Annotated in this window: 221 protein-coding genes (2 of these 221 cut by a window edge); 136 read left to right on the plus strand and 85 right to left on the minus strand. The window is 57.9% G+C overall.

Features of this window, described 5'->3' with window-relative positions; genetic code table 11:
• Positions 1-877, plus strand: partial view of a 2-dehydropantoate 2-reductase gene (locus J0X12_RS07880; protein WP_207043934.1) — the 3' portion only. It extends 35 nt beyond the left edge of the window; 877 of the gene's 912 nt are visible here — the last part of the coding sequence; the start codon falls outside the window, past its left edge; its stop codon occupies positions 875-877.
• Between the two features lie 54 nt (positions 878-931).
• Here the strand turns inward: J0X12_RS07880 and J0X12_RS07885 are convergent, their stop codons facing one another.
• The gene (locus J0X12_RS07885) at positions 932-1876 is read right to left on the minus strand and encodes a cyclase family protein (RefSeq protein WP_207043938.1); all 945 of its coding nucleotides are present in this window, start codon (positions 1874-1876) and stop codon (positions 932-934) included.
• A gap of 138 nt (positions 1877-2014) precedes the next feature.
• Between J0X12_RS07885 and J0X12_RS07890 the strand changes: the two genes are divergently transcribed.
• Positions 2015-3214 (plus strand): MFS transporter, encoded by a 1200-nt coding sequence (locus J0X12_RS07890; RefSeq protein ID WP_207043939.1) that lies wholly within the window; start codon positions 2015-2017, stop codon positions 3212-3214.
• Positions 3214-4272 carry a DUF2332 domain-containing protein gene (locus J0X12_RS07895; protein WP_207043941.1) on the plus strand — a complete coding sequence of 353 codons (1059 nt, stop codon included), beginning with the start codon at positions 3214-3216 and terminating at the stop codon, positions 4270-4272. Before J0X12_RS07890 ends, J0X12_RS07895 begins: the two co-directional genes overlap by 1 nt.
• On the opposite strand, the gene J0X12_RS07900 is transcribed toward J0X12_RS07895, so the two are convergent.
• On the minus strand, positions 4269-5003 hold the full coding sequence (locus tag J0X12_RS07900; RefSeq protein WP_207043943.1) for an SDR family oxidoreductase: 735 nt from the start codon (positions 5001-5003) through the stop codon (positions 4269-4271). The genes J0X12_RS07895 and J0X12_RS07900 overlap by 4 nt on opposite strands.
• Positions 5004-5159: 156 nt before the next feature.
• Here J0X12_RS07900 and J0X12_RS07905 point away from each other — a divergent pair, with 156 nt between their 5' ends.
• Both J0X12_RS07905 and J0X12_RS07910 read left to right on the plus strand, forming a co-directional pair.
• Positions 5160-7505, plus strand: coding sequence for an FAD-dependent oxidoreductase (locus tag J0X12_RS07905; RefSeq protein WP_207043945.1), 2346 nt, complete (start codon positions 5160-5162; stop codon positions 7503-7505).
• The gene (locus tag J0X12_RS07910) at positions 7498-8082 is read left to right on the plus strand and encodes a sarcosine oxidase subunit gamma (RefSeq protein ID WP_207043947.1); all 585 of its coding nucleotides are present in this window, start codon (positions 7498-7500) and stop codon (positions 8080-8082) included. The genes J0X12_RS07905 and J0X12_RS07910 overlap by 8 nt, the downstream gene beginning before the upstream one ends.
• On the opposite strand, the gene J0X12_RS07915 is transcribed toward J0X12_RS07910, so the two are convergent.
• The gene (locus J0X12_RS07915) at positions 8077-8484 is read right to left on the minus strand and encodes an HIT domain-containing protein (protein ID WP_207043949.1); all 408 of its coding nucleotides are present in this window, start codon (positions 8482-8484) and stop codon (positions 8077-8079) included. The genes J0X12_RS07910 and J0X12_RS07915 overlap by 6 nt on opposite strands.
• Positions 8485-8543: 59 nt before the next feature.
• Here J0X12_RS07915 and J0X12_RS07920 point away from each other — a divergent pair, with 59 nt between their 5' ends.
• The 8 genes from J0X12_RS07920 to J0X12_RS07955 all read left to right on the plus strand — a co-directional run bounded on the left by J0X12_RS07920 (position 8544) and on the right by J0X12_RS07955 (position 17882).
• Positions 8544-10061: a bifunctional metallophosphatase/5'-nucleotidase gene (locus tag J0X12_RS07920; protein ID WP_207043951.1), complete on the plus strand. Its 1518-nt coding sequence runs from the start codon at positions 8544-8546 to the stop codon at positions 10059-10061.
• 155 nt (positions 10062-10216) lie between these two features.
• Positions 10217-11767: a class I adenylate-forming enzyme family protein gene (locus J0X12_RS07925; RefSeq protein WP_237688074.1), complete on the plus strand. Its 1551-nt coding sequence runs from the start codon at positions 10217-10219 to the stop codon at positions 11765-11767.
• A gap of 120 nt (positions 11768-11887) precedes the next feature.
• Positions 11888-12832, plus strand: a complete 945-nt coding sequence (locus J0X12_RS07930; protein WP_207043956.1) for a class I SAM-dependent methyltransferase — start codon at positions 11888-11890, stop codon at positions 12830-12832.
• 123 nt (positions 12833-12955) lie between these two features.
• A complete protein-coding gene (gene ykgO, locus J0X12_RS07935) occupies positions 12956-13081 on the plus strand; it encodes a type B 50S ribosomal protein L36 (RefSeq protein WP_161316603.1) in 126 nt (41 codons plus the stop codon).
• A 135-nt stretch (positions 13082-13216) separates the two neighbouring features.
• Complete coding sequence (locus J0X12_RS07940; RefSeq protein WP_420497054.1) at positions 13217-14707, plus strand: FAD-linked oxidase C-terminal domain-containing protein; 1491 nt, start codon at positions 13217-13219, stop codon at positions 14705-14707.
• 6 nt (positions 14708-14713) lie between these two features.
• Positions 14714-15952, plus strand: coding sequence for an FAD-binding protein (locus J0X12_RS07945; RefSeq protein ID WP_207043959.1), 1239 nt, complete (start codon positions 14714-14716; stop codon positions 15950-15952).
• A 1-nt stretch (position 15953) separates the two neighbouring features.
• Positions 15954-17246, plus strand: a complete 1293-nt coding sequence (gene glcF, locus J0X12_RS07950; RefSeq protein ID WP_207043961.1) for a glycolate oxidase subunit GlcF — start codon at positions 15954-15956, stop codon at positions 17244-17246.
• Positions 17247-17324: 78 nt separating this feature from the next.
• Positions 17325-17882, plus strand: coding sequence for a tetratricopeptide repeat protein (locus tag J0X12_RS07955; RefSeq protein ID WP_207043963.1), 558 nt, complete (start codon positions 17325-17327; stop codon positions 17880-17882).
• Positions 17883-17897: 15 nt separating this feature from the next.
• On the opposite strand, the gene pyk is transcribed toward J0X12_RS07955, so the two are convergent.
• Entirely contained in the window at positions 17898-19319 is a 1422-nt protein-coding gene (pyk, locus tag J0X12_RS07960) for a pyruvate kinase (RefSeq protein ID WP_207043965.1), read from the minus strand.
• 105 nt (positions 19320-19424) lie between these two features.
• Positions 19425-20297 carry an FkbM family methyltransferase gene (locus tag J0X12_RS07965; RefSeq protein ID WP_207043968.1) on the minus strand — a complete coding sequence of 291 codons (873 nt, stop codon included), beginning with the start codon at positions 20295-20297 and terminating at the stop codon, positions 19425-19427.
• 182 nt (positions 20298-20479) lie between these two features.
• On the opposite strand from J0X12_RS07965, the gene J0X12_RS07970 reads away from it, so the two are divergent.
• From J0X12_RS07970 to J0X12_RS07985, 4 genes are all read left to right on the plus strand, one after another.
• Positions 20480-21256 carry an N-formylglutamate amidohydrolase gene (locus tag J0X12_RS07970; protein ID WP_207043970.1) on the plus strand — a complete coding sequence of 259 codons (777 nt, stop codon included), beginning with the start codon at positions 20480-20482 and terminating at the stop codon, positions 21254-21256.
• A 2-nt stretch (positions 21257-21258) separates the two neighbouring features.
• A complete protein-coding gene (locus J0X12_RS07975) occupies positions 21259-22398 on the plus strand; it encodes a carboxylate-amine ligase (RefSeq protein WP_420497060.1) in 1140 nt (379 codons plus the stop codon).
• A gap of 30 nt (positions 22399-22428) precedes the next feature.
• Entirely contained in the window at positions 22429-22722 is a 294-nt protein-coding gene (locus J0X12_RS07980; protein WP_207043976.1) for a DUF1244 domain-containing protein, read from the plus strand.
• Between the two features lie 122 nt (positions 22723-22844).
• Positions 22845-23147 (plus strand): DUF2312 domain-containing protein, encoded by a 303-nt coding sequence (locus J0X12_RS07985; RefSeq protein ID WP_207043980.1) that lies wholly within the window; start codon positions 22845-22847, stop codon positions 23145-23147.
• A gap of 92 nt (positions 23148-23239) precedes the next feature.
• Here the strand turns inward: J0X12_RS07985 and J0X12_RS07990 are convergent, their stop codons facing one another.
• Entirely contained in the window at positions 23240-23836 is a 597-nt protein-coding gene (locus tag J0X12_RS07990) for a HupE/UreJ family protein (RefSeq protein ID WP_207043982.1), read from the minus strand.
• A 241-nt stretch (positions 23837-24077) separates the two neighbouring features.
• On the opposite strand from J0X12_RS07990, the gene J0X12_RS07995 reads away from it, so the two are divergent.
• The gene (locus tag J0X12_RS07995) at positions 24078-24398 is read left to right on the plus strand and encodes a hypothetical protein (RefSeq protein ID WP_207043985.1); all 321 of its coding nucleotides are present in this window, start codon (positions 24078-24080) and stop codon (positions 24396-24398) included.
• Here the strand turns inward: J0X12_RS07995 and J0X12_RS08000 are convergent, their stop codons facing one another.
• Together J0X12_RS08000 and J0X12_RS08005 are read right to left on the minus strand one after the other, a co-directional pair.
• A complete protein-coding gene (locus J0X12_RS08000; RefSeq protein WP_207043988.1) occupies positions 24399-24629 on the minus strand; it encodes a DUF1272 domain-containing protein in 231 nt (76 codons plus the stop codon).
• 17 nt (positions 24630-24646) lie between these two features.
• Positions 24647-28117, minus strand: coding sequence for an indolepyruvate ferredoxin oxidoreductase family protein (locus J0X12_RS08005; RefSeq protein WP_207043991.1), 3471 nt, complete (start codon positions 28115-28117; stop codon positions 24647-24649).
• A 199-nt stretch (positions 28118-28316) separates the two neighbouring features.
• On the opposite strand from J0X12_RS08005, the gene J0X12_RS08010 reads away from it, so the two are divergent.
• From J0X12_RS08010 to J0X12_RS08045, 8 genes are all read left to right on the plus strand, one after another.
• Positions 28317-29297 (plus strand): NAD-dependent epimerase/dehydratase family protein, encoded by a 981-nt coding sequence (locus J0X12_RS08010; protein ID WP_237688038.1) that lies wholly within the window; start codon positions 28317-28319, stop codon positions 29295-29297.
• 6 nt (positions 29298-29303) lie between these two features.
• Positions 29304-29780 carry a PaaI family thioesterase gene (locus tag J0X12_RS08015; protein ID WP_207043997.1) on the plus strand — a complete coding sequence of 159 codons (477 nt, stop codon included), beginning with the start codon at positions 29304-29306 and terminating at the stop codon, positions 29778-29780.
• Positions 29777-30226: a PaaI family thioesterase gene (locus J0X12_RS08020; RefSeq protein WP_207043999.1), complete on the plus strand. Its 450-nt coding sequence runs from the start codon at positions 29777-29779 to the stop codon at positions 30224-30226. Before J0X12_RS08015 ends, J0X12_RS08020 begins: the two co-directional genes overlap by 4 nt.
• A gap of 54 nt (positions 30227-30280) precedes the next feature.
• Positions 30281-32053 (plus strand): M3 family oligoendopeptidase, encoded by a 1773-nt coding sequence (locus J0X12_RS08025; RefSeq protein ID WP_207044002.1) that lies wholly within the window; start codon positions 30281-30283, stop codon positions 32051-32053.
• A gap of 119 nt (positions 32054-32172) precedes the next feature.
• On the plus strand, positions 32173-32301 hold the full coding sequence (locus J0X12_RS08030; protein ID WP_207044005.1) for an aa3-type cytochrome c oxidase subunit IV: 129 nt from the start codon (positions 32173-32175) through the stop codon (positions 32299-32301).
• Between the two features lie 92 nt (positions 32302-32393).
• A complete protein-coding gene (locus J0X12_RS08035) occupies positions 32394-33545 on the plus strand; it encodes a Re/Si-specific NAD(P)(+) transhydrogenase subunit alpha (RefSeq protein ID WP_207044007.1) in 1152 nt (383 codons plus the stop codon).
• Positions 33461-33841 (plus strand): NAD(P) transhydrogenase subunit alpha part 2, encoded by a 381-nt coding sequence (locus J0X12_RS08040; RefSeq protein ID WP_420497061.1) that lies wholly within the window; start codon positions 33461-33463, stop codon positions 33839-33841. Before J0X12_RS08035 ends, J0X12_RS08040 begins: the two co-directional genes overlap by 85 nt.
• A gap of 12 nt (positions 33842-33853) precedes the next feature.
• Entirely contained in the window at positions 33854-35242 is a 1389-nt protein-coding gene (locus tag J0X12_RS08045) for an NAD(P)(+) transhydrogenase (Re/Si-specific) subunit beta (RefSeq protein WP_207044011.1), read from the plus strand.
• A 269-nt stretch (positions 35243-35511) separates the two neighbouring features.
• On the opposite strand, the gene J0X12_RS08050 is transcribed toward J0X12_RS08045, so the two are convergent.
• Positions 35512-36129, minus strand: a complete 618-nt coding sequence (locus tag J0X12_RS08050; protein WP_207044014.1) for a pyridoxamine 5'-phosphate oxidase family protein — start codon at positions 36127-36129, stop codon at positions 35512-35514.
• 153 nt (positions 36130-36282) lie between these two features.
• Between J0X12_RS08050 and J0X12_RS08055 the strand changes: the two genes are divergently transcribed.
• Entirely contained in the window at positions 36283-36873 is a 591-nt protein-coding gene (locus tag J0X12_RS08055; protein ID WP_207044016.1) for a cytochrome b/b6 domain-containing protein, read from the plus strand.
• A gap of 35 nt (positions 36874-36908) precedes the next feature.
• On the opposite strand, the gene J0X12_RS08060 is transcribed toward J0X12_RS08055, so the two are convergent.
• The 3 genes from J0X12_RS08060 to J0X12_RS08070 all read right to left on the minus strand — a co-directional run bounded on the left by J0X12_RS08060 (position 36909) and on the right by J0X12_RS08070 (position 41488).
• Complete coding sequence (locus tag J0X12_RS08060; RefSeq protein ID WP_207044018.1) at positions 36909-38687, minus strand: methyl-accepting chemotaxis protein; 1779 nt, start codon at positions 38685-38687, stop codon at positions 36909-36911.
• 49 nt (positions 38688-38736) lie between these two features.
• On the minus strand, positions 38737-39318 hold the full coding sequence (locus J0X12_RS08065) for a hypothetical protein (protein ID WP_207044020.1): 582 nt from the start codon (positions 39316-39318) through the stop codon (positions 38737-38739).
• Positions 39319-39487: 169 nt separating this feature from the next.
• On the minus strand, positions 39488-41488 hold the full coding sequence (locus J0X12_RS08070; RefSeq protein ID WP_207044022.1) for an ATP-binding protein: 2001 nt from the start codon (positions 41486-41488) through the stop codon (positions 39488-39490).
• Positions 41489-41735: 247 nt separating this feature from the next.
• Between J0X12_RS08070 and J0X12_RS08075 the strand changes: the two genes are divergently transcribed.
• Positions 41736-42383: a hypothetical protein gene (locus tag J0X12_RS08075; protein WP_207044024.1), complete on the plus strand. Its 648-nt coding sequence runs from the start codon at positions 41736-41738 to the stop codon at positions 42381-42383.
• A gap of 6 nt (positions 42384-42389) precedes the next feature.
• Here J0X12_RS08075 and J0X12_RS17490 read toward each other — a convergent pair whose 3' ends face one another.
• From J0X12_RS17490 to J0X12_RS08095, 5 genes are all read right to left on the minus strand, one after another.
• Complete coding sequence (locus tag J0X12_RS17490; protein ID WP_337925141.1) at positions 42390-42614, minus strand: GDCCVxC domain-containing (seleno)protein; 225 nt, start codon at positions 42612-42614, stop codon at positions 42390-42392.
• Positions 42572-42796: a mercury resistance system transport protein MerF gene (gene merF / locus J0X12_RS08080; protein WP_207044026.1), complete on the minus strand. Its 225-nt coding sequence runs from the start codon at positions 42794-42796 to the stop codon at positions 42572-42574. The genes J0X12_RS17490 and merF overlap by 43 nt, the downstream gene beginning before the upstream one ends.
• Before the next feature lie 78 nt (positions 42797-42874).
• Complete coding sequence (locus tag J0X12_RS08085; protein ID WP_207044028.1) at positions 42875-43597, minus strand: hypothetical protein; 723 nt, start codon at positions 43595-43597, stop codon at positions 42875-42877.
• A gap of 156 nt (positions 43598-43753) precedes the next feature.
• Positions 43754-44467, minus strand: coding sequence for a hypothetical protein (locus J0X12_RS08090; protein WP_207044029.1), 714 nt, complete (start codon positions 44465-44467; stop codon positions 43754-43756).
• Positions 44468-44626: 159 nt separating this feature from the next.
• A complete protein-coding gene (locus tag J0X12_RS08095) occupies positions 44627-45031 on the minus strand; it encodes a hypothetical protein (protein WP_207044031.1) in 405 nt (134 codons plus the stop codon).
• A gap of 1 nt (position 45032) precedes the next feature.
• On the opposite strand from J0X12_RS08095, the gene J0X12_RS08100 reads away from it, so the two are divergent.
• Positions 45033-46010: a helix-turn-helix domain-containing protein gene (locus J0X12_RS08100; RefSeq protein ID WP_207044034.1), complete on the plus strand. Its 978-nt coding sequence runs from the start codon at positions 45033-45035 to the stop codon at positions 46008-46010.
• A gap of 107 nt (positions 46011-46117) precedes the next feature.
• On the opposite strand, the gene rpsU is transcribed toward J0X12_RS08100, so the two are convergent.
• Positions 46118-46336 (minus strand): 30S ribosomal protein S21, encoded by a 219-nt coding sequence (gene rpsU, locus J0X12_RS08105; protein WP_353890896.1) that lies wholly within the window; start codon positions 46334-46336, stop codon positions 46118-46120.
• A gap of 145 nt (positions 46337-46481) precedes the next feature.
• Between rpsU and def the strand changes: the two genes are divergently transcribed.
• Both def and J0X12_RS08115 read left to right on the plus strand, forming a co-directional pair.
• Entirely contained in the window at positions 46482-47054 is a 573-nt protein-coding gene (gene def / locus J0X12_RS08110) for a peptide deformylase (RefSeq protein WP_207044751.1), read from the plus strand.
• Positions 47051-47719, plus strand: a complete 669-nt coding sequence (locus J0X12_RS08115) for a COQ9 family protein (protein ID WP_207044046.1) — start codon at positions 47051-47053, stop codon at positions 47717-47719. The genes def and J0X12_RS08115 overlap by 4 nt, the downstream gene beginning before the upstream one ends.
• Before the next feature lie 15 nt (positions 47720-47734).
• Here J0X12_RS08115 and J0X12_RS08120 read toward each other — a convergent pair whose 3' ends face one another.
• From J0X12_RS08120 to J0X12_RS08135, 4 genes are all read right to left on the minus strand, one after another.
• Entirely contained in the window at positions 47735-48460 is a 726-nt protein-coding gene (locus tag J0X12_RS08120) for a DUF4145 domain-containing protein (protein WP_207044047.1), read from the minus strand.
• Complete coding sequence (locus J0X12_RS08125; protein WP_207044049.1) at positions 48450-49061, minus strand: hypothetical protein; 612 nt, start codon at positions 49059-49061, stop codon at positions 48450-48452. Before J0X12_RS08125 ends, J0X12_RS08120 begins: the two co-directional genes overlap by 11 nt.
• A 15-nt stretch (positions 49062-49076) precedes the next feature.
• The gene (locus tag J0X12_RS08130; RefSeq protein ID WP_207044051.1) at positions 49077-49589 is read right to left on the minus strand and encodes a hypothetical protein; all 513 of its coding nucleotides are present in this window, start codon (positions 49587-49589) and stop codon (positions 49077-49079) included.
• A 355-nt stretch (positions 49590-49944) separates the two neighbouring features.
• On the minus strand, positions 49945-51534 hold the full coding sequence (locus tag J0X12_RS08135) for a BCCT family transporter (RefSeq protein WP_420497062.1): 1590 nt from the start codon (positions 51532-51534) through the stop codon (positions 49945-49947).
• A 354-nt stretch (positions 51535-51888) separates the two neighbouring features.
• Here J0X12_RS08135 and J0X12_RS08140 point away from each other — a divergent pair, with 354 nt between their 5' ends.
• Complete coding sequence (locus tag J0X12_RS08140; RefSeq protein ID WP_207044056.1) at positions 51889-52554, plus strand: hypothetical protein; 666 nt, start codon at positions 51889-51891, stop codon at positions 52552-52554.
• A 73-nt stretch (positions 52555-52627) separates the two neighbouring features.
• On the opposite strand, the gene J0X12_RS08145 is transcribed toward J0X12_RS08140, so the two are convergent.
• Entirely contained in the window at positions 52628-52924 is a 297-nt protein-coding gene (locus J0X12_RS08145) for a hypothetical protein (protein ID WP_207044059.1), read from the minus strand.
• Between the two features lie 143 nt (positions 52925-53067).
• On the opposite strand from J0X12_RS08145, the gene J0X12_RS08150 reads away from it, so the two are divergent.
• Complete coding sequence (locus J0X12_RS08150) at positions 53068-53526, plus strand: MaoC family dehydratase (protein WP_207044062.1); 459 nt, start codon at positions 53068-53070, stop codon at positions 53524-53526.
• A gap of 88 nt (positions 53527-53614) precedes the next feature.
• Here J0X12_RS08150 and J0X12_RS08155 read toward each other — a convergent pair whose 3' ends face one another.
• Positions 53615-54343, minus strand: a complete 729-nt coding sequence (locus tag J0X12_RS08155; RefSeq protein ID WP_207044065.1) for a TorF family putative porin — start codon at positions 54341-54343, stop codon at positions 53615-53617.
• A gap of 241 nt (positions 54344-54584) precedes the next feature.
• On the opposite strand from J0X12_RS08155, the gene J0X12_RS17585 reads away from it, so the two are divergent.
• From J0X12_RS17585 to J0X12_RS08175, 4 genes are all read left to right on the plus strand, one after another.
• Positions 54585-56393 (plus strand): methyltransferase domain-containing protein, encoded by a 1809-nt coding sequence (locus J0X12_RS17585; protein WP_207044068.1) that lies wholly within the window; start codon positions 54585-54587, stop codon positions 56391-56393.
• A 78-nt stretch (positions 56394-56471) separates the two neighbouring features.
• A complete protein-coding gene (locus J0X12_RS08165; RefSeq protein WP_207044071.1) occupies positions 56472-58199 on the plus strand; it encodes an adenylate/guanylate cyclase domain-containing protein in 1728 nt (575 codons plus the stop codon).
• A 125-nt stretch (positions 58200-58324) separates the two neighbouring features.
• Positions 58325-59935 carry a SulP family inorganic anion transporter gene (locus tag J0X12_RS08170; protein ID WP_420497063.1) on the plus strand — a complete coding sequence of 537 codons (1611 nt, stop codon included), beginning with the start codon at positions 58325-58327 and terminating at the stop codon, positions 59933-59935.
• Positions 59936-60016: 81 nt separating this feature from the next.
• Positions 60017-60751: an SDR family oxidoreductase gene (locus tag J0X12_RS08175; protein ID WP_207044077.1), complete on the plus strand. Its 735-nt coding sequence runs from the start codon at positions 60017-60019 to the stop codon at positions 60749-60751.
• Positions 60752-60754: 3 nt separating this feature from the next.
• On the opposite strand, the gene J0X12_RS08180 is transcribed toward J0X12_RS08175, so the two are convergent.
• Positions 60755-61843, minus strand: a complete 1089-nt coding sequence (locus J0X12_RS08180) for a 5-(carboxyamino)imidazole ribonucleotide synthase (protein ID WP_207044080.1) — start codon at positions 61841-61843, stop codon at positions 60755-60757.
• Between the two features lie 14 nt (positions 61844-61857).
• A complete protein-coding gene (gene purE / locus J0X12_RS08185; RefSeq protein WP_207044083.1) occupies positions 61858-62346 on the minus strand; it encodes a 5-(carboxyamino)imidazole ribonucleotide mutase in 489 nt (162 codons plus the stop codon).
• A gap of 204 nt (positions 62347-62550) precedes the next feature.
• Here purE and J0X12_RS08190 point away from each other — a divergent pair, with 204 nt between their 5' ends.
• Positions 62551-63282, plus strand: coding sequence for a GGDEF domain-containing protein (locus tag J0X12_RS08190; protein WP_207044085.1), 732 nt, complete (start codon positions 62551-62553; stop codon positions 63280-63282).
• Positions 63283-63295: 13 nt separating this feature from the next.
• Here the strand turns inward: J0X12_RS08190 and J0X12_RS08195 are convergent, their stop codons facing one another.
• Positions 63296-63505 (minus strand): YdcH family protein, encoded by a 210-nt coding sequence (locus J0X12_RS08195; protein ID WP_207044087.1) that lies wholly within the window; start codon positions 63503-63505, stop codon positions 63296-63298.
• Positions 63506-63671: 166 nt separating this feature from the next.
• On the opposite strand from J0X12_RS08195, the gene J0X12_RS08200 reads away from it, so the two are divergent.
• From J0X12_RS08200 to J0X12_RS08210, 3 genes are all read left to right on the plus strand, one after another.
• Positions 63672-64247, plus strand: coding sequence for a TIGR02444 family protein (locus J0X12_RS08200; protein ID WP_207044089.1), 576 nt, complete (start codon positions 63672-63674; stop codon positions 64245-64247).
• A gap of 15 nt (positions 64248-64262) precedes the next feature.
• Positions 64263-64952: a hypothetical protein gene (locus tag J0X12_RS08205; RefSeq protein ID WP_207044091.1), complete on the plus strand. Its 690-nt coding sequence runs from the start codon at positions 64263-64265 to the stop codon at positions 64950-64952.
• 154 nt (positions 64953-65106) lie between these two features.
• Positions 65107-66864 (plus strand): adenylate/guanylate cyclase domain-containing protein, encoded by a 1758-nt coding sequence (locus J0X12_RS08210; RefSeq protein WP_207044093.1) that lies wholly within the window; start codon positions 65107-65109, stop codon positions 66862-66864.
• Positions 66865-66867: 3 nt separating this feature from the next.
• On the opposite strand, the gene J0X12_RS08215 is transcribed toward J0X12_RS08210, so the two are convergent.
• Entirely contained in the window at positions 66868-67446 is a 579-nt protein-coding gene (locus tag J0X12_RS08215) for a UbiX family flavin prenyltransferase (RefSeq protein ID WP_207044095.1), read from the minus strand.
• A 132-nt stretch (positions 67447-67578) separates the two neighbouring features.
• On the opposite strand from J0X12_RS08215, the gene J0X12_RS08220 reads away from it, so the two are divergent.
• The 7 genes from J0X12_RS08220 (at position 67579) to ppk2 (ending at position 74224) form a co-directional block, all read left to right on the plus strand.
• Entirely contained in the window at positions 67579-67761 is a 183-nt protein-coding gene (locus tag J0X12_RS08220; RefSeq protein WP_207044097.1) for a YdcH family protein, read from the plus strand.
• Between the two features lie 493 nt (positions 67762-68254).
• Positions 68255-70132, plus strand: coding sequence for a ribonucleoside-diphosphate reductase subunit alpha (locus J0X12_RS08225; RefSeq protein ID WP_207044099.1), 1878 nt, complete (start codon positions 68255-68257; stop codon positions 70130-70132).
• A 43-nt stretch (positions 70133-70175) separates the two neighbouring features.
• A complete protein-coding gene (locus J0X12_RS08230; RefSeq protein WP_207044101.1) occupies positions 70176-71135 on the plus strand; it encodes a ribonucleotide-diphosphate reductase subunit beta in 960 nt (319 codons plus the stop codon).
• 136 nt (positions 71136-71271) lie between these two features.
• Positions 71272-71733, plus strand: coding sequence for a hypothetical protein (locus J0X12_RS08235; protein WP_207044104.1), 462 nt, complete (start codon positions 71272-71274; stop codon positions 71731-71733).
• 7 nt (positions 71734-71740) lie between these two features.
• Positions 71741-72238: an ImmA/IrrE family metallo-endopeptidase gene (locus J0X12_RS08240; protein WP_207044105.1), complete on the plus strand. Its 498-nt coding sequence runs from the start codon at positions 71741-71743 to the stop codon at positions 72236-72238.
• A gap of 14 nt (positions 72239-72252) precedes the next feature.
• Positions 72253-73335 (plus strand): beta family protein, encoded by a 1083-nt coding sequence (locus tag J0X12_RS08245; protein ID WP_207044107.1) that lies wholly within the window; start codon positions 72253-72255, stop codon positions 73333-73335.
• Positions 73336-73465: 130 nt separating this feature from the next.
• A complete protein-coding gene (gene ppk2, locus J0X12_RS08250) occupies positions 73466-74224 on the plus strand; it encodes a polyphosphate kinase 2 (protein WP_207044109.1) in 759 nt (252 codons plus the stop codon).
• Positions 74225-74259: 35 nt separating this feature from the next.
• Here ppk2 and J0X12_RS17495 read toward each other — a convergent pair whose 3' ends face one another.
• The 10 genes from J0X12_RS17495 to J0X12_RS08295 form a co-directional block, all read right to left on the minus strand.
• Complete coding sequence (locus J0X12_RS17495) at positions 74260-74394, minus strand: hypothetical protein (RefSeq protein WP_273543393.1); 135 nt, start codon at positions 74392-74394, stop codon at positions 74260-74262.
• Between the two features lie 307 nt (positions 74395-74701).
• Positions 74702-75406, minus strand: a complete 705-nt coding sequence (locus J0X12_RS08255) for an SDR family oxidoreductase (RefSeq protein WP_207044111.1) — start codon at positions 75404-75406, stop codon at positions 74702-74704.
• An 83-nt stretch (positions 75407-75489) separates the two neighbouring features.
• Positions 75490-76713: a multidrug effflux MFS transporter gene (locus J0X12_RS08260; protein ID WP_207044113.1), complete on the minus strand. Its 1224-nt coding sequence runs from the start codon at positions 76711-76713 to the stop codon at positions 75490-75492.
• 221 nt (positions 76714-76934) lie between these two features.
• Complete coding sequence (locus tag J0X12_RS08265) at positions 76935-78218, minus strand: adenylate/guanylate cyclase domain-containing protein (RefSeq protein WP_207044116.1); 1284 nt, start codon at positions 78216-78218, stop codon at positions 76935-76937.
• A 47-nt stretch (positions 78219-78265) separates the two neighbouring features.
• Positions 78266-78625, minus strand: a complete 360-nt coding sequence (locus tag J0X12_RS08270; RefSeq protein ID WP_207044118.1) for a group I truncated hemoglobin — start codon at positions 78623-78625, stop codon at positions 78266-78268.
• A 119-nt stretch (positions 78626-78744) separates the two neighbouring features.
• The gene (locus tag J0X12_RS08275) at positions 78745-79635 is read right to left on the minus strand and encodes an amidohydrolase family protein (protein ID WP_207044120.1); all 891 of its coding nucleotides are present in this window, start codon (positions 79633-79635) and stop codon (positions 78745-78747) included.
• Between the two features lie 63 nt (positions 79636-79698).
• Positions 79699-80127: a GFA family protein gene (locus tag J0X12_RS08280; protein WP_207044122.1), complete on the minus strand. Its 429-nt coding sequence runs from the start codon at positions 80125-80127 to the stop codon at positions 79699-79701.
• A 101-nt stretch (positions 80128-80228) separates the two neighbouring features.
• Complete coding sequence (locus J0X12_RS08285; RefSeq protein WP_207044124.1) at positions 80229-80786, minus strand: helix-hairpin-helix domain-containing protein; 558 nt, start codon at positions 80784-80786, stop codon at positions 80229-80231.
• A 232-nt stretch (positions 80787-81018) separates the two neighbouring features.
• Positions 81019-81198, minus strand: a complete 180-nt coding sequence (locus tag J0X12_RS08290) for a hypothetical protein (protein WP_161316547.1) — start codon at positions 81196-81198, stop codon at positions 81019-81021.
• A gap of 117 nt (positions 81199-81315) precedes the next feature.
• Positions 81316-82818, minus strand: coding sequence for a flavin-containing monooxygenase (locus J0X12_RS08295; RefSeq protein ID WP_207044126.1), 1503 nt, complete (start codon positions 82816-82818; stop codon positions 81316-81318).
• Between the two features lie 147 nt (positions 82819-82965).
• Between J0X12_RS08295 and J0X12_RS08300 the strand changes: the two genes are divergently transcribed.
• The 3 genes from J0X12_RS08300 (at position 82966) to J0X12_RS08310 (ending at position 84822) form a co-directional block, all read left to right on the plus strand.
• Entirely contained in the window at positions 82966-83430 is a 465-nt protein-coding gene (locus J0X12_RS08300) for an MAPEG family protein (protein WP_207044128.1), read from the plus strand.
• Between the two features lie 95 nt (positions 83431-83525).
• Positions 83526-83858 (plus strand): YegP family protein, encoded by a 333-nt coding sequence (locus J0X12_RS08305; protein WP_207044129.1) that lies wholly within the window; start codon positions 83526-83528, stop codon positions 83856-83858.
• A 94-nt stretch (positions 83859-83952) separates the two neighbouring features.
• Positions 83953-84822 carry a DMT family transporter gene (locus J0X12_RS08310; protein ID WP_207044132.1) on the plus strand — a complete coding sequence of 290 codons (870 nt, stop codon included), beginning with the start codon at positions 83953-83955 and terminating at the stop codon, positions 84820-84822.
• A 67-nt stretch (positions 84823-84889) separates the two neighbouring features.
• Here J0X12_RS08310 and J0X12_RS08315 read toward each other — a convergent pair whose 3' ends face one another.
• The 5 genes from J0X12_RS08315 to J0X12_RS08335 form a co-directional block, all read right to left on the minus strand.
• On the minus strand, positions 84890-85201 hold the full coding sequence (locus tag J0X12_RS08315) for a YciI family protein (protein ID WP_207044134.1): 312 nt from the start codon (positions 85199-85201) through the stop codon (positions 84890-84892).
• Positions 85202-85226: 25 nt separating this feature from the next.
• Positions 85227-85658: an SRPBCC family protein gene (locus J0X12_RS08320; RefSeq protein ID WP_207044136.1), complete on the minus strand. Its 432-nt coding sequence runs from the start codon at positions 85656-85658 to the stop codon at positions 85227-85229.
• The gene (locus tag J0X12_RS08325; protein ID WP_207044138.1) at positions 85655-85981 is read right to left on the minus strand and encodes an ArsR/SmtB family transcription factor; all 327 of its coding nucleotides are present in this window, start codon (positions 85979-85981) and stop codon (positions 85655-85657) included. The genes J0X12_RS08320 and J0X12_RS08325 overlap by 4 nt, the downstream gene beginning before the upstream one ends.
• Positions 85982-86093: 112 nt before the next feature.
• Positions 86094-86825, minus strand: a complete 732-nt coding sequence (locus tag J0X12_RS08330; RefSeq protein WP_207044140.1) for an NYN domain-containing protein — start codon at positions 86823-86825, stop codon at positions 86094-86096.
• 127 nt (positions 86826-86952) lie between these two features.
• A complete protein-coding gene (locus J0X12_RS08335; protein WP_207044141.1) occupies positions 86953-87540 on the minus strand; it encodes a flavodoxin family protein in 588 nt (195 codons plus the stop codon).
• Between the two features lie 127 nt (positions 87541-87667).
• On the opposite strand from J0X12_RS08335, the gene J0X12_RS08340 reads away from it, so the two are divergent.
• Positions 87668-88039, plus strand: coding sequence for a winged helix-turn-helix transcriptional regulator (locus J0X12_RS08340; RefSeq protein ID WP_207044143.1), 372 nt, complete (start codon positions 87668-87670; stop codon positions 88037-88039).
• A 68-nt stretch (positions 88040-88107) separates the two neighbouring features.
• A complete protein-coding gene (locus J0X12_RS08345; RefSeq protein WP_207044145.1) occupies positions 88108-88992 on the plus strand; it encodes an ABC transporter substrate-binding protein in 885 nt (294 codons plus the stop codon).
• Here J0X12_RS08345 and chrA read toward each other — a convergent pair.
• The 4 genes from chrA to J0X12_RS08365 form a co-directional block, all read right to left on the minus strand.
• Positions 88989-90290, minus strand: a complete 1302-nt coding sequence (gene chrA, locus J0X12_RS08350) for a chromate efflux transporter (RefSeq protein ID WP_207044148.1) — start codon at positions 90288-90290, stop codon at positions 88989-88991. The two genes, J0X12_RS08345 and chrA, sit on opposite strands and share 4 nt — an antisense overlap.
• An 80-nt stretch (positions 90291-90370) precedes the next feature.
• Positions 90371-90829, minus strand: coding sequence for an SRPBCC family protein (locus J0X12_RS08355; RefSeq protein WP_207044151.1), 459 nt, complete (start codon positions 90827-90829; stop codon positions 90371-90373).
• A gap of 28 nt (positions 90830-90857) precedes the next feature.
• Positions 90858-92003: an acyl-CoA dehydrogenase family protein gene (locus tag J0X12_RS08360; RefSeq protein ID WP_207044153.1), complete on the minus strand. Its 1146-nt coding sequence runs from the start codon at positions 92001-92003 to the stop codon at positions 90858-90860.
• Positions 92004-92086: 83 nt separating this feature from the next.
• Complete coding sequence (locus J0X12_RS08365; RefSeq protein WP_207044155.1) at positions 92087-92563, minus strand: GNAT family N-acetyltransferase; 477 nt, start codon at positions 92561-92563, stop codon at positions 92087-92089.
• A gap of 191 nt (positions 92564-92754) precedes the next feature.
• Between J0X12_RS08365 and J0X12_RS08370 the strand changes: the two genes are divergently transcribed.
• The 4 genes from J0X12_RS08370 to J0X12_RS08385 all read left to right on the plus strand — a co-directional run bounded on the left by J0X12_RS08370 (position 92755) and on the right by J0X12_RS08385 (position 98357).
• Complete coding sequence (locus J0X12_RS08370; protein WP_207044157.1) at positions 92755-93759, plus strand: TRAP transporter substrate-binding protein; 1005 nt, start codon at positions 92755-92757, stop codon at positions 93757-93759.
• 72 nt (positions 93760-93831) lie between these two features.
• Positions 93832-94512, plus strand: coding sequence for a TRAP transporter small permease (locus J0X12_RS08375; protein ID WP_207044160.1), 681 nt, complete (start codon positions 93832-93834; stop codon positions 94510-94512).
• Positions 94513-94515: 3 nt separating this feature from the next.
• A complete protein-coding gene (locus J0X12_RS08380; RefSeq protein WP_207044162.1) occupies positions 94516-95889 on the plus strand; it encodes a TRAP transporter large permease in 1374 nt (457 codons plus the stop codon).
• A 206-nt stretch (positions 95890-96095) separates the two neighbouring features.
• On the plus strand, positions 96096-98357 hold the full coding sequence (locus J0X12_RS08385; protein ID WP_207044164.1) for a bifunctional diguanylate cyclase/phosphodiesterase: 2262 nt from the start codon (positions 96096-96098) through the stop codon (positions 98355-98357).
• Here J0X12_RS08385 and J0X12_RS08390 read toward each other — a convergent pair.
• Entirely contained in the window at positions 98349-99752 is a 1404-nt protein-coding gene (locus J0X12_RS08390) for an FAD-binding oxidoreductase (protein ID WP_207044166.1), read from the minus strand. The genes J0X12_RS08385 and J0X12_RS08390 overlap by 9 nt on opposite strands.
• A complete protein-coding gene (locus tag J0X12_RS08395) occupies positions 99749-100717 on the minus strand; it encodes an L-threonylcarbamoyladenylate synthase (RefSeq protein ID WP_207044169.1) in 969 nt (322 codons plus the stop codon). Before J0X12_RS08395 ends, J0X12_RS08390 begins: the two co-directional genes overlap by 4 nt.
• Positions 100718-100871: 154 nt before the next feature.
• Between J0X12_RS08395 and J0X12_RS08400 the strand changes: the two genes are divergently transcribed.
• The 4 genes from J0X12_RS08400 (at position 100872) to J0X12_RS08415 (ending at position 105522) form a co-directional block, all read left to right on the plus strand.
• On the plus strand, positions 100872-102671 hold the full coding sequence (locus tag J0X12_RS08400; RefSeq protein WP_207044171.1) for an acyl-CoA dehydrogenase: 1800 nt from the start codon (positions 100872-100874) through the stop codon (positions 102669-102671).
• Positions 102672-102763: 92 nt separating this feature from the next.
• Positions 102764-103822, plus strand: a complete 1059-nt coding sequence (locus J0X12_RS08405; protein ID WP_207044173.1) for an MBL fold metallo-hydrolase — start codon at positions 102764-102766, stop codon at positions 103820-103822.
• Positions 103823-103863: 41 nt separating this feature from the next.
• The gene (locus J0X12_RS08410) at positions 103864-104661 is read left to right on the plus strand and encodes an enoyl-CoA hydratase/isomerase family protein (protein WP_207044175.1); all 798 of its coding nucleotides are present in this window, start codon (positions 103864-103866) and stop codon (positions 104659-104661) included.
• Between the two features lie 36 nt (positions 104662-104697).
• Positions 104698-105522 (plus strand): SDR family oxidoreductase, encoded by an 825-nt coding sequence (locus J0X12_RS08415; protein ID WP_207044176.1) that lies wholly within the window; start codon positions 104698-104700, stop codon positions 105520-105522.
• Here J0X12_RS08415 and hemA read toward each other — a convergent pair whose 3' ends face one another.
• The 4 genes from hemA to pdxH all read right to left on the minus strand — a co-directional run bounded on the left by hemA (position 105523) and on the right by pdxH (position 109442).
• Positions 105523-106737 (minus strand): 5-aminolevulinate synthase, encoded by a 1215-nt coding sequence (hemA, locus tag J0X12_RS08420; protein WP_273543394.1) that lies wholly within the window; start codon positions 106735-106737, stop codon positions 105523-105525.
• Between the two features lie 154 nt (positions 106738-106891).
• On the minus strand, positions 106892-107776 hold the full coding sequence (locus J0X12_RS08425; RefSeq protein WP_207044178.1) for a universal stress protein: 885 nt from the start codon (positions 107774-107776) through the stop codon (positions 106892-106894).
• Positions 107777-107867: 91 nt separating this feature from the next.
• Positions 107868-108800, minus strand: a complete 933-nt coding sequence (locus tag J0X12_RS08430; RefSeq protein WP_207044179.1) for a cation diffusion facilitator family transporter — start codon at positions 108798-108800, stop codon at positions 107868-107870.
• 51 nt (positions 108801-108851) lie between these two features.
• Positions 108852-109442 carry a pyridoxamine 5'-phosphate oxidase gene (pdxH, locus tag J0X12_RS08435; protein WP_207044180.1) on the minus strand — a complete coding sequence of 197 codons (591 nt, stop codon included), beginning with the start codon at positions 109440-109442 and terminating at the stop codon, positions 108852-108854.
• A 228-nt stretch (positions 109443-109670) separates the two neighbouring features.
• On the opposite strand from pdxH, the gene J0X12_RS08440 reads away from it, so the two are divergent.
• The 6 genes from J0X12_RS08440 (at position 109671) to J0X12_RS08465 (ending at position 115312) form a co-directional block, all read left to right on the plus strand.
• Positions 109671-110168, plus strand: coding sequence for an RT0821/Lpp0805 family surface protein (locus J0X12_RS08440; protein WP_207044181.1), 498 nt, complete (start codon positions 109671-109673; stop codon positions 110166-110168).
• 61 nt (positions 110169-110229) lie between these two features.
• Positions 110230-111699: an SEL1-like repeat protein gene (locus tag J0X12_RS08445; RefSeq protein ID WP_207044183.1), complete on the plus strand. Its 1470-nt coding sequence runs from the start codon at positions 110230-110232 to the stop codon at positions 111697-111699.
• An 86-nt stretch (positions 111700-111785) separates the two neighbouring features.
• Entirely contained in the window at positions 111786-112685 is a 900-nt protein-coding gene (locus J0X12_RS08450) for a DnaJ C-terminal domain-containing protein (RefSeq protein WP_207044186.1), read from the plus strand.
• A 102-nt stretch (positions 112686-112787) separates the two neighbouring features.
• Complete coding sequence (fabI, locus tag J0X12_RS08455; RefSeq protein WP_207044189.1) at positions 112788-113597, plus strand: enoyl-ACP reductase FabI; 810 nt, start codon at positions 112788-112790, stop codon at positions 113595-113597.
• Positions 113598-113622: 25 nt separating this feature from the next.
• Entirely contained in the window at positions 113623-114696 is a 1074-nt protein-coding gene (gene aroC / locus J0X12_RS08460; protein WP_207044208.1) for a chorismate synthase, read from the plus strand.
• A 37-nt stretch (positions 114697-114733) separates the two neighbouring features.
• Positions 114734-115312, plus strand: coding sequence for a peroxidase-related enzyme (locus J0X12_RS08465; protein WP_207044211.1), 579 nt, complete (start codon positions 114734-114736; stop codon positions 115310-115312).
• Here J0X12_RS08465 and J0X12_RS08470 read toward each other — a convergent pair.
• The gene (locus J0X12_RS08470; protein ID WP_207044214.1) at positions 115309-116202 is read right to left on the minus strand and encodes a LysR family transcriptional regulator; all 894 of its coding nucleotides are present in this window, start codon (positions 116200-116202) and stop codon (positions 115309-115311) included. The genes J0X12_RS08465 and J0X12_RS08470 overlap by 4 nt on opposite strands.
• A gap of 103 nt (positions 116203-116305) precedes the next feature.
• Between J0X12_RS08470 and J0X12_RS08475 the strand changes: the two genes are divergently transcribed.
• Positions 116306-116698 (plus strand): DoxX family protein, encoded by a 393-nt coding sequence (locus J0X12_RS08475; protein WP_207044217.1) that lies wholly within the window; start codon positions 116306-116308, stop codon positions 116696-116698.
• Positions 116699-116700: 2 nt separating this feature from the next.
• On the opposite strand, the gene J0X12_RS08480 is transcribed toward J0X12_RS08475, so the two are convergent.
• Both J0X12_RS08480 and dusA read right to left on the minus strand, forming a co-directional pair.
• Entirely contained in the window at positions 116701-117396 is a 696-nt protein-coding gene (locus J0X12_RS08480; RefSeq protein WP_207044219.1) for a thermonuclease family protein, read from the minus strand.
• Between the two features lie 163 nt (positions 117397-117559).
• Positions 117560-118522, minus strand: a complete 963-nt coding sequence (gene dusA / locus J0X12_RS08485; protein ID WP_207044221.1) for a tRNA dihydrouridine(20/20a) synthase DusA — start codon at positions 118520-118522, stop codon at positions 117560-117562.
• A gap of 246 nt (positions 118523-118768) precedes the next feature.
• Here dusA and J0X12_RS08490 point away from each other — a divergent pair, with 246 nt between their 5' ends.
• Positions 118769-119659, plus strand: coding sequence for a TauD/TfdA dioxygenase family protein (locus J0X12_RS08490; RefSeq protein ID WP_207044223.1), 891 nt, complete (start codon positions 118769-118771; stop codon positions 119657-119659).
• A gap of 56 nt (positions 119660-119715) precedes the next feature.
• Here the strand turns inward: J0X12_RS08490 and J0X12_RS08495 are convergent, their stop codons facing one another.
• Positions 119716-120528 (minus strand): c-type cytochrome, encoded by an 813-nt coding sequence (locus tag J0X12_RS08495; protein WP_207044225.1) that lies wholly within the window; start codon positions 120526-120528, stop codon positions 119716-119718.
• Positions 120529-120824: 296 nt separating this feature from the next.
• On the opposite strand from J0X12_RS08495, the gene J0X12_RS08500 reads away from it, so the two are divergent.
• From J0X12_RS08500 to J0X12_RS08510, 3 genes are all read left to right on the plus strand, one after another.
• A complete protein-coding gene (locus tag J0X12_RS08500) occupies positions 120825-121166 on the plus strand; it encodes a phasin family protein (protein ID WP_207044227.1) in 342 nt (113 codons plus the stop codon).
• Positions 121167-121254: 88 nt separating this feature from the next.
• On the plus strand, positions 121255-121707 hold the full coding sequence (locus J0X12_RS08505) for a host attachment protein (RefSeq protein WP_207044229.1): 453 nt from the start codon (positions 121255-121257) through the stop codon (positions 121705-121707).
• A gap of 27 nt (positions 121708-121734) precedes the next feature.
• Entirely contained in the window at positions 121735-122052 is a 318-nt protein-coding gene (locus J0X12_RS08510) for a hypothetical protein (protein WP_207044232.1), read from the plus strand.
• A 12-nt stretch (positions 122053-122064) separates the two neighbouring features.
• Here J0X12_RS08510 and J0X12_RS08515 read toward each other — a convergent pair whose 3' ends face one another.
• Positions 122065-123051 (minus strand): L,D-transpeptidase family protein, encoded by a 987-nt coding sequence (locus J0X12_RS08515; protein ID WP_207044234.1) that lies wholly within the window; start codon positions 123049-123051, stop codon positions 122065-122067.
• A gap of 142 nt (positions 123052-123193) precedes the next feature.
• Between J0X12_RS08515 and metG the strand changes: the two genes are divergently transcribed.
• The 3 genes from metG to J0X12_RS08530 all read left to right on the plus strand — a co-directional run bounded on the left by metG (position 123194) and on the right by J0X12_RS08530 (position 126286).
• Complete coding sequence (gene metG, locus J0X12_RS08520) at positions 123194-124885, plus strand: methionine--tRNA ligase (RefSeq protein ID WP_207044237.1); 1692 nt, start codon at positions 123194-123196, stop codon at positions 124883-124885.
• A gap of 124 nt (positions 124886-125009) precedes the next feature.
• A complete protein-coding gene (locus tag J0X12_RS08525) occupies positions 125010-125627 on the plus strand; it encodes a TadE/TadG family type IV pilus assembly protein (protein WP_207044239.1) in 618 nt (205 codons plus the stop codon).
• Positions 125628-125656: 29 nt separating this feature from the next.
• On the plus strand, positions 125657-126286 hold the full coding sequence (locus J0X12_RS08530; RefSeq protein ID WP_207044242.1) for a TadE/TadG family type IV pilus assembly protein: 630 nt from the start codon (positions 125657-125659) through the stop codon (positions 126284-126286).
• 338 nt (positions 126287-126624) lie between these two features.
• Here the strand turns inward: J0X12_RS08530 and J0X12_RS08535 are convergent, their stop codons facing one another.
• Positions 126625-128268: a TadE/TadG family type IV pilus assembly protein gene (locus J0X12_RS08535; protein ID WP_207044245.1), complete on the minus strand. Its 1644-nt coding sequence runs from the start codon at positions 128266-128268 to the stop codon at positions 126625-126627.
• A gap of 496 nt (positions 128269-128764) precedes the next feature.
• Between J0X12_RS08535 and J0X12_RS08540 the strand changes: the two genes are divergently transcribed.
• The 9 genes from J0X12_RS08540 to J0X12_RS08580 all read left to right on the plus strand — a co-directional run bounded on the left by J0X12_RS08540 (position 128765) and on the right by J0X12_RS08580 (position 137728).
• Positions 128765-128995 (plus strand): Flp family type IVb pilin, encoded by a 231-nt coding sequence (locus J0X12_RS08540; protein WP_207044248.1) that lies wholly within the window; start codon positions 128765-128767, stop codon positions 128993-128995.
• Between the two features lie 110 nt (positions 128996-129105).
• Entirely contained in the window at positions 129106-129321 is a 216-nt protein-coding gene (locus J0X12_RS08545) for a Flp family type IVb pilin (protein ID WP_207044251.1), read from the plus strand.
• A 242-nt stretch (positions 129322-129563) separates the two neighbouring features.
• The gene (gene cpaB, locus J0X12_RS08550; protein ID WP_207044255.1) at positions 129564-130457 is read left to right on the plus strand and encodes a Flp pilus assembly protein CpaB; all 894 of its coding nucleotides are present in this window, start codon (positions 129564-129566) and stop codon (positions 130455-130457) included.
• Between the two features lie 12 nt (positions 130458-130469).
• On the plus strand, positions 130470-131888 hold the full coding sequence (locus J0X12_RS08555) for a type II and III secretion system protein family protein (protein ID WP_207044258.1): 1419 nt from the start codon (positions 130470-130472) through the stop codon (positions 131886-131888).
• A gap of 5 nt (positions 131889-131893) precedes the next feature.
• On the plus strand, positions 131894-132571 hold the full coding sequence (locus J0X12_RS08560; protein WP_207044261.1) for a CpaD family pilus assembly lipoprotein: 678 nt from the start codon (positions 131894-131896) through the stop codon (positions 132569-132571).
• 14 nt (positions 132572-132585) lie between these two features.
• Entirely contained in the window at positions 132586-133824 is a 1239-nt protein-coding gene (locus J0X12_RS08565) for a CpaE/TadZ family protein (protein ID WP_207044264.1), read from the plus strand.
• Positions 133824-135728 (plus strand): ATPase, T2SS/T4P/T4SS family, encoded by a 1905-nt coding sequence (locus J0X12_RS17590; RefSeq protein WP_207044267.1) that lies wholly within the window; start codon positions 133824-133826, stop codon positions 135726-135728. Before J0X12_RS08565 ends, J0X12_RS17590 begins: the two co-directional genes overlap by 1 nt.
• Positions 135728-136735: a type II secretion system F family protein gene (locus J0X12_RS08575; RefSeq protein WP_207044270.1), complete on the plus strand. Its 1008-nt coding sequence runs from the start codon at positions 135728-135730 to the stop codon at positions 136733-136735. Before J0X12_RS17590 ends, J0X12_RS08575 begins: the two co-directional genes overlap by 1 nt.
• Before the next feature lie 9 nt (positions 136736-136744).
• Positions 136745-137728: a type II secretion system F family protein gene (locus J0X12_RS08580; RefSeq protein ID WP_207044272.1), complete on the plus strand. Its 984-nt coding sequence runs from the start codon at positions 136745-136747 to the stop codon at positions 137726-137728.
• 355 nt (positions 137729-138083) lie between these two features.
• On the opposite strand, the gene J0X12_RS08585 is transcribed toward J0X12_RS08580, so the two are convergent.
• Entirely contained in the window at positions 138084-140045 is a 1962-nt protein-coding gene (locus tag J0X12_RS08585) for a tetratricopeptide repeat protein (protein WP_207044274.1), read from the minus strand.
• A 159-nt stretch (positions 140046-140204) separates the two neighbouring features.
• Complete coding sequence (locus J0X12_RS08590; protein WP_207044277.1) at positions 140205-140561, minus strand: hypothetical protein; 357 nt, start codon at positions 140559-140561, stop codon at positions 140205-140207.
• A 196-nt stretch (positions 140562-140757) separates the two neighbouring features.
• On the opposite strand from J0X12_RS08590, the gene J0X12_RS08595 reads away from it, so the two are divergent.
• The 8 genes from J0X12_RS08595 (at position 140758) to phoB (ending at position 149011) form a co-directional block, all read left to right on the plus strand.
• The gene (locus J0X12_RS08595) at positions 140758-141504 is read left to right on the plus strand and encodes an SIR2 family NAD-dependent protein deacylase (protein ID WP_207044280.1); all 747 of its coding nucleotides are present in this window, start codon (positions 140758-140760) and stop codon (positions 141502-141504) included.
• Positions 141505-141572: 68 nt separating this feature from the next.
• The gene (locus J0X12_RS08600; RefSeq protein WP_207044283.1) at positions 141573-142949 is read left to right on the plus strand and encodes an ATP-binding protein; all 1377 of its coding nucleotides are present in this window, start codon (positions 141573-141575) and stop codon (positions 142947-142949) included.
• Positions 142950-143081: 132 nt separating this feature from the next.
• A complete protein-coding gene (locus J0X12_RS08605; protein ID WP_207044287.1) occupies positions 143082-144122 on the plus strand; it encodes a PstS family phosphate ABC transporter substrate-binding protein in 1041 nt (346 codons plus the stop codon).
• Positions 144123-144206: 84 nt separating this feature from the next.
• Positions 144207-145448 carry a phosphate ABC transporter permease subunit PstC gene (gene pstC, locus J0X12_RS08610; protein WP_207044290.1) on the plus strand — a complete coding sequence of 414 codons (1242 nt, stop codon included), beginning with the start codon at positions 144207-144209 and terminating at the stop codon, positions 145446-145448.
• Positions 145441-146748 (plus strand): phosphate ABC transporter permease PstA, encoded by a 1308-nt coding sequence (pstA, locus tag J0X12_RS08615; RefSeq protein WP_207044292.1) that lies wholly within the window; start codon positions 145441-145443, stop codon positions 146746-146748. The genes pstC and pstA overlap by 8 nt, the downstream gene beginning before the upstream one ends.
• Positions 146749-146754: 6 nt before the next feature.
• Entirely contained in the window at positions 146755-147567 is an 813-nt protein-coding gene (gene pstB, locus J0X12_RS08620) for a phosphate ABC transporter ATP-binding protein PstB (protein WP_207044294.1), read from the plus strand.
• Between the two features lie 30 nt (positions 147568-147597).
• Positions 147598-148314 carry a phosphate signaling complex protein PhoU gene (gene phoU, locus J0X12_RS08625; RefSeq protein ID WP_207044296.1) on the plus strand — a complete coding sequence of 239 codons (717 nt, stop codon included), beginning with the start codon at positions 147598-147600 and terminating at the stop codon, positions 148312-148314.
• A 16-nt stretch (positions 148315-148330) separates the two neighbouring features.
• Positions 148331-149011, plus strand: coding sequence for a phosphate regulon transcriptional regulator PhoB (phoB, locus tag J0X12_RS08630; RefSeq protein WP_207044298.1), 681 nt, complete (start codon positions 148331-148333; stop codon positions 149009-149011).
• Positions 149012-149061: 50 nt separating this feature from the next.
• Here phoB and J0X12_RS08635 read toward each other — a convergent pair whose 3' ends face one another.
• The gene (locus J0X12_RS08635; protein ID WP_207044300.1) at positions 149062-149694 is read right to left on the minus strand and encodes an MlaC/ttg2D family ABC transporter substrate-binding protein; all 633 of its coding nucleotides are present in this window, start codon (positions 149692-149694) and stop codon (positions 149062-149064) included.
• Between the two features lie 71 nt (positions 149695-149765).
• Positions 149766-150563, minus strand: a complete 798-nt coding sequence (locus tag J0X12_RS08640; RefSeq protein ID WP_207044302.1) for an MlaA family lipoprotein — start codon at positions 150561-150563, stop codon at positions 149766-149768.
• Positions 150564-150879: 316 nt separating this feature from the next.
• Here J0X12_RS08640 and J0X12_RS08645 point away from each other — a divergent pair, with 316 nt between their 5' ends.
• The 4 genes from J0X12_RS08645 to J0X12_RS08660 all read left to right on the plus strand — a co-directional run bounded on the left by J0X12_RS08645 (position 150880) and on the right by J0X12_RS08660 (position 157045).
• On the plus strand, positions 150880-151839 hold the full coding sequence (locus tag J0X12_RS08645) for an ArsR/SmtB family transcription factor (RefSeq protein WP_207044319.1): 960 nt from the start codon (positions 150880-150882) through the stop codon (positions 151837-151839).
• Complete coding sequence (metF, locus tag J0X12_RS08650) at positions 151836-152765, plus strand: methylenetetrahydrofolate reductase [NAD(P)H] (protein ID WP_207044323.1); 930 nt, start codon at positions 151836-151838, stop codon at positions 152763-152765. Before J0X12_RS08645 ends, metF begins: the two co-directional genes overlap by 4 nt.
• A 31-nt stretch (positions 152766-152796) precedes the next feature.
• Positions 152797-156504 carry a methionine synthase gene (metH, locus tag J0X12_RS08655; protein ID WP_207044337.1) on the plus strand — a complete coding sequence of 1236 codons (3708 nt, stop codon included), beginning with the start codon at positions 152797-152799 and terminating at the stop codon, positions 156502-156504.
• A gap of 85 nt (positions 156505-156589) precedes the next feature.
• On the plus strand, positions 156590-157045 hold the full coding sequence (locus J0X12_RS08660; protein WP_207044340.1) for a YHS domain-containing (seleno)protein: 456 nt from the start codon (positions 156590-156592) through the stop codon (positions 157043-157045).
• Here J0X12_RS08660 and J0X12_RS08665 read toward each other — a convergent pair whose 3' ends face one another.
• Positions 157046-160660 carry a hydantoinase B/oxoprolinase family protein gene (locus J0X12_RS08665; protein WP_207044343.1) on the minus strand — a complete coding sequence of 1205 codons (3615 nt, stop codon included), beginning with the start codon at positions 160658-160660 and terminating at the stop codon, positions 157046-157048. It lies immediately after the preceding gene.
• Between the two features lie 172 nt (positions 160661-160832).
• Between J0X12_RS08665 and J0X12_RS08670 the strand changes: the two genes are divergently transcribed.
• Together J0X12_RS08670 and rfbA are read left to right on the plus strand one after the other, a co-directional pair.
• A complete protein-coding gene (locus J0X12_RS08670; protein ID WP_207044345.1) occupies positions 160833-162413 on the plus strand; it encodes an SAM-dependent methyltransferase in 1581 nt (526 codons plus the stop codon).
• Positions 162414-162527: 114 nt separating this feature from the next.
• Positions 162528-163397, plus strand: a complete 870-nt coding sequence (gene rfbA / locus J0X12_RS08675; protein WP_207044346.1) for a glucose-1-phosphate thymidylyltransferase RfbA — start codon at positions 162528-162530, stop codon at positions 163395-163397.
• Positions 163398-163400: 3 nt separating this feature from the next.
• Here rfbA and cysN read toward each other — a convergent pair whose 3' ends face one another.
• Together cysN and cysD are read right to left on the minus strand one after the other, a co-directional pair.
• A complete protein-coding gene (gene cysN, locus J0X12_RS08680) occupies positions 163401-165299 on the minus strand; it encodes a sulfate adenylyltransferase subunit CysN (protein WP_207044348.1) in 1899 nt (632 codons plus the stop codon).
• Complete coding sequence (gene cysD / locus J0X12_RS08685) at positions 165299-166258, minus strand: sulfate adenylyltransferase subunit CysD (RefSeq protein ID WP_273543396.1); 960 nt, start codon at positions 166256-166258, stop codon at positions 165299-165301. Before cysD ends, cysN begins: the two co-directional genes overlap by 1 nt.
• A 260-nt stretch (positions 166259-166518) precedes the next feature.
• Between cysD and J0X12_RS08690 the strand changes: the two genes are divergently transcribed.
• From J0X12_RS08690 to J0X12_RS08730, 9 genes are all read left to right on the plus strand, one after another.
• Positions 166519-167151: a paraquat-inducible protein A gene (locus J0X12_RS08690; RefSeq protein ID WP_207044352.1), complete on the plus strand. Its 633-nt coding sequence runs from the start codon at positions 166519-166521 to the stop codon at positions 167149-167151.
• A complete protein-coding gene (locus J0X12_RS08695) occupies positions 167148-167783 on the plus strand; it encodes a paraquat-inducible protein A (protein ID WP_207044353.1) in 636 nt (211 codons plus the stop codon). Before J0X12_RS08690 ends, J0X12_RS08695 begins: the two co-directional genes overlap by 4 nt.
• Positions 167773-169482 (plus strand): PqiB family protein, encoded by a 1710-nt coding sequence (locus tag J0X12_RS08700; protein WP_207044354.1) that lies wholly within the window; start codon positions 167773-167775, stop codon positions 169480-169482. The genes J0X12_RS08695 and J0X12_RS08700 overlap by 11 nt, the downstream gene beginning before the upstream one ends.
• A gap of 4 nt (positions 169483-169486) precedes the next feature.
• Complete coding sequence (locus J0X12_RS08705; RefSeq protein ID WP_207044355.1) at positions 169487-170125, plus strand: PqiC family protein; 639 nt, start codon at positions 169487-169489, stop codon at positions 170123-170125.
• Complete coding sequence (locus J0X12_RS08710; protein WP_207044357.1) at positions 170122-171666, plus strand: alkaline phosphatase family protein; 1545 nt, start codon at positions 170122-170124, stop codon at positions 171664-171666. The genes J0X12_RS08705 and J0X12_RS08710 overlap by 4 nt, the downstream gene beginning before the upstream one ends.
• A 14-nt stretch (positions 171667-171680) precedes the next feature.
• The gene (locus J0X12_RS08715) at positions 171681-172331 is read left to right on the plus strand and encodes a class II aldolase/adducin family protein (RefSeq protein ID WP_207044358.1); all 651 of its coding nucleotides are present in this window, start codon (positions 171681-171683) and stop codon (positions 172329-172331) included.
• 1 nt (position 172332) lies between these two features.
• Positions 172333-172626: a putative quinol monooxygenase gene (locus J0X12_RS08720; protein WP_207044359.1), complete on the plus strand. Its 294-nt coding sequence runs from the start codon at positions 172333-172335 to the stop codon at positions 172624-172626.
• 86 nt (positions 172627-172712) lie between these two features.
• On the plus strand, positions 172713-173180 hold the full coding sequence (locus J0X12_RS08725; RefSeq protein WP_207044361.1) for a MaoC family dehydratase: 468 nt from the start codon (positions 172713-172715) through the stop codon (positions 173178-173180).
• Positions 173181-173216: 36 nt separating this feature from the next.
• Positions 173217-174134, plus strand: coding sequence for an SDR family NAD(P)-dependent oxidoreductase (locus tag J0X12_RS08730; protein ID WP_207044363.1), 918 nt, complete (start codon positions 173217-173219; stop codon positions 174132-174134).
• Here J0X12_RS08730 and hutU read toward each other — a convergent pair.
• From hutU to hutI, 4 genes are read right to left on the minus strand one after another with little or no spacing between them, the layout of a single operon-like run.
• On the minus strand, positions 174131-175804 hold the full coding sequence (gene hutU, locus J0X12_RS08735; protein ID WP_207044365.1) for a urocanate hydratase: 1674 nt from the start codon (positions 175802-175804) through the stop codon (positions 174131-174133). The genes J0X12_RS08730 and hutU overlap by 4 nt on opposite strands.
• A 12-nt stretch (positions 175805-175816) precedes the next feature.
• Positions 175817-176626 (minus strand): N-formylglutamate deformylase, encoded by an 810-nt coding sequence (gene hutG / locus J0X12_RS08740; protein ID WP_207044367.1) that lies wholly within the window; start codon positions 176624-176626, stop codon positions 175817-175819.
• 1 nt (position 176627) lies between these two features.
• Complete coding sequence (gene hutH / locus J0X12_RS08745) at positions 176628-178175, minus strand: histidine ammonia-lyase (protein WP_207044369.1); 1548 nt, start codon at positions 178173-178175, stop codon at positions 176628-176630.
• Positions 178175-179386, minus strand: coding sequence for an imidazolonepropionase (hutI, locus tag J0X12_RS08750; RefSeq protein WP_207044372.1), 1212 nt, complete (start codon positions 179384-179386; stop codon positions 178175-178177). The genes hutH and hutI overlap by 1 nt, the downstream gene beginning before the upstream one ends.
• 60 nt (positions 179387-179446) lie before the next feature.
• On the opposite strand from hutI, the gene J0X12_RS08755 reads away from it, so the two are divergent.
• Both J0X12_RS08755 and hutC read left to right on the plus strand, forming a co-directional pair.
• Positions 179447-180817, plus strand: coding sequence for a formimidoylglutamate deiminase (locus J0X12_RS08755; protein WP_207044376.1), 1371 nt, complete (start codon positions 179447-179449; stop codon positions 180815-180817).
• Between the two features lie 14 nt (positions 180818-180831).
• Positions 180832-181566, plus strand: coding sequence for a histidine utilization repressor (gene hutC, locus J0X12_RS08760; protein WP_207044379.1), 735 nt, complete (start codon positions 180832-180834; stop codon positions 181564-181566).
• Here hutC and J0X12_RS08765 read toward each other — a convergent pair.
• On the minus strand, positions 181563-183101 hold the full coding sequence (locus J0X12_RS08765) for a trimethylamine methyltransferase family protein (protein WP_207044381.1): 1539 nt from the start codon (positions 183099-183101) through the stop codon (positions 181563-181565). The two genes, hutC and J0X12_RS08765, sit on opposite strands and share 4 nt — an antisense overlap.
• Positions 183102-183378: 277 nt before the next feature.
• On the opposite strand from J0X12_RS08765, the gene J0X12_RS08770 reads away from it, so the two are divergent.
• The 8 genes from J0X12_RS08770 (at position 183379) to J0X12_RS08805 (ending at position 192235) form a co-directional block, all read left to right on the plus strand.
• The gene (locus J0X12_RS08770; protein ID WP_207044383.1) at positions 183379-185817 is read left to right on the plus strand and encodes a GcvT family protein; all 2439 of its coding nucleotides are present in this window, start codon (positions 183379-183381) and stop codon (positions 185815-185817) included.
• 143 nt (positions 185818-185960) lie between these two features.
• Positions 185961-186647 (plus strand): corrinoid protein, encoded by a 687-nt coding sequence (locus J0X12_RS08775; protein ID WP_161316454.1) that lies wholly within the window; start codon positions 185961-185963, stop codon positions 186645-186647.
• Positions 186648-186670: 23 nt separating this feature from the next.
• The gene (locus J0X12_RS08780; protein WP_207044385.1) at positions 186671-187270 is read left to right on the plus strand and encodes a DUF1638 domain-containing protein; all 600 of its coding nucleotides are present in this window, start codon (positions 186671-186673) and stop codon (positions 187268-187270) included.
• Positions 187271-187274: 4 nt separating this feature from the next.
• Entirely contained in the window at positions 187275-187577 is a 303-nt protein-coding gene (locus tag J0X12_RS08785; protein ID WP_207044386.1) for a virulence factor, read from the plus strand.
• Positions 187577-188110 (plus strand): methylenetetrahydrofolate reductase C-terminal domain-containing protein, encoded by a 534-nt coding sequence (locus tag J0X12_RS08790; protein ID WP_207044388.1) that lies wholly within the window; start codon positions 187577-187579, stop codon positions 188108-188110. The genes J0X12_RS08785 and J0X12_RS08790 overlap by 1 nt, the downstream gene beginning before the upstream one ends.
• A 1-nt stretch (position 188111) precedes the next feature.
• Positions 188112-189203, plus strand: coding sequence for a methylenetetrahydrofolate reductase (locus tag J0X12_RS08795; protein ID WP_207044390.1), 1092 nt, complete (start codon positions 188112-188114; stop codon positions 189201-189203).
• A 91-nt stretch (positions 189204-189294) separates the two neighbouring features.
• Positions 189295-190197 (plus strand): methyltetrahydrofolate cobalamin methyltransferase, encoded by a 903-nt coding sequence (locus J0X12_RS08800; RefSeq protein WP_207044392.1) that lies wholly within the window; start codon positions 189295-189297, stop codon positions 190195-190197.
• Positions 190190-192235: an ASKHA domain-containing protein gene (locus tag J0X12_RS08805; protein WP_207044393.1), complete on the plus strand. Its 2046-nt coding sequence runs from the start codon at positions 190190-190192 to the stop codon at positions 192233-192235. The genes J0X12_RS08800 and J0X12_RS08805 overlap by 8 nt, the downstream gene beginning before the upstream one ends.
• Here J0X12_RS08805 and J0X12_RS08810 read toward each other — a convergent pair.
• Together J0X12_RS08810 and J0X12_RS08815 are read right to left on the minus strand one after the other, a co-directional pair.
• Positions 192232-193203 carry a GlxA family transcriptional regulator gene (locus J0X12_RS08810; protein WP_207044395.1) on the minus strand — a complete coding sequence of 324 codons (972 nt, stop codon included), beginning with the start codon at positions 193201-193203 and terminating at the stop codon, positions 192232-192234. The genes J0X12_RS08805 and J0X12_RS08810 overlap by 4 nt on opposite strands.
• Before the next feature lie 136 nt (positions 193204-193339).
• A complete protein-coding gene (locus tag J0X12_RS08815; RefSeq protein ID WP_207044397.1) occupies positions 193340-195034 on the minus strand; it encodes a formate--tetrahydrofolate ligase in 1695 nt (564 codons plus the stop codon).
• 239 nt (positions 195035-195273) lie between these two features.
• Between J0X12_RS08815 and J0X12_RS08820 the strand changes: the two genes are divergently transcribed.
• The 6 genes from J0X12_RS08820 to J0X12_RS08845 all read left to right on the plus strand — a co-directional run bounded on the left by J0X12_RS08820 (position 195274) and on the right by J0X12_RS08845 (position 202734).
• Positions 195274-196524, plus strand: a complete 1251-nt coding sequence (locus tag J0X12_RS08820) for a sarcosine oxidase subunit beta family protein (protein WP_207044399.1) — start codon at positions 195274-195276, stop codon at positions 196522-196524.
• Positions 196525-196536: 12 nt separating this feature from the next.
• Complete coding sequence (locus J0X12_RS08825) at positions 196537-196836, plus strand: sarcosine oxidase subunit delta (RefSeq protein WP_207044401.1); 300 nt, start codon at positions 196537-196539, stop codon at positions 196834-196836.
• Positions 196833-199850, plus strand: a complete 3018-nt coding sequence (locus tag J0X12_RS08830) for a sarcosine oxidase subunit alpha (protein ID WP_207044403.1) — start codon at positions 196833-196835, stop codon at positions 199848-199850. The genes J0X12_RS08825 and J0X12_RS08830 overlap by 4 nt, the downstream gene beginning before the upstream one ends.
• Positions 199843-200412, plus strand: a complete 570-nt coding sequence (locus tag J0X12_RS08835) for a sarcosine oxidase subunit gamma (protein WP_207044405.1) — start codon at positions 199843-199845, stop codon at positions 200410-200412. The genes J0X12_RS08830 and J0X12_RS08835 overlap by 8 nt, the downstream gene beginning before the upstream one ends.
• 109 nt (positions 200413-200521) lie before the next feature.
• Positions 200522-201328: a histidinol-phosphatase gene (hisN, locus tag J0X12_RS08840; protein ID WP_207044407.1), complete on the plus strand. Its 807-nt coding sequence runs from the start codon at positions 200522-200524 to the stop codon at positions 201326-201328.
• 38 nt (positions 201329-201366) lie between these two features.
• Positions 201367-202734 carry a glutamine synthetase family protein gene (locus J0X12_RS08845; protein WP_207044409.1) on the plus strand — a complete coding sequence of 456 codons (1368 nt, stop codon included), beginning with the start codon at positions 201367-201369 and terminating at the stop codon, positions 202732-202734.
• Here the strand turns inward: J0X12_RS08845 and J0X12_RS08850 are convergent.
• Positions 202727-203200: a GNAT family N-acetyltransferase gene (locus J0X12_RS08850; RefSeq protein ID WP_207044411.1), complete on the minus strand. Its 474-nt coding sequence runs from the start codon at positions 203198-203200 to the stop codon at positions 202727-202729. The genes J0X12_RS08845 and J0X12_RS08850 overlap by 8 nt on opposite strands.
• 67 nt (positions 203201-203267) lie before the next feature.
• On the opposite strand from J0X12_RS08850, the gene pdxR reads away from it, so the two are divergent.
• The 3 genes from pdxR (at position 203268) to J0X12_RS08865 (ending at position 206571) form a co-directional block, all read left to right on the plus strand.
• Positions 203268-204716 carry a MocR-like pyridoxine biosynthesis transcription factor PdxR gene (gene pdxR / locus J0X12_RS08855; RefSeq protein ID WP_207044413.1) on the plus strand — a complete coding sequence of 483 codons (1449 nt, stop codon included), beginning with the start codon at positions 203268-203270 and terminating at the stop codon, positions 204714-204716.
• Between the two features lie 121 nt (positions 204717-204837).
• Positions 204838-205692: a TauD/TfdA dioxygenase family protein gene (locus tag J0X12_RS08860; RefSeq protein WP_207044422.1), complete on the plus strand. Its 855-nt coding sequence runs from the start codon at positions 204838-204840 to the stop codon at positions 205690-205692.
• 15 nt (positions 205693-205707) lie between these two features.
• Positions 205708-206571, plus strand: a complete 864-nt coding sequence (locus tag J0X12_RS08865) for a type 1 glutamine amidotransferase (RefSeq protein ID WP_207044423.1) — start codon at positions 205708-205710, stop codon at positions 206569-206571.
• A 20-nt stretch (positions 206572-206591) separates the two neighbouring features.
• Here J0X12_RS08865 and J0X12_RS08870 read toward each other — a convergent pair whose 3' ends face one another.
• On the minus strand, positions 206592-207344 hold the full coding sequence (locus tag J0X12_RS08870; protein WP_207044424.1) for a DeoR/GlpR family DNA-binding transcription regulator: 753 nt from the start codon (positions 207342-207344) through the stop codon (positions 206592-206594).
• A 209-nt stretch (positions 207345-207553) separates the two neighbouring features.
• Between J0X12_RS08870 and J0X12_RS08875 the strand changes: the two genes are divergently transcribed.
• From J0X12_RS08875 to J0X12_RS08885, 3 genes are all read left to right on the plus strand, one after another.
• Positions 207554-208945, plus strand: coding sequence for an aldehyde dehydrogenase family protein (locus tag J0X12_RS08875; RefSeq protein WP_207044425.1), 1392 nt, complete (start codon positions 207554-207556; stop codon positions 208943-208945).
• Positions 208946-208955: 10 nt separating this feature from the next.
• Positions 208956-210137 (plus strand): iron-containing alcohol dehydrogenase, encoded by a 1182-nt coding sequence (locus J0X12_RS08880; protein WP_207044428.1) that lies wholly within the window; start codon positions 208956-208958, stop codon positions 210135-210137.
• Between the two features lie 137 nt (positions 210138-210274).
• On the plus strand, positions 210275-211900 hold the full coding sequence (locus J0X12_RS08885) for a Na/Pi cotransporter family protein (RefSeq protein ID WP_207044431.1): 1626 nt from the start codon (positions 210275-210277) through the stop codon (positions 211898-211900).
• A gap of 5 nt (positions 211901-211905) precedes the next feature.
• On the opposite strand, the gene J0X12_RS08890 is transcribed toward J0X12_RS08885, so the two are convergent.
• The 6 genes from J0X12_RS08890 to J0X12_RS08915 form a co-directional block, all read right to left on the minus strand.
• Positions 211906-212658 carry a glycerophosphoryl diester phosphodiesterase gene (locus J0X12_RS08890; RefSeq protein WP_207044434.1) on the minus strand — a complete coding sequence of 251 codons (753 nt, stop codon included), beginning with the start codon at positions 212656-212658 and terminating at the stop codon, positions 211906-211908.
• Positions 212655-213344: a uracil-DNA glycosylase gene (ung, locus tag J0X12_RS08895; RefSeq protein WP_237688041.1), complete on the minus strand. Its 690-nt coding sequence runs from the start codon at positions 213342-213344 to the stop codon at positions 212655-212657. Before ung ends, J0X12_RS08890 begins: the two co-directional genes overlap by 4 nt.
• A 112-nt stretch (positions 213345-213456) precedes the next feature.
• Entirely contained in the window at positions 213457-214446 is a 990-nt protein-coding gene (locus tag J0X12_RS08900) for an ABC transporter permease subunit (protein ID WP_207044440.1), read from the minus strand.
• Positions 214436-215296, minus strand: a complete 861-nt coding sequence (locus J0X12_RS08905; RefSeq protein ID WP_207044441.1) for a branched-chain amino acid ABC transporter permease — start codon at positions 215294-215296, stop codon at positions 214436-214438. Before J0X12_RS08905 ends, J0X12_RS08900 begins: the two co-directional genes overlap by 11 nt.
• 12 nt (positions 215297-215308) lie before the next feature.
• Positions 215309-216010: an ABC transporter ATP-binding protein gene (locus J0X12_RS08910; protein ID WP_207044442.1), complete on the minus strand. Its 702-nt coding sequence runs from the start codon at positions 216008-216010 to the stop codon at positions 215309-215311.
• Positions 216003-216722: an ATP-binding cassette domain-containing protein gene (locus J0X12_RS08915; protein WP_207044443.1), complete on the minus strand. Its 720-nt coding sequence runs from the start codon at positions 216720-216722 to the stop codon at positions 216003-216005. Before J0X12_RS08915 ends, J0X12_RS08910 begins: the two co-directional genes overlap by 8 nt.
• Positions 216723-216972: 250 nt before the next feature.
• Between J0X12_RS08915 and J0X12_RS08920 the strand changes: the two genes are divergently transcribed.
• From J0X12_RS08920 to J0X12_RS08930, 3 genes are read left to right on the plus strand one after another with little or no spacing between them, the layout of a single operon-like run.
• Positions 216973-218142 (plus strand): substrate-binding protein, encoded by a 1170-nt coding sequence (locus J0X12_RS08920; RefSeq protein WP_207044444.1) that lies wholly within the window; start codon positions 216973-216975, stop codon positions 218140-218142.
• 13 nt (positions 218143-218155) lie between these two features.
• Complete coding sequence (locus tag J0X12_RS08925) at positions 218156-218893, plus strand: isochorismatase family protein (protein WP_207044447.1); 738 nt, start codon at positions 218156-218158, stop codon at positions 218891-218893.
• Between the two features lie 36 nt (positions 218894-218929).
• Positions 218930-219718 (plus strand): alpha/beta fold hydrolase, encoded by a 789-nt coding sequence (locus J0X12_RS08930; protein ID WP_207044449.1) that lies wholly within the window; start codon positions 218930-218932, stop codon positions 219716-219718.
• On the opposite strand, the gene fghA is transcribed toward J0X12_RS08930, so the two are convergent.
• A complete protein-coding gene (fghA, locus tag J0X12_RS08935) occupies positions 219715-220554 on the minus strand; it encodes an S-formylglutathione hydrolase (protein ID WP_207044451.1) in 840 nt (279 codons plus the stop codon). The genes J0X12_RS08930 and fghA overlap by 4 nt on opposite strands.
• Before the next feature lie 11 nt (positions 220555-220565).
• A complete protein-coding gene (locus J0X12_RS08940; RefSeq protein ID WP_207044453.1) occupies positions 220566-221675 on the minus strand; it encodes an S-(hydroxymethyl)glutathione dehydrogenase/class III alcohol dehydrogenase in 1110 nt (369 codons plus the stop codon).
• Positions 221676-221790: 115 nt separating this feature from the next.
• On the opposite strand from J0X12_RS08940, the gene mtnA reads away from it, so the two are divergent.
• Positions 221791-222897, plus strand: a complete 1107-nt coding sequence (mtnA, locus tag J0X12_RS08945) for an S-methyl-5-thioribose-1-phosphate isomerase (protein ID WP_207044455.1) — start codon at positions 221791-221793, stop codon at positions 222895-222897.
• Here the strand turns inward: mtnA and denD are convergent.
• Positions 222867-223868 carry a D-erythronate dehydrogenase gene (denD, locus tag J0X12_RS08950; protein WP_207044457.1) on the minus strand — a complete coding sequence of 334 codons (1002 nt, stop codon included), beginning with the start codon at positions 223866-223868 and terminating at the stop codon, positions 222867-222869. The two genes, mtnA and denD, sit on opposite strands and share 31 nt — an antisense overlap.
• Positions 223865-224920: a hypothetical protein gene (locus tag J0X12_RS08955; protein WP_207044459.1), complete on the minus strand. Its 1056-nt coding sequence runs from the start codon at positions 224918-224920 to the stop codon at positions 223865-223867. Before J0X12_RS08955 ends, denD begins: the two co-directional genes overlap by 4 nt.
• Positions 224921-225087: 167 nt before the next feature.
• On the opposite strand from J0X12_RS08955, the gene paaA reads away from it, so the two are divergent.
• The 3 genes in view from paaA to paaC are tightly spaced (at most 13 nt apart) and all read left to right on the plus strand, a layout consistent with a single transcriptional unit that may run on beyond the window.
• The gene (gene paaA, locus J0X12_RS08960) at positions 225088-226047 is read left to right on the plus strand and encodes a 1,2-phenylacetyl-CoA epoxidase subunit PaaA (RefSeq protein ID WP_207044460.1); all 960 of its coding nucleotides are present in this window, start codon (positions 225088-225090) and stop codon (positions 226045-226047) included.
• A gap of 13 nt (positions 226048-226060) precedes the next feature.
• Complete coding sequence (gene paaB / locus J0X12_RS08965; RefSeq protein ID WP_207044462.1) at positions 226061-226357, plus strand: 1,2-phenylacetyl-CoA epoxidase subunit PaaB; 297 nt, start codon at positions 226061-226063, stop codon at positions 226355-226357.
• Positions 226358-226363: 6 nt separating this feature from the next.
• Positions 226364-226813, plus strand: the 5' portion of a protein-coding gene (gene paaC / locus J0X12_RS08970; protein WP_207044464.1) for a 1,2-phenylacetyl-CoA epoxidase subunit PaaC. It continues 309 nt past the right edge of the window; 450 of the gene's 759 nt are visible here — the first part of the coding sequence; it begins with the start codon at positions 226364-226366; its stop codon lies off the right edge, out of view.

Consider the following 226813-nt stretch of genomic DNA (forward strand, 5'->3'; position numbering starts at 1 on the left):
CGGATATTTTGGCGCGAAGCTGATGGAGGCGGGGGCGGACATCACCTTCCTGCTGCGCGAGAAACGCCACAGACTTATCCAGGAGAAGGGACTCACCCTCGAGACGCCAGACGCCAGCGTCACCGTCCACCCGACATCAGTGACCGCGGATCAGCTGACCCCGGACTATGACCTGATCATCCTCGCGCCGAAGTCCTATGACCTGGCCGATTCCCTGAATTCCCTCGAGAAGGCGAGCGGCCGCGGTGTCTTCCTGCCGTTCCTGAACGGGTTTAACCATCTCGAGTTTCTTGACACGCGATATGGCAGGGACCGGGTGATGGGCGGCGTCGCGCAAATTGCCGCGATGATCACGGAGACGGGTGCTGTCAGGCGCATGGGCGATCTGGCCGGGCTCATCGCGGGCGGACGCTCCCCGGCCCATGAGGCCATTGCGCAGGAATTTGCCGGGTTCTGCGAAAAGGCGGACTTCAACTTCACTCACAGCCGGGATATCGAGCAGTCGCTGTGGGACAAATGGGTGATGCTGGCGACCCTCGCGGGGATGACGACGCTTTGTCTCGGATCCGTCGGGGAGATTGTCGCCACGCCTTACGGGGCTGAGATGTCCCGCCGCATGCATGCCGAGGCCTGCGCCATCGCGGCCGCCAATGGCCAGCCGATCGCGGAGAAGGTCCAGACCGGTCAGCTTTCCATGCTGACGAAAGAGGGGTCGATCTTTACCGCGTCGATGATGCGGGACCTCAAAGGCGGCCTCCGCACCGAGCATGAGCATATCCTCGGCGACCTGATCGCGAAAGGCACGCCCCACAGCATTGACTGCCCCCTCCTCAAAATCGCCTATACCCATATGGCCGTGGCAAAAGGGCAGGGGTGATCAATAAAAAAGGGACCGGCTTCCCGATCCCTTTTCGCCGGTTGTTGGTGTCATCTAGTAGAGGGCGACCGGGTTGATGATCATCTGCACTGTGCCACGGACCCGCGCCTGACCCAGCACGAACATGAATTCCGTCACGCCCTCGCGGACCAGCGGGCCGGTGTTCATGGTTTCGAGAATATAAATCCCGTTCTTTTTCAGCAGCGTAACATGGCCATAGAAGGGACGGCCTTCCTTCTCGGGCGGAATCACGTCAAGACCCCAGGTATCCGAGCCGACGGCCATCACATTCTGCGCGGCGAGCCATTCGGCCGCATCTTCCGATGTGCCGGGCTCCCCGCTGGCCCAGGCGACAGGATCGCTTGCCAGCTTGGCATCGGTCCAGCCCGTATAGAAGAGCACCACATCGCCCTCACGGATCTCGATACCCTGCGCCTTGGCGGCTTCCTGAATATCGGCAGCGGTGAAATATTTCCCGGCTTCCAGGGATTCCACGCCGAAATGCTTGGCCATGTCAAGGACGACACCCCGGCCGACAAGTGGCGGGATATTATGGGTGCCGAGCTTCGTCAGGCCGGTAATCTGCGAGATTTCCTTCTCGCTGAGGCAGTTGTAGTAGAGGCCGTTCTCGCCAAGATGGCCGAGTCCGTCGATCTGGGACCCGATGCCGAGCCAGAGCTGCATCAGGTCGTCGTTATAGTTCCCGTCGAAGGCGAACAGCTTCTGTCCGCCCTGCTGGTTTGGCTGCACAACCTGCAGGCTGAGTCCGCGCGGCGGGAAGGCGGGTGTCTTGGAATCAATCACAATGCCGAGCGGGACGCTCTTGCCCTGTTTTACGAGTTTTGACGCGGCCAGCGTGCGTTCTGGTGTTACCAGGTTGGCGGAGCCGATCTCGTCATCGGCGCCCCATTTTGACGGTTTGCAGTCCTCGGCGAGGGCAGTACCCGCAAAAAGGGCGAGGCTCACCGCGGTTGCGGCGGCGGTTTTCCATAGTGTCATGATTATCCTCCCAGATTTTATCGTTATATGACAATCGAATAATATTATAAAAACCTAAACATGCAAGCGGACATAACGCGGGGAGGGCGATGCATTTCGGGCTAGGTGGCGGCGGGGACTTTTGCTATTCTCCCGCAAATGGAAACAACAACAATAACAAAAACCTTTCCGCTCTGGGCGCTTGTGTCGCTCAGTTCCGCTTATTTCATGGTTGGAACCTCCAGCCTCTCGGTCATTGCCCTGACCTGGCAGATTTCCGACGGGCTCCAGGTGCCGCCGTCGGATATCGCCTTCCTGGTGACCGTGTTCGCGCTCGCCTTCGCCATTGCCGCGCCGCTCACCCAGGTGTTGTTCAGCGGCTATGCGCGCATCAAGATCCTGTGCACGGGGCTTGGCCTGCTGGCGCTGGCGCTGATTCTCGGGGCGTCCTCGACCAGTTACGAGATGCTGTTCGTCTCGCGCGGCCTGATGGGCCTCAGCGCGGCGGCGATCAGCCCGATGTGCTCCGCCATCGGCGCCGGGCTCGCCCCGCCGGAACAGCAGGGCAGGGCCATGGGAATCGTGTTCGCCGGGCTGACCTTCGCCTCTGTCCTCGGGACACCGATTTCCGCCTATCTCGGCACCTTGATGAGCTGGCGGCTGGTACATCTCCTGCTGGCGCTGGTCGCGCTCAGCTCGATGGCATCCATCCTGTATTTCGTGAAGGACCGGCAGGCCGGCGCGCCGATCTCTTTCTCCCATCTGGTCGAGGCAATGACGCGGATCCGGTCGTCTTTCACGGTGTTGACGACCTTCCTGCAGATGACCGCGATTTTCTGCACCTATGCCCTGATCGCGCCCTTTATGTCGCACAAGTTCGGCCTTCCCGAGAACCTGATCGCGCTGGTATTGCTCGCCTACGGGGTAAATGGCGTTCTGGGCAATGTCTTCGCCGGGCGGCTTAGTGACCGGTTCGGCCCGGAAAAGGTGATTTTTGTGACGCTTGCCGGGCTCGGCGCGGGCTTCTTCATGATCTGGGCGATCGGTCCGAATTTGTGGCTCGCCTTTATCGCCATCGTTATCTGGTCGGCTTTCGGCATGATGTTTCATTCGCCGCAACAGCAGCGCATCGCCAATATCGACCCCGAAAGGCGCAGCCTGCTCCTAGCGCTCAATGCGGCGGCGCTCTATCTCGGCATTTCCGTCGGCTCCTGGATCTCGAATTTCGTGTCCGTACGCTGGGGGTATGAGGTATTGCCGCTGGTCTCGCTTGTCGTGCTGAGCGCCTGCGCGGTAATATTCAGTACCTCCGTGTTCGCCATGGGACGCGGGAAAAATGCCGCCGGAGGGCCGGACTGATGAAACGACAGATACGCGATATTTTCGCCGATCAGGGGGAGGCGTGCGAGAAACTCGGCTCTCCCTTCACGGCCCGTATCTGCCGTCTTGCGGGCCAGAGGCTCATGACCGGGACGGCGGTGGCCGATACAATCCTCGGCTGGCAGGGGGACGCCTCCGCACTCGGGGATTCGGTGCCGCTCCGGCTCTGCGGGGCACTGCATGGGCTGGTCCTGACGGGCAAGAGCAGGGCACTTGCCGCCGTCTATCCGCCGCATCATGAAGGCGTCTCCGATGACGGCCTCTGGGCCGCCATCGCGGGGGTGCTGGTTGAGGAAGAGTCCTTTATTTTGGATCGCCTGAAAGGCCCACCGCAAACCAACGAGGTACGGCGCGTCGGGGCGACCTTACCGATGTTTCTGGAGGTGAGTCGCCAGACCGGCCTGCCGCTTGCGCTTTCCGAAGTCGGGGCGAGCGCCGGGCTCAATCTCTTCCTTGATGAGTTTCATATCACCCTCGGCGAGGACAGCTTCGGCGACCCGACGTCGGCCGTTCAGATCACACCGAAATGGCGCGGGCGCCGGGCCCCGAAAGGCCCCCTTGATATTCAGGCGCGGGCCAGTTGCGACCTGCTGCCTGTCGATCCGGGCAACATGGCGGACCGGGAGCGGATGCTCTCCTTCATCTGGCCAGACCAGGCGGACCGTCTGCAGCGCACCCGCGCCGCCTTCGACATTGCGGCGCGCCAGCGGGCGCGGGTTGAGAAGGCCGATGCTCTCGACTGGCTTAGAACGCGCACCGCCAAGCCGATGAAGGGCGTGGCGCATGTCATCTACAGCACCATTGCCTGGCAGTATATTCCCAGGGAAGCGCGCGCCACGGGAGAAGAGATCATCCGCGCCGCCGGGGCGCGGGCAACGGAAGACGCGCCGCTCGCCTGGGCGCGCATGGAGATCGACGGCAAGTCGCCCGGCACGGGCCTGACCCTAATCCTCTGGCCGTCAGGGGAGGAGCATCTCGTCGGCCGCGCCGATTTCCATGGCCGCTGGATTGACTGGCACGGCTGGCCGGCAGGCTAGGCCATCTTCTCCATCCACGGGCGCAGATCCATCTCGAAGGTCCAGGCGGAGCGGTTCTGGTTGTGGAGGTTCCAGTACGTCTCGGCTATATCCTCGGGCTGCAGGATGCCGTCCTTCTCGCGCAGCGCATAGCGTTCGGGAAATCTCTCCTTCACGAAGGCGGTATCGATGGCGCCGTCAATAATGATATGGGCGACATGGATGCCCTGCGGCCCCAGTTCCCGCGCAAGACTCTGGGCGAGGGCGCGAAGTGAATGCTTTGCCCCGGCAAAGGCGGAATAGCCTGCGCCGCCCCGCATGGAGGCCGTCGCGCCCGTAAACAGTATCGTGCCCTTACCGCGCGGCAGCATGGCTTTCGCCGCCTCCCGTCCGGTCAGGAAGCCGGCAAAGCTGCTCATCTCCCAGACTTTTCGGTACACGCGGGAGGTCATCTCGGTGATCGGGAATTTGACATTGCCGCCGATATTGAAGATGACGGCGCCGAGCGGGGCGATATCCTTCTCGATCTTCGCGAACAGGTCGACTATTTCCTCCTCTTTGCGGGCGTCGACGCCAAAGGCATGGGCGCTGCCGCCGTCTTTCCCGATATCCTCGGCGAGCCTGTTCAGGTCGTCCAGATGCCGGGCGCGGCGGACGATGCAGGTCTCAAACCCTTCTCGGGCAAATCTTCTGGCGATGGCGCCGCCGGTCGCATCTCCCGCGCCGACGACAAGACAGGATTGTTTGGTCATGTTGTTATCCTTGTTTTGACAATTCTGCGCGGAAAAAGGCTAGGCGCTCGTCAGGCCGCTGTCAATCACTGGCGGAGCCTAAAAAGAAACATATTCCTGTGTAGCTTTAGGCAGGCGGATTCTGTTAGATAGGGGTCGGCAAAAGGATGAGTAGTGATGGCGCGTATTTGGCCGATTAAATTCAGGACACTCGGCGGGGAGATTTCTCCCGACTACCGGATCAATGGCGGGGCTATTGACCGCAGCCGGCCGGTGCCGTTCCGGTTCAACGGGCGGGGCTATCGCGGTTTTGCGGGCGATACGCTGGCCTCCGCGCTGCTGGCGCAGGGGGTCGAGGTGCCGGAGAATGTCTCTCTCCTTCGGGCCGGGGAAAAACCTGCCGCCACCCTCACGGCGGCACAGGAACTCTTTGACGATTTGACGGCACGCCACCGGACCAATGGCCATTTCCGGCGCTTTCTGCCGGGATATGCCCCCTCCGTCGAGACGGGGTCGGACGCGGAGGTCGAGCATGTCTATGACAAGGCGGATTGCCTCATCGTCGGCAGCGGCCCGACCGGGCTGGCCACGGCGCTGCAACGGGCAGAGGCGGGGCTGGATGTCATTGTGGTCGAACGGGATTTCGAGTTCGGCGGCAGCCTGCTCTATGATGACCAATGGATTGATGGCCGCGCACCCGGCGACTGGCGGCGGGCGGTGCTGGATCGGCTCCTGGTGATGCCGAAGGTGCGGTTGCTGAACCGGACCACGGCCCTACTGCGGGAGGGGGAAACCCTTGTCCATGCGGAGGAGCGGCCGCAGCAGCATCTGACGATGCGCGATCCGCATCTACCGGACCTCCGGATCCGCCATATCCAGGCGCGGGAGACGGTGAGTGCGGCCGGGATTGATGACCAGATATTTCCATTTGAAAATAATAGATTGCACGGAATATTTAAACTCGAATATGCGCTTTCCCTGGTCAATCGGCACGCGGTGCTGCCCGGCCATCGCCTGGCGCTCTATGTCGGGCATACAGACGGCTACCGGCTGGCGGCCTCGCTGCTTGCACGCGGGCTCCGGCCGGTCGCGATAATCGATGCACGGGCGGAGGTTCCGGACGTTTGCCACCGGTTCGCCCGTCAGGCCGGCATTCCGCTCTATCCGCATCATCGGGTTATCCGGGCGCAGGGGTTCCGGCGCGTGCGGCGCGTGGTGATCGGAAAAGCAGGGCAGGATCCAGTCAATCGCGATATCCATCTCGACTGCGACAGCCTGGTCCAGTCTGCCGGTGTTATTCCGCGCACCGTCCCCGAACTCCTTGAGGAAGGCAGCGTGCTGTCGGTGACGGGCAGGACGCGGGGCGAGACCCTTCCTCATCTGCGGCGCGGTCCTCTGTTCGAGGCGCAGACGCGGGCAGCGGCCGTCCATCGCACCATTCACGGCTGGCGGTTGGCAGCGGCCTATCCAATAAAGGGCGAGAAGGTACGGGCGGCGAGTCACCGGGAGGCGCTGGCCGCCTGGACCGGGGTGGCGATGTCGGACCTCTCCCATCTCGGCAAGATCGATCTTCAGGGACCGGACGCGCTGGCTCTGCTGGAACGGGCGTTCGGCGGCTGGGCCAGTCTGAAGACGGGCCGGATGCGTCCCTTCCTGCTGACGGAGGATGGGGGTGGTGCACTAGCCTCCGTTCTCGGCTGGCGCCTCGCGCCGCATCATTTCATGCTGACAATGGCGGCGGGATCGCTTGCTACCGTCCGCACCCGTCTCGAGCGGCTGGTGGCAGCGGAGGAGGTTGCGCCGCGGCTGAAGATGACGGAGGTGACGGATGAATGGGGCGGTGTCGCCCTGATGGGCCCGAAAGCGGAGGCGCTGCTTGCCGGCAGCCTGCCGATGTCGGTCATGTCGGAAAACTTGCCGCCGATGGCATTTCGTGATTTTTCGCAGGATGACCTGCCGGTCCGCCTCGCGCGGATCAGCCTCTCCGCCGGGGCCGGATTTGAAATCTACACCCGCGCAGGCTATGCCGATATCCTCTGGAACTTGCTGCTGGAAAAGGGCAAGGCGCAGGGATTGACCCTCGCGGGCACCGTGGCGCGGGAGATTTTGCGGATCGAGGCCGGACGACCCGGCGAAAGGGAGATCAACGGCCGGACGACAGCGGCGGATCTGGGCCTCGCGCCGCCGGACCGGCTGGAAGGGCGGCATAAGTCCCGGCTGCAACTGGTCGGCCTTAAATCAGTCTCTCACGAGGTGGAGGGGAAACCGGCCCCGCCGCTTTCCGTCGGCATGACCCTCTATGAAGGCGACGGGACGGAGCCGACAGGACCCGGCATCGGCGAGATTACCTCCGCCTGCTACAGCCCCGCCCATGACAGGGAGATCGCTCTCGCGCTGTTAAGTGACGGCCGCGCGCGGGTCGGCACGCTGATCCGCGCCGCCACCGCCGATGGGCGCAAGGTGATTGATGTGAAAGTACAGCCGCCGTGCGTCCTGCCGCGAAAGGAGATTGGCCATGCCTGATCGTAATTCAGCCCTGCGCGGCCAGCGCATTCACGGACAATTTGGGAACATATCCAAGGAACCCGGCGTAACTTTTCGGGAAATAAAGGATTTTTCCTATCTGGAGATTACCCTGTGGGACTGGGCACGGGACAGCCTGCGATCCAAACTTGCCGAACTGCTCGGGATCGGCGACCTGCCCGACACAGGCGACAGCCAACGGTTGAAGGAGGGGCGGCTGCTGCATCTGGCGGACGGCTCTCTTGCCTATCTCGGGGCGGCGGCGCCGGCGGATATCCTGGAAGTGGCGATCACGCCGGAGGAGGGCTGCGTTGTCCCCCTTGGCCACGCCCGCTGCCTCCTGCGCCTGGAGGGTCCGAAAGCCGTGGCGCTGCTCCGGCGCGGTATCCGCGAGGACCTGCGTGACACCGCCTTCGCCGTCGGTCAGGTGATGACCACCGATATCGGCGGGATTGGCGTGCTGCTGCTCCGGCCGGATACGGCAAAGTTTGACCTGCTTGTCCCGCGCTCCCACGCGATCGAGGTCTGGCGCTGGCTCACCCGGCGGGCAGCCCCGTTCGGATATGAGGTGCTATAGGCCCTTCAAGGTCGCGCGAATATCGTCGATCCGCGCGTCCGCCGCGGCCTTTTCATAAGGCTCCGCCACACCCTTGCCCCAGACCGGGGCGGGCCAGGCGGCATCGCCGCGATACCGCGCGATCACATGGATATGAAGCTGCGGCACCATATTGCCGAGCGTGGCGACATTCATCTTGTCCGCCTTGAACAGCGCCGCCATCGCCCGGGACGCCGCGCGTATTTCCCGCGTCAGGGCGTTATAGTCGGGATGGTTCATATCGTGAATATCAACGAGATCCGGCCTCTCCGGTACCAGGATGATCCAGGGGAAGCGGGCGTCATTCATCAACAGGACGCGCGAGAGCGACAATGTCAGGATGGGAAAGGTGTCTTTGGCAAGCTGTGAATGAAGCTGGAACATCGGTATAATTCCTGCGATAATGAATGAACTGATAGCTCAATCAGGGTAGGGGAATTCTCATGAAACATAAATCGCTTTTTAGCCGCGTCCTGCTTTTGCTGGCACCGGTCTTCCTGTTGTTCTCGGTGTCTGTGTCGGCGGAACCGACGAAACTGACCTTCCTGCATTTCAATGACATCTACCAGCTGTCCGGGGTGAAGGGAAATGGCGGATTTGCGGAACTATCGACCCTGATCAAGGCGGAGAAGCAACGCTCTCCCAACGCCATTGTCACCTTCGGCGGCGACCTGATCTCGCCCTCCATCATGTCGGGCCTCAGCAAGGGGACCGAGATGATCGTGCTGATGAACGCGGTCGGCACCGATATCGCGGTGCTCGGCAATCACGAGTTTGACTTCGGCCCCGATGTGACGGCGCAGAGAATATCCGAATCGACCTTCCCCTGGCTTGGCACCAATGTCCTTGACGCCTCGGGCAAGGTGGCGCTTGGTGCGCAGTCGGCCATGATCGTTGAGATGGGCGGCTTCAAGGTCGGCTTCTTCGGCATCCTGACGCCGGAGACAGTCTTTCTGTCCCAGCCGGGCAAGGATATCCAGTTCGCCGATGTGGTCGAAACCTCGAAGGCAGCCGTCAAATCCCTGCAGGAGCAGGGCGCCGAGATTATCGTCGCGCTGACCCACCTCGACCTGTCGAAGGATGAGGACCTGACCGGGCAGGTGGACGGCCTCCATGCGGTGCTGGCGGGCCATGATCATGTGGCGGCGACCTTTGTGAAGAATGGCGTCCCGGTCATGCAGTCCGGGGCGGACGGGATTTATCTTGGCGTGCTTGATCTCGATGTCGAATGGATCGAGAGCCGCGGCAAGAAGCGTCTCTCTGTCCTGCCGAGCTGGAAGATGGTGGCGACGAAGGGCACGACGCCGGATCCGGAAATCAAGGCGATCATCGATGACTATGAGGCCGCGCTGGACAAGGAACTTGGCGTTGCCATCGGCAAGACGGCCGTTCTGCTGGATACCACGCGGGCAACCGTCCGCAGCACCGAGGCGGCGTTCGGCAGCCTGATCGCCGATGCCATGCGTGAGGAGGTAAAGGCAGATATCGGCTTTACCAATGGCGGCGGCATTCGCGGCGACCGGCTGTATGATCCGGGCACGACCCTGACGCGCAAGGATATCCTGACCGAACTGCCGTTCGGCAATGTCACCGTGCTTGTGGAACTCAAGGGCGCGGATGTGAAGGAACTGCTGGAGACCGGCGTCTCCAAGGTCGAGGATGTGGCCGGCCGCTTTGGCCAGGTCTCGGGCGTTGCCTTTACCTATGACAAGACCCTGCCTTCGGGATCCCGGATTACCGAAGTGATGGTCGGCGGCGCACCGCTGGATATGGAGAAAACCTACACGGTGGCGACCAATGACTATATCGCCGATGGCGGCGACGGCTATGCGGTGCTGAAAGGCAAGAAACAGCTGATCGACGCATCGGGCGGCACCCTGATGGCGACGACGGTGATGAATTACATCCGCAATATGGGTGGGGTGAACAAGGTCCCCGGCGGGCGCATCACCGAGAAGTAACGCCGCATAAACCGGAAACATCCGGCCCCTGTCATTCTTTACTTTTCTTGGCGGGGGCCAGAGGCTAATCTGCGATAAAATATTGCCACGGTCCCCTGCGGCCGAAAGAGAATGGAGAAAACATGAGCCAGACCAGCCCCACCCCTGAAGAGAATATGCCCTTTGTGCATTATGCCGAGCGTATCCGCGCCGCCGCGGCCCGCAATCCGTCGCTGGAGGTGATCAAATGCGAGGGCGAGACGCGGACCTGGGCCGAGTTCCTGCCGCGCACGAACATGGTCGCCAACATGCTGGCAAGCCGTGGCCTCGGCCGCGGGGACATGGTGGCGGTGCTGGCGAAAAGCAGCATCGAGTATCTGGAAGTCTTTCTCGGCGCGCTGCAGGCCGGGCTCTGCATCGTACCGCTGTCGGGCATGGCCTCCAGTGAGCAGCTGGAAGTGATGGTCCGTGATTCCGGCTCTAAGCTGGTGTTTGCGTCGCAGTCAACACGCGACCTGATCGAGCCCTTCCGGGGCCGAGTCGAGGGCGTGGCCGAGGATGGCTATGTGGCCTTTGATTTCGCGGGCGACGGCTGGACCGCGTATGAGGACCTGATCAAGGGCGCCTCCACCGACCATCTTTATGTGGATGTGCAGGAAACGGACCCGTTCAACCTGATCTATTCGTCGGGGACCACCGGCGTTCCCAAGGGGATCGAGCAGAGCCAGAAAATGCGCAGCCAGCATATCCTCCGTTTTGAGGCGCTCGGTATTCGCGAAGGGGCGGTGACACTTGTTTCCACGGCGATGTATTCAAACACGACGTTGGTCGCGCTGCTGCCGACTCTGGCGCTGGGCGGGCGGATCATTGTCATGCCCAAGTTCGACACCGAGAAATTTCTGGAAATTGCGGCGGCCGAGAAGGTCACCCATGCCATGCTTGTGCCGGTTCAGTATCAGCGCATCCTCGCCCATCCGGATTTCGATAAATACGACCTCAGCAGCTTCGAGGTGAAACTCTCCACCAGCGCGCCGCTGCGGGAAGGGGTCAAGCGTGACATCATCACCCGCTGGCCCGGCAAGATGATCGAGATCTACGGCCTGACCGAGGGCGGAATCGGCACCGCGCTGTCCTGCACCGAGTTTCCGGACAAGCTGGCGTCGGTCGGCAAGCCGGGCGAGGGGGTTGAGCTGCGGATCATCAATGAGGCGGGCGAACAGCTAGCGCAAGGGGAGATCGGCGAGATTGTTGGCCGCTCCGATGCGATGATGACCGGCTATCATGGCCGGCAGGACCTGACCGAGGCGATGATCTGGCGCTCACCCGAGGGCAAGGTCTTTTACAAGAGCGGCGACATGGGCCGCTTTGACAAGGACGGGTTCCTGTTTCTGCTGGACCGCAAGAAGGACATGATCATCTCCGGCGGCTTCAACATTTACGCTGCCGATATCGAGGCGGAGCTGGCGCAGCATGGCGATGTGGCTGATGTTGCGGTGATCGGCATTCCGAGCGAGGAATGGGGCGAGACGCCGCTCGCGCTTGTGGTGCCGAAGGACGGCTCCGGCCTGACCGAGGCGGGCTTGACAGAATGGGTCAATGGCCGGCTTGGCAAGACCCAGCGGATCAGCGGGGTCGAGTTCCGTGACAACCTGCCCCGCAGCACCATCGGCAAGGTCATGAAGCGGGAACTCCGGCTGCCCTATTGGGAGGCGGCGAACGCCTCCTAAGGGACTCGATTTTGCCTCCCTTCGCGCGCAATTCTTTACGAAGGGTTAATTTTTTTCTGACATAGTCTTTATTCCGGTCAAATTCTTTGGACCGGACATGGTTGCTTGTCAGGATTTTGAATGAGTGCAGAGTCGGATAGCCCGGATACGGAAGCCAGGCCGTCAATCAAACACCGGCTGAAAGCCTGGTGGGATGGTTATGAGCTGGAAGGGGAAACAGTCGAGCGGACTGCCGCAGAGGCGTCGGAACGCGAGAAAATTATCATCAATGATGGCCCGCCCACGGTCAAGGGCTGGAGCCTCAGCCGACAGCAATCGGTTGTCACCCTGTTTGGCGAGGGGATGACACGCTGCATCCCTGACGAGGTGAAGGAAAACCTGACCCAGCCGCTCGGCATCAACAAGAAGCTGAGCGTCGCCGAAATCGGCAGCGGCCTCGGCGGATTCGCCCGCTGGGTTTCCAACGAGTATAATGCCTATGTGACCGGCTATGATCCGGACCAGATTTTGCAGGACGCCGCCATCGAGATGACCAAAATGGCGGGCCGCTCCCGCAAGGTCAATTTCTTCCATTGCGACTTGGAGAAGTTCAATCCCAAGGAACGATCCGCCGACGTGGTGTATGCCTCCGAGGCATTGTTCCCGGTCAAGAACAAGGCCGGCTGCTTTGCCGCGATCTACAAGATGCTGAAGCCCTCGGGCCAGTTCATGATGTCCGACTATATGCTGGAGGGAATCGCACAAGACGCGCCCGAACTGAAGGACTGGCGCAGTGCGGAACCGGTCGGGGCGCACCCGATCGATGTACAGGAAACCCGTAACCTTTTGACATCAAAGGGGTTTGAGGTGAGCATCGCCGAGAATATCACCGCTCCTTACAAGGCCAATGTCCTGCGCGCCTTTGCCGATTATGCGGCGCGAACCGGCAATGGCGAGAAAAGCGGCCATCTGCATGAATGGATCCTGAAAGAGGGGGAGCTGTGGATGCGGCGGATCAAGTTGATGGAGGCGGGCCATCTGAAAGTGTTCCGGATTTATGCGCGCAAACCCGTGGATATCCGCTGACGGGCGGGCGGCGCGCGTTAATGGTAATTTCTTCGCCCGAACAGGTCTTTTCGTCATTGACAGGCTGCGCCGGGGTCAGTATGTTCCGGCCTTCAAATTCACTTAGCTGTTAGGATCTGGACAATGAAAGTCTTGAACTCGCTCAAGTCCGCGAAAAAGCGTCATCGCGATTGTCGCGTGGTACGTCGTAAAGGACGCGTTTACGTTATCAACAAAACCAACCGCCGTTTCAAGGCGCGTCAGGGTTAATCTGCCGTCGACGTTACTGGTTCTGTAATGTGGAAAAAAACCGTAGTGCTCCGGCACTGACGGTTTTTTTGTTTGCATCATGTCGGCTTTCCGCCCTATGTCAGGGGGAACAGGGAATAACCCGGGGGAGCCGTTATGTTAATGCCAAAGCCGAACGCCGATGTGCTGGCCAAGCGCGATGCGCTGGTGGCGGGTTTGCGGCGGATCGTCGCCAATCCTGAAGGTGTTATCGACGACAAGGACGATTTGCGCGCCTTTGAATGCGATGGCCTCAGCGCCTATCGCCAGCTTCCCATGATTGCCGTCCTCCCCTCGACGGTGCGGGAAATTTCCGACATCCTCAAATATTGCCAGGCCGAAGGGGTCAATGTGGTGCCGCGCGGTGCGGGCACCTCGCTTTCCGGCGGCGCGCTGCCGCTGGCCGACGGGGTTCTGCTCGGCCTTGGCAAGTTCAACAAGATCCTTGAGATCGATTATGACAACCGCTGTGTGGTGGCACAGCCCGGTGTCACCAACCTAGCCATTACCGATGCGGTGAAGGGCGACGGCTTTTACTATGCGCCGGACCCGTCGAGCCAGATTGCCTGCTCCATCGGCGGCAATGTGGCGGAGAATTCGGGCGGCGTGCATTGCCTGAAATACGGCCTGACCACCCACAACCTCCTCGGGATCGAGATGGTGACCATGGACGGTGAGATCATCCGCCTTGGCGGCAAGCATCTCGATGCGGAGGGGTATGACCTCCTCGGCGTGATGACCGGCTCTGAGGGGCTGCTCGGGGTGATTACCGAGGTAACGGTGCGCATCCTCCGCAGCCCGGAACATATCTCGGCGCAGTTGATCGGCTTTCCCTCCAGCGAGCAGGCAGGAGATTGTGTCGGCAAGATCATCGGCGCGGGCATCATTCCGGCGGGCATGGAGATGATGGATCGCTATGCCATTCACGCGGCGGAGGAATTCTGTCACGCAGGCTATCCGCTGGATGTGGAGGCACTGCTGATTATCGAGCTGGATGGACCGGAAGTCGAGATTGCCCATTACCAGACGCAGATTGACGCCATCGCCAAGGACTGCGGGGCGACCGTCAGCCGGATCAGCGAGACGGAAGAGGAACGCATGACCTTCTGGGCCGGGCGCAAGGCGGCCTTCCCGGCGGTCGGGCGTATTTCCCCGGATTATATGTGCATGGACGGCACCATCCCGCGCAGCCAGCTCCCCAAGGTGCTCAAGCGCATGAACGAGCTGTCGAAACAGTATGGCCTGCGTGTCGCCAATGTCTTTCACGCCGGCGACGGCAACCTGCATCCGCTTATCCTGTTCGATGCGAATAATCCCGGCGAGCTCGAAAAATGCGAGGCCTTTGGCGCCGATATCCTGAAACTCTGTGTCGAGGTGGGCGGCGTGCTGACCGGCGAACATGGCGTCGGGATAGAGAAGCGCGACCTGATGGGGGAGATGTTCTCGGAAGAGGACCTCAAGCAGCAGCAGCGGCTTAAATGCGCGTTTGACCCGGGTGGGCGGCTTAACCCGGGGAAAGTCTTCCCGGTCCTGCATCGCTGCGCCGAGCTGGGCAAGATGCATGTTCACAATGGCGAATTGCCGTTCCCCGACATCCCGAGATTCTAGGCCGATATGCAAATCAGTAAAATCACCGAAGAACAGCAAATTGCCGATATGCTCGACTGGGCGCTCGCGGGCAAGCATGGCCTTACAATTCAGGGCGCGGGCAGCAAGGCCGGGATCGGCCGTCCCGTCACCACGGAGCAGGGGCTTGATCTCTCCGGCCTCACCGGGGTTGAGATGTATGAACCGGCCGAGCTGGTGATGAAGGCGAAGGCGGGCACGAAGGTTTCCGAGATCCAGTCGCTCCTCCGCCAGAGCGAGCAGCGCCTTGCTTTTGATCCCCCGGATTACGGGCCCTTGCTCGGCGGAACTGCGGAAGCGGGGACGCTTGGTGGTATTTTCAGTGCCAATCTCTCCGGCTCGGCCCGCATCAAGGCGGGCAGCGCCCGCGACCACCTGCTGGGGGTTCAGGGCTTCACCGGCCGCGCGCAAGCGTTCCAGACCGGCAGCCGGGTGATGAAGAATGTCACAGGCTATGACCTCTGCAAGCTGGTCGCGGGGAGCTATGGCACCCTCGCCATCGCCACCTCGCTCACCTTCAAGGTACTGCCACGGCCGGAGAAAACCCGGACCGTGCTGCTCTATGATGTGCCGCTGGAGAAGGCGCAACCTCTCATGAACCGGGGGCTGTCCTCCGTCCATGATATCGCCGCCGCCGCTTGGCTGCCCGCCGATATTGCCGCCACATGCGACATTGAGTATATCCGCGGTCCGGGCAAGTCGGTGCTGGCTCTCAAGATCGAGGGGCCGGGCCCGTCCGCCGAATTCCGCTGTACTGCCATCCGCGAGATGTTGGCGGGTGAGGGCGCGCTCGAGGAACTGCACGGCCATAATTCGGAAAGCTTCTGGCGTTTTGTCAGCAATGCCAGTGCTTTCGCGGGAAACAATAAACCTCTTTGGAAACTCTCGCTGCCACCTGCCAACGCTGCCCCGTTCATTGCCGCCATTCGTGATAAGGCGGCGGAGGCAGACTATTTCCTCGACTGGGGCGGTGGTCTTGTCTGGGTGCAGATGCCCGACGGACTGGCGGATGGGGGTGCGACGTTGGTTCGTGATGCACTCTCCGGGGCAGGTCATGCGACCCTCATTCGCGGATCGGAAGCCTTGCGGGGAAAGATTGCGCCGTTCCAGCCGCAGCCAACGGCGATCCAGAAAATAAATGCGCGCATCAAGGACGGGTTCGATCCCGAGAACATCCTCAATCCCGGGCGGATGTACGCGGTTGAAGAAATGAAGGCAAGAGTTTGAAATGAAAACAGAATTTTCCATTCTCCAGCTTGCCGACCCGAAGTTCGCCCGCTCCAACGATATTCTTCGCAATTGCGTCCATTGCGGTTTTTGCACCGCGACCTGCCCGACCTACCTTGAGCTTGGGGATGAGCGCGACAGTCCGCGGGGGCGCATTTACCTGATGCAGCAGATGCTGGAAAGCGGGGAGCCGGCTCCGGCCTCCACTGTAAAGCATCTCGACCGCTGTCTCTCCTGCCTGTCCTGCATGACGACCTGCCCGTCGGGTGTGGATTACATGCATCTGGTGGAGCATGGCCGCGACTATATCGAGGAAACCTACAAGCGCCCGCTGTTTGACCGGCTGCTCCGCGGTGTGCTCGGTATCGTGCTGCCGCGCCCTAGGCTGTTCCGCCTTTCGCTCATCGGGGCGAAGCTGGCGCGCCCGGCAAAGGATCTCTTTAGCGGGCCGTTGAAGGCGATGCTGGACATGGCGCCGACAAGGCTGCCGCCGGCCTCCCGCCTGGATAGCCGCCGTGTTAATCCGGCGGGCGGGAAACGAAAGATGCGCGTTGTCCTGATGACTGGCTGCGCGCAGAAGGTGCTCGCGCCCGAGATCAATGACGCGACCATCCGCCTGCTCAACCGCCACGGAGTCGAGGTGATCATCCCGAAGGGGGCCGGCTGCTGCGGCGCGCTGCCGCTGCATATGGGGAAAGAGAAGGACGCGCAAGGCTTCGCCCGCGCCAATATCCGGGCCTGGGACCGCGAGATGGAGGGGGACGGGCTGGACGCCATCATCATCAACACCTCCGGCTGCGGGACCACGGTGAAGGATTACGGTGAGCTGTTCGCCCATCACAAGGACAAAAAGCTTGCCCGGCAGGCCGGGAAGGTCGCCGCAATTGCCTGCGATATCACGGAATTTTTGAGCCGCATCGAGCTGACGCCGCCGAAGGTGACAACCGGCCTGAAGGTTGCCTATCATTCCGCCTGCTCGCTCCAGCATGGCCAGCAAATCCGCAAGGAGCCGAAAGACCTCCTTGCCCAGATGGGCTTTGAGGTGGCGGATATCCCGGAATCCCATATCTGCTGCGGCTCTGCGGGCACCTATAACCTGCTGCAACCGGAACTCTCGGCCAAGCTGAAGGCCCGGAAAGTCGCGAATATCGCGGAAACCACGCCCGATCTCGTCGCGGCGGGAAATGTCGGCTGCATCGCACAAATCGCCTCCGGCATGGATCTTCCCGTGGTGCATACGGTGGAGCTTCTTGACTGGGTGACGGGCGGACCGAAACCACCGGCCCTGCAATAAGGCGGCTGACCGCCCGCTCACAAATTTGTGTCATCCGGCAGCGTTACCAAAACCGCCAAACTGCGCTATACTCAAGGTATGGCACGACGACTTCTGAAACTTATCCTGATTGCGGGGCTCCTCTTCTGGGGCAACCCGGCGTTTGCCCGTCAGGATGACCCGAAGCTGGATGAATTGTTCGAGCAGCTCGCCGAGACGGAGGACTACCAGAAAGCCAAGGTGATCGAGGGCAGTATCTGGAAAATCTGGCTGACCTCGGGCAGCGATACGGTGGATTTTCTGATGCTTCAGGGGATCAACTATATGAGCCGGGGCGAGTTTGCGAAGGCCATTTCGCTCTTTTCCACGGTCATCAAGATCGATCCCGAGTTTTCTGAAGGCTGGAACAAACGGGCGACGGTGCTGTTCCTGATCGGGGAGTATGACAGCTCGATCGAGGATATCGGCCGGACGCTGGAGCTGGAACCCCGCCATTTCGGTGCGCTGTCCGGCCTTGGCCAGATTTATGATCTGCAGAAGATTGAGGCGGGTGCGCTTTCAGCCTATGAAAAGGCCGTCGAGATCAATCCCCATCTGCCGAGCGTCAAGGCACGGCTCGACCAGTTGATTATCCAGCGGGACAAGAAGCGAATCTGATCGTTTTCGCGCGTCTTACTGTTCCCCGACCCAGGCGATGCGCAGGATGTTGGTTGATCCCGGCGTGCCAAACGGCACCCCCGCCATGATCACAACCCGCTGTCCCGGCCGGGTGAACCCCTCGGCAAAGGAAATCTTGCAGGCCTTGTCCACCATATCGGCGAAATTCTTGGCATCCGGTGTGTGAACGCAATGCAGGCCCCAGACGAGGGCGAGCATCCGTGCCGTCTTGAGCGACGGCGTCAGAACCAGCACGGAGGTTTCGCCCCGTTCCCGCGCCGCCCGGAGGGCGGTGGAGCCGGAGGTGGTGTAGGTGACGATGGCGGCCGCGCCGATGGTGCCCGCGACCTGTGAGGCGGCGGCGCTGATCGCGTCGGCAGTGGTCGCCTCCAATGCGCCATGCTTGGCGTCGATGACGCTGCGGTACATCGGGTCTTTTTCGGTCTCCACCGCAATATCATTCATCATTGCCACGGCCTCCAGCGGGAACTCTCCCGCAGCGCTCTCCGCCGAGAGCATGACCGAGTCCGTGCCGTCATAGATGGCATTGGCGACATCGGTCACCTCGGCGCGGGTCGGCACTGGCGCGGCGATCATGCTTTCCAGCATCTGCGTTGCGACGACCACGGGCTTGCCCGCCTCGCGCGCGCGGGCGATGATCCGCTTCTGGATTGAGGGGACTTCCTGAATCGGCATTTCAACGCCGAGATCGCCGCGCGCCACCATGATCGCATCGGCCAGATCGATGATACCGCTGAGGGCCTCCACCGCGGCGGGTTTCTCGATCTTTGCCATGACCGCAGCGCGGCCGGCGACGATTTTCTTGACCTCGGCGATATCCTCGGGCCGCTGCACGAAGGAGAGCGCAATCCAGTCCACCCCAAGGCTGAGGGCGAAATCAAGGTCGCGGCGGTCCTTGTTGGTGAGCGGGCTCATCCGGACAAGCGCATTCGGGATATTGACCCCCTTGCGGTCCGAGATCTTGCCGCCGACCGTGACCTTGCAATCGACGAAATCCGCGCCTGTCCCGGTGACGGTGAGTTTCAGCTTGCCGTCATCAAGCAATAGGATGCTGCCTTCCTCGAGACTTTCCAGCACGGCCGGGTGGGGCAGGCACACGCGGTCCTGGTTTCCCGGCGTTTCGTCAAGGTCGAGGCGGAACCTGGCGCCGTTGGTGAGGATGACCGAGCCGTTCGCAAAGGTGCTGAGGCGGATTTTCGGGCCCTGCAGGTCGGCAAGAATACCGATGGGGCGGCCGACCCGTTCCTCCAGCTCGCGGATGGCGTTGTACCGTTCCTCGTGGTCCTTGTGGTCGCCGTGGCTGAAGTTGAGGCGAAACACGTCCGCCCCGGCCAGATGCAGCGCCTCGATACTGTCCGCGCTGGAACTTGCGGGGCCGAGGGTGGCTATGATCTTCGTTTTCCTAAGTCGTCGCATCGTTTTGCTACTCATGACATCAGATGTTTTTCAGGCTCGCAGATTTATACTACCCTTTTTATGTCACTGATGTGAGAGGATTATCGGATATTTTTGCAGGCCTGCCTAAAGGCTGAAAACGAGAAGGTCCTTTTGCGGCGTCTGCGCCAGTGCCTCGAAATCCGTGACCGGAGTCGGATCGACGCCCGCGTCCTTGAAATCAAGGATATGCGTATAGTTGTCCCGGAGGTAGGCAATGAATTCCCGCGCCTTCTCCTCGCCGATAAAACGCGGGGAGAATTCGAAGAATACAGGGAGGTGACTGCCGAAGGTCTTGTTGATCTCCTGCAGGATCTCGAAATCAAACCCCTCGATATCCATCCATATGAACCTGACGTCCTGAGGGCTGATGCCCTCCTGCCGCACGATGCTGGCGATGGTCAGAGCGGAAACCTCGACCGCCCGCGTATTGCCGGGCAGGTTCAGGAGGGAATGGCCGCCGCTGACGCCTTCTTCTTTCAGATGCAGGGTAATCGTGCCGTCTTCCGTGTAGACGGCGGCATGGATCGGCGTGATCTCCGTCGCCCAGCCGTTCAGATGGACATTGGCGCGCAGCAGCTCGAAATTGCGCGGCGCGGCCTCAACGGCAATGACCTTCGCAAACCGGTTGGTGAGTTTGAGGTAGAGCGCCTGACACCCGATGTTGGCACCGAGGTTGATAGCGACGCCCGCCCCATCGATCTTGCCGGTTTTCTCCAGATAGGCGACAACGCTGTCGACGCCGCCACGCCCCCAGTCCCCATGCAGGACAACGGAGCGCCCGACGAGGTCGCGCGGGTCGACCGTTATCATATGGTCACGCGCATGGACCGTCACCGCGAGGATATCCTCCGGCAGCGACTTGCTCAGGACCTTGCGGCCCCGTTTGCTGTCGAAGAAGCGACGCAGCAACTGGTTTCGGAATTTGTCGACAATAAATGTCTCTATTTTATTCGGCATTGGTTTGTTGAATTTTGTCATTTCATTGGGGACGGGTATTTACTTTATAACCTCTTCCCCTCTGGCGGGGATAGATAAATTGCAGGGGGGCAACAAATTTCTACCCCGTAAATTCCCGTCATTGTAAGTCGCGCCGCGATTGGGATAGTATCGGCCAGTTCCGTACTTTATGATAGAGACCCATGACTGACAGCACTTCATCCGTATTTGACATCCAGCATCCCGACAGCGACAGCGCCCTGTTGCTGACCGTCGATCATGCAAGCCGCCATATCCCGGAAGAATACAACAATCTGGGTCTGACCGATCCCTCCGTGCTGGCGCGCCATATCGCCTGGGATATCGGGATCGAGGATGTGACCCGCAGGCTCTCTGACAGGCTGAAGGCGACGGCGATCTATGCGCGCTTTTCACGCCTGCTGCTGGATGCGAACCGCTACCCGCACGATCCGGCAAGCACGCCCGTGATCAGCGATGGCGTTGAAATCCCGGCCAATCAGGATATGACCGAGGCGGAGAAGGCCCGGCGGGTCGAGACGTATTTCACGCCCTATCAGGGCGCCATTACCGACCTGATTGAGAGGAAGCGCGAAGCACATGAGGTGCCGCTGCTGATCTCCATGCACAGCTTCACCCCGGTGATGAATGATTTTGAGCGTCCGTGGCATATCGGCGTGCTGTGGGACCGGGACCCGCGTATTGCGCTGCCGCTGCTGAAGATATTGCGCGAGAACAGTTCCCTCGTGGTGGGCGATAACGAGCCCTATTCGGCGCGGGAACCCCTCGGCTACACCATGAATGAACATGGCATGAAGCGGGGCATTCCCAATGTCGCCATCGAGATCCGCCAGGACCTGATCGATACCCATCAGGGGGCGGAGAAATGGGCCTCCATCATGGCCGATGCGTTGACCCGCCTGGGGCCGCTTGCCCCCTATGAACCGGGAGAACAGGGATGAGCGTGAAAGAGCCGACCTTTACCATCGGGATCGAGGAGGAGTATCTGCTCGTCGACCTGGAGACCCGCGACCTTGCCATCGAGCCGAGCGACGACATTCTCACCGAATGCGAAAAGCGCCTGCCTGAGCATCTGGTGACGCCGGAATTTCTCCGCTCCCAGCTGGAAGTCGGCACCCGGATCTGCACCAATATCACCGAGGCCCGCGCAGCGTTGACGGAACTGCGCGGCACGGTGTCAGAGGTGGCGCGCAACCATGGGCTCGGGCTGATGGCGGCCTCCATCCATCCCTTCGCCGACTGGCACCAGCTCAAGCACACCCCGAAGGAACGCTATGACATCATCGCCCGCGACCTGCAGGCGACGGTGCGGCGGATGATGATCTGCGGGATGCATGTGCATTGCGCGATCGAGGATCCCGAACTCCGCATCGACCTGATGAACCAGGCGAGCTATTTCCTGCCGCATCTGCTGGCGCTGAGCACCTCGTCGCCCTTCTGGCGGGGGGAGGAGAGCGGCCTCAAATCCTATCGTGTCACGGTATTTGATGCGCTGCCGCGGACGGGGCTGCCGGACCGGTTTGAAAGCTTTGGCGAATATACCCGGCTGGTCGATACGCTGGTCGAGGCCGGCACGATCGAGGATGGCACGAAGCTCTGGTGGGACATGCGCCCGTCGGCGAAATTCCCAACGCTGGAGATGCGGCTTGCCGATGTCTGCCCGCTGCTCGAGGATGCACTGACCGTCGCCGCGCTTTATTCCTGCATTCTCCGGATGCTGTATCGCCTGCGCCGCAATAACCAGCGCTGGCGGGTCTATCCGCAGACGCTGGTGGAGGAGAACCGCTGGATCGCGCAGCGCTTCGGCGTTGAGGGGAAGCTGATCGATTTTGGCATTCCCGCGCCGGTGCCGCTCGCCGACCTGATCGAGGAGATTATCGCTCTGACCGCGGAGGATGCGGCTGCACTTGGCTGTGAGGCGGAAGTGCAGCATGCGCGCGAGATTGTCCGTCGCGGTTCCTCCGCCGATCGGCAGATCGCCTGCTACCGGGCGGCGGTTGCGGCCGGGGATAGCAAGGAGGCGGCCCTGATAAAAGTTGTCGATCAGGTCTTGAACGAAACCGTTTCCGGCATAGACTCATAAATAACGGCGCATTGATAAAGGGAGAAGAAAATGGACCAGGAAACTCTGGAACTTGAAGCCGCGGCCTATCGCCGTTTGCGCGACCATCTGCGGACACGCACCGATGTGCAGAATATTGACCTGATGAACCTCGGCGGCTTCTGCCGCAACTGCCTCGCCAACTGGTATATGGAGGCGGCGAACGAGAAGGGCATCGAGATGGACAAGATGCAGGCGCGCGAGATTGTCTATGGCATGCCGTTTGACGAATGGAAGGCGAAATACCAGAACGAGGCGACGCCGGAGCAGAAGGCCGCGTTTGCACAGAGCCACAAGGACCACTAGACGGCGCGGGGGCAAAAAATTTGCCAAAAGGCATGTACTTGCCGGGCCCAAAAATGCTAGAAAGCCCGTCCGGAAATATTTCCGGTCAGTTCGCATATATATATTCACGGAGAAGGTAAGTTATGGCTGACATCGGCGGTGTCGCGGCGGATCATTTGCGGTCCTATATCGAGAGAATTGAGCGTCTGGAAGAAGAGAAAAAGGGTATCGCCGACGATATCAAGGAAATCTTCGCCGAGGCCAAGGGCACCGGGTTCGATGTCAAGGCCATGCGCGCGGTTCTGCGTCTTCGCAAGATGGACAAGGCCGATCTGCAGGAACAGGAATATATGATTGACCTGTACAAGCATGCGCTTGGCATGGCTGCCGAGGAAAACATGCCCGAAGAGGGCACGGACAGCGACGGGGAAGCCGCCGCATTCTAGGCGAAATCCCCTTGTGAAGACAGGATCGGCTGATGCAATCAACCTTAGAGTCGCATCAGCCAAAATCCTGAAAAACCGTTGCGCAGACGGAGTTAGACTGCGCCAGTCAGGAACACCGCCCCCACGACGGTGATAGCGCCGCCGCCGATGCGAATGACAATGTTCTCGGCCCGTGAGTTGCCTAATGTCCCAAACCCGATCCCGCAAAGATGTAGCAGGCCCGTCGCCAGCACAAACCCGACGCCATAGGCAACCGCATTGGCGGCCGCGGGTAATTCCGCGCCGTGCGCATGGCCATGGAACAGGGCAAAGAAGGCAACGACAATCCCGGCAATCCATACCGGTGGGCGGACCATAAAGACGATCAACAGGCCGAGAACGATTGCGGAGCTGGCGATACCGGCCTCAACAGCCGGAAAAGCGATTCCCATGAAGCCGAGAAGGGCCCCCACGGCCATCACGAGCGGGAAAACAACCGGCAGGACCCAGATGCCGGGCTTACCGAGAAAAGCGCCCCAAATTCCGACGGCAACCATGGCAACAACGTGATCCCAACCCAGTACCGGATGGACAAAACCGCTGGTGAAACCTCCGACGATACCCGGGCCGGCGTGGGCGAGGGCTGGACTGGCCAGCAGCAGGCTGGTGGTGGCGACCGCAATTGCTGTTGTTAGGGATCTAGACATCATTTCTCTTATTATCCATTTCTAATTGATTCTATTTATAAGGGCGGGGATTTCGGGCAACGGTAGCGCAAGCGTCTCCTGCTTGCAAGCCTGACAGTTCCTTCTGATGCTCTGGATATGGAAATTTTTCCGGCGCGCTGCTGCCCTGTTGCGGATTGCGGCCTCTTGTATTCCAGGATGCAATAATTAAGTGTAGAACGCGCCTGTCATTAATCCGCAGGTGGTTTGTTGCCGGTTTGGGGCTATGACGAAATTTTCCACAGATGCGGCGGGCTTTGCGGCCCTCACCATCTCCGAGCTGATGTTGCAGCAATGCGTGCTGTCCGGCCTGTTCACGGCGGAGGAGGCCCGGCGGCTGCTGTCGTCCGCCGCACGCCGGCATGAGGCGGCGGCCGAAGGCCCGGAAGAGAAGATCGCCCTCAATATGGAGGCCGCGCACCTGATCCGCGCGCTTGGAAGCGGGCTGGAGCCGCTGTTTCGTGAACGACGCGACAGCTCCAAGACCGTCGCACCCCGTAAACCCGCCCCGAAAAGCAGACCCAACTGGGTCCGTTTTCCCGATTGACTATGTTTTCTTGAGCACCCGCTTGGTGCTCTGCGGGTATTTTTCCATCAGCGCGGCGGGCCGCACGGGACGGAGCGTGAAATTCCCGCCACAGTTGGGGCAGACACCCTTGTGCACATCCTGCGCGCAAGTCTCACAGAAGGTGCATTCGAAGGTGCAGATATAGGCGTCCGCCTCCCCGTTGGGCAGGTCCGTATCGCAGGTCTCGCAGTTGGGCCTCAGCTCCAGCATCGTTGTTCCCCTTTCCTCTATTCCGCCGCCTGCTTTTGCGGCTCGGGGCTCTTGAAGCTGGCGAGCAGGTTATCGAGATCGCCGCGATAGACTGTAATCGCCTTGTCCTTCACATGGCCGTAGCCGCGGATATGCTGGGGCAGGGCCGCAATCTCCACCGCGATGGCGTGATTGGCGACGGTCAGGCCGGAGAGAAGCTCATTGACGATGCCTTCAAACTCCTTGATCAGCGCCCGCTCGATCTTGCGATCCTCCTGATAGCCGAAGATATCAAGCGGGGTGCCGCGAAGCGACTTGAACTTCGCGAGGAAGCCGAAGGCCTTCATCATGTACTGGCCGTATTCCTTCTTCTTCAGCTCCCCGGTATCCGGGTCGCGTTTCGCGAACAGTGGCGGGGCGAGATGGAACTTGAGTTCATACTCCCCGTCCATCATCCGCTCGACCCGCTGCATGAAGGTCGTGTCGGTGTAGAGGCGCGCGACTTCATACTCGTCCTTGTAGGCGAGCAGCTTGAAGTAGGAGCGCGCGACCGCCTCGGAGAGGTCCGACTTGCCGGGCATGACCTCGCTCTCGGCGGAGCGGACACGGGCAACCAGGTCGCTGTAGCGCTTGGCGTAGCGGGCATTCTGGTATCCGGTGAGGAATTCCACCCGGCGGGAGATCATCTCGTCGAGGTCGCTGGCAGGTTCCATCCGCAGCTTGGGACCTTTCAGTTCCTCAACCTCTTTCAGCACCCGCTCCGGATCATGGGCCATGACGCGGCCCCAGCCGAACGCCTTCTTGTTGAAGGGAACGGCGACACCGTTCAGCTCGACCGCGCGGAGGAGCGCCTCCTCGGTGAGCGGGATTAGCCCTTTCTGGAAGGCAAAGCCGAGCATGAAGAGGTTGGTGGCAATGGAATCACCTAGAAGAGTCGTCGCGATCTCGCTCGCCTCGATCAGGTCGCATTGATCCGGGCCAATGGCTTCGCGGATATGATCGAGGGTGTCCTTCACCGGGAAGGGCGCGTCGGGATCAAGGGTGAAGTCCATGGTCGGGGAGGGATGCGCATTGATCACCGCATGGGCGACATTGACATCAAATTTCGCGAGACTGTCATAGGAGCCAGACACTACCATGTCGCAGCCGATGAGAAGGTCCGCGCGGCCCGCAGGGATGCGGACGGCGTTGATATCCTCAGGCTTCGGCGCGATATGCACATGACTGGTGACGGCGCCGCCCTTCTGGGCGAGGCCCGCCTGGTCGAGGACGGAAATGCCCTTGTCCTCCAGATGGGCGGCCATGCCGAGAAGCGCGCCGATGGTGACAACGCCGGTGCCGCCGATCCCGGTGATCAGGATTCGGTAGGGGGCGGTCAATTCCCGCATCGCCGGGGCGGGAAGGCCCTCCGCCGGGTTTTCCGCCGCATGGGGCGCGGCTTTGCGCAGCTCCCCGCCCTCGATGGTGACGAAGCTCGGGCAGAAGCCGTTGACGCAGGAATAGTCCTTGTTGCAGGTGGACTGGTTGATGGTCCGCTTGCGGCCGAATTCCGTCTCGATCGGCTCGACCGACAGGCAGTTCGATTTGACGGAACAATCGCCGCAACCCTCACAGACGAGATCATTGATAATCACGCGCTTGGCCGGATCGGGGAAGGTGCCACGCTTGCGGCGGCGCCGTTTCTCGGCGGCACAGGTCTGGTCATAGATGAGGATGGAGACGCCTTTTTCCTCCCGTAGATGTCGCTGGATCTTGTCCAGATCATCGCGATGATGAATGGTCGTGCCCTTGGGCCAGGGCGTGCCTTCGCCGTATTTTTCAGGCTCGTCCGTCACCACGCGGATGACCGAGACGCCTTCGCCCTCCAGCTGCTGGGCGATCTGCCAGGGGGTGATATGCCCCTCCGTCGGCTGCCCGCCGGTCATGGCGACCGCGTCGTTATAGAGGATCTTGTAGGTCATGTTGGCCTTCGCCGCGACCGCCTGGCGGATGGCGAGGATGCCCGAATGGTAATAGGTGCCATCGCCGAGATTGGCGAAGATATGCTGCTCGTCCGTGAAATGCATCTGCCCGACCCACGGCACGCCTTCGCCGCCCATCTGGGTGAAGGTGTCGGTATTGCGGTTCATCCAGGTGACCATGAAATGACAGCCAATCCCGGCAACGGCGCGGCTCCCCTCCGGCACGACAGTGGAGGTGTTATGCGGGCAGCCCGAACAATAGAACGGGGTGCGCACCAGCTTCGCCGGTTTTGCATCGAGCTGCTTTTCCTTGCGGTCGAGGAAGGCGAGGCGGTTCTCGATTGAGTCGGAGGTGTAGAAGCGGCGGATTCGGCCCGCGATCACCCGCGCGACCATGGCCGGGGTCATCTCCCCGGTGGACGGTTGCAGCGGTTTCTTGTTCTCGTCAAACTTGCCAAGGATACGGGGGCGGACCGCGGTGTCCCAGTTATAGAGCTGCTCCTTCATCTGGTTCTCGATGACGGCGCGTTTCTCCTCGATCACCACCACTTCTTCCAGCCCTTCGGCGAACTGGCGGATGCCGTCCGGCTCCAGCGGCCAGGGCATGCCGACCTTGTAGACGGTGAGGCCGATATCGGCGGCAAGGTTATCATCGATCCCGAGATCACGGAGGGCCTGACGCACGTCATAATAGGACTTGCCCACCGTGACGATGCCGAAGCGGCGCTTGGGGCTGTCCATGGTCACCCGGTCGATATGGTTGGCGCGGGCAAAGGCGCGGGCGGCGTAAATTTTATGCTGGTTGAGGCGCACTTCTTGATCGAAGCGGTTGTCATGAGGCTGGATATTGAGGCCGCCTTCCGGCATCTCGATATTCGGGCGGATAAAGCTGCCGCGATCCGGCGCGACATAAACGGAGGCGCCGCCCTCGACTGTTTCCGAGATGCATTTGAAACCGATCCAGAGACCGGAGAAGCGCGACATTTCAAAGCCAAGCATGCCGTAGTCGAGGATCTCCTGCACATTGGCCGGATGCAGCACCGGCATCATCCAGCCGGCGAAACTATGCTCGCTCTGATGGGCGATGGAGGAGGAGACAATGCCGTGGTCATCGCCCGCAAGCGCCAGAACGCCGCCATATTTGGAGGTCCCGGCGCTGTTGGCGTGGCGGAACACGTCGCCGGAGCGGTCCACGCCCGGGCCCTTGCCGTACCACAGGCCGAACACACCGTCGTAGCGTGCACCCTTGAACATGTTGAGTTGCTGGCTGCCCCAGACGGCGGTGGCGGCAAGGTCCTCATTGACGCCCGGTTCGAAATGGATGTCATTCTCTTTCAGGATCTTGTTGGCTTTCCAGAGCGACTGGTCATAGCCCGCAAGAGGAGAGCCGCGGTAGCCTGAGATAAACCCCGCCGTATTCAACCCGGCGGCGCGGTCGCGTTCCTTCTGCATCAGCGGCAGGCGCACCAGCGCCTGAATACCAGTCAGGAAAATACGGCCTTCCTCAAGCGTATATTTGTCGTCCAGCGATACATTGGCCAACGTCATCTCTTACCTCACTCCCATTAGAAAAAGACGGTTACTGTTGTACGATATAAGAAGAATATCATGAAAGGCAAAAAAGGTCAATAGTGCTGACTTAAATACTTTTTTCATGCAAAATTAATCGGAATTTTTTTGACATTTCGGGGGCAAAGGTGCTTTTGAGGGGGAGGGTGAGTACAATCGGATTTTGAACGGGCAATTCATGACCATTCTGGTGACAGGGGCGGCGGGATTTATCGGCATGCATGTGTCGGAAGCGCTGCTGGCGGAAGGAAAGCGGGTTGTCGGTCTCGACAATCTCAACAGCTATTATGACGTGGGGCTGAAGAAAGCCCGGCTCGCGCGGTTGACGGGCCATAAGAACTTCACCTTCCACCAGGTCGATATCGCCGATCGCGCGGCCTTTGCGGCGGCGATGGCGGCGCATACGGATATCACCTCTGTCGTCCATCTGGCGGCGCAGGCCGGGGTCCGCTACAGCCTGACCCACCCGTTCGACTATGCGGAGGCGAATGTCACGGGGTTTCTCGGCATCCTCGAATATTGCCGCGGCCTTGAAAGGCTGGACCATCTTGTCTATGCCAGTTCCAGCTCTGTCTATGGCGCGAATAACACGCTGCCGTACGCGGTGGATCAGGCGACAGACCGGCCGGTCTCCCTCTATGCGGCGACGAAGAAGGCGAACGAGCTGATGGCCTACGCATACGCCCATCTCTACGGACTGCCGATGACGGGCCTGCGCTTCTTTACCGTCTATGGCCCGTGGGGGCGGCCGGACATGGCCTACTGGCTGTTTACCGAGAAAATCCTGACCGGCAAGCCGGTGCAGATTTATAACCAGGGCGACATGATGCGCGATTTCACCTATATCGACGATGTGGTGTCGGGCGTGCTCTCGGTGCTGGCCAAACCGCCGGTAAAAAGCGGGGAGGGGCCGGCCCACAAGGTCTATAACATCGGCAATAACAAACCGGAAAAACTGCTTGATTTCGTTGCGGTTATCGAGAAATGTCTCGGCATCGAGGCGCAACGCGAGCTGCTTCCCATGCAGCCGGGCGATGTGAAAGAAACCTTCGCGGATATTGACCCGCTGCGCCGGGATGTGGGATATGAACCCGCGACCTCCCTTGAGGAGGGCCTGCCGAAGTTCGTTAAATGGTACCAGAATTATTGTAAGGATTAACACTGCATGTCGACAGAGTTCGATATCAATCAGATACAGAATATTATAGATCACGGCATTCCCCATTGTTCAGAGATCGGAATCAGGGTCCATGACATGGATGCGGACGGTGTGGTCTTCAGCCTGCCGTATCAGGAGCGCTTTGCCGGGAACCCGGTTAATGGCGTGCTCCATGGCGGGATCATCACCACCCTGATCGATACGGCGGCGGGCATGTGCATTTATGCGCGGCTCCGGGAATATATGCCGATTGCGACGCTGGACCTGCGCATCGATTATCTGAAGCCGGCCACGCCGGGGGAGGATGTGTTCACCCGCGCCACCTGTTACCGGGTGACGCGGCAGATCGCCTTCACCCGCGCCATCGCCTATCACAGCGACCCGGAGGACCCGATCGCCAACAGCGTCGGCACCTTCATGCTGAAATCGACGCCCGGCAAATCCCTCGATGAAGCGGCGAAAGAGAAGGGAGCGACCTCATGACGGCAATGAGCGCGGAAGATTTCGTCGCCCTGATCAATACGGCGAAGGACAGCAAGGACTGGCGGCCGGTTTTTGAGATCATCCCCTATTTCACCTTTCTCGGGCTGCGGCTGGAAGAGACCGACGGCAAGTTCATCAGCGTCCTCTCGGAAGACAGGAAATTCATCGGCAACCCGACCCTGCCGGCCCTGCATGGCGGGGTCGTGGGGGCGTTCCTGGAAAGTGCGGCGCTGGTCCATCTGCTGGCGACGCAGGAGGTGACGCAGCTGCCGAAAATCATCAATATCACGGTGGAGTATCTTCGTTCCGGCAAGCCGATCGAGACCTATGCCGAGGCGGTCATCACCAAGCCCGGCCGCCGGGTCGCCAACTTGCGGATCGAGGCTTGGCAGAAGGACCGGAACAAGCCGATTGCCGCCGCCCATGCCAATTTTCTTGTCAGCTAGGGATTGCTTCCTAAATGAACAGGGAGCGCCCTTTTTTGTTGGAGTGAGTTATTTATGACCGAAGCTGCCCTTGCCAATCTGCCCGAATGGGACCTGAGCGATCTTTACCCGTCCCGAACCTCCCCGGAACTGGTCGAGGACCTGGATACGGCGGCGCGGGATGCCAAGGCCTTCGCCGAACAGTACAAGGGAAAGCTCACGGTGCTGGACGGGCAGGAACTCTATCTCGCCATCGCCAAATATGAGGAGATCGGCGAGTTGGAAGGGCGGATCATGTCCTATGCCTATCTGGTCTATGCCGGCAACATGTCGGACCCGGAGATCGGCAAGTTCTTCCAGACCATGCAGGAGAAGATCAGCGCCATCGGCACTGACCTCCTGTTCTTCACGCTGGAACTCAACCGGATCGAGGAAGACAGGCTGCAGGCGATGTATGAGGGCAGCAGCCTCAAGAAGTACGAGCCTTGGCTGGACAATGTCCGGGCCCTGAAACCCTATCAGCTGGCGGACGACATCGAGAAACTGCTCCACGAGAAGGACATCTCCGGACGGAGCGCCTGGGTGCGGCTGTTCGACGAGACCATTGCCGGTCTCAAGTTCAACGTCGATGGCGAGGAAATGTCCTCCCAGAAGGCGTTGCACCTGCTTTCCAATCCCAACGGGGAAATCCGCAAGAAGGCCGCGAAGAGCATCGGCAAGGTGTTTGGCGAGAATGTGCGCCTGTTTTCCCTGATTACCAACACGCTTGCAAAGGACAAGTCGATCGAGGATGAGTGGCGCGGATCGCCCGAGCCGGCCGCCATGCGCCATCTCTCCAACCAGGTCGAGGCCGAGGTCGTCGACGCCCTGTCGGAGGCCGTGCAGGCCGCCTATCCGACGCTGTCACATCGCTATTACGCGATCAAGGCGAAATGGATGGGGCAGGAGAAGATCGACTACTGGGACCGCAATGCGCCGCTACCTGATTCCGATGATCGCCTGATCCCGTGGGAGGAGGCGCGCGACACGGTGCTGGAGGCTTATGGCCGATTCTCGCCGGCACTGTCCGATCTTGGACGGCAGTTCTTTGAAAAACCGTGGATTGACGCCTCGGTCCGGCCCGGGAAATCACCGGGCGCCTTTGCCCATCCGACGGTGCCGAGCGTGCATCCCTATCTGCTCCTGAACTATCAGGGCAATATCCGCGACGTGATGACGCTGGCCCATGAGCTGGGCCATGGCGTGCATCAGCTGCTGGCCGCGCCGCAGGGCGGATTGCTGGCCAATACGCCGCTGACCCTGGCCGAGACCGCGAGCGTCTTCGGGGAGCAGCTCACTTTCCGCGCCCTTCTTGAAAAAGAGGCCGATCCCGACAAGCGACGGATCATGCTGGCCGGCAAGGTCGAGGATATGCTCAATACCGTGGTGCGCCAGATCGCCTTCTATGAGTTCGAGAAGCGCCTGCATGAGGCGCGCCGGAAAGAGGAACTGTCGCCCGACCAGATCGGCGAGATCTGGATGGCGGTGCAGAAGGAAAGCCTCGGCCCGGCCATCCGGCTGCATGACGAGTACCAGTATTACTGGAGCTATATCCCGCATTTCATCCATTCGCCCTTCTATGTCTATGCCTATGCCTTCGGCGATTGTCTCGTAAACGCGCTTTACGCCATCTATCAGGAGGCGGAGAGCGGCTTCCAGGACAAGTATTTCGACATGCTGAAGGCGGGCGGCACGCTCCGGCACAAGGAGTTGCTGGCGCCGTTCAATCTCGATGCGTCGGACCCGGCGTTCTGGTCGAAGGGGCTGAGCGTGATCGAGGGCTTTATCGACGAGCTGGAGGCGCTTTAGGCGGGGTCGGTCCAGCTTTTTATTGCATTGCACACGACAATCTGTTGCCCGACGGACATTTTTCGGTATATTTCAGGTCAATTTATTAACTACCTGACAAAAGTGAGGGGTCTGTCATTATGAGTGAGCAAGGCAATATGGACATTTCGGCGCAGCGGGAATCCTACGGGGCATTTATCAAGCTGTTTAAATACAGCACTATTTTCCTGGTAGTCCTGCTGATCCTGATGGCTATCTTCCTGACATAGGGAAAACGGGCCGCCGCGGCGGCCAGTAGCCTCCTTTGGCGTGGCGGGGCGCCTTTCTATCCCGCAACAAATAACAGATAAGAGGATCGATTATGAAGATCGCTATCCCCCGGGAGCGTCGGGAAAATGAAAAGCGCGTCGCGGCATCGCCGGACTCTGTAAAGAAGTTCGTCGGTCTGGGCGCCGAGGTAATTGTCGAGACGGGAGCCGGTGTCACCAGTTCTTTCTCCGACGCGGAATTCGAGGCTGCGGGCGCGAAGATCGCCCCCGATGAGGCCAGCGCCCTGAAAGACGCCGATGTCGTGCTGAAAATCCAGCGCCCGCTCACCAAGGAAGAGGGCGAGGATGAAGTCGCGCTGATGAAGAAGGGCGCAACGCTGATCGGCCATCTCGCCGCGCTTCAGAACAGGGACCAGGCGGAAAGCTATGCCAAGGCCGGGATCACCGCGATCTCGTTGGAGTTGCTGCCGCGCATCAGCCGCGCCCAGTCCATGGATATTCTCTCCAGCCAGTCAAACCTCGCCGGTTACAAGGCCGTGCTGGACGCGACGGCGGAATATGGCCGCGCCCTGCCGATGATGATGACCGCCGCCGGGACCATCGCGCCCGCCAAGATTTTCATTATGGGTGTCGGGGTTGCCGGCCTTCAGGCAATCGCCACCGCGCGCCGCCTCGGTGCCATCGTGACTGCGACGGACGTGCGCGCGGCAACGAAGGAGCAGGTCGAGAGCCTTGGCGCGAAATTCGTCATGGTCGAAAGTGACGAGACCGGCGAGACCGAAGGCGGCTACGCCAAGGAAATGAGCGACGACTACAAGAAACGCCAGGCGGAGCTTGTGTTCGAGCATATCAAGAAACAGGACATCGTCGTCACCACCGCCCTGATCCCGGGCCGCGAGGCGCCGATCCTGATCACGGACGAGATGCTAGCCGTAATGAAGTCGGGCTCGGTCATCGTTGATCTCGCGGTCGAGGCAGGGGGCAATGTCACCCAGTCGAAGCCCGGCGAGATTGTCGAAACCGACAATGGCGTCAAGATCGTCGGCCACCTCAATGTCCCGAGCCGGCTGGCGAGCGATTCCTCGTCCCTGTTCGCGAAGAACCTTTTCAATTTCCTCAACCCCATGATCGACAAGGAAACGGGGAATTTGAACCTGAACTGGGAGGACGAGCTTGTTCTCGGCACCGCGCTGACCCGCGATGGCAACATTATCCACCCGCAACTAACCGAGGGAGGGAACTGATTATGGATATGGTAGATCCAACCGTTTTCCGGCTTGCCATTTTTGTGCTCGCCATTTTTGTCGGCTATTACGTGGTCTGGAGCGTGACACCGGCCCTGCATACGCCGCTGATGGCCGTCACTAACGCGATTTCCTCGGTGATTATCGTCGGCGCGCTTATTGCGGCGGGCCCGGCGGACTTGACCCTCGCGAAGGTCTTCGGCTTTGTCGCCATCGTGCTCGCCTCGGTCAATATCTTCGGGGGCTTCCTCGTGACCCAGCGGATGCTGTCCATGTACAAGAAAAAACAGAAATAAGGGGGACGATCCGTGTCAGCAAATTTTACGGCGCTTGCCTATCTGGTCTCCGCCATTCTCTTCGTTCTGGCGCTTCGCGGCCTGTCCTCACCGGACAGCTCCCGGCGCGGGAATATCATGGGCATGGCCGGTATGGCCATCGCCATCATTGTTACCATTCTCCGGCCCGACGTCCTCTCCTATGAGTGGATCATCGGCGGTATCGTCATCGGCGGCGCCATCGGCGCGGTGATTGCCCAGCGCATCGCCATGACCGCCATGCCGCAGCTTGTAGCGGCATTCCACAGCCTCGTCGGTCTTGCCGCCGTGCTGGTTGCCGCGGCCGCCTTCTACAACCCGGACGCCTATGGCATTCTCGGGGCAGGGGGCGAACTGACGGTTCTCTCCCGCGTGGAAATGTCCATCGGTGTCGTGGTCGGCGCCATCACCTTCTCCGGCTCCATCATCGCCTTTACCAAGCTGCAGGGGCTTGTCTCCGGCAACCCGGTTGTTTTTCCGGGCCAGCATTTCGTAAACCTGCTGATCGGCCTGGCCATCGTCGCGTTGATTATCTGGTTCTGCCTTGATCTTGACCCGACGATCTTCTGGGCGATGACCATCCTGGCCTTCGTCATCGGCTTCCTGATCATCATCCCGATCGGCGGCGCCGATATGCCGGTGGTGGTCTCGATGCTGAACAGCTATTCCGGCTGGGCGGCAGCGGGTATCGGCTTTACGCTGGAAAACACCGCGCTGATCATCGTCGGCGCGCTGGTCGGCTCTTCCGGTGCGATCCTCTCCTACATCATGTGTAAGGCGATGAACCGCTCCTTCTTCAGCGTGATCCTCGGCGGCTTCGGCGGCGATACGGCAGCGGCCGGTCCCGACAAGGGCGACCGTCCTTACAAGGCGGGCTCTGCTGACGATGCGGCCTTCATCATGAAGAATGCCGGCAAGGTCATCATCGTGCCGGGCTACGGCCTCGCGGTGGCGCAGGCCCAGCATGCCCTGCGCGAGATGGTCGATGCTCTGAAAGCGGAAGGGGTCGAGGTTGTCTATGCCATTCATCCGGTCGCGGGTCGTATGCCCGGCCATATGAATGTGCTGCTGGCCGAGGCTCAGGTGCCCTATGACGAGGTGTTCGAGCTTGAAGAAATCAACTCCGACTTCTCCGGCGCCGATGTGGCGCTGGTGGTGGGGGCGAACGACGTGACCAACCCGGCCGCGCGCGATGACCCGTCCAGCCCGATCTATGGCATGCCGATCCTTGATGTGGACAAGGCGCGGACGGTTCTGTTCGTGAAACGCTCCATGTCCTCCGGTTACGCCGGCATCGACAACGATCTTTTCTATAAAGACAACACCATGATGCTCCTCGCCGACGCGAAGAAAATGGTCGAGGATATCATCAAGGCGCTGTAACAACCGCCTGTATCCAAAACAAAAGCCGCTGGTGAGAGCCAGCGGCTTTTTTGTGATCCGGCGCACTTGATTACTCTGTGGAAAAGTGCATCTTCCGCTTAGGGATATTTATTCTCTTTAAAGGACAAATCATGCGCATTTTACTGATCGGGGCGGTGCTGTTTTTGCTGGCGGCCTGCCAGACGACGACGGCCGAGCAGGACCCGAACCTGATGTGCTGTACCTGGGGCAATAAACAGCATCCGTGAACCGGCGCTTAAGGCGTTCCCCTAGTAGAGGTTTTCCTTGTAGGCGACCTTCAGATAGGCGTCGGACTGCTCGGCGTCCATCCCGGCGATCTGGTCGGCGAGGACCTGTCCCAGCGTCGGGAACACCGTGCGCTCGACCTGTACCTCCGGGTCCCAGAGCTTCGAGCGGATCAGCGCCTTTGCGCAATGCATATAGGCCGACGTCACCTCCACCTTCAGCACCGAGCGCGGCAGCTTGCCATTGACGGCATGGGCCTCCATCAGCGCCGGATCAAGGCTGATCGTCGCCCTGCCATTGATGCGCAGGGTCTCGTTAATCCCCGGCACCAGAAAGATCAGGCCAACGGCGGGATTGCGGATAATATTGATCAGGCTGTCGAGGCGGTTGTTGCCCGGCCGGTCGGGAATGGCCAGCGTTTTGTCATCGAGCACGGTGACAAAGCCCGGCGCATCACCGCGCGGGGAGGCATCGGCCGTCCCGTCGCCGCCATCGGTTCCCATCACCAGAAAGGGCGACAGCGCGATGAAGTTCCGGAAATGCGTGTCGAGTTTGCGGATTTCCTTCTGGACCGCCCGTTCCCCCGGCTGCTTGTAAACGCTGTAAAGCTCGTCAACGGTGGTGATTGTATGCTCTGTCATGGCCTTTTCCCTGGCTGTTCTTGTTCTTGCCCCTGCATCATACCCGCCTTGCGCGCAAATTTGTAGATAAGTTTTTTGATATAAATCATTGGCGAGGCCGGGAGAATAGCCTTATCGTTTACACACTGTGCCCTGCAATTCCGGAGCTTGCCCGTGTTCTACGACCGTTTTACCCGTTTCCTGCATGTTCTGTTCGCCTTTGGCATTGTCATCCAGCTGGTGATCAGTGAATGGATGGTCCACCCCAAGCCGGACCGGGCCGCCAATTTTCTCTATGAAATCCATGAGAAGCTGGGCGTCGCGCTCCTGGTCGTGCTGGTGATCCACTGGCTGTGGTCGCTGATCCGGGGCGGCCCGGTCCCGCTGGGCCAGCTGTTCCCCTGGTTTGCCGCCGCGCGCCGCGCCGCGCTCTGGCAGGACATCAAGCATTATCTCGCCTCCTTCGTGAAACTGCGGCTTCCCGGGGCGGAGGAGCCCAGCCCCCTTGCCGGGGCCATACAGGGGGTCGGGCTGGTGATTGCCACGGTGATGGCGGCGACGGGCACGCTGATCTTTTTCAATGTGGACGACAGCTGGCAGTTCAGCAGCTGGCTGAGTGCGGTGAAGGAGGTCCACAAGTTCCTTGGGCCGGTGATGTGGACCTATCTGGCGGTTCATGTCGGCGCGTCGGTCCTGCATGAGATTTTCGGTCACCGGTTGATCCACCCGATGTTCAGGTTTCGCAAAAAAAATCCGGACAGCTGACGCGGCCCGGATTTTCCTGTAGCTGGGGCGGGCGGTTAGCCGGCCATCGAGCGGATATCCTTGAGAACCGCGTTCACTTCCTCGCGCAGCTTGGCGGAGAACTGGTTCAGCTCCCCGACACTGTCCAGAAGCTGCGTCGCCGAATTCCCGGAGGATGAGGCCATGTTGGACACCATCAGGACGGAGCGGGAAACCTCTTCGGTGCTGGCCGAGGCCTGCTGCACATTCTGGGTGATTTCCTGGGTCGCGGTGCTCTGCTCCTCCAGTGCGGCGGCCATCGCCTGAACGGTTTCATTGATCCGCACGATCATTTCCTCGATCTGCTTGATCGCGTCAACGGCCTCACTCGTGGCGGACTGCATATCGTCGATCTGGCGGGTGATCTGCTCCGTCGCGCTGGTCGTCTGGGAGGCGAGACCCTTCACCTCGGACGCCACCACGGCGAAGCCCTTGCCGGCCTCCCCGGCGCGGGCGGCCTCGATCGTCGCGTTCAGCGCCAGCAGGTTCGTCTGGCTGGCGATATTGCCGATCAGCTCGATGACATTGCCGATCTCCCCGGCGGAGCTGGCAAGCTTGCCCACCACCTCATCGGTGGTTTCGGCTACGTCCATGGTCTCGCGGGACAGCTTGGCGGAGGCATCCACCTGGCGGGTGATTTCCTGCAACGATACCGACAGTTCCTCGGCGGCCGCGGCGACGCCGCTGACATTCCCGGCAGCCTGTTCGGAGGCAGCGGCAATGGCGGTGGAATGACGGTCCGTATCGGCGGCACTGGTGACCATGCCCTTGGCCTTCGCCTCCATGACCTCGGCGGCGCCCATAATCTGCTGCGCGACCGAATTGACGGTGCTTTCGAGTTTCTGGGCGATGGACTGGGCAAAGCCGATCCGCTCCGCGGTGGATTTTGCGGCCGATTCCTGGTCGCGCTGCTTCTCTTCCTCGGCGCGCCGTATTTCCTCGCGTCGGCGTTCCTCCTCGGCGGCCGCCTTTTCCTGGGCGTCCGTCTCCCGCTGGATCTCCAGCGCCTTCATCTTCTCGGCATTGGCCTGGAACACCTGCACCGCACGGGACATATCGCCAACATCATCCTTGCGGTCGAGCCCGTCGATCACGACATCATTGTCGCCCTCGGCAAGGGACAGCATGGCCTGCGTCAGCCGGTTCAGCGGGCGGCCGATATACCGCGCCAGCAGAAAGCCGGTCAGCAGCATAATGCCGAGCAACGCCGCCCCGGTTAGCAACAGCTGCTGCATCAGGGTCGTGGACAATTGCTCGTTCAACCGGTTGAGGCTCCAGCCGATGGCAGTAAAGCCGACCAGTTCATCTTTCGCGGCCGTGACCGGCGCCAGGATAATCTGGTGGGAGTCCGCTTTTATCGAGACCACCTCGCCATTTTCAAGCGCGGCCATATTTTTTGACAGCAGTGCCGGCAGGCCCGACACGGAGGGGAGGGTCTCCGAATGATATTCGGTGACGAGATTGCCCTCGTTATCGAAGGTGAGAATATCTGAGAGCAGGGAGCCGTCTTTCGCCGCCATCTCCTGATAGACGTCGGCGATCTTGTCCGTTTTCTGCCATTTCAGGGCGCCTGAAAGCTGCTCCGCCATCAGTTCAGAGATGGTGAGGTTATTGGCCGTCGCAAGATCCTCCATGGCATTGCGCTGGTTCTGCAATCCTATGAACACGAGGAGCGAAAGGCCCATCAGGGTCGTCGCAAACACGACAAGCAGGATTTTGCGACTGACAGTCATCTTGCCGGTGACCGCGTTCCTGTCTTGCGTTTCCGGTTCATTTGTCGGGGTGTCGGCGCTCATCTCGTATGTCATCCTTTATAAAAATAGGCGGAAGAATAGGTGGGGGACATTATTCCAGCATTTCAACATTGACGCCGACGGTCACGGCGCCGATGGCTTTCCCGCTTTGCGGATCGACAATGGCAACGCTGACCTGTGACTGATAGGTCTGCGTGGATTCATCGAAATCAACATCTTTGATGAGGACGCCCTTCGGCCCCACCCCATATGTCAGTTGCCATTTATCCTCGTCGCCCTGCCAATAGTCGGAAGTAGCATCACTCTGCCCGACATTGAGGCCCTTCATGTCCATGACGAATATTTCGGTATATTTCCCGTGAGAACTTGTTTTGACGCCTTGGAGGTAGTTGGAGAGGTCGTTGGTCAGGACCGCATTGATCATGGTTCTATCGCCCCCCTTGACCTCGTCGCGCCATTGCTTGTCCTGCCTGTCGATATCGGCCTGGCTCAGCGTGGCGGAAATTTTATTCTGGGACTTGATGGCATCGATCACTTCGTCGGACTGCGCCCAGTCGCGAATTTCGGTATCAATCAGATTGGCGACGGCGACTTTGTAATCTTGGGCAAGGGCGGTCGTCGACAAGCTGACGGACAGGGCAAGGGCGGCAGTAACGACGAGGGTGCGGATCATTATAGAATCTCCAGTAGGTCGATCATATCTGGTTCAATATCCACCAATAATTGCCTGAATTATTGGCAGGTTTGTTGAGTATTCAGATTTTGCCCAAGAACTGTTTATTTATAGTTAATCGGGCACCGTTTTGAACCATGTGCGCGGACACTCCTGTAGGGCACGCGGGTCAGGCAACCTGCCGTTGGGATTCCTTGGGGAAGATCACAGTTACCGTTGTGCCACGCCCGAGCTCGCTTTCAATATGCAGCTGACCATTATGGGCGGCGACAAAGGATTTGACGATGGACAGGCCTAGGCCAACCCCCTCATGGGTGATGTGGGAGGAGCTGTGCCCCTTGACGAAGGGTTGCGTAATATTCGGAAGCTGGTCTTTCTTGATGCCTTCGCCGGTATCCTTGACCTCGACCATGACATTCTTGTCTGTCGCCATCGCCGTCACGGAGATCTTGTCCCCGGCGTGGGAGAATTTGATCGCGTTGGTCAGCAGGTTCAGGAATATCTGCCGCAGGGCCGTCTCATCGGCATTGATCATCGGCAGATAGCTCTCGGCGAACAGGGCCACCATGATGCCTTGCGAGGCCGCCCGGTGACGTACGGATTTCACGCAGTCCGTCAGCAGATCCTGGATCGATACCTGTTCAAGCAGCAGCTCGCGCTTGCCCAGCTCGATCGCGGAGATATCGAGAACCTCGTTGATCAGGGACAGGAGGTGGCGGCCGCTATGATTAATATCCTTGGCATACTCGGTATATTTCTCATTGCCGATGGTTCCGAAATATTCGCCGATCAGGATGTCGCTGAATCCGATAATCGCATTGAGTGGGGTTCGGAGTTCGTGGCTCATCGTAGCGAGGAATTTCGATTTTGCGAGGTTGGCTTCCTCGGCCTTCATCAGGGCGTGGCGCAGTACCTCCTCGTTTTTCTTGTTGGCGCTGATATCGGTGATAGAGCCGCCGACGGCGATGACATTGCCGTCGTCATCCATGATGGGAAACATCTGCACGAAGGTCGGTCGCTGGCCGCCATTGGCCAGCGGGCTCACATACTCCTGCTCGACCATCTTCTTTTTCTTGACAATTTCCATTTCCTGGGCATGGACCTTATTGGCGTAATCCTCGGGAAAAAATGCGGAAGTGTTGAGCCCGCGGATTTCCCGCCCGTCCGGATTGAACCATTCATGCCACTGGGAGTTTGCGTGCAAATAGTTTCCCTGCACATCCTTGATGATGATGGCGGAGGGGGAATGCCCGATAAAGGTCCGAAACAGCTGGTCGCTCGTCTTGACGCGGAGCTGGCGGACCATCGCAAGATGGATCAGGAAGGCGATCGCGATGGACAGCAGGATCAATGTCGCCAGAACGATTTCGTCCACTGGGGTGGCATGGGCGGCTATCGTCTCTGCGGTTGGCAGCAGGCTGACTGTCCAGACCCGGTTGCCGATAACGATCCATTTATGAAAGACTTGATCGTCGTCCCATCCTTCCGCGTTGTCCAGCGTCCCGTATACCTTCTGGTCCTTGTCATGGATCATCACGTCATATTTACCGAGCAGGCCGTTTGGCAATGCCTGTTTGATCAGGGGTTCGGCGCGGAACACGATATTCACGAAACCGGTCAGCCGCTTCATCTTGATCACCGGGATATAGGCGACAAAGCCGTCGCCGCCCTGGGTCAGTTGGAAGGGCGGGGTGATCTGCAGCCGGCCGGTGCGTTCCGCCTCGTCCAGCGTCTTGGACGAGGCCGCCAGGCTGCGCACATTGAAGTTGACCACGGGCTCGTTCCCCTTGAGCGGGGTGACCCAGCGGATCACGCCCATCGAGTCGATCCAGTTGATCGCCTGGAAATCGCTGAACAGGTCATGCAGATAGGACGCCTGGGTGATAAATTGCTTGCGGTCGCGGATCTGGCCGGATTTCAGGGAATCGCGGATCTGCTGACCGATGGCGAGGCGGGTCGAGATATGGCTCTCCAGTCGCGCGGCAAAATTGCCGAGGTCGCTGCGGGCCTCCGTGATATGGCCTTGTTTTTCTGATGTCGGTGTCAGGACCCATGCCGTGACGACAAGCAGGATCATGGCCACGGCAATGGCGATTGGCACCCCGATTGTGTAGCGCGGCAGGCGGCTGACAAACTGGTGCAGGTAGTCACGGTCGGTATTTCGTTTCATCCCCTGCAGTCTAGTAAACAAACTCCTAACAAACCTTAAACAACTTTCCTCAGTTTTTATGTTTATTTTGAAGGAGTTCCGGCGAATTTGGGGAAGGCGAAAAACATGCGTTGGGGTTCAGGGGTCCGATCTGCCGTCCGGCCGGATCACAACTTCGTGATCTTCCCTGTTTCCCGTTGCCTTGCGCGGGTGATTAAAATCTAATTTAGGGCGGGCTTGATCCTGTTATCGATGAAAGGTTATGACCATGACACTGCTGAAATCGCTAGGTGCGGCGGCCCTGCTCGTTGCGGCCGCTTTCCCGCTCGCGGAGGCGCAGGAAGCGCATCCAATGGGCTTCTTTGTGACGAGCGTCGGACCGGGGAACGGCGGCGATCTCGGCGGACTTGAGGGCGCGGATGCCTGGTGCACGAAGCTGGCCACCGATGCCGGCGCCCCGGCGCGGGACTGGCGCGCCTATCTCAGCACGCAGGAAGAGGGTAAGCGCGGCATTTCCGCCCGCGAGCGCATCGGCCTCGGCCCGTGGTATAACGCCAATGGGGAGCTGATCGCGAGCGATCTCGACATGCTGCATCTGAACCCCAATATCGTCAAGCGCACCGCCGTCGATGAAAGCGGCAACCCGGTAAAGGGCCGCGGCGACAGCGCGAACGAGCATGATATCCTGACCGGCTCCATGTCCGACGGCACCGCCTATTTCCCGAGCGTGACCGACGACAAGACCTGCAGCAACTGGACCAGCTCCGGCGAGGGCAGCGCCACGGTCGGCCACCATGACCGCCATGGCGGGGGCAACACCTCCTGGAATGCGGCCCATGACAGCCGCGGCTGCAGCGCCGACGCCCTCAAGAGCACCGGCGGCAACGGTTATTTCTACTGCTTCGCGGCGGACTGATCCGCCTCAGCCGCAGCAGTTATCCCCGGCCTGCTTCGGCGGGCAGGGGACACTCCCGTAGGAGCAGTAGACGCAGCAGTCCCCGGCCTTCGGCTTGAGCAGTGCGCCGCAGCCTTTGCAGTCATAGAACCACTGGCAGGCATCGGTCGGCATCGTCTCGACCTCCTTGTGGCCGCAGTCGGGGCAGGTCAGGATCGAGGTGAGCTCGACAGCTGTTTCTTGCGTTTCCATAGGGCATAGACCGTTATTGCGATAAACAGGGCAAGGGCGGGCAGGAGCACCATATCCAGCAGTCCGAGGGCGGCGGACAGCCCCACCGAGCCGAGCAGGATCACCAGCACCGGCGTGAAGCAGCAGAGCGCCGCCGCCACCGTCCCGATTATCCCGACCTTGAGTAATGTCTCGTTTTTCATGCCCCCATGCTACGCCCTATCGCCAAAAGGGCCACACATATCTCTACACAACTTGGTGAGGGGCGGGCGCCGCCGGCCTCAGGTGCCGGGCACGCCGCGCAGCCCGATCACATCGCGATAGAGGAACGACGCGGTCGAGACCAAAATCGCGATGATGATGACCGAGGCGATAAAATTGACCAGCCCGACAATGATGGCGATCATCGTGACCGCGCCGAACATCGACGCGATGCCGAAGGCGACCAGGGCGGCGACCCCAAGCGGCAGGATAAAGATCATGATCGCGAGAATTCCGCCGATAATGAAGGAGAAGATCAGCGTCAGCCCCTCCTGCACGAAGCGGCCGCCGTCGATCGGCTGGTCAAGCGCGATCGCCGGATAGAAGAAGACGAGCACCGAGCTCGCGATCAGGGCGAGGATCAGGATAACCACTACGGCGGCCTCGTCCGGCAGCACCGCGGCGAGCAGGGAGGCAATCAGCATCGAGGCCAGGCTGACCACGACGATCAGCGCGCCGAACTTGATCTCGCGCAGGCCGAAGGCGAGCGCGAAGCCGCGCTTCTCCCGCACCTCGGGCAGCAGCGAATAGCGGTGCCAGGCGACGGCAAAAATCGCGTAGAGAAAGGACTCGATCACCTGCGCCGCGATGGCAAAGGCGCCGCTGGTGAGGGTGTTGATATAGGCGAGCACGCCCATCGCCACGACAATCGGCAGGCCGCGCATAAAGCAGGCCCCGGCGTTCTGGACGACAAAGATCGTGGCGGCGATCACCGCCTTCGGTACGGTCAGAAGATTTTCCAAAACACCCCTCGCGATTGTTAAACGACACCCGTTTCGCCTTACAGCCTAGCCGATTGCCCAGCAGTTGGATAGAGGCAGATGAAAACACGCGCAATGCGGACTGTATTAGAATTTCTGTCAGCAGAGTTTGTTACGTTTTCGGACAAGTGAGAATAGTTACTTACCTGTGGCAACAGACGACGCTTTCTCGACTAAATATTCACGTATAGAAACAAGCTGGTCTACCTGTAAAATTTTTCTAACATAGTCTTTGAGAGCTTCAGCGCTTATGTCTTCTGTTTCAGCATTTTCCTCTGAGCTTTGCTTTTCTAAAATACCGTTTATAAGAGCATACATTTCTTTGATTGCCTGTGAACGTTCGCCTTCATTCTCTTTGTCGGCGCTTTCGTTATGCAATGTGACTTGAAGTGTATTTGCTCCAATCTTTTTTACTGCTTGTTCGAATGTTTGCAGCTTGTCGTTAATTTCGGGAGTAATCCAAGCGGTGTATTCAATCCTTAATTCCGTCAGGTTGTCTGCGTCAAAAGCTGCGCTTAGGTTGGGACCATTTTTAATGAGCCTCTGAATGGTTTGGTGCACTGTAGATAAATATTTCTCGCAAAACTCAACATGCTTGTCGAAAACGACATTAGCCATATGCGATGTTGCACCCAAATTAAATAGTTGTTGTTGATTTTGAAGTTGTACTCCTCTGGCGTGCGCAGAGCTTTCGCGATAGAGTTGGAATAGAGCTAGTAACAGCGCACCTAGGGTGGAAATGGAAAAAATCTCCTTATAAATTTTGTCAACAGGTAGGTATATAATTAAGCCCAGCGACACTATCAAAACTGCTGCTATCCCTATCCAAATACTCCATGTGACATTCTTCATCGCAGTCTTATCACTCCAATTTCTTGACATTTCAAGTAATCTATACTAGTATATAGGCCTTCCCTAATCGTGGCAAACTATCGTAATCTGTCAACGGTCAGGTGTGAGAAAGCCGCGCAAGATTTCTCCGGCGCGGTTTTCTGCGTCAGCGGGAGGATCTCAGGCAGTCCGGGGATGGTGATCCCCCAGGCGCTTGAGGCCGACGGTTTGAAGGGTTGCGAGGACCGCAACGGCTATGGCGAGGATCTCGACCACCCAGCTGCCCTCCACCGTCAAACGGTCCTGGAACAAGAGGAGGGACAGACCACTCCCCCCCACCCAGGCAACGTCGGCGGCAATGATGAGCTTGGCGAACAGCGGATTGATTTGTTTCCGCGTGGCCGTCCAGGCGAAATCGGCGGCGAAGAGCATTAAGCCCACCCCAAGCGTGTAGAGGATCCATGGAGCGATCCCCGTCCAGCGCGCGAGCGGGTCCGCGAAGGCGAGCGCCACCCCTCCCGTAAGAAGCGACGTCCCGGCATTGATCAGCAGGGTGTTTCGTAGCAGGTTTGACTTAACCGACATCTTGATCTCCTTTCAGTTGGACCGGCCATGGTGGCCACTGGAAGCAGGATGGCGGGGAGAGGTTATCTTCTCAATTACCTCATGGGTAATGTTCCGGATCTTTTTTTCGGACTATTCTGGATGCCGAAATCAAGTGAAAGGAGAGAATATGACTGCGTCTGCCTTGCAAACCCCGGTGCCCGAGCTCGGTCGGCTCCTGAAGCACTGGCGGCAGGTTCAGGGAATGAGCCAGCTCGATCTCGCGCTAGAGGCGGGAATCTCGGCCCGGCACCTGAGCTTTATCGAGACCGGCCGCTCGCAGCCGAGCCGGGAGATGGTGCTGCGGCTCGCCGAGACGCTGGAGCTTCCCTTGCGCGAACGTAACCGGCTTCTGGGCGCGGCGGGATTTTCTGCGGCCTATCGGGCGCGCTCCCTTGATGATGCGCAGTTTGACAAGGTGCGCGCGGCGCTGGACTTCATGCTGCAAAAGCAGGAGCCATACCCCGCGCTGGTCATGAACCGCAGCTTCGATGTGCTGATGATCAATCAGGCGGGGGCAAAAATGCTCGGCGCGTTGGGGCTCGCCCCTCCGGAGGGGGCGGGGCCGCCGAACACGCTCCGGCTGATGCTGCACCCCGATGGCCTGCGCCCCGTGACCCGGGACTGGGAACGCGCGGCGGGCCACCTGATCGAGCGGGCGCACCGGCAGCTCAAGGGCGCGGCGGACAATGACCCGCTCCGGCAGCTGCTGGCGGAGGTTTTGAGCTATCCCGGTGTGCCGGAAAGTTTCGCGATTGAAAACCCGTCCGCCGATGCGCTTCCCGTGCTGCCGCTGGAATTCGAGCTGGGCGGCAAGGTGCTGTCCTGGATCACGACGGTGGCGAGCTTCGGCACGCCGCAGGATGTGACGGCGGAGGAGATTATGGTGGAGAGTTTCTTTCCGGCCGATGCGGCGACGGAAGAGCTGATCCGCGCCCTGATGGCGGCGGCGGGGGAGTGACCCCGTCTTTTTTATGGACTCGCGTCAAAAACGCCAAAAGCCGCAGACCGGAACCCCGGCGCGGCTTTTTGAATTCTGGAAGTCCCGGGACGACCCGGGAACGCGGCTCAGGCCTCGCGCTGGAGACGCTTGCGGGCGAGCTTGCGGGCGCGTCGAATGGCTTCCGCTTTCTGGCGGGCGCGCTTTTCGGACGGCTTTTCATAGGCGCCCCGGAGCTTCAGCTCACGGAAGATGCCTTCGCGTTGCATTTTCTTTTTCAGCGCGCGGAGCGCCTGGTCTACATTGTTGTCACGGACAGAGACTTGCACAGTTAATCGTGCTCCTATCTAAATACTTTGGTTTTTCCGGTTACGGAGTGGCGCGGGTGTAGCACGCTTCATTTCCCCTGTGAAGGGGAAAAACCGCATTTTTAAGGTGAATTCCTCAAAGAAAAGAGTAAATAACATAAAAGACACGAAAATGGAAGGGCTTATGGCAATTCGAGACATCCTGAAAATGGGCAACCCTGCCTTGCGCGTGCGGGCGGAGCCCCTCATTCCGCCCTTTGGCGACGAGGTTTACCAGCTCGTCCAGGACATGCGCGACAGCCTCGAGGCGGTCGGCGGGGTCGGCCTTGCCGCGCCGCAGATCGGGATCTCGAAATCCCTCGTCATTTTCGAGGTGCCGGCCGACCGCATCCAGCGGGAGGAGGGGGAGATTGTCGAGGGCGTCCCCTCCACCGTGCTGATCAACCCCAGGATCGAGCCGCTGTCCGACGACACGGAACTCGGTTGGGAGGGCTGCCTCTCGGTGCCGGGCCTGCGCGGTCTTGTCCCGCGCCACACCCATATCCGCTACAGCGGCCTCGGCCTCAACGGGCGCGAGATCAGCGTCGAGGCGCGCGGCTTCCATGCCCGCGTCGTGCAGCATGAATGCGATCATCTTTTCGGCATTCTCTACCCCGAACGGATGACAGACATGCGCTATCTGATGTATGAAAGTGAGGTGCAGGCCTTTATGGAGGACCTGCGCGCGAAATCCGAACCGGCGAGGGACGAGATATGAGCAAAAAGGCGGAGACCGAGCGGGAATGGCAGACACGCCTGTTGGAGGCGGTGCTGCCCCATGTGCTGTTCGACGGCTGGAGCCGCAAGGCCATGAAGGCCGCCGCCGCGGACCTGGGAGAGGATATCTCGACCCTTGACCTCGCCTTCCCGGAGGGGGCGACGGACATGATCCGCCTCTTTATCGAGAATGCCGACGACGCGATGGAGGCGGAGCTTGAAAAGCAGGGCGTGCTCTCCCTCAAAATCCGCGAGCGTATCACGCTGGCCATCCGGGTGCGGCTGGAACTCTATCAGGCCCATAAGGAGGCCGTGCGCCGCGCCGTCAATATCCTGGCCCTGCCGCAGAACGCGGCGCTTGCCCTGAAACTCACCGCCAATACGGTCAGCCGCATGTGGTGGGCGACCGGCGATGCCTCCACCGACTACAACTGGTACACCAAGCGGCTCACCCTGTCCGCCGTCTATGCCGCGACGCTGCTCTACTGGCTCGCCGACAAGTCCGAGGGGCACCAGAAAACATGGGAATTCCTCGACCGCCGCATCGAGAATGTCATGCAGATCGAAACCGCTAAATTCAAATGCCGCGAACGCCTGAAGGAAAAGCCCGACTTTTCGCATTTCCCGAGCGCGAAACGGTTTTGGCGGAACCTTACTGAAAGGTGAGGAGTGGATTTAGAACTATGTTCCGAATCCGGCATAGTCGATTAGGTGAGAAATGGCTTTTCTGTATCCCAAAATGATGGAATCGATATCACTTTTTTTACAGGTATAGACAATTTCATGCGCGCCTAAGTTCCCAAGGTCTTTGCATGTCTTAAGTTCTTTAATTGTGCCTTGGGTGAGCCCCAAGCTTTTGGTTGCGATTGCTTTATTGATAATGATATCTAACTCGTCGTAATGACCATTAGCTTTTTTTATTGTCTGTTCAGCGCCATTATTTCGAAACATATGTATTAGTAAAATCTCGAGCAACCGCCTCATCATGACTGCGCAAGCGTCATATGCTCCGCATTCATACGCCCAGTTCGCTTGATTGGCGATATGCTTTATATACTTTCGATTTACATCTTTATAGATGTCTTTTGGCAGAACCTCTCCTACGCATGAAACCACTTTAGATTCGGTATCTAGAGGATGAGTTAGCTCAAGGTTTGCTAAGTGCTTTCCATGAATCTCTAAAAGGCCCGATTTATTGGATTTTGACCATGGCTTACTTTTTATCTTGGTAAAAAGCCGTGATATATTTGGGGAGAGACCGACTTGATCAAACCATGTTTCAAGCTCAGACCGTCCAAACTCTTTTATATTGCTTATTTTCCGATAAAAATAAGCTAGGTGCTTGGCTTTTTCCGTTTCCTCCATCTCATAAAAGCCAATGATCGAAAGAAAATCACTAATTTGCATTTGCCTTTACCTTGCGTTGTTCAAGCGTTTGCAAAAGACTTTCACCTTTCAGGAGGATACTGAGGTCATTCGTATTGCTCGCGTCAATGTATCCATAACCCTTTTTTGCTTTGCTGGTATCCATAACACTTTCATAGAGGGCGCCCGGTAGTTTTAGGTTAGCATTTGAATAACAGGTAAAGATGAAACTTAGATCGATCTCGATATCAGGGTGCTGTTCTTCTAGATATTTAATTATAACGACATTTCTTTCGATGTTTGTACGTGGGCCATATTTTTCAATATATGAAAATAGTGAATTCTCACTTCCCTCTAGTCCCGTGTTTATCGGTTGTATTTTATAGGATTCTTTCTTTCCCGATGTCTTCGATTTGGATTTATCCTTTTTTTCAGCTTTCGGTTTAACCTCCTCAACATCCTCAACGGCATCATTCTTGCCGCCAATTTGTGCAAATTGCAGATTATTATGAGGAGGTTTATTCTGTATGGAAAGGACGCTGATTTGTGCTTTGAAATCGTCGTATATTGAACGTACGAAGTCGGGGTCGCCCTCCACTTCAAGAATGCCTTCAGTTAAATTGATATGTAATTTTGAGCTCATTTTACATCTCCAAGCTTATTGATTAAATCTATTTTTCTCTATCATTTCATTCACCGCCGTAATGCCGGCATGTGTGAGTTTATATTGCTTACGCGCTTGCTTGCTTTTCCCTGACTTTCTCACCTGAATAGCAAGGGCAGGTTTTTTGTCCTTAAGTTGAGTGAAAGCATCTGTAATATTGGCGACGGAATGTCCCAAATTTTGCAATTCTTTGTTAGTGCTATTACTCGGAAACGCTTCCAGCCCTTGGCATTCTTGTAACCAATAACCTGCAATTAATGCTTTTTCGCTGTTGGTGTTCGGTAGCGCAGCATTAAAAAGATCAGCAAAAGTTTCGTAATCTTTATCCTCACGGCTATTTACATCTAGTAACGCCGGTAGGTTCGTCGGTTTTTCTGGCAATGAGCTAGGGGTGCTAACGTCATATCGATTAATAGCCCACAAAAGAACTCGGATGCGCTGGTTTTCGTCTAATTTTCCCAAAGCCTCTAAAATTTTGTTCATAGCATCTAGTTCTGGATCGGTCATTTTTATCACCAATAATTGTCGAAATTTATCCATATATAAGATTTAAATTGTATTTGTCAACCATTAAATAAAGAAAAATTATTTTATGCTTATGTTATGCATTTTGCAAAACACGAGTTATTTTAATTTGGCATATTTAACATATTGAAAAATAAAGTAAAAAATATACTCCATATTGGAAGTGCTTGCAAAAATGCAAACACCAATTAAAAAATATAAAAATATGCAATCTATATGGTTGCTGGGTGGAGCTTCATGGTTGAACAGTAGAACTCTATTTCTCAAGAATAACTTTCACAAAAAAAGGGCCGGAGAACCGGCCCTTTTTGCTGTTGGCTGTGATGTGGGTTGGGGATCAGGCGCTGGCGTCCTCGACCACATATTTCTTCTCGTGGGCCAGCCCCATATAGAGGCTGACGCACATGGCGAGCAGCACCACCGTAAACGGCAGGCCGACCGTGATCGCCGCCGCCTGCAGCGCGGTGAGCGCATCCGCTCCGCCGCCGAACAGCAGCGCCGCCGCAACCACGCCCTCGATCACCGCCCAGAACACCCGTTGCACCACCGGCGCATCGACCTTGCCGCCCGCGGTGATCGCGTCGATCACGAGGCTGCCGCTGTCCGAGGAGGTGATGAAGAACACCAGCACCAGCACGATCCCGAGGCTTGACGTCAGGGTCGCCAGCGGCAGGTTCTCCAGCATCTGGAACATCGCCAGCTCGACCTTGTCGAGACCGCCCGCGAGCGCGCCGACATTGTTCATGATCTGGTCGAGCGCGGCCCCGCCGAAAACGCTCATCCACACCAGGGTGACGAGGGTCGGGACAATCAGCACGGCGATGATAAACTCGCGCACCGTCCGGCCCTTGGAGACGCGGGCGATAAACATGCCGACGAACGGGGACCAGGAAATCCACCAGGCCCAGTAGAACACCGTCCAACCCTGCATCCAGGCTTCATCCGGACGCCCGGCGAAGTTGCTGTAGGAGACGATATTGCCAAGGTAGCCGATCAGCGTGTCGCCCATGACCGCGAAGATCACCGCCGTCGGGCCGACAAGCAGCACGAACAATAGCAGGATACCCGCGAGCCCCATATTGATGTTGGAGAGGATCTTCACCCCGCCATCAAGGCCGCGGATCACCGAGATCAGCGCGATCGCCGTCACGCCGAAGATCACGGCGATCTGGGTGTTGATCCCGGCCTCGAACCCGAACAGATAGGCAAGACCGGCAGAGGCCTGCTGCGCGCCGAAACCGAGCGAGGTGGCCAGGCCGAACAGCGTCGCGAGCACCGCCACCGTATCGATCACATGGCCGATAAAGCCCCAGCTGCGATCGCCGATCAGCGGATAGAAGGCCGAGCGGATGGTCAGCGGCAGCCCCTTGTTATAGGAAAAGAACGCGAGCGACAGTCCGACAACCGCATAGATCGCCCACGGATGCAGGCCCCAGTGGAACATCGTCGCACTCATCGCCATGTCGGCCGCGGCTGGGGTCCGCGCCTCCACGCCGAGCGGCGTCTCATACCAGCCGGTGTAGTAGGCGGTCGGTTCGGCGACCGACCAGAACATCAGGCCGATGCCCATGCCCGCCGCGAACAGCATCGCGAACCACGACAGGTTGGAAAATTCAGGTTTCGCGTCCTCCCCGCCGAGGCGGATCTTGCCGACCGGCAGCACAATGAGCGCAAGGCAAAAGAGCACGAAAATATTGGCGGCGGCCATGAACAGCCAGTCGAAGGCGCCGATCGACCACCATTTCGCGCCGTCGAAAGCGCCCTTTGCGGCTTCCGGTGCAATCAGGACGCCGATCACGAACAGGATGACCAGTCCGGATGAGACCCAGAAAACCGGGTGATGAACATCCATTCCCCAACGCTGAAGGTTGCTTTGGCCGACTTCAAAGTCGGTTTCATACAAGTCTTCACTCATATTTTCCCCCATTTCTACCCGGGATTGACGCATGGTGCTTAAATTCGTTCCGGGTAATACAAGATACGTGCGTCAACTGGGGGGCAACCTATCAATTCCGACGGTTTCTGTCCAATCGCGGCCCAGCTTTTATAAACTTTTTAGCTGTATAAGAAGAAGGTAAATTCCCTCGACATCGCAGTTTTATGCGGGCTGAAGAGGTTGTATGGCGGGGCGGAAAGGTGCCGCAAAATATTTTCGAACTGTCATTTTTTCGATACAGGGAAAGTCGAAAAAGCCCTTCTAAGTAGTAGGTATATTGCCTTGACTCTAATGAATTGACTATGGTTGCCGGTATGTTAGCGATGCCTTGCCTGGAGCAATTTTATGAATAAAGCCGCGCGCCTTCTTGTCAGTCCGGCTGTGATAGCGCTGCTGGCCCTGACCGGTTGCCAATCTCAGAAGGTCGAGAAGATGGCCGATGAAATGCAGATCCGCAAGGAAACGACCTTTGCGGACCCAATGCCGCCGATGGAGGAGCCACCCATCTGGACCGATGGTTCATCGAATGTCTTTCAGAACATTTCGAGCAAGGTGAATTACGAAACCAAATATATTGCCCGTGATGGAAAGCTTGTAACCCAAAAAGAACATGACGGATGCATCGTTGTCCACGATTATGCGATGCCCTTTTCGCCAGCTGTGAAATGGAAAAATTGTCGCGATCCAGACGGGGTCAGTACTAATTACAAGCTTGATGATACTGAGGTCTGGCCATTGGAAACAGGGAAGCACTGGTCATATCGTCAGGCTGGCACGAATGTAGAAGGCCAGAGTTGGGCGTATATTCGCGACTGCGCGGTGGAGGGGCAAGTCCGGATCACAACGCTGCTCGGCACGTTTGATACTTTCCGGGTGGCCTGCAGTGATCAGTTGAAGACTCGCGTCTGGTTCTTATCTCCGGTCTTGCAAGCGCCCGTTCTGCATACTGTTTTTGAAAAGAAAACTCATAGAAAATATACATTTGAAACAGTGAGTTATCGGTTGAACTAATCAGAAAAGAGAGAAGGGAGGCCATCGCGACAGGAGATGGCCTGAATTTTTTCCAAGGTCAAAAGGATGGGTGTTAACCGCGGTAGTTCACCCGGCTGTTGCCTTCACCGTCGGCGCCGATGACAAGGGTCCCGTTGCCGATGATCTTCACATCGTAGTAATGCTTCTTGCCGACATTGTTGAGCAGGCCCTTGTAGATCACCACCACATAAACCTCGGTTGCGTCAATGGTGTGGGGTTCGCCGCTCTCGATCTTGCCGTCCGTGACCTGGACGGTGGCCAGCTCCTGCGATTTGTCCTTCGAATAGATAACGATCTTTTTGACGTCCGTGGCCTTGGTGCCGGACAGGTCGAATGTAATTTGAGCCATGGTTCTACTCCTTCTGGGGGTTAAATGACCTTAAGACGGCAAAGCTCCCTCATCTGTGACCAAGAACGACGCCCCGGCCAAAAATAATTCGCTTTTCCCGCGCGGGCGTTTCTGGGTATTCTCGACAAAAAAAAGGAGGAGGCATGACCGACAAGCTCTATTTCGAGGATATCGCCAAGGGGGACAGGTTCGCCGGGGCGACCGTGACCGTGGAGCGGGAGGAAATGCTCGATTTCGGGCGGCGCTTCGATGACCAGCCGATGCATTTCGACGTGGAGGCGGCGAAGGCCATGGGGTTCCGCGATGTGGTTGCCTGCGGCGCCTATACCTTCGCGCTCAGTTCAAAGGCGACAACCCATATCTGGCAGCAGTGGCATTTCCTGCCTTCGGGCCTCGGCGTGCAGCTTGATTTTCTGGCGCCTCTCTTTGCGGGCGACGTGCTCACCACGGAGCTGGAGGTGCTGGGCACCCGGCCCAGTTCCAAGCCGGTGCGCGGCTGGCTGGAAACCATTCTCCGCTGCACCAATCAGAGCGGGGAGACGGCCTTCACCACCAGGGCGCATTTCCTGCTTCAGGGGCGCCCCGGCGGGAAGGGGGAATAAAAAAAGGCCGTCCAGCGGGAGTAGATCGCCGGACGGCCAAGGTCAGGGCCATGGAAGGGGAGACCTTCATCGATGGCCCGCGGGAAATCTAGAAGGACCGGGACAGTGCGACGGAGAAGACGCCGCAGGCATCATCACACTGGCTTTTGCTCAGGTCCGTATCGGTCCAGCCGGCACTGAGGCCGAAACCGGCAATCTCGGTGGAAAGGCTGATGCCATAATCGGTATAATCGTCGGTGCCCCACGCGGCGTTATCGTCGATCGCCTGATAGCCGACTGTGCCGCTCAAGGTGAAATACTTGCCAAGCGGGATGTCGATGCCGCCATGGGTGTAATAGGCGTCGCCGCTGTCACCGAAATACTCGGGTGAATAATTGAGGCCCGCACTCACGGCCATGAATCCGAAGTCATAGCCGATGGAGGGGGCAATCTCGAAAAAGTCGTAGTTCAGGCTGCTGTCCGCGCCGGGATAGGTGTAGTAAATCGCCGAGAGATCCCAGCTGAAATTGTCGATGCTGCCGCCGACGCCGGCATAGTAGTCAATCTCGATCGTGGCGTCTGAGAATTTCACGTTCGACGCCCAGATGCCGGCGCTCACCGCCGCCGGACCGAAGTCGTATGTATAATCAAAACCGCCCTGAACAGCGGGATTATTGCCTGTTTGCGAGATGCCGCGGAAGATATAGTCGGACGTCAGCGAAATGTTGGCGGAAAACTCACCGGGAATGGCGCTTTCCTCGACCAGGGGCTCCGCTTTTGCCAGGGAAACCATGCCAAAAGCAATCATCGGGACAATCAGGAATTTTGACTTCTTCATATTTGTAATCCTTACACGCAGGTTGATGCTTGTTGCATTGCAACCACCGTGCCAAAAATTAAAAAATGTGTTAAAACAATAGGTTAGTAAATATCCCTCATAAAATGTGTTGCAATGCCGCATAATTTTTCAGCAGAAAATGATGCAATGCACCATTTGTGGCCAGAAATTAAGCAGCAAGCATCTGGCGGTTGCCGGTCTTTTCGCCTAAATTGGCGTCACCATTGAGAAGGAGCGTAGAGTGCAAGGGGATATCGAGCGCAAGCTGGCCGAGGCAACGGCGTTGCAGCGGCGCGGGAACAAGAACGCGGCAGCGGCAATTTACCGCCAGATTCTGAAGACACACCGCACCATCGCGCCGGCCCATTACAATCTCGCGCTCTTGCTGAAGGACCAGGGGAAATGGCTGGCGGCGGAAAAATCCTTCAAGGCCGCGATTGCCGCCGATCCGGCCTATGCCCTTGGCTGGCGCGGGTATGCCCGGTTCCTTGCCGAGCGGCAAAGGCCGAAGGATGCCGTCCGAGCCGGGCTGAAGCTGGCCGCCCTCGACGAATTCTCGCCCGCGTCCCTGCAGCAGCTGGCCGATCTTCTGGAACTGGTGCCGGTCGGCGATCTTGGCCCCGCCGGGGATGAGGCGATGCTCCGCTGCCTCAATTCCGACGAGGTGGAGAGCGATCGTTTTATCGTCACCTTGCTCGCGCGCATTCATCGCCAGAAGGGTATCGTCAGGATGCTGGACGGAACGGGCGGGCTCGCCGGGCTGGAAGGGGCGCTTAACGAGCCGGTGATCGCGGCGGCCTTCTCGCGGCTGATCCTGCCGTCCCCGGACCTGACCACCTTGATCGAGAAGGCGCGCGCGCAGTTGCTGCAGGAGGAATGGGAGATGGCGCAGGAGTTGATGGCGCTGCTCGCGCTGCAGCTTGCGCTCACCGAATATGTGCTTGAAAGTCCGCCGGGAACGCCCCCGGCGCCGGACGCGCTGGAGCCGGCGCTGCGCGCCGCGCTCTATGCCCCGCTGTCGCCGGAGGTGGCGACGGAATTGCTGGAGAAAGAGGCGGAGCAGCTCGCCACTCGGCCGTGGTGCCGCCTCTTGCTGACCCGGATGGGCCCGCAGGCCGCGCGGGAGCGGGAACTTGCGGCAACCCTGCCAGTTCTTTCCGCGAGCGGCGATAAGGTGTCGGGCGCGGTGCAGGCGCAGTATGAGGAAAGTCCCTATCCACGCTGGCGGGAGCTTCGAAGCGGCGGGGAAACAACCCTTCCGGCCCTCCTGAAACGGCTGTTCCCGGACATGACGCCGCCGTTTCCCGCCGAGAACCCGAAAGTGCTGGTTGCCGGCTGCGGCACCGGGCGGCATGCACTGCGCACGGCCAAGCGGATCATCGGGGCAGAGGTGACGGCGATCGATCTCTCCCGCGCCTCGCTGGCCTATGGCGCGCGGCAGGCGGAGGCCCATGACATCAGCAACGTCACCTTCGCCCAGGCGGATATTGTCGATCTGCCGGACAGCCTCGGGCGGTTTGACCTGATCGAGGCGAGCGGCGTGCTCCATCATATGGCCGACCCCGAAGCCGCGTGGAAGGGCCTGCTGTCCTTCCTTGCCCCGAACGGCGTGATGAAGGTCGCGCTCTATAGCGAGCAGGCGCGGCAGGATGTGATCGCCGTGCGCGAGATGGTAGGGGAGCGGATCGAGACGCTCACCCTCGATGAAATCCGTACGCTCAGGCAGGAACTGCTGGCCCTGCCGGAGGATCACCCGGCGGCGTCGGTCACACGGGAACTGGATTTCTACAGTCTCAGCGGCTGCCGCGATTTTCTCTTTCACCGGCATGAGCAGCGCTTCGACATTCCGCGCATCAAGGCGGCGATCGAGGATCTGGGGCTCGCGTTTCTCGGCTTCGAGTTTGCCGACCCGCAGGTCATGACCGCCTACCGCGCGCGCCATCCGAAGGACCCGTCGGGGCGCCTCCTCGACAACTGGGCGGAAATCGAGGCGGAAAATCCCACGCTGTTTCGCGGGATGTACCAGTTCTGGTGCCGAATAAAAAAGTAAATCCTCGCTATTGCCGGGGGCTTATGACACTATTAATTTAGTTTTTTGGTATATTCCAAATCTAACAGGCGCCAGGCAATGACACTGCAACGTCGACTTGCTACGATCATGGTCGCCGATGTCGTCGGATACAGCCGCATGATGGAACAGGCGGAAGAAGAGACAGCGGCGCGTCTTGATGTATGTCAGAAGCTGATCACCGAGTCGGTCTCGGCCGGTGGTGGCCGAATTTTCAACCGCGCCGGCGATGCCGCCCTGGCGGAATTTCCAAGCCCGATCAACGCCGTGAAGACAGCCGTCGGTATTCGCGAGGGCCTCGCCGGATCAGCGCCGGAAATCGCCAACAGCATGAAGATGCGCTTCGGCCTGCATCTTGCCGATGTTATGGTGTCCGGCTCGGACCTGCTCGGCGATGGCGTCAATCTCGCCGCCCGTATCCAACAGGAAGCCGACCCCGACAGCATTCACCTGTCGCAAACCCTGTTCGACCAGATCAAGCGCAATTCACCCTTTTCCTTTGATGATCTGGGGGAACGGCATTTCAAGAATATATCCGACCCGATCCGCGTCTACCGCTTGAAGGGACATCTGGGCGCCCATGTGTTCCTGTCGGCCCCGAGCCAACGCACCGCCGCGCTCAAGACCATCCACCCGAATTCCCTTGCAGTGCTGCCCTTTGTCTCGGCGGGCGGGGACGAGGACCAGCGCTATCTCGCGGAAGGGCTGACCGAGGAGATCATTCTGGAGCTGGCCCGCTTCAAGAAACTGCATGTCGCCTCGCGCAGCGCCAGTTTCGTCTATTGGGAGTCGAAGGCCAACCCCTCGGAGGTCGCCCATGACCTCGGCGTCAGCTATGTGCTGGAAGGGCAGGTGCGTCGGCTGGGGGACAAGGTCCGGCTGTCCCTGGAACTCACCAACGGCCAGACGGGAATTGCCGTCTGGACCGACCGGATTACGCGGCAGTTCGCTGACCTGTTCGAGCTGCTCGATACCATGACAAAGCAGATCGCCGCCACCATCCTCGGCCGGGTGGAGGCTGACGCGATTGAAACGGCCCGGCGCAAGCCGCCGGAGAATATGAAGGGGTATGATTTCATGCTGCGGGGGCTGGATATGCACCGCATTGGTGGCATTACCTATGAAGCCTCGCGGGAGGCGGTCCGGTGGTTTGACAAGGCGATCGAGGAAGACCCGACCTACGGGCCGGCCTATGCCTGGCGGATCTGTGCCTCCTCCTGGCTGCCGGAATTCGATCTCGCCAAGGAGAAACATTATATCGAGAAGGCGCTGGAACTGGATGCCAACAATCCCGAGGCGCAGCGGATCATGGGAACGGTCCATATGATGGAGGGAAATTTCGAGGCCGCGAAATATCATCATGAGCGGGCCATGGCGCTGAGCCCGTCGGATGCCTATCTCCTTGCCCGGTCGGCGGCCTTTTATTCCTTCAACGGGGAACCGGATAAGGCGCTGAAACTGCTGGAAAAGGCCGAGGACCTGGACGGTCTGCTGCCGGTCTGGTGCGTCGAGGAGCGGGGGATCGCCTATTTTCGCGCCGGCCAGTTCGAGCAGGCGGTGCAGGCGCTGACGGAACTCCCTTCGCAGACCTCGCGCAGCCGCTTGTATCATTGTGCGGCGCTGATCGCGCTCGGTCGGCAGGCGGACGCCAAGGTCGTGATGCAGAAGGCGCTGGCGGTGAACAAGGATCTGACGGCCGCTGAATTCTTTTCCAAGGAAACATGGCGGGACATGGCGTTTCGCCGCAAGCTGCGCCATGACCTGATCGCGGCGGGCCTGCCGAAGTAGGATCGGAACCGCGTCGAACTGCGGCAGTTTCCATGCTGCGCTGCAATATATTTCTTTGCATTCCGGCGCTTCTGCCCTATGGTGCGGCCAAATATTCAGAAATTTCGAACTTGGAAGTTTATCACGTGATCAAGCCAACGCTTGCCGCCGCTGCCGGCCTGTTTTCTGTCGGTGGGGGCGGCACCGCAGACCCGATTAAACTCACGCCCTCGCGGATCAAGACAGAGCTCCTGTCGGGCCTGACCGTGGCCCTGGCCCTGGTGCCGGAGGCCGTGGCCTTCGCCTTTGTCGCGGGCGTGCATCCGCTGGTCGGGCTCTATGCGGCCTTTATCGTCGGGCTGGTGACCGCGCTGATCGGCGGCCGTCCGGGAATGATCTCCGGCGCGACCGGGGCGCTCGCCGTGGTGATGGTCTCGCTGGTCGCGCTGCATGGGGTGGAATATCTGTTCGCCACCGTCGTGCTGATGGGCATCTTGCAGATCCTTGCCGGCGTATTCCGGCTAGGCAAGTTTATCCGGCTGGTGCCGCATCCGGTGATGCTCGGCTTTGTCAACGGCCTCGCCATCGTGATTTTCATGGCGCAGCTGACCCAGTTCAAGGTAGTCGATACCTACGGCGAGATTGTCTGGATGACGGGCACACCGCTGGTGACCATGCTCGGCCTTGTTGCGGCGACCATGGCGATCATCTGGCTGATGCCGAAGATTACAAAAGCCATTCCCGCGCCGCTGGCCGGAATTGCCATCATTGCCGGGGTCGTGATTGCCTTTGGCATCGACGTGCCGCGTGTCGGCGACCTCGCCTCGATCAAGGGCGGCCTGCCGGACTTTCACATTCCCATGGTCCCGATCAATCTGGAGACCCTGAAGATCATCTTTCCCTTCGCCCTGATCCTCGCCGCCATTGGCCTGATCGAGAGCCTTCTCACGCTCAATCTCGTCGGCGAGATCACCGAGCAGAGCGGCGGCGCGTCGCAGGAATGCGTGGCCCAGGGCCTCGCCAACACCATCACCGGCTTTTTCGGCGGAATGGGCGGCTGCGCCATGATCGGCCAGTCGATGATCAATATGAAATCGGGCGGGCGGACGCGGATATCCGGCATTTCCGCCGCGCTGTTCCTGCTCGCCTTTATCCTCGTTGCCTCCTCCATGATCGAGCAGATCCCGCTCGCCGCGCTGGTCGGGGTGATGTTCATGGTGGTGATCGGCACCTTTGCCTGGCAGAGCCTGCGGATCATGCGGATTATCCCGCTGTCCGATACGCTGGTCATCATCCTGGTGACGGCGGTGACGGTGCTGAGCGACCTGGCCGTGGCGGTTGTTGTCGGTGTCATTGTCTCCGCGCTTGTCTATGCCTGGAACAATGCGCGGCGCATTCATGCGAATACGGAAATCCTCGCCGACGGCTCGAAGGTCTACAAGATCGAGGGGCCGCTGTTTTTCGGCTCCACCGACGGTTTCGCGGAAATCTTCGACGTGAAGGGGGATCCTGACCTGGTCATTGTCGACTTCATGAACAGCCGCGTCGTCGACCAGTCGGCGCTGCAGGCGGTCGAGGTGCTGGCGTCGAAATATGAGGCGCTCGGCAAGCAGGTGCAACTGCGCCATCTGTCGCGGGACTGCCACCGGCTTCTGAACCGGGCCGGTCAGCTGATGGTCGATTCCGATGACGACCCGACCTATGGCGTCGCCGTCGACTATTCGGTCAAGACCGGGATTTTGAGCGGCGGCCACTAGGCGGCGCAATATCAATCTTGCCTTTGGCGGGAGAGGTCCTATTGTTGGCACATCCAACTTGCCAACAATCGGGACATAACAATGCTGAATGAAAAAATCATCCTGATCACCGACGCCCTGCATTTTCTGGGGAAGACCGGATCGCGGGTCATGATCGCCGAGGGCGCGACCGTCTACGCCCATGACAACGCCTTTACCGACGCGGCCGCGCGGGAGAAGTTCGCCGCCGAGATTCCCGGCGTCAAACCCCTTGCCGAGCAGGACCCGACGGCAATTGTCGATCAGGTCATCGCGGCGGAGGGGCGCATCGACGTGATGATCAACAATGATGCCTTCCCGGCGCTGAAAGCGTCCATCGATGAGGCGGATATCGGCGATCTGCGCAACACGCTGGAGGCGCTGGTGGTGCGCGGCTTTCATTTCGCGAAGGAAGTCTCAAAGCATATGAAGAAAGCGGGGCAGGGCAAGATCCTGTTTATTTCCTCCGCCGCGCCGAGAAACGGCATTCCTAACTATTCCATGTATGTGGCGGCGCGGGGCGGGACCAATGCCCTTGCCCAGACCCTTGCCAAGGAACTCGGCCGTTATAATATCCAGGTGAACGCGCTGGCGCCGAATTTCGTCGAGAGCCCGGACTATTTCCCGAAGGAATTGCTGGAGAACGAGGCCGCGTTCAAGAAGATCACCTCGCAAATCCCGCTTGGTCGCCTTGGCAAACAGGAAGAGGCGGGCGATTACCTTCTCTTCCTTGTCTCGGACAAGTCGAACTACATCACCGGACAGGTGCTCTATTTCGCGGGCGGCTGGGCGGCCTAGGCGTCAGGCCTTCGGTTTCTGGTTGAGCGGATAGAGGCGGGTGACATGGCCCATCTTGCGCCCGTCGCGCGCCTCTGCCTTGCCATAGAGATGCAGGCTGTTTTCCGGATCCTCGAGCAGGGTGCCCCAGCGTTGCACATCATCGCCGATGAGGTTCGTCATCACCGCGTTTGAATGACGGGTGGGATCGCCGAGGGGCAGGCCGCAGACCGCGCGGATGATCTGGCGGAACTGGCTCGTTGCGCAACCCTCGATCGTCCAGTGACCGGAGTTGTGGGGACGCGGTGCCAGCTCGTTGACGAGAATCTGGTTGTCCTTCGTCACGAACATCTCGACGGCGATCATCCCGACAAGGTCCAGTTTCATGGCGATTTTCTCGGCGATCTCGACCGCCTTCTCGGCGAGCCAGTCCGGCACATCGGCGGGCGCCAGCGTGACGTCGAGGATATGGTTCTTGTGGCGGTTCTCCACCGGGCAGAAGGCGGCAATCTCCCCGGCCGGGTTGCGGGCAACAATCACGGAGATTTCCATCTTGAAATTGACCAGGCCCTCCAGGATCGAGGGGGTGTTGTTCATGTCGGCCCAGACCTTGTCCAGATCGTTGGCACCGGTGATTTTTACCTGTCCCTTGCCATCATAGCCGAGCCGCCGGGTTTTCAGGATCGCCGGGGTCTTGACCTGTCGGACTGCCTGGATCAGTTCCTCCATGGATTCCACATTGGAGAAAATCGCCGTGCCGATGCCGAGACTATTGATAAAGCTTTTCTCGAGCAGCCGGTCCTGGGTGATTTCCAGCACTTTTGCGCCCGGCCGCACGGGCACGATCCCGCTGAGGAAGTCAACCGTCTCCGTCGGGATATTCTCAAACTCCAGCGTGACGACATCGACGCTTTTTGCAAAGGCGGAGAGGGCGTCCCGGTCGCTGTAGCTGGCGACGGTGGAGCGATGGCTCACCTGGGCGGCAGGGCTGTCCTTCTCGGGGCCGTAGATATGCACAAAATAGCCCATCTCCGCGGCGGCGATGGCCATCATGCGGCCGAGTTGGCCGTCGCCCAGAATTCCAATATGTCCACCGGGTGATATCGTTGTCATGTTGTCGGGTGCCTTTATTTGGGGTCGAGGGCGACGGCGTCGGTCTGCCGCATGCGCCATTCATTGATGGCTGTTGCGTAAGTGCCGTTCTGGAGCGCGAGGATCTGTCCGGCGAGAAGTGCGGCGTTGATCGCGCCGGCCTTGCCAATGGCGAGAGTACCGACAGGAACACCGCCCGGCATCTGCACGATGGACAGGAGGCTGTCCATGCCCTTGAGGGCCTTGCTCTCGACCGGCACACCGAGAACGGGAAGGGTCGTCATCGCGGCCGTCATGCCCGGAAGATGCGCCGCGCCACCGGCGCCCGCAATAATCACCTTCAGTCCGCGCGCGGCGGCATGGGTCGCATATTCATAGAGGCGGTCCGGCGTCCGGTGCGCAGAGACGATCTTTGTCTCGAACGGAATTCCCAGTGTTTCCAGCGTATCAGCGGCGTTCTTCATAGTGTCCCAGTCGGACTGGCTGCCCATGATGATCCCGACTTCTGCATCCCGGTTGGTCATTAATGATGTTCCCTGTTTTGACCCTGGCGGTTTGAAGCCCGCGATTATAGGCATGCCGGCAAAAGACGCAAGCGAAGCTTACAGGCGTCTCATGCCGTAGTTGTAATTGCTGGCAAAGCGGCGGAATAGATTGAGTTTTCGGTAAATTGTTTTACAATTGCGGCCTTACAAATCACCGTTGGGCCAGCGCACAGGGGACAGGTCATGAAAATCGGATCAAGCGGACAAGGTCGTCCCGTGTCGGCGAGTTCAAGCAGGAAATCCGAAAAAGCGGCCACGACCAGCCGTTATTCCGCTCCCCGGCAGATCGAAGACAGCGCCACTGTCCTTGGTATCCCCGAAGCCGAACTGACCCCCCGGGTCCGCGACGCCATTTCCACCCTGATGACGGAAGTCGACAACCTGCGCCAGAGCATCAAGGACCTGTCGCGGCGCCTGAGCGAGTCGGAGAAGATTGCCGATCAGGACCCGCTCCTGCCGATCTATAACCGGCGCGCCTTTGTCCGCGAGCTCACCCGCGTACAGGCCTCGGTCGAGCGGTACCAGACCGAGGCGAGCCTTGTGTATCTCGATCTCAACCGATTCAAGACCATCAATGACGATCTCGGTCACGAGGCCGGGGATTATGTGCTGTCGCAGGTGGCGTTGCGCCTGAAGGAGTGCGTGCGCGATACCGATATCGTTGGGCGGCTCGGCGGCGATGAATTCGGCCTGATCCTGTCCCGCACCCGGGCGGAGGATGCGCGCAACCTGATCGACCGCCTGCCGGCCCTGTTCGCGGAAAAGCCGATTATCTGGAAAGGCGCGGCACTCAAGACCTCGATGTCCTCCGGCGTTGTCTCCATCAATCCCGGACGGGACCCGGAGCAGACGCTCAGTGCCGCCGATAATGAGATGTATAAGGAAAAGCATCAGGCGGACCAGCCCGACGCCTGAGGGCGTTTGGCGGTCAGGCGATAATGTCGGGCAGCAGCATATTCTGAGTCGCGTAAATCTGGTCCTTCAGGATCAGCTTCCGCTTTTTCAACCGTTGCAGTTGCAGCGAGTTGTAGTTTCCGGTTTCGATGAGGGCGTCAATCGCCCGGTCCAGGTCGCCATGTTCGGTTTTCAATTGTTCCAGCCGTGCGCGCAGTAGTTCCTGCTCGTCAATTTCCGCCATGATATAAAGGCACCCCGACAACTATTTTCCAATGAAGCGACAGCTATGCTACCCTAACGCGGGTAAGGGCGTAGCGTAGCACAAATATTAGCACTTTTTCCCGTGAAAGCCTAGGGTTAGGCGCTGGATCGGGGCATTTTTCTTGAAAAGGGGGAGCCTGTTCAGGATGGCGATTTATTCCTCGGCCGTGTTTCCGCCCAGCCAGCTCTGGGACTATGCGGTCAAGCTTTACAATAACCCCGAGGTATCGGCGGCCTGTCTCCGGCTGCAGGACCGGCGTGGGCTGGATGTCAACATGCTGCTATTTTCCGTCTGGGTGGCCGCGAGCGGTCGCGGACGCCTCACGGACGCCGAGATGATCGCCGGGATCGAGGCGGGCGCGCGCTGGCAGGCCGACGTGGTGGCGCCGCTCCGTCATGTGCGCCGCTATCTTAAAGGGGACATCGCCCCCGCCGACAACCGTCTTGCGGCGGAGTTGGGGCGCGGCATTTCGGACAGTGAACTCTTCGCCGAGCATATGGAGCTGCAGTTCCTGAACGAAATCCTGACACGGCCTGCGACGGGTTCTTTCGGTGCAGCGGAGCGGGGGGAGGCGGCAGCCGACAATCTTGCCGCCTATCTCGGCCATGTCACCCGCGACATTTCCCGCGATGACCTGTCTGACCTGCTCCAGATCTGGCAGCAGGCCTTCCCCGGCGCGGACCCCCGCCTGACCGGCCTGTTCGGCCCCTCCTTGCAATAAACAAGAAAAAGAGTCATGACCCAGCCTGCATTATTCACCCGATACGTCTTTTCCCTGCTCGTTCTCGTCTGCGTTTTTGTCGCCAGCCCTCCGGCTGGGGCGGCCAGCAAGGAAGACGTGCTGCGCGATGCCTTGATCACGAACGGACAGGCCTGCCTCGCGAAGGGCGATGAAGATTGCGCCAAGGCCTGTCGGGTTGCCTCGGACAACTTGGCGGATACGGCCCTGGTGAACAATTGCCACTGGCTCTATCGGAAGGCCTCTGCGGGCGGGCCACTCGAGAGAGGGGACCCGGTTCTCGAGCAGATGCAATATCAGGGCAAATCCTGTATCAATCGCAGGGATAGAGCCTGTGCGGAGGCCTGCACCGAGGCAATAAAGGATTCGGCCAATACGCAATTGGTCGCGCATTGTAACGCCGAGTATCAGCGTGTTCTCGCCGCCAACCCGCCACCCAAGGCCAAGCCGGAGGAAAGCATGACTCTGGCCGAGCGTATTGCCCTGATGCCGGACAAGGCGGCCTATTGTAAAGCGAAATACAGCAACAAGCTCCCCGCGGGCACGCGGCGAGCGGTCGACAACTGCAAGAGAGCTTGCCTAGACCAGCGGGTCAGGGACAAGAATTATCCGGAAAACAAGCGGACAGTGGCGGTCGGCCAATGCGAGAATGCCTATTACAACGTCGTAAAGGCGCTCGGGGAATAAGAGAGGGCGTTACGCGCCGCCCTTCAACCCCCGCCTGACAGGCCTGTTCGGGGGTTGACGGGGGCCAAAATTCATCGGGTCATGCTATTGTGGAGACAGCGGGCAAAGTTCAACGTAAACTTGACCTGACTGAACTGCTTTGGGTGGATCCTGAATGCAAACACAACGTACCGTCCGACGTCTTGCGGCGATTCTTGCGGCCGATGTCGTCGGTTATTCCCGGCTTATGGAAAAAGATGAGGCAGGCACGCTCACGCGTCTGCAGGCGGTGAAACGGGACATCCTCGAGCCGGCAGCGGCAAGCCATGGCGGGCGTATCTTCAAGACAATTGGGGACGGATTTCTCATCGAGTTTCAAAGCGTTGTCTCGGCCGTAGAGTTTGCGCTCTTCCTCCAGCGGGCGATGTTGGCGCGTGATCCGGGAGTGTCCGACGACAATCGCCTTTCCCTGCGGATCGGCATAAGTCTCGGTGATGTTCTTGTCGACGGCGATGATCTCTTCGGCAACGGAGTGAATATCGCGGCTCGGCTGGAACAGCTGGCCGACGCGTCGGGCATTTGTGTGTCGGGAAGTGTGTTCGAGCAGGCCAACCGCATTGTCGATGCCGAGTTTGAGCCGCTTGGCCGCCAGCAGGTCAAGAATATGCAGGAACCGGTCGTCGCCTATCGCATCAGTCTTTCCGGGGCATCGGCAGGCAAGTTGCGGCAGACTCCAAAAGCAGCGACGCCGGCGCGGCCAACCATTGCGGTCATGCCGTTCGATAACCTGAGCGGTGATCCGGCGCAGGAGTATTTCGCCGATGGCATGGCGGAGGAAATCATCACCGGGCTTTCGCAAATCAAGTGGCTGACGGTGATTGGACGCAATTCCACCTTCTTCTTCAAGGGCAAGTCGCCGGACCTTCGACAGGTCGCGGCTGAACTGAATGCCCGGTACCTCCTGAACGGGAGTGTGCGCAAGTCGGCTGATTCCCTTCGCATTTCCGCCCAGTTGATCGAGGCGGAGTCCGGACGGCAGCTCTGGGCACGGCGGTTTGACGGATCCGCCGCCAGTGTTTTCGATCTGCAGGACGAGATTACCCTTTCCGTCATCGGCGCCATCGAGCCGAACGTCCGTCTCGCGGAGATTGAGCGGGTGAAACGGAAGCGCCCCGGCGACTACGATGCCTACGATCTCTATCTCCAGGCGATCGCCCATATGTATGAGGTGACCCCGGCGGCGCGCGTTGCCGCGCTCGACCTGATCCAGCAAGCGCTGGCACTGGATCCCGGCTATGCCGAGGCCCATGGTGTCGCCGCCTGGTGCTATTTCGCCCGCTCGCTCTGGGAGGGATCACTGCCCAGATCCTATATTGACGCCGCATTGCATCATGCGCGCTCGGTTCAGGCGCTGCGGTCTGAAGACGCTAGCACGCTTGCCCATGCGGCTATTTCCCTAGCGATGGCGACCCGCGATTTCGACTCCGCGCTGGAAATGATTGCGCGGGCGCTCGCCATCAACCCCAGCTCTGTTCATGCCCATGGCCATGGTGCGGTGATTAATGTCTGGGCGGGCCACTATGAGGATGCGATAACCTTGGCGTCGCAGGCGCTCCGGCTCTCGCCGCTTGAGCCGCTCAGCGTGATGGCCCATGCGGCAATCGCAGGCGCGCGGCTTATGCGGGGCGAGTATGAACTGGCGCTGGCCACCGCCCGGCGCGGCATCCAGATCTACCCGACGCATGTTCCGTCGCACCTGATCATGATCCTCAGCCTGATGCGTCTTGGAAAATTGGAGGAGGCGCGGGCAGCGGCGGTGCGCTTTATGGAGGTGACGCCCTCCTACCGGATAAATCTGCGGGTTCCGATATTCGAGCATTTCGGCAAGGAGCTGGCCGACGCCGGCTTGCCGGAACCGGGACCGGCGACGTAAAAGCTAGTCGCCCTTCAACCCCCGCCATTCGCGCACCAGGTCATTCTCGATCCCCAGCAGGCGGAGCAGATGGCCGGTGAACTGGTCGACAATCTCGTCGGTGGTCTGCGGCCTAGTATAGAAGGCCGGCACAGGTGGGGCAATGATCGCCCCCATTTCCGAGAGCTGCGTAAGGGTGCGTAGATGCCCCGTGTGGAAAGGCGTTTCCCGGACTGCCAGTATGAGCTTACGGCGTTCTTTTAAACAAACATCTGCGGCGCGGGTCAGCAGGCTGCTGGTGACGCCGGTTGCAATTTCCGACATCGTGCGGATGGAGCAGGGCACCACCACCATGCCCATGGTCGGATAGGAACCTGACGCGATCGTCGCACCAATGTCCGCCGATTTATGGACCTGGGAGGCGAGGGCCTTGACGTCGGAGACGCTGTAATCTGTTTCCTGCGCGATGGTGATTTCCCCGGCCTTGCTGATGACCAGATGGGTCTCGACCCCAAGCTTCTGGCAGGCCTGAAGCAGGCGAATGCCAAGGCTCGCGCCGGACGCCCCGCTTATCCCGATTACAAGTCGTTGATTTTCCGCCATCTTATAATTTTCTTCCAAAAATTATGCCCTTGAGACATTGAATCATAGTCATTTTGTTCATAAATCTGTAATATAAAGTTGTCTACCGCTGGCTTGCCAGCATCCTGTCGTTTTTAACAAAGGAGATCCACTATGAGCACTGCAGATCATGTTGCACAGCTGACCGAAAAACACCATCAAATCGAAGAAAAAATCGAAAATGAGATGGCCAGCCCGTCCGCAGATCATGTGCATATCAGTGAACTCAAGCGTGAAAAACTCAGGCTCAAGGAAAAGATATCGATGTTGTCCCGAGCGGGGAAAGTGACCCATTAACCGGCAGGTTGCCACCGTTTCCTGACACATTCCAATAAGACGGGACAAGCGCTGAAATTCGTTTCGGCGCTTATTTTTTCTCTCGGTTCGAGGCGCGGCGCGGCGGCAATCCGGCCTGGCCGACGGAACGAGAGACGGCCCGGCGATCGCGACGATATTCGGCCCATAACGGGCGCTTGAGAGGGCGTCTTTTATGGTTAACAAAGGTGGAATAGCGAATTGGTGATTCGTCAAGCCTTATTTTTTTAAAAAGTTTTCCACAAGCTGTTGACGAGATCGGCGGCTTTATACAATATATAGTGGCCGCGCGCGAAATCGGCGGCATTTTAAGTTCAATTAACGACCATAAAAACCGCTTATTGTTGTAATGACCGGAATAAAACACAGCCTATCCGGAAATTGTTGCGAATATAAGGCATGTTGAACGATATTTTATTACAATTTTGGGCGTATTCCGCCGCGTAACAAGACGAAGACAGAAGGGGTAAGGCGAATGCTGGATACGGTCGACATGCTGACAGATATCGTTCAAGTCAAGGGGGGCGCACGCGTCCAGATCGATCATAGCCGGGACAAATATCTGACGGAGTTCGGCAAGGCGGTCCTGAAAGACCGCTATCTTCTGCCGGGGGAAAGTTTCCAGGACCTGTTCGGCCGGGTGGCGAGCGCCTATGGCGAAGGTGATTCTCATGCCCAGCGCATCTATGAATATATCAGCAAGCTGTGGTTCATGCCGTCAACACCGGTTCTGTCCAATGGCGGCTCGACCCGTGGCCTGCCCATTTCCTGCTTCCTCAATGAATCGAATGACAGCCTGCGCGGAATCGTTGATCTCTGGACGGAGAATGTCTGGCTCGCCGCAAAAGGCGGCGGCATCGGCAGCTATTGGGGCAATCTGCGGTCCATAGGCGAGGGCGTCGGCGCGGTCGGCAAGACCTCCGGCGTGGTGCCGTTCATCCGGGTGATGGACAGCCTGACCCTCGCCATCAGCCAGGGATCGCTGCGGCGCGGTTCCGCGGCCGTATATTTGCCGATCTCCCATCCGGAGATCGAGGAATTCATCGAGATTCGTCGCCCGACCGGCGGTGATCCCAATCGCAAGACCCCGAACCTGCATCACGGCATTCTCGTTTCCGATGCCTTCATGCGCGCGGTCGAGAAGGATGACGAGTGGGCGCTGACCAGCCCGCATGACCAGGCCGTTGTCCGCACGGTAAGTGCGCGCAGCCTGTGGATCCGGATTATGACGGCGCGGGTCGAGACGGGCGAGCCCTATATTATCTTCAACGACCGGGTGAACGCCCAGATGCCGGAGCATCACAAGCTCGCCGGTCTGGAAGTAAAGACCTCCAACCTCTGCGCGGAGATCACGCTCCCGACCGGGATCGATCACCTTGGCAAGGAACGCACGGCGGTCTGCTGCCTGTCCTCGCTCAACCTTGAGAAATATGACGAGTGGGAAGGGCAGGACGGCTTTATCGAGGATGTCATGCTGTTCCTTGATAACGTATTGCAGGACTTCATCGACCGTGCGCCGGACGAAATGGCGCGGGCGAAATACGCCGCCGCGCGCGAACGCAGCGTCGGTCTCGGCGTGATGGGTTTCCATTCCTTCCTGCAGGCCAAGCGCGTGCCGCTGGAATCGGTCATGGCGAAAGTCTGGAACACCAAGATCTTCACCCATATCCAGAAGGGCGTCGATGCGGCCTCTAAATCCCTCGCGGACTTGCGGGGCGCCTGCCCGGATGCCGCGGATTACGGCTTTAACGAGCGGTTCTCCAACAAGACGGCAATCGCGCCGACGGCCTCCATCTCCATCATCTGCGGCGGCGCGAGCCCGGGGATCGAGCCGGCGGCTGCCAACAGCTACACCCACAAGACCCTGTCGGGCAGCTTCAACGTGCGTAACCCGCATCTGAAGGCATTGCTCAAAGAGAAGGGACAGGATAACGAGGATGTCTGGAGCTCCATCACCGTGAAGGAAGGCTCCGTCCAGCATCTCGATTTCCTCGACGATCACGAGAAGGACGTGTTCAAGACCGCGTTCGAGCTGGACCAGCGCTGGATTATCGAGCTGGCCGCCGACCGGACACCGATGATCGACCAGTCGCAGTCCGTCAATATCTTCCTGCCCGCCGACGTGCATAAGCGCGACCTGCACCAGATTCACTTCATGGCCTGGAAGCAGGGGGTCAAGAGCCTCTATTACTGCCGCTCCAAATCCATGCAGCGGGCCGAGGTTGTCGCGACGAAGGAGGAGTTGCCGAAGGAACTGCGCGAGCTGGCCGCGAGCCTTGCTCCCGCCGTCGCCCAGGCAGTGGAAGCCGCCGGCGAGACCACCGACTACGAAGAATGCCTCGCCTGCCAGTAGGGCGGGGCACCCTCAACCGATTACGTGAAGAATTGAAGCCGACATGTCCCTTCTTGATGCCAAGCCCGTCTACAAGCCCTTTTCCTATCCCTGGTGCTATGATGCCTGGCTGAAACAGCAGCAGATTCACTGGCTGCCGGAAGAGGTGCCGCTTGCCGATGACGTGAAGGACTGGCACAACACCCTGTCCGAGTCGGAACGGCATCTGCTGACGCAGATTTTCCGCTTCTTCACCCAGTCGGACATTGAGGTCAACAACTGCTACATGCGCCATTACAGCCGCGTGTTCAAGCCAACCGAGGTGCAGATGATGCTCGCCGCCTTCTCCAATATGGAGACGGTGCATATCGCCGCCTATTCGCATCTGCTCGACACCATCGGCATGCCCGAGACAGAGTATTCCGCCTTCCTCCACTATAAGGAGATGAAGGACAAATACGACTATATGCAGCAGTTCAATGTGGAGAACAAATCGGAGATCGCGAAAACCCTCGCCGTCTTTGGCGCCTTTACCGAGGGGCTACAGCTGTTCGCCAGCTTCGCCATCCTGCTCAACTTCCCGCGCACCGGCAAGATGAAGGGCATGGGGCAGATCGTCACCTGGTCCGTCCGCGACGAGAGCCTGCATTGCAACTCCATCATCAAGCTTTTCAAGACGTTCGTGTCGGAAAACCCGGAAATCTGGACCAAGGAATTCTGTCAGGAGCTTTATGCGACCTGCCGCGAGATCGTCATCCATGAGGATGCCTTTATCGACCTCGCCTTCAGCGCCGGGGATATCGAGGGGCTGACGGCCGACGAGATCAAGGGCTATATCCGCTATATCGCCGACCGCCGCCTGACCCAGCTCGGCCTCGATGAAATCTACCATATCGAGAAAAACCCGCTGCCCTGGCTCGACGCCATCCTCAATGCGGTGGAGCATACCAACTTCTTCGAGAACCGCGCCACGGAGTATTCGAAAGCCGCCACAAAGGGGACGTGGGACGAGGCGTTTGCTTGAGGGGTTAGTTCCTTTCTTAGTCACAAATCACGAAATATCAGCAATGTGATCTAAATTTGCGATCTACCGAACATAGTGTAGAATAATCATATTCTATTTATTGTGGTTAAATCACTATGATGTTGGATTTCCTGATATGGGTTGGCTAAAAGCGATTGTCTTTTTAGTGCTAGGTATTTTAATCGGCGCTCTTTCAATGACCTTCGATTTTGAATTTGTTGGCAGTCATATGCCGGGCACCACGAATGTTGAGTTTGGTTTTGCTGAACTCGCGTCCGTAGGACTTACTGCTGCTACAGTCGTTCTCGGTTGTGTTGCACTAATTGTAGGTATTGCTGCAGTTTTCGGTTATCAGTCCATCAGATCTGCTTCGGTTAATAGCGCAGAGAAAATCGCAGGCGAAAAACTCGATGGATCACTTGATGAAAAGGTAGATTTAGCTATTCTCGAGCGCCTTGGTCCTCGTATTCAAGAATTAATAGATAATGCTGGTAAAGGCGGAAAGTTGGACGAAGCATTTGCAAAAGCCCTTTATGGAACGACGATCGAAGAAGAACTGGACGAAGGATTCGACCCCAATGATAAAGAAATAAGGTAATAGTATTATGCAATTATACGGTAGTAGGAAAATTGCTGATAGAGATTTATCAATTGTTGGGAAGTATATTAACGAGATTCCTGTTCGACTAGGGGCTATGGCTAAGGAGCTTGGGATTCAAGTTAAAGTATCTTCGTTGCCATCAAATTATTCTGGTCTCATACGTAAAATTAATACGGGCTATGAAATTAAGATTAACCGATATGAGAGTCGAGAACGACAACGCTTTACTTTGGCCCATGAAATAGCGCATTTCCTTCTGCATAGAGAGATTATAGATAACACTAATGATGGGATCAAAGATACTGTTCTCTATCGGTCTGATCAGCCTCAAATTATTGAGTTTGAAGCGAACAAACTCGCAGCTGATTTGGTGATGCCTAAATTTTTAGTTGATCAGAAAATGGAAATATTCAATCATAGAATTACAGAAGATGAGATTTCTACGCTTGCGAAAGATTTTGGTGTTTCAAAAGTAGCGATGGAAATTAGATTGGGTCAATAGAAGGAAAGTGTGTATTGGCGTTTGATATTGGAGCTCTGTCTTACGTACCGACACTCGCTATTCGTGCTAGTGAAATGAACGGTTTAGAAAAGCTTCCGAGTTTAACAAAGGATAAAATGGTTCCAATTTTTTTATTGGCTCCATGGGGTAGGTCTAAGGAACTCGATAATTCAATTTCTCGAATAGAGAAAGCTTTTCCTCATCGGCCCTATTTTTTGGACTTAGATAGAGATTATCAAGTTTCTGGAGAGCTTTCACCGGCTCAAGAAGAATTCCGAAGTTTATTCTCAAACACAGAACGTTATCGGAATTGGATAGACTTTGTTTCGAAGTATGAATTTATCCTTCCATGCATTCAATTACCCGAACAATCTACGGAAGACTTACTCTACCAAATTGGTTCAATACAAGCTTTAGGAAAGTTATTCTGCATAAGAATAGAGCTCAAGCGAATACCAAGTAATCTTAATGATGTTGTAATGGCATTAAATGCGGTTGGTTCAGCGGACTATGTCATTCAGATTGATGGCGGATGGACAAATAATTTCCAAATCACGGAAGCTGAAATTCACGGGCTAATAACTGGTCCGTTGGGCGGTATTGACGCAAATATTCCTATTATTGTTTCTTGTACTTCAATTCCTGTGGATTACACAGTTATAGAGGGTAGAGAAGTGTTGCCGTTTGGTAATCGGGAAATGGTAAATAGCTTAAAAAGAAGCACTAACAGGAATATAATTGTTTATGGAGATTGGGGAAGTACAAGGCCGCGGCAATATGGAATTGCCTCACCACCAAAACCTCGAATTGATTATCCGATTGCTGACGCATGGGTTTTTGCTCGTAGCAAAGAAAATAATTGGGATTTTAAAAAAGCAGCCGAAGAAATAGTCAGTAGCCCGGAGTGGGAAACAGAAAGTGGTTTGGGAATTTGGGGCGAGCAAATGATAATGTTAACAAAAGACAATCCGACATTTGGAATAAACTCCGCTCAAAAAAATGTCGCAGCTCGCGTCAATATCCATCTTCATCGGCAAGCTCTCTTTGATGATGGAGATATAAGGGGCATTGACCTTGATGAAGAGTGGGAGGACTAACTCCTCACACATACTCCCTCAAAAAAACCACGCCCATCGCGCTCCCGAAGGCGCTCACGTCTTTTGCCTTGGGCTATCCGGGCGGGGCGGGTAGGATGGACTGCAACGGAAGCAAAGGGCGGGGCGCAGGATGGACAAGAAGCGGTACAAGAAAGAACTGGAGCGGTTGCAGATCGAGCTGGTGAAGCTGCAACGGCATATCATTGCCCATGATTTGAAAATCCTGATCATTTTCGAGGGGCGGGACGCCGCCGGCAAGGACGGCACGATCAAGCGCATTACCGAGCATCTCTCCCCGCGGGAGACCCGCGTTATGGCCCTCGGCAAGCCGTCGGACCGTGAGCAGGCGAGTTGGTACTTCCAGCGCTACGCGGCGCATCTGCCGGCGGCGCAGGAAATGGTCCTCTTTAATCGCAGCTGGTACAACCGCGCCGGGGTGGAGCGGGTGATGGGCTTCTGCACCGACACGGAGTATGAGAATTTCATGGCCACCGTCCTGTCGTTCGAGCAGCTGCTGGTCGCAAGCGGGATCCAGCTCTACAAATACTATCTCGACATCACCAAGGACGAGCAGGCCGAACGGCTGGAGGATCGGCGGCAGAACCCGCTCAAAACCTGGAAAATCAGCCCCATCGACGCGGTGGCCCTCGAAAAATGGGACGACTACAGCGCCGCCCGGGACGAGATGCTGAAACGCACCCATAACCCGGTCACCCCGTGGCACATCGTGCGGGCGGACAACAAGAAGGTAACGCGCCTCAACGTCATCCGTCACCTGATGGCCCATGTCGATTGTCCCGACAAGGACCTCGAGCATACGCATCCCGATCCGGAGGTCGTTTTCGAGTTTGACGAGAAACATCTCACCAACGGGGCCATTGCACCGTAAGCGCGTGGCCTGTAGTCGTCAGGCGGCGGTTCCGCCTATTTCGCGGGCTTGCGGTTGATGTTCAGCGACACCTTGCCGGCGTTGGAATCCGAGGTGGCCAGAACCTTGGCTTTCACCTGTTTCGGTTTCTTGATTTCCTTGTTTCCGCGCTTGTTGTTACCTTTGGACATCTGATTTCCCTTTCAAGAGAAGTTGGTCGCTTGTACACGGATAAGTTTTTGCCGACTTTGGGCGGGTATAACGGCGCCCTGTTCGGCGTTTCGGCGCCTCAATCCGGGAAGGGGCGGCGAAATCGAGTGGGAATATGGCTGCCTGTCTTTGCCTCCGCGAGAAATCACCCCGCGTTGCGCAGGCCATTGCCGGAAAGTCCGGAGGGCAGCCAGCTCCACCGGCGTATTATAACACATTTCTGCAAAATAAACCGGAAGTTTCGTGGGCGCTCGGCACAGGGCACGTTTTCCGTTGGCGGCCCGGGGTTCAGACGCTCCGGGTCAGCCCGCCATCGATGCGGATATTCTGACCCGTGATATAGGCCGCCGCGTCGGAGGCGAGATAGCTCACCAGGCCGGAGACTTCCTCCGCCTTGCCATAGCGGCCCATGGGGATGCGGGCGCGGCGATCCTCCGTCTCGGGCAGGCTGTCGATAAAGCCGGGAAGGATATTGTTCATCCGCACATTGTCACCCGCGAACTTGTCCGAGAACAGCTTGGTGAAAGAGGCAAGCCCGGCCCGGAAGATGCCCGACGTCGGAAAGAGGGGGTCGGGCTCGAACACCGCGAAGGTGGAGATATTGATGATCGTCCCGCCGCCCTGTTTCGCCATGATCGGCGCGACCATCCTTGCAGGCCGGATGACATTCAGAAGATAGACCTCCATGCCCTTGTGCCAGTCCTCATCGCTGATCTCCAGCACGTCGCCCTTGGGTCCATGCCCGGCGGAATTGACCAGCACATCGATGCGGCCCCATGTCTTCATCGCCAGATCGACCAGTTTCTGAAGATCTTCCTTTTCCAGATTTGAGCCGGTGACGCCAACGCCACCAAGTTCCTCAGCGAGCGCTTCGCCCTTACCGGAGGAGGAGAGGATCGCGACCTTAAAGCCGTCGCTTGCGAGTTTGCGCGCCGCGTCCGCGCCCATGCCGCTGCCGCCTGCGGTGATAAGAGCCACTTTCGTATCCGTCATGATAGTCCTCCTTGGGTTATGTTGATATGACTATGCCTTGCCCCTGCGTCCGGGGCAATCCTCCCGCATGGGCGGGCGAATGGTCAGTCGTCATGCCCGCCCCGGAGGGTAAGCCATTTCAGGTGAATACCGGCAACGAGAGAGATCAGGGTGATCACCAGCAGCAGGGTGAGCATCGGGACGGCCCCGGATGTCTCGCTCACCAGGGTGCCGGTAAGGGCGGTCAGCGCGCCGCCGCTGCCGACGGCCAGCGCGCCGATGAGCCCGACGGCGGACCCGGCGAGCTCCGGCCGGATCGACATGGCACCGGCATTGGCGTTTGGCACGGTCAGGCCGTTCCCGGCGCCGATCAGTATCAGCGGCCCGAACAAGGTCAGGGCATTGCCCATGCCGGCTAGGAAAAAGAGCAGGGAGCTGAGCGCGCCGATCACCGCGATAAAACGCCCGGCGAGAATCAGGCTGGTCAGCGGGACGCGATGGGCGAGACGGCTCGAGAGAAAGGTGCTGCAGGTAAAGCCGATGGTGATTGTCCCCATATAGACCCCAAGGAGCGCCGGCGACAGGCCGAGCATGACCACCGCAATCAGGGGCACGCCGGCGATAAAGACGTAGAAGCCGCTGTTGGAAAAGGCCATGCAAATGGCGAAACCCCAATAGCGGGCGGATTTCAGCAGCAGCGGGTAGCTTTTGAACTGCTGCCGGAAATTCACGCTGCGGGACAGGTTGGTTTCTCCCAGGTCGAACCAGCAGAGCAACAGCGCCAGCACACCGAACAGGGTATAGGTGACAAAATTCGCGCGCCAGCCGAACAACTCGTCCAGCACACCGCCCAGCATCGGGCCGAGCAGCGGGGCAATCGACATCGCCATGGTGATGAGGCTGATGCGCCGGGCCGCTTCCTTTTGCTGGAAGGTGTCGCGGATGACCGCGAGCGCAATGGCCCATCCGGCAATGATCGTCCCCTGCAGAACCCTGAAAGCAAGAAAAACCCAGACATTCGTGGCAAGCGTGCAGACAAAGGACGCGATAACAAAAATGATGAGCGCGACAAGCATGACCGGACGTCGGCCGTAGCGGTCCGATAACGGGCCGATGATCAGCATCAGTACGGCAGTGATCCCGAGATAGCCGGCGACCGCGAGGGTGAGCAGCGCATATTCCGCCTCGAAATCCCGTGCCATGTTGGCAAGGGACGGCACGAACATGTTCAGCGACAGGGTCGACAAGGCCGTAAAAACAACCAGTGTGATCATCCGGGGCGGGGCGGTAGCGGCAAGAGGCATGTTGTTCTCGTTATTATTCTGCATAAAAAAGCCCCCGAATTACCGGGGGCGCATGGAGGGCGGTCTGGTGTCGACTATCGGTCCATGCGCGCGCTTCCCACAACAAATACCGGCGTCCTGATATGAATTATTTGTTCCATATGGGACAGGTTATGACCCTAACCCGGTAGCGTCAAGCATTTGCCGTATTACGTGTGCAATCGGGATTTTGCGAGACTTGGCCGCAGCTGGACCCCGGCGAGACATCATCTGCCGAACAGACTCTGTGCCGGATCGTTCATTCTCAGGAACTTCTCGTTGGCGATGCGGCCCTCCGCATCCTCCGAGTAGATTTCCTGGAGCCGGTCGAGATAATACATTTCTATCGGCGCCTTGTTCTTGATCTCGACCGATCCGCGGCCCGTGAAGTCAAAATAGGGTGCGGTCTGGTGGTAGACCCGCGCCGAAACATTGATCTTCCCGGCCTCTCCATGCGCTTCCAGCCGCGCCGCCACGTTGACCGCATCGCCCCAGATGTCATAGGTGAAACGTTTCCGCCCGACCAGCCCGGCAATGACCGGCCCGCTGTGGATGCCGATGCGGAACTCAAAATAGGGTAGCCTCAGCTTCTGCCGCTCCGCCTTCTTTTTGGCCGCTGCATTCTGCATGGCCAGCGCGGCAAGGCAGGCCTTGACCGTATGGAGCCGGTCGCTCGCCGGGACCCCGGCCGCCGCCATATAGGCATCACCGATGGTCTTGATTTTCTCAAGGTTGAACTGCTCCATGATGTCGTCGAAGGCGGCGAAATAGGAGTTGAGCATCCCGATCAGCGTGGCCGGTTCCGCCTTTTCCGTCAGGCTGGTAAATCCGACAACATCGGCGAACAGGACCGTGGAATCGTTGAAAAACCGCGGGGCCACCTTGTCGGATTCCAGAAGTTCTTGGGCGATGGATTCCGGCAGGATCGTCGTCAGTAGGCTATCGGCCCGTGCCTTTTCCTTCTCCAGCGCCACATGAGCAACGTCCAGCGCCCGCATGGTCTCGTCCAGCTCGATGATCCGGCGGCGGTATTCCAGCTGGGCCACCGTCTGGTGTGCGAGGCGGCGGATCGCCTCCTGACATTCGAAGGTCAGCTCGCGCGGCTTGAAATCCATGACGCAGATGGTGCCGATGGCAAAGCCGTCCGGCGTCACCAGCGGCATGGCGCAGTAAAAGCCGAGGAAGGGGTCGCCGACGACGAAGGGGAAATCCTTGTAGTAGTCGTCCTGCTTGAGGTCCGGGACAAGGACGAGCTCGGAACCGCAGACCGTGACCGAGCAGAAGGCAATTTCCCGCGGGCAGCCTTCAAAATCGGCGGGCAGCCCGTATTTCGACTTGAACCAGAAGCGGTCGTCCTCGATGAAGCTGACATAGGCGACGGGGCAATCGCAAATCTGCGCGGCGAGTTGGCAGATATCCTCGAAGGCAGCCTCCACGGGCGTATCCATGATGCGATAGGAGCGCAGGGCCTCGTTACGTTCGACTTCGTTCTCCGGGACGGGATAGGTCAAATCAGAGCCTCTTGCTTTTGAAGGGCCGGGTATTCGGACGGCGGCGTCTACTGCTTGGTGACGTCGTTCTTCATGCTGTACAGGATGAACAGTACCTCTTCCTTTTCCCGCTGGCCAACATTGTTTTTCTCGAGCGCGTCGAGGGCATCATCGAGGACAGCCATAAACTCGGCGTTGCTGATATTCATGCCTTTATGGACAGAGACCATGTCCGGGCCGGTATAGTTGTTGGGCCCGCCGGTTCCCATGATAAAGAAATCAGCCGCAGACCGTTTCGCCTTCGCTACATCGGTGTTGGCAAACCGCTTCGCGATTTCCGGGTTATTGATATGGTTGTCGACCAGCATATCCACGATTTTCTCGATTTTCTCTGTGCCGCCCAGCCGTTCGTATAGTGATGCGCCCATGGTCCAACTCCTCATTTCATGAAGGTGACTGGGAAAGGCTGTTGCAGGATCGCAAGGCCCGCCCAGTTCGGTAACGGAATTTTGCCGGAAGATTAGGTAATCGTTTTATGCGTGGTCTGTTATTTCGTGCCAATCTGCTCCATGGAAACTTTGCGGTTGAAAAGCTTTTCTGCTGTCTTGTAGGCGATCTGCTCGGCGGTCTCGCGCGGCAGCAGGCTGAGCCATTGCCGGTTGAGCGCGATCAGGTCGGAATAATTGTCCCACTGGGCGTTGACCCAGGTATCGGTGCCGACCATCAGCCGGTCGGCAAAGCGGGTGAGGATGCGGCGCCAGTGTGGGTCGAGCTGGTCACTGGCGGCGAGGATATGGTGTTCCCGGAAAGACGTGTCGGCATAGAGCGTCGGATAGGTCTCCAGCATTGTCTCGACCACCTCCGCCGGTTCGCTCATTCCCGCATGGGCCCAGATGATGGTGAGGGAGGGCTCAAGTTCATACAGCAGATGCACCGGATCGGCGCCGGAATGGACGTGGATCGGAATGGAGCGGGTCTTCGCCATCTGGGTCACTTTTTGAAGCAGCGGCCGGTCGGTCGGGTCGAGGTTATGGATATGAAACTCGCCGAGACCCTCATGCGGATATTTCGCGAGCCGTTCTTCGAGATACTCTTCCATCCCGGGCGCCTTCGTCCAGTTGCCGGAGCCGGCGCTGCCATGATAGGGGCGCAGCTCGGGCACGATGCGGTTCGGCGCATATTCCCACAGCATGATCGTCCCGTCATCGGGGGTGGAGGAGACAAGACCCATGGCGACACCGTTCCGGTCCATCAGCTCGATCACGCTTTTCACGGGGTAGGGTCCCCAGGCGGGCTCCTTGTAATGGATATGCGCATCAAACAGCGGGACATCCTTGATCGCCGCGCCAATCGGCGCATGATCGCCATCCGCCCCGGCGAGTGACGATGTGAATGTGAGCAGGGCTGCGAGAAGAAGGACGGGTCGGAAAAGGGTCATGCTACCTCCGGTAAGGGGAAATCCACAGCGAGCAGCATACCATATTTTTGCAGCTATCCTCCGTTACTCTGCGACCATGTCGCCGGTGCCGCCAAGTTCGGCCGGAAAATCCCTGAGTTTTGGCAGGCCGTCCTTCATATGCAGCACTGATTCCGCGTAATTCACATGAACGCCGGGCTCGAATTTCAGGTCTGGAATGGTTGCCGCATAGACATCGACCAGCCCCATTCCCGGATGATTGGTCATCACATGGCCCCCGCAGAGCTTGCAGAACTGTCGCTCGCTGCTCGGGTTCTTGGTGTAGGTGCCAAGGTGATCCGCGCCCTTGGTGACCTTGACGGCCTTGGGCTTCCAGAGGGTGAAGGCATTAACGGGGCCCGCCGACCAGGAGCGGCAGGAGCTGCAGTGACAATAGCCCATTCCTTCCGGCACGCCTGTCACTTTCACTTCGACAGAGCCGCAGAAACATGTTCCGGTATAGGATCTTTCCATCAAAGTACCCTCCAATTTAAATAATTAGAATGTCCTAATTTATACCTCCTGCAGTGAAATAACAATCTCCATTGTTCGGCTACTTTAGGGCAGGGCCGCTGCTATTTCTTTTTACTGCTCTTGTCTTTCTTCCTGGATTTGCCGTCTTTCTTAGACTTTGCGTCTTTCTTAGCTTTCTTGTCCTTCTTCGGCTTGTCGGCTTTGCCGGACTTTTCGCTCTTTTTCGCCTTGGCGGGCTTGGCGTCCTTCTTCTTGTCCTTTTTCTTGTCTTTCTTCTTGGCCTTCTTTGGCTTGTCGGCCGTGTCCGCTTTCTCGGTCTTTTCCGCCTTTTTCGCTTTTGCCTCGGCGGGTTTCGCGGCCGTGTCCGTGTTCGCAGAAGCGCCCTTGATCACGGTGACAGGGGCGGCCGGTTTCGGGGCGGCGGTTTTCGGGACTGGTGCCTTTACCTGCGCCGCCGCGATGTTTGAGACGGGCGCGGGTGCAAGGGAGGCTTTCGCCGCGTTGATCAATACCTTCGCCCGCGCTTCGCCGATGCCCGGGACGGAGAGGAGATCGGCCACCTCGGCCTTGGCCAGCTGCTCGGCGGTGGTAATTCCTTTATCGGAGAGGCCCGTGCCCGTTGTCGGGCCGACACCTTTAACGTCAAATACTGTCAGCATATTTGTTATCCTTTTCGAGCGGATAAAAAGGCCGGCGCGACGGCCGGCCTTTATGTGGGTTCAAACGGCGTCAGGCAGCTTTCTTGAGGGCTTTTTTCGCCTTCTTTAGCTTGCTTTCCTGTTTGGCAATCTTCGCCTTGCGGCTTTTGACTTCTTTCTTCAGGTCCTTGATTTTCGCTTTCTTCGCCATGATACGTTTATCCTTGGTTATTGACTGGAACATGCAGGGCGATCAGTCCGACGTGGCGTGTTGCTTCAGAAAGTCACGGATAAACCGCCGGACCTCGCGGGCGGCGCTGGTATCCAGTTCGTCACAGAGTTCGACAAACTGGTCCCGTTCCTTGCCCTTGATGCGAATGATCAACTGGCTGTCCTTCCGTTCCTTTTTCTTCGGCTTTTTGTCTGCTGCCATCGGTACATTTGCTCCTTACATGGCGATAAGTATATCGAACGCATATCGTATGTATATACATTTTATATGACAGTTTTATGACACCGGTCAAGGGTTCCAGCGTCTGGGACGGGCCGGTTACTTGTAGATCAATGTTCCGTCGTCAAGGTCGGCATTGGCCAATGTTTCCTTGTCGACATAGTAATCCTGCGTATGCACCCAGGGATCCTTGTCGCCCTGCTTGGGCATGATCTTGAGGGCGCGGGTAAGGTATCCGGCGTTGAAATTCTCCGGATCCACGAAGGGTTTTTCCGGCATGTTCTTGTCTTCGTCGCGGAGTTCCGGCACCACCATCCGGGCACCTTTCTGCGCCATATGTTTCATCAGGCGACAGACGAACTCCGCCACCATATCAGAGCGCATGGTCCAGCTTGTCCGGAGGTAGCCGAAGACCCACGCCATGTTCGGGATGCCCGAGAACATGATCGCCCGGTGCGACCAGCAGTCCCCGAAGTTAAGTGGCTTGCCGTCGATGGTGAAGGCGATATCGCCGAGGGCGCTCATGTTAAAGCCGGTGGCGGAAATGATGATGTCTGCCGTCAGCTCCTTGCCGGACTTGAGCAGGATGCCGTTTTCCGTGAAATGATCGATCTGGTCGGTGACGACCGACGCCTTGCCGTCGCGGATCGCCTGGAACAGGTCCCCGTCTGGCACGAAGGCGAGCCGCTGCCGCCACGGGCGGTAGGTCGGGGTGAAATGCGGATCGACCGGTACGCTGTCGCCGAGATACATCTTCGCGCCCTTGATCAGTTCCTCGCGGAGTTTTTCCGGCTCCTCAAACGAACGGCGGGTGATTTCCTTCTGATCGAAAAGGACCTTGCGCCGCGCAATCTCATGAATCCATTCGTCCGGCACGTCCAGTTCGCGCAGAGTCTCCGCCAGTTCGTCGCGGTTGGCGCGGGCGGAAAAATAAGTGGGGGAGCGTTGCAGCATGGTGATATGCCCGGCCTCTTCCGCCATAGCCGGGATCAGGGTGGCCGCCGTCGCGCCGGAGCCGATAACGATCACCTTCTTGCCCTTGTAGTCGAGATTCTCCGGCCAGGTCTGCGGATGGATGATGTCGCCGATGAAGTTCTTCATGCCCGGATAGTCAGGCATATAGCCTTCGCTGTGGCGGTAATAACCCTGGCACATCCAGAGGAAGTTGCAGGCGTACCGCCGCAGATTGCCACTTTCCTTATCCAGCACCTCCAGCGTCCAGCGCCTTTCCTCGCTTGACCAGACGGCGGTCTTCACCTCATGGGAAAAGCGGATATGGCGGCGGAGGTCGTTTTCATCGAGGCTTTCATCGAGATAGCGGAGAATCTTGTCCGCCCTTGCGATGGGATCATCCTTCCATGGCTTCCATTTAAAACCAAAGGTGAAGAGATCGCTGTCGGAGCGGATACCCGGATATTTATGGGTTGCCCAGGTGCCGCCGAACGTGTTCTGCGTCTCCAGCATGGCGAAGCTCTTGTTCGGGCAGAATTTCTGAAGATGGTAGGCCGCGTCGATGCCGGAAATGCCGGCGCCGACAATCAGTACATCAAAATAAAGGACTTTGCCCTCTGTTTCCTGGGCGCTCTCGACCGCAACATCCATGGTCACTCCTCCTGATCGCCTTCGGCGTTGTTTGTTATTAGCTAATAGAATAGCGAACTCAACCTGCGCCGCAATAGACAATTGCGCGTGAGGGCTCTTATGTGGGATTATAGAGCGGGTATTTTACTCGCATGGGGAGAAGGGGTCATGAACAGTTTTAATCTCGCAAATCCTGTTTTTGTAGCTTATGCCATCGCGGCGTCTCTCATGGTCCTCAAGATCATGGGGCAGGGATGGATGACCGTTTACAGAATGTCGAAAAGTGACTCCGGCCTTGTCAGCCCGGAAGATCTGCAGGTCGGCGCGTTCAACAAGAACCCGCGACCCGAGCAACTGGAGGTCAATGACTATGTGGACCGGTCGCGGCGGATGCACCGCAATGACCTTGAGAATATACCGGCGTTCCTGATTGCCGGTCTGCTGTTTGTCGCGGTGGACCCGAACCTGATCTGGGCGCAGGTCCTGTTTTATGGTTTCGTCATTGCACGGTTGCTGCACGCCATCGCCTATGGCACCAAGCAGAGCCATGAGATGCGCGCGACCTTCTACACCGTTGGCAGCGTGATCGTGATCTATATGGCGGTCCATGTGCTGGTGGTGATGATCTTCTAAGACAAGTTTCATCAAGTTGTCATTGCGAAGATTGCATGAATTAGGGCAGTATAATCTTACCGAAACTCCGAAGATTATTTACGGGGAGAAGATAAATGGCAGGTAAGTTCGAGCTTTACAAAGACAAGGCGGGGGAATTCCGCTTCCGCCTGAAGGCGGGCAACGGCGAAGTTGTCGGTACGTCCGAAGGGTATAAGGCGAAAGCAAGTGCCGAAAACGGGATCGCTTCCGTCATGAAAAATGCCGGGGACGAAGGACGCTATGATTTCAAGGAAGGCAAGAACGGTAAATGGTACTTCAACCTGAAGGCATCCAATGGCCAGGTTATTCTTTCCAGTCAGGGCTATGCCGATGAAAGCGGCGCAAAGGCCGGGACCGGTGCTGTCGGCCGGGCCGCAGTTGGCGCCAAGACCGACGACCAGACCTAAGCGACAAGGTTATTGGTTGCGGGGGCCGGGAGAGTGATCTCCCCGGCCTCTCTTTTTGGGCAAACAACCGCCGTCGGCACTGGCGGTAGAAGAGATGAGTACGGGAGCGAGTGAGATGGAATTGCCGGTGTTCTTGATCGTGTTGATGGCGGCGGTGCTACATGCGTCGTGGAACGCCTTTGTCAAGATGAACGGTGATCGCTTCCTGTTCATGGCGGTGATGATGGCGGCAAGCGCGGTGGTCGCCTTTGCCTCTGCCATCTTCCTGCCGCTGCCCGCGCCGGAAAGCTGGCCCTATATCGCGACGTCGGTCCTTCTGCATACCGGGTATCCGCTGTTTCTGCTGATGGCCTATAAATTCGGGGATTTGAGCCATGTCTATCCGCTCGCGCGGGGCTCGGCGCCCTTGATGGTCGCGCTGGTCTCGGTGTTCGTGATCGGGGAGGTGCTCAGCTCGCAGGCGATGATCGCGGTGATGATCATGGCCTTCGGGATCATGAGCCTGTCATTGACCCGCGGGGCGCAGAACCTGTGGAACCCCTGGGCCGTCTTCTTCGCCCTTGGGACCGGCATTTTCATCGCTGCCTACACCCTGACCGACGGGATCGGCGCGCGCCTTGCCGGCAACGCCCATAGCTACACCGCCTGGATGATGGGGCTGGAGGGGATTCCCTTTATCGCCTATGTCTTGTTGACACGGAAATCGCAGGCCCTGCCGCAGATTGGCCGGGTCTGGAAAACCGCCACTTTGATGGGCTTGATGAGCCTGGCCGCCTACTGGTCGGTGATCTGGGCGATGACGGTGGCACCGATTGCCCTCGTCGCCGCGGTCCGGGAAACCAGCATCATCTTCGCCCTGCTGTTCGGGGTCTTCTTCCTGAAGGAACGGCTAAGCCTGATTAAATTCGCCGCCACCTTCATGACCCTGTTCGGGGTTGTGCTGTTGAAAATAAACCGGAACTAAACGCACAAAGAAAGGCCGGACGGAAATCTCTCCCTCCGGCCTTTTTTAGGTCGCCACAACGGCATCATTACATATCTAAGGCCTCGACGACCTCGACGGTGCCGCCATGATGGAGGATCGGGCAGCCTTTCGCGATCGCGACGGCCGCGTCCATATCGGATGCCTTGACAAGGCTGTAGCCGGACAGGGGATTGCTGCCGCCGTTATTCTCCACACCCTTTGCGGTCACGGTCCTGGACATGCCGACCGGATTGCCCGGATCAACGAGATCCTTGCCATGCTTCTCCATCCAGGCACCCCAGGCGGCCATGGCCTTTGCGCCTTCTTCCTCGGTCTCGGGCTTTCCGCCGCCGTGATAGGCAAATACGAATTTTGGCATTTTCTCCTCCTTCTGTTGATTAAAGTTAGTTCAAGAGTCGTTCCAGTTTCTTCAATGCCGATGTCCAGCCCTGTTCATGGTTGGCAGCGCTTTCGTCATCGGGCAGGTCGGAATGGGTCAGGCGGAACACCGCGCCGCCGTTGCCGCTCGGTTCAACTTCCAGCCGCACATGGCTTTCATGGCCGCGTGCATCATTCTCGTCATGCCAGCCCCAGGTAAGTTCGACGGAGCGGGGCGGGTCGACCTTGATCACCTCGCCGGTGACCTTGTAACGGCCGCCCTCCGCATTGACCATCACCGACATCCATTTGCCGGGTTTCGAGAAATCGAGATCATGCTCCGGCACGGTCATCCCTTCCGGTCCCCACCATTTCAGAATGTTCTGCGGCTGGGTAAGGAAGGAGAAGACGGTTGCGGGATCTGCGGAAAAGGTCCGTTCCATTTTTAAGATGCTCATTTCTTCCTCATTTCCTGATTAAGGGCCATTTCAAGCCGGTCGAGGCTCTTCTGCCAGAATTCGCGGTAACTCATCGACCAGGACCCGATGGCCTGCACGGCTTCCGGACGAACGGAATAAAGCCGGCGCTGGGCATCGATGCGCTGTTCGACAACGCCCGCCTTGCGCAGAACTTTCAGGTGCCGCGAGATGGCGGGGGCGGAAATCTGCCCGACGGTTCGAAGCTCCCCGGCGGGAAGCTCTCCCTCCTGCAGGAGTTTCTCGACAATGGCGAAGCGCGTGGCGTCGCCCAGCGCGGCAAATGTACTCGATAAGTTGGACATGGATGCTCTTTTGTTTAACTATTATGTTAATTAACATATTAGAAAAATAAAAAGAGTCAACGGAAATCTTTTGATCCGTAACAGCCGTGTCGTCCGGCAGGCGGAGCGGAGCTTATTTCCCGTTTGATTTCAGTCGGATGCGCATGGAGCCGCCTTTCGGCTGCTCGATATCGAAGGCGTTGGTCTTGCGCACGAGGTCGCTCAGTTTCGGGACGCCGTAGTTGCGCGGGTCGAAGTCGGAGTTGAGGTTGAGGAGCTGGTTGCCCACATGGCCGAGGGCGAACCAGCCGTCATCGCTATCGAGTTCGGCAATGGCCTTCTTGATCTGCTGGGTGGCCTTCGAGAGCTGCTCCCGCGGTTTCTTTGGGGTGCCGCCGCCTTTCTGGCTCTCCTCAGTGACGCCGCGCAGGTTTTCCGTATAGATGAAGCGGCGGCAGGCCTGACGGAAGCTTTCCGGTGTTTTCTGTTCGCCGAAGCCATAGACGTCGGTTCCCTGTTCGCGGATGCGGGCGGCGAGGGCGGTGAAGTCGCTGTCCGAGGAGACCAGGCAGAAACCGTCGAAGCGGCCGCTGTGCAGCAAGTCCATGGCATCGATCACCAGCGCAATGTCGGAGGCGTTCTTGCCCGTTGTATAGGCGAACTGCTGATGCGGCATGATGGCATGCTTGGACAGGATCTCGGCCCAGCTTTTCGAGCGCGGATGTGAAAAGTCCCCATAAATCCGCCGCACGCTGGCTTCCCCAATCTTGGCGATTTCCTCAAATAAGCCATCGGCGATCTTGGACGAGGCGTTATCCGCATCGATCAGGACAGCAAGGCGGGGGGAGCGGGTTTCGGACATCATCAAACCTTTTTACATGAATGGGAAAATTCTTCCCCGACAATGTCCCATGTGCGGAAAATATACAACCGCATTTGGTTAAAAAACGGCCGCCGGCATGAACCGGCGACCATTATTCAGGAGCGGAAAATCAGGCGGCGAGGGCCTGCCTGGTCTTGACCGCATATTGGGCGATCCGCTCGCCATAAAGACGGGCGGTTTCTAGATCACCGGAGCGGGGGCCTTCTTCCGGGCCCACGTCGGAGGGCGAGATGGCCAGTGCCCCGGCAAAGCCGCCGGTCCAGTTCACGTCGTCCGGGCCGTGCTGTTTCTGGTTGGCGGGCATCAGGCCGGTGCCGACCCAGATCTGGCCATGCTGCTGCGACAGGGTGAAGAAGTAGTTGATCGTTGCGCCCTTGTCGCCATTCACGGTGGCGGAGTTGGTGAATCCACCGGCGATCTTGTCCTTCCAGACGGAACTAAACCAGGGTTTGGAGCTCTCGTCGGCGAATTTCTTGAACTGCCACGCCGGCCCGCCCATATATGTGGGGCTGCCATAGATGATGGCGTCCGCCTCGGCGAGGGTGTCCCAGACGTCCGCGGCGATCTCGCCATTTTCCGGGATCTGGATGGCCGTAACGGTGGCGCTGTTGACACGGGCAGCGCCTTCCTTCACGGCGTCGGCCTGCTTGGCGGTGTGGCCGTAGCCACTGAAATACACGATTGCGATTTTGGTCATTATAAACTCCTGTAGAGTAGTTAGTTCGAGTAAGAAATATTGCGATGACTGGCACGTAAAGGCTTTACTTTCTTTTTGCAAGTAGTTACCTTTTGGTAACCATTGAAAAAAATTGGAGAAACTGCACATGGCACCGAAGCATGAGTCCAACCAATGCCCGATGGAGAGTATTCTCGGGCAGATCATGGGGCCCTGGACGCCCTATATTCTGTGGCTTCTCTCGAATGAGGAGAGTTTGCGCTTCGGCCAGCTGTCGGCGCTTATCCCGGATATCTCGGCCAAGGTGCTGACCGATCGCCTGCGCAAGCTGGAGGCGTCAGGCCTTGTCCATCGCGATTACCAGCCGACCGTACCGCCGACGGTATATTACTCCCTGACCGACCGCGGGGCGGAACTGCATGAGGTGTTGCAGGGGCTGAACGAGGTAGCGTTGCGCTGGGATGCGGAAGACCGGAAAAAGCGATTGATACCGGTGACGGAGATAATTGCCGCCGAGTGAGACGCGTGTTAGCCTGCTCAAAAATAGCCGTGCTGCAAGGGCACGGAAAATGAACAGGGAACAGCTTCATGGACCAGATCAATATCCAGTTTTCACTCTTTTCCGCCTTTTATTCGCCGCTCATCTCCGTGATGTCCGGCGGTTTCCTGAAAGAAGAGGGCCTAGCCCCGAACTGGTCCGTCTCGGCGCCCGGCGTCTCGGCCATCGCGGCGCTCGAGGACGGTAGCGCGCATGTGGTGCAGTCGGCCCTCAGCCAGGGGTTCGGTGCCCTTGCGCGCGGCGAGACCATGACCACCACCCATTTTGCGCAGATCAACGAGATGGACGGCTTTTTCCTGACGGCGCGCGAGCCCGATTCCGATTTTTCCTGGAAGAAGCTGGAAGGGGCGGAGGTTGTCCTGTTCGGCGGCGGCCAGCCGCTGGTGATGTTCAAATACGCCTGTCACAAGGCCGGGATCGATTTCGACAAGATCAAGGCGATCAATGTTGGCGGTGCGGCGGCGATGGACAAGGCCTTCCGGGAAGGGCAGGGCCAGTATGTGCAGCAGCAGGGACCGTTCCCGCAGCAGCTTGTGGTGGATGGCGTCGGCCATATCGTCGCCCAGGTCGGCAAGCAGATCGGCACCTGCGGCTTTTCCAGTCTGGCGGCGCGGAAGGTCTGGCTGGAAACGGATATGGCGCGGGCCTTCATGCGCGCCTATCGCAAGGCGCGGGCCTATCTCAACGAGACTCCCGCCGTCGAAGTTGCGCGGGCTGAAAAATCCTATTTCCCCGATATTGACGAGGTGGCCCTTGCCACCTGCATCGAGACATACCAGAAGCTCGGCTGCTGGTCGCCGCATGTGGAAATCACCGAGAGCGCCTATGAGGCGACGATGGATATCTTTGCCTACAGCGGCCTGCTGAAGGAACGCTACCCTTATGGCCGGATCTGCAGCTTGCCGCCGGCCTAGAGCATATAATCAAGGAACAGGCCACCTGCCGCGCAGACCAGCAGGACCGGGGTGATCGACCATTTGCGATAAAGCAGCAATGCTGCGGCAACGACAGCGAGGATTTGCACCTTCCCGTCGAATGTCTCAAGGGTCGGCTGCCAGAGCGTGACCGGGCCGAGTTCCTCTTTCGTCACCTCGCTGAAGAAGATATGCAGCGCGAACCAGATGGAGAGGTTGAGGATCACACCCACGACCGCGGCCGTAATACCGTTCAGCGCGCGCTCCAGCCGTGGCTGATGAGAGATCCAGTCGATGTAGGGCGCGCCGGTAAAGATCCAGAGGAAGCAGGGGACAAAGGTTACCCAGAGGGTGAGCGCCGCACCCGCGAGCCCCAGCAGAAATCCGCCCTCATAAAAGGCCGCGAGGAAGCCGACGAATTCCGTCACCAGGATCAGCGGGCCGGGGGTCGTTTCCGCAAGGCCGAGGCCGTCCATCATCTCGCCCGCACTCAGCCAGCCGAACTGGTTGACCACATCCTGCGCCATATAGGCGAGCACCGCATAGGCACCGCCGAAGGTCACCACCGCGAGCTTGGAGAAGAACAGCGCGATCTCGGTCAGGATCGGCATACTCGAAAAAGCGCCGATCAGCAACACCGGCAACCACCAGACAACCAGCCAGAATCCGATCCAGAGAGAGGTTTTTAACAGGGACCGGCCGGCGGGCAGGGGCATTGCTTCTCGAGGCTGCGTGTCGCCTTTCCGGAAAAAGCCGTAAAGCGCGGCAAGCAGGACAATCAGCGGAAACGGCAGTTCAAGGAAAAATATCCCGATAAAGGCGAGCGCCCCGATGACCCAGGGTGTCCTGCCTTTCAACGCCCTTTTTGCGACCTTCAGCAATGCCTCGATCACGATGATGACCACCGCCGCCTTGATCCCGAGGAAGAGGCTGCTGACCAGTGGGACCGATCCATAGAAGGCGTAGATACTGCCAAGGACGAGGATGACGACTGCCCCCGGCAGGACGAAAAGCAAACCCGCGATCAGCCCGCCGAGGATCCCGTGAAGGCGCCATCCGGCATAGGTCGCGAGCTGCATCGCCTCCGGCCCCGGCAGCAACATGCAGAAGCTGAGCGCGTTGAGGAACTGTTTCTCGCTCAGCCACTCTTTTTCCTCAACCAGCACCCGGTGCATCAGGGCAATCTGCGCCGCCGGTCCGCCGAACGACAGGAGGCCGATGCGCCCGAAGGCGGCGAAGGTTTCACCTAAATCGGGATTGTTAGGGAGGTTCTCCCGTTCCGCACTGTGATTGCTCATCAATGAAAGCCCCGACTGTCACGTCATTCCTAAAGAAAGGATGATAGACGCAATAGGCGGGGCTGCTGTCAACTGGAATATTATGACGCTTTCGCGATGCGGGCCTCGACATTCTTCTTGATATTGGCAAGCGCGATATCGGCTTCCTTGTTCAGCCGGTTGATCTGGTCCTGGGTTGGCGGTTTCGGCCGGGCCGGGTTGATCATGGTGCGTGTGAAGCGGACCTGATCGCCCATTTCCTTGACGTCATAGCGGACGATGATTGTCCCGATAAAGTCTGTCTGGGTTTCCCCGACCCAGAGATACGGCGGTTCACACTCGGTCACCTCCCATTTCAGCTGTGCCCGGGCGCTCCGGGTGTGCCATTCCTCGACAAAGGTGTCGCCCTTGCGCAAGGGACGGTCCGGGCTGTCAATCTTGTGCGACGCCGCAATCCATTCGGGCCAGCTGTTGGGGTTGCAGACATAGTCGAGAACGGCCTCCGCCGGGGCGTCAATCATAATATTGTGGCTGCGCTTGAAGGAGTGTGTTTCGACCATTGGGAATTCCTCTTCTACTTTTTTCTTATTATTTTTTCTTATTAAAAAGCGCACGGGCGATGCGTTCATTCTGGATTTCGGTCGTGCCATCGACATAGTTGGCGATGCGCGCGCAGGCAATCTGCCGACCGAGGGGATAGGCGCGTTTGAGGCCCGCCGCGCCCATCATTTGCATACAGCGCGAAAGCTGCTCATCCGCCATACGGGCGGCATATTTTTTCGCATGGGCAGCGGGAATTTCCGCCTCTGTCCCGTTTTCAACCGCAAGAACGGCGCGATAGGCGAGCAGGCGTGCGGCCTCCACCTCCGTCTGGGCATCGGCAAGCCGCCACCGCAGCCCCTGGAGGTCGGCGATATGTCCGCCGAAGGCAGCCCGCTCGCTCGCATAGCTGACCGCGAGATCAATCGCCGCCTCGGTCATGCCGCAGCACATGGTGGCGACGTAGGTCCGGGCGGCATTAACCCCGGCCATCGCCGCTTTGAAGCCGTCTCCCGGTGCACTCATCATGCGGATATCGGGCACGAAATGATCCGTCAGGACAAAGCCGCCGGTGCCGATGGCATGGCCGCCCATAATCTCAAACGGCGGCACGCGGGACACGCCGTCCTCGCGCGCATCGATGAGGAAGCCGGCCACGCCGCGCCAGCCCGACGCCGGGTCCGTCTGCGCATAGAGAAACATCAGGTCCGCATGGGCCGCATTGGTGATCCAGGCTTTCTCCCCGTTAATAATCCAGCCGCCATCAACCTTTTTGGCATGGGTGGTAATCGCGGCAAAATCGCTGCCCGCAGCAGGCTCTGTCAGCGCAGTGCAGCCGATAGCCTCCCCGGCCAGCATTTCAGGGAGATATTTCTTCGCGATTTCTTCAGGTGCATCGCGGGCGATTTTCCCGGCCAGCCCCATATGGTTGATCAGGGAAAAGGAAAAGGCGTAGCAGTCGCGCGCAATTTCCTCAGCGATCCGGGCCTTCAGTCGAAAGCGTCCGCCGAACCCGCCAAGATGTTCGGGCACTTCAAGCCCGGCCAATCCGGCAAGGGATGCCGCCTGCAATGTCTCGAGCGGCTGGCGGCGCTCATCCTCCCATTTTTGCGCATTTGGCGCGACTTCACTTCGGGCGAACTCAACCGCACGAGCAAGCATATCCTTTTCGGCCTGGCTGAACGGCAATTCCATGATAACTCCCGGTTCTTATTATTAATTTTCCGCACTATAGTGAAGAAAAGCAGGTCCGAAAAGTGTGAATTACCAGATTATGGTTAATTCACGAGCTTTTTTGCCATACGAAAGTTCGTTAAGGATACGCCATGTCGTACGGGTTGCTGCTCTTTGACGACATGCCAGCCTTGCCGCTCGAAGAACGGGCGGGCGAGGAGGCTCGCGTCACTGTCGAGGGAGGTCATCCCGGTGGCGCGGGCATGGGCCTCAAGCCTCTTATAGAGACGCGCGGCGATGCCCTTGCCGATCCAGTCCGGATGAACGAAGGCGAGCTCCAGATGACCGTTTGGCGACAGGCTCATAAACCCGATCAGACGTTCCTCCGTCTCGGCGACCCATGTGGTCATGCCGGAGAGCCATTTACGCCATTCTTCCGCCTCCGGTACATCAGGGGCCCAGGCTTTGCGTTGCTCTTCATTGTAATGCGGGGCTGTGCCGTCGCGGACACTGTCGAAATAGAGGCGTGCGGTGCTCTTGAAATCAGCCGCTGTGCCTGTGCGAATGGTAATTCCTGTCATCCTGCCATCCCGATGGACTGCCAATGTCCGAACTTGCTGCACTGCAATCTGAATTTGGGCCGCTCAGTAATCTGTTGCAAAGAATAAAAATACATGGAAAATGTTAGAGAAGGACTATAATAGCCTTCAAGACGCTGTTAAAGCGCAGAAAAGTACACAGACATTTATATATTCGGGAGGAATAAAATATTATGCGTAAAGCATTAATGGTCGCGGCTGCGACCGCTATTTTGGTGGCATCGGGTTCCGTGGCTAATGCTGCATGTGACTCAGGTGAGATTGTTATTAAATTCGCCCATGTGACGAATACGGACAAGCATCCGAAGGGGATTGCCGCCAGCCTCTTGCAGCAGCGGGTGAATGACGAGATGCAGGGCAAGGCCTGCATGGAAGTGTATCCGAACTCGACCCTCTATAATGACGACAAGGTCCTGGAAGCGTTGCTGAACGGCGATGTCCAGCTCGCCGCGCCGTCACTCTCCAAGTTCGAGCAGTTCACCAAGCAGTTCCGTATCTTCGACCTGCCGTTCATGTTCAAGGACATCAACGCGGTGGATGCCTTCCAGAACTCTGACACCGGTCAGGCGATGAAGGAAAGCATGACCAAGCGCGGCCTGCTCGGCCTGGCGTTTTGGCATAATGGCATGAAGCAGTTCTCGGCCAACAAGCCGCTGATCTCGCCGAAGGATGCCGAAGGGCTGAAGTTCCGCGTACAATCCTCTGACGTGCTGGTCGCGCAGATGGACGCTCTCGGGGCAAACCCCCAGAAGATGGCCTTCTCCGAAGTCTATGGCGCGCTTCAGCAGGGCACCGTGAACGGACAGGAAAACACCTGGTCGAATATCTATGGCCAGAAATTCTTTGAAGTTCAGGATGGCACGACCGAAACGAACCACGGCGTGATCGACTATCTTCTCGTCACCTCGACGGAATTCTGGGACGGTCTTCCTGATGACATTCGTACACAGCTTGATACGATCATCAAGGAAGTGACAGAAACCCGGAATGCGGAATCCACCAAGGTCAATGACGAAGCCAAGCAGGCGATCATTGCCGCCGGTGGTGTTGTCCGTACCCTGACGCCGGAACAGCGGCAGGAATGGGTTGATGCGATGAAGCCGGTCTGGAGCAAGTTCGAGGCCGATGTTGGCGCCGACAACATTGCCGAGGCACAGAAGTTCAATATGACCAACTAAGGTTGGTAATCCGCTGGCGCGGATAAGGGAGCCGCGCCAGCCACTTATCGCGTAGCTGACAGGGGAGGGGTCATGTCGGGACACACGCCGCGCCGGACGCGCACTTTCATCGATCGCCTTGAAGAGACTTTACTCGCGATCATTCTGGGACTGATGACCCTGGTCACCTTCGCCAATGTGGTTGCCCGCTACGTTTTCAACTCCAATATCCTCTGGGGCCTGGAAGTCACGTCGATCCTGTTCGCCTGGCTGGTGCTGCTTGGCGTCAGCTATTGCGTCAAGGTCACGGCGCATCTCGGCGTCGATGCGATCGTCAGCCTCCTCTCGCCGCCGGTCCGAAAAGCCTGCACCCTGATTGCCGTGACGCTATGCCTGATCTACGCTTTCCTGCTGCTTAAGGGCGGCTGGGATTTCTGGGCGAATTTCGCCAATCTCCCGGCGACGACCGGGCGCTGGTTCCCGACCGGATTCCAGGAAAAATTCCTTGCCAAGGGCTGGTATGAGACGAACGACGTCTTCATGCCGGATATGTTCCAGTTTATGAGCCACTGGTTCAATGATGGGGAAAGGTATGAGAAAATCCCCCGCCTGATCCCCTATGTCATGCTGCCCGTCGGCATGGCGCTGTTACTGTTCCGCTTCTTGCAGGCCGGCTGGGCCGTCTATACGGGCAAGCAGTCGCTGGTCATTGTCAGCCATGAAGCCGAAGAAGCGGTTGAGGAAGCCGCCGCCAAAGCCGAGCGGGAGGAATAGTCGATGGAAATTGTCCTGCTGTTTGCCATTATCATCGGCCTTCTGGTGCTGGGGGTTCCCATTGCCATTGCGCTGGGGTTGAGCTCGATTGTGTTCCTGCTGTCCGCGTCGGACAGTTCGCTCGCCTCCGTCGCGCAGACGCTTTACGAGGCCATGGCCGGGCATTATACGCTGCTGGCCATCCCGTTCTTCATTCTGGCCTCGAGTTTCATGTCGACGGGCGGGGTGGCCAAGCGCATCATCCGTTTCTCGATCGCGATTGTCGGGCATTTCAGCGGCGGCCTCGCCATTGCCGGGGTGTTCGCCTGCATGATGTTCGCCGCGCTCTCGGGCTCGAGCCCCGCAACCGTGGTTGCCATCGGCTCCATCGTGATCGCCGGGATGACCCAGGTCGGCTACAAGAAGGATTTCGCCGCCGGGATCATCTGTAACGCGGGGACTCTCGGAATCCTGATCCCGCCGTCTATCGTGATGGTGGTCTATGCGGCGGCAACGGATGTGTCGGTCGGGCGGATGTTCCTGGCGGGCGTGATCCCGGGGCTGCTAGCCGGTTTGATGCTGATGGTCGGCATTTATATTGCGGCGAAATACAAGGGCCTGCCGAAAGGCGACTGGCTGGGCTGGGGCGAGGTACTGTCCTCCGCGCGCGACGCCGGCTGGGGCCTGTTCCTGATCGTGATCATTCTCGGCGGTATCTATGGCGGGGTCTTCACCCCGACGGAAGCAGCCGCGGTGGCGTCCGTCTATGCCTTCCTGATTGCCAATTTCATTTATTGCGACATGGGCCCGCTGCATCGGGAGGGGCAGGACTCGATCCCCCTCTGGCGGAATCCCCAGGCCCTGATCACCGTGTTCTTTCACAAGGACACCCGCGACACCCTGTTCGAGGCGGGCAAGCTGACCGTCACCCTGATGTTCATCATCGCCAACGCGCTGATCCTGAAACATGTGCTGACCGACGAGCAGATCCCCCAGCAGATCGCCGGCGCGATGCTCGATGCGGGCTTCAACTGGTGGGTATTCCTGATTATCGTCAATATCATCCTGCTGATCGGCGGGCAGTTTATGGAGCCGTCAGGCCTCATCGTGATTGTCGCGCCACTGGTCTTCCCGATCGCCATCGAGCTCGGGATTGATCCCATCCATCTCGGCATCATCATGGTGGTGAATATGGAGATCGGGATGATCACGCCCCCGGTGGGGCTGAACCTCTTCGTCACCTCGGGCATTGCGGGGATGCCGATCATGCGTGTGGTGAAAGCCGCGCTGCCGTGGCTCGGAATCCTGTTCGTCTTCCTGATCATGGTGACCTATATCCCGTTCCTCTCGACCTGGCTGCCGACGACCTTTATGGGGCCGGAGCTCGTGATCAGATAACGGCAGCGCGATCACCTCTCGTGAGGCACGCTGTGGCCCTTTTCCGGAGTCCGGGCGATTCTCTATCTTGTGGATAACTCCTAAATCATACCAAATATAGGGGGTTACGGCTAATATTTGTGAAATTCGTCGAAATAATTTGCGAAATTTTCCGAATTGACTCAGTATAGCCGCCACAGGGAATAGTAAGTGTAAGCGTCAGTACTATGGCACCATCAGTTGAAGGTCAAACGCCGACACTGTCGGCGGCAAGAAATACCCGGCAAGCGAGCCAGGCAACCGCCCGGAAGGTTCTGCTTGTTTCCATAAATATTCCAAAGAATGATGATCCCTATGGTTCGCTCGACACCTTTGTGTTCGGGCATCTGCCGGTTGTCTTCCTGATCGCGGAGAGTGCGACGGAGGCGACCAAGATGCTGGAGGCGCATCCGGATATCGCCGTGCTGATCATCGACGTGTCCGGGGAGAAGCAGGAGACCGGCCTTGCGCTGGTCGATAAATTGCGCGGGGAACTGGGTAACAAGCTCATTCGTATTGTGCTGCTGGGCGAAGCCGCGGAAACGGGCGGGGCGCAGAACCGCTTCCTCAATTATGACGTCAGCGACTATCGCGATGTCGCCGCCATCAATCTGCCCAAGCTCTTCACCAGCCTCACCATCGCGCTGCAATCCTTCGAGCGGCTGATCTCGGAAGAGGACAGCAAGCAGTCCCTGCAAACCATCCTAGATATCACCAAGGAACTCTACGGCGTTCGCTCGGTCGAGGATTTCTGCCTGACGATCCTCACGCAGCTGCAGGTGATCTGCAAGAATGTCGAAGATTGCTTCTTCGCCATACCCAATGAACATTCCGGAGAACTTTCCGTGACGGCGGGCAAGGGGCATTATTTCGCCGCCAAGAAACAGCGGGTCTCGGAGGTTGTGGGAGAGCACCTGTATGAAATGATCCTTGCCGCGACAGTCGGGCGGCAGAATGTCTTTGAGGACGCGGTCAGTATCCTCTGCATCTCGCAGGAGGAAAAACTGAAAGGGGTGGTGGTGCTGGAAAACCGTGCACCGCTCACCTTCCTGGAGACGCGACAGATGGAGCTGATCTGCGCCAATATCACCCTCGGTCTCGAGAATGCCGATATGTTCGAGGAGATCAAGCGGCTCGCCTTTAATGACAGCCTGACCGGCCTCGACAGCCGGGCGAAATTCCGGACCGATGTTCAGGCGCATATCGAGCGGGTGGCGAAGCCCGAAAAGCGGCGCCTCGCCGTGGTGCAGTTCACGCTGGAACATCTGCCGGAGCTGAATATCGCGCTCGGCCATGACGCAGGGGACGAGTTGATCCAGTTTGTCTCTGAACAGCTGACAACCCTGTTCCCGGAGGCCATATCGCTGGCGCGCACCTCGGGCAACGGGTTCGGCCTGTGCCTGCCGTACAAGAAAACGCGGGAGCTCAAGCAGATTCCGAAGACCATTCACCGCCTGTTCGAGCATGGCCCGTCCACGCGGGAGAATATCCCGCATATCAGCCCGCGGATCGGCCTTGCCATCTACCCGGATGATGCGGACAACGCGACCGCGCTCTGGCGCAACACCAATATCGCGCTGTCCAACCTCAAGGTGCGGAACGGCTCCTACTTCTGCTTCTACAACAGCGCCATCGCCAATGACATCAATGCCCGCGTCGAGATGAACAATGCGCTGCGCACAGGGATCATGCGCAAGGATCTGTCGCTGTCCTACCAGCCGCAGATCGACCTGGAAAGCGGCTCGGTGATCGGGGTTGAGGCGCTGATCCGCTGGCAGCGGGACGGGGGGCAGTTCGTGGCGCCCAATGATTTTATCCCGGTCGCGGAAAGCTCCGGCCTGATTGCCCCGATTAGTGAATGGGTGCTGGTCGAGGCCTGCCGGCAGCGCAAGGAATGGCTCGATCAGGGGGGCGATAATTTCCGCGTCGCGGTTAACCTGTCACTCTCGATCTTCCAGAATGACGATTTTGTCGACCTGATCCGGAAGACCCTCAACGAGACGGGCTGTCCGCCCCGTCTGCTGGAGCTGGAAGTCACCGAGAGCGTGATCATGGAAAACCCGAAGCAGACCCTGCAGAACTTCCTGGAGCTTCAGGGACTCGGTGTCAGCTTTGCCATTGACGATTTCGGCACCGGCTATTCCTCGCTCGCCTATCTGCGGCAGTTGCCGGTTTCCGCACTCAAGATCGACAAGACCTTTATCGACGGCCTGACAGAGAATGTCGATGATGCCGCCATTGCCCAGACCGTTATCTCGCTGGGCCGCAGCCTCGGCATGAAGGTGCTTGCCGAGGGGGTCGAGACTATGGAGCAGGTGGAGTTCCTCTGGTCCGCCCAGTGTCATCAGGCGCAGGGCTTCCTGTTCTCGCGGCCGGTCGAGGCGGCGGCGGTGATGCCCTATATCCGCAATCCCGGTCGCCCCGGATTCCGGCAGAAAAACCTATTTTAGCAGCTTGCCGGGGTTCATGATCCCGTCGGGATCGAACGCCTTCTTGATCCGCCGCATCAGGTCAATCTCGATTGCCTGCTTGTAATGCACAAGGTCGTCCGCCTTGAGCCGTCCGATGCCATGCTCGGCACTGATCGAGCCGCGCATGCTGACAGCGATATCATGGACGGCGCGGCTGACCTCCTCCCAGTGAGAGAGATACTCCTCCCGGCCCATGTCCTTGGGCTGCATCGGGTTGTAATGCACATTGCCGTCGCCGATATGGCCGAAAACCACCGAGCGGAACGTCGGGACAATCTTGCCGACGGCGACATCGGCCTCGCGGATGAAGTCGGCAAAGCGCGAGACGGGAACGGAGATATCATGCTTGATGCTGCCGCCCTCGGGCTTCTGCGCGGCGGAGATTTCCTCGCGCAGGCGCCACAGATGCTGTTGCTGCGCCTCGCTCGCGGGGACCACGGCGTCGAGCACGATTTCCTTCTCGAAGGCGGCCTCGAGGATACTTTCCATCAGTTCCTTCAACTCCGGTGTCGCGCTGGAGGAGAGCTCGACCAGAATATGCCAGTCATAGCGTGCGGGCATCGGGTCGGTGAAATCCGGCACATGCCGCATGACCATATCAACGCAATAGCGCGAGATCAGCTCGATCGCCGTCACCTGGTCACCGCTCATGGCGCGGGCAAGGCTCAGGAACTCAATTGCCGCCTCAACAGACGGCACAGCGGCAAGCGCCACCTGTTGGTACGTTGGCTTGGGATACATTTTCACCACTGCGCCCGTGACTATCCCGAGAGTGCCTTCTGCGCCGATAAAGAGCTGCTTGATGTCATAGCCGGTATTGTCCTTGCGCAGGCCCGTGAGGCCGTCCCAGATCTGCCCGTCGGGCAGCACGACTTCCAGTCCGAGCACTTGCTCCCGCGTATTGCCGTAATGCAGGACCTGCACGCCGCCCGCGTTGGTGGAGATATTACCACCGATCTGGCAGCTTCCTTCGGAGCCAATCCGGAGCGGGAAGATAAAGCCATTGTCCTCCGCGACCTCCTGCAGATTGGCGAGGATGCAGCCCGCATCGACAGTAAGCGTGCCGTTCAGCCGGTCAACCTCCCGCACGCTGTTCATCCGCGAGACCGAGAGGATAATCTCGTCCCCGCCGGTGAAGGGGATGGAGCCGCCGACAAGGCTGGTGTTCCCGGCCTGCGGGACCAGCGGGGTTTTGGTCTCGGCACAGAGCTTGACGATGGCGGCGACTTCCTCGGTCGTCTTCGGCTGCACCACCGCCCGGGCGCGCCCGACGAACTTGTCGCGCCACTCGACGACGAAAGCCTGCATATCGGCTTCTTTGGTGATGACATATTTCTCGCCGACGATGGCTTTCATTTTTTCTATTAGTGTCATGTGCCTACCGTTTCCTTTTCGTGCTTGGGGGCTGCCGCGCGGCGCAGCCGATCATTGATGGCGACGCCCAGCCCGACCTCCGGGATCGGGCCGACGGCAATGCGCGTGAACTTCATCTCGTCGAGAAAATGCAGCGCCGAGAAGAGAAGCGCCGTCGCCTCGGTCAGGTCGCCGTTGACGCTCAAATTCACGTCCGCGATGGCGTCATAGTCGCGCCCGAAGGCAAGATAGGCCTCGCCGGGTTCCTTCGTCGTCGCGTTGAGCCTGACCGCCGCGTTGGGCGCATAGTGGCTGAGCAGCATGCCCGGGCTTGGCGTGGTGCCATCGGCGGTGTGGGAAAGAACCGGACCGACCGACGCCTCCAGCGCCTCCTGCGTGATGCCGCCCGGACGGAGGAGGACGGGCTCTCCCTTATCGGAGAATCCCACCACCGTGCTTTCCACCCCGACGGGGCAGGATCCGCCATCCAGCACGCCGGCGATTCTGCCCGCGAGCCCGTCAATCACATGCTGCGCCTTGGTCGGGCTGATCCCGCCCGATGGATTGGCGCTCGGCGCGGCGAGGGGGCGGTCGCAGCATTTCAGGAACTCAAGCGCGAGTTTATGGCCCGGCACGCGGATGGCCAGCGTGTCCAGCCCCGCACTCGCAAGCCTGGAGACAGGACAGCCTTCCACGCGTGGCAAGACGAGGGTGAGGGCACCCGGCCAGAAGGTCGCGGCGAGCCGTTCCGCCGTGCCATTGAAGGTGACATATTCCTTTGCTTTCGCAAGGGAGGGGACATGGACAATCAACGGGTTAAAGCTCGGCCGGCCCTTGGCCTCGTAAATTGAGGCAACGGCGCGATCGTTCGTTGCATCGGCGCCAAGGCCATAAACCGTCTCGGTCGCAAAGGCGACAAGCTTACCGGCGCGAATTTCCGTCGCGGCCTCCTGTAATCCGTTCTTGTCCGTTTTAAATATTTTCATCGTCCATCATAATTCTGCGCTTTGCTGCCGCGAGTTTACCCGATTGCGTTTCATCGTCGATAGGCTTTCCCTGACGCGAAAGTCTTTTTTCTCATCGCGGGATATGTCATAACATTCTTGAGCTAAGAATAACCATTTTATAAGAGGTACCTCTATGGCTGAATATAGCGCCCCCCTCAAAGATATGCGCTTTGTTCTGGATAATATCGCCGACCTTGCCTCCCTGTCCAAGCTGGAAGGGTATGAGCATGCGGAATCGGATGTTGTCGACGCAGTGCTGGAGGAAGCCGGAAAATTCGCCGCCAATGTCCTCTCGCCGCTGAACAAGCCGGGCGACCTGCAGGGCTCTCACGTCACGGACGGGGTAGTGACCACGCCGGATGGCTGGAAGGACGCCTATGCCGGTTTTGTCGAGGGCGGCTGGAACGGCATTTCCGCACCGGAGGAATATGACGGGGGCGGCCTGCCCAGCGCGGTCTCGCTGGCGACGGTGGAAATGTGGAACTCCGCCAACCTCGGGTTTGCGCTCTGCCCGCTGCTCACACAAGGCGCGATCGAGAGCATCATCGCCCATGGCACGAAAGAACAGCAGGACAAGTATCTCAAGAAACTCGTGAGCGGGGAATGGACCGCGACCATGAACCTGACCGAATCCCAGGCCGGATCGGACGTTGGCGCGCTCCGCACGAAGGCGGAACCGGCGGATGACGGGAGCTGGCGGATTTCGGGGCAGAAGATCTTCATCACCTATGGCGACCACGAGATGAGCGAGAATATCATTCATTTGGTGCTGGCCCGGACGCCCGGTGCCCCGGCCGGTACGCGCGGTATCTCCCTCTTTATCGTGCCGAAATACCTCGTCAATGATGACGGTACGCTGGGGGAGCGGAACGATCTTAAATGCGTCTCGCTTGAGGAAAAAATCGGCATTCATGCAAGCCCGACGGCGGTGATGTCTTACGGCGATAACGGCAATTGCGTCGGTTATCTGCTGGGGGCGGAGAACAAGGGCATGGCCTGCATGTTCACTATGATGAACAGCGCCCGCCTCGGTGTCGGTGTACAGGGCCTCGCCGTCGCGGAACGCGCCTACCAGCAGGCGGTCGACTATGCCCGCGATCGCAAGCAGGGACAGGCGCCCGGCATGCCGAAGGGCGAGATGACGCCGATTATCCATCATGCGGATGTGCGGCGGATGCTGATGACCATGCGCGCGAATATCGAGGCGATGCGCTGCCTGATCTACCTGAACGGCGCCTGCCTTGACCGGGCGCATCACGGCCCCGATGCGGAGACCCGCGAGACTGCCATGGGCATGGCTGAACTGCTGACGCCGCTGTCAAAAAGCTGGTGCACCGACCTTGGGGTGGAGATGGCCTCGATCGCGGTGCAGGTACATGGCGGCATGGGCTTTATCGAGGAAACCGGCGTTGGCCAATATTACCGAGATGCCCGTATCCTGCCGATCTACGAGGGGACGAACGGCATTCAGGCGCTCGACCTGGTGGGGCGCAAGCTCGGCCTCCGGGGCGGGGAGCCGGTGAAGAACATGTTCGCCGATATGCAGGAGACGGTGAAGGGTTTGGCGGCGGCGGGGGACGAGATGACGGCAATGTCACTGCAGCTCAACCTCGCGGTGTCGGCACTAAAGGACGCGACCGACTGGCTCTATGGCAATGCGCCGAATGATCCGCACGCGGCCCCGGCGGGCGCAACGCCCTATCTTCGCATGTTCGCGACTACCGTCGGCGCGCATCTGCTTGGCCGTTCCGCCCTGAAGGCGAGAGCATTGCTGAACGACGGGGCGGCGGATGCGGAATTCCTGAAAGCTAAGATTATCACTGCCCGCTTCTTCATGGGACAGATCCTGCCGACGGCGACGGCGCTGCTCGGCCCGGTGACTGCGGGTGCGGAAACCCTGTTTGCGATTGACGAGGAACTGCTCTCCGCCTGATCGGGGTGGCGGATTTGATGTTAAAGTAAACGTAAAATACAATAACAAGAGCGGCGGGTGCCCTGCCCAGCCGCCACTAGGACGAGTACCGCATGACCTATAACGAAATAACCTATCCCTTCGATACCCGGCCCGGAGATGGCGAAGTTCTTGAAGTCAGCGACGGCCTGCTCTGGGTCCGAATGCCGATCCCGATCCCCGGCCTTGACTATATCAACCTCTACCTGATCGAGGATGACGATGGCTGGACGATGGTGGATTCAGGGCTGAATACCGGGAAAATCCGGGATCTCTGGCGCGAAATTTATGCAAAATACCTGAAGGGGAAACCGATCACCCGGATGCTCTGCACCCATTTCCACCCCGATCACATGGGGCAGGCGGGCTGGGTCACCTATAAATGGAAGATCCCGCTGACCATGACCTTCGGTGAATGGACGTTCGGCCGCATGCTCTATCTGGAGGCGCAGAAGGAAACACCGGACTATGTCATCGATTTCTATCGCTCCGTAGGATTTGACGAGGACATGCTGGCAAGGGTGCGCGATCGCGGGTTCAATAACTTCCGGCAGGCGATGTCACAGGTTCCCATGGGATTCAACCGCATTGCCGACGGCGATATCCTCACGATCGGCAAGCGCGACTGGCAGGTAATTGTCGGGCAGGGGCATTCGCCGGAACATGCCTGCCTCTATTCGGCGTCGGACGGGATACTGATTTCCGGCGACCAGGTGTTGCCGCGGATCACGCCGCATATCGGGGTCTATCCTGCGGAACCGCTCGCCAATCCGTTGAAGAAATTCATGGATTCTATTGAAATATATAAGAAATTGCCGAAAGATACCTTCGTTCTTCCGGCCCATAATGACGTCTTTTACGGCCTGCATAACCAGCTTGATTTCTATCAATCACACCATGAGGAAAGGCTTAACCGGTTAATGCAGGTCTGTGATTCCCCCCAGTCAGCGATGGATTTGCTGCCGGTCCTGTTTGACAGGGAACTGGACGAGAAAGACAAGGGGCTGGGTATTGCCGAAGGGTTGGCCCATTGCCACTATCTTGTTGGTGAAGGCAAGCTGGAGCGGGTACTGGGAGAGGACGGAATCTGGAAGTTCCAGAAAAGCGGCGCGCACCACAAGGCCGTCGCCTGAAGACTTAAGTAAATAACAAAAACAATAAAGGAAACAAGGATATGACAAAAGATCTTCTGATTGAAAAGAAAGACGGGATCGCAACGATTACCCTGAACCGGCCGGAAGCGCGCAACGCTCTGTCGATGGAAATGCGGTCCGGGTTGTATGACGCCTTTGTCGATATGGAGAATGATGACAGCGTGCGCTGTATTATCCTGCGCGGTGAAGGCGAGCATTTCCAGGCTGGCGGTGATGTGAAATCCTTCACTGAATATGCGAAGATGGACCCCGAAGAACGCCGCAAAGCGTTTGAAAAACGTATCCATACCCTGCATCCGACGATTTTCACGATGACGCGGATGCCGAAGCCGATCATCGCGAGTGTGCGCGGCGGTGCCGCCGGATTCGGCCTGTCCCTGATGATGGCCTGCGATATGGTTATTGCCTCGGAAGACGCCTTTGTCACGCTCGCCTATATCGGGATCGGCACGACGCCGGACGGTTCCGGCTCCTACATGCTGCCGCGGATTGTCGGGCTGAAGAAGGCGATGGAAATTGCCATGCTCGGCGACCGGATCAAGGCGGCGGAGGCCAAGGATCTCGGCCTTATCAATTTCGTGGTCCCGACCGAGGATCTGGCGGCGGAAACCGCGAAGCTCGCCAAACGGCTTGCCAATGGCCCGACGGTCGCGCTCGGCCGTACGAAGCAGTTGCTTAATGCCTCACTCGGGAATAGTCTGGAAGAACAGCTCTCACTCGAGGCGCAAGGGTTTGCCTTCTGCGCGTCAAGTAATGATTGGGTCGAGGGAGTGACTGCCTTTAAGGAGAAGCGGAAGCCCGACTATAAAGGCAATTAACGGGCTCCGGTTCTCGCATGGAACAAGGAGACGGTTATGGCGGACTTGAAGGGAAAGACACTCTTTATCACGGGCGCAAGCCGGGGCATCGGACTTGCCATCGGCAAGCGCGCCGCAGCAGATGGCGCAAATGTCGTCATCGCCGCCAAAACCAAGGAACCTCATGCCAAGCTGAAAGGCACGATCTATTCTGCCTCTGACGACATCGAGGCGGCGGGCGGCAAGGCGCTCCCCCTCGTTGTCGATGTGCGCGAGGAGGAGATCGTCGAGGCGGCCATGAAACAGGCGGCGGATACCTTCGGCGGGATTGATATTCTCATCAATAACGCCTCCGCCATCAGCCTGACGGGAACACAGGAAACCCCGATGAAACGGTATGACCTGATGCACCAGGTCAATATCCGCGGGACGTTCCTTTGTTCCCAGAAGGCCATTCCCTACCTTAAGAAGGCCGACAATCCGCATGTCCTGAACCTGTCCCCGCCGCTTAACTTCGAGACGCACTGGTTCGCGCCCCATGTCGCTTACAGCATGGCGAAATATGGCATGAGTCTCTGTGTGCTCGGCATGGCGGAGGAGTTCAAGAAGGCCGGAATCGCCTTTAACGCGCTCTGGCCGAGGACGGCGATTGCGACGGCGGCCATGGATATGATCGGTGGGCCGGATGTGCGGAACAAATGCCGCAAGGTGGAGATCATGGCGGATGCGGCCTATCTTATCCTGACCAAGCCATCGCGGGAATTCACGGGGAATTTCTGTATCGATGACGAGGTGTTGAAAGACGCCGGGATCACGGATCTATCAAAATACCGGTTCGAGGGTGTGGAGGAGAAGGACCTTCTCCCCGATTTCTTCGTCTAATCAGGCGGCCTGACGCAAGTCCAGCCGGTTCCAGACATCCTTTAACGCACTGACCAGCTCGGCCATCATCGCGTCGTCATGGAACGGTGTCGGCGTGATGCGCAGGCGTTCCTGTCCGCGGGGAACCGTCGGGTAGTTGATGGGCTGGATATAGAGGCCGTAATCGTCAAGCAGCATATCGCTCGCCTGCTTGCAGAGTTCGGCGTCATAGACCATCAGCGGCACGATATGGGTGACGGACGGCAGGACGGGCAGCCCGGCCTCGGTCAGTAAAAGTTTCAGGGTGGCCGCGCGCTCCTGATGCTGGTCGCGCTCAACCTGACTTGACTTCAGGTGCCGCACGCTCGCCAGCGCGCCGGCGGACATGACCGGCGAGAGGGTGGTCGTGAAGATGAAGCCTGACGCATAGGAGCGAATGGCATCGACAATATTTTTGCTGGCGGTGATAAAACCGCCGACCACGCCGAACGCCTTACCAAGCGTGCCCTCGATGATATCAAGGCGGTGCATCAGCCCTTCGCGCTCCGCCACGCCGCCGCCGCGCGGGCCATACAGGCCAACCGCATGCACTTCGTCGAGATAGGTCATGGCGTTGTATTTATCGGCGAGATCGCAGAATTCCTTGATCGGGGAGATGTCGCCATCCATGGAATAGACCGATTCAAAGGCGATGACCTTCGGCCGCCTCGGGTCAATGGTTTTCAGCTTGTCTTCCAGGTCGCGCACATCGTTATGGCGGAAAATCCGCTTCTCGCAGCCCGAATGGCGCACACCGTCGATCATTGAGGCGTGGTTAAGCTCATCGGACAGGATCACGCAGCCAGGCAGCAGCTTGCCGAGGGTGGAAAGCGTCGCGTCGTTGGAGACAAAGCCGGAGGTGAAGACCAGTGCCGACTCTTTCCCGTGCAGGTCGGCCAGTTCCCGTTCCAGCTCGCAGATCATGCGGGTGTTGCCGGAAATGTTGCGCGTCCCGCCAGCACCGGCGCCGAACTGGTCCGTTGCGTCCTTGATGGCCTTCAGCACATCCGGATGCTGGCCCATGCCGAGATAGTCGTTGGAGCACCAGATGGTGATGTCCTGTGTGGCGCCATCGTCGAGATACCGTGTTGCCCGGGGGAAGTCTCCGGCATGACGGCCAAGCTCGGTGAAGACCCGATAGCGCTTTTCCTCTTTCAAAGCGGCAATCGCCTGCTCGAACATGCTCTCGTAATCCATCATCCGCCCTTAAGCTGTGTTTGGTCCATCGACTGATGTGTTCCTAAATACAGTTTCCGACCGATCCGTGACAAGGGACAAAAGGTCGCAACGTCGCCGGGATCGCGCAGTTTTGATGCTCTGTTATCCGCCTGTCCGTGTAAATGCCGCCGTTTTAATGCGCCATAAAGACCGGAATCGGGCAGTTATTCAGAACTTCTTCCGTGACCGCGCCGAAGAACAGGCGGCGCAGGCGGCTGCGCGTATAGGCGCCCATCACCAGCAGGTCCGCATTGCACTTTCCCGCTTCCGCAAGGATTGATTCGGCCGTCGACTTGCCATTCGATCCCGTAATTTCGCAGCGGTCCGCATGCACCCCATACATGGTCAGATAGCGCTGTACCGCGAGCGGGTGGATATCCTCATCCAGGTCATCGACGGCGGAAATCAGCATGACTTTCTCGGCCGTCTGCAAAAAGGGCAGCGAGTAGGAGAGGGCCCGCGCCGATTCCACCGATCCGTTCCAGGCGAAGGCGACCCGCATGCCGACATCCTTTTTAAGAACCTTGTCCAGCAGCAGGACCGGGCGACCGGTTTCGCGCAGCGCCGTATTGATCAGCAGGGAGTTGTTGATCTGTTCCTCTCCCTCTTGCTTGCAAATGACAATCAGGTCGAACAAACGCCCGTAACTATGCAGAGTATCTTCGCTATTTCCCTGTTTCTCGACGAAGCGGGTAGAGGCGCCATCGGCCGTTGGCCGGTCGGTGATATCATGGATAACCGGGACTCCCATGCGGCCGGACACATCCTTGAACAGTTCCCGGGCGCGATGCCGGCGTTCCTCTCCGTCCTTTTCCGCCATCTCGATCACGCTCTCGATCATGGTCGAGGTCATCCCCTCGCCAACGAACGCAGCCGCGGATCGGGGGTCGATCTTGATATGCAGCGCATTGACATGGGCGCCAAAACGGAGGGCGAGGTTGAAGGCGCTTTCAAGAGCCTTGGCATCGCTGTCGTTCTTTGCGCCGGATACGGGAACCAGAATATTTTTAAAATGCATCGAATACCTCAGCCTGCGAATATTCACCTAAATGTAACATTAAGACCCTAAATTCTAAAGGGTTTTGTAGATTACACTTGGTAAATGCGGTCTAGTCTTCGTCATTCCGGCTGTTGTCGATATGAAGGGGGTCCTGATGCACAATGGCCTCGGCCTCGGGATATTCCGCCATCAGCCGGGCTTCCACGGCGTCGGAAATGGTGTGGGCATCCCGCAGACTGATACTGCCGTCCATGTCGATATGCATCTGTATGAATACTTGCTGGCCGGAGCGGCGGGTGCGCAGGTCATGAATACCGAGGACGCCCGGCTGCTGCAGGACAATGGTCTTGATATTTTCCCGCTCCTCATCGCCGAGTTCCTCATCCATCAGGTCAGCGAAGGAGGTGCGGATGATTTTCCACGCGCTGAAGATCAGGACAAGGGCAATCAGGATGCCGAACATCCCGTCGGCGAAACGCCAATGGAAGACTGTATCCAGGATCAGCGCGAGAATCACCCCGCCATTGATCAGCACATCGCCGACATAATGCAGCGAGTCGGCGGAAATCGCGACAGAGCGCGTCCTGCTGATCACGTAACGCTGGTATAGGACGAGGCCGATTGTCAGCACGATCGAGACCACCATGACGATGATGCCGACATCGCTGGCGTAAACCGGCTTCGGATTGAGCAGCCTTTCCCCGGCCTGAAACAGCAGAAAAACCGCCGATCCGGTGATGATCGCGGACTGGAAAAGCCCGGCCAATGCCTCGGCCTTGCCATGACCGAAGCGGTGATCTCGGTCGGCGGGCACAAGGGACTGGCGCACGGCAAACAGATTGATGGCTGAGGCCGCGAGGTCGAGCATGGAATCGACCAGGGTCGAGAGCATTGCCACGGAATTGGTGGCGAAATAGGCAAAACTCTTGATCGCGATCAGGATCAGCGCAATGCCCACGGCGGCATAGGTGGCCCGCTTCATCAGCTGACCGTTTACGGCATCATCGTTCTGTGAATGCAGGAATTCCGGGTCGACAGTCACAGCAATCTAGGTCCTCTGTTATACTATTGGGGCGCGATACGCCTGGTCATCTTACGGAAAAAGGATGCTCTCTGTCCAACCGCCGGCGCCCTTTTCATAGCGCCGCCGTTCATGCAGGCGGAATGGCCGGTCGCGCCAGAATTCCATCTGCTCGGGTAGGACGCGAAAACCGGACCAGTAGTCGGGCCGGGGAATCGCCCCGATGGCATATTTTGCGGCATATTTGGCGACTTCCGCCTCCAGCGTAAAACGCCCGTCCATCGGGCGGGACTGCTGGCTGGCCCAGGCCCCGATCCGGCTGTCACGCGGGCGGCTGTCGAAATAGGCGTCAGCCTCGGCATCCGTGACTTTCTCGACCGTGCCCTGAATGCGAATCTGGCGGCGTAAACTTTTCCAGTGAAAACATAATCCGGCGCGCGGGTTGGCGAGGAGTTCGCGGCCTTTCTGGCTGCCGAAATTCGTATAAAAGACAAAGCCACGCTCGTCCGCGCCCTTGAGCAGCACCATGCGCACCGACGGGTAGCCGTCCGCGTCGGCGGTGGCGAGCGCAATGGCGGTCGGGTCGTTGGGCTCGCTTTTCTCGGCTTCCGCCATCCAGTCCTGGAATTCCTTCAGGAGATCGGTAAAGTTTTTCACAGTCATTTTCGGATACTCGTTATGTCTTGGCATGCCACTGCTTTGCCGCATTTCGTTGCCAAACTTAATCGGCTGCGACGGAATTGTCGACCGGCGACGTTTAATTTAAGATAGGCCGTCCCGAAAGCATTTGAAATGATTTGTGATGGACCTATTGCTATAAATGTCGTTCCGGGCCCTATATAGTAGGAAACGGGAATGGCCTGACATGAATGTCGGGAATGAAATTTTACGATGACAAGGATTGTAATGATGCGGAAATCAAAACTACTGGTGGTCACGGCGCTGGCCTCAGCGCTCGCTCTGGCGGGCTGTGCGGACGCCCAGAACAACCCTAAAACAACCGGTGGCGCCGTAATCGGCGGTATTGGCGGGGCGCTGCTTGGCTCGATGTTCGGCAAGGGCACAGGGCAACTTGTCGCGGTTGGCGTCGGAACGCTTGCCGGTGCGATGATCGGCAGTGAAGTTGGCAAGACGCTGGACGCGGCGGATCGCGCACAGATTGACCGGGCCGAGAAAAAGGCGACAACGGCGCCGATAGGCCAGACGATCGCCTGGAACAATCCTCAAAGCGGTAATTCCGGCACGATCACGCCGGTGCGCGACGGCAATCATACCGACGGCCGTTATTGCCGGGAATTCCAGCAGACGATTGAAGTTGGCGGCAAGCTTGAAAAAGGCTATGGAACAGCCTGCCGGCAGCCCGATGGCTCCTGGCAGATTATGAACTAAGAGGTGGAAGGCGGCCTCGGCCTCTCTGGAATGACGGGGGCCGGGCCGGACAACATTTTTAATGGGACGAATTGAGCTATTCACGGTTGCCGTGACGGCGGTGCTGCTTGTTACCTTGGGGGCAAGCCCGTCCGTCCGGGCGGATTTCAACGATGGTGTCGCGGCCTATGAGGCCGGAGACTATAAAACCGCCTTCAATGAATGGCTGCCGCTGGCACGGAATAACGATCCGGCGGCCATGCGCAATATCGGCCATATGTACCGGCGCGGTCTCGGCACCGCACAGGATTACACCAAGGCGATGACCTGGTACAAGCGCGCGGCGACCATCGGGTTCGATCGCGCGCAGGCCAATGTTGCCGGCATGTATCTGGAAGGCGAGGGGGTCGAGCAGGATTACGCGCAGGCCGCCAACTGGTTTGCCCGCGCGGCGCAGCAGGGGCATGTGATTTCCCAGTATAATCTCGCCCTGTTGCTGGAAAACGGCCTTGGCGTAGAGAAGAACGAGCAAAGAGCGCTCGGCTGGTATGCTCTGGCCGCCAAGGCGGGGCATCCGGCGTCCCAGAAAAAGGCGGCGGAACTGGCGACGTATCTTCAGAACAAGCCCGATGAACCGGAAAAAGAGGGGGCTGGCGGACCCTTGATCAAATCGGCGGATACGGAACCTCCCAAGGCGACCGAGACGGCGACGGCCTCCTCGACGAGCGCCGCGGACACGCCGCAGACACCGCAGACGCCGCAGGCACCGGACTCCGTGGCCACGAAGGACGAAACACCTGCACCGACAGCGGCAACGGGAACTGCAACCGAAGCCGCAACCGCAACCGCAACCGCAACTGCGGCATCCTCCTCCCAAGGCGTCCAGAAAAAGGGATTTTATGAGGCCCTCCGGTCTCTCGTCGCGAAACAGGAGGTAGGGGAGTCGTCCGTTGCGATATCCTCAGAAAGCCAGGGCGGGACACCGCCGGAAAGCCAGGCAGAAACAATCTCATCCACACCGGTGACGGAAGCGGCATCGGACAGCGTTACGCCGGAAGTGAAACCCACCGCGGTGGAAACCGCCCCGGCACAACCGCCCGCGGCATCAGTTCCTGCGCCAACACCGGCCGTCAAACCCGAAGTGGCGGCGGTACCGATCAAGCCGGTTGAGATAGCGGCGATCCCCGCACCGGCAGGGGCAACACTGGCACCCGCGCCAAAATCCGCGCCGTCCGTCCAGGCAAAGCCATCCGGGACCGGCCTCAGCGTCGCGGAAAAGCTGGAAATGGCCGATCTCGCCTATACGCTCGAGCAGTATCAGCAATCCCTCAGCATCTGGGCGCGGCTCGCGGCAGATGGTAATCCAGAGGCGCAATACCGTCTCGGCAGCCTGTTTAATGCGGGCGTGGCCCTGCCGGTGGACCGGGTCCGCGCCTATTACTGGTGGGACAAGGCGCGAGCCAACGGTTCCAGCGAGGCCGCCGCGGCCCTTGCCGATCTGGTACCTACCTTGACACATCTCGAAAAAAGACAGATTGATCGGGTTAATTAGTTAAATCCTAAGAGAAAAGTTTTATATACTGGTATCTAAGGGTCTTATTGAATTAAGGGACGTTTTTACGTCCAGCATGGCAACGGATGAAAAACTTATACAGTATTCTTGGCATCTCAAAAGGCGCGAGCCAGCAGGACATCAAATCCGCCTATCGCAAGCTGGCTAAGAAACATCACCCGGACGCAAATCCGGGCGACACGAAGGTGGAGGAGAAATTCAAGGAAATCTCCGCCGCCTATCATATCCTGGGCGATGAGAAACAGCGCGCCCGGTATGACCGTGGCGAGATTGACGAGCATGGGCAGGAGAAGATGGGTGGCTTTCGCGGCGGCCACCGTGCCTCCTCCACGGCCGGTTTCGGCGGCGGCGGAGCGGAGGATATTTTCTCCGAGATATTCGGCAATTTCCGCGGTGGCGGTTTCCGCGGCCGCGTGCCCGAAAAAGGGCGCGACCGGAAATTCGCCATCGAGATCGACTTTATGGAAGCGGCCCTCGGTGGCAAGCGGCGCCTGACCATGGGTGACGGCGGCCGGACGCTTGACGTGGCCATTCCTGCCGGGGTGACCGACGGACAGCAGATCCGCCTGCGCGGGCAGGGAGAGGAAGGGGTTGCCGGCGGTCCCAATGGCGATATCCTGATCAATGTCACGGTGAAACCGCACAGCTTTTTCCGCCGCGACGGACAGAATGTCCTGATCGAGCTGCCTATCAGTTTGCCTGAGGCGGTGCTGGGCGCGACAGTCAAGGTCCCGACGGTGGATGGCACGGTCAATCTGAAGGTGCCGCCCGGATCCAACACGGGCACCAAGCTCCGGTTGAAGGGGAAGGGCATCGGGGGTCCGAAAAATGGCGCGCGCGGCGATCAGATGGTCAGCCTCAAGGTCGTTCTGCCGGACAAGCAGGACGAGGAACTTCAGGACTGGGTGACAAAATGGGCGGAGAAGCATGACTATGATGCCCGCTCCAAGCTGAAGAGCAAATAGCCGCCATTGTCTGCGCCGGGTCATAAGTCTTTTGACTGCCCCCCATAAGCGCGATAAAAAGATAGTACATTTGGTTTCGTAGACGGTAATGAGGGGATGCGGATGACGCAGCACAAGGGTTTGATGGCAGGCAAAAAGGGCCTTATCATGGGGGTCGCCAATAACCATTCGCTGGCGTGGGGAATTGCACAGGCGCTGCATGAACATGGCGCTGAAATCGCGTTTACCTACCAGGGCGAAGCGCTTGGCAAACGGGTTATCCCGCTGGCGGAGAGTGTCGGTTCCGACACGGTTCTGGAATGCGACGTGACCGACGACGCCAGTATGGACGCCGTATTTGCGGCGCTGAAAGAGAAATGGGGCAAGATCGATTTTTTCGTTCATGCCATCGGTTTTTCCGACAAGACCCAGCTGCGCGGCAATTTCTCCGATACCACCCGCGACAACTTCAACATGACGATGGAGATCTCCTGTTTTTCCTTCATTGCGCTGGCCAAGCGCGCGTCGGAACTGATGACCGACGGCGGCAGCATGGTGACGCTGACCTATTACGGGGCGGAGCGGGTCATACCGCATTATAACGTCATGGGCGTTGCCAAGGCCGGGCTTGAGGCGGCAACCCGCTATCTGGCGGTGGAGATGGGCAAGAAGAATATTCGCGTCAATGCGCTGTCCGCCGGGCCGATCAAGACCCTTGCCGCCAGCGGGATTGGCGATTTCCGCTATATCCTGAAGTGGAACGAGTATCATTCACCCTTGAAGCGGAATGTCACCATTGACGATGTTGGCGGATCGGCGCTCTATCTGCTGAGCGATCTCGGGGCCGGCGTGTCTGGGGAAACCCATCATGTGGATGCCGGGTATCATGTTGTCGGCATGAAGGCGGAAGACGCGCCCGACATCACTAAGTAAGCAAGTTTTTCAGGCGGAAGTCCTTATGTCTCACAATAGTTTCGGTCACCTGTTCCGGGTGACGACCTGGGGGGAAAGTCATGGCCCGGCGCTTGGCTGCGTGATTGACGGCTGTCCGCCGCTGATCGAGGTCACGTCCGAGGAATTGCAGGTCTGGATGGACCGGCGCAAGCCCGGCCAGTCGCGCTTCACCACCCAGCGGAAGGAGCCCGACACGGTGAAAATCCTCTCCGGTGTATTTGAGGGGAAGACCACCGGCACGCCGATCAGCCTGATGATCGAGAATGTCGATCAGCGGTCCAAGGATTACGGGGATATCAAGGACAAGTTCCGCCCCGGCCATGCGGATTTCACCTACCAGACAAAATACGGCATCCGCGATTATCGCGGTGGCGGCCGGTCCAGCGCGCGCGAGACGGCGGCGCGCGTCGCGGCGGGCGGCATCGCCCGAAAGGTGCTGGGCGACAATGTCAAGATCAAGGGGTACTTGACCCAGATCGGCGACAGGGTGATCGACCGTTCCCGCGCGGATTTATCCGAAATTGACAACAATCCCTTCTGGTCGCCGGATCCCGGCATTGTCGAGGAATGGACGGTCTATCTTGATGCGATCCGCAAAGCCGGCTCCTCCGTTGGTGCGGTGATTGAGGTTGTGGCCTCCGGCGTGCCCGCCGGGCTTGGCGCGCCGATCTATGGCAAGCTGGATTCCGATCTCGCCATGGCGATGATGACGATAAATGCGGTCAAGGGGGTCGAGATTGGTGACGGGTTCTCTGCCGCGGCGCTCACCGGCGAGACAAACGCCGACGAGATGCGTGCCGGTAACGAAGGCTTCCCGCGGTTCCTCAGCAATCACGCGGGCGGTATTCTGGGTGGCATTTCGACGGGGCAGGATATCGTCGTGCGCTTCGCGGTGAAGCCGACCTCCTCTATCCTCAAGCCGCGCGATACCATCGATATTGACGGCAACGAGACGGAAATTCAGACCAAGGGCCGCCACGACCCGTGCGTTGGTATTCGCGGTGTGCCCGTTGGGGAAGCCATGATGGCCTGCGTCCTCGCCGATCATCTCTTGCGTCACCGCGGCCAGAACGGCTAAACCCAATATCAACAAGAAAATTTTAAGGAGATATCCCATGTCCCAGCCCAAATATGTCCACGCCCTTGATATCCCGGTTCCGGCCCGTGAGGAGCTGGAGGAAGGGACGCAGAAATATTTCGCGGTATGCGAGGAGAAGCTCGGCATGGTGCCGAATGTGCTCGCGGCCTACAGCTTCGATAACGCGAAGCTCCGCGCCTTTTCGGACATGTATGGGGAGTTGATGCTGGGCGAGTCCGGCCTGACCAAGCTGGAGCGGGAGATGATCGCGGTCGCGGTCTCCTCGGTCAATCAGTGCTTTTACTGCCTGACTGCCCATGGCGCGGCGGTGCGGGAGCTGTCGGGCGACCCGATCCTCGGGGAGTTGATGGTGATGAACTATCGCGCGGCGGAATTGCCCGCGAAACAGCGCGCCATGCTCGATTTCGCCTACAAGCTGACCAAGACGCCGAACGAGATGGAAGAAAGCGACCGGCAGGCGCTGCGCGATGCCGGCTGGACTGATCGCGATATCTGGGATATCTCGGCAACGGTGTCCTTCTTCAACATGAGCAACCGCATGGCCATGGCCATCGACATGATGCCGAACGAGGCCTATCACTCCCAGGCGCGCTAGGGCCTGTTTTCGGCGGCGGCCTTCCGGAATAGATCGGCGAGAAGCTTGCCCGCCGGGCCGAGCTTCTCCGGCGCCGGGATAACGAGGTCAAGCGGCGCCAGTATCTCGAGCTTGTCTTGCGTGTTGAGGCGACAAAGGTCGCCTTTTTCAAGGTCCTCTTTGAACATATGCAGGGGCAGCCAGCAAAAGCCGATACCGGAAAGCAGGATGTCCCGCGCCTCGTAAAAGCCGCTGACAGTCCAGCGCTGCTCTGATTTCAGCCAGCCGATGGTGGTCGGCAGCGGCGCGCGGGTGCGGTCGCTGATAACGATCTGCAGATGCCGGTGCAGCTCGCCGGTCTCAATCGGGGTGCCCCGTGCCACCAGCGGATGATCCTTCCCGGCGAGGGGGCTGAGCGGTACACCCATCAACGGGGTGCCGACAAAGCCCTGCGGCACGATCGGGCTGATCACGATATCCGCTGCAGCTTCCTGGATGGCCTCCACCGCGCCGTTGAGGATAACGCTCTCGATCTTGAGCCTTGTGCCCTGGCTTTTTGCATGAAACTGCCTGAGAACAGTGACAAGCTTATCTTTCGGGTAAATTCCCTCCACCGCGACGGTGAGTTCTGTTTCCCAGCCTTGCCGCGCCGTCTTCACAATCCGTTCAATGTTTTCGGCATCCTCAATCAGCTGTTGGGACCGTCGCCGCATCACCTCGCCAATAGGAGTGAGCCGGACCTGCTTGCCCTCAACGGTGACAAGTCTGACGCCGAGCTGGTCCTGCAGCTTCTGCACCGCATGGTGGAGTGAGGAATGGCTGCGATTCAGCTTCTCCGCTGCCTGGAGATAGCCTCCATGGTCGATGACGGCATTAAATATCTGCCATTGGGTAAGTGTCGCGGTTAGCATGTCTATAATTTAGACAATAAATGCCGAAAATAATCAATTTATATTCTAAGAATCAGACATATATTCCGCACATTATTCCTGATTGATGGTGGAGTTGACGACAATGCTAGAGAAACTGAACCCTTTATTCGACCTTGCGGGTCGTATTTTTATTGCGATCCTGTTTGTACCGGCAGGATTCAGCAAGATCACCGGCTATAGCGGTACGGCCGGCTATATGGAAGCGATGGGCGTCCCAGGCATTTTGCTCCCGCTCGTCATTTTGGTGGAGCTCGGCGGCGGCCTGGCCATCCTCGCCGGATGGCAGACACGGATCGTTGCCTTCCTGCTCGCGGGATTTTCCGTGGTGTCGGGTCTGCTCTTTCATTTCCAGCCAGAAGACCAGTTGCAGATGATCATGCTCATGAAGAATATCGCCATCGCGGGCGGCCTGCTGTTCCTCGTCGCCAATGGCGCCGGTGCCCTTAGCCTCGATCGTCGGTCAAGTCGGGCCTAAGGCTAGTCATATCGGGGGCTGCGCCATCCTGCTGCGAGCGCTTCAAGCTCGGAGCAGAACCAGCGCTCCCCCTTTTTCTCGTTAATCTGCGTCGCGTTGTACCAGCGACTGCCGGGCAAGTGATAGATCCGGCCGCTGTCGCTGATATTTCCTTTTATATTGCAGCTGTTGCCGTCATGCACGGCGACACGCTGGTCCTGTCGCCAGACCCAGGGCATCCGGAAATTTCCCTGCCAGAGCCCGGCCTTGGCAGCTTTCGCCGCATTTTCCTCGGACAGGTAGCGCTCGCTGTAGCGGCGAAAGGCGACCGCCCAGCCCGACCGGACCATTTCGCCATTGATATCGCGATCCCCGATATAGCAGGTGGCGAGAAGGCGGCCGTATTTGTCTCTTTCGCTGCCATCGCAGCGCAGCGTGTTTTTCCCGACGAGGCTTTTTAGGTAAGCGCCGGACTGCGTGCCGCAGGCATAGCTTTCCGTGTGATCGTCAAAACATGTTTGATCCGACTCCGGCGCGTCAATGCCGTTCAGGCGGATTTTCTCGCCGTTCAGGCGGATCGTATCGCCATCAACCACATGGGCGAGGCCGCTGACCCCGCCGGGGAGCGATGCGGCTTTTTCATAAGACGTCATGTCGGGTGTCAGACCGAGGGTTGTTCCCGCGATCAGGCTGAACACGCCGACCAATGCAAAGGACACAAGGTTTCCTTTCCGCCGGTTGCCGCGTCGCCAGGGCGAGCGGGGCTTTATTTTGGGAATGACGGCCAAGCCGGGCTCCTTGTGAACGGAAATCCTGTATTCCGCTCAATTCTGGAGCGTAAGAATTAAGAAAAGGTAATCGGAAGTGGTGTTTTGCCGCAGATCAGCGTGTTTTCGACGCCGCCTCGGTCAGGATAGTGATATCGGCGCCCTTTTTATGAGCATTTTCCGAGATATGCCGGCGCCAGGCGCGGGCCCCGGGGCGGCCCTGGAACAGGCCGAGCATATGCCGCGTGATCGAGTTGAGCGGCACACCCGCCGCCATTTCCCGCGTCACATAGGGGATCATCTGCTCGATTACCTCGCGCCGCTCCGGGCTTTCATCGTCGACGCCATAGTATCGCCGGTCGATCTCGGCCAGGAAATAGGGGTTCTGGTATGCCTCGCGCCCGATCATCACGCCATCCACCTGCTCAAGATGCGTGTCAATTTCCTCATGGCTTGAAATCCCGCCATTGATGATGATCTCCAGCTCCGGCAATTCCTGCTTCAGGCGGTAGACGCGCTCATAATCGAGCGGCGGGATAGTACGGTTCTCCTTCGGGCTGAGACCGGTGAGCCAGGCTTTCCGCGCATGGATAATAAAGGTCGAGACGCCCGTCTCCGCCACTCGCTCGATAAAGCTTTTGAAGTAATCATAGCTGTCGAGATCGTCGATGCCGATGCGCGTCTTCACCGTGACGGGGAGGGAGGTCGCCGCCTGCATCGCCGTGACACAGGCCGCCACCGTTTCCGGCTCCCCCATCAGGCACGCGCCGAAGCGGCCGTTCTGCACCCGGTCGGACGGGCAGCCGACATTGAGATTAACTTCCCCATAGCCGTAGTCTTCGGCGATTTTCGCGCAGCGGGCGAGGGCGTCCGGCTCACTCCCGCCGAGCTGGAGCGCAAGCGGCTGCTCCGCCGGATCGAACCGCAGGAACCGGTCCGCATCCCCATGGATGATCGCCCCCGTTGTCACCATCTCCGTATAGAGAAGGGCGCGGCTAGAAATGAGGCGCAGGAAATACCGGTCATGCCGGTCCGTCCAGTCCATCATCGGGGCTATTGAGATACGTCTGTTCACCATGGATTCGTGCGGTCTTAATTTGTTGAATTGTTTAACATATAGGAAGCGATCTAGGGGCTTCCACCTTATATCTGCCACGCTTTTAACCGATCTTTGGTAAAACGGGAAGGTTTTCATAGGGTCGCGACCGATATGACGATGGGGCTTATATTCAAAGTTTCGATTGTTCTCCGTCTCAATGGGCTTGCCGCCGGGATGCAATCGGCGCTAGACTTATAAAAAAACACAATAAGGGGAGAGAATAAGATGGGACAAACCCTTCAATCCGCTACCGGCTTCAGTGTTGAACCTCTGGACAAGTCCTTTGGCGCTCTGGTGCGGGAGATTGATCTTCGGGATCTGGACAGCGCGACCTTCGACGATCTGTATCAGGCCTGGCTGACCTACGGCCTCCTTATTTTCCCGGGACAAAACCTCACCAAGCGCGAGCAGGTCACCTTTGCCCGTCGGTTCGGCGATCTAGTGGAAGAACTGAAGGCGGTGGAGATCAGCAACGTCAAGCCGGACGGCAGCCTGCGGGATGCGCCCGGTGATGACATGATGAAGATCATCCGCGGCAATATGCACTGGCACCAGGACAGCACCTATATGCCGGTACAGGCGAAAGGTGCCGTGTTCAGCGCCCATGTCGTGCCCAAGCGTCAGGGCGATACCGCCTTCGCCGATATGCGTGATGCCTATGATGCGCTGGATGACGCGACGAAGGCACAGATCAATTCCCTCTCGGCCTATCATTCCCTTGAATACAGTCAGCGGGCTGTGGGCGAGGAGACGAAAAAGGAAGACAGCGAATATTTCGGCTATGGCATGAATGTTGCCGACGTGCCGCTTCGCCCGCTGGTCAAGACGCACCCCGAAACGGGGCGCAAGGCGCTGGCCGTCGGGCGTCATGCCTATGGTATTCCGGGCCTGTCAGAAGCGGACTCGGAGGAGCTGATCGCGCGGCTTAACAATTTTGCCGTGGCCGACGAACGGCGGATCTATCAGCATCGCTGGACGGCGGGGGATGTTGTTCTGTGGGATAACCGCTGCCTGATGCACAAGGCCTGTGCCTGGGACTTTTCGGAACCGCGCATCATGTTGCATTCCCGCATTGCCGGCGACCCGGCAAGTGAACAGGCGCTCGCGGCACAATAACGCCGCCGCACCTGCCCGGCGGTGATGCCGGGCAGGCTTTTTCCAGGGGCCGCCTGTTATTCCGGGCTGGGTTTTGGCTCCAGCTGCCGGAGATAGGCGATCAGCGCGGACATGTCCTCATCGGAGATATTGGCGTAGTAATAGACGCCCATCGGTGGCAGCAGGCGTGAGCCGTCGGGCCGGACGCCGGTGCGTATAACCTTTTCTAGGTCGGCGTCGTTGTAGTGGGCGATGCCATCCTCATGCGGCGTGATGTTGGCGGAAATTGACACGCCCCAGGGTCCGGGGAAGGACATGCCCCCGACGCCAAGCTGGTGTTCGATATCCGGTTTCCCGTTGACCAGCGGGCTGTGGCATTCGATGCAGTGTCCGGCCGGTCCGGCGAGATAGGCGCCATAGGCGACGATGTCATCGCGCGGCACATCCGGCACCTGGGTGACCGGCGGCCCGTAGGAAGGCGGCAGCGGAATTTCGTAGGTCGATTTCTCGACGACGTTCTTCACGGGCTTCACCTGCCGGAGATAGGCGACGATCGCCGTGACGTCGGTGTCGGACATATTGCGGTAAAGCTCAATCGGCATGGGCGGGCCTATAATCGTGCCATTCGGGCGCTTGCCCTCACGAATGGCGGCGATGATCTGCTCATCCGTCCAGTTACCGATCCCGGTTTCCTTGTCCTGGGTAATGTTGGGCGCGAAGGCCTTGAAGAAACCCGGCTCGTCGACAAGGAACTGGCCGGCCAGTTCCATGCCCGCTGCCGGGCCGGTCGGCGTTTGCGGTGTATGACAGTTGCCACAGGCAACGATACTGTTCATCAAGTAGGTGCCCCGCTCCAGCGGGGTCTCGGCAGACACTGCCTGGGACTGCACGGTGGCAGCCAGGGCAAAGGCAATAACCAGCTTTTTCATGTGCGTATCCTGAAAAGGAGAATTAACGTATCTTTCCTAACTTTTTTAGCCCCGAATCCGCAGATTCTCGCGCGAAGTATCTTAGAGAATTTGAATATATGCAATGGGATTCATACGGATGCCGATGTGAAAACCGTCACATTTCTAATTTTTTTCTGACGTAATTGACGCGCCACACTGTTGACCTAAATCAAAGATAGTCTCTGCGTAACCGGTTATGGTTAACGAATGGAAATGCAAATCTAGGGAGGCGGCAAATGACGGAAAAAACAGTTTCATCAGGAAATGGCGGTGACCTGCAGGCGTTAGGGGTTCCTTTCAATGTTGAGGCCATGGCCGGGATGAACCAGAAATTCTACAAGATGATGATGTCCTGCAATGACGAGTTGATGACTTTCGGCCGCACCCGGCTGAAAGAGGATTTGGACATGCCGCAGAAGCTCGCCGAGTGTAAATCCCCGCAGGAAATGGTGAGTATCTGCCTCGGCTTTTACCAGACCGCGTTCAAGCAATATGCGGACGAGGCGACCCATATCGCCAAGATCTGCACCGAAATGACCGCGGAAGCGCCGGAGTTGTCCAAGCTTCCCGGCGATTGAGGCGTGCTCCGGGTTGAGGCGGCGAACGGCGCTGGATTTCTAGCGACGCAAAAACTGTGCTATCATAATCTGGAAGGGAATACAGACTATGCCCTTTGGTAAGAACAGGGAATGGATCCTGCTCGCCGATAAGGCGCACGCGCGGATATATGCGCGCGAGGGGATCAACGGCCGCTTGACGCAGGTCCTGGACAAGGCGCATCCAGCCGCCCAGGGCAAGCAGGGAGAAGCAGGCGCGGCGCGGCCCGGACGCGGACAGAAATCGACACAATCCGCGCGCTATGCCTACGAGGATCACGCGGATTTTTCCGAACAGGAAAGCGCGGTGTTTCTGCGCTCTATCACCGACAAGGTGAACGACGCCGTAACGCGCGACATCCTGGATAGACTCATTCTGGTGGCCTTGCCCAAGACCATGGCCCGCCTCAAATCGGGCATGTCCGAGGAGGCACTGGCCAAAATTGCGGCGGAATGGCCCAAGAATCTGATCGGTGTTGCTGAAATCAGCCTCGCCGATCGGTTAACTGCGTTTAAAGAATAGAAAAGGAGTGAGATGATGAAAAAACATATGACATCCCTATCCGATTTTCCATTACGTGCCGCCCTGGTCGGCGGTCTGTGTCTTGGGCTCGCAGCCTGTGCATCGCCATCGATGGAATCCGAGAGCATGGCCATCGAAGCCGCCAAGATGGATGCGGCGCAGGCCAAGGCTGATGCGGCCAAGTCCCTGGCGATCATGGAAGAGCTGAAAGCCATGAATGCGCAGACCATGCAGGCAAGCAATGAGGCCGCCGCCGCGGCAAGATCTGCAAAGGAATCGGCGGACCGCGCCGCCCGGATTGCGGCGGAGCTCGAGGCCATGCACGCTAAGCATCTGCGCAAGTAATCGCCCGCGATATTACTTGGCGATTATCTCAGGCACACCACGCCTTTCCTGGATGATGCGGTCAAAGGCGGCCCAGTCAATCCGGGAGAGGCCGTGCGCTTCGGCCTTGACAACAGCGGCGCGCTGTATCCCGGCAAGATCGACGGGGACCGGATCAAAGGTGCCTGTCATCTCGATCTGATCGGCCTGCGCGCCGGCCGGATGCGCCTCTAGATAAACCGCTGTCCCGTCCCAGCCGACCTTGATCGGCTCGTCAATCAAGGTGACGGGCATATCGATCCTGGCAATGTCGAACACCTCCTTGATATCCGTGTCATACAGGCGGACGCAGCCACTGCTGACCCGGCGACCAACGCCGGCAGGCTTGTTGGTGCCGTGAATAACATAGCCATCCCAGCCGATGCGCACCGCGTATTTGCCCAGTGGATTGCCGGGACCGGGCGGTACCGCGGCGGGGAGGGACGGATCAAGGTCGCGCATCGTCTTGGTCGGGCGCCAGGTGGGGTTCTCGCGCAGCTCTGTCACCGTCAGTTTGCCGACGGGCGTGCGGCGCCCGTCACGGCCGATGCCGACGGGCCAGGAGCGGATATCCTCCGCCGTCTTTCCCCTGTAGTAGAGGCGCATGTCGCCAATATTGACGGTAAAGCCGGGTTTCAGGCCGCTTGGCAGGATATGCCGTGTCGGGATCCGTAATTCCTCGCCGGGCTTGACCGCCCAGGGATCAGCCGCCGGATTGGCGGCGCGAAGCTCGACATAGCCGACACCGGTAGCCTCCGCGATATGGATAAGGATTTCCGTTTCGCGGGCGGTATAGGTTTTCTCCGTCCCGATCAGGTCTGTCGCCGCCGCACCCGTGGCGCCCAGCACCGCTAGGAAGACACCGAGCGACCCGGCGGCAAGCGCGTTCCTGATCCGTTTCAACTGGTCCTGTTTCACGCGGGGGCTACACCTTTCGTCCTTCCACTGGCGGGCCATAGTGTCGGCTGGCCGAATGGGCATAGAGTGAAATCATCTATCAAGAATAAGCAGTTCCGGGCCTTTTTCAACAGGAGCTCAATGTTTGCTTTGCCCCGCTATGCAACTTCCTGTAAAAGAGCGCAATCAGGAACAGACCCAAAAGTTTGAGGAAGCAGCCGCCAAGATGACCCGTCACCTTATTACCTCCGCCTTACCCTATATCAATGGTGTCAAGCATTTGGGGAACCTGATCGGCTCGATGTTGCCCTCGGACCTCTATGCCCGGTACCTGCGCGCGCGCGGTGAAGAGGTGCTGTTTATCTGCGCCACCGATGAACATGGCACCCCCGCCGAGCTCGCTGCCCGCGAAAAAGGGCAGGATGTTGCGGAATTCTGCGCGGAGCAGCATAAAGTACAGGCCGATCTCGGCGCCGCCTTCGATCTTTCCTTTGATTATTTCGGCCGCTCTTCCTCGCCGCAGAACAAGGAACTGACCCAACATTTCGGCAAGAAGCTGCTCGAGAACGGCTTTATCGACGAGCGGATCACCCGCCAGGTCTATTCCATCGATGATGACCGCTTCCTGCCGGACCGCTATGTCGAGGGAACCTGTCCCCATTGCGGTTACGACAAGGCGCGCGGCGACCAGTGTGAGAGCTGCACCCGGCTCCTCGATCCGACAGACCTGCTGGAGCCTCGCTCGGCTGTGTCGGGCAGCACCAATCTTGAAATCCGCGAGAGCAAGCATCTGTTCCTGCTGCAATCTAAGCTTGCCGATGAAATTCGCGTCTGGGTCAACCGGCACCAGGACTGGCCAGTGCTGGTGTCCTCCATTGCGCTGAAATGGCTGGATGAGGGACTGCATGACCGCGGCATTACCCGCGACCTGAAATGGGGCGTACCGGTCGACCGGCCGGGGCTGGAGGACAAAGTCTATTATGTCTGGTTCGATGCGCCGATCGAATATATCGCGGCGACCAAGGAATGGGCCGATGAGGACCCGGAGAACCGCGACTGGAAAAGCTGGTGGTATGAGGCCGACGATGTGCGCTATGTGCAGGTGATGGCGAAGGATAATGTGCCGTTCCATACGGTGACTTTTCCCGGCACCATTCTCGGCAGCCGCGAACCCTGGAAGATGGTCGATTATATCAAGGGATTCAACTGGTTAAACTATTATGGCGGGAAATTCTCGACGAGCCAGAAGCGCGGCATTTTCATGTCCGACGCGGTCGAGTTACTGCCGTCCGACTATTGGCGTTATTACCTGCTCGCGAATGCGCCGGAAACCTCCGACGCCAGCTTCACCTGGGACGGATTTTCCGGCACGGTTAACAAGGACCTGGCCGATATTCTTGGCAATTTTGTCAACCGGACGCTGAAGTTCTGTTCCTCCAAGTTCGGGGACCAGCTGCCCGAGGGCGGCGAGGCGGGCGAGGCCGAGGCGGCGCTTGCCAGGGCGCTGACAGAACGGCTGGAAGCTTACAACACCCATATGGGGGACTTGCAGATCCGCAAGGCGATGCAGGAACTGCGCGCGATCTGGGCACTCGGCAACGAGTACCTGACCGAGGCAGCCCCCTGGACGGCCTTCAAGACCGATCCGGAGGCGGCGGCGCAGTCCTTGCGCATCGCCGTCAACCTGATTCGTATCTTCGCCGTGCTGAGTGCGCCGGTGATCCCGAATGCCGCGCAGAAAATGGCCGCCTGCCTGGGTCTCACGCTGAACTCGACCGACTGGATCGAGGGGGATATGTTGACGGAGCTGCAAACATTGAAACCCGGCCATGGTTTTGACATCCCGGACGTTCTGTTCCGCAAGATCTCCGATGAAGAGGTCGCGGGCTGGGAAGAGCGTTTCGGCGGGGAATCGTAAGGATTCGGGCGGGTTCCACACCGTTTTTTGCGGTGAATTTTACCGAAGTTAACTTTAATTCTTAACGCGGCTTTAAGGCCTTATCGCTACTCTTATGCTTATTTTGCAGAAGGATCGTTTAGCGATGACGTTAGGCAAGCTACTAAAACGCAAGATCCTGAACGCGTTTGCTCAGGATACCCTTGGCGCGACGGCGGTTGAACTGGCGATGATCGCGCCTGTGCTGATTCTGCTGTTGGTCGGTATCATCGAGCTCAGCATGGCGATGTTCATCAATACGGTGGTGGAAGGCAGCCTCAAGGATGCGTCCCGCCTTGGCCTGACCGGGCAGATTCAGGACGGGTCCAGCAACACCCAAGCCCTTGTTGATATGCTAAATGAAGCCTCCCTCGGGCTGTTGGGCCTGACAACCGGTGATGTGACAACGCTGGTCTATGAGAACTTCTCCTATGTGGGGCAGGGCGAGGAATTTACCGATCTCGATGGGGATGGAGCCTGGACTCCTGGCCCTTATACCCATTCAGACGGCACCGTCTATCCGGATGGCGAGCCCTGGGTCGAAGTGAACGGCAACGGTGTCTATGACGAGGATTTCGGCGTCGCCGGGCTAGGCGCGCAAGGGGATATCGTGCTCTACACCGTCGAATATAACTGGAACTTCCTGAGCGGTCAGGTCATCCCGATCCTGGATGGTATTTTACCCATGCGGGCATCCATCGTGGTGCGGAACGAGCCGTATTAATGCGCTGTTACCTTTAATTGGGGTTTATAATGAAGCGTTTGTTTAAATCTACCGGCAACCGGATACTAGGCCATATCGGCGGGTTCATCCGTAACCATCGTGGCGTTGCCATGGCGGAGTTTGCCCTGATGCTGCCCGTGCTGATGCTGCTCACCGCCGGCAGTTTTGAGGTTGCGCGCTACGCGCTGATGACCCAGAAGCTGGACCGGATCGCGGCCACCCTCTCGGACCTGATCGCTCGGTCCAATATCGAGAATATCACCGAGACCGAAATCTCCAACATTATCGATTCCGCCCTCTTTATGGCGCAGCCCTTTGATATTTCGGGCAATAACATGATTATCCTGACCTCGGTGCAGGGTCGGGCCGGACAGGCCCCCGAAATACTCAGCCAGCGGATTTCAGGCTCGGTTACCAGTGCCAGCAGCATCATCGGCGACACCATCGGCGGTGACGCAACGCTTCCCGCCGCCTTTCCCGATGCCGGTTCCGGTGAGACACTGGCGGATGGGGAGACCCTGATCATTGCGGAAGTTTATTACGACTATGATCCCTACCTGACGGGCGATATCGGCTTCTTCGGGGATATGCTGCTGCGGGCGCATGCCTATTTCCGACCGCGCTTTACCGATACGATTACCTTTCCGGCGGCTCCCTAGTGAGCGATTAGCCGGCGGACAACACGTCGGCAAGACCCTTAGCAGAAAGGCCACCCCGTTACCGGGGTGGCCTTTATTCTGTGTCGACGTGTAAGCAGTCGCTTGAAGAGCCTGGTATCCCGACGTAATCAGTGACGCAGCCCCCCGGTTCCCACACCTATGTACAGTCTTTCTATTTACAGAGAGCCGATACCGGTTGAGGAGCATAAGGCCAGGCGGGCCGGGTTGGGATGTGGACGGAAACCAGACCGGGAAGGGAGAGTATCCTCCTCCTCCATGCGCCAAAAAAAGAGCGGTGGCCGAAACCACCGCTCCCGATGTTGTTTGAAAGAACCGGCTTATTTCGAAATACGCAGGTTGCTGAGTTCTTCACCGATGGTGTTGAAATTGTCCGCAAGCTCGGCCGCGGAGGTGGCGACAAATGCATGCTTGGGCGATGTTGCGCAGCTTCTCATCATGCTTGAGTTCCCATCAACGAGGAGCACGGTATAGATGATGATCCCTGCGTTCTTCATGGCCGTACAGGTTGCCAGAACCTTGTCATCGACGATGTCGGGATAGCTTGAATAGCCACTGCCGCTGAGGGCGCTTTGATCAAGAAAGCCCCGATAATCATACTTATTTGACGTCGGGGTCGTGTCGAATAGTTCCGCCCTCGCGTACGCATGATAAATATCATAGGCGCTGCTATTTGTGCCCAGCGTATTGAGACCGTCTGTCATCAGGACAACGACCTTATCCATATACTGTTCGCCGTAATTAAGGGGCAGGGCCGTGTATCCGGTCGGCAGGTTGAGTGTTGACGATCCATACCACAGGTTGTTCCAGTTCGGCGAAATCGCGCGCCAGCCCCAGACCATGCCCAGGTTTACGGCCGTGCCGCCATTCGCATCCATGGAGTCAATATGCGATTTGATCGTGCTCTTTTCAGCCGTCAGCGGCAGGACCTTGCTCTCTGGGCAATATTTATTGGGGCCACGACTGGAATTCACAGAGTAATAGTTCCCACTACTTGAACTATATCTCTTCCAGTCATTATTAGTCTCGCTATCACCGCCGCTATTATCTCCGTGGAAATCATTATCTGAATCCCGGAAATAGTCGTTCCAGAAATAGGGAACAAAGTCGTCATTTGGCGGATCGTCAGACACATCGACCGTCCCTCCGAGGAGGTGGTCCCGCATCTCGACGCATCCTTCCCATCCATAGACCGTGTCATTGACGCCGTCTCCGGTAACATCGCGGCCGAGGGCCGTATTTGATGAGTCGGCGGTAAAAATACTCGTCGAGTTGTTGGTCAGGTTGGTTTTGTAGGTGTTTTTAAGCCAGTCAATATTCTGCGGCCCGACATTGACGGCCATTGTATAGGGAACGATTCCGACCCAGAGTTTATCCCGCGTCTCCTCATTTCCGTACAGAATATCCACAAGGTTTTTGGCAGCGGATTTCAACTCTGCCATCCGCGTACTTCCGCTAAGGCTTGAGTCCATGGATCCGGTGTTATCCAGAACCAGGACGAGCTCCATCCCGCGGTTGTCGCGCTTGATTTCGGTCACGGCACCCACCGCGAGGGAGGGCTGGCCCAGGACATTCATAAAGGTCGTGCCCATGTCCGCGCGGACATTAAGCGCGATATTCTCGCGTGTCGAATCCCAGGTAACCGTCGTTGCGTTCATTGTAATCGGGGAGGTGCCCATAAATCCGGAGGGGAAATTGGCATCAAAATATTTCTGCGCATCGGCATATATTTCCGCATCCGTGGGCGCAAAGATATTTCGCCCCACTGCCAGTCCGGCCGCGTCCAGCGCGGTGGAAAGCTTGGATTTCAGGACATAGGCGCGGCCCAGATCAATGGACAGACCGATTGCCCCGAAGATGGGGATCGCCAGAAATGCAATGATTACGGCGGACACGCCCTGGTTGTTGTTTGTAAACCGTGCGATGATCCGGCATAGCGAACCGAAAGAATACTTCTTGTTCATGCTGACACCATGCAATCAAAATAAATTTTTCTGACTAACAGCATCAGGCAAATATTTTAAGAATTCCTTAATATCAAGAAGGGATTTCCGCTAATTTGTATTAATTATATAAATATAACACCCTTATACATTGTTATGTGAAATATAGTTGAGAAAAAGAAATAAATTTAATAATTAAATATAAATAAAATAAAATAAACGATTAGGTAAATTTCGTAAGTATTTCTTTAATAAAATTTTATCAATTATTCGCTATGTTCGATACCAATAAATTCCATTCTTTTAACTATTGATTAATGAATTACCGTTTAAATTGCACACAAGGCGCGAGGCAAGACGAACTTGGGAAGCGCTTTAACTTTAAGGGGCTTTTCAGGTTGCGGGTTCAACGCGGGCTAAAAAGTCTAGACACCAAAGGGTCTTAAAAACCTGGCGGGACTAAAACCAAGTTTTGTTAAGTGTCAGGACGAAGTTCCTGAATTTTAGGAGACTCAAAATGATTAAAGTAATCCGTTCTTTTGTAACAGACGAGTCTGGTGCTACGGCTATTGAATATGGTCTGATCGCTGCTCTCGTCGCTCTGGTTGGTGTTGTTGCCTTTACCGCTCTCGGTGATACGATTGTTGGTGCATTCGACGATATCGCAGAAGCTCTGTGTACTGGTACAGGTGGTACCTATACTGCATCTACGACAGGTGCAAATGCTACAGCCGGTTCATGCAGCTAATATAGCTATTCGGGTCGGGGCGCCTGGTTTCGGCGCCCCCTCTCTCCTGGCCTTTAGGGGCTGGGCCATATTACCACGTAATATATCGATGTAATGATCCGGAGGTTGGTATGGTTCACGTAGCAGATTTCCTCAACGACGAATCCGGTGCCACCGCCATCGAATACGGCCTGATCGCCGCCCTCGTATCCATTGCAGCCGTGGTTGCCTTCGGGTCGACCGGTGAAACGATCCTTGAAGCCTTCTCTGGCATCACCGAAGATTTCTGTGTTGCGATCGGTGGAAACTTCACCCTGTCCAATGACGGTCTCGACAGCTGTTCCTGACCCGGCTTGGCTTTCCCCACTTCTCCCAACCGCTGCTTATGCGGTCAGACGCCAGGTCGGCGTCTTTTATCCAAATCCAGCCAATTTTATACAGTTTTTACGCTCAATTTCGGCAGTTTCTTGCGGTTTATTTACGCCGGAATACCGCGAAATTTACCCCATAATTCGTCCCAAATTTAACCGGAAATTAATGTCTTTCAGTTTAGGGTTGGCGATATTTGAAACCTTATGGAATTAACACCATGGCGCGAAAATTAATATTGATCGTATTTGCATTGCTCATTACCGGATCAACAGTATGGTTTGTGCGCAATTGGGCTGGACAGCAAGCACCGGCCACTGAAACGGCTCAGGTTGTGACGCAACAGCCCGTTCAACAGAAAATCAGAATTCTCGTGGCGGCAACCGACCTTCCCGCCGGCACCCTGGTTCAGGAACAGCATCTGAAATGGCAGGCCTGGCCTGAAGATGATGATATAGAGGATATCTATGTCGTTGAAGAAGTACGGCCCCTGGAAGATTTCATCGGCACGGTCGTGCGTCAGGGCGTTGCAGCTGGCGAACCAATTACCGATTCCCGTATGGTCAAACCTGGACAGAGCGGATTTCTCGCTGCGGTCCTCAATCCCGGAAAACGCGCCGTTTCCATTGCCGTCGATATGACATCAGGTATTGCCGGATTTGTATTTCCCGGTGACCGGGTCGATGTCATCCTGACTCACTCCATCGTCAAGGAGTCGGAAGTAGAGGGTGAGACGAGCGGCCGCCGCGCCAGTGAAACCATCCTGACCGACGTTCGGATCGTGGCCATGGACCAATCAACAAACGACCAGAACCAGGAGGCAGCGCTTCGCCGTGTTGCCACGCTGGAAGTTACTCCGAAGGGTGCGGAAATTATCGCCGTTGCCAAGGAGCTGGGCAGCCTGACCCTGTCTCTTCGCGCTCTCGCGCGCGTTGAGGATGAAGCAAGAAGCAAGGATGGCCAGGTGGCGTTCAAGGCCGAACGCGGCCGGGGACATACCTGGGATAGCGAAGCAAGCCGCCTGATTACCGGTGGATCCCCGCGGATGGGTATTCCGACAACAGTCATCAATGTCGTACGCGCTGGCGATGCCAAGCAGAAGTTGTTCGACTAAGGAGTAGTTTCGATGCTGACCAGACTATTACAACCGTTGGCCGCCCTTGGGCTGGGACTGATGTTGACCGTCGGCGCTCCGACAAATATTCACGCGGCGCAGGTCATAAACGCCAAGGGTGACATTCTCGCCCTGACCCTGAATTCGGGTAAGCTTGTTCAGCTGGATCAGCCGGCAACCTCCGTCTTTGTTGGAAATCCGGAACTTGCCGATGTGCAGGTCCAGTCACCGACAATCATCTATGTTTTTGGGAAAGGGACGGGCAGTACGAACCTGTTTGCCCTCGACGCCAAGGGCCGGGTTCTGCTGAACTCCCCGATCTCCATCACCCATGATGTGACCTCCCTGAATGACGCCCTGCAGGATATCAGCCCCAATGGCGGCCTGATGGCGCGTTCCACCCCCACCGGCATTATGCTGACCGGACGGGTGAAATCTGCGGCGCAGGCCGAGGATGCCCGTCGGATGGCGGAACTTTATCTCGGTGGCGGAACAGTCTTCAACCGGATCGAGGTGGCCGGCGCGATGCAGGTTAACCTGCGTGTCCGTATCGCCGAGGTATCCCGCTCCGTCACCAAGCAATTCGGCGTGAACTGGGAAGTCTTTGGCCGTATCGGCGATGCCTTTCTCGGTTTCGCTACTCCGGTCGATATCGTCGGATCCGGCGCAACCGGGATTACCCGGCTCGGTACCGGAACGAACTTTGTTTCGGGCTATGCCGACAAGAATGTTGATATCCTGAATGTGATTGACGCGCTGGATGAGGAGGGTTTGCTCACCATTCTGGCGGAACCAAACCTGACGGCCCTGTCCGGTGAAACGGCGCAATTCCTGGCTGGTGGTGAATTCCCCATTCCTGTTCCGCAGGAAGACGGCGCGATTACCGTTCAGTACAAGCCCTTTGGTGTTTCTCTTGAATTCAAGCCGACAATTGTTGATGACAACCTGATCAATCTGCAGGTCAGGCCGGAAGTCAGCCAGCTGTCGTCACAGTCCGCCATTAACGTCGGCGGTTCCTTTATTCAGTCGCTATTGACCCGTCGCGCCGAGACCACCGTGGAACTGGCAAGCGGGCAAAGTTTTGCCATTGGCGGGCTGCTGAGCAGTGACGGGGACAATAATATCTCCAAAACGCCGTTCCTTGGCGACATCCCGATTTTGGGTGCCCTGTTCCGGTCGTCTTCTTTCCAGCGGAACGAGACGGAGCTGCTGATTATCGTGACGCCGTATCTTGTCAAGCCTAGCAATTCGCGGATTGCGGAGCCGACAGACGGTTACATTCCGCCGAATGACAAGGATCTCTATGTCGGTGCGCAGAATTTCCGTCCGACGCTGGGCGAAAATGCACCGGAGAAGGACGGGCGGGACACTGCCGCAACGGCGCCGAATGATGTCAAGCTTGCTGGCCCTGCTGGCTTTATCCTGGAGTAGATCTGATGCAACAGAACTTGTTTAAGAAATCCGCGACGCTGGCCAGCCTGGTCGGGATGCTTCTATTGACCGCATCCTGCACATCCCCGGAAGGCTTGATGGGCGCTTATGATCGAACCGCGACACCGGAAAAGGCGACGCTGGACAAGAAAATCTCGGTCAGTGAGCTAACGCCAACCATTATTGTTGATTTCGAAGCTGGCCGCGCCCGCCTTCCTGATATGGAAAAGGGTAAGCTGCTTGGCTTTATCGAGGCTCAGGAGATCGAGTTCGGCGAAACGGTCGAGGTCGAGTTTCCCAGCATTCAGGGCAATAGCGGGCTGAGCGAGCAACGATTCGCTGAGGTCGCAGAGTTCCTGCAGGACCGGGGCTTTTCCGTTGCACCACGCGCAACGAAGGAGAGCGGGACTGATTCGCTGCGGGTCTATTTCGTGAAATATATCGCTACGGTCGATCCGAACTGCCAGAAGGGCTGGTACAAGCCAAAAGGGATCGGATACGAAAATCTGCCGCTTCCCTATATGGGCTGTGCGAATGCCGATGCATTGGCAGGCATGATTGCCAATCCGCGCGATCTGGTCGATCCGGCGAATGAGAGTGCCGCCATTGGCGAGCGGGCGGCAAAGGCAATTGAAAATTACCGGGCCGGAGCGGCCAGTTCCGCCGGCGCTTCCGGGCAATAAGGGAGTCAGAGGACATGGCGAAATCTTCATCTTTAAGCACGCTTTTCGGCAACGCGGTCTGCGAAGATTATATGGGCTTTCTTGACGATGAAAAATCGCTGGAGGTCAGCCGCGAGGTCTGTACGGCGCTTGATTATTCGTTGGATTCAACCCTCGACGGCGGCATCACGGCGGCGTTGAGCCGGATTGAGCCGGGGCATTCCCCCAAAGTCGTGCTGGCCGACATCACCCAGAGCATCGACCCCGACAGTGACATCACGCGGCTTATCCGGAAAATGGGTCCGGAGAACACGCTGATCGTATTGGGTGCCTCGAACGATGTCAGCGAGTTTCGCAAAATGATTGCGCTTGGCGCCAAAGACTATTTGGTCAAGCCGTTGACAGCGGAGGTCCTGAAAGATGCGATTGAAAATGTCGGTCGCCAGTCCCAGGCACTCTCTGCTGCCCAAAGTGGCAAGTTGACCGTTGTTGTCGGCGTACGCGGTGGGGTCGGTGCGACGACCATTGCCACGAACCTCGCCTGGATCATGGCCAATGAGGAAAAGCTGCCGACGGCGCTGATGGACATGGACCTGCATTTCGGCACGACGACCCTGTCTCTTGATATTGAAACGGGGGGTGGCTTCCGCGAGGCCCTCGAAAATCCGCACCGGCTCGACAAGCTGTTTCTGGATAGTGCGATTGTCAAGGATGGCGACCGTCTCGCAGTTCTTGGTACCGAAGAGCCGATTGATGAACTTGTTGATATGAATGAAGAATCGATCGACGCGCTGATCGGCGAGATCAGCCAGGACTATAACCAGGTTGTCGTCGATCTGCCGCGCCATCTCTTGCCGACGCAGGGGGCTCTTCTGGCCTCTGCCGATACGGTCATTCTCGTGTCCGATCAGTCGCTTGCTGGTATCCGCGATATCAACCGGATCACCCAGGCCATGACGACGCTGCAGACCAAGGGACGTATCCTTAAGGTGGTTAGCCGTGTCGGGTCTGATCGTTCAGCGCAGGTATCCAAAGCGGATTTCGAACGCGGCCTGAACGAGTCGGTCGACTATGTGGTTCCGGAGGATTCCAAAACCCTGACCATCTGTGCCAACGCCGGTAAGGCGATTGACGAGGTAGCGATCAAATCTCCCATCGCAAAGGTCTTGCAGGATCTGGCGGCGGATGTATCCGGATATGAAAAGCCGAAGAAGAAGGGACTGTTCACACTGGTTCCCGGCGGCAAGAAAAAGAAAGAAGTGGGTCCTAAGTAGTGAGTTTATGGCGTTCATCTTCATCGGTTAAGAAAGGCAAGGCCGCTCCGGTAGCTCCGAGCGCGGCCGGCCCGCAGGTGACCGGTCTTCTGGCGAAATTGTCACCGGAGATCGCAGAAAAACTGCTGCCCGAAATTGATGCAAACGAAAACCGCTCTACCGTTGCGCAGTTGGTGAAGGCTTATCTTCGCGACGCCATGAAACGGGAAAAGGTGGATCTGAACGTCCTGGAACAGCGCACCCTCGTTAATGACCTTACGCAGTCGCTGTGGAAGGAACTCGAGAAGAAAAAACAATCCCGGCCGGTTAAGGCAAGCCCTGAGCCGTCGGCTCCCGAAACCAGCGACGCTGTCGTTCCTGACGTCAAGGACGATCAGGACAGCACCGTCTATACGCAAATCATCGAAGAAGGGGTAACCGTCTTTGGCGTTGACCCGGAATCGCCGGTCGAGATCAAGACCGAGTTTGAGCGACCGCAGGAGATTAACGATCCGGCACCGGGATTGGAAGCTGAAGACGATGAGGTAATCGAGCCTGTCGTACCGCTTGCCAAAACCTTGGTTGAGGAAGATGAACCGGATCACAATGACAAGTCCGCAACCCTCTTCAATCTAGATATGACGCCGGAGACCACGGGCACCAAGATGAACAAGCATCTTGAGACCGTGAAGCTCGTGGTGCAGCCGCTCCTGATGGAGCGCATCGATATCAGTGCTGCCGTCACCATGGACCGGCTCGACCTTGCGCGCGATATTTCCGATATCATCACCGATATCCTGATCGAGGAACGCATCCAGCTCAACCAGCGTGAACAGCGTGAACTGGCCGAAAGCCTCATGCATGACATGCTTGGGCTGGGTCCGCTGGAGCCGCTGCTGGCCGATGAGTCGATTACGGATATCATGGTCAACGGCCCCAAGCAGGTCTATGTGGAACAGAAAGGCAAGCTGGTACTGTCGGACTGCCAGTTCCGCGATAACGCCCATGTGTTGCAGGTCGCCGGCCGGATCGTCAGCCATGTCGGCCGCCGGGTCGATGAATCGAACCCGCTTGTGGATGCGCGTCTCGCCGACGGTAGCCGTGTAAATATCATCATTCCGCCGCTTGCCATTGACGGTCCGTCGATCTCGATTCGTAAGTTTGCCAAGCAGAAAATTACCCTCGACGTGATGGAGCGGACGCAGAACCTGTCGTCGGCCATGGCGACGGTGCTTAGGGTTGCCGGCCGGTCGCGGCTGAACATCCTGATTTCAGGCGGTACCGGTTCCGGTAAGACGACCATGCTGAACGCGATTTCCCAGCTGATCGACCCGGGTGAGCGTATCGTCACCATTGAGGACGCGGCCGAGCTGCAGTTGCAGCAGCCGCATGTCGTGCGTCTGGAAACCCGATCCGCCAACCTTGAAGGCGGCGGCGAGATTTCAATGCGGGAATTGTTGAAGAACTCCCTGCGTATGCGTCCCGATCGCATCATCCTTGGTGAAATTCGTGGCAGTGAGGCGATTGACATGCTTCAGGCCATGAACACGGGCCATGACGGATCACTGTCGACAATTCACGCCAACCGCCCGCGTGAGGCTTTGACCCGGCTTGAAAACATGGTCGGGATGTCGAGCGTCAACCTGCCGGCAAAAGCCGTGCGTACCCAGATCGCTTCTGCGATTGACCTGATCGTCCAGATCAGCCGCATGCGCGACGGTGTCCGGCGCGTGACCTATATTTCCGAAGTCGTCGGCATGGAAGAAGACGTTATCACCATGCAGGACCTCTTCTGGTACGAATTCCACAGTGAAGACAAGGGCGGCCGACTGCTCGGTGAGTTTAAGTCAACCGGACTGCGGCCGCATTTTGCGCCGCGCGCGGCTTATTTTGGCTTGGAGAAGATGCTTTTAGGAGCCATGTGATGATCGATTCTGCCGGATCTGGAGACCTACTAACCATGATGCTCGTCGTAGGGGGCGCAACGCTCCTTATATCCCTGCTGTTGGCATTTGCCTTCGCCGGGGGAGACAGCCATTCACGGGAAGCCAGGCGTCGCCTGACAGAGATCAGCCAGGGTCATAAACCGGTGGGCAAAACAAAGGCGCGCAGTTCGGCGCGGCGGACCCAGGATACCAGTGGCATCAAGCTTTTCGACAGCATGATCCGAACTCTCGTTCCCAACCCGGACCTGTTGAAAATACGGCTAGAGAAAACCGGGTTAAATATTCCGATCTCCAGATATGCGACCGTGACCGGCATCTTGATTCTGACGATCATACTCGCCGGGCATTATCTCTATGACATGTCGATGTTCCTGGCGATACCGGTGGGTCTGGCGGCGGGCCTGTTTCTGCCGCACGCCACGGTCGGCTATCTCGGCAAGCGGCGGGTCAACAAGTTCATGAAAACATTTCCCGAAGCGATCGAGCTGCTGTGTCGCGGTCTGCGCGCCGGTCTGCCGATCAGCGAGGCGATTGTTACCGTCGGCAATGATGCGCCTGATCCGGTGGGCAAGGAATTCCGGGGTGTTGCCAATGCCATGCGGGTGGGGCAGAGCCTTGAAAGCGGGCTCTGGGATGTTTCCCGTCGTATCGACCTGCCGGACTTCAAATTCCTGATTATCGCCATATCCATTCAGCGCGAAACGGGCGGTAACCTTGCCGAAACACTCGGCGGGCTTGCCAATACCCTGCGCAAACGGCGTCAGATCAAGCTCAAAATCAAGGCGATGTCGTCGGAGGCGCGGGCCAGCGCCTGGATTATCGGCTCCTTGCCCTTCATCATGTTCGGTCTGCTGTGGCTGGCAAATGAAGGCTATGTCGGGACGCTGCTGACTGATCCGCGCGGCATGTATTTGATCGGCGCGGGGCTCGGCATGATTGGCTCGGGCGTCGGCGTGATGGCCAAGATGGTCCGCTTCGAGATTTAGGAGAGAGACATGGTCGATATCGTCACGCTACTTCCCGATTGGTTACGCGACGAAAATATGCTGGCGCTGATTGCGGGCGTTGCCTCTTTCGCGGTTGTCATGATGATGTGGAATGCCTTCCTCGTGAAGGACGCATTGCCGGGCCGGATCAAGAATCTTGAAAAACGGCGGACCAAGCTGAAGAGCGATATCGTCAACGAGACGAAGCAGCGCAGCAAGCTGATCGTGCGCGAGAACATGATGCATCGCGTGGTGAAGAAGCTGCAGCTGATGCGCGGCGAGCGCGCGAAGGTGATGGCGGCCAAGCTGGCAAAGGGTGGCTGGCGATCGAAAGACGCCCTGGTGGCCTATCTGTTTGCCAAGATTACGCTGCCGATTCTGTTTGCTGTCCTGACAGCCGCCTATCTTCTTGGCACGGATATTGTGGACTGGTCAGTCCCTGTACGTCTACTGGCGGCCGGCTTCGCCGGCTTTGTCGGCTATTTGCTGCCCGATACCCTGGTGAAAAACAAGGTTGCCAAACGGTATCAGGCGATCCGGAAATCGCTGCCGGACGCGCTCGATCTCCTGGTCATCTGTACGGAGGCGGGGCTCAATCTTGACAGCGGGCTGGACCGGGTTTGCCGTGAAATCGCCAACTCCGCGCCGGAACTGTCCGATGAACTCGGCCTGACCTCCATTGAAATCGGGTTCTTGCCCGATCGCAAGCTGGCGCTTGCCAATCTGGCGGCGCGCGTTGATTTCCAGGCCATGAATACGCTGGTCAATACGCTGATCCAGACGGAAAAATACGGAACGCCGCTGGCGGTTGCCCTTCGGGTGCTGGCCGCGGAAATGCGGGACGAACGCCTGATGAAGGCGGAGGAGAAGGCGGCGCGGTTGCCCGCCATCATGACTGTCCCGATGATTGTCTTCATCCTGCCGGCGCTGTTTATCGTTCTGATCGGCCCCGCGGTCCTGAAGGCCATCGATGCATTCGCCGGACCGGGCTGACCCCTTTATGCGCTAAACGGGCTCTGGCCCTTTCGACGATATCATTCCCGGCGCCTGAGGATAATCCAGGCGCCGGTTTTATTTTGCGCAGAGAACCGCGCCATATCTTGTCGTCGCCCGAGAGACAACTTCCTCGGCCCCGTAACGCCCAATATGGGGCAGGGGAAATTCCTCAAGTTTTAGGGGTGAGGTTTGCCGCACCGTGAAGAGGTGTGGGGGAGCTAACTAAGCCAGCGTTCCACCAGCTACGTCCGCCCTTCCAAGTCCAGAGGTATAGCGTCACGGTAGGGGAGCGGCATAAAAAAACGGGCCGGTGATAAACCGGCCCGCATATGCTGTCGTTTAACGGTGCCTGCTAGAGGGCGCCGTTGAAGTTTTCCTCAAACTCGGCAGTCAGGCTCGGTTCAAACGGTTTCTTCTGCTTGTTATCGTCGCCGCTATCCACCATGCGCTGGTTCGGTGCGAGGGAGGGTGTGCCGTCTTTCTTGACCGGTTCCTTGGATTTCGGCGTCATCGGGATGAAGCATTCGAAATTGCGATCGCGCAGGCTGCCGCAGAGCTGCATCATCCGGATCTTGTCGGAGAAGCCGCCAATTTTCAGGCGATAGAACAGGCCACCCTTATCCTCGCCGAGATCAATCTCCTGGATGACAGGGTCGATTTCGCCAAGCAGGTCGACATTCTGGGTCTGCACGATTGACCAGCCTTTTTCCGCGTCCTTCTTTTCCTTGTAGGAGCCGATTTGCAGGAAGTAGCTGCCGCCATCAGGCTTGTAGGCGTTTACGCTTCCATTGACAGGCATATCACCGGGTGTCAGGCCAACCTTTTCTACGGTCGGGGCAGTTTCTACCGGAACCTCCGCCACAACGGGGGCAGATTTGGGTGATACAGGCGCTGCTTTCTTGTCCAGCGTCCATTCGCGGGCTGGGGCCGGGGCCTCTACCTTCGCGGTGGTCACTGGTTTCTCGGCCGGTACGCTTTCCTTCTTCACGAAGGTCACAGGTTTTTCAGCGGGGGCCTTGGTATCTTTTGCGTCCACATCCTTCTTCGCGACGGTGACAGCTTTATCCTGTGCCGGTGCCGGGTCTTTCTTCACGAAAGTGACAGGCTTTTCCGCAGGAGCGTCAACCTCTGCGGCGGCAACCGCAACCGGCTTTTCATCCGGCATTGGCGTTGTTTTCTTGGCGACAACAACAGGGGCCACATCCTTCACCACCGGTGATTTTGCTTTTGGCGTCTCGGATTTCGCCATCATCATAGGCGGAGTCGCCGGAACGAGGCTTTTCGGCTCTGTCCGGGACGGTGCGGATTTCTTGCGGGCACTGGCATTCGTGCTCAGCTCTTCCTTGTCAAGCCGGGCCACGAGTACATCCGGGTTTTCCGGCAGGCGCGGCGTGGCGGATTTCGCCCGTTCATCGGCGACCACTTCATCCTTGGAGGCTTTCATCAGCTTGATCTGGTCATCCAGCGTGGCGACCTGTTCGTCTGTTTTGCTGTTCAGCGCCTCGAAATAAAGCGCATTGTTGCGGGCGTCCTTCTCCGAGAGATCCATACGGGAATATTTCATCGCCTCGCCGGATTTCCCGGCCAGGCCATAGGCGAGTGCCAGGGTCTGGCGATGCTGCGCGGTGGCGTGCGGATTTTCGGTGACAACCTTCAAGATCGCGATTGCCTGTTCGGTCTTGCCGGACAGGGCAAGGGAGAGAGCAAGATTACTCTTGTGGTTGAGGTTATCGGGGTCTGCCTTGATGGCGCGTTGATAATAGCTCTGTGCCTTTTCATGATCGCCCGCCTTGTCGAGCGCGATAGCGAGGCCACCGAGGGACTTGCCGTCATTGCTGTCGATCTCAAGCGCATTCATAAAGGACTGGGAGGCGAGATAGGGCTTTTCAATCTGCAACTGGCTATAGCCGATGCCGTGATGGGCCGCGAGATTGTTCGCATCGAAGGCGAGAACGCGCTGGTAGATGGAGACGGCCTCTTGCGCCCGGCCGGTTTTGCGCAGGATTTCCCCAATTGCAAGATAGGGTTCGGGGTCGGTTGGGCGCTGGTTGGCGGCCGTGGCGTAAATCCCGAGCGCTGTCGTGGAATCATTCTTCTGCCAGGCGCGCTGGGCGACCCGCATCATTGATTCATAGGTCATGCCCTTCGATGAACTTGCATCGCTGGAGGCGGTCGTGGCGATCACGGGCCGGGCATCGGCCGGATCGGCAGAAGCAGATTGATCCGAGATCGTGTTACAACCCGCAGCAACCAGGCCGGTCGTAGCGAGAAGAACAATCCGGAGACGGGCGGCAAATCGTGTATTTTGCGGCACAGCTAGGCCTCTCTTTAAATAGAAAAACTAATCAATGCTACATCCTAGGGGCATCTTCCTTAAAAACGGTTAATGGTTAGGAAAAATTGTCGTCAAATTGATTAAGAACCGCAATTAATCAAATTTTGCTAATTTTCCCGGTATTTAGACTTAAAGAGCCTATAGCCGCCGCCGTTTGATGGGCTCGGCTTGCGCCGCCGGCTCGCGGTTTCGGCTTACCTCCACCGGTTGCTGGCCGGTGACGCTGACGGGATGACGGTAGGCGGGGGCTGAATTAACAGCCGGCGGCCGCGACGGATCAACAAAGCGGTGAAACATCCCGGAGCGGATCTGGTCCGGCAGGACATCAAACAAGGCGACCGTGTTGTCGAGGCCGATCCCGTTAACGAAATTGGCGATGGCGATGGTGAGCAGGCCGGTGCGTACCGTGCTAGCGTCTATGCCCTGCTGGTTGCAGCGGGCCAAGGCGTCCGAAAATTCCTTTGCGACGATATTATTCATGTTTTCCCTGTTCATGCTGAGCTCCTGGATACGGGCATTGCGTGCAAGCGATGCCGTTTGACATGTACAGATAACGACCGGCGCGGCCATTTGTGACGAAGGATGTATAAATTTTCTGGAAATTAGGCTGTTATCTGCTTTATCCGTATAATGGGGGCAAAGAACGCCCTTCCAATGGAACGGATGGGGCGCGGTGCACAAGGAGAGTGGAATGCCAGCGGAACTTGAGGCCTTTGCCGAGTTGATAGAGAACAGCCGGTCAATCGTCATTTTTACCGGGGCGGGGATCAGCACCGAGTCCGGTATCCCTGATTTTCGCAGCCCCGGCGGGCTCTGGGAGAAGAACCGGCCGATCGAATTTTCCGAGTTCCTGCAGTCGGAGGAAGCCCGGCGCGAAAGCTGGCGTCGCAAGTTCGCCATGGAACCCGTCTTGTCGAAAGCCAAGCCAAATAAAGGGCATATGGCAATTTCCTCACTTTATGAGAGAGGTAAAATTGGTGCCGTCATTACGCAGAATATCGATGGCCTGCATCAGGCCTCCGGTATTCGCGACGAGGATGTGATTGAGGTGCATGGCAATACGACCTATGCGAAGTGTCTCGATTGCGGCACGCGGATGGAACACACCCAGGTGCAGGAGATATTCTCAAACGATGAAACGCTGCCGTCGTGCGGGGATTGTGGCGGGATCGTCAAGACGGCGACCATATCCTTCGGCCAGGCGATGCCGGTGGAGGAAATGCGCCGGGCTTCCGCTGCGGCCATGACCTGCGATTTGATGCTTGCCATCGGCTCGTCCCTCGTGGTCTATCCGGCGGCGGATATACCGCTGATGGCGAAGCAGGGCGGCGCGCAGCTGGTGATCCTCAATCGCGAGCCGACACCGCTCGATGATTATGCGGATCTGGTACTCAACCGTGAAATAGGAGAAACGCTCGCCGCTGTCACAAAACGGTAAGACTACGCTTTCATAACACATAGTCGCTTCTGTCCCTATTGCCGGTTCGGCCGTAACGAGAATATAGAATGTCTAATAGTAACAATTACTTATGGAAAATGTTGGTGTTTGTCGTCGCCATGGCCGCGCCGGTTTCCGTTGTCACATTCTTTTTATATTCGGGGGAAGGCTTCGCCTTTGAAGACTATTGGATGATTTTGGCAGCGGCGATCCTGCCGGCCCTTATTCTCTATGCCCGGCTGGTGCGCGAGATGCAGGCGGTGGCCTTCAGGATGGAACGCGCGGCAATCATGTCCCCGCTGGAAGGGGATGACCCCACGGGCCTGCGGACCGGCCTGTTGCCGCTGGATAACCTGCTGCTGACCATGCAGCAGTACCGCCGGGTGCTGCAACATATGCTGCGGGAGGCGCAATCGCGCCAGGATGAGGCAGCGTTGCTGTTCGACATGCTGCCCGATCCGGTGCTGGTGCTGGGGAACCGGCGGCGTATCCGGCGTTCCAACGCGGCGGCAAACAGATTTTTTAACGTGCCGGAAATGGAGGGCGACCTCACCCGGTTCCTGCGCCATCCGGCCTTGCTGAAAGCGGTTGATGCCGCCTATGCGGGGAGCGATTCCGGCACCCGCATAGAATTCACCATTTCCGATGTCGTACCGCGCCATGTCGCCGCCTATATCGTTAATCTTAAAGGGGAAAGCAGCGAGGGGCACCGACTGATCCTGACCCTGCATGACCTGACCGAATCGCGGCGGATGCAGCAGATGCGGGTGGATTTTGTCGCCAACGCCAGCCATGAACTCAGGACTCCGCTGGCGATCCTGATCGGCGCTCTTGAAACGCTCATGGGGCCGGCCCGCAATGACCTGGAGGCGCATCAACGGTTCTTTACCATGATGCAGGCGCAATCACTCCGGATGTCCCAGCTGATAGATGATCTTCTGTCCCTGTCGCAGATCGAGATCAACGAACACAGCCGTCCGTCCGACCGGGTTGATCTTGGTCAGGTCCTGCAAGGCGTCATCAACCTGCTGACGGCGAAATCGAGCGAGCTGGGCAAGTCCATTGCCTTGCAAATGCCTGAAGACAAAGTGTTCGTCACCGGCGATTTCGACCAGCTCACGCAGATTTTCACTAATCTTATCGATAACGCCCTGAAATACAGCCGTGAGGAAAGCGAAATCCGCGTCGAGATTGCGGTTGCCGCGCGGGAAGCCCGGGCGACGGTCATCGATGAAGGGGAGGGGATACCCGAGGAGCATCTTGCCCGCCTGACCGAGCGGTTCTACCGGGTCGACAGTGATCGCAGCCGCAAACTCGGCGGCACAGGGCTCGGCCTCGCGATCGTTAAGCATATCGTGAGTCGCCATCGTGGGCATCTTGAGATCGATTCCGTGGTCGGTAAAGGCTCGAAATTCTCTGTCCGGCTCCCGCTTTCAGGCTCATAAGGCCCGGAAATCAAGGGTTTGGGCGCTGTAACATTACTGTCATGAAAATGTAGTATTTCTGTCGCTGAGGCGGCGCATTGTCCCGTCCAACGACAGATAATGCTGTCGTATGCAATTAACGGAGAATGAAACGTGCTAAACAAAACTTTCGGTCTGGCAATCGCCGCAACGGTCGCCACTGTTGCCCTTTCCGGGCAGGCTATGGCTCGCGATCAGATCAGGATCGTCGGCTCTTCGACTGTTTTCCCATTTTCAACTGCAGTCGCCGAAGCGTTCGGCAGCAACGGCAACTTCAAAACACCGGTCGTTGAAAGCACCGGCTCCGGCGGGGGCTTGAAGCTTTTCTGCTCGGGCGTTGACCTCAGCACACCGGACATCACGAATGCGTCGCGCCGGATCAAGGCCTCAGAAGTTGAAACCTGTGCCAAAAACGGCGTTGCCGATATCACCGAAGTCAAGATTGGTTATGACGGGATCGTTCTCGCCAACTCCAAGGCGGTTGCCCCTCTGAACCTGACCAAGAAGCAGATTTTCGCCGCTCTTGCCAAACAGGTTCCGATCGACGGCAAACTGGTCGATAACCCGTACAAGACATGGAAAGACGTTGATCCGTCCCTTCCTGACACGAAAATTGAGGTTCTCGGCCCGCCCCCGACCAGCGGAACGCGTGACGCGTTCGTTGAACTGGCCATGGAAGGCGGCGCAAAAGAATATGACTTGCTGAAAGACCTGAGCAAATCAGACAAGAAAGCCTTCAAGGCTGCGGCTCATTCCGTTCGTGAAGACGGCGCCTACATTGAAACCGGCGAAAACGACAACCTGATCGTCCAGAAGCTCGAAGCTAACGCGGACGCTGTTGGTATCTTCGGTTTCAGCTTCCTCGACCAGAACTCCGACAAGCTGCAGGGCAGCATGGTGGGTGGTGTTGAGCCGACCTTCGAGAATATCGCAGATGGCCAGTATGGCATTTCCCGCTCGCTCTACTTCTATGTGAAGGACGCGCATGTCAGTAAAGTTCCGGGCATCAAGGAATTCATTGCTGAATTCACGAGCGAAAAAGCCTTTGGTGAATTCGGTTACCTGACCGAGAAGGGCCTGATCCCGCTTACCGACGCAGAACGCGAAAAGGTTCGCGCAGACGCTCTTGATCTGGCACCGCTGAAATTGATGTAATCCTGACTTTAAAGGGCGGGGAGCGCGAGTGACCCGCCCTTTTTGCTTTCCTGAGTCCTTATTTCCTAATAAAAAGAAACCGATATGAGCTTTTATCCTCTTTTAATCGTTCTTTTGCTGATGTCCGCGGTTGGATATTGGTTCGGCTCGAAAAAGGCGCTCAACACAGTTCGCAAATCTACAAATTTTATTACACCCCGCCCGCATCAGTTTGGCCTGTATGTGGTTATTTGGGCCCTTGTGCCGCCCGTCATTCTCAGCGCGATATGGGGAATGCTTCAGGTGGCGCCCCTCCAGATAGAGGCGGGCACCCTGAGACAGATTGACCAGGTCGTCTTTCCGGTCCTTCTGTTGCTGGCCACCGGGGCAGGGCTCTATTTCGCCATTTTAAGAATTAATCCGGACCTCCGGGTGCGCAGGACGATCGAAGGCCTCGTCTATGTTATCCTGATCCTGGCCTCGATCATCTCTATCCTGACAACCGTCGGCATTGTCCTGTCGCTCCTGTTCGAGACGATCCAGTTTTTCGGCAAGGTGCCGATGAGCGAGTTTTTCTTCGGCCTGAACTGGAGTCCGCAGACCGCCCTTCGCGCTGATCAGGTTGGATCAAGCGGGGCCTTCGGGTCGGTACCGCTGTTCACCGGGACGTTGCTCATCACCTTTATTGCCATGTGCGTGGCGGTCCCTCTCGGCCTGCTCAGCGCGGTCTACATGACCGAATATGCGTCCAGCAAGTTTCGCGCCGTCGTCAAGCCGCTGCTGGAAATTCTCGCGGGTATTCCGACGGTGGTCTATGGCTTCTTCGCCGCCCTGACGGTTGGTGTCTTCTTCCGCGATCTCGGGGATTCTCTCGGGATTGATGTCGTTTCCGAAAGCGCGCTTGCTGCCGGTGTGGTCATGGGAATGATGATCATCCCCTTCGTTTCCTCCCTGAGTGACGACATCATCATGGCGGTGCCGCAAAGTTTGCGCGACGGGTCCTATGGCCTCGGCGCGACGAAGTCGGAAACGATCCGAAAAGTAATCCTGCCTGCCGCCCTGCCGGGAATTGTTGGCGCTGTGCTGCTGGCCGTCAGCCGCGCGATCGGGGAAACCATGATCGTGGTGATGGCCGCGGGCTTTGCCGCCAACCTGACCGCCAACCCGTTGCAAGCGGTCACGACGGTAACGGTGCAGATTGTCGGCCTGCTGGTAGGCGACCAGGAATTCGACAGCGCCAAGACACTGGCCGCCTTTGCGCTGGCCCTGGTGCTGTTCATTGTCACCTTATGTCTGAACGTCATCGCCTTGATGGTGGTTCGCAAATATCGGGAAGAATATGACTGATCAAGCGCAAAAAGCTGTCGGCAACGGCTGGCAATCAGAGAAGTACATCAAGAATCTGGCGAAGCGTAAGCGGTCAGAGCGCCGGTTCCGGCTGACAGGCCTGCTGGCGATCCTGACAGCTCTGACCCTGCTGGCGATCCTGCTGTTCAGTATTGTCAGCAAAGGCTACAGCGCCTTCGTGCAGACAACGATCACGCTGGATATTACCTTCACGGAATCGGTTATCGATCCGAACGGGAAAATGGACCCGGCGGAACTTCGCACGGCCAATTACGCGAAGCTTGTGCAGGATGCCCTGCGCGAGAAATTTCCTGACGTGAAGGGGCGCCGTGACCTCCGCAAGCTATTCAGCCTCGTCAGCAATGACGCGGATAGCGCCCTTCGTGAAATGGTGGAGAATGATCCAGACCTGATCGGCAAGACCGTCTCGGTGGACCTGATTGCGGGCGATGACGTGGACATGCTCAATAAGGGCTATATTGATCGGGACGCGGTGGAGGATGACCGCCGGGTGAAGGACCAGGAACTGGTCTGGCTGGATAAGCTGGAAGCGGACGGTGATATCAAGATGCGGTTTAACTCCGGCTTCTTCACCAATGGCGATAGTCGCGAACCGGAAAAGGCGGGTATTGCCGGTGCCATGGTTGGATCCTTTTACACAATCATCGTGACAATGTTGATATCCTTTCCCATCGGTGTAATGACCGCGATTTACCTGGAGGAGTTTGCGACAAAGAACAAGCTCACCGACCTGATCGAGGTGAACATCAATAATCTGGCAGCGGTTCCGTCTATCGTGTTCGGCCTTCTCGGTCTGGCGATCTTCCTGAATTTCGCACATCTGCCGAGATCCGCCCCGGTTGTCGGCGGGCTGACACTCGCCCTGATGACCTTGCCGACGATTATCATCGCAGCCCGCGCGGCAATTCGCGCCGTACCGGACAGCATTCGCCAGGCCGCGCTTGGCCTCGGCGCCTCGAAGCAGCAGGCGGCATTCCACCATATCCTGCCGCTGTCCATGCCGGGTATCCTGACGGGCACGATTATCGGCCTGTCGCAGGCGCTTGGCGAAACGGCGCCGCTCCTGATGATCGGTATGGTCGCTTTCATCGCCGATATCCCCGGCGGGTTCACCGATCCGGCAACGGTAATGCCGGTGCAGATTTTCCTCTGGGCGGATAGCCCGGAGCGGGCCTTTGTCGAAAAAACATCCGGTGCAATTATGGTATTGCTCGGGTTCCTCATCATTTTGAACGCATTTGCAGTCGTCCTTCGCAAGAAGTTCGAACGTCGTTGGTAGAAGGAAATGAACGTGCCGATCCAAGCAGAAGAAAATGTTGAAAACCGGTCCAATGCGGAGCATGGCGTTATTATCTCCACCCGGGATGTCAATGTGTATTACGGCGACAATCACGCCCTTCATGGGGTGTCGCTGGACATCAACAAGCACCAGGTGACCTCCCTGATCGGTCCGTCCGGTTGCGGCAAGTCGACCTATTTACGCTGCCTGAACCGGATGAACGATACGGTGGACAGTTGCCGGGTCACCGGGGAAATCCTGCTCGATGGTGTGGATATCTACGGGCCGTCAGTGGACGAGGTCCTGTTGCGGGCGCGCGTCGGCATGGTGTTCCAGAAGCCGAACCCGTTCCCCAAGTCGATCTATGACAATGTCGCCTATGGTCCGCGGATTCACGGCCTTGCCGACAATAAGGATGATCTCGATGAGATCGTCCTGACCAGTCTTGAAAAAGCGGGCCTGATCAAGGAAGTACAGGATCGCCTGCATTCCTCGGGCACGGGCCTTTCGGGTGGACAGCAGCAGCGGCTCTGTATTGCCCGGGCGCTGGCCGTGCGGCCGGATATTATCCTAATGGACGAGCCATGTTCGGCCCTCGACCCGATTGCCACCGCAAAGGTTGAGGAACTGATTGATGAGCTCAAGGAAAACTATACCATCATTATCGTGACCCATTCGATGCAGCAGGCGGCGCGTATTTCCCAGCGGACGGCGTTTTTCCATCTTGGGGAAATCGTTGAAACAGGGGATACTGAGAAATTGTTTACCAGCCCCACCGATAAACGGACGCAGGGCTATATCACCGGCCGGTTCGGTTGATCACACAGTCAGGAACAGGAGAATTTCAACATGAGTAGCGGTCATATCGTTAAGTCATTTGATGAAGAGCTTGAAGAGGTGCGGAACACCATCGTTGAGATGGGCGGGCTTGCCGAATCCCAGCTTGAAGCTGCCGTCCGCTCCCTGACCGAGCGGAACACAGAACTCGCCCTCAAGACGATTGAGGCGGACAAGGCCGTCGATGAGTTGGAGCTTTCGGTCGATAACATGTCGATCCGGCTGCTGGCGCTCAGAAACCCGGTGGCAGACGATTTACGGCTGGTTATTTCGGCCCTGAAAATCGCCTCCCTGCTGGAGCGGGTTGCCGATTACGCGGCGAATATCTCGAAAAGGGTGATTGCGCTTAACCTTGCGCCGTCTCTCGCGCCGATCTCCTCCATTCCGCGCATGGGCGAGATGGTGCGGCGGATGATCGATGACACGCTGAAGGCCTACACCAACGGAGATTCCGACCTGGCCTTTGATGTCTGGAAGCGCGACCAGGAGGTAGATCAGCTTTACAACAGCATGTTCCGCGAACTGCTGACCTTTATGATGGAGGATCCGCGCAGCATCACCAGCTGTACGCATCTGATCTTCATGGCGAAGAATATCGAGCGGATCGGCGATCATATGACGAATATCGCCGAGATCATCATCTACCAGGTCACCGGTGAATTGCCGAAGGATCCCCGCCCGAAAGGGGACAAGACCAGCGTCACCATGATTGAGAACGAAAAACCCTGAAGTGATTGTATATTAAATGAAGATATTAGTTGTTGAAGACGAGCCGGCAATGGTCGAGCTCTTGCGGTACAATCTCGAGAGCGAGGGATTTCAGGTGGCGTCCGCCCATGACGGGGAGGAAGCCATGCTGGCGATTGAGGAAGAACAGCCCGATATGCTGCTGCTCGACTGGATGCTGCCCAAGGTGTCCGGTATCGAGATTTGCCGCCGCCTGCGCCGCGACCAGAAATACAGCAACCTGCCGGTTATCATGATCACCGCGCGCGGTGAGGAAGCGGATCGGGTGAGGGGCCTCGATGTCGGGGCGGATGACTATGTCTCAAAACCCTTTTCTCCGGCGGAACTTATGGCACGTATTCGCGCGGTTCTCCGCCGCCGTAATCCCGACGTGGGCAGCGAACAGTTGAACGTCGCCGACGTGGTTGTCGATCTGGTCGCCTATAAGGTCAAGCGGGGCGCGCGTGAGCTGCGTCTCGGGCCAACGGAATTCAAGCTGCTTCGCTACTTCATGGAGCGGGCCGGACGTGTCCTGACCCGTGAGCAGCTGCTGGACGGTGTCTGGGGGCAGAATGTCTATGTCGAGGACCGGACTGTCGATGTGCATATCCGGCGCCTGCGCAAGGCCCTCAATGAAAACGGCGAGCCCGACCTGATCCGGACCGTGCGCGCCGTGGGCTACTGCTTCGAGAAAGCATAAAAAAAGCCGCCCGTGCGATGCCGGGCGGCTTTTCTGATTACCTGAATATTTTACTTGTTTGACGCGGTCTTGATCTGCTCTTTGAGCTTGTTGATCAGGCCCTCGACCCCGACGCCAGGCTGGCTGACAACCGAGGCGAACTCGGACCGGTGCGTCTGCGCCATGCTGATACCTTCAATGATCACATCGACGATCTTGGCGCCCTGATCGGTGCTGCGTACGCGCCAGTCAAGCTTGATGGGCGGGCCGTTGGGCCGGGTGATCAGGGAATGAACCAGGGATTCCTTGTCATTGAGCGACGTCGCGTCCTTGATCTCGAGATTTTCACCGGAGTAGGAGCCGATTTTGTCGGCGTAGCTGGTGACCATGTAGTCGCGGAAGACTTTCAGGAACTCGCTTTGCTCGGTTTCTGACGCCTCGCGCCAGTACTGGCCGAGAACAAACCGGCCGATCCGGTTCATGTCAAAACTAGAATCCAGGAACTTTTCGAAGCGATCCTGCTTCTGTTCATCGCTCAGCGACGTGTCCGCCAGCGTCGCAACAGCCTCGTCGCCAATATTCTTGACCATAGCGAGGGCAGCCTGCTCTTTCGTTTCCGCGGCATAGGCAACCGGTTGGAAAAGCACGGCCAATGCCGCAGTGGCTACCAGCATTCCCTGGAAGAATTTTCTTTTAGTCAACATTTTACATACCCCCAACGGGATTCATTTCTTCAACGGAAAATAAAATTGTGTAAGAAAAAATCTCGTTGCAATTAATTTTTCTTAACCGGGTTGTCATCATCGTCGAATGACATATCCGGCAATTGTGTCGAATTGCTGGCACCGTTAAGAATCATGTTGTTTCGATTCTGTCGGTACAGACTTCTGATCGCCGCATAGAAATCGATGGAGTTTTTCTCGATTTCATCAAGGGCTTCAATCGCGCGGGACCTTTGGTCGATCCCGTTTACTGCCCAGCGAACAGCGCCGGCATGCTCAATGCCGTTTTCTTTTGCCGCGTAATTGACAGGGTCAAGATAGTAATCGGCAATTCCGCCAACGGCGGCACGCGTTGTTCTCGGTCCGAGGACGGGAATAACGAGATAGGGACCTTCCTGAATGCCCCATTTGGCAAAGGTCTGACCCATATCTTCTGAAGGGGTGTTCAGCTTGGCCACGTCAAACAGGCCGCCAACGCCCAGGAACGTATTGGTAAAGAACGCGCCCATATTATCGCCGGCACCGTTCAGGTCACCCTGCAGGACATTATTGATCAGGTAGATCGGCTGCGACAGGTTGGTCAGGAAATTGGTTACGCTGTCGCGCACAGCCTCAGGCAAAACACCTCGGTACATTTCCGCCACCGGTTTGAGGAACAGCGCATCAAGGGCGTAGTTCACATCAAAGAAATAGCGGTTCATGGGTTCCAGGGGATCATAAACCTCGTCATACATCACAGCAACGGCTTTGCCATCCTTCTGCTGTGGTGACGCACAGCCACTGACTGCAACAAGAAGGGCAATCGCCGTTAAACCGGCTGTTAAGGAGGATGATTTTGAACGCAAACCCATTTTTATCTTTTCCAACTCAGTACCTGTGATCCGGAAGTGAGGCATAATCTATCCGGTAAGAGTTACCAAAGTCTTTAACCTTTTTAGTTAACTCTGTTTAACTGCATTTCACAATAAAACAATAGTCCTAGACGAAGACAACCTCCGACGTTGTAACTATCATATGGCTAAATCCAACGCGAGTCGCTGCTTTTTCAGGTTAACAGAATACTTTTATGGTGTGGCGAAAAAGTCGCGGATAGGGTTATAATTTTCCTGTACAAAGATATAAGGATATGTTTATATCATTTAAATTAATGATTTTATTGAGGTTGATGTGGAAAATCTGCTCCAGGGATTACGGGCCGCCGGGGAAGAGACCCGGCTCAGGTTGCTGGTTCTCTGTGGCCATTCTGAACTGACTGTCAGTGAACTGACACAGATTCTCGGTCAGAGCCAGCCCCGTGTTTCCCGTCACCTGAAACTTCTCTGTGAAGCAGGCCTGCTCGACCGATATCAGGAGGGGAGCTGGGTTTTCTACCGGCTGTCGGCGAAGAACAATGCCTCTCTGCTGGCCCGAACGCTGGTTGATCTGGTGCCCGAGGCTGACCCCATCGTATCGCGTGATCTGGACAGGCTCGAATCCGTCAAGAAGGCGCGGATCATGGCCTCAGAGGAGTATTTCCGTGAAAATGCCGCCCGCTGGCGGGAAATTCGGTCGCTGCATGTACCGGAAGAGGCCGTAGAGGAGGCGTTGCTGGACCTTACCAAGGGGCACAAGATTTCTGATTTTCTCGATATCGGCACTGGCACCGGCCGGATGCTGGAGCTGTTCGGCCCCAAGGTCACCCATGCCATCGGCGTTGATACCAGCCGGGAAATGCTGTCCTTTGCCCGCACGGCAATTGAGGATGCAGGGCTCAGGAATTGCCAGGTACGCCTTGCGGATATGTATAACCTGCCGTTTACCAACCAGTCCCAGGACGCCATCGTGATCCATCAGGTGCTGCATTATGCGGAGGATCCCGCCGTCGCCATCCGGGAGGCCGCCCGTCTTCTGCGCAGCGGCGGCATCCTGGCCATTGTTGATTTTGCGCCCCATACGCTCGACAGCCTGCGTACAGAGCATGCCCATCGCCATATGGGGTTTGACGAGGACAGCATCCGGGCGAACTGCATCGAGGCCGGCCTTGAACCGAAAGACTTCACGGTGCTCAAGGGTGACCCTCTTACCGTTAATATCTGGACGGCCGTTCCGGCCGCCATCGCGCAATCCAAAGGAGCCGTCGCGTTATGATTATGTCAGGAATACCGGAACGGGATAATATTTCCGGCGGTGTGTTGGGTGCGCAGGCGCGCAATCGCGTTGATGTGTCGTTTGAATTCTTCCCGCCAACATCGGACGCCCTCGCGGAAAAACACTGGCAGGCATTAACCCGGCTTGCGCCGCTGAACCCGAAGTTCGTCTCAGTAACATATGGGGCTGGCGGCTCAACGCGGGAGCGGACCCATTCACTTGTCAGCCGTATCCGCCAGGAGACAGCGTTGGAACCGGCAGCACATCTGACCTGTGTTGGTGCGACCCGCGATGAGCTTGAGGAAGTTGCCGAGCAATATTGGTCGAGCGGTATACGACATCTGGTCGCCTTGCGCGGTGATCCGCCAGAGGGCTATGACAGCTTCAAGCCGCATCCGGGCGGGTTCGCGGGCTCGGTCGAGCTGATCGAGTTCCTGCGGAAAAAGCATGATTTCGAAATTTCCGTCGGCTGCTACCCGGAAATTCATCCCGATGCAAAGTCCAGCCTTGCCGATATCGACTATCTCAAGCGCAAGATGGACGCGGGCGCAACGCGGGCGATCACACAGTTCTTCTTCGATCCGGAAGTATATCTCCGGTTTGTGGATCGTGCCCGCGCGCATGGCATCACCATACCGATCGTGCCGGGTATCCTTCCGGTTACGAGCTATTCAAAAATCCGTCAGTTCAGCAAACAGTGCGGCACCCAGGTGCCTGCCTGGCTGACCCATCTGTTCGAGGATCTGGATGAGGACCCGGCGACGCGCAATCTGGTTGCCGCGATGGTCGCGTCCGAGCAGTGCCTGCAACTCCAGAGGGCCGGCGTTACGGATTTTCATTTTTATACGTTGAACCGGGCAGACCTGGTCTATTCTGTCTGTCATACACTTGGGCTGCGGCCTGAACAAAGTTCTGTAACTGTCTAAATTAATTAATTTATTGAATAAAGGTCATTCCATGCAGAAGTCACCGGCATTTGCTGAACTCGAGGCTATTCTGGACAAGAGGATCATGGTTCTTGATGGCGCCATGGGCACGATGATCCAGGGATTTCGCCTGACGGAGGAGGATTACCGGGGAACATTATATGCAAATGTCAGTAATGACCTCAAAGGCAACAATGACCTTCTGACCCTGACCAAGCCGGATGTGATTGAGAAGATTCACGATGATTTCCTTGCTGCGGGATCAGATATCCTGGAGACCAATACCTTCAATTCCACCTCGATCGCGCAGGCGGATTACAAGCTTGAAAAGGCGGTCTATGAGCTGAACAAGCAGGGGGCGGCACTCGCCCGCAAGGTGGCAGACCGCTGGACGGAGAAGACGCCGGACAAGCCGCGGTTTGTGGCGGGTGTTCTTGGGCCGACCAACCGGACGGCATCGATCTCGCCAGACGTGAATGATCCGGGCTATCGCAATGTTTCCTTTGATGAATTGGTCGAGGCCTATGATGAGGCGCTGCGCGGGCTGATCGATGGCGGGGCGCAGATCATCCTGATCGAGACCGTGTTTGACAGTCTTAACTGCAAGGCCGCCATTTATGCGGTGCTCAGCTATTTCGAGGAAACCGGCGTTCGTCACCCCGTTATGGTTTCCGGCACCATCACCGATGCGTCGGGGCGGACCCTCTCGGGCCAGACGGCGGAAGCATTCTGGGCTTCCATGTCGCATGTGCAACCAATCAGTATCGGGTTCAATTGTGCTTTGGGTGCCAAGGACTTGCGGCCTCATGTTCAATCAGTCTCGCATGTCGCGACGGCGCGGGTCAGCGTCCATCCGAACGCCGGGCTTCCCAATGAGCTGGGCGACTATGACGATACCCCGGCCTATATGGCCGAACAATTGGGCGAGTTTGCGAAGAGCGGCCTTGTGAACATCGTTGGCGGGTGCTGCGGGACGCGTCCTGAACATATTGCGGCGATAACCGAGGCGGTTGCCGGTGTTGCGCCGCGCAAGATCCCCGAACTGGAGCCTGTCTGCCGCCTGAGCGGGCTGGAACCGCTTTATCTGGACGATGTGGCCGGCTTTATCAATGTCGGCGAACGGACGAATGTCGCCGGTTCCGCCAAGTTCAAGAAGCTGGTGATGGAGGGGGACTATGACACCGCCCTCGATATTGCGCGGGAACAGGTGATTAACGGGGCGCAGATTGTCGATGTGAACATGGATGACGCCATGCTGGACGCCAAATCCGCCATGACGACCTTCCTCAACCTCATCGCTTCGGAGCCGGATATCAGCCGGGTGCCGATCATGATCGACAGCTCCAAATGGGAGGTGTTGCAGGCCGGGCTGAAAACTGTGCAGGGCAAGGGTGTTGTCAACTCCATCAGCCTGAAGGAGGGCGAGGAGGAGTTTATCGCCCATGCCCGGGAAATCCGCCGGTTTGGCGCGGCGGCCGTGGTCATGGCCTTTGATGAGGACGGGCAGGCGGACAGCAAGGAACGGATGATCGAGATCTGCACACGGTCGTATAAGATTTTGACGGAAGTCGTTGATTTTCCTCCCGAAGATATCATTTTCGACCCCAACATCTTTCCCATTGCGACGGGTATTGATGAGCATCGCAATTTCTCCCGCGACTATATTGAGGCGACGCGCGAGCTGAAGGCCACGCTGCCCTATATCCAGATTAGCGGCGGCGTCAGTAACATGTCCTTCTCGCTCCGGGGCAACAACCCCATGCGCGAGGCGATGCATTCGGTCTTCCTCTATCACGCGATCCAGGCGGGCATGGATATGGGCATCGTGAACGCGGGCCAGCTCGCCGTCTATTCCGATATCCCGGAAGACCTGCGCGACAGGATCGAGGATGTGGTTTTCAACAAGCGCGACGACGCGACGGAACGCCTGCTTGAGGTGGCGGAACAGGCCATCGGCCAGAAGCGGAGCAATGTCGTTGATTTAACCTGGCGCGAAGGGACGGTCGGTGAACGGCTCACCCATGCGCTGGTGAAGGGAATCTCCGATTATATCATCGAGGATACGGAAGAGGCCCGCCTTCAGTTCCCTCGGCCCATCCAGGTGATCGAGGGGCCGTTGATGGATGGCATGAATGTGGTTGGCGACCTGTTCGGATCGGGCAAGATGTTCCTGCCGCAGGTGGTGAAAAGTGCGCGCGTCATGAAGCAGGCGGTGGCGCATCTTCTGCCCTTTATCGAGGCGGAGAAGGACAAGAGCGGGGAATCCCAGACCAAGGGCAAGGTCCTGATGGCGACGGTCAAGGGCGATGTGCATGACATTGGCAAGAACATCGTTGGCGTCGTCCTGCAATGTAACAATTTCGAGGTGATCGACCTCGGCGTGATGGTGCCTTACCCGAAAATTCTCGAGACGGCGATTGCTGAAAAGGTCGATATCATTGGTCTTTCCGGGCTGATCACGCCGTCGCTTGAGGAAATGGCGACAGTCGCTGCGGAAATGCAGCGTCAGGGATTCCAGTTGCCGCTGCTGATCGGCGGGGCGACCACCTCGAAGGTGCATACGGCCCTCAAGATCGCGCCGCAATATGACGGGACGACAATCTATGTGACGGACGCGTCCCGCGCCGTCGGCATCGCCACCAAGCTGACCAGCAACGAGAATAACCAGGAGCTGCGCGACAGCATCAAGATCGAGTATGAACAGGTGCGGGAGAATTACCTGAAAAAATCCCGCCCCGATCAGCAATTCACGCTGGAGGAAGCACGCGCAAATGCCGTGCCGATCGACTGGTCAGAGTATCAGCCGCCGGTACCGCCCTTTCCGGGCCTGAATGAGTTTCAGAACATCAACCTGGCGCGCTTGCGGGAGTATATCGACTGGTCGCCCTTCTTCCGGACGTGGGAGCTTGCGGGGCATTTCCCGAAAATCCTGAAGGATGAGGTTGTGGGTGAAACCGCGACCGAGCTTTATAACGATGCGACGGCCATGCTGGACAAGATCATCGAAGAGAAATGGCTGACCGCGAAGGCAGTTGTGGGGCTGTTCCCGGCGGCACGGGACGGGGATGACGTGATCGTCTATACGGATGACAGTCGGACTGAGGAAAAACATCGCTTCCACTTCCTGCGGCAACAGATGATGCGGAAAAACGGGCGCGCCAACCACAGCCTCGCGGATTATATCGCGCCGGTGGACAGCGGCCTGAAGGACTATATCGGTGCCTTTGCCGTGACGGCGGGTCTCGGTATTGAAGCAAAGCTTGAGGAATTCAAGCGAACCCATGATGATTACAGCAGTATTATGCTGAAAGCACTCGCGGATCGACTGGCCGAGGCCATGGCTGAATATATCCATCAGCAGACGCGCAAGGAGCTCTGGGCCTATGCCCGTGACGAGCAACTCAGCAATGAGGACCTGATCCGCGAAAGCTATCAGGGCATACGCCCGGCGCCCGGTTATCCGGCCTGCCCGGAACATTCGGAAAAACGCGGGCTGTTCGATCTGCTGGAGGCGGAAAAGCGGGTCGGTATCGAGCTTACCGAGAGTTTCGCCATGATGCCGGCATCGTCGGTATCGGGACTGTATTTCTCCCATCCGGATGCCCGTTATTTCGGGATCGGCAATGTCGGTCGCGATCAGGTGGAGGATTACGCCAAGCGCAAGGATATTTCCCCTGACGCGGCGGAGCGGCTGCTCGCCTCTAACCTCGCCTATGAGCGGGTTCGCCGGGCGAGCTAAGCGCCCCAAGCAGATGACGCAAAGTTGATTTTCCGGTGATCGGCGCCGCGGCGATAATGCGGTCGGTCACAGACGGAGGGATTTTATGCGTGGATTTATCGCCGCGATCACACTGTTGCTTGCTCTCACAGGAGCAGGGACGGCCGTTGCCTTTGAGGAAGTGAACAAGAGCTATCTCGGCGGGCTTGCCGTCGATGGCCATGACAGCACGGCCTATTTCACGAAATCGGGCCCCGCAGAAGGGGAGGATGAGTACAGCGTCGACTACAAGGGCGCAACCTGGCGCTTTGTCGACGCCAAAAGCCGCGATCTTTTCGCCGCCGATCCGGAAAGCTATGCCCCGCAGTATGGCGGCTATTGCTCCAACCAGATGAGCCTTGGCAATTTATCGGACGTTGACCCCGGCGTCTGGCTGATCTTTGACGGCAAGCTCTATCTCTTCGGGCATGATGCGGGCCGCATCCGCTGGCAGAACACGGGCATTGCCGAGCGGATCAAGGACGCAGATCAAAACTGGCAGAAATATCTCGCCAGCAAATAACTACTTCCCGTAACCACCCCCGCTTGGCGTCTGGATAACGAAGATATCGTTCGCCGCCATCTCGGTCTTGTCGCGGCCCTCAAGATACTCGATTTCACCGTTCGTGCGGATCACCCATTGCTTGCCGACCTCGCCATCCGCCCCGCCCTTGAGGCCAAAGGGCGGCACAACGCGGTGACTGGAGAGAAGCGCCGCCGACATCGGTTCATGAAAGCGGATCTTGCGTAACGTCCCGTCGCCGCCCTTATGCGTGCCCTTGCCGCCGGAATTCTTGCTAATCTCAAAGCTTTCGAGCGTCACCGGGAAGCGCCATTCCAGCACCTCCGGGTCGGTCAGGCGGGAATTTGTCATATGGGTATGAACGGCACTGGTGCCGTCGAAATCAGGACCCGCGCCGGAGCCGCCGCAGATCGTCTCGTAATACTGGTAGGTCGCGTTGCCGAAGGTAAAGTTATTCATGGTGCCCTGCGCCGCCGCCATCACACCCAGAGCGCCGAACAGGCAGTCGGTGATGCATTGCGATGTCTCGACATTGCCCGCCACAACAGCCGCCGGATATTCCGGTGACAGCATGGAGCGTTCCGGCACGATAATCTCCAGCGGTTTCAGGCAGCCGGCGTTCAGGGGAATGTCACTCTCAACCAGACAGCGGAACACATAAAGCACCGCCGCCGTGGTGACCGCTCTCGGCGCATTGTAATTGGTTGGATGCTGGCCGCTGGTCCCGGTGAAGTCGATACGGGCTGTGCGCGCCTCCTTATTGATTGAGATTTTGACCTTGATCTCATAGCCGTCATCGAGGGCATAGCTGAAGGAACCGTCTTTCAGCACATCGAGCACGCGGCGCACGGATTCTTCCGCGTTATCCTGCACATGGCCCATATAGGCATGAACAACCTCAAGGCCGAAGTGATCGACCATCCGGCGCAGTTCCTGAATGCCTTTTTCACAAGCCGCGATCTGCGCCTTCAAATCGGCCATATTCTGGTCCGTATTGCGGGACGGATATTTGCCGGATTTCAGGATATCGACAATCTCGTCTTCCAGCAGCTTGCCACCATCGACCAGCAGGACATTGTCAAGAATGACGCCTTCCTCCTCCACCGTGCGGCTGTCGGGGGGCATGGAGCCGGGCGTTGTGCCGCCGATATCCGCGTGATGGCCGCGACTCGCGACGTAGAAGAGAACGTCCTTGCCCGCCAGATCGAACACCGGCGTGATCACAGTAACATCGGGCAGATGCGTGCCGCCGTTATAGGGGGCGTTCAGGACAAAGACATCGCCCGCCTTCATCGTTGCTTTATGCTTGGTGATCACGGCCTTGATGCTTTCGGACATGGAGCCGAGATGCACCGGCATATGCGGCGCGTTGGCGATCAGGTCACCATTGAGGTCAAACACCGCACAGGAGAAATCAAGCCGTTCCTTGATATTCACCGAATAGGCGGTTTTCTCCAGCACCGTGCCCATCTGTTCCGCAACATTCATGAAAAGATTGTTGAAAATCTCCAGCATGACCGGATCGACTTCCGTGCCGATCGCCATTTCACGTTTAAGCTCCTCTGTCCGGGTCAGGACCAGATCGCCGCGATCCGTCATTTCCGCCTGCCAGCCGGGCTCGATCACATTTGTGCCGGTCTTTTCAACAATAACGGCCGGTCCGTCTATCTTTGCACGGACGGGCAGTTTATCGCGATCGTAGTAAGGGCATTTCTGCCAGCCATCGCCGATATAGATTTCCTGCCGGGCGAGGGGAGTGGGCTTGGTATCGCCGCCTGCGTGGCGGAGGTCGCCGATCTTGTCGCCGATGCCGACGACCTCAACCGCGGCAGCTTCCACAATCATCGCTTTTCCCGGCGTGGTAAAGCCGAAGCGCTGGCGATGGGCCGCCTCGAACGCTTTGGTTACCCCCTCGAGCGGGCCATCATCGACAACCATGGAGGTATCGGAGCCCTGATACTTGACATGGAGTTTGCGCTCGACCCGGATACGGGCGTCACTGACCCCTTGCGCGCGCATTTCCGCCAGCCCTTCGCTGGCGAGATCTTCGAGGGTTGCAGCGATATCGGCAAGAGCGGCGTCCGCCAGCGTCACCTCCATCGCCTTCTCCTTTAATACGCGAAGGTCGGCGAGCCCCATCCCGAAGGCGGAAAGAACGCCGGCGTAAGGATGCAGCAAAATTTTCTTCATGCCGAGACTGTCGGCGACCAGGCAGGCATGCTGTCCACCGGCACCCCCGAAAGAGGTCAGCACATATTCAGAGACATCATAGCCGCGCTGGACGGAGATTTTCTTGATGGCGTTGGCCATATTCTCCACCGCGATGAAGAGAAAGCCGCGCGCAACTTCTTCCGGGCTGCGGTTGTCGCCGGTGGCGGCATTGATCTTCGCGGCAAGGGCCTCAAATTTTTCGCGGACCGTCCCGACGTCCAGCGGTTCGTCGGCATTGGGGCCAAAGACCTTGGGAAAGAAGTCCGGCGCGAGCTTGCCGAGCATGACATTGCAGTCGGTGACCGTCAGCGGTCCGCCCTTGCGGTAGCAGGCGGGGCCGGGATTGGCGCCCGCGCTGTCCGGGCCGACCTTGTACCTTGCCCCATCGAAATGCAGGATCGAGCCGCCGCCTGCCGCCACGGTGTGGATCAGCATCATGGGCGCGCGCATGCGCACACCGGCGACCTCGGTCTCGAAGGTGCGTTCATACTCCCCACCATAGTGGGAGACATCAGTCGACGTGCCGCCCATATCAAAGCCGATGACTTTCTCGAAACCGGCCATGGCGCTGGTCTGGACCATGCCGACGACGCCGCCCGCCGGACCGGAAAGAATGGCGTCCTTTCCTTGAAAGAAATGCGCATCTGTCAGGCCGCCGTTCGATTGCATGAACATCAGCCGCGTATCGCCGAGCTCGGACGCGACCCGGTCGACATAGCGGCGCAGGATAGGGGAGAGATAGGCATCGACCACGGTGGTGTCGCCCCGGCTGACCAGCTTCATCAGGGGGCTGGTCTCATGACTGGTGGAGACCTGCGTGTAGCCGATCTCTTTCGCGATTTTCGCGACGGCTTTCTCATGATCGGGATAGCGATAACCATGCATGAAGACAATGGCACAGGCGCGCAGGCCCGTATCATAGGCGGCCTGCAGCCTGGCGCGGGCCTCTTCCGTATCGAGAGGGCGGATCATCTCGCCGGTGGCGCCGACACGCTCCCTTACCTCGATCACGTGACTATAAAGCATCTCGGGTAGTTGAATGTTCAGGTCAAACAACCTTGGTCGCGTCTGGTACCCGATACGGAGGCTATCGCGGAACCCCTCCGTCGTGACAAAGACGAGAGGTTCGCCCTTGCGTTCCAGCAGCGCGTTGGTGGCGACCGTCGTGCCCATCTTGACCGCATCGATCTGGGAGGCCGGAATATCATCTTTTTTGTTGAGGCCGAGCAGGTCGCGAATGCCCTGCAGCGCCGCGTCCTCATACTGCTCCGGATTTTCGCTGAGGAGCTTATGGGTGACGATTTCGCCATCGGGCTTGCGCGCAACAAGGTCGGTAAAGGTGCCACCACGGTCAACCCAGATCTGCCATTCCTTCGTCGCCGCGTCATCCATTTTATTCGTCATAGTTTCTCTCAACCGAAGCCATATAGATCCCGTGCGCGCCACCGGACACCTCAAATGCTTATCATCAGGCACTGGCGCAGGTAAAGCCGTATTGGTGAAAGATTTCACCGCTTTCACGGAATCGCAATGCCGGACGTTTCTGAGGCAGGAGAAATTCAGGAAAGCGGCTCAAATGACGGTAGATGAAACTTTTGAAAATTACGTTCCCCTGTCCCAGTCGCCGGTCTGGGACCTGCTGCGAAGCTACTATGACATACTTGGTGTCGACGCCTGGGCGCCGGGCAGGGTGCCGGACTATGTGACGACGAACCCGTTTATCGCGCGCGCCTATGCCAAGGTCATTCGCGGCTTTCTGGAGGATTTCGGTCAGGGCCGCAGCGACCGCGCCCGGCGGGAGCCGCATTACATCGTCGAGCTTGGGGCCGGACCGGGGCGCTTTTCCCATGGTTTCCTGCGGCATTTTTTCTCGCCCGAGGAACAGGCTGCCAACTGCAGGCAACATATCGTCTATGTGATGACGGATGTTTGCGAGGCCAATATCGAGTTCTGGCGGCAGCATCCGCAGTTAAAACCCTTTGTCGATCAGGGGGTTCTGGATTTCGCCTATTTCGATGTTCTGAAAGATGACCCGATCCGCCTGTTGATCTCCGGGAGAAAGATCACGCCGGGGGGCCTGTCAAACCCGCTCGCGGTGATTGCGAATTATGTGATCGACAGCCTGCCGCATGATTTTTACACCGTCCGGGATAACCAGCTATTCGAGCGGCGGGTCTGTCACCGGATCGAAACGGACAGCGATGACATTGCGGAAATCGTCCGCGCCACCCGGTTTGACTATCACGAACAGCCGACAACGGCAGATATATACGAGCATGAGGACTGGAACAGACTTCTCGAAAAATACCGGAAAATGACGGGGGAGCTGCATATCTCCCTTCCTGTCGGCGGGTTCCGGATGATTGACCGGCTGCAACAGCTGACGACGGGTCCGATGTTCTTGCTGTCGGGTGATTTCGGGGTCTCTGACCTTCTCGCCCTTTCCGAGTTGCCGCCACGAAAGGTGCCAACAAACGGCACCTTCAATCTGCATGTCAATTATCATGCGATTTCACAATATGTAGATCGTAAGAAAGGGCAGTATTTAACGCCGGGTCATGCAAAATCATCGCTGGAAATGGCGGGGGTACTGATGAACCGGGGGCGGAGAAAGGCCCGGCATCTGACGTATCAATTCGACACACATATCCGTGACTTCGGACCGGACGAGTATTTCATGCTGAAGAAAATCGCCGAGGAGAATTTTGCCGGTCTCAGCCTGCCGCAATGCCTCGCCCTGTTGCGGATGAGTTATGGTGACATCAAGATGTTCCGTGGTTGCGCCGAGACTCTCAGGAAGACCCTGCCCATGGCGGGGGCGCTTCAGAAACAGTCGGTTGTTGAAGCGTTGAAGAAGGTTGATGAGGCGCATTTCAGAGGTGGCTCCGCCCTTGATCCCGCGATCCCGATTATCCTGCTGATGCTGGAGGCCGGCGATGTGGAGGGGGCGCTTGACGTCGTTGACCGCAACCGGCAGTTTCTTGAGGCGACGACGGAAGGAACGCTTCTCGCTGCCGAGATTCTTTGGCTGGCCGGCCGGGCGGGTGACGCGCGCGATCCGTTGAAAAACCTGCTACGGCGGGAGCCGGGCCATCGTGAGGCGCAAGTCCTGCTAGACCGCATTGCCGATAACGCGGAAGCATCCGGCACGGCATAGTTATCCGGATACATGGCCCTGAACAGTTTAAAAAGTAAGAAAATTTAAACTCTATGCCGTTAATGATATGCTATTCCTAGTGCATTAATTTTAAACGACATTGAGACAGGACCCATGGCGCATAAAGGCATTATTCTCGCGGGCGGAACAGGCAGCCGGCTTCATCCCTTGACTTTGGGTGTCAGCAAACAGCTGATGCCGATCTACGACAAGCCGATGATCTATTACCCGCTGACAACCCTGATGCTGGCGGATATCCGGGATATCCTGATCATTACGACGCCGGAAGAACAGGCCGTATTCCAGCGCGTCTTGCAGGATGGTTCGCGCTGGGGGTTGAATATTACCTACGCGGCGCAGCCGTCGCCGGACGGGCTGGCCCAGGCCTTCATCATCGGGGCCGATCATATCGGTGACGACCACTCCGCCCTGATTCTCGGGGATAATATTTTTTACGCCAACCGCTTTAGCCTGTTGCTACAGAATGCCAAGGCGCGGGAAAACGGCGCCACCATTTTCGGCTATCACGTCTCGGACCCTACGGCCTATGGTGTCGCGGAATTTGACGAGACCGGTAAAGTCATCGGGGTCGAGGAGAAACCGAAAAAGCCGAAATCGAATTTCGCCATTACCGGCCTCTATTTCTACGACAATCAGGTCATAGACTTTGCCAAGCATTTGAAACCAAGTGCCCGCGGGGAGTTGGAAATCACTGATCTCAACCGTCTCTATCTCGATCAGGGGGAGCTCAATATGGAGTTTCTCGGCCGGGGTAGCGCCTGGCTCGATACCGGCACTCATGACAACCTGCTGGAAGCCTCCCATTTCGTGCAGACGATCGAGAAACGGCAGGGCCTGAAAATCGCCTGCCCCGAGGAAATCGCCTATCAGAAGAAATTCATCACGGCGGATGAGCTTGCAGCCCTCGCCGAACCGCTTCGCAAGAGCGGTTACGGCGAGTATCTGCTGGACCTGTTGAAATAACGGCTAGATAAAGCCACGCATTTCAAGGGTTGCGATGACCTGATCGGCGGCGTCTTCCGGGCTCGTCCGGGCGCCGTCGATAATAATTTCCGCATTTTCCGGCCGTTCATAATCGGACGAGATACCGGTGAAATTCTTGATTTCGCCGGCCCGCGCCTTCTTGTAGAGGCCCTTGATATCGCGCGCCTCGCATATCTCGAGCGGAGTATCGACAAAGACTTCCAGGAATTCATCCTCCTCCAGCAGACCGCGCGCCATCTGCCGCTCGCTCCGGAAGGGGGAGATGAAGGAAACAAGTGTAATCAGCCCCGCATCGACCATCAGTTTTGCCGTCTCGCCGACGCGGCGGATATTCTCCACCCGGTCCGCATCGGTAAAGCCGAGATCCTTGTTCAGCCCGTGTCGCACGTTATCGCCATCCAGCAGGTAAGTATGCTTGTTCAGGGCATGCAACTTTTTCTCGACCAGGTTGGCGATCGTCGATTTGCCGGAACCGGAAAGGCCGGTAAACCAGAGGACAGAGGCTTTCTGTCCCTTCTGCTCGGCGCGCGCCTCCTTATGGATATCCACGGACTGCCAATGAATATTTTCCGCCCGGCGCAACGCGAAATCGATCATGCCGGCGGCGACGGTCGCATTGCTAAACCGGTCGATCAGGATAAAGGAGCCCGTCGCCGGTATCTCCGCATAGGGATCGAAGGAAATCGCCTTGTCGAGAGACAGGTTGCAGACGGCGATATCATTGAGCTCCAGCTTCTTGGACGCCATATGCTCCATGGTATTGACATTGACCGTGTATTTCAGGTCGCTGATTCGCGCCGCCGTCGTTCCGGTGCCGAGTTTCAATAGATAGGTTCGGCTTGGCAGCATGGGCTCGCTGCTCATCCAGACGATCTTCGCCTCGAACTGGTCGGCGGTTGACGGCCGATCCTTCGTCGCGCAAAGGATATCGCCGCGGCTGATGTCGATCTCGTCCTCAAGGGTGAGGGTGACGGCCTGTCCGGCGATGGCCTCGTCTAGATCGCCATCGAAGGTGACGATGCGCGCGACCCGGCTGCTCCGACCTGACGCGGGCTCGACGATTTCATCCCCGACACGGATCGTGCCGCTGGCGATGGTGCCCGAAAAGCCCCGGAAATCAAGGTTCGGCCGGTTGACCCACTGCACGGGCATCCGGAACGGGCGGGAGAGATCCTCCGCGCCAATCTCGACATTCTCAAGATAGCTAAGCACGCTGGCCCCGTCGTACCAGGGCATGGCCTCGCTCGCGCCGATCATGTTATCGCCTTTCAAGGCAGAGACGGGGATCGGGGTGATTTCTTCGAAATCGAGTTGTTCTGCGAATGTGAGATAGCCGCTGCGGATTTTCTCGAACACCGCCTCGTCATATCCCACAAGGTCCATCTTGTTGATCGCCAGCACGACTTTCTTGATGCCGAGCAGGTTAACCAGATAGCTGTGCCGCATGGTCTGGATCAGGACGCCCTTGCGCGCATCGATCAGGATGACGGCGAGGTCGGCGGAGGAGGCGCCGGTGACCATGTTGCGGGTATATTGCTCATGCCCCGGGGTGTCGGCGACGATGAATTTCCGCTTGTCGGTGGCAAAGAAACGATAGGCGACATCGATGGTGATGCCCTGTTCGCGCTCGGCCTGCAAGCCGTCAAGAAGGAGGGCGTAGTCAATGTCGCCATTCTGCGTGCCGACGCGCTTGCTCTCGGCGGTCAACGTGGCGAGCTGATCCTCGAACAACAGTTTCGAATCCCACAGCAGGCGGCCGATAAAGGTGCTCTTGCCGTCATCCACGCTGCCGCAGGTGATAAAACGGAGGAGGTTCTTCTGTTCCTGTGTCTTGAGATAGGCGTCGATTTCCACGGTCGTCGCTTCGGTTCTCTGGTCCATCAGAAATATCCTTCCTGCTTCTTCTTCTCCATCGACCCGGCCTGGTCCTTGTCGATCAGCCGACCCTGCCGCTCGGATGTGCGGGCGACGAGCATTTCCTGGATAATCTCGGGCAGCGTGGACGCCGTCGACTCGATGGCGCCGGTCAGGGGGTAACAGCCGAGAGTGCGGAAGCGGACCGATTTCATCATCGGCGTCTCCCCTTCGCTAAGCGGCATGCGGTCGTCATCGACCATGATCAGCATCCCCTCGCGCTCCACCACCGGCCGTTCGGCGGCGAAATAGAGCGGCACGATGGGAATATCCTCCATATAGATATATTGCCAGATATCGAGCTCGGTCCAGTTGGAGAGAGGGAAGGCGCGGATGCTTTCGCCTTTCCGGACCCGACCGTTATAAACATTCCAGAGTTCCGGCCGCTGGTTTTTAGGGTCCCAGCGATGGGACTCGTTGCGGAAGGAGAAGACCCGCTCTTTCGCGCGGCTTGCTTCCTCATCGCGGCGGGCCCCGCCAAAGGCCGCATCGAACTTGTACTGGTCGAGCGCCTGTTTCAGGGCCTCTGTTTTCATCACATCGGTATGCAGAGCCGAGCCATGGGTGAAGGGGCCGATCCCCTGTTTGACGCCTTCCGGGTTGGTATGCACCAGCAGTTCAAGCCCGTAATCCTTCACGATGGTATCGCGGAAATGGATCATCTCGCGGAATTTCCAGGTCGTATCCACATGCAGAAGCGGGAAGGGGACAGGAGAGGGATAGAAGGCTTTCCGCGCGAGATGCAGCAGTACCGCCGAATCCTTGCCGATGGAATAGAGCATGACAGGTTTCTCGAATTCCGCGACCACCTCGCGAAAGATGTGAATGCTTTCGGCTTCCAGCTGGCGTAGATGGGTCAAACGCGATGTGCTCATAATGTCTGTCTCTGCTTCCTGTAACGGGCGCCGATGCGCCGCTTCGCGCAAGGGCTTACATAATATCGAGAGTTGTCACAAGAAGAAACAACCCTATTTAACTGTATTAAAATGTGAAATATATCATTTTGCATAAAAATACCGTTTAAATGCCAACATAGGGTGTCTTTCCTGATGTTACAATAGGTGAAAATGTCATTGCCGAGGTATCGTCAAAACCGTCTGGAGAGAAAATACGCAATGGAAATCAATTGAATGCGGCGCCTTTGCGCTTTATTGTCTGAGGCGCAATTGATTGATGAAAGTAGCGTATGGAGATTGATAAGGATTTCACCTATACCGAGTCCCTGATTGCCTGTCCGGAATGCGACCTTATTCATTCGGTCCCGTCGATCAGGGAGGGGGAACAGGGTCGGTGTGTTCGCTGCGGCGCGCTGCTTTTTGTCCGCCATAAAAACAGCCTCGACCGGTCGCTGGCCTTTGCGCTTACCGGACTGATGTTTTTCATTCTCGCAAATATTTTCCCCTTGCTGACATTCGAAATGGAAGGGCAGTCAGAGTCGAACCGGCTGATTGACGGCGCCATCGCCTTCTGGAATGCCGGCTATTGGGAACTCGGGATTGTTGTCTTTATTTCCAGCGTGGTTGCGCCGCTCGCGGTGCTGCTGGTGTTGATCACCTTGTTGCTGCCCATGCAGTTTGGCCGGTCTCCTTTCAGCCCGCAATTCCAGATCCGCCTGCTCACTCATCTGAAACCCTGGGCGATGTCGGAGATATTCATTCTCGGTATTATCGTTGCCTTCGTGAAATTGCAGGATTTTGCCGATGTCAGCGTCGGGCTGTCGCTGTTTGCCTTCGTCCTGATGGTGGCGGCGACGGTAATGGCCTATCTCACCCTTGATGAGGATGCGCTCTGGTCCCGGCTGAAGGAGATCCGCGCATGACCGCCCCAGTCACGGCAAAGTCAATCGGCGCCATTTCCTGCCATGTCTGCGGGCTGTTGGTGTCCAGCCGACTCACGACCACGCATAATGCCCGTTGCCCCAGATGCGATGCGCGCCTTCATAGCCGCAAGGTCAACAGCCTGAGCCGGACATGGGCCTTACTGATCGCCGCGGGTATTCTGTATGTACCGGCCAATGTCTATCCGGTGCTGACGCTGATCTCCTTCGGGCGGTCGACGACGAATACAATTATGGGCGGTGTGATAGAGCTGGCGCATTCTGGCCAGATGGTGATTGCAATCATTGTCTTCGTTGCCAGTGTCTTTGTGCCGATCTTCAAAATTGCCGCTTTACTTTTTCTGGTAGTTTCGGTGCAATTGCGCCTTAAAGTACAACGACGGAAGCGGGCAGTGCTCTATCGCTTTACGGAATTTATCGGCCGCTGGTCCATGATCGATATCTTCATGATATCGATCCTGATAGGACTGGTGAAGCTGCAGGCGCTGGCAACGGTGACGGCGGGACCGGGCGCCATTGCCTTTGCCGCCGTGGTGATTATTACGATGTTCGCGGCCATGACCTTTGATCCGCGTTTGATTTGGGATGACGAAGGGGACGACTATGACGGATGATAGCGGGCAGAAACTGCCGGAGGCGAAGGTACGCCGCGGCTATGCGAGCCTGATGAGCATCTGGATCGTTCCGGCAATTGCGCTTGCGGTTGCCGGCTATCTAATTTTTCAGGCGCTGTCGGACAGAGGCTCGGAAATCTCCATCATATTCGACAACGCGGAAGGCATGGTGCCGGGCAAGACCCAGCTGAAGTACAAGGACGTGAATATCGGAACCCTGAGCCGCATTGACATTCTCGACGATGAGGAGGGGGTGTCGATGGTGATCGATGTGACACGGGAAGCCGATAAATATCTGACGGATACGGCCCGATTCTGGGTTGTGTCGCCCGCGATCGGCTTTCAGGGCATCACCGGCCTGCAAACCCTTCTGTCCGGTTCCTTTATCGAGATCGATCCGGGGAAGGGCGGCGAACGGAAAACCAAGTTTACGGGCCTTCGGACGGCGCCCGTCATTACCTCCACCGACAAGGGCACGGAGTATATCCTTTCCACCGAGAAGCTGAGCAATATCAATCGCGGTACCCCGATCATTTACAAGGGGCTACAGGTCGGCAGCGTGCTCGGCTATCGCCTAGCCGACGACCGGAAGGCCATAGATGTTTATGCCTTTGTACAGGAGCCCTACGATGATCTGGTGCTTGAAGGGACAAATTTCTGGAATGCCGGCGGCATCAATGTCTCCGTCTCAACCTCCGGAATTGAACTCGGGGCAAATTCGCTGCAGTCTCTCGTTGCGGGGGCAATTGAATTCGGCACACGCCATATTTACGAGAGCACGTTCAAGGCGGAATCACGCCATAGGTTCAAGCTGTATGACAATGAACAGGCAAAGGACGATGCCCGCTTTACGGAGAAGGTTGTCTATGTCCTCTATTTCGACGGCTCCGTCAGTGGTCTCACAGTAGGTGGCAGTGTCGAGTTCAAGGGGATCAAGGTCGGCAGCGTGCGCGATATCAGCTTGGAAATCGACGAAGCGAACCAGAAATACTACATTCCCGTCCTGATCGAGATTGAGCCGCAACGCATAAAGCTGACGGATGACGGCAAGAAAATCCGGTCGGTTGTGGAGAGGCGGGAATTGCGTCAGAAAATCATCAAGGACCTGATCCAGCGCGGACTGAAGGCGAAGCTTAAAAACGCCAATTTCCTGACCGGGCAACTGATTGTCGATCTCGATCTCGTGCCGGACAAGCCCGCCGTCTATGTCTCCACCAGCGATCGCTATCCGGAAATTCCGACGGTCCCGGCGGATTTAGAGGAAATTACTTCATCCGTTGCGCAGTTGATGGCGAAGCTCGACAAGCTGCCCATTGAGCGGCTTGGCAAGAGTGTGATCGGCACGATGGAGGGGCTGGATAAATTCATAAATTCCGGCGAGTTGCAGACTACCATCGCGGAGTATCGCAAGCTGGCGGTCTCTATCCGTGTGGTGGCGGAGAATATCGACACCAAGACCCTGCCGAATATTGGCAAGACCATCGACGGCGTCCGTGAGGCCATCCAGAAAATTGACGCAACTCTGGTGTCGGCCGAGACAATGTTCACTTCTGTCAACGGCCTGATTGCCGATGGCTCGCCCTTCAAATATGATCTGATGAATATGTTGCAGGAACTGGCGGCGGCCAGCCGGGCCGTCCGCAGCCTCGCCGATTTCCTGGAACGGAACCCGAGTTCCCTGATCAGTGGAAAGAGATAAGTCAATGTCCCTATTTCATCTGCGCCCGTTGGGGCGGTACCTCGTTATCCTCCTGCTGATCGCCCTGCCGGTTGCGGCCTGCGGCGGCCTGCCGGGATCGGCGCCGACCAATTTCTACATTTTGCAGACCACCTCGGAACTGAAGACGGAGGGGACGCCCGTGCAACTGGCTGACGGGGCGACAGTCGGCATCGGGCCGGTGCAGATACCGGGCTATGCGGACCGGCCGCAGATTGTGACGTTCGGCAGCGGGTCCGCGATCAATGTCTCCGACTTCGATCACTGGGCGGAACCTTTGAGTGACGCCATCAAGCGGGTGCTGACCAGCAATGTCGCTAATCTGGTCGGGGCGGAGAGCGTCTTCTCCTATCCGGCGGATTTCCGCCCCGATAAACAATCGCTTCAGGTCGCCGTCAATGTCATAGATATCACCGAAACCGGAACGGGCGTCGCGCGGCTTTCGGTGCGTTGGCATGTGAAGGCGCTTTATGACAACAAGGTCCTGTCCCGTCACGCCAAGATTTATGAAACACCGGCGACTCCCGGCGACTATAACAGCTATGCCAAGGCGTTGAGCCAGCTTCTGGGCAAATTTGCGCAGGATATTGCAGCCTCGCTCAACGGGCTGAACCTCTCCTCATGATGAAAACGAACGTCCTTTTCGTCACCCTGGATCAATGGCGCGCCGATCATCTCGGGGCGACCGGCAACCCGACCCTACAGACGCCGAACCTGGATGCGCTGGCTGGGGAAGGTGTGACCTTCCTCAACCATTATACCTGCATTGCGCCTTGCGGCCCGTCGCGGACGACATTTCTCACGGGTATGTATCCCAGCAATCACCGCTCCATCCGGAACGGGACGCCGCTTAATCACAGCCTGACCAATATCGCGCTGGAAGCCCGGAAGGCGGGCTATGACCCGACCCTGTGGGGCTATACGGATACGACGCCGGACCCTCGCGTGCTGGGGGAGGATCATGAGGCGTTCCTGACCTATGAAGGGGTGTTGCCGGGCTTCACAGTGGGACAGCAACTAGCCGAGAACTCGATCCCCTGGCTCGAGTATCTGGCGGCGAAGGGTTATGAGGTGCCGGGGCCGGGCTATGCGATCTATCACCCAGACCCCGCTTATAAACTGCCGCCGGGCCGCCATCCGTTATCGGCGCCGAGTCGCTTCAGGGCGGCGGATAGCGAGACCCATTGGCTGGCCGATAGGCTGATTGACGGGTTGCAGAAAGCGCCAAACTCTCCCTTTTTCCACCATCTCACCTTCTTGCGACCGCATCCGCCCTTTATCTCGCCGCCCGAATATCATGACTTATATGATCCGGCGGAGATGGCACCACCGGTTCATGCGAGCACCCGCGACGAGATGCGCGGCCTGCATCCGGCCCTTGCGCTGATGTATGAAGCCATTCCGCAGGACGCTTTCTTCATGGAAGGGGAAGGGCGTGCCGTCGACCTTGATGACGCGGCGGTTATGCAGATTCGTGCCACCTATCAGGCGCTGATCACAGAGGCGGATAACAACCTCGGCCGGGTCATCGCGACGTTGAAAGAGCAAGGCCGCTATGACGATACGCTGATCATCGTCACCTCCGATCATGGGGAGCAGCTTGGCGATCATTATCTCTGGGGGAAAATCGGCTTTTATGACGAGAGTTTCCACATCCCCCTGATCATCAAGCCGCCCCAAAGCTGGAAGGCCGATACCGGACAACAGATAAGCGAGTTTACGGAGTCCGTTGACCTGATGCCGACAATCCTGGACGGACTTGGGGTGCCGGTCCCGCGCCAATGTGACGGCCATTCGCTGATGCCCTTTATACGCGGGGAGACGCCGGCGACTTGGCGCCGCGCCGTCCATTGGCTCTATGATTTCCGCGATCCGGTCACCGGGATGCCGGAAAAAATGCTGAATATCTCCTCCGCGGAGTGCAATCTTCTCGTTCACCGGGATGCCGAGTTCAAATATGTGCATTTCGCATCGCTGCCGCCCTTGTTATTCGATATGAAGAATGACCCGGACGAAACGCGCAACCTCGCGGAGGATCCCGATTATCAGGGGGTTGTGCTCGATTGCGTGCAGGAGCTTCTTTCCTGGCGGATGCGCTATGAATATGGGGAGCTTGTAAATTTGAGCGCGTCGAAAAACGGCCTTGTCGGCCATCGGCTCTATTAAGAGGCGGAGATAGCATGGGCAATATCGCCGAGAGAAAGGAACTGATTGCCACGGTGCGGAAAATGAACGCGCTTGGCATCAATCAGGGAACCTCCGGTAATGCCAGCGTCCGCATCGACGGAGGATACCTGATCACCCCCTCGGGCATGGCCTATGACGATCTCACGCCCGAGGATATCGTCGAGATGTCCCTTGACGGGGAAGCGGCCGGACATCGCAAACCCTCCAGCGAATGGCGCTTTCATCAGGATCTTTTAAAGGCGCGGCCGGATTTCGGTGCCGTGGTGCATACCCATGGCAAGGCTGTCATGACTCTCGCCTGCCAGCGCCTGGAGCTGCCGCCGTTTCACTATATGATTGCAGTCGCGGGCGGAAATACCATACGCTGCGCAGACTATGCGACCTTCGGCACGCAGGCACTGTCCGATAACGCATTGAGAGCGATTGAGGGACGCAAGGCCTGCCTGCTCGCCAACCATGGACTGCTGGCGGGGGAGGCAAGCCTCTCGCGAGCGTTGTCGCTCGCCGTTGAGGTGGAAACACTGTGCGAGACCTACTGGCGCATCCTCCAGATCGGTGAGCCAGTCTTGCTCAGTGAGGCGGAAATGGACGCGGTGAGGGAACAGTTTAAAAAGGGCTACGGTATGCCACAGGGAGGGAATTGAGATGGCCAGCAGGTTGGCGGTAACGGCGCGATTTGATGTGATACCCGGCCAGGAAGCGGCCTTTATGAAGGAAATGCGGAAGCAGGCGGAGAACTCCCTCAGCCTGGAGCCCGACTGCCATTATTTCGATATCTGCGTCGATGTGGATAATCCCGGCCGCATCCTGCTGTATGAGCTGTATGAAGATGCCGCTTCTTTTGACGAGCATCTCGCCTCACGTCACTTCGCCGAATTTATCGAGACGGTCACACCGATGATCTCAGGCAAGACAATTGAACGCTGGAACCGGCTGTAAATTCGGCCAATGCCCGATAGGGGCTATCGTTCGGCGTCAAATTTCGCTAGAAAAATCACCTGAAACTGATTTGGAGGAAAACAATAATGACAATGACACTATCCAAAACCGATTTTCTGAATTCCGTCGGCACGGTCTATGGACCCGGGGAATGGTTCAAGATCGATCAGGAACGCATCAATAAATTCGCCGAGGCGACGGATGATTTCCAGTTTATCCATGTGGACCCGGAACGTGCGGCCGCGGAAACGCCGTTTGGCACGACCATTGCGCATGGCTTCCTGACCCTGTCGCTACTCGCCGGACTGGTTCCGAAAATCCAGCCGAAGATCGAGAATGTCCGCATGGGCATCAATTATGGTATCGACAAGCTGCGTTTCCTGCAGCCGGTCAAGGTGGATAGCGAAATTCGCGCCTCCGCCAAGATCCTCAGCATCGACGAAAAACGCCCCGGCCAGTATCTCACAAAAACCGAGGTGACGATCGAGATCAAGGGTGAAGAAAAGCCGGCCCTGATCGTTGAATGGCTTGGCATGTCTTTTGTTGACGAATAAAAAAGTCACATAAATCCAGAAGATTAAGGAGAGAAGATGAGCATTCGGTTTGATGACAGGGTGGCGATCGTCACGGGCGCCGGTAACGGCCTTGGCAAGAGCCATGCGTTGCAGCTCGCGGCGCGCGGTGCGAAAGTGGTCGTCAATGATCTGGGCGGTGCCGTCGACGGTAGTGGCGGCTCATCCGATGCGGCGAAGGCTGTTGTGGCCGAGATTGAGGCGGCGGGCGGTGAGGCAATCGCCAACGGCGCCAATGTCACGGACATGGCACAGGTCGAGGCCATGGTGGCGGAAACCATGGCAAAATGGGGACGCGTTGATATTCTCGTGAATAACGCCGGGGTGCTGCGCGATAAATCCTTCTCCAACGTCGAACTGAATGACTTTTCCTTCGTTCTGGATGTGCATCTGATGGGCTCGGTCAACTGCTCGAAGGCGGTCTGGGGCATCATGCGGGAGCAGAATTATGGCCGCATTGCCATGACGACCTCTTCCAGCGGGCTTTATGGTAACTTCGGCCAGACCAACTATGGCGCGGCCAAGATGGGCGTGATTGGCCTGATGAACACGCTGGTGATCGAGGGCGCGAAGTACGGCATAAAGGTCAATGCGCTGTCGCCTTGCGCCGCGACCCGCATGACCGAGGATATAATCCCTGAAAATCTTCTGGAACTGCTGACGCCGGAATCCGTCACCCCGGCACTTCTCTATATCGTCTCTGACGACAGTCCCAACCGCACGATCATCACTGCGGGCGCGGGCACATATGCACGCACCATCGTTTATGAGACAGGTGGAAAATGGCTGCCTGAAGAAGACCGCACGCCGGAGAAAATTGCCGAAAACTGGGCAGAAATCGCCGATCCGGCCACGCAGGCCGAATATACCAGCGGCAATGACCAGACGACGAATATGCTGACCAAGGCCGCGAACGGCCTCGGCATCAAAATCTAGGCGTTCTTCAGGAACGGGAGATTGAGGTTATTCTCCCTCGCGCATTCTATGGCCTCCTCATAACCGGCGTCGGCGTGGCGCATCACGCCCGTCGCCGGATCATTGAAGAGAACGCGGGCGATCCGTTCGTCCGCCTCTTTGGTGCCATCACAGACAATTACCATCCCGGCATGCTGGGAAAAGCCCATCCCGACCCCGCCGCCATGATGCAGGCTGACCCAGGTCGCGCCGCTCGCCGTGTTGAGCAAGGCATTCAGGAGCGGCCAGTCAGAAACCGCATCTGATCCGTCCTGCATCCCCTCCGTCTCCCGGTTGGGGCTGGCGACCGAGCCACTATCCAGATGGTCGCGGCCAATCACGATGGGGGCGGAAAGCTCGCCCGATCGCACCATTTCATTAAAGGCGAGGCCGAGACGGTGGCGCTGACCTAAGCCCACCCAGCAGATGCGCGACGGCAGCCCCTGAAACTTTATGCGTTCCTTCGCCATGTCGAGCCAGTTGTGAAGATGCGCGTCATCGGGGATCAGCTCCTTCACCTTGGCGTCGGTCTTGAAGATATCTTCGGGGTCGCCGGAAAGCGCCGCCCAGCGGAAGGGTCCAATCCCCCGGCAGAAGAGCGGGCGGATATAGGCGGGAACAAAGCCCGGGAAATTGAAGGCGCTGTCGACCCCTTCCTCCAGCGCGACCTGACGGATGTTGTTGCCGTAATCAACGGTCGGGATACCGCGCGCCTGGAAATCCAGCATCGCCCGAACCTGCACCGCCATGGATTTGCGCGCCGCAATCTCGACGGATTTGGGATCATTTTCCCGCATCTGCTCCCACTGGGCGAGGGTCCAGCCCTGCGGCAGGTAGCCATTGACCGGATCATGGGCGGAAGTCTGGTCGGTCACGAGATCAGGCAGCATGTCGCCTTCCAGAATTTCCGGAAAAATATCGGCGGCATTGCCAAGCAGCCCGACGGAAACCGGCTTCCCCCGCTGTATCGCGTCCCGGATAATGGCGAGTGCTTCAGACAGGCTCTCGGCCTTTTCATCGAGATAGCCTGAACGCAGGCGGAAATCAATGCTGCTGGGCCGGCATTCAACGGCAAGCATGGAGGCGCCGGCCATGGTCGCGGCCAGCGGTTGCGCGCCACCCATGCCGCCAAGGCCGCCGGTCAGGATCCATTTGCCCGACAGGTCGCCGCCGAAATGCTGTCGCCCAGCTTCGGCAAAGGTCTCATAGGTGCCCTGCACGATGCCCTGGCTGCCGATATAGATCCAGGACCCCGCTGTCATCTGGCCATACATCATCAGGCCTTTTTTATCGAGCTCGTTAAAATGGTCCCAGTTGGCCCAATGCGGCACGAGGTTGGAATTGGCAATCAGGACGCGCGGGGCATTCTCATGGGTCTTGAAGATGCCGACGGCCTTGCCGGACTGGACAAGGAGCGTTTCATCGGCATTGAGATCGCGTAAGGATCGCTGGATCTGATCGAAGCACTCCCAGTTGCGCGCGGCGCGGCCAATCCCGCCGTAAACCACCAGTTCCGCCGGGTTTTCCGCGACATCGGGATCGAGATTGTTCATCAGCATGCGGAGCGGCGCCTCGGTCAGCCAGCTCTTGCAGGAAAGTTCTGGGCCCGTCGGGGCCTTGATCACACGGCTGTTGTCGCGTCGGTTCGTCATGATGGCATTCCTTTATGTAGCGATGCGGTCCCGCCCGAAGTCGAGCAGCGTCTTGAGAATCACGATAAGGGTCGACTGAAGCGCGGCCGCCTTGTCCGGAAGATAGCTGTAGGGCGGCGTTTCCATCATGTAATCCTCCTGGGTAAGTTCCATCTGCAGCGCGTGGATGTTGGCTGCCGGGTCGCCATAATGGCGGGTGATATAGCCGCCCTTGAACCGGCCGTTGACCGCATAGCTGTAGGGAGAGGCGGCGGCGATTTTCTCTACCGCCTGCGTTAGGGCCGGATCGGCCGAGATTCCGTCCCCCGTTCCAATATTCAGGGTCGGCAGGCGCCCGTCAAAAAAACGCGGGATAACGGAACGGATGGAATGGCAGTCATAGAGCAGCACATAGCCATGCTTGGCCTTGATCCGCTCGATCTCTTCCGCCAGGACATCGTGATAGGGCTGCCAGAAGACACCGTGCCGTGTCTCGATTTCCTCGATGTCCGGCTCCAGCCCGTCCTGATACAGCTTGCCGTTATCAAACAGCGTTGTCGGGCAGAGTTCCGTAACACTCTGGCCCGGATAGAGGGAAACTCCCTTCGGGTCGCGGTTGAGGTCGATCACATAACGTGAAAACCGCGCCGTCAGCACCGTGGCGTCGAGCGTTTCCGCCATATCCCGATAGAGGCGGTCGATATGCCAGTCCGTATCCGGAAGCGCCTTCGCCGCCTCCGTCAGGCGTCTCTCGATGGATGCCGGGACTTCAAGGCCGACATGGGGCTGGTTGAGGAGAAGGGGGGAAGATCCCCTAGTTAAGGTAAAAACTTCGCCCTGCATGCTAACTCTCCAATGTATCGGGAAGAAAATCGGCGAACTCTTTTCTGAGCGCGCCGCTCATCACCAGCTTTTTCGCGGCCTCGATATCCGGGGCGAAGAACCGGTCTTCCTCGTAGGACGCGGCAATCTCGCGGATTTGCGCATGCAGCTTTTCAAGCGGGGCGGAGGTTTTCAGCGGACTGCGGAGCTCAATTCCCTGTGTCGCCGCAAGCAACTCGATCCCAACGATCGTCGCCGTATTTTCCGCCATGCGCAGGAGCCGCCGCGCGCCATGGGTCGCCATGCTGACATGGTCTTCCTGATTGGCGGACGTCGGGATGCTGTCGACGGAGGCAGGGTAGGCCTGCTGCTTGTTCTCGCTGGCAAGGGCGGCCGCCGTCACATGGGCGATCATGAACCCGGAATTGATCCCGGCACTGGTCACCAGAAAGGCGGGCAGGCCGCTGATCGAGGTGTCGACCAGCATGGCGATGCGCCGCTCGGACATGGAGCCGATCTCGGCAATGGCGAGCGCGAGATTGTCGGCGGCGAGGGCCACCGGTTCAGCGTGGAAGTTTCCGCCCGAAATCACCTCGCCGGTTTCGACGAAGACAAGCGGATTATCGGAAACGGCATTGGCCTCGATCATCAGGATAGCTGCAACATGGCGCATCTGGTCAAGACAGGCGCCCATGACCTGTGGTTGGCAGCGCAGGCAATACGGATCCTGAACCTTGGTGCATTCCTCATGGGATTTGCGGATTTCGCTCCCCTCGATCAGTGCGCGGTAGCTGGCCGCCATTTCCATTTGCCCGATCTGGCCCCGTGCCGCGTGAATGCGGTTGTCAAAGGGTGCATCGGTGCCTTGCGCGGCATCAAGGGAAAGGCTACCGGCGAGGGTCGCGGCGGCGAGAAGTTTTTCCGTCTCGAACAGTCCGGCGAGGGCGAGGGCGGTTGACACCTGCGTGCCGTTCAACAGCGCGAGGCCTTCCTTCGGTCCCAGTGCAAGAGGTGTCAGCATCAGCGCCTTTAGCGTTGCGTCCGCGGGCACAATTTCCCCGTTCAAGCGAACATTGCCGACCCCCATCATGGCCGCCGTCATATGGGCAAGCGGCGCGAGATCGCCCGACGCACCGACTGAACCCTTGGCCGGGATGCAGGGATAGATGTCATGATCAAGGAACGTCATCAGCGCCTCGATTACGCTCAGGCGAACGCCGGAGAAGCCGCGGGCGAGGCTTGCCGCCTTCATCGCCATGACGAGACGCACGATATTATCGCCCAGGAGGGGCCCCGTGCCGGTCGAATGAGAGAGGACGAGGTTTTTCTGCAACGCCTCCAGCTTGTCGTGCGGGATGACCTCCTGGGCAAGGCGTCCAAAACCCGTATTGATGCCGTAAACCGTCTTGTTCTTGTCAACGATTTCCTTAACGGTGGCGGCGCCGGCGTCCACAGCATCGCGGCAGGCAGGATCGAGGGAGAGACTGTATCCGCCTTCATAAATCATGCGAAGCTGGTCGATGGTAAGGTGACCCGGGGACAAAAGAATTGAAGTTGAATCGCCGTTCATTACTGACCTCCAAAAATCCGGGAATAGAGTGGGTTAGAGCCAATAGCCTGCGTGAGTTCCGAGGGATGCTCGATATCCCAGATGGCAAGGTCGGCCTGCTTGCCGACTTCCAGCGTTCCGATCTCAGAGGAAAGGCCGAGCGCCTTCGCGGCGTTGCGGGTGAACCCGGCCAGCGCCTCCTCCGGTGTCAGGCGGAAAAGCACGGCGGCCATGTTCATCATCAGCTGCGGGTTTGTCGTGGGCGAAGATCCGGGATTACAATCGGTGGCGAGCGCCATTGGCACGCCATGTTCGCGGAACAGCTTGATCGGCGGTTTCTGTGTTTCCCTGAGGTAATAGAAGGCCCCGGGCAGGATGACCGCAACCGTACCGGCCCTCGCCATTTCCTTCACGGCCTTTTCGTCGATATATTCCAGGTGGTCGGCGGAGAGCGCCCTGAAATGCGCGGCGAGTTCCGCCCCGCGCTGATTGCTGAGCTGCTCCGCATGAATCTTGACCGGAATGTTCATCCTGTCGGCAGCCTTGAAAAGCTGGCGCACCTGGTCCTCGGAAAAGGCGATTTTCTCGCAGAAGGCGTCGATAGCGTCGACAAGGCCGAGCGCGTGAATGGTCGGCAGCATTTCGTGAATAACCTTCGCCATATAGCCGTCGCTGTCGCCCGCGAATTCTGGTGGCAGCGCATGGGCGCCGAGAAATGTCTTGAGAACCCGGACCGGATTGATCTCCCCAAGATGTTTTGCTGCTTCCAGCATTTTTACCTCATTCTCGAGATCAAGGCCGTAGCCAGACTTGATCTCGACCGTCGTCACCCCGGCGCTGATCAGGGCCTGCAGACGTGTCTGGCTTTCGGCGGCCAGATCGCTCTCGCTCGCCTCTCTTGTGGCCATGACCGTGGAGAGAATGCCGCCGCCTTTTGCCGCTATTTCTTCATAGGTTGCCCCGTTTAACCCCATCTCGAACTCCTGAGCGCGGTTGCCCGCATAGACAAGATGGGTGTGACAATCGATCAGGCCAGGGGTGATCCAGCGGCCCTCGAGATCGATGACCTCCGGGGCGTCGGGCAGGCCGTCTTCTGCAAGGCCGAGCCAGCTGATCCTGTCACCGGTCACGGCGAGGGCATCGGCGTCAATCGCGCCATAGGGTTCGCCACCGGGTGTCATGGTGGCAAAATGTGCGTTGATGAAAAGTCTGTCGCAAGCCGCTTTCGCCATTCTCCCCGTACCCTCTATTTTAAATTTGTATATACAAATTATTATGATAAGATTTCTCTTATGATCAAGCATTTTTTTGACGAAATACTGTTGTCTAACGGTTGGCGGCGAAATCAGTTCCTTGATATCTCCGAAAGTGGGGAAATTCTCGCTATAGGAGACGGAACCGCGAAGGAAGCGGAAGTGATCCATCGGGGATATGCGGTGCCGGGCATCGCCAATGTACATTCCCATGCGTTTCAGCGTGCGATGGCGGGCCTTGCGGAAGCGGCGGGACCAGCGGCGGACAGCTTCTGGAGTTGGCGTCAGGTCATGTATGGCTTCCTGCGCACGATCACGCCGGAGCAGCTGGAGATAATCGCGTCGCAGCTTTATCTTGAAATGCTGAAGGCGGGGTTCACCTCGGTCGGGGAGTTCCATTACCTGCACCATGACAGGGATGGCACGGCGTACGCTGACCCCACGGAGATGAGCGGTAGAATTCTTGCGGCGGCGGAGCGGACGGGCATCGGCCTGACGCTGCTGCCGGTACTGTACCGCTACAGCGGGTTCGGCGGGCAGGACCCGCAAGATCATCAGCGCCGGTTCATTATGGAGGGAGATGAATTTCTCACTCTCGTGCAACGCTTGCAGAACCGGTCGCAGGGAAACGATTCCACTCTAGTTGGCGTTGCGCCGCACTCGCTGCGCGCGGTGGATCCGGCCTTGCTGCAAATGCTCCTTGCCGGAATCCCAAAGAACATGCCTTGTCATATACATATCGCTGAGCAGCAGAAAGAGGTCGCGGATTGCCTTGACTGGTCGGGTGCGCGGCCCGTCGAGTGGCTCGCCGAAAATATGCCGCTTGATGATCGCTGGTGCCTCATTCATGCCACCCATATCACGGAGACGGAGCGGCGGGGCATCGCGCAGTCCAGGGCGGTTGCGGGACTTTGCCCGATCACGGAGGCAAATCTCGGTGACGGCATTTTCCCGGCAGGAGAGTTTCTGGACGATGGCGGGCGGATCGCGCTCGGGTCGGACAGCAATATCTATATTTCCCTGGCAGAGGAAATCCGGCTGCTGGAATATGGGCAGCGCCTGACGAGAGAGCAGCGCAATGTCCTTGGCGATGAATCCCGCTCAACCGGGACACGGATATTTTCGGCGGCACTTTCCGGCGGGCATCAGGTGCTTGGCCGTCCGGGGAAGGAAGGCCTGCAGGTCGGTGGTTACGCAAATTTCGTCCTTCTCGACGGGGACCACCCGGCGCTTCTTGGCAAGCCGGCGCGAAAAATCCTCGATAGCTGGCTGTTCGCCGGCGATAACTCTGTGGTAAAGGATGTCGCGGTCAACGGCAAGCTGGTGATCAAGGATCGCCACCATGCGGAGGAGGAGGCAATCACCCATCGCTTCCGCCGCGTGATAACGGAGCTGGCGGCCGGACACTAGATTTGGACAGCGTAATGAATAACATTAATGACCTCAGAATAAAAACTTCCGGCCCGCTCTATCAGCAGATCAAGGACCTGATTCTTCACAAGATCGGCACGGGAGAGTGGCGCGAGGGCGACAGGATACCGACGGAACATGCCCTTGTTGAGGAGCTGAAAGCCTCCCGCATGACCATTAACCGGGCGCTTCGGGAATTGACGCAGGAGGGGGTTCTGGCGCGGCGGCAGGGGTCAGGCACCTTTGTCGCGCCGAGCAAGCTTGAATCAGGATTATTGGAGATCCGCAATATTGCGACGGAAATTGCCGCGCGCGGTGGGGACCATAGTGCCGAACTCCTGAGCCTGCTGGAAATTGCGGTTCCGGCCGAGCTTGAGGACCTGATGGTCGGGCAGGGGGATCGTCTCTATCATTGTCTGATGCTGCATTCTGAAAATGGCGTACCGGTGGAGCTGGAGGAACGCTATGTCAATCCGTCCCTTGTTCCGGCCTTTATCGAGCAGGATTTTTCGGACGAGACACCAAGCGGCTTCCTAATCCGCACCATGCCCTACAGCCATGCCGACCACCGCATCAGTGCCGATATCCCGACGGACGAGCAAAAACGCCTGCTCCGCCTGAAAGAGGGGGAGCCCGTCCTCACGCTGGAGCGGCACACCTACGCTGGGGAGCAGATGATCACCACGGTCCGGCTCTATCATCCGGGCAGCCGTTTTGCTTTCGGCGGAGCCTTTACCGCCGATCGCTAGACATTCGAATCGGGTAAGGAGGCCTTTCGCTTCGCCATGAACTCCTGCAACGCCTCATCAATGCCCTGATCGAGGGCGGGCGCCTGATAGTCGGCGAGCATCTGCTTCCAGATGGCGTTGGCGCGCATGGCCGTGTCCTTGGAGCCGTCCGCCTGCCATTGTTCGACCGAGTTGTTGTCGGCGGTGCGGGACCGGTAGAAGGCATCCTCGAAATTCGCCTGCGTATGGGCGCAGCCGAGGAAATGGCCGCCCGGCCCGACCTCCCGCACCGCATCCATGGCCTGGCCATTCTCGCTGACATCAATGCCACGCGCCAGCACTTCCATCATTGCGCATTGATCAATATCCATGACGAATTTCTCGTAGGATGAACAGAGCCCGCCCTCGAGCCAGCCCGCCGCATGAAGCGAGAAATTCACGCCCGAAAGAAGTGTCATCAGCAGCGTTTGCGCACTCTCATAGGCGGCCTGCGCGTCCGGCAATTTGGAGGCCGTAAAGGATCCGCCGGAGCGGAACGGCAGGTTCAAACGCCGAGAAAGTTCCGCTGCCCCATTCAGGACGAGGCTGCTTTCCGGAGTGCCGAAGGTTGGCGCGCCCGACTGCATCGAGATGGAACTGACGAAGGTGCCGAAAATGACCGGCGTGCCCGGCTTGATGATTTGTGTGAGGGCGCAGCCCGCTAAAGCCTCTGCGAGTAGTTGCGACAGGGTGCCGGCTCCCGAAACCGGGCTCATGGCGCCCGAGAGGATAAAGGGGGAGACGACGCAGGCCTGATTATTCGCCGCATAGGTCTTGAGCGCGCCCAGCATGGTCGCATCATAGGTCATGGGGGAGTTGGCATTGATCAGGTTCAGCATCACGCAGTTGTTTTGCACGAACTCCTCCCCGAAGACAAGGGAGGCCATATCCACGCTGTCCTGTGCCCGTTCTGGCGCGGTGACGGAGCCCATGAAGGGCTTGTCGGAATATTTGATATGGCTGTATACCATGTCGAAATGCCGCTTGTTGACGGGCAGGTCGACCGGCTCGCAGACCGTGCCACCGGAATGATGCATGGCGGGTGCCATATAGGCGAGCTTCACGAAATTTTCGAAATCCTTGATCGTGCCATAGCGGCGACCCTTGTCGAGATCATGCACGAAGGGCGGGCCGTAGACTGGTGCCAGTACCGTATTATTGCCGCCGATCTGGACACTGTTCGCGGGATTTCTCGCATATTGGGTGAACTCGGCTGGCGCGGTTTTCAAAAGATCCCGGCAGAGGCCTTTCGGGAAATGCACGCGTGCACCCTGCACATCCGCCCCGACGGATTTCCAGAGCGCCAGCGATTCCGGGTCATCGCGGAATTCAAGGCCGATTTCCTCAAGGATCGTGTCGGCATTCGCCTCGATAATCTCAAGTGCCTCATTGCTGGTGAGGTTGGTAACGGGAATATTCCGCTTGATATAGGGGATATGGCGGGCGTTGTTGCTTGCCCGTGCCTCACGGCGGGCATCGCGCCCTCTCCGATTGCTGCGACCTTCTCTTGCACTCATGATTTCCTCCAGCTTGTCTCACCAGACAGAAGCGCGTCTTTCATGAAATTAAATCGGATATCCGCGCGCGGACTAGCCAGTGGGCGTCTTTTTCCGGATTTCTCTGGCGAATATAGAACAGTCGCCGAATGGCACGTCAGGGCGGGTGACAGGCATGACGGCTAAGGAACAGGGAGCGTCGGAGACCTGTTAGCGATTTAAAAGCGCAATCGCCACGGTGGACGGAGGGAAAATCTATGCCTCTCGGGCATGCTGCAGGGCAAAGGGGACGGACAAAATGAAATCACATGCGCGGGTAGTTGTCATTGGCGGCGGCGTTGTCGGGGTCAGCACGGCCTATCACCTGACCAAGAAGGGGTGGTCCGATGTGGTCCTGCTGGAACGGACGGAACTCACCGCCGGATCAACCTGGCATGCAGCAGGCCTCCTCCCGCTCTTCAATATGAGCTATGCCGTCGGGCAGATCCATAAATACAGCGTCGACCTTTATAAAAGGCTTGAGGCCGAGACCGGGCAGAATGTCAGCTTCCATGTCACCGGGAACCTCCGTCTTGCGACGAACAAGGAACGCATGGATGAATATCTCAAATACTGCGGCACCGCGAACACCATTGGCGTGCCGTATGAGATCATCACGCCGAAACAGGTGAAGGAGCTCTGGCCGCTTTCTGATACCGATGGTCTGGTCGGCGCTCTCTATCATCCCGATGACGGCCATATCGCGCCGGTGGATGTGACCAACGCCATGGCGATCGGCGCGCGGAATGGTGGGGCGGAGATCAACCGCCATACAGAGGTTCTCTCCATTGAGCAGCAGAAGAACGGCGAATGGCTGGTCCGCACCAACAAGGGCGATATCACCGCCGAGCATGTGGTCAGCTGCACCGGCAACTACGCCCGCCAGACGCTCTCCATGGTTGGTCTCGATATTCCGGTTATCCCCGTGGAGCATCAATATATTGTCACCGACGAGGTGCCGGAACTGATCGAGCGCAAGAAGGCCGGCCTGCCGGAAATGGCCGTCCTGCGGGAGAGTGACGCGTCTTATTACCTGCGGGAGGAACGGCAGGGCTATATCCTCGGTCCGTATGAGAAGGGTGCGCCCGCCTGTTTCGTTGATGGCGTCCCGGATACCTTCGGGCAGGATCTGTTCCCCGGCGATCTGGAACGGCTGATGCCGCATGTGGAGGCGGCGATCAAGCGCGTACCGACCTTTGCCGATGCGGGGATCAAGGATATCGTCAACGGCCCCATCGCCTATACCCCCGACGGCAGCCCGATGATCGGCCCGGCCTGGGGCCTCAAGAATTTCTGGATCAACGAAGGCCATAGTTTTGGCGTAACAGCGGCGGGCGGCTCCGGCTGGCAGCTCGCCGAATGGATCACCGAAGGCGAGCCCGGCATCGACATGATGGATGTCGACCCGCGCCGCTTCGGTGCCTATGCCACCAAGCCTTATACCAAGATCAAGAATGAGGAATGCTATGAGCATGTCTTCGTTATCCATTATCCCGATGAGGAACGCGGCGCGGGACGCCCTCTAAAAATGAGTCCCTGTCATGACCGCATGGCGGCGCGCGGGGCGGTGTTCGGCCAACGCTATGGCTGGGAACGGCCCAACTGGTTCGCGCCAAAAGGGGTGGAGCCGAAGGATCAATGGAGTTTTCGCCGCTCCACCTATTTCGAGCATGTCGGTAATGAAGTTATCAACACCCGCACAAATGCCGGGCTGATTGACATCACCAGCTTTTCGAAATTCGAGGTGACGGGACCGGGGGCGGAGGCCTATCTCGACCGGCTTGTCTGTCGCAAGCTGCCGAAAGGAATCGGGCGTATTAATCTCTCCCACGCGCTGAATAAGCGGGGCGGTATTCGCTCCGAATTCACCATCATGCGAGACGGGCCGGAAGCGTTCTATCTGGTCAGTTCCGGGGCGGCGGAACGATTTGATCATGATTATCTGCTGAAGCATTTACCGGATGACGGCTCGGTCCGCCTCGATAACGTCACAACGGCACATGGGGTGCTGGTGCTGGCGGGGCCGAAATCCCGCGATATCCTTCGCAAAATCACCGATGCCGACCTTTCCAACAATGGCTTTAAATGGCTGACCGGACAGCATATCACCGTCGGTCTGGCGCCTTGCCGGGCCCTTCGCGTTAATTTTGTCGGCGACCTCGGCTGGGAGCTGCATCACCCGATCGAGTACCAGAACCATATCTATGACGCGATTGTGGAGGCGGGGGAGGAATTCGGCCTCGGCATGTGCGGCATGCGCGCCATGGACAGCCTGCGCATGGAAAAGAACTATCGTATGTGGGGGCAGGACCTGACCCGTGAATATTCCGTGTTTGAGGCCGGTCTGGAGCGCTTCGTCCATCTCGACAAGGGCGATTTCATCGGCCGGGACGCGTTGATCAGGCAGAAGGAAGAGGGCGTGCCCCAATCCTTTGTCTGCCTTGAGGTGGACGGAATCACGAATGCCGATCCGCTCGGGAACGAGCCGCTTTACGATACAAGTGGAAATATTGTTGGCCGGGCAACCGCAGGAGCTTATGGCCACTGGGTCAAGAAGAGCCTGGCGCAAGGGTACATCAAGGCCGGGATGGAGGCCATCGGCACCCGGCTGGAGATCGAAATCCTGGGGACGCGCTATCCCGCGACCGTCATTGAGGAATCGGTCTTTGACCCTGAAAATGAACGGTTGAGGGCCTGAAATTTGGAGGCTTTGTTCCAATTTCGACAAAAGTGTCGCAGGAAAATTATTCCATGTCTGCGCGGGAATAGTTTTGCGCGGCGGCTTATATGACACTTTTTGGATAGAGCAGAATGCGTTTTTATTAGTCTGTGGAGATTTCGATGGAAGATGATGATATTGACCTCTCGGCCCTGGATGACGGGGAACTCGTCGAACAGATGCATGATGATTTGTATGACGGACTGGCGGATGAGATTTGCGAGGGGGTGAACATCCTTCTGGAACGCGGTTGGGAACCCTACAGGGTCCTGACGGAGGCTCTGGTTGAAGGGATGCGCATTGTCGGCATTGATTTCCGGGACGGTATCCTGTTCGTGCCCGAAGTGCTGTTGGCCGCCAACTCGATGAAGGCGGGTATGGCGATCCTGAAACCGCTGCTCGCTGAAACCGGCGCGCCAAAGGCCGGGAAGATGGTCATTGGCACCGTCAAGGGCGATATCCATGACATCGGCAAGAACCTTGTCATCATGATGATGGAAGGCGCGGGCTTCGAGGTGGTGGATCTCGGCATCAACAATCCGGTCGAAAAATATCTTGAGGCGCTGGAGGAACATAAGCCCGACATCATCGGCATGTCGGCGCTGCTGACGACCACCATGCCCTATATGAAGGTCGTCATCGACACGATGAAGGAAAAGGGCATCCGCGACGATTATATCGTCATGGTGGGTGGCGCCCCGCTGAATGAGGAATTTGCCGAGAGTGTCGGGGCGGACGCCTATGGCCGGGATGCGGCCATGACTGTGGAGATTGCCCAGAAAATGGTCGCCGAACGCCGCGCGGCCTGACGCCAGGGGCGGAGGAGCGTGAAATGACAACTGCGCCGGGGAAAACGCTTTTAATCGCCTGCGGCGCGCTGGCAGAGGAATGCTTCGCCGTGATCCGGGCGAATGGCTGGGATCATATGGAGGTGACCTGCCTGCCGGCCAAGCTGCATAACCGGCCCGCCCTAATCCCGGAGGCGATGCGGAAAAAAATTCATGAAAATCGCGACCGGTTCGATCAAATTCTCGCGCTCTATGGCGATTGTGGAACGGGCGGCGGGCTGGACAAGGTGCTGAATGAGGAAGGCGTTGAGCGGATTGCCGGCGCGCATTGCTACGAATTCTACACCGGTGCGGCGGCGTTTGCGGCAATTGCCGATGCGGAACCCGCCACCTTTTATCTAACGGACTTTCTCGCCCGGTATTTCGATAGGCTGATTATCGAGGGGCTCGGCATTGACAAGCACCCGGAGCTGCTGCCGCTTTACTTCGGCAATTATGAAAAGCTGCTCTATCTATCCCAGATCGACAATGCGGAACTGCAGGACAAGGCGCGGGCCGCGGCGGAGCAGCTCTCCCTTGACTATGAATACAGGTTTACGGGGCTTTCCGGCCTGGGGGACTTCCTGAACCAGAAGGCGGGGTAGGGCGATGGCGCAACTTTCCATTCTGTATTGGCGCGATATTCCGTCCCAGATCGTAGTCAAGCAGGGGCGGCAGAACGCCAAGATCCTGCTTTCCAGCCGGTTTCAGGAGGCAATCGACATGGCCGCCATGCGCGACAAGTCCCATGACAGCGACGCCTATCTGGAAGGATGGCGCAAGGGCGACCCCGAAAGTGTTGACGGCGATCTTCAATCATTGGCGGAGGCATGCGCTACGTCCCTTGAGGCGGCTTATGATGACGCGGCCCTCCGGGCGCTGGTCGTCTCCGGCGGCCGGAAGGAGACTTGATGCCGAAATCCGCCTACCAGCCCGCAAGTCGCAGTCCTGTGACCCGCTCGCGCGCCTTCTATTCGGTGCGGCTATGGTCCGTGCGCCATTCCCGCGGGCTGGAGCGAATCTACAAGCTTCTGGCGGGTGTTTTTCTGAAACTGCACCCGTTCTGGAAGTTCGTTGGATACAAGCGCGCTGAAAAGCCGGTGGTGCTGATTGAGAAGACAGTGAAGAGCTTTCTTTTCGACTGCCGGATGTGCGGGCAATGCGTGCTCAGCGATACCGGCATGTCCTGCCCGATGAACTGTCCGAAATCCCTGCGCAACGGTCCATGCGGCGGGGTGCGGGCGAACGGCAACTGCGAGGTGGAGCCGGATATGCCCTGCGTCTGGGTGCAGGCCTGGAAGGGCAGCCGGAATATGCGGGCGGGAGATAACATCCTGCATGTCCAGCCGCCGGTCGATCATTCCTGGCGCGGGTCCTCCGCCTGGCTGCGGGCAACTGCCCAGTCTGCGGAAGAGAAAGACGCGCAGAAAACAGAGGCCGGTTGACATGATGACGCCCACGCCCCACGACATAAGCTCACCCTTGCCGCCGCTACCGGGACATACCTCCCGCGGGCGGCTGGAAAGGGTGCTGCGCGCCGGGGAATTTGCTGTCACGGCCGAGCTTAACCCGCCGGACAGCGCGGATCCTAACGAGGTATTTGACCGCGGCGCAGTTTTTGACGGCTGGGTCGACGGGATTAATGCGACCGACGGATCTGGCGCCAACTGTCATATGTCCTCGGTCGGGATTTGCGCGCTGCTGACCCGTGTCGGCTATTCCCCGATCATGCAGATTTCCTGCCGCGATCATAACCGCATCGCCATTCAGGGAAATGTGCTGGGCGCGGCGGCGATGGGGGTAAACAACATCCTCTGCCTGACCGGTGACGGGGTGCAGGCCGGGGACCAGCCCGGCGCGAAACCGGTCTTTGATCTGGATTGCATGTCTCTGCTCCGGACCATCCGTCTAATGCGCGATGAGGGACGGTTTTTGTCCGGGCGCAAGATCACCTCGCCGCCGCAGGTTTTCCTTGGCGCCGCGATCAATCCCTTCGCGCCACCCTACGACTTCCGGCCCTTGCGCCTTGCCAAGAAGATCGAGGCCGGGGCGCAGTTTGTGCAGTCACAATATTGCTTCGATATCCCCATGCTGGAACGTTATATGGATCAGGTGCGCGATATGGGGCTGGATGAGCAATGCTATATCCTGGTCGGGGTCGGGCCACTTGCCTCTGCCCGGGCCGCCAAATGGATCCGCAGCAATGTACCGGGCATCCATATCCCGGATTCGATCATCGACCGGCTGGAAGGCGCAGAGAACCAGAAGCTGGAAGGCAAGAAAATCTGCATCGAAATGCTCCAGCATGTGCGCGAGATGAAGGGCGTCTCCGGCGCACATGTCATGGCCTACCGGCAGGAGGAACTGGTCGCCGAGATCGTCCATGAATCCGGCATTTTAAAGGGGCGCCGTCCCTGGACGCGTGAAAACAACCCCGATTACGAGGCGGTCGCCGAAGCCATTGAAACCGTCAAGGACCAGTCAGAGCATCCCATTGATCCGGAGGAGGCGGTCGCTGCCGCTTTTGAGGAACACTAAGTCGGTCCTGAACAAGAGAATAAGCGGTTCTGCCGTTTAATGAAAAAGAGTGACAATCGGCGAAAGCCCCGTTCAGTGAAGGTATGGCAGCATGACGGATACCCTTATTTCCTCAGCGACACGGGAAGTTATCATCGGGTTTGACCGCCCTTTCGTAATTATCGGGGAGCGCATCAACCCGACCGGTCGCAAGCTCCTGGCCGAGGAAATGAAGAATGGCGACTATAGCCGCGTGGAATCGGATGCGTTGGCACAGGTCGCTGCCGGGGCCCAAATGCTTGATGTGAATGCGGGCATCCCGCTCGCTGATGAGCCGCGTATCCTGGCGGAGGCGATCCAACTCGTGCAGAGCCTGACGGATGTGCCGCTCTCCATCGACAGTTCCATCGTTGCCGCGCTTGAGGCGGGCCTTTCCGTGTATCAGGGTAAGCCACTTGTGAACTCCGTTACCGGGGAAGAAGATCGGCTGGAAACGGTTCTTCCGCTGGTCAAGAAATATGGCGCGGCGGTCGTCGCCATCTCCAATGATGAAACCGGTATTTCAGAGGACCCGAACGTGCGCTTTGCGGTCGCCAAGAAGATTGTCGAGCGGGCACAGGATTACGGCATTCCGGCCTCCGATGTCGTGGTTGACCCGCTGGTGATGCCGGTGGGGGCCCTCAATGATGCGGGGCGGCAGGTGATGTCGCTGGTCCGTCGCCTCCGCGAGGAACTGAAAGTCAATACGACCTGCGGCGCGTCCAACTTCAGTTTTGGTCTGCCCAACCGTCATGGCATGAACGCGGCGTTTCTTTCCATGGCTATCGGCGCCGGCATGACCTCGGCCATTACCAATCCGCTGCATGAACCCGAAATGGCGGCGATCAAGGGCGCGAATGTGGTCATGGGGCATGACCCGAACTGCGTGAGCTGGATCAAGACCTTCCGCGAACCGGCAGCCGAAGGCAGCGATGAGGCCCGCCGCGCAAGTCGGCGGCGGAGACGCAATGCCTGACCGGTCACTGGTAAAGAAGAAAACCCACCTGATCGCCTTCATGCCCTCCGGCAAGAGGGGACGTTTCCCGAACGGCACGCCGGTTCTGGAGGCGGCGCGGCTTCTCGGCGTGGATATCGACAGCGTCTGTGGCGGTCGCGGTATATGCGGCCGCTGCCAGGTGGACATGACGGTCGGGAAATTCTCCAAGCATGGCGTGACCAGCCACAAAAGTTCCCTCTCGGCCTTTAATGAGGTGGAGCAAAAGTACAAAGAACGGCGCAATTTGAAAGACGGAAGGCGGCTGAGCTGTCAGGCGTTGCTGCTCGGCGATGCGGTGATCGACGTGCCGGCCACCAGCCAGGTGCATAAGCAGGTCGTCGTCAAGCAGGCGGATGACCGGAAGATCGAGATGGACCCCGCGATCCGGCTGCATTTCGTGCAGGTGCTGGAGCCGGACATGCATAATCCGACCGGTGATTTCGAACGGCTCTGCGCGGCACTGAAACAGCAATGGGACCTCGAGAATCTGGAATGTGATATCCGCACCCTGCAGAAACTCCAGAAGGTCCTGCGGGACGGTCATTGGAGTGTTACCGTCGCGGTTCATCGCGGTACCCGGATCACGAAAATCTGGCCGGGTTTCAATAATCAGGCCTATGGCATCGCGGTCGATGTCGGGTCCACCACCATCGCCATGCATCTGTGTGATTTGTCGACGGGCGCGGTAATTGCTTCTTCGGGCATGATGAACCCGCAGATCCGGTATGGCGAGGACCTGATGAGCCGGGTTTCCTATGTGATGATGAACCCCGGCGGGGAGTTGTTGCTGACGGAGGCTGTCCGCTCGGGCATCAATGGCCTGATCGCGGAAGTGACAACAGAGGCGAAAGTCGATCCCGATGATATCCTGAATGCGGTCTTTGTCGGCAATCCGATCATGCATCATCTCCTCCTCGGTATCGACCCGACGGAGCTTGGCGGCGCTCCCTTCGCCCTCGCCACCAATTCGGCGATGACGATCTGGGCGAGCGAGGTGGGCATGACGTCGAACCCGGACTGCCGCGCCTATTTCCTGCCCTGTATCGCGGGTCACGTGGGAGCGGATACGGCGGCGGTTATCCTCTCCGAGGCGCCCTATCTGCAAGAGCAGATGACACTGATCATCGATGTCGGCACCAATGCGGAGATCGTGCTCGGGAATAATGAACGGTTGCTTGCGGCATCGTCACCGACCGGGCCTGCCTTCGAGGGGGCGCAGATTTCCTGTGGCCAGCGGGCTGCGGCCGGCGCGATTGAGCGGGTGCGCATTGATCCGGAAACCCTGGAACCGCGCTTCAAGGTGATCGGCTCCGATCTCTGGTCGGATGAGGATGGGTTCGAGGAGGAGACGCGGAAAATCGGCGTTACCGGCATTTGCGGCTCTGGCATTATCGAGGTGATCGCGGAGATGTATCTCGCCGGAATTTTAAGCAGCGACGGCGTGATTGACGGTGCCATGGCGGCGAAAAGTCCGCGGATCGTTGCCGACGGGCGCACCTTCTCCTATGTCATCCGCGATGGCGAGAGCGAGATCAAGATCTACCAGACCGATGTCCGGGCGATCCAGCTGGCCAAGGCCGCGCTCTATGCGGGCGCGAAACTGCTGATGGACAAGCTCGACCTGGAAAAGGTGGACCGGATCCAGCTTACCGGGGCATTCGGCAGCCATATCGATACGAAATACGCAATGGTGCTCGGGATGATTCCCGACTGCAACCTCAAGGAGGTTCAGGCTGTCGGCAATGCGGCCGGTGTCGGGGCGCGGATTGCCCTACTTAACAATTCCGCACGGGACGAGATTGAGGAACTGGTGAAAACGGTCGAGAAGATCGAAACGGCGGTCGAGCCAAATTTCCAGCAATATTTTGTCGAGGCGATGGCCATTCCGCATAAGACCGCACCGTATCCGGAACTCTCCAAGGCGGTCAAGCTGCCTGCGCCGAAAATGCTCTCTGATACTTCCGGCGAAGGGGGGCGTCGACGCCGTCGCCGGGGCAAAGTGGAGGCCGCGGATTAATGTCGGACGCGCCGCTCGTCACTTGGGGTACGGCCGAAATGTTCCCGGTGGCATTTGGAGAAATGCGACGCCGAGACAAAACCGCAGGCAAGCGCCACCTCGATGATCGGCAGGCTGGTCTGGGTCAGTAGATAGCGCGCCCGGTCGAGCCGCAGCCCGAGATAATAACGCGTCGGCGAATAATCGAGATATTTTTGGAACAGCCGCTCCAACTGACGGGTTGAGAGGCCGACCTTGGTGGCAAGATCGCTGCAACTTAGCGGTTCTTCTAGGTTGTCCTCCATACAGGCGATGGCGGCGAGCAGTTTGGGGTGGGAGATACCGAGGCGGGCCCGCAGCTCCATCCGTTGGCGTTCCGTACCCTCCCGGATGCGGTGGTAAATCAGCTGGTCGGCGACAGCAAGCGCCAGTTCCTGGCTGGTTTCATTCGCGATCAGGCTCAGCATCATGTCAAGCGAGGCAGTACCGCCGGCGCAGGTATACCGGTTGCGGTCAATCTCGAACAGCTCTGACGTGATGTCGAGATCGGGAAAATCCTCGATAAAGCCCGACAGGTTCTCCCAATGGATGGTGCAGCGGTAGCCTTTCAGGAGGCCCGCCTTGGCCAGCACATGCGGGCCTGTGCAAATCGCACCGAGACTGGAGCCATGGGACGACAGCCGCCGCAAAGTCGCAATGATATGCGGTTCCGTATGTTTGTGGATATTGATCCCGCCGCAGGTAAAGACCGTCGGCAGCGCGGGCATGTCGTTGATGCTGCCCTGGACAGAGAATTCTATCCCGGCGGAGCTGACAGCGGGTTTACCGTCGATAGAAAAACATTCCCAGCTGTAGATAGTCTTGTCGCTGAGACGGTTTGCCAGTCGAAGCGGTTCAACCGCAGAGATGAAAGCAAGCGATGAAAATTCGGGCAATAGACAAAAGCCAATTCTGTGCGTGCCGCCCGGGGCTTTCGTTTCACTTTTCAAATTCGTGACTTCCAGCGAAAAATTACTTTGTATGTCTAAACGCTAATTCAGATTACAAAAAAGACAATCATTTTTTTGATGCAATCAGCCGATTAGGCGGCGCAAGCACCGCCTAAATCCTGATAGTCAGGGCAGGTCAGAAGAGGCCGACGATGTCGCCGTCTTCATTCACGTCGATGGCACTGGCGGCTGGAACGCGCGGGAGGCCCGGCATGGTCATGATATTGCCGCAGACCGCGACCACGAATTCCGCCCCGCCCGAGATACGCACCTCACGGATCGGGACAACATGGTTGCTGGGCGCGCCTTTCAGGTTCGGGTCGGTGGAGAAGCTGTACTGCGTCTTGGCGATACAGACCGGGTAATGACCGAATCCGCCGTCCTGTAGTTCCTTGAACTGGTCGCGGACCTTCTTGTCGGCAATGATGCCCTGTGCGCCATAAAGCGTCTGGGCGACGGTGCGGACCTTGTCCCAGAGTGGCAGCGCGTCGTTATAAAGCGGGGCGTAGTTGCTGCCGTTCTGGTCGATCTTGGCGACAACAGCCCGGGCGAGTTTTTCTGCGCCCGCGCCGCCATTCCCCCAGTGATCCGATTCGATGGCATCGACGCCCAGCTCCGCGCAGATCTGGCGAACCTCGTTGACTTCGTTTTCCGTATCGGCAGAGAATTTGTTGATGGCGACGACGACCGGAAGGCCGAATTTCTTCAAATTCTCCACATGGCGGGAGAGATTTTCCGCGCCATCCGTAACCGCCTTGACGTTTTCCGTGGAAAGGTTTTCTTTCGTTACGCCGCCATGCATCTTGAGCGCACGGATGGTGGCCACCACGACCGCGATTTCGGGTTTCAAGCCGGCCTTGCGGCATTTGATGTCGAGGAACTTCTCTGCACCGAGATCGGCGCCGAAACCGGCCTCGGTCACCACATAGTCGGCGAGCTTGAGCGCTGTCTTGGTTGCCAGCACGGAATTGCAGCCATGGGCGATATTGGCAAAGGGTCCGCCATGAATGAAGGCGGGGTTGTTTTCCAACGTCTGCACGAGGTTGGGTTGGAACGCATCCTTCAGCAGCACGGTCATCGCGCCATGGGCATTCAGGTCTTTTGCGAACACCGGTTCCTTCTCTCGGGTATAGCCGACGATGATATTTCCAAGACGGCGTTTCAGGTCGTCAATATCGGTGGCGAGGCAGAATATCGCCATCACCTCGGAGGCAACGGTGATATCGAAATGGTCCTCGCGGGGGAAGCCGTCGGCGATCCCGCCGAGACTGTTGACGATATTGCGAAGCGCCCGGTCGTTCATGTCTACAACCCGTCGCCAGATGATCCGCCGCTCATCGAGACCGAGCTGGTTGCCCCAGTAGATGTGGTTGTCGACCATTGCCGCGAGCAGGTTGTTGGCGACACCGATGGCATGAAAGTCGCCGGTGAAATGCAGGTTGATGTCGGTCATCGGAACGACTTGCGCATAGCCGCCGCCCGCCGCGCCCCCCTTCATGCCGAAGCAGGGGCCCAGGGAAGGTTCCCGCAGGCAGATAATTGTCTTCTTGCCGATCCGGTTCAGCCCATCCCCCAAGCCGACGGTGGTGGTCGTCTTGCCTTCGCCGGCCGGGGTCGGGGTCATGGCAGTCACCAGGATCAGCTTGCCGTCCGGCTTGTCTTTCAAGCTGTTGATATAGTCGAGGGAGAGCTTCGCCTTGTAATGGCCGTAAGGCTCCAGATTGTCAGCGTCAATCCCGAGACTTTCCGTCGCCACCTCGGCGATCCGCTTCATGGAGGCGGCCTGCGCAATGTCGATATCGCTTTTGGGATTCGTGTGTTGGTCGGTCATTGTGCTCTGTTCTCCCCCTGAAGGGCCGGTATTCTCTGGTTTTCCGGCCGTTTCGGTCAGAGTGGCGGGACAACCGGCCGGTGGCTATTCATAAAACGACACTTATTCTTCAACATGCGGAGCGGGGAAGGCGGGTCATGTGGATGTCGCTAATTTTCTAGTAAATGACCATTTGCGACGGTTGCCGGTGGCGCTAAGATGGCAAGGTCCCCTGTGTCCGGACGGAGTGAGGAATTTTCATGGTCAAATATTCGATCTTCACGATCGCGCGTAATGCGCTGACAGGCCATAAAAACTGGCCGAAGCAATGGCGCAGTCCGGAGCCAAAAGCCACCTATGACGTGATCATCATCGGCGGCGGCGGGCATGGCCTCGCCACCGCCTATTACCTCGCGAAGGAACATGGCGTGCGCAATATCGCCGTGTTGGAGAAAGGCTGGCTCGGTGGCGGCAATACGGCGCGTAATACGACCATTGTCCGGTCCAACTACCTCTGGGATGAAAGCGCGGCGATCTATGAGAAATCGCTCCAGCTCTGGGAAGGGCTGTCGCAGGACATCAACTACAATGTGATGTTGAGCCAGCGCGGCGTCCTCAATCTCGCCCATAGCCTCGGCGATGTGCGTGAAGGGGTGCGCCGGGTCAATGCCAACCGCCTTAATGGCGTCGACGCGGAATGGCTGGATGCGGAGGGGGTCAAGGACTTCTGTCCGATCATCAATATCTCCAAATCCGCACGGCATCCGGTTCTCGGCGCAACCTTGCAACGGCGGGGCGGTGTTGCCCGCCATGACAGTGTCGCCTGGGGCTATGCCCGCGCGGCCGACGCGCTGGGTGTCGATATCATCCAGAATTGCGAAGTGACGGGCATCAAGCGGGAAGGCGGCAAGGTCACCGGCGTCGAGACGACGCGCGGCGATATTGCGGCCAAGAAAATCGGCGTGGTCGCGGCGGGCCACAGTTCCGTCATCGCGGAGATGGCGGGCATCCGCCTGCCGGTCACCAGCCATCCGTTGCAGGCGCTTGTCTCCGAACCGATCAAGCCGGTGATTGATTGTGTTGTCATGTCGGGCGCGGTGCATGTCTATGTCAGCCAGTCGGATAAGGGGGAACTGGTCATGGGCGCCGGGATCGACAGCTTTAATTCCTACGCCCAGCGGGGCAGCTTCCATGTGATCGAGCACCAGCTAGGGGCCTGCCTGGAACTTTTCCCGATATTCAGCCGGGTGCGGATGATGCGGACTTGGGGCGGCATCGTCGATACCTGCCCCGATGCCTCGCCGATCCTGTCCGGTACGTCGGTGGAAGGCCTCTATTTCAACTGCGGCTGGGGCACGGGCGGGTTCAAGGCCACGCCGGGATCAGGCTGGTGCTTCGCCCATACGCTCGCAAACGACGCGCCGCATCCCTTGAACACGCCCTTCAGCCTCGCACGGTTCGAGAGCGGTGCCCTTATCGATGAACATGGCGCCGCTGGCGTCGCGCATTAGGAGGCGAAAGAGATGCTCAATATCGACTGCCCCTGGTGCGGCAAACGACATGAAACGGAATTCCGCTATGGCGGGGAGGCGCATATTGCCCGTCCGGAGGATCCCGCCATGCTCGATGATACGGATTGGGCGGCGTTTCTCTTCATGCGCAAGAATACGAAGGGTTATTTTGCCGAGCGCTGGCTGCATAGTCATGGCTGTCGCCGCTGGTTCAATGTGATCCGTCACACCGTCACCCATGAGATTGTCGGTGCCTACAAGATGGGCGAGAAACCACCGAAGCTGCCCAAACCTGCGGGAGGCGCCAAATGACGCAACATTTCCGCGCAACTTCCGGCGGCCGCATCAACCGCAGGAAGGCAATAAATTTCACCTTCAACGGCCAAAGCTACATCGGCTATGAGGGCGACACACTTGCCTCGGCGTTGCTGGCGAATGGGGTGCATCTTCTGGGGCGCAGCTTCAAGTATCACCGGCCGCGCGGCATCGTTGCCGCCGGGGCGGAAGAGCCCAATTCCATGGTCCAGCTTGGAGAAGGGGCGACGACCGAGCCCAATATCCGCGCGACGCAGATTTCGCTCTATGAGGGACTGACGGCCTCCAGCGTCAATGTCTGGCCGAATGTCGAGTTTGATATCAGTGCGATCAACGGCCTGTTTGCCAAGATCATGACGGCGGGCTTCTATAACAAGACCTTTATGTGGCCGCGGTCTCTCTGGATGAAGCTCTATGAGCCGGTTATCCGGCGTGCTGCCGGTTGGGGCAGGGCGCCGACAACGAGTGATCCGGATATTTATGATCATATGCATCTGCATGTAGAGGTGATGGTGGTTGGCGGCGGTCCGGCGGGCCTGATGGCGGCGCTGGCGGCAGGTCGGTCCTGCGCGCGGGTCCTGCTGGTCGATGAACAGAGTGAGTTCGGCGGGAGCCTACTTTCGACAAAACGGCAGATCGGCGGCAAGGATGAGACCGCCTGGATCGCCGATATGGTGGCGGAACTGGAGGCCATGCCCGATGTCACCTTGCTGCGGCGCTCGACCACCTTCGGCTATTATGATCATAACTATCTCTGCGTGCTGGAGCAGAAAACCGATCATCTGCCTGCAGCAGAACGCAAGGGCAAGGTGAGGCAGCGGGTCTGGCATGTCCGCGCGGGACAGGTGGTGCTTGCCACCGGGGCCCATGAACGCCCGCTCGTCTTTGCTGACAACGATCGGCCGGGCATCATGCTCGCAGGTGCCGTTCAGACTTATGTGAACCGCTATGGTGTATTGCCGGGCAAGAAGATGGTGCTGTTCACCAATAATGATGCAGCCTATGAGGCGGCGATTGACCTGCAGGCGGCGGGCGGCGATGTGGTCGCGATCATTGACTGTCGGCATGAGGTGAGCGGGGAGCTTGTCGATGCAGCGCGCGCCCTCGATATCGAGATTCTGGCGGGGTACGCAATCACCGGCACGTCCGGCGGCAAACGGGTTGAGAGCGTCGAGGTGCGTAAAATCCAGAAGGGCGCGAAGGTCTATACTTCCGCGGCCCGCTCGATCGACTGCGATCTTGTCGCCATGTCGGGCGGTTGGAGCCCGGTTGTCCATCTGTTCAGCCAGTCGCAAGGCCAGCTTCATTATGATGAGGCGAAGGCTTGCTTCCTTCCCGGCACGCCCCGGCAGGTGCAGCAGGTGGCCGGCGCACTCGCCGGTCAGTTCTCCTTAAAAGACTGCCTCGCGGGTGGATATAAGGCGGGGGCCGATGCGGCGCGCGCGACCGGTTTCACCCCGAAACGCAAACCCGCCGCGCCGGAAATCGATGAACCTGATGCTGGCGAAATTGAACCCTTTTGGGTCGTGCCCGGATCGCGCCCGATCGGGGAAGGGATGGCAAAGCATTTCGTCGATCTGCAAAATGATACGACGGCGGCGGATATCGAGCTAGCCGTGCGCGAAGGCTTTGAATCGGTTGAGCATATCAAACGCTATACCCTGACCGGATTCGGCACGGATCAGGGGAAGACGTCCAATATCAACGCACTGGCCATTCTCTCCGGTATTCTGGAAAAGCCGATCCCCAAGATCGGCACGACAACGTTCCGTCCACCTTACACACCGGTTTCCTATGGCGCACTGGCCGGGCGCAATCTTGGCGACTGGTCCGACCCGGTTAGGGTCACCAGTATCCATGACTGGCATGTGAATAATGGCGCCCTGTTCGAGAATGTCGGGCAATGGAAGCGCCCCTGGTACTTTCCGAAAGCAGGCGAGACCATGCAGGAGGCGCTCAACCGGGAATGTCTCGCCGTTCGGAACGGCGTTGGGGTTCTCGATGCGTCCACCTTGGGGAAAATCGATATTCGCGGGCCGGACGCGGCGGAGTTCCTGAACCGAATTTATACGAATGCCTGGCTCAAGCTTGGCGTCGGGCGGGTGCGCTATGGCCTGATGTGCCATGAGGACGGCATGGTCTTTGACGACGGCACCACGGCGCGGCTGGCCGACGATCGCTTTCTGATGACCACCACCACGGGCGGGGCGGCCGGCGTGCTCGACTGGCTGGAGGAATATCTGCAGACCGAATGGACGGACTTGAAAGTCTATTGCACCTCGGTCACTGAGCAATGGGCAACGGTTTCCATTGCCGGACCGAAGGCGGGGGCAGTGCTCAAAAAGCTCGCGCCGGAGATGGATATTTCCCACGAGAACTTTCCCTTTCTCTCCTTTAAGGAAGGCACTGTTGCCGGGCTGAAGGCGCGGGTTTTCCGCATCAGCTTCACGGGCGAGCTCACCTACGAGATCAACGTGCCCTGGACATGCGGCCAGGCGCTGTGGGAGGCGGTCATGGCGGCAGGCGCGGAATTTGATATCACGCCCTACGGCACGGAAAGTATGCATATCCTGCGCGCCGAGAAAGGCTTCATCATTGTCGGACAGGAGACGGATGGCACCACCACACCGCAGGACCTGGGGATGGACTGGATTGTCTCCAAGGTGAAGCCGGACTTTATCGGCAAGCGATCCTTCACGCGGACGGATACCGCCCGCAAGGACCGCAAGCAGCTTGTCGGGCTCCTGACCGATAAGCCGGATGACGTCCTGCCCGAAGGGGCGCAGCTTGTCTTCGATCCGCACGCGCCGAAACCCATGCCGATGGCGGGACATGTAACGTCGAGTTATTACAGCGCCACGCTTGGACGCTCCATCGCGCTGGCGCTGGTGAAAGGCGGCCATGACCGGAAGAGGCAGAAAATCTTTGCCCCGCTAGAGGGCAAAACCGTGACGGCAGAAATTGTCGATCCGGTATTCTATGACAAGGAAGGGGAGCGCTTGAATGGCTAAAAATAGCCCCTGGATAACCCCCGCCGCCGCGATTGCGAGAGATTTCCCCGCAGGGCTTACGGAGCTTTCTCCGCGAGCACAGGTGAATTTACGCGGGATCCTCGATGAGTCGTCCTTCATGACGGCAGTGAAGACCGCGACCGGTATCGATTTGCCCATAACGCCCAACAAGGTTGCGACGGGGAAAGACCATAAGGCGCTCTGGTTGTCGCCGGATGAGTGGCTGCTGATCGGTGAGGGGGAAGCGGACGCACTCGTGCATAGGCTTGAAAACGCGCTCACGGGTCAGCATGTCGCAATCAACGACGTTAGCGCCAACCGAACGATATTTGAGCTGTCGGGCCCGCATGGTCATCATGTACTGATGAAAAGCTCGGAGTTTGATTTTCATCCGCGGGTCTTCGCGCCCGGTGATTGCGTCCAGACATTGATCGCAAAATCGCAGGCCATTGTCGAGCAGGTGGGAGAGGATGCGTTCCATATTTACGTCCGCAGTTCCTTTAGCCGTTATGTCGGGGCCTGGTTGGCGGAAGCTCTCGCAGAGTATGGCGCGCCCGCATAATTTTTTGGAATTTGTTGATTTCACCGTAAATTGGATGGATTAAATGTGGAGTTGTGCCGCCTCTGCTGCTATGTAGGAGCATCCGAATTCACAGGCGATCCGTGAACCTATGTCCAAAACCGTTGTTATGACAGCCCCCGTTAAAGGCGAACTCGCCGATTTAACGGAATTTACCTGTTCGTTGGCCAGGACCGCGGCATCCGTTACCCGGTCCTATTTCCGCAAACCCATCGATGTTATCCAGAAAATGGATAAGTCCCCGGTCACCATCGCTGACAGGGAATGCGAGACGCGGCTGCGCGAAATGATCACGGAGCGTTATCCGGGTCATGGCATTCTCGGTGAGGAACATGGATTCGAGGGCAAGGAACTATCTGAAATCTGGGTGGTGGACCCGATCGACGGCACCAAAAGCTTTATTTCCGGTTTACCTCTCTATGGCACGCTGCTGGCCTATACGCGGGACAAGAACGCCCAGATCGGGGCGATTTCCATGCCCGAACTTGACGAGTTCTGGATCGGCGTCAGGGGAGAGGGCTGCTTCTTCAACGGCAAACCATGCCGGACCAGCGGCTGCCGGTCCCTTGAGGAAGCCATTCTGATGACCACCTCCGTCGAGTATTTCACGCCGCAGAACCGTGAGAAATTTCAGTCCTTGAGCCAGAAGACACGCCTTCGCCGATACGGCGGCGATTGCTATATCTATGCGATGGTGGCGTCCGGCTGGGCGGATCTTGCGGTGGAAACCGGTTTGCAGTCCTATGACTATATGGCCCTCGTCCCGGTGATCGAGGAGGCGGGCGGCGTGATTACGGACTGGTCGGGCAACCGACCGAACCTTAATTCGGACGGCTCAATTGTTGCCGCAGCAACGAAAGAACTTCATCAACAGGCGCTTGAGATTTTGGGCCGTTAGAGTAGGCTGGCAGTCGGCGCATCTGGAAGGGAGAATATATGGACGCGCGTTACGTAAAAACAGTCACTGACGCCCGCAGCATCATTGAAGATCGTGACCTTGAGTTCGTCAAGGTGGGCGTCTTCGACATCGACGGCGTTCTGCGCGGCAAGTATCTCAGCAAAGACAAATTCTTCAGCATTCTTGAAACCGGGTTCGGCTTTTGCGATGTGGTGCTCGGCTGGGACGTCAATGACCAGCTCTACGACAGCGACAGCTATACCGGTTGGTCGAACGGTTACGCCGATGCCAAGGTGGTGCCGATCATCGATAGCTGCCGGGAATTACCGCTAGAAGATAACATGCTGTTTTTCCAGCTTGAATTCGGCGACCGCGCCGCCCATGTCTGCCCGCGCCAGACCCTCAAGCGGGTGATTAAGCGGGCGGCGGATATGGGGATCAAGGCAACCGCTGCCTGCGAGTATGAGTTTTTCCTCTTCCGGGAGACCCCGCATTCGGTACGCGAGAAGAACTATCGCGACCTTACCAATTTCACGCCCGGCTTTTTCGGGTATTCAATGCTGCGCGCCTCTGTCGAGCATGATTTTTACGAGCAGCTTCTCTCACTCTGCCAGACAATGGACATTCCGATTGAAGGCCTCCATACCGAAACCGGACCCGGTGTGCTGGAAGCGGCGCTCGCCTATGACGAGGTATTGAAGGCTGCCGACAAGGGAGCATTGTTCAAGACCTTCACCAAGATTCTGGCGCAAAAGAATGACCTGATGGCCACCTTCATGGCGAAATGGTCGCCGGATTATCCGGGCCAGAGCGGACATATTCATCTCTCGCTTCAGGACAAGAACGGCAAGGGGCTCTTCTTTGACGAGAGCAAGGAAGGTAATTTCAGCGAGACCATGCGCCATTTCATCGGTGGCCAACAGAAGCTGATGCCGGAGCTTCTCGCCATGATCGCGCCCACGATTAATAGCTATACGCGGATGATTCCCGGTTTCTGGGCACCGACGGAGGCAAGCTGGGGCATTGAGAACCGCACCACGGCCCTGCGAGTGATTCCCGGATCGGAAAAATCCCAGCGTGTGGAATACCGGATCGCCGCGGCGGATATCAATCCGCATATCGCCATTGCGGCGGCGCTTGGGTCCGGTCTCTGGGGGATCGAGAACAAGATCGAGCCAACGGCGGCGGTCGTCGGTAATGCCTATGAGCAGGAATTTCCGGACGATCTTACGTTGCCCAAAACCCTCTGGGATGCGACGCAGAAGCTGAAACAGTCCACGGCGGCGCGCGAGCTCTTTGGTGATGCCTTCGTCGATCATTACGCCGTGACCCGCGAATGGGAGGAGCGGGAGTTCCGCAAAGCCATTACGGACTGGGAATTGCAGCGTTATTTCGAGATTATCTGATTGGCTTGAGGGGCAGGCTCAGGAGGGGAAGTTCGCGCGCATCCTCGACTTCTGACCGGCACCAGCCGATCTGCTTTGCCCCCATCCTGCGGTAAAATCCGACCGCGTTGGGATCGGCCTCGATCCTGAGATGGCCGAAGCCCAGGCCTGTCGCTTTCTGGACCGCGTGGGAGAGCAGGGCCCGTCCGTATCCTTTCCCCATATGCAGCGGGGAAACATAGAGAAGTTGAAGTTCAGCCTCCTCTGGTGCATATGAGGCGAGATAGAATCCCGCGATATGGCCTTTTCTCTCAATCACACCGCTGTCCCAGTCGGTAATCATCCGCGGTGTGACAGTCAGAACAGCCTCGCAGGCGCGCATGAATTCGTCGGAATATCCCCAAAAAGCCTTGGCCGTCAGGGCAACCTCGGTCATTTCCGGGCAATCCTTTTCACTGGCGGGTCTGATCTTTGGCGATGACAACATGTCGGAAATATTCCTATCATGGGGTAAAATCGCGTTCTTTATCTTCCTTTAGCCGGGGTTCCGCAAGTTGCTTTTTACCATCGATCGAAACCTGCAAAAACCGGTTCAGAACCAGTTGCGCGAGCAGATAATCGCCGCCCTTATGAATGGGCTGTTGGCCGCCGGGGAGAAAATGCCGTCGAGTCGCAAGCTGGCAAAGGACCTCGGTATCTCGCGCACCACTGTAATGATTGTCTATGACAAGCTGGTGGAGGGGGAATTCCTTGTCGCGGTGCCTCGCTCAGGCTATCGCGTCAGCGATATCGCTGCAAACGCCGAAACATTGCCGCAAAGGACGCCGGACAGGGAAGAAGGCTGCAGCGCAGTTGATTGGGAAAGCCTGCTCGACAGCCGCCTCGGGCGACAGCGGAATATCGTCAAGCCCCTGAACTGGCAGGACTATCCCTATCCCTTCGTATATGGGCAGCCCGATGCGAGCCTGTTTCCCTTACCGGCCTGGCGGGAATGCTCCCGTCAGGCGATGAGCCGGCTCGCCATGCGGGACTGGGCGAATGACGCCGTGATGGCGGATGATCCGGAACTGATTACGGAGATCCGCTCAAAGCTGCTGCCCAAAAGGGGTATATATGCGGACAAAACGGAAATCCTGATCACCCTCGGGGCGCAGAACGCGCTCTATCTTATCGCGGCCCTGCTAATGCGGGAGGGAATGGCTGTCGGGATAGAGGACCCGGGCTATCCCGACGCGCGCAATATCTTTGACCGGCGCGGGGTGTCCCTGATACCGCTTGGCGTGGATGAGGACGGGGTTATCATTGATGACAATGTTGCGAGGTCGAAAATTCTCTATGTTACGCCGAGCCACCAGTATCCGACAACAGTGACCCTCTCGCCGGAGCGTCGAAAGGCGCTCCTGACCTCGGCGGCGGTGACGGGCTCGCTCATTATCGAGGATGATTTCGAGAGCGATACCAACTATATGGGCGATGCCGTTTCCGCGCTCAAATCAGAGGATCGCGACGGACGGGTAATCTATGTCGGCAGCCTGTCGAAATCCATGTTTCCGGGCTTGAGGCTTGGCTTTATTGTCGCGCCGGAACGTCTGATCCGGGAACTGCGCTTCCTGCGGCGTCTGATGCTCCGTCACGCGCCGAGCAATAACCAGCGTACGACGGCCTTGTTTATCGCGCAGGGCTATCACCTGTCCTATATCCACAAGCTTCACAAAGCCTATGGCGAGCGTTGGCACCGTATGGCGGCGGCGCTGACCACGCATATGCCGGGCATGACGCGGGCACCGCGGTTCGGCGGGACAAGTTTCTGGGTCAAGGGACCGGAGGGACTTGATGCCGAGATCCTGGCGGAGCGCGCCCTCGACCAGGGGGTGGTGCTGGAACCGGGCGCCATCCATTTCATGGAGCCGGCAACGGGTCAGAGGTACTTCCGCCTTGGCTTTTCCTCCATCGCTCTGGACCGGATAGAGGAGGGAATCCGGCGGCTTGCCGCCCTGCTGTAAACCGGCACATCCCAATCTGGTAGATATGAATGGGTGAAACTGGTACTATCTCGAATGACAAGAATGACTTACCTAATTTCTATCGACATTTTCACCAAATCCGGAAAAATCGGGGGTTGCCATGGGATACAGCACAATTGAAGTAGAACCACTAACGTCTTGTATTGGTGCGGAGATTGCCGGTGTCGACCTATCCAAATCCCTGTCTGACGAGCAGTTTCAGGATGTCCATGACGCGCTCGTCGATAACCATGTCGTCTTCTTCCGTAATCAGGAGATCACGCCGGAGGGCCAACTTGAGTTTGCCCGCCGCTTTGGCACCCCGGAAGTGCATCCTATCGTCGAAGGCTCGAACGCCCATCCCGAACTGATCGAGGTTCTGAAACCCGCGGGCGAGGGCGCATCCTTCGGAACGGGCTGGCATACGGACAACACATTCTTTGAAAAGCCGACAATTATTACCATGCTCTACGGGATTGATATCCCGCCAGTTGGCGGTGATACGCTCTGGGCCAGCATGGAGGCGGCCTATGACGCCCTCTCGGACGGCATGAAGGAACTACTCGACGGGTTGGTTGCCGTGCATTCGGCGCGCGTTGCCTTTGATCCGCGCCACACGCGCGAGAAATATGAAGGCAAACATAGCCTCAAGTATAAATATTCCGAGGCGGTGGAGGTGGAAGTCGAGCATCCGCTGATCCGGACCCATGAAATTTCCGGCCGCAAGAGCATTTTCGTCAACCCGATGTTCACCCTCCGCATCAAGGGCATGACGGATGCGGAAAGTGCGCCACTACTGAAATATCTCTATGAGTTCTCGACCAAGCCTGAATTTTTTTGCCGCTTCCGCTGGCAGGAGAAATCTGTCGCCATGTGGGATAACCGCTGCACCCAGCATTATGCCATGAACGACTATGTTCAGTACCGGCGGTTTATGCGCCGGGTCACCATTGGCGGCGATACGCGCCCTGTATAAGGAATAAGTCTGGTCATGGCGGGCAAAACGGCGCGATTACTGGTGCTTGACGGTTACCCGAAGGAACATCGCGGTCCCTTGGCGGACAATGGCGGGACCCTCGCGGGCGATCTGTATGCGCGGATGCTGAAAGAATGCGAGCCTGGATGCGAGGTGGATATCGTTTTCCCGGCGGATGCAGACTGCACGCTTCCCTCCGGCACCGCTCTTGATGGCTATCACGGGATCTGCTGGACCGGATCGAGCCTGACCATTCATGACGAGAGTGACACGCGCGTGACCCGCCAGATCGCGTTCGCCAAGGCCGCATATGAGGCGCGGGTGCCGATGTTTGGCAGCTGCTGGGCAGCGCAGATGGCCGTGACGGCGGCGGGCGGTAAATGCGCAAAGAACCCGAAGGGGCGGGAGTTCGGGCTTGCCCGCAAGATCAGCCTGAATGACGCAGGCCGCGCCCACCCGATGTTTGGGGGGAAAAAGGCGGTTTTCGATGGCTTCACCAGCCATGAGGATGAAGTCCAGGAGCTTCCCGACGGGGCTGTCCTGCTTGCCGGAAATGATTTCACCCGGGTGCAGGCGGTGGACGTGACCCATAAGGGCGGCAGCTTCTGGGCGGTGCAATATCATCCCGAATATGACTTTAACGAGGTGGCAAGCCTCTGCCGCTGGCGCCGGGAAGGGCTGACAAAGCAGGGAAATTTCGCGTCACTGGAGGATGCGGACCAGTTTATCGGCAAGATGCAGGCCCTGCATGAGGCGCCGGGCGCATCTTATCTTCGCTGGCAGCTTGGGGTGGACGATGATGTGCTGGAAACCCGTATAAAGCAGCAGGAAGTCCGCAACTGGCTGGCCGTGAAAATTCATCCCCGGCTCAATGACTAGGGATGAAACTGGCCGGGACGTCAGGCGATCATGATCCGGTCGCGGCCAATTTTGTCAATTATGCTCTGCGGGGGCAGCTGATCGGTCAGGAGCAGGTCAATGGCGTCAAAACCGCATACCTTGACCACTCCTGGTCGATTGAATTTCGTATGATCGGCCACCACGATCACGCTGGCGGCCTGTGGCAGGATCGCTCGCTTGAACTCGGCTTCCCCAAGATCGCAATCGAGAAATCCCTGGTCGGCACTGATAGCCGCGATCGAGAGGATGGCGCGCTCCGTCGCGAATTGCTTGGCGAAATTGACCGCTGTCGGTCCGTAGGCCGCGCTGTCGTCGGCGCGAATTTCTCCACCGGCCATGAAAACCTTGTTATTGTTGCGGGCGCAAAGATCGCGCGCTACCTCCGTCGAATTGGTCACGACCGTCAGTTCCCGGTGGGAGCTCAACGCCTTGGCGACGTAGCAGGAGGTGCTGCCGTTGTCGATCAGCAGGGTCTCCCCATCGACGATAAGCGAGGCCGCCAGTTCTGCGATGCGTTGCTTGACCGTGCGCTGCGCTTCAAGACGGCGCAGGAACGGGGCCTCAAGCGCGGTATTGGGCAGCATCACCCCGCCATGGATTTTTTCGACCGCGCCGAACTTTGCCATTTCCTTGATGTCGCGGCGAATCGTTTCGTCCGACACTCCCAACCGCTTCGCCAAATCGATAATTCCACAGGATCTTTCGATTTGCAGCATGTTCATGATGGCGAGTTGCCGTTTCGTCTGCTTCATTTTTCCCTGCCTACAACTGGCATTAGAAGACTATTTCGCTTCTTAAGTAGCATGTTTTGGGAAAAAATGAAACAGGATGTGGAATTCCACATTTTTCGCCGGTTCAAGACACAAAATTCGTCCATGAAAATTCGGAACGGTGAAAAATTCTGGTTAGAAATTTGTGGAAAAATGTTAGAAATCTCGAACGCCAAGATTGGAGAGTATAGATGTCGGATAGTTTGAAAACAATCAGCCCGGTGGATGGCAGCGTCTATGTGGAACGCGCCTATACGCCCCTTTCACGGATAGAGGAAATGCTCGATGCGGCGCGCACCGCTCAGAAGGCGTGGCGAAAGAAGTCGGTTGCTGAACGCGCGACGCTGCTCACAAAATGTGTCGATAATTTCGTTTCCAAGAAGGATATGATCGTTGAGGAACTGGCCTGGCAGATGGGCCGGCCGGTAAAGTTCGGCGCGGGCGAGGTTGGCGGATTCGAGGAACGTTCCCGCCATATGATCGCGATTGCGGAAGCGGCGCTTCAGCCTGTCGAAGTTCAGGAAAAGTCGGGTTTTACACGTTTCATCAAGCGGGAGCCTGTCGGCGTCGTTTTCACCATTGCGCCCTGGAATTTCCCCTATATGACCGCCGTGAATTCCATTGTCCCGGCGCTGATGGCGGGAAATGCCGTTATCTTGAAACATGCGACGCAGACCCATCTTTGTGGCGAACGGATGGTGGAAGCCTTCGTCGAGGCGGGCCTGCCTAAGGACCTTTTCCAGATTGTTGTCGCCAGCCACCAGACAGCGGCGGCCATCATCCAGTCCGACAAGGTGAATTATGTCTGCTTTACCGGATCTGTTCCGGCGGGCAAGGCGATTGAGGCGGCGGCGGTCGGCCATTTCCTCGGTGTCGGGCTCGAGCTGGGCGGCAAGGATCCGGCCTATGTTCGCGCAGATGCCGATATTGCTTATGCCGCGGAAAATCTGGTCGACGGGGCAATGTTCAATTCCGGTCAGTCCTGCTGCGGGATTGAGCGGATCTATGTTCATGCCGATGTCTATGACGATTTCGTCGAGAAATTCGTAGAGGTGGTAAAGGGCTACAAGCTCGGCTCTCCCGTCGATCCGGAAACGACCCTTGGTCCGCTCGTCAATGCGGCGGCGGCGGATTTCGTGCGTGGCCAGGTTGCCGATGCGGTGAAGGCGGGCGCCAAATCGCTGATCGATCCCGCGCTTTTCCCCGAGAATAAACCAGGTACGCCCTATCTGGCGCCCGATGTGGTCGTCGATGTTGATCACAATATGCGGATTATGACCGAGGAAAGCTTCGGCCCGGTTGTCGGGATCATGAAGGTGGCTTCCGATGACGAGGCTGTCAGCCTGATGAATGACAGCGAATTCGGCCTGACCGCCTCCGTCTGGACCAATGACGAGGCCGCGGCCATCCGCATTGGCGATCAGGTCGAGACCGGAACCTGGTTCATGAACCGTTGCGACTATCTCGACCCCGCGCTTGCCTGGACGGGCGTCAAGAATTCCGGCCGGGGCTGCACCTTGTCGTCTGTGGGCTATGAAAGCCTGACGCGACCCAAATCCTATCATTTGCGAACCAAGATTTAAGGGAACCTATATGTCAACTGACGCGAACGCCCTTGCGGGGAACTGGAACTATCCGACGGCCATGCGGTTCGGCGTGGGCCGATTGCAGGAACTGGGGGCGACCTGCCGGGACGTGGGAATGAAAAACCCGCTTTTGGTGACCGATCCCGGCCTCGCGACACTGCCGATGATCCAGGAGGCGATGGACTCTTGCAAAAAGGCCGGCCTAGGCTGTGTTCTTTTTAGTGATATCAAGGCAAATCCGGTCGGCAGGAATGTCGACGAGGGTGTCGCGGTTTACCGGGCAGGCGGGCATGACGGCGTGATCGCGTTTGGCGGCGGGTCCGGCATTGATGCGGCCAAGGCAGTTGCGGTGATGGCGGCGCAGAAGGAGACATTGTTCGGCTATCTTGAGGGTGGACGCGACTGGGAGGATATCCCGGCCGCCGATATTCCCCCGATCATCGCCATTCCGACAACCTCCGGCACGGGTTCGGAAGTCGGGCGCGCCTCGATCATTACCGACGAGACAAACCATGTAAAACGCATCGTCTTTAATCCGAAGATGATGCCTTCCGCCGTCATCGGCGATCCGGCCCTGACGGTGGGGCTGCCGAAGGTCATTACGGCGGCAACAGGCATGGATGCGCTGTCGCATAACCTGGAGGCATATTGTTCGCCGCATTTTCACCCGATGGCGGAGGGGATCGCCATTGAGGGGATCCGCCTGGTGAAGGAATATCTGCCCACGGCAACCTTCGAAGGGACTGATCTTGTCGCCCGCAGCCAGATGATGATTGCGTCCTCGATGGGGGCGACGGCGTTTCAGCGGGGCCTTGGCGGCATGCATGCGCTCGCCCATCCTCTCGGCGCGCTTTATGATGCGCACCACGGCATGCTGAATGCCATCCTGATGCCCTATGTGCTGATCCGCAACCGGGAGGTTATCGCCGATCGGCTTACGCGGCTCTCCGCCTATCTTGGATTGGCCAATCCGTCGTTTGATTCTTTCCTGAAATTCGTTTTGGCCCTGCGCGAGGAGCTGGATATCCCGAACGATCTCTCGGCCCTTGATATTGATACGGCGCGGTCGGACCTTGTCGGTCGCATGGCGGTGGAAGACCCTTCCGCTGGCGGAAACCCGATTTCCCTCAGCTCGGATGACTACAGCCGTCTTTTTGAGAAGGCCGTGACAGGCGATCTATCGGGCTAGTTGCGACCAACTGGAATTTTATGTGGGAAAATTCCGGGAAAATGTTGGGTTTCTTGGAATTTTACTCGCAACTGTTTCTATCACTACATATAACAGGTAAGACTGAACAATAAAATCTGGCAAAAAGGTCAAGCGTTTTGGACGGAACAATTGTTCTTATTAATCTTTTGGGCGGGGTCGCACTCCTTTTGTGGGGCCTGCGGATGGTCAGCACGGGCGTCATGCGCGCCTTTGGCCGTGAGCTCGGCCTCTTCCTGAAGTTTTGCCTGCGTGACCGTGTCCGCGCCTTCTTTGGCGGGCTGACGGTGACCATGATGCTGCAAAGCAGTACGGCGACGGCCTTGTTGACGGCGTCCTTCGCCGGGCGCGGCCTGTTGCCCGCCACGGCCGCCATTGCCATACTTCTCGGCGCGGATGTGGGGACAACCCTTGTCGCCCAGGTGCTGAGTCTTGATCTCTCCCTTCTTGCGCCGGTATTGCTGTTCGCTGGATATGTCCGCCATGCCACGGCGAACTCGACGAGGGCGAAAAATCTCGGGCGTATTATGCTGGGCCTCGGGATCATGCTGAGCGCGCTGAAAATGCTCGCCCTCGCGTCGGAGCCGATCCGCGATTCGTCCGTCTCGCAATTCGTGCTGAGCTCTCTTTCCGGTGAGCCGGTGCTGGTGGTTCTGATCGCGGCGGTCATCACCCTGATTGCCCATTCCTCCCTCGCGACGGTTCTGTTTGCGGTATCGCTGTCACTCAGCGGTCATTTCCCGATTGATGTTGCCTATGCCATTGTCCTGGGGGCTAATCTTGGTGGCGCCGCCCCGCCGATCATGGCGACATTGAAGGCCGAAAAGGCGGCGCGGCGGGCACCACTTGCCAATCTTATCTGTCGACTGGTTGTGGTCATAATTACCATCCCCTTTATCGGCCTGATCGAGCCGCAGCTGGCGGCGTTCGAGGCCGAGCCCGTGCGGCAGATCGTCAATTTTCATACCCTGATCAACCTTACCTGTGCCGTTCTCTTCCTGCCCTTTGTCGGACCGCTTGGCCGCCTGACGGAGCGATTGCTCCCCGAGGATACGGAAGAGGATACAAATACACCGCAGCCGCAATATCTCGACAAGGCTGCCCTGGAAAGCCCGCAGCTTGCCATGGCGAATGCGGTGCGCGAGACCCTGCGGATGGGGGATGTGCTGGAAAAAATGTGCCGCTGCCTGCGTCAGACCCTTGGCGGGAAGGAAGTACAGATTTTTCGTCAGATCCGCGAGGAAAACAATGTAATCAAGGAATTTGACGGCGCGATCAAAGCCTATCTGACGCAACTCGGTCGGGAATCGCTCGATGAGCAGGACGAAAAACGCTGTACCGAGATATTGAATTTCACAACGGCCATCGATCATATCAGCAATATTGTCGTGATGAACATGCTGGAGCTGGTGGAGACGGTTCATAAGAACCAGATCGCCCTGTCGGATGAGGATTTACAGGATGAAATCCGCCTGCTGGATATGGTTCTTGTCAATCTCCGCATGGCCTTCAGCGTCATGATGACGGGAAATGCGGTCACGGCCAGTAACCTCATTCAGCGCAAGAAGACCTTCAGGGAGACGGAAAGACGCGCGGTGGATGACCATTTGCAGCGCCTCCGGAGTGACCAGATGCTGGATCAAGAAGCCAGTGCCATTCACCTGAGCCTGCTCAGTGACATGCGCCGCATCAACTCGCTGTTGTCGTCAAATGCCTATCTGGTCGCAGGCCAGAAGGAGCAATAAGCGCTTCACCCCTCCAGCAGGGGAAACATCCGGTCGGGAAAATCGGTGATCACCGCATCGGCTCCCCAGTCGAGAAGCTTTTTCGCCTCCTCCGGATCGTTGACAGTATAGACAAGCACGCGAAACCCCGCGTCCCTGATGGCCTTGATATGGTCTTTCGTCACATAATGCCGTTCGCAGTGAAGGGACGCGCAGTCATATTCCGCCATCCGTCGTTCCCAGTCGGGCGGAATTGCGGAGGTGAGATAGCCAAGAGGAACATCGGGGAGATACCGCCGGACCTCGATCAGGCATTCCACCGCGAAGGAGGAAATCAGCAGGGGTATTTCTTCAGGCCAATGGACGAGTAGTTCCTCCGCCACCCGTTCGGCGGTTGGAATCTGCCAGCCGACCGTGGGCTTGATCTCAAGGTTCAGGCCCTGGCCCAGTTCCCCGATCACATCGATTGCCTCTTTCAATGTCGGGATGCGTTCCCCGCCGAACTCCGGGCCAAACCAGCTCCCGGCATCGAGGGTGCGTACCTCCTCCAACGATTTGAGGAGGATCGGGCCGCGGCCATTGGTGCAGCGGCGCACGTCGCTGTCATGCTGGATGACAGCCACGGAGTCCTGTGTCAGCGTGACGTCGATTTCAACAAATCTGGTGTTGAGCTCCGCTGCCTTGCGAAGGGACGCCAGGGTATTTTCCGGCGCATGTCCGCAGGCACCGCGATGGCCGATGATTTTTGGCATTTGTTGAAACAGGTTTTCTGCGATCATCGTCCCAATTCCTTCAGCGACCAGTCGATGGGTGTCTGCCCGGTCTGGCTAAGATAGTCATTTGCTTTTGAAAAATGGCCGTTCCCGATAAAGCCACGGTGCGCCGACAGCGGTGACGGGTGCGGGCTTTGCAGGACGAGATGTCGCTGCCGGTCGATAAAGCTGCCCTTCTTCTGCGCATAGCTGCCCCAGAGAAGAAACACGATATGCTCCCGCTTTTCATTCAGGGCGGCGATGGCCGCATCGGTAAATTGTTCCCAGCCCTTGCCCTGGTGGGCGCCTGCCTTGGCCTGTTCCACCGTCAGAACCGCATTGAGCAGCAAGACACCCTGGTTAGCCCATTGTTCCAGATTACCATGGTTAGGAAAGGGAAGGCCGAGATCGCGGTTCAGTTCCTTGTAGATATTGCGCAGCGAAGGCGGGATCTGAATTCCGGGCGGGACCGAGAAGCTGAGGCCATGGGCCTGGCCGGGCCCGTGATAGGGATCCTGCCCGAGGATAACCAGCTTCACTTGATCAAAGGGGGTGTGATCAAGGGCGGCGAAAATGTTGCCGCCGGGTGGAAAGATGACTTTTCCGGCGGCTTTCTCCGCCACCAGAAATGCCCGCAAATCACGCATATACTGTTTGTCGAATTCGGGTTGTAACTGCTCGAGCCAGCTTTTTTCCAGCTTAATATCGCTCAAACCCGCCCCTCTTAATTCCTTGGGAAGGGGCCGGAATCGGACCCTTGGTTGCATCTTCTATTGTTTTATTATGGATTCGGTTCATTGCAAAATAATTATGCCCCGAAAGTTCTTATTTTGTCCTCCGCTTGCGCGATGTTCCACCTTTGGCTTTGGTCACTTTTTCCAGAGGGGTGGCAAGAAGGCCTTTCGGCAGCAGGACGACGCTAATCATAAAGGCGATTCCGAGAATCAGGATCCAGTAATCGCCGAATATCTCTGACAGCCAGCTTTCCGCCGTCCGGGTCAGGATCGCGCCCAGAAAGGCGGCGAGCAGCATCTCCTTGCCGCCGATGGCGACCCAGATCAGCGCCTCCGTCGAGAGGGTGAAGCCGATCAGGGTGGGGGAGGCAAAGCCGTCGAGGGTCACGAAGATGGCACCGGCGAGACCGGCAATCGCCGCGCTCAGTGCAAAAACGGAAAGGCGGATCGTCAGCACATTGTAGCCGAGTGACGCCAGCCGGTCCGGATGGGTGCGACTGGCCGTCAGTTTCAGTCCGTAGGCGGAGCCCAAGAGCCAGGTTACAAGGAAATAGACAAGGGTGACGACACACAGCACCGCGTAGAATGTCGGCAGGCGATCCCAAAACTCATAGCTTGCGCCGAAGAAGGTGAGCTTGATCGGTGGGACATTGAGCAGGCCGTTATAGCCGCCAAGGGCATACCAGTTGTTCATCAATCGCTCCAGCACCAGCGCCATGGCGAGGGTGATGATGGCGAGATAGGCGCCGCTGATGCCACGGCCGGCAAACAGGAAATAACCGAGCGCGAGGGCGAAGAGTGCCGATCCCGCCATGGCGGCGAGCAGGCCGAGATAACTGCTGGTAAGCTCCGGCAGGATCATGCCCTTGGTCAGGACCGCCATGATATAGCCCCCGATCCCGAAAAACATCGCCTGCCCGAAGCAGAGGATGCCGCCATACCCCCAGACCAAGGATAAGGACATGGCGAGCAGGCCATAGACGAGATAGGCGGTCAACTGCCCGGTCCAGTAACCGCCAATGACGAGCGGAGAGGCGGCAAGGGCGGCAAAGACGAGCAGCGCGATGAGGCTATTTCGCACGGCGTCCTCCCATGATGCCTTCGGGTTTCAACCGGATGATGAGGATGGCAATGATATATACCGTGATGAGCGCCGCGACCGGGGATATCCAGACCGCCAGCAGGTTGTTGACACCGCCGACAACAGCGCCGCCGACCAGCACCCCGGCAAGCGGTCCGGCGCCCCCGACAAGGATGGACAGGAAGCCCGGCACCAGATAGCCAAGCCCCATCTGCGGATCGACGCTGATAATGGGAGCGACAAGGGCCCCGGCCAGCCCGGCGAGCGAGGTGCCGATCACGAAGCTCCGGCGATACATCCGCCGGGTATCGATGCCAAGCGTGGCGGCAGTGTCCGGGCGGGCAATGACAGCGCGGGCCATCAGGCCGAAGTCCGTGCGGGTGAACAGCCAGAAAGTACCAGCGATGAGAAAAATAGATGTCGCCATCAGGACCAGCCGGTACAGCGGATAGCTGAAGGCGCCGATGTCGAGGCTGCCGTCAATGGGCAGGGTTACGCTGTGAGATTCAGGCCCGAAAGTCAGCACAACGAGTTGCTTTAGGGCAATGGAAAGGCCCCAGGTCGCCAAAATGGTATCGAGGGGGCGGAGATAGATATGGCGGATCAATGCGGCCTCGATCAGGAGCCCGAGAAACCCGACAATGACCGGGGCGAGGAGTATTCCGGCTAGAAAAGGGAGCCCGGCGTCCTGCGTTGCCACCATCACATAGGCGCCGATCATGAACAGCTCCCCATGGGCCATATTGATCACGCCCATCATGCCGAAGACGATCATCAGGCCAAGCGCGACCAGAACCAGAATCAGGATATATGAGGTAACATCGAGGAATATCGGAAAAAGTTCATACATTACATCAACAACCTAAACCGAAAGATAACGCTGCAGCAGGCTGTCATCCTGGCGCAGAGTCTCAATATCGCAGCGTTCCTGGATGGCCCCGTTTTCCATGAACAGAACCTCATCGGCGAGGGTGCGGACCATATCCACATTCTGTTCCACGATCAGGATTCCAAGGCCGGTTTCATGGGCGATATGTCCTAGCTGGACCCCGATTTCATGAACGATGCTGGGCTGGATTCCCTCCGTCGGTTCATCGAGAAGGAGCATTTTGGGCCCCCCGATCAGCGCCCGCGCAATGGCGAGGATTTGCTGCTGCCCACCGGAAAAGGTTCCGGCCCGTTGATCCGCCCGTTCTTTCAGGATCGGAAACCAGTCATATATTTTCTCGAGCGACAGAACAGGCCCGCCTTCATGGCCGAGCAGGCTGAGACGGAGGTTTTCGGCAACGGTGAAATCGGCGAAAATCTCCCGTCCCTGCGGTACATACCCCATTCCGGCGCGGGAAATTTGATGGGTCGACTGTTTCTCGATTGGCAGCCCATCGAAAATGATCCGGCCCGTTTGCGCCCGGATCAGCCCCATTATGGTTTTCAGCAGCGTCGTTTTGCCCATGCCGTTCCGGCCCATCAGGGCGGTGACTCTGCCAGAGGCGATCCGGCAGGAGAAATCTCGGAGCACAAGCGCCTCGCCATAGCCGGCGGAAAGACCTTCCATCTCAAGCATCGGCAACCGCCTCCGCCTGACCGAAATAAAGAGCCTTCACCTCCGCGTCGTTGCGAATTTCGGCGAAATTGCCGGATTTCAGGATCTGGCCTTTCGACATGACATGCAGCGGGCAGGCGAGATGCTCGATAAACCCCACGTCATGCTCAATCACCAGCACCGTTATTCGGCGTTCCCGGTTGATTTTGGTGATCAGATCGGCCGTGGCCCGGGTTTCCGCCCCGGTCATTCCCGCGGTAGGCTCATCAAGCAGGATGAGGGACGGGGCCTGGGCCAGCAACAACCCGATTTCAAGCCATTGTTTCTGGCCATGGGCAAGCTCCCCGGCGAGCAGGGACGCCGCACTGGTCAGGTTAATCTGCGCGAGGATATCGTCAATGGCCGTCCGCTGATTATTGTTTCTTGCGGCGATGATAAGGTTTTCCCGAAGCGTGAGTTCCTCAAATATCGCCGGGACCTGGAACTTGCGGCCGATCCCGAGGCGGGCGATTTTGTGCGGGGGCCAGCCTGTAATATCAAGGCTTCTAAACCGGACCTGGCCTGTATCCGGTTTCAGGACGCCGGTGATCAGGTTAAAGAGGGTTGATTTCCCGCAGCCGTTCGGTCCGACGAGGGCATTCAGGCTGCCTTCCTTGATATTTAGTGAAAAATCATCGACGGCGCGAAGCCCGTCAAAATTCTTGCACAGCGATTTCAACTCGAGAAAAGACATGCGCGGTCAACCGATTCAGTTTATTTTATAGGCATACTTACAAATTAAGAACGTGCACATACAAAGTTTTAATATGTGTACGGATGAATTTTTGAATTTTTTCAGTAAAATCCTGACATTATGTCGATACATACCGGTAATTATTTGATTCCTATGCAGTAACTGGCATAACCATGCACAATTCAATTTAACACACAACCATTTTGTTTTGCCGGGAACCCGGTATCTGAACGATAACGAGGACATAGTGATGATTGAGATTTCCAGACGAAAATTCATCGGTGCAATGGGGGCGACTGTTGTTGCGTCGTCGATTGGCATGCCTGCGATCGCCGCCGGGAAGACCATTAAGATCGGGGCTGTGCAGCCTTTCTCTGGCGGGCTGGAGCTGTTTGGCAACCAGGCGAAAATGGGGTTGAATCTTGCGGTCTCGGAAATTAACGCCGCGGGTGGTATTCTCGGTCACAAGGTTGAAATGCTCTATGAGGACGGCAAGACGGACCCGAAAACCTCCGTCGAGAAGGCGAAGAAGCTGATCGAGCGTGATGAGGTTCTTGCGATTTCCGGCCCGATCACCTCCGCCGGCCGCGATGCCATGGCCGCGACGATGGAGCGGGGCAAAACGCCGCTGCTCTACGCAACCAACTATGAAGGCGGCATCTGCAACCGCTACCTTTTCTCCTTCAACACCGTACCGAACCAGGATACAGCCCCGCTCATCCCGTATCTCAAGGACGAGGGCATTGGCGACAGTTATTATTTGTTCGGGGCGGATTACGTCTGGCCGCGCAACATGTTCAAGACCGCGAAGACCATTATCGGCGATATCGGCGGCACCACTGTCGGTGAGGAATACACGCCTTTCGGCGTCAAGGATTTCTCCTCCATCATTCGCAAGATTGCGGATTCCGGTGCCAAGATCCTGTTGTTCGCCCTTCCCGGTGCCGATGGGATCACCTTCATCAAGCAGGCAGAGGAATTTGGCCTGACGAAGAATGTGACAATTGCCTTCCTTGGCTTTGCGGAGACCTACCTCGGTGCGTTTGGGCCGGGCAAGGGCGAGGGGATGTATGCGGGCGTACCGTTCGTGGCGAACTCGCCGGAACCGGGCGTTCAGGATTTCGTTGCCAAGATTCGCAAAGAGAATGGCGATGATGCGGTTGTTTCCTTCTATGTGATGACCCATTATAATTCCCTGATTGCGCTGAAGGGTGGTCTTGAAAAGGCTGGCAAGGTGGATCGGGAAGCCCTGATCGACGGTATGGCCGGACTGTCCTTTGAGATTCCGACAGGCCCGGCGATGATCACAAAGGAAGATCATCACACGGCCATGAATATGTATATCGCCAGGACGAAAGACGGCACGTTGAATGTGGCGAAGAAACTTGGTGTTATCGAGCCTGCGCCGCAGTGCGGCTAAGTTAGGAGAGACCATGACGACCCGAGACCTTACAAATGATCTGGCAGCGGCCATGCCGCTTGCCCTTACCGAATTCGACCCTGCCGCTGAAGGGCGGAAGGTCGGTCTGGTAATTGTGGACGAGGTGAACGGGTTTGCAACCGTTGGGGCAGGGCCACTTGCGCCGCCTGAACCCAACGCGCAGGTCTCGACAATGGTATCGGAGACAGTCAGCCTTGCCCGGCATTTCACGGGACAAGGCTGGCCGATCCTTGCCTTTCTGGACACCCATGTTCCGGGAAAGCCCGAACCGCCCTATCCGCCGCATTGCGAGGCAGGGACCGGTGAAGAGGAACTGGTGCCGGAACTGAAATGGCTGGAAGAGGATGCCAACACCACGCTAGTCAAAAAAGACTGCATCAACGGGTTCATCGGCGCAACACGCCCGGATGGGACCAATGCGGTGGCGGACTGGGTGACGGCGCATGGAATCACAGATCTTCTCGTTGTCGGGATTTGCACCGATATTTGCGTGATGGATTTCGTGCTCACCAGCCTGAGCGCACGCAACCATGACATGATGCCGGGCCTCAAGGATATCCATGTCTATGACAAGGGTTGCTCAACTTATGATCTGCCGCGCGAAGTGGCGGAAGAGATCGGTTACGGCGCCGCGGCCGCCCATCCACAGGACGTGACCCACTATATGGGCCTTTATTTCATGGCGAGCCGTGGTGCGCAGCTTGTCAACAAGGTGGTCTTTCCGACATAATGATCTGACCCGTTAAATAATAACAAGGGAGGGATCATGACAACCACTGCGAATGGAATTGAGTTTGAAACCAGCTTTGAAGGGCCGGACGGCGCCCCTGTCGTCACGTTAAGCCATTCGCTTTGTTGCGATCTTTCCGCTTGGGACGAGCTTGCCGAGGATTTGAGAAAAGACTACCGCGTGCTTCGCTATTCCTTGCGGGGGCACGGGAAAAGCGCGGCAACGCCGGGGCCGTATGATTTCAAGCTGCTGGCCGCCGATGTCGCGGCGATCCAGGATGCCCATGGGGTAACAAAGAGCCATTTTATCGGTCTTTCCATTGGCGGCATGATCGCACAGGAATTTGCCCTTACCTATCCGGAACGTACCTCAAGCCTTGTTATTTCCAGCTCCCTTTGCGCGCTTCCAGACGGGGCAGCGGCGCTCTGGCCAGAACGCATTCGCCTTGCGGCGGAAGAGGGGCTTGCCGCGACGGTCGATGGGTCCATGGCCCGCTGGTTTGTCGAAGGCTCTCTTGACGACCGCCCGGAGTTGGAAGCGCGGGTCCGCAAGATGATCCTGGAAACCTCGGTTGAGGGGTATATCGGCTGTTGCCATGCCATTGCGGGGATCAACCTGAAGGACCGGATCCCAGCAATTGGCGCAAAAACCATGGTGATTGTCGGGCGAGAGGATATGGGCACCCCGCTCAGTTCGTCGGAACTTATCCACCGCCAGATTGAAGGTTCAAGGCTGGTGGTGATCGATAACGCCGCGCATCAGCTCGCCATGGACAAGCCCGAAGAATTCAACCGCCATGTGCGCGCCCACCTTTCTTCCGTCTAGCTTTGCGTCAGGATAGAGGCGTGATGGCGGATATGATCCTCCATAAAGGTCTGGATAAAGTAATAGCTGTGGTCGTACCCCTCCTGAAGACGGAGGGTGAGGGGCTGTCCGGCCTCCTTGCAGGCGGCCTCGAAAATCTCCGGCTTTAGCTGCTCGGTCAGGAATTGGTCGGCCGTGCCCTGATCAATCAGGATATGCGACGCCCTATAGCCGTTCTTGACAAGCTCCGTTGCGTCATAGTCGATCCAGCTGGCCTTGTCGGTCCCGAGATATCCGGTGAAGGCCTTTTCTCCCCAGGGGCTTTGCATGGGCGAGGAGATTGGCGCAAAGGCGGAAACGGATTTGTAGATATCCGGGTTTTTGAGCGCGAGGGTCAGCGCGCCATGTCCGCCCATGGAATGTCCGAAAATGCCCGTCCGGTCGACATCGGCGTTAAATGTCTCATTGATCAGCAGGCGAAGCTCGTCCCGGACATAGCTGTACATTCGGTAGGCATCCGCCCAGGGTTCCTTCACCGCATCAAGGTAAAATCCGGCACCGGTCCCGAAATCCCAGTCGTCCTCTTCTCCCGGCAGGCCGATGTCGCGCGGGCTGGTGTCCGGCATGACCAGCATCAGGCCATGCTCGGCGGCAAATCGTTGCGCGCCGGCCTTGATGGTCGCCGTTTCCTCGGTGCAGGTAAGCCCGGCAAGGTAATAGAGGACCGGAACCTTCATCCCGCGCGCTTGCGCAGGCTGATAAACGGCGAAGCGCATGGTTGTCCCGGTAAAGGAGGAAAGATGCGAATAGAAACCTTGCGTGCCGCCGAAACAGGCCTGTTCTGAAATAATTTCCATAATCTTTCTGTTTAGAATGTCACGACACTGCGGATGGACTTACCTTCATGCATCAGGTCGAAGCCTTCGTTGATTTTCTCGACCGGCATGACATGGGTGATGAGGTCATCGATATTGATCTTGCCGTCCATATACCAGTCGACGATCTTTGGAACGTCCGTGCGCCCCTTGGCGCCGCCGAAGGCCGTGCCTTTCCAGACGCGACCCGTCACCAGCTGGAACGGACGGGTGGAGATTTCCTGACCCGCGCCCGCGACGCCGATGATGATGCTCTCGCCCCAGCCCTTGTGGCAGCATTCCAGCGCCTGTCGCATCACATTGACATTGCCGATACATTCGAAGGAGTAGTCCGCGCCGCCCTTGGTCAAGTCGACAAGATAGGGAACAATATCCCCTTCGACTTCGCTGGGGTTGACGAAATGGGTCATGCCGAATTTCTCGCCGAGTTCCTTTCGGGCCGGGTTGAGATCGACGCCGACAATCATGTCCGCCCCGGCAAGCCTTGCGCCCTGGATGACATTGAGGCCAATCCCGCCAAGACCGAAGACGACCACGTTGTCGCCGGGTTTGACTTTCGCCGTGTTGATGACCGCGCCGATCCCCGTGGTGACCCCGCAGCCGATATAGCAGACCTTGTCGAATGGGGCATCCTCGCGAATTTTGGCAAGCGCAATCTCGGGTACAACCGTGTAATTCGAGAAAGTGGAGCACCCCATGTAATGAAAGACCTTCTCCCCGTTAATCTTGAACCGGCTGGAGCCATCCGGCATCAGGCCCTGGCCCTGCGTTACGCGGATAGCCTGGCAGAGGTTGGTCTTGCCACTGGTGCAGTAATCACACTGGCGGCATTCGGGGGTATAAAGTGGAATGACATGATCGCCTTTTTTGAGGGAGGTGACGCCGGGCCCGACATCGACAACAATTCCCGCGCCCTCATGACCGAGAATGGCCGGGAAAATGCCTTCCGGATCGTCGCCCGAGAGCGTGAACGCGTCGGTATGACAAAGGCCGCTCGCCTTGATCTCGACCAGAACCTCGCCCGTTCGCGGGCCATCGAGAGTAACGGTTTCGATCGTGAGAGGGGCTCCGGCTTTATGGGCGACCGCTGCTTTAACGTCCATTTGTCTTATCCTTGCTGATGTGCTTGTTATTGCCCGGAGTTTGCAGATTTAGGGCTGACGAAGCAAGGCTTTTCCGGTTAAACTTGACGCTCCAATTTTGATCGGGAGACAGTAGATGAAAGTCGATGGAACGCCATTTCGCAGTATCTGGTTGAATGAGGATGGCTGGTCCGTTGATATTATCGACCAGACGCGATTACCTCATGAATTCAAGGTTGAACGGCTGACCACCCTGGATCAGGCCGCCCATGCGATCAAGGCGATGCTGGTGCGGGGCGCACCACTGATCGGGGCGACGGCGGCCTATGGTGTCTGTCTGGGCTTGCGCGAAGAGGCGAGCGATGCGGCACTCCGGAAAATAGGCGATATCCTGATCGCGACACGGCCGACGGCAGTTAACCTGCGGTGGGCCATTCGCGCGATGCAGGACTTGCTTCTCCCGCTCCCTGAAAGCGAGAGGGTAGCGGCGGCTTATGAGAAGGCGGCTCAGATATGTGATGAGGATGTCGCCATCAACAGCGCCATCGGCGATCATGGTCTCGGCGTGATCGAGGCGATCTGGGAGAAAAAAGGCAAGACAGGCGTTGTCAACATCCTCACCCATTGCAATGCGGGCTGGCTCGCGACCGTGGATTGGGGGACCGCGCTCTCGCCGATCTACAAGGCGCATAACAAGGGCATCCCCGTCCATGTCTGGGTGGACGAGACACGGCCGCGCAATCAGGGCGCGCATCTCACCTGCTGGGAGCTTGGCAAACATGGGGTCGATCATACACTTGTTGTCGATAATGTCGGCGGGCACCTGATGCAGCATGGCCAGGTCGATCTTTGCATCACCGGCACGGACCGGACGACGGCGGCGGGCGATGTCTGCAACAAGATCGGCACTTATCTCAAGGCACTCGCGGCGAAGGATAACAATGTGCCCTTTTATGTGGCGCTGCCGGGCCCGACCATCGACTGGGAAATTGATGACGGGGTGAAGGATATCCCGATTGAGATCCGCGACAGCCACGAGGTGGACTTTATTCAGGGGAAGGATAGCGCCGGGCAGGTGAGTGAGGTGCGGATATTGCCCGAGGAGAGTTCGTCAGCCAACTATGCCTTCGATGTGACCCCGGCACGTCTGGTGACGGGATTGATCACGGAACGTGGTGTCGCCGACGCGTCAAAAGAGGGGTTGGCGCGGCTCTACGACCGGCTCGAATATAAGGCGAGCTGATCCTCGAGGTCTTCCTCGATAAAGCCGCGAACCAGCTCGTCGAGATTGTCATCCTTCGCAAAGCCGAGCTTTTCCGCGCGCGCCGATTGTGTCGCTTTTGGCCAGCCATCGACAATTTTCTGAATGGCCGGATCAGGCTGCCAGAGAATGCGGCCAAGCTTGCGGTTGCCCTTGTGCCGCTCCACTGCCGCCGCCATCTCTCCCGCCGTAATTGATATCCCGGGGAGGAGGAGGGAGCGGGTGGGACCGAAGGCGTCGGCGGGAAGGTCATGGGCATGGATCAATGCCTCGATTATCCGGTCGGGTGACATGCAGGCCATCGGCGTTGCCTCGCTTACCGGGCAGATCGCATCCCGGCCACAAAGTGGCTCCCGGATCATCGAACTTGCCCAGGTCGACGCCGCCTTGTTGGGAAGGCCGGTGCGGACGGAAATCGTGGGAAGGCGCAGGGACCGCCCGTCAATAAAGCCTTTCCGGCTGTAGTCCTGGACCAGCAACTCCCCCATCACCTTTGATGTCCCATAGGAAGTTTGCGGCATTTGCGCGGTTGCGTCCGTCACCACATCAGGGAGCGGTCCGCCATAGGTGGCGACGGAGCTTGTAAACAGGAGCTTCGCTGTATGAGGAAGCGCCCGCGCGGCCTCCAGCACATGGCGGGTGCCGTCGAGATTGATGCGGTAACCAAGATCGAAATCCTCCTCGGCCTGCGCACTGACCACGGCGGCAAGATGGAAGACGCTCATCGTCTTCTCATCGATCAGTTTCTTTACTGTTTCCGCATCGGAAATATCACCGGAGATATAGCGGACGCGGCTATCCTTCACCTCGAGTTCCGGCGCGATATCGAAAAGGACAAGGTCTGTCAGTTCCGCTTTCACGCCCTCGGGTCCGATCAGATACCCTCTTTTAAGCAGGGCCTTGGTGAGGCGGCGCCCGAGAAACCCTGCGCCGCCGGTGACAACAACCTTCATCCAATTTTCCTTTCCCGGAGGCGCCATTCAAAACAGTCATCGCCGTAATCCTGTCGCTTGAGGACTTCCAGCACCAGATAGCGGTTATGCACAGCGAGGGCCCCTTGCCAAAGCTGGTTCCAGCTATCGAAAACGCTGGCGGGATGCGGTCCGGTGCCACGCATCAGGCGCCAGCCCTTTTGACGGATGATGAACGCGTCGCCGTCCTTTTCTATCTCCACCTCGTCATCATGGCCGTCGATCATTCCGGCGAGATAACGGGCGAAGCCCTCGACGCTGTCGCCGGTGATCCCGAGCGTGTCTGCCGTCTGGCGATAGAACTGCTTGCCGATCAGCTGCGCGGTGATACCGCCGAAAGTTGTCGCCTCCATCGGTCCGAACATCTCGGCAAGGATGATAAAGGCATTCTTGACATATTCCATGGAATAATTCCGGTTGGCCTTTTGCAGCCGTTCCTCCGGCCAGGTTGTCGTATCCAGCGTCGGTGCAGCAGACGGGTCAAAAGGCGGCGCAAATTCTCCCGGTGAAAATTGCAGACGCTCCTCAGGCGCGAGGTCATGGTCGAACACCTTGAAATATCCCGCCATGCCATATTGCCCATCCATATCCTGGGACGTACAGACGAAACCAAGGCGCGGGTTCTTAAGGCTAACGCCGTTCTGTGCGTACCAGCCCTTGAGAAATCCGTGACTGACCTCCAGCGGGACGCCGCAGATCGCCGCACCGTCATAAATCCAGCGGGGATGACAGAAATGCACCCAGGCCTTCGTGTCGCTTTCATACATATATTCCACGGGAACGCCACCGACTCCGTTGGAAAGATAGTGATATTGCGCGCAGGCGACCGCATCGGGCAGGCCGCTGAGCCCCAGTTTCTCGAAACTTGAGAGAAATTTCTCATGATGCTGGCGGCGGAAGATTTCAAAAGTGAGGTCTCCGGCCGCGGCATGGCTTTTCCGCAGGGCGAGGGTCAGGAGAAGTCCGGTAAAATAGGCATGATACAGGGAGGCAACGGCAGAGTATCTGTCTTGTTTTGTTGATTTATCCAGCATGTTTTTCATCTCGATCCGGTAAGTGTTTTTATTGTTTTTATGTCAGTCGAGTATACATCGGCCCGCTATTTTCGCCAGCCTTGTTAGATATTCATTGCGATACATAATAAGTTGAGAAAGTTTATAAAATGTATCATAATAGGCGTGGTCTAGCTTGGGAGTGGCAAATGGACGTGATTGATCAGGAGCATGACGAACTGGAAACGGCTTTTCAGGCAAAAGTGGAGGCAGAACAGCGGATCGAGCCGAAAGACTGGATGCCCGAGAAGTACCGCCAGACCCTGATCCGCCAGATGTCCCAGCATGCCCATTCAGAGATTGTCGGGATGCTGCCGGAAGGCAATTGGCTGACCCGCGCGCCAAGCCTGAAGCGGAAAACGATCCTGATGGCAAAAATACAGGATGAGGGCGGTCACGGGCTCTATCTCTACAGCGCGACCGAGACACTCGGTATTTCCCGCGATGAAATGTTTGAGCAGCTCCATAGTGGCAAGGCCAAATATTCCTCCATCTTCAATTACCCGACGCTTAACTGGGCGGATATCGGCGCCATTGGCTGGCTGGTTGACGGGGCCGCGATCACCAACCAGATTGCGCTCTGTCGCTGTTCTTATGGCCCATATGCACGGGCGATGATCCGCATCTGCAAGGAAGAAAGTTTCCATCAGCGCCAAGGCTACGACATCATGATGACCATGGCGCAAGGCACGAAGGAGCAGCGAGAGATGGCGCAGGATGCGCTGAACCGCTGGTGGTGGCCGACCCTGATGATGTTTGGTCCGAATGATGCGAATTCCGCCAACAGCGCCCAATCGATGAAATGGAGGATCAAGCGCCAGTCGAATGATGATCTCCGTCAGAAATTTGTCGACGCAACCGTCCCGCAGGCGGAGTTTCTGGGCCTCACCATTCCCGATGACAAGCTGGCCTGGAATGATGTGCGCGGCCACTATGATTTTGGCGAGATCGACTGGGAAGAATTCAAGGCTGTGGTCAAGGGGAACGGCCTTTGTAACCGGGAACGGCTGCAGGCCCGCGTCGATGCCCATGACGGCGGAAAATGGGTCCGCGATGCCGCGCTCGCCTATGCCGCCAAGAAAGCCGACCGCAAGGCGAAAGCTGCTTGAGGAGATTGGTAAAATGAATATTGAGACAAAAAGCGAGCTTCCGCTGTATGAAGTTTTTATCCGCAGCAAGAACGGCCTTGATCACAAGCATGTCGGCAGCCTGCATGCATCAGATGCGGAAATGGCGCTCACCAATGCGCGCGATGTCTATACCCGTCGCGGCGAAGGGGTCAGCATCTGGGTGGTGAAGTCGACCGACATTGTCGCCTCCTCGCCGGAGGATCGGGGCAGTTTCTATGAACCGAGTGACGACAAGCTCTACCGCCATCCGACCTTTTTCGAACTGCCCGATGAAGTCGGCCATCTGTGAGGCATCATGACCGATAAAGATATGCGTTTTGACTATCTGCTGCGTCTCGGCGACAACAGCCTGATCCTCGGGCAGCGCCTCGCCGAATGGTGTGGCCATGCGCCGATGCTGGAGGAAGACCTGGCGCTCACCAATATCGGCCTCGACCTCCTGGGGCAGGCAAGGATGTTTCTTTCATACGCCGGGGAGGTTGAAGGCAAGGGACGGGACGAGGACCGGCTCGCCTATTTCCGGGATACCAAAGACTGGCGCAATCTTCTGCTGTTGGAACAGCCCAACGGCGATTTTGCGAAAACCATGGCGCGGCAGTTTTTCTTCGACGCGTTCCAGTATCTGCAGTTCGAGGGGCTTGCAAAGTCATCTGATGACCGGCTCGCCGGGATTGCCGCCAAATCCCTGAAAGAGATCACCTATCACCGCCGCCATAGCGCCGACTGGATTATCCGGCTGGGTGAC

The organism is Sneathiella sedimenti (assembly GCF_017313765.1).
Taxonomy (GTDB): Bacteria; Pseudomonadota; Alphaproteobacteria; order Sneathiellales; family Sneathiellaceae; genus Sneathiella; species Sneathiella sedimenti.

Excerpts from the sequence above, each read along its gene's own strand:
- J0X12_RS08330 (WP_207044140.1), bottom strand. The coding sequence starts at position 86,825 with ATGATGTCCGAAACCCGCTCCCCCCGCCTTGCTGTCCTGATCGATGCG.
- J0X12_RS08920 (WP_207044444.1), top strand. The coding sequence starts at position 216,973 with ATGATTGAGATTTCCAGACGAAAATTCATCGGTGCAATGGGGGCGACT.
- pstC (WP_207044290.1), top strand. The coding sequence starts at position 144,207 with ATGAGCTTTTATCCTCTTTTAATCGTTCTTTTGCTGATGTCCGCGGTT.
- J0X12_RS08155 (WP_207044065.1), bottom strand. The coding sequence starts at position 54,343 with ATGAAGAAGTCAAAATTCCTGATTGTCCCGATGATTGCTTTTGGCATG.
- J0X12_RS08540 (WP_207044248.1), top strand. The coding sequence starts at position 128,765 with ATGATTAAAGTAATCCGTTCTTTTGTAACAGACGAGTCTGGTGCTACG.
- J0X12_RS08595 (WP_207044280.1), top strand. The coding sequence starts at position 140,758 with ATGCCAGCGGAACTTGAGGCCTTTGCCGAGTTGATAGAGAACAGCCGG.
- J0X12_RS08880 (WP_207044428.1), top strand. The coding sequence starts at position 208,956 with ATGTCAACTGACGCGAACGCCCTTGCGGGGAACTGGAACTATCCGACG.
- aroC (WP_207044208.1), top strand. The coding sequence starts at position 113,623 with ATGTCTCACAATAGTTTCGGTCACCTGTTCCGGGTGACGACCTGGGGG.
- hutH (WP_207044369.1), bottom strand. The coding sequence starts at position 178,175 with ATGAACGGCGATTCAACTTCAATTCTTTTGTCCCCGGGTCACCTTACC.
- J0X12_RS08365 (WP_207044155.1), bottom strand. The coding sequence starts at position 92,563 with ATGACAGGAATTACCATTCGCACAGGCACAGCGGCTGATTTCAAGAGC.
- J0X12_RS08670 (WP_207044345.1), top strand. The coding sequence starts at position 160,833 with ATGACGGTAGATGAAACTTTTGAAAATTACGTTCCCCTGTCCCAGTCG.
- J0X12_RS08700 (WP_207044354.1), top strand. The coding sequence starts at position 167,773 with ATGACGGATGATAGCGGGCAGAAACTGCCGGAGGCGAAGGTACGCCGC.
- J0X12_RS08025 (WP_207044002.1), top strand. The coding sequence starts at position 30,281 with ATGACCGAAGCTGCCCTTGCCAATCTGCCCGAATGGGACCTGAGCGAT.
- J0X12_RS07925 (WP_237688074.1), top strand. The coding sequence starts at position 10,217 with ATGCCCTTTGTGCATTATGCCGAGCGTATCCGCGCCGCCGCGGCCCGC.
- J0X12_RS08780 (WP_207044385.1), top strand. The coding sequence starts at position 186,671 with ATGACAACTGCGCCGGGGAAAACGCTTTTAATCGCCTGCGGCGCGCTG.
- cpaB (WP_207044255.1), top strand. The coding sequence starts at position 129,564 with ATGGCGCGAAAATTAATATTGATCGTATTTGCATTGCTCATTACCGGA.
- J0X12_RS08790 (WP_207044388.1), top strand. The coding sequence starts at position 187,577 with ATGCCGAAATCCGCCTACCAGCCCGCAAGTCGCAGTCCTGTGACCCGC.
- J0X12_RS07970 (WP_207043970.1), top strand. The coding sequence starts at position 20,480 with ATGACTGACAGCACTTCATCCGTATTTGACATCCAGCATCCCGACAGC.
- J0X12_RS08335 (WP_207044141.1), bottom strand. The coding sequence starts at position 87,540 with ATGACCAAAATCGCAATCGTGTATTTCAGTGGCTACGGCCACACCGCC.
- J0X12_RS08095 (WP_207044031.1), bottom strand. The coding sequence starts at position 45,031 with ATGTCGGTTAAGTCAAACCTGCTACGAAACACCCTGCTGATCAATGCC.
- J0X12_RS08015 (WP_207043997.1), top strand. The coding sequence starts at position 29,304 with ATGTCGACAGAGTTCGATATCAATCAGATACAGAATATTATAGATCAC.
- J0X12_RS08725 (WP_207044361.1), top strand. The coding sequence starts at position 172,713 with ATGACAATGACACTATCCAAAACCGATTTTCTGAATTCCGTCGGCACG.
- J0X12_RS08005 (WP_207043991.1), bottom strand. The coding sequence starts at position 28,117 with ATGACGTTGGCCAATGTATCGCTGGACGACAAATATACGCTTGAGGAA.
- J0X12_RS08845 (WP_207044409.1), top strand. The coding sequence starts at position 201,367 with ATGGACGCGCGTTACGTAAAAACAGTCACTGACGCCCGCAGCATCATT.
- dusA (WP_207044221.1), bottom strand. The coding sequence starts at position 118,522 with ATGGTGAACAGACGTATCTCAATAGCCCCGATGATGGACTGGACGGAC.
- J0X12_RS08580 (WP_207044272.1), top strand. The coding sequence starts at position 136,745 with ATGGTCGATATCGTCACGCTACTTCCCGATTGGTTACGCGACGAAAAT.
- J0X12_RS08380 (WP_207044162.1), top strand. The coding sequence starts at position 94,516 with ATGGAAATTGTCCTGCTGTTTGCCATTATCATCGGCCTTCTGGTGCTG.
- pstA (WP_207044292.1), top strand. The coding sequence starts at position 145,441 with ATGACTGATCAAGCGCAAAAAGCTGTCGGCAACGGCTGGCAATCAGAG.
- J0X12_RS08530 (WP_207044242.1), top strand. The coding sequence starts at position 125,657 with ATGAAGCGTTTGTTTAAATCTACCGGCAACCGGATACTAGGCCATATC.
- J0X12_RS08375 (WP_207044160.1), top strand. The coding sequence starts at position 93,832 with ATGTCGGGACACACGCCGCGCCGGACGCGCACTTTCATCGATCGCCTT.
- J0X12_RS08755 (WP_207044376.1), top strand. The coding sequence starts at position 179,447 with ATGATCAAGCATTTTTTTGACGAAATACTGTTGTCTAACGGTTGGCGG.
- J0X12_RS07940 (WP_420497054.1), top strand. The coding sequence starts at position 13,217 with ATGTTAATGCCAAAGCCGAACGCCGATGTGCTGGCCAAGCGCGATGCG.
- J0X12_RS08065 (WP_207044020.1), bottom strand. The coding sequence starts at position 39,318 with ATGATCCGCACCCTCGTCGTTACTGCCGCCCTTGCCCTGTCCGTCAGC.
- J0X12_RS07995 (WP_207043985.1), top strand. The coding sequence starts at position 24,078 with ATGACGAAATTTTCCACAGATGCGGCGGGCTTTGCGGCCCTCACCATC.
- J0X12_RS08805 (WP_207044393.1), top strand. The coding sequence starts at position 190,190 with ATGCCTGACCGGTCACTGGTAAAGAAGAAAACCCACCTGATCGCCTTC.
- J0X12_RS08915 (WP_207044443.1), bottom strand. The coding sequence starts at position 216,722 with ATGTCTTTTCTCGAGTTGAAATCGCTGTGCAAGAATTTTGACGGGCTT.
- hemA (WP_273543394.1), bottom strand. The coding sequence starts at position 106,737 with ATGGATTACGAGAGCATGTTCGAGCAGGCGATTGCCGCTTTGAAAGAG.
- J0X12_RS07905 (WP_207043945.1), top strand. The coding sequence starts at position 5,160 with ATGGCGCGTATTTGGCCGATTAAATTCAGGACACTCGGCGGGGAGATT.
- J0X12_RS08090 (WP_207044029.1), bottom strand. The coding sequence starts at position 44,467 with ATGAAGAATGTCACATGGAGTATTTGGATAGGGATAGCAGCAGTTTTG.
- hutG (WP_207044367.1), bottom strand. The coding sequence starts at position 176,626 with ATGCAGGGCGAAGTTTTTACCTTAACTAGGGGATCTTCCCCCCTTCTC.
- J0X12_RS08035 (WP_207044007.1), top strand. The coding sequence starts at position 32,394 with ATGAAGATCGCTATCCCCCGGGAGCGTCGGGAAAATGAAAAGCGCGTC.
- mtnA (WP_207044455.1), top strand. The coding sequence starts at position 221,791 with ATGAAAGTCGATGGAACGCCATTTCGCAGTATCTGGTTGAATGAGGAT.
- J0X12_RS08060 (WP_207044018.1), bottom strand. The coding sequence starts at position 38,687 with ATGAGCGCCGACACCCCGACAAATGAACCGGAAACGCAAGACAGGAAC.
- J0X12_RS08720 (WP_207044359.1), top strand. The coding sequence starts at position 172,333 with ATGGCCAGCAGGTTGGCGGTAACGGCGCGATTTGATGTGATACCCGGC.
- glcF (WP_207043961.1), top strand. The coding sequence starts at position 15,954 with ATGAAAACAGAATTTTCCATTCTCCAGCTTGCCGACCCGAAGTTCGCC.
- J0X12_RS08255 (WP_207044111.1), bottom strand. The coding sequence starts at position 75,406 with ATGACGGATACGAAAGTGGCTCTTATCACCGCAGGCGGCAGCGGCATG.
- J0X12_RS08955 (WP_207044459.1), bottom strand. The coding sequence starts at position 224,920 with ATGCTGGATAAATCAACAAAACAAGACAGATACTCTGCCGTTGCCTCC.
- J0X12_RS08500 (WP_207044227.1), top strand. The coding sequence starts at position 120,825 with ATGACGGAAAAAACAGTTTCATCAGGAAATGGCGGTGACCTGCAGGCG.
- J0X12_RS08940 (WP_207044453.1), bottom strand. The coding sequence starts at position 221,675 with ATGGACGTTAAAGCAGCGGTCGCCCATAAAGCCGGAGCCCCTCTCACG.
- J0X12_RS08690 (WP_207044352.1), top strand. The coding sequence starts at position 166,519 with ATGGAGATTGATAAGGATTTCACCTATACCGAGTCCCTGATTGCCTGT.
- J0X12_RS08555 (WP_207044258.1), top strand. The coding sequence starts at position 130,470 with ATGCTGACCAGACTATTACAACCGTTGGCCGCCCTTGGGCTGGGACTG.
- paaA (WP_207044460.1), top strand. The coding sequence starts at position 225,088 with ATGGACGTGATTGATCAGGAGCATGACGAACTGGAAACGGCTTTTCAG.
- J0X12_RS08835 (WP_207044405.1), top strand. The coding sequence starts at position 199,843 with ATGGCTAAAAATAGCCCCTGGATAACCCCCGCCGCCGCGATTGCGAGA.
- J0X12_RS07910 (WP_207043947.1), top strand. The coding sequence starts at position 7,498 with ATGCCTGATCGTAATTCAGCCCTGCGCGGCCAGCGCATTCACGGACAA.
- J0X12_RS08310 (WP_207044132.1), top strand. The coding sequence starts at position 83,953 with ATGAGTACGGGAGCGAGTGAGATGGAATTGCCGGTGTTCTTGATCGTG.
- J0X12_RS08515 (WP_207044234.1), bottom strand. The coding sequence starts at position 123,051 with ATGCCCATTCGGCCAGCCGACACTATGGCCCGCCAGTGGAAGGACGAA.
- J0X12_RS08590 (WP_207044277.1), bottom strand. The coding sequence starts at position 140,561 with ATGAACAGGGAAAACATGAATAATATCGTCGCAAAGGAATTTTCGGAC.
- J0X12_RS08120 (WP_207044047.1), bottom strand. The coding sequence starts at position 48,460 with ATGCAAATTAGTGATTTTCTTTCGATCATTGGCTTTTATGAGATGGAG.
- J0X12_RS08260 (WP_207044113.1), bottom strand. The coding sequence starts at position 76,713 with ATGCAGAATAATAACGAGAACAACATGCCTCTTGCCGCTACCGCCCCG.
- J0X12_RS08240 (WP_207044105.1), top strand. The coding sequence starts at position 71,741 with ATGCAATTATACGGTAGTAGGAAAATTGCTGATAGAGATTTATCAATT.
- J0X12_RS08410 (WP_207044175.1), top strand. The coding sequence starts at position 103,864 with ATGACAAAAGATCTTCTGATTGAAAAGAAAGACGGGATCGCAACGATT.
- J0X12_RS17495 (WP_273543393.1), bottom strand. The coding sequence starts at position 74,394 with ATGTCCAAAGGTAACAACAAGCGCGGAAACAAGGAAATCAAGAAACCG.
- J0X12_RS08115 (WP_207044046.1), top strand. The coding sequence starts at position 47,051 with ATGAGCAAAAAGGCGGAGACCGAGCGGGAATGGCAGACACGCCTGTTG.
- J0X12_RS08820 (WP_207044399.1), top strand. The coding sequence starts at position 195,274 with ATGGTCAAATATTCGATCTTCACGATCGCGCGTAATGCGCTGACAGGC.
- J0X12_RS08545 (WP_207044251.1), top strand. The coding sequence starts at position 129,106 with ATGGTTCACGTAGCAGATTTCCTCAACGACGAATCCGGTGCCACCGCC.
- J0X12_RS08865 (WP_207044423.1), top strand. The coding sequence starts at position 205,708 with ATGGCGGGCAAAACGGCGCGATTACTGGTGCTTGACGGTTACCCGAAG.
- J0X12_RS08445 (WP_207044183.1), top strand. The coding sequence starts at position 110,230 with ATGGGACGAATTGAGCTATTCACGGTTGCCGTGACGGCGGTGCTGCTT.
- metH (WP_207044337.1), top strand. The coding sequence starts at position 152,797 with ATGCAGAAGTCACCGGCATTTGCTGAACTCGAGGCTATTCTGGACAAG.
- J0X12_RS07895 (WP_207043941.1), top strand. The coding sequence starts at position 3,214 with ATGAAACGACAGATACGCGATATTTTCGCCGATCAGGGGGAGGCGTGC.
- J0X12_RS08415 (WP_207044176.1), top strand. The coding sequence starts at position 104,698 with ATGGCGGACTTGAAGGGAAAGACACTCTTTATCACGGGCGCAAGCCGG.
- J0X12_RS08305 (WP_207044129.1), top strand. The coding sequence starts at position 83,526 with ATGGCAGGTAAGTTCGAGCTTTACAAAGACAAGGCGGGGGAATTCCGC.
- J0X12_RS08860 (WP_207044422.1), top strand. The coding sequence starts at position 204,838 with ATGGGATACAGCACAATTGAAGTAGAACCACTAACGTCTTGTATTGGT.
- hutI (WP_207044372.1), bottom strand. The coding sequence starts at position 179,386 with ATGGCGAAAGCGGCTTGCGACAGACTTTTCATCAACGCACATTTTGCC.
- phoU (WP_207044296.1), top strand. The coding sequence starts at position 147,598 with ATGAGTAGCGGTCATATCGTTAAGTCATTTGATGAAGAGCTTGAAGAG.
- J0X12_RS08400 (WP_207044171.1), top strand. The coding sequence starts at position 100,872 with ATGGCTGAATATAGCGCCCCCCTCAAAGATATGCGCTTTGTTCTGGAT.
- J0X12_RS07890 (WP_207043939.1), top strand. The coding sequence starts at position 2,015 with ATGGAAACAACAACAATAACAAAAACCTTTCCGCTCTGGGCGCTTGTG.
- J0X12_RS08205 (WP_207044091.1), top strand. The coding sequence starts at position 64,263 with ATGACCCAGCCTGCATTATTCACCCGATACGTCTTTTCCCTGCTCGTT.
- J0X12_RS08010 (WP_237688038.1), top strand. The coding sequence starts at position 28,317 with ATGACCATTCTGGTGACAGGGGCGGCGGGATTTATCGGCATGCATGTG.
- J0X12_RS08925 (WP_207044447.1), top strand. The coding sequence starts at position 218,156 with ATGACGACCCGAGACCTTACAAATGATCTGGCAGCGGCCATGCCGCTT.
- J0X12_RS08905 (WP_207044441.1), bottom strand. The coding sequence starts at position 215,296 with ATGTATGAACTTTTTCCGATATTCCTCGATGTTACCTCATATATCCTG.
- fghA (WP_207044451.1), bottom strand. The coding sequence starts at position 220,554 with ATGGAAATTATTTCAGAACAGGCCTGTTTCGGCGGCACGCAAGGTTTC.
- J0X12_RS08565 (WP_207044264.1), top strand. The coding sequence starts at position 132,586 with ATGGCGAAATCTTCATCTTTAAGCACGCTTTTCGGCAACGCGGTCTGC.
- J0X12_RS08355 (WP_207044151.1), bottom strand. The coding sequence starts at position 90,829 with ATGGTCGAAACACACTCCTTCAAGCGCAGCCACAATATTATGATTGAC.
- J0X12_RS08140 (WP_207044056.1), top strand. The coding sequence starts at position 51,889 with ATGAATAAAGCCGCGCGCCTTCTTGTCAGTCCGGCTGTGATAGCGCTG.
- purE (WP_207044083.1), bottom strand. The coding sequence starts at position 62,346 with ATGACCAACCGGGATGCAGAAGTCGGGATCATCATGGGCAGCCAGTCC.
- J0X12_RS07955 (WP_207043963.1), top strand. The coding sequence starts at position 17,325 with ATGGCACGACGACTTCTGAAACTTATCCTGATTGCGGGGCTCCTCTTC.
- J0X12_RS08910 (WP_207044442.1), bottom strand. The coding sequence starts at position 216,010 with ATGCTTGAGATGGAAGGTCTTTCCGCCGGCTATGGCGAGGCGCTTGTG.
- J0X12_RS08030 (WP_207044005.1), top strand. The coding sequence starts at position 32,173 with ATGAGTGAGCAAGGCAATATGGACATTTCGGCGCAGCGGGAATCCTAC.
- J0X12_RS08125 (WP_207044049.1), bottom strand. The coding sequence starts at position 49,061 with ATGAGCTCAAAATTACATATCAATTTAACTGAAGGCATTCTTGAAGTG.
- phoB (WP_207044298.1), top strand. The coding sequence starts at position 148,331 with ATGAAGATATTAGTTGTTGAAGACGAGCCGGCAATGGTCGAGCTCTTG.
- J0X12_RS08405 (WP_207044173.1), top strand. The coding sequence starts at position 102,764 with ATGACCTATAACGAAATAACCTATCCCTTCGATACCCGGCCCGGAGAT.
- metG (WP_207044237.1), top strand. The coding sequence starts at position 123,194 with ATGACCCGTCACCTTATTACCTCCGCCTTACCCTATATCAATGGTGTC.
- J0X12_RS08225 (WP_207044099.1), top strand. The coding sequence starts at position 68,255 with ATGCTGGATACGGTCGACATGCTGACAGATATCGTTCAAGTCAAGGGG.
- denD (WP_207044457.1), bottom strand. The coding sequence starts at position 223,868 with ATGAAGGTTGTTGTCACCGGCGGCGCAGGGTTTCTCGGGCGCCGCCTC.
- J0X12_RS07990 (WP_207043982.1), bottom strand. The coding sequence starts at position 23,836 with ATGATGTCTAGATCCCTAACAACAGCAATTGCGGTCGCCACCACCAGC.
- J0X12_RS08930 (WP_207044449.1), top strand. The coding sequence starts at position 218,930 with ATGACAACCACTGCGAATGGAATTGAGTTTGAAACCAGCTTTGAAGGG.
- J0X12_RS08490 (WP_207044223.1), top strand. The coding sequence starts at position 118,769 with ATGGGACAAACCCTTCAATCCGCTACCGGCTTCAGTGTTGAACCTCTG.
- J0X12_RS07920 (WP_207043951.1), top strand. The coding sequence starts at position 8,544 with ATGAAACATAAATCGCTTTTTAGCCGCGTCCTGCTTTTGCTGGCACCG.
- J0X12_RS08575 (WP_207044270.1), top strand. The coding sequence starts at position 135,728 with ATGATCGATTCTGCCGGATCTGGAGACCTACTAACCATGATGCTCGTC.
- J0X12_RS08020 (WP_207043999.1), top strand. The coding sequence starts at position 29,777 with ATGACGGCAATGAGCGCGGAAGATTTCGTCGCCCTGATCAATACGGCG.
- J0X12_RS08340 (WP_207044143.1), top strand. The coding sequence starts at position 87,668 with ATGGCACCGAAGCATGAGTCCAACCAATGCCCGATGGAGAGTATTCTC.
- J0X12_RS07930 (WP_207043956.1), top strand. The coding sequence starts at position 11,888 with ATGAGTGCAGAGTCGGATAGCCCGGATACGGAAGCCAGGCCGTCAATC.
- J0X12_RS08730 (WP_207044363.1), top strand. The coding sequence starts at position 173,217 with ATGAGCATTCGGTTTGATGACAGGGTGGCGATCGTCACGGGCGCCGGT.
- J0X12_RS08890 (WP_207044434.1), bottom strand. The coding sequence starts at position 212,658 with ATGATCGCAGAAAACCTGTTTCAACAAATGCCAAAAATCATCGGCCAT.
- ykgO (WP_161316603.1), top strand. The coding sequence starts at position 12,956 with ATGAAAGTCTTGAACTCGCTCAAGTCCGCGAAAAAGCGTCATCGCGAT.
- J0X12_RS08370 (WP_207044157.1), top strand. The coding sequence starts at position 92,755 with ATGCGTAAAGCATTAATGGTCGCGGCTGCGACCGCTATTTTGGTGGCA.
- J0X12_RS08285 (WP_207044124.1), bottom strand. The coding sequence starts at position 80,786 with ATGCTGACAGTATTTGACGTTAAAGGTGTCGGCCCGACAACGGGCACG.
- J0X12_RS08695 (WP_207044353.1), top strand. The coding sequence starts at position 167,148 with ATGACCGCCCCAGTCACGGCAAAGTCAATCGGCGCCATTTCCTGCCAT.
- merF (WP_207044026.1), bottom strand. The coding sequence starts at position 42,796 with ATGAAAAACGAGACATTACTCAAGGTCGGGATAATCGGGACGGTGGCG.
- J0X12_RS08150 (WP_207044062.1), top strand. The coding sequence starts at position 53,068 with ATGACCGACAAGCTCTATTTCGAGGATATCGCCAAGGGGGACAGGTTC.
- J0X12_RS08325 (WP_207044138.1), bottom strand. The coding sequence starts at position 85,981 with ATGTCCAACTTATCGAGTACATTTGCCGCGCTGGGCGACGCCACGCGC.
- J0X12_RS08275 (WP_207044120.1), bottom strand. The coding sequence starts at position 79,635 with ATGACCCTTTTCCGACCCGTCCTTCTTCTCGCAGCCCTGCTCACATTC.
- hisN (WP_207044407.1), top strand. The coding sequence starts at position 200,522 with ATGTCCAAAACCGTTGTTATGACAGCCCCCGTTAAAGGCGAACTCGCC.
- J0X12_RS07915 (WP_207043949.1), bottom strand. The coding sequence starts at position 8,484 with ATGTTCCAGCTTCATTCACAGCTTGCCAAAGACACCTTTCCCATCCTG.
- J0X12_RS08715 (WP_207044358.1), top strand. The coding sequence starts at position 171,681 with ATGGGCAATATCGCCGAGAGAAAGGAACTGATTGCCACGGTGCGGAAA.
- J0X12_RS08640 (WP_207044302.1), bottom strand. The coding sequence starts at position 150,563 with ATGGGTTTGCGTTCAAAATCATCCTCCTTAACAGCCGGTTTAACGGCG.
- J0X12_RS08635 (WP_207044300.1), bottom strand. The coding sequence starts at position 149,694 with ATGTTGACTAAAAGAAAATTCTTCCAGGGAATGCTGGTAGCCACTGCG.
- J0X12_RS08510 (WP_207044232.1), top strand. The coding sequence starts at position 121,735 with ATGACATCCCTATCCGATTTTCCATTACGTGCCGCCCTGGTCGGCGGT.
- pstB (WP_207044294.1), top strand. The coding sequence starts at position 146,755 with ATGAACGTGCCGATCCAAGCAGAAGAAAATGTTGAAAACCGGTCCAAT.
- J0X12_RS08560 (WP_207044261.1), top strand. The coding sequence starts at position 131,894 with ATGCAACAGAACTTGTTTAAGAAATCCGCGACGCTGGCCAGCCTGGTC.
- J0X12_RS08315 (WP_207044134.1), bottom strand. The coding sequence starts at position 85,201 with ATGCCAAAATTCGTATTTGCCTATCACGGCGGCGGAAAGCCCGAGACC.
- J0X12_RS08470 (WP_207044214.1), bottom strand. The coding sequence starts at position 116,202 with ATGCTAACCGCGACACTTACCCAATGGCAGATATTTAATGCCGTCATC.
- J0X12_RS08050 (WP_207044014.1), bottom strand. The coding sequence starts at position 36,129 with ATGACAGAGCATACAATCACCACCGTTGACGAGCTTTACAGCGTTTAC.
- J0X12_RS07980 (WP_207043976.1), top strand. The coding sequence starts at position 22,429 with ATGGACCAGGAAACTCTGGAACTTGAAGCCGCGGCCTATCGCCGTTTG.
- J0X12_RS08825 (WP_207044401.1), top strand. The coding sequence starts at position 196,537 with ATGCTCAATATCGACTGCCCCTGGTGCGGCAAACGACATGAAACGGAA.
- hutC (WP_207044379.1), top strand. The coding sequence starts at position 180,832 with ATGAATAACATTAATGACCTCAGAATAAAAACTTCCGGCCCGCTCTAT.
- J0X12_RS08395 (WP_207044169.1), bottom strand. The coding sequence starts at position 100,717 with ATGAAAATATTTAAAACGGACAAGAACGGATTACAGGAGGCCGCGACG.
- J0X12_RS08295 (WP_207044126.1), bottom strand. The coding sequence starts at position 82,818 with ATGGATGTTGCGGTCGAGAGCGCCCAGGAAACAGAGGGCAAAGTCCTT.
- J0X12_RS08775 (WP_161316454.1), top strand. The coding sequence starts at position 185,961 with ATGGAAGATGATGATATTGACCTCTCGGCCCTGGATGACGGGGAACTC.
- J0X12_RS07985 (WP_207043980.1), top strand. The coding sequence starts at position 22,845 with ATGGCTGACATCGGCGGTGTCGCGGCGGATCATTTGCGGTCCTATATC.
- J0X12_RS08290 (WP_161316547.1), bottom strand. The coding sequence starts at position 81,198 with ATGGCAGCAGACAAAAAGCCGAAGAAAAAGGAACGGAAGGACAGCCAG.
- J0X12_RS08705 (WP_207044355.1), top strand. The coding sequence starts at position 169,487 with ATGTCCCTATTTCATCTGCGCCCGTTGGGGCGGTACCTCGTTATCCTC.
- J0X12_RS08320 (WP_207044136.1), bottom strand. The coding sequence starts at position 85,658 with ATGAGCATCTTAAAAATGGAACGGACCTTTTCCGCAGATCCCGCAACC.
- pyk (WP_207043965.1), bottom strand. The coding sequence starts at position 19,319 with ATGCGACGACTTAGGAAAACGAAGATCATAGCCACCCTCGGCCCCGCA.
- J0X12_RS08220 (WP_207044097.1), top strand. The coding sequence starts at position 67,579 with ATGAGCACTGCAGATCATGTTGCACAGCTGACCGAAAAACACCATCAA.
- rfbA (WP_207044346.1), top strand. The coding sequence starts at position 162,528 with ATGGCGCATAAAGGCATTATTCTCGCGGGCGGAACAGGCAGCCGGCTT.
- paaB (WP_207044462.1), top strand. The coding sequence starts at position 226,061 with ATGAATATTGAGACAAAAAGCGAGCTTCCGCTGTATGAAGTTTTTATC.
- J0X12_RS08210 (WP_207044093.1), top strand. The coding sequence starts at position 65,107 with ATGCAAACACAACGTACCGTCCGACGTCTTGCGGCGATTCTTGCGGCC.
- metF (WP_207044323.1), top strand. The coding sequence starts at position 151,836 with ATGATTATGTCAGGAATACCGGAACGGGATAATATTTCCGGCGGTGTG.
- J0X12_RS08190 (WP_207044085.1), top strand. The coding sequence starts at position 62,551 with ATGAAAATCGGATCAAGCGGACAAGGTCGTCCCGTGTCGGCGAGTTCA.
- J0X12_RS08270 (WP_207044118.1), bottom strand. The coding sequence starts at position 78,625 with ATGGGCGCATCACTATACGAACGGCTGGGCGGCACAGAGAAAATCGAG.
- J0X12_RS08525 (WP_207044239.1), top strand. The coding sequence starts at position 125,010 with ATGACGTTAGGCAAGCTACTAAAACGCAAGATCCTGAACGCGTTTGCT.
- J0X12_RS08770 (WP_207044383.1), top strand. The coding sequence starts at position 183,379 with ATGAAATCACATGCGCGGGTAGTTGTCATTGGCGGCGGCGTTGTCGGG.
- J0X12_RS08280 (WP_207044122.1), bottom strand. The coding sequence starts at position 80,127 with ATGGAAAGATCCTATACCGGAACATGTTTCTGCGGCTCTGTCGAAGTG.
- J0X12_RS07965 (WP_207043968.1), bottom strand. The coding sequence starts at position 20,297 with ATGCCGAATAAAATAGAGACATTTATTGTCGACAAATTCCGAAACCAG.
- J0X12_RS08230 (WP_207044101.1), top strand. The coding sequence starts at position 70,176 with ATGTCCCTTCTTGATGCCAAGCCCGTCTACAAGCCCTTTTCCTATCCC.
- J0X12_RS08600 (WP_207044283.1), top strand. The coding sequence starts at position 141,573 with ATGTCTAATAGTAACAATTACTTATGGAAAATGTTGGTGTTTGTCGTC.
- J0X12_RS08235 (WP_207044104.1), top strand. The coding sequence starts at position 71,272 with ATGGGTTGGCTAAAAGCGATTGTCTTTTTAGTGCTAGGTATTTTAATC.
- J0X12_RS08785 (WP_207044386.1), top strand. The coding sequence starts at position 187,275 with ATGGCGCAACTTTCCATTCTGTATTGGCGCGATATTCCGTCCCAGATC.
- J0X12_RS08475 (WP_207044217.1), top strand. The coding sequence starts at position 116,306 with ATGCTAGAGAAACTGAACCCTTTATTCGACCTTGCGGGTCGTATTTTT.
- J0X12_RS08505 (WP_207044229.1), top strand. The coding sequence starts at position 121,255 with ATGCCCTTTGGTAAGAACAGGGAATGGATCCTGCTCGCCGATAAGGCG.
- J0X12_RS08830 (WP_207044403.1), top strand. The coding sequence starts at position 196,833 with ATGACGCAACATTTCCGCGCAACTTCCGGCGGCCGCATCAACCGCAGG.
- J0X12_RS08815 (WP_207044397.1), bottom strand. The coding sequence starts at position 195,034 with ATGACCGACCAACACACGAATCCCAAAAGCGATATCGACATTGCGCAG.
- J0X12_RS08870 (WP_207044424.1), bottom strand. The coding sequence starts at position 207,344 with ATGAAGCAGACGAAACGGCAACTCGCCATCATGAACATGCTGCAAATC.
- J0X12_RS17490 (WP_337925141.1), bottom strand. The coding sequence starts at position 42,614 with ATGGAAACGCAAGAAACAGCTGTCGAGCTCACCTCGATCCTGACCTGC.
- J0X12_RS08215 (WP_207044095.1), bottom strand. The coding sequence starts at position 67,446 with ATGGCGGAAAATCAACGACTTGTAATCGGGATAAGCGGGGCGTCCGGC.
- J0X12_RS08425 (WP_207044178.1), bottom strand. The coding sequence starts at position 107,776 with ATGCATTTTAAAAATATTCTGGTTCCCGTATCCGGCGCAAAGAACGAC.
- J0X12_RS08535 (WP_207044245.1), bottom strand. The coding sequence starts at position 128,268 with ATGAACAAGAAGTATTCTTTCGGTTCGCTATGCCGGATCATCGCACGG.
- pdxH (WP_207044180.1), bottom strand. The coding sequence starts at position 109,442 with ATGACTGTGAAAAACTTTACCGATCTCCTGAAGGAATTCCAGGACTGG.
- J0X12_RS08165 (WP_207044071.1), top strand. The coding sequence starts at position 56,472 with ATGACACTGCAACGTCGACTTGCTACGATCATGGTCGCCGATGTCGTC.
- J0X12_RS08300 (WP_207044128.1), top strand. The coding sequence starts at position 82,966 with ATGAACAGTTTTAATCTCGCAAATCCTGTTTTTGTAGCTTATGCCATC.
- J0X12_RS07900 (WP_207043943.1), bottom strand. The coding sequence starts at position 5,003 with ATGACCAAACAATCCTGTCTTGTCGTCGGCGCGGGAGATGCGACCGGC.
- J0X12_RS08660 (WP_207044340.1), top strand. The coding sequence starts at position 156,590 with ATGCGTGGATTTATCGCCGCGATCACACTGTTGCTTGCTCTCACAGGA.
- J0X12_RS08800 (WP_207044392.1), top strand. The coding sequence starts at position 189,295 with ATGACGGATACCCTTATTTCCTCAGCGACACGGGAAGTTATCATCGGG.
- J0X12_RS08070 (WP_207044022.1), bottom strand. The coding sequence starts at position 41,488 with ATGAAACGAAATACCGACCGTGACTACCTGCACCAGTTTGTCAGCCGC.
- J0X12_RS08850 (WP_207044411.1), bottom strand. The coding sequence starts at position 203,200 with ATGTTGTCATCGCCAAAGATCAGACCCGCCAGTGAAAAGGATTGCCCG.
- ppk2 (WP_207044109.1), top strand. The coding sequence starts at position 73,466 with ATGGACAAGAAGCGGTACAAGAAAGAACTGGAGCGGTTGCAGATCGAG.
- hutU (WP_207044365.1), bottom strand. The coding sequence starts at position 175,804 with ATGACGAACCGACGCGACAACAGCCGTGTGATCAAGGCCCCGACGGGC.
- J0X12_RS08795 (WP_207044390.1), top strand. The coding sequence starts at position 188,112 with ATGATGACGCCCACGCCCCACGACATAAGCTCACCCTTGCCGCCGCTA.
- J0X12_RS08360 (WP_207044153.1), bottom strand. The coding sequence starts at position 92,003 with ATGGAATTGCCGTTCAGCCAGGCCGAAAAGGATATGCTTGCTCGTGCG.
- J0X12_RS08135 (WP_420497062.1), bottom strand. The coding sequence starts at position 51,534 with ATGGGGGAAAATATGAGTGAAGACTTGTATGAAACCGACTTTGAAGTC.
- J0X12_RS08765 (WP_207044381.1), bottom strand. The coding sequence starts at position 183,101 with ATGAGTGCAAGAGAAGGTCGCAGCAATCGGAGAGGGCGCGATGCCCGC.
- J0X12_RS08385 (WP_207044164.1), top strand. The coding sequence starts at position 96,096 with ATGGCACCATCAGTTGAAGGTCAAACGCCGACACTGTCGGCGGCAAGA.
- J0X12_RS08875 (WP_207044425.1), top strand. The coding sequence starts at position 207,554 with ATGTCGGATAGTTTGAAAACAATCAGCCCGGTGGATGGCAGCGTCTAT.
- J0X12_RS08665 (WP_207044343.1), bottom strand. The coding sequence starts at position 160,660 with ATGACGAATAAAATGGATGACGCGGCGACGAAGGAATGGCAGATCTGG.
- J0X12_RS08000 (WP_207043988.1), bottom strand. The coding sequence starts at position 24,629 with ATGCTGGAGCTGAGGCCCAACTGCGAGACCTGCGATACGGACCTGCCC.
- J0X12_RS08710 (WP_207044357.1), top strand. The coding sequence starts at position 170,122 with ATGATGAAAACGAACGTCCTTTTCGTCACCCTGGATCAATGGCGCGCC.
- J0X12_RS08145 (WP_207044059.1), bottom strand. The coding sequence starts at position 52,924 with ATGGCTCAAATTACATTCGACCTGTCCGGCACCAAGGCCACGGACGTC.
- J0X12_RS08175 (WP_207044077.1), top strand. The coding sequence starts at position 60,017 with ATGCTGAATGAAAAAATCATCCTGATCACCGACGCCCTGCATTTTCTG.
- J0X12_RS08200 (WP_207044089.1), top strand. The coding sequence starts at position 63,672 with ATGGCGATTTATTCCTCGGCCGTGTTTCCGCCCAGCCAGCTCTGGGAC.
- cysN (WP_207044348.1), bottom strand. The coding sequence starts at position 165,299 with ATGGACCAGAGAACCGAAGCGACGACCGTGGAAATCGACGCCTATCTC.
- J0X12_RS08450 (WP_207044186.1), top strand. The coding sequence starts at position 111,786 with ATGAAAAACTTATACAGTATTCTTGGCATCTCAAAAGGCGCGAGCCAG.
- J0X12_RS08130 (WP_207044051.1), bottom strand. The coding sequence starts at position 49,589 with ATGACCGATCCAGAACTAGATGCTATGAACAAAATTTTAGAGGCTTTG.
- J0X12_RS07885 (WP_207043938.1), bottom strand. The coding sequence starts at position 1,876 with ATGACACTATGGAAAACCGCCGCCGCAACCGCGGTGAGCCTCGCCCTT.
- fabI (WP_207044189.1), top strand. The coding sequence starts at position 112,788 with ATGACGCAGCACAAGGGTTTGATGGCAGGCAAAAAGGGCCTTATCATG.
- J0X12_RS08180 (WP_207044080.1), bottom strand. The coding sequence starts at position 61,843 with ATGACAACGATATCACCCGGTGGACATATTGGAATTCTGGGCGACGGC.
- J0X12_RS08195 (WP_207044087.1), bottom strand. The coding sequence starts at position 63,505 with ATGGCGGAAATTGACGAGCAGGAACTACTGCGCGCACGGCTGGAACAA.
- J0X12_RS07945 (WP_207043959.1), top strand. The coding sequence starts at position 14,714 with ATGCAAATCAGTAAAATCACCGAAGAACAGCAAATTGCCGATATGCTC.
- J0X12_RS08465 (WP_207044211.1), top strand. The coding sequence starts at position 114,734 with ATGTCCCAGCCCAAATATGTCCACGCCCTTGATATCCCGGTTCCGGCC.
- J0X12_RS08345 (WP_207044145.1), top strand. The coding sequence starts at position 88,108 with ATGGACCAGATCAATATCCAGTTTTCACTCTTTTCCGCCTTTTATTCG.
- chrA (WP_207044148.1), bottom strand. The coding sequence starts at position 90,290 with ATGAGCAATCACAGTGCGGAACGGGAGAACCTCCCTAACAATCCCGAT.
- J0X12_RS08075 (WP_207044024.1), top strand. The coding sequence starts at position 41,736 with ATGACACTGCTGAAATCGCTAGGTGCGGCGGCCCTGCTCGTTGCGGCC.
- J0X12_RS08440 (WP_207044181.1), top strand. The coding sequence starts at position 109,671 with ATGACAAGGATTGTAATGATGCGGAAATCAAAACTACTGGTGGTCACG.
- J0X12_RS08390 (WP_207044166.1), bottom strand. The coding sequence starts at position 99,752 with ATGACACTAATAGAAAAAATGAAAGCCATCGTCGGCGAGAAATATGTC.
- def (WP_207044751.1), top strand. The coding sequence starts at position 46,482 with ATGGCAATTCGAGACATCCTGAAAATGGGCAACCCTGCCTTGCGCGTG.